A 230,686-nucleotide genomic window follows, 5' to 3' on the forward strand; every position below is an offset into this window, starting at 1 on the left:
GTTGGTGGCATGCCGTAGAGCTGTGAAAGTCCTTCGTCATAGGTAAAACGAGCCACGCCCAGATCGCGTTGCGGAACGCGCTTGGCGCCGAGCAACCGCTCTTCACGCACGGCAGAAAACAGCGGTAAACGAGCGCCGCTGTGAATATGTAAAAGTTGATTGACCAGAGAAGTGATAAATGCAGTTTTTCCGCTCCGGCTTAACCCTGTCACCGCCAAACGTAAATGGCGATCGACACCGCGGTTAACCAGAGACGCTAATTCATTTTGTAGCCTTTTCATTCCTCTCCTTACACGAAGCCGTTATGGCTTTTCAGCTCCGTGACGATAACGAGACGTTGCCTGACGAACTGCGCGCTGTAATAAGGGCTCTAGCCCCCATATTAACAGCCAACGCAAGGGTCGCCACGTTACATAACGTAATACACCGGCGGCAATACCGGCTGGGGCAAACGTCAGCCCCAAAAGTAAACCGTTCTTAATCAGGCTAGGCAGATGACGCCGAGCCTTGCGGCCACCTGCACGCAGCATATCAGCAGGTTTAAATTGACTCATCGTTTTCTCCCCAGCGTGTCATTAATAAAACTATAAATTCTGGAAACGCTTATTGACGCCAAACGTTTCCGAAGTCACATAACGTTCTAAACGGCGCAAGCGCTGCTCGCATTCGTTCAGTTCGGTTGTCACCACCTGCATTTGCTGACGCGGTGTCGGTTGATGATCGCCGCTTAGTTCCGCAACTTGGGCGGTTGGCAGCGTCATGGATAACACCACGTACAATATCGCGGTGATGATAAACAGGCCGCAGAAAATCGACAGCACCGCCATCACGCGCACCAAGGCAACAGGAACGCCCATATATTCGGCCAGCCCTGCACAAACGCCTTTCACTACGCCTCGCTCAGGAATGCGATACAGTTTTTTACCGCTCATCGGCGTTGTCATTAAGCGTCCCTCCAGTTTGGATGCTCCGCATCCAGAATGGATTCCAGCGCGCTAATGCGTTGACGCATGCGCTGTGCTTCTTCATTCAACTGCGCTAAGCGCTGCACTTCTTGCGTTTGCAATACGCTGTCGTTTTGCTGGCGATTGCTGTAATGCAGCCACAGCCAAACGGGTAATACAAACAGCACAAAAATAGTCAGAGGGATGGCAAGAAAAAGGTAGCCCATCGTGAATTCCTTATTATTGGTTTACAGCCATTAGCAACAGTCTATTCCCTTCTCCGGCGTTATGTATGCAGCAGCAAACATAACGCCGGTCGTTCGGTTACAAATCGCGCTTATTCAGGACGATTCATTTTGGCTTTTAGCGCCGCCAACTGCTGGCCAATTTCATCATCGGCTTTCAGGTCAGCAAACTCTTGGTCGAGCGATTTCTTTTTGCCTAAGCCCATCGTTTCAGCTTCGGCTTCCATGTGGTCGATACGGCGTTCAAACTGCTCAAAACGCGCCATCGCTTCATCTAATTTACCGCTGTCGAGCTGACGACGAACTTCACGCGATGAGGCCGCGGCCTGCTGACGCAGCGCCAGCGCCTGTTGGCGAGCACGCGTTTCCGTCAGTTTGCTTTCCAGTTCGGTGATTTCGCGCTTCATGCGATCCAACGTTTCTTCTACGTTGCTCACTTCATGGCGCAGCGTAGTCAGCAAATCACTCACGCGCTGTTTTTCAATTAACGCCGCACGCGCCAGATCTTCTTTATCTTTACGCAGCGCCAACTCGGCTTTGTCCTGCCACTCGTTGAGCTGAGTTTCACCCTGCTCAATACGGCGCATCAGCTGTTTTTTCTCGGCTAAAGCGCGGGCGGAAGTGGAACGCACTTCGACCAAAGTATCTTCCATTTCCTGAATCATCAGGCGAACCAGCTTCTGTGGATCTTCTGCTTTATCCAGCAGAGTATTGATGTTGGCGTTTACGATGTCGGCGAAACGAGAAAAAATACCCATTGTTAATACCCTCACTCTTGCGTTGCGGCGTGCATTTGGTTCGGCACATCCGTTGTTAAAATGGTTTACTGTCTCGCAAATACATAATCAACTATCGTGCCAACTTTTAAAGTTTAAATAAGCACTTGATTTATAAGACATCAATAAAAATCATTGCCAGCCATAGGCAAAACATGATGTGATGAATTTAGCCAACAGATAGCGAAATTCACTAAATGGAACCCTGCGATGTCAGATAATATTGAAAACATGCTCGGCCAAGCCAACAGCTTCCTTGAGGTGCTGGAGCAGACTTCGCAGCTGGCGAAGTTGAATAAACCGGTATTAATTATTGGCGAACGTGGGACAGGTAAAGAGCTGATCGCTCATCGTCTGCACTATCTGTCTAATCGTTGGCAAGGGCCGTTCGTATCGCTGAACTGCGCGGCGCTCAATGACAACTTGCTGGATTCCGAGCTGTTTGGTCATGAGGCCGGTGCGTTTACCGGTGCGCAGAAGCGCCATTTAGGCCGCTTCGAACGTGCCGACGGCGGTACGCTCTTTCTGGATGAGCTGGCTACCGCGCCAATGTTAATTCAGGAAAAGCTGTTGCGCGTGATTGAATATGGTCATTTAGAACGCGTCGGCGGCAGCCAGCCCTTACAGGTGGATGTGCGCTTAGTGTGCGCGACCAATGCTGATTTACCGGCGATGGCTGAAGCGGGTACCTTCCGCGCCGATTTGCTGGATCGCTTGGCTTTTGACGTTATTCAGTTACCACCGTTAAGAGAACGCCGCAGCGATATCATGCTATTGGCTGAGCATTTTGCCATGCAGATGTGCGGTGAACTGGGGCTTGCGTTCTTTCCCGGCTTTAGCGATGCCGCGCGGCAAACGCTGCTGGATTACGGCTGGCCCGGCAATATTCGTGAATTGAAAAACGTGGTGGAGCGCTCGGTCTATCGTCATGGTGATTCACCCGAACTATTAGACGCGATTGTGATTAATCCGTTTAAACATCGCACAACCGACTTGCCCTCTTCTACCAGCATACCTGCGGCAACACCGCTGGATGCACAAACGGCGCAGCCGTCTTTACCCATCGATCTTAAAGATTGGCTGGCAGAGCGCGAAAAACAGATCATTATTCAGGCGCTGCAAGAGAGCCGACACAATCAACGTCAGGCCGCAGAGCTGTTAAATCTGACCTATCACCAACTGCGTGGGATCATGAAGAAGTTGGGGATTCAGGGATAAGGTTAACAACGAGGTTTCGGTAAATTACAGATAAAAAAAAGCCAGCACCCGGCTGGCTATAAAGTAGATCTGGAAGCAATGTGAGCAATGTCGTGTTCTTAAGAGAATTGATTGCCCTGAGGAGGCATTCTCTAAAGAACGAGATGAATGATAATGGTTATCACTACCATGTGTAAAGTGGTTTGTTGCGAATTTTTCTTATTTGTATTTGCAGCGTGCGCCAGCTCACATCTTCTTCGCCGCTTTATTACGCAATATTTAGCGCAAAACCCCACTGCTGCGTGATTTCTGACTTATGCTTACCAGTAGATTGGTTAAGCAAAAGGCAAATAACCCCTTCATCTCACTGGAATGATTGGGCTGCCAGCCAATGTACGTTACACTAAACACTTTGCTCAACAACCTCTTGAAGCGTTTATGCGTGGTCTAAAAACCCTGATGCTGGCATTAAGTTGCCTGTCTGCCGTTGCGACAGCAGCCGAAATTGCCCCTGTGACCAAAACCAAACCGCTGCCGGATATCCGCCAGAGCGGCTTCATTTATTGCGTCAGCGGGATCCTGAATACCTTCAATCCACAGATGGCGAGCAGCGGTCTTACGGTCGATACCCTCGCCGCGCAGCTTTACGACCGCCTGTTAGATGTTGACCCCTATACCTACCGCCTCATTCCTGAACTAGCCCAGAGCTGGGAAGTGCTAGACGGTGGCGCAACCTATGTGCTGCATCTGCGGAAAGACGTTCCGTTCCAAACCACTGACTGGTTTAAACCGACGCGCAAGATGAATGCCGATGATGTGGTGTTTAGCTTCAACCGCATGTTTGATCCTAACCATCCGTATCATGAAGTGAACGGCGGTCATTATCCTTATTTCGAGAGTTTACAATTTAGCGACGCGGTGCAAAGTGTACGCAAATTAGACAGCTCAACGGTTGAAATTCGGCTTAAACAACCGGATGCCTCTTTCTTATGGCACCTCGCCACGCATTACGCGCCAATACTCTCGTCTGAATACGCAGATAACTTAGCGAAAAAGGGCAAAGAAGAAGACATCGACCGTCTGCCGGTGGGCACCGGTCCGTTTATGCTCAATGAGTACCACGCGGGACAATATATTCGCTTGGATCGCAACGATGCGTTTTGGAAAGGTAAACCGCGGATGCCACAGGTTATTATTGACCTCGGCGCAGGCGGCACCGGGCGTTTGTCCAAACTGCTGACCGGGGAATGCGACGTGCTGGCTTACCCTGCGGCCAGCCAGTTGAGCATTCTGCGCGACGATCCGCGTTTGCGCTTAACGCTGCGTCCTGGAATGAACGTCGCCTACTTGGCGTTTAACACCCGCAAACCGCCGTTAGATAATCTCGACGTGCGCCGCGCCATTGCTTATTCCATCAATAACCAGCGTCTGATGCAGTCTATCTACTACGGCACGGCAGAAACCGCGGCTTCTCTGCTGCCTCGTGCGTCGTGGGCGTATGACAGCGAAGCGAAGATTACCGAATACAACCCAGAGAAATCGCGTGAGCTGTTAAAACAGGCCGGCGTGACCAATCTCCACTTACAGCTGTGGGTGCCAACGGCTTCTCAGGCTTATAACCCGAGCCCGCTGAAAACCGCCGAGCTGATTCAGGCTGATATGGCGCAGGTCGGAATTAAGGTCAGCATTATTCCGGTGGAAGGCCGATTCCAAGAAGCCCGCCTGAGCGACATGAGCCACGATATGACGCTTTCCGGCTGGGCAACCGACAGTAATGACCCTGACAGTTTCTTCCGCCCGTTGCTGAGCTGCGCGGCAATTCAGTCACAGACTAACTTGGCGCACTGGTGCGATCCTTCTTTTGACTCGCTGCTGCATAAAGCCCTGCTGTCTCAGCAACTGTCACAGCGTATTGATGATTATCAGGATGCGCAGAAGATCTTAGAAGAACAGCTGCCTATCTTGCCTCTGGCGTCCTCGTTGCGCCTACAGGCATATCGCTATGACATCAAAGGACTGGTATTGAGCCCGTTTGGTAACGCCTCGTTTGCCGGTGTTTATCGTGAAAAACAGCCAGAACCGGCTGCCACCAACGATCCTGATGCGGGGCCACCGACGCCAGCCGCGGAAGCCCCTGCCGTCGTGGAGGATAAACCATGATTATCTTCACATTGCGCCGTCTTTTGCTGCTGCTGGTGACGCTGTTTTTCCTGTCGCTGGTAGGTTTTAGCCTGCTCTATTTCACGCCGCATGCGCCGTTGGGCGGCGCTTCGCTGTTCGACGCCTACCGTTTCTATGTGCATAGTCTGCTGCAAGGCGACTTCGGCGTTTCCAGCATTAACGGGCAGTTGATTATCGAACAGCTGAAGGAAGTTTTCCCCGCCACCATGGAACTGTGCATTCTGGCCTTCGTGTTTGCGCTGGTGGTCGGTATTCCGCTGGGTATTATTGCCGGTTTACTGCGCGGCAAATGGCAGGATGGTGCGATTAGCGCGCTGGCGCTGTTTGGCTATTCCATGCCGGTATTTTGGCTGGCTATTCTGCTGATGCTGTTCTTCTCGCTGCATCTCGGCTGGCTGCCGGTTTCAGGCCGCTACGACCTGCTCTACCCGATGAAAAACGTCACCGGTTTTGCGCTGATTGACGCTTGGCTGTCGGATTCACCTTATCGTGATGCCATGCTGATGAGCGTTGCACGTCATATGATCCTACCGGTGACGGCGCTGGCGCTGGTTCCGATGACCGAAGTTATCCGCCTGATGCGTATCAGCACCGATAACGTCGTTAGCCAGAATTACATTAAAGCCGCCGCCACCCGTGGCTTATCGCGTTTCACCATTATTCGCCGTCATGTGTTACACAATGCGCTGCCGCCGATTATCCCAAGGCTGGGGCTGCAATTTTCAACCATGCTGACGCTGGCGATGATTACCGAAGTGGTGTTCAGTTGGCCGGGGCTCGGACGTTGGTTGATTAACGCCATCCGCCAACAGGACTTTGCCGCTATCTCTGCCGGTGTCATGTTGGTGGGGACGTTGGTTTTAGTCGTCAACGTGCTGTCTGATGTTGTGGGTGCGCTGACTAATCCGCTGAAACATAAGGAATGGTATGCACTTCGATAACGTATACCGCGAAAAACGCGTACCGAGCCCGCTGCGTCAGACGTGGCTGCATTTCCATGCCGATACCCTCGCCATGATTGGTTTGTATGGCGTCCTGTTGCTGATCGCCCTGTGCTTTTTTGGCACCATGCTGGCACCTTATGCGCTGGATCAGCAGTTCTTGGGCTATCAACTGCTGCCGCCGTCGTGGTCGCGCTACGGTAACGTGTCATTCTTCCTAGGCACCGACGATCTGGGCCGCGATATTCTCAGCCGTTTATTAAGCGGCGTTGCGCCAACGTTTGGTTCTGCGCTGGTTGTCACCATCGCCGCCAGCGTTTTTGGCGTTATTATCGGTATTTTAGCGGGCGTTACCCACGGTCTGCGTTCAGCTATTCTGAACCACATTCTGGATACGCTGCTGTCTATCCCTTCTCTGCTGTTAGCCATTGTCGTTGTTGCGTTTTTAGGGCCGCGCCTCGAGCACGCTATGCTGGCCGTGTGGTTGGCTCTTTTGCCACATATGGTGCGAGAAGTTTATACCTCGGTTCACGAAGAGCTTGAGAAAGAATATGTGGTTGCCGCCCGTTTAGACGGCGCTTCAACGTGGTTTATCCTGTGGGATTCCGTGTTGCCCAATATCGCAGGCGTACTGGTGGGCGAATTTACCCGCGCCCTCTCCATGGCGATTTTAGATATCGCAGCATTGGGTTTTCTCGATCTGGGGGCTCAACTGCCGTCGCCAGAATGGGGAGCCATGCTGGGTGATTCCTTGGAGCTGGTTTATGTCGCACCGTGGACGGTGATGTTGCCAGGGGCTGCCATTATGGTCAGCGTGCTGCTGGTGAATTTGTTGGGCGACGGAATGCGCCGCGCGATTAACGCCGGTGTGGAATAGGAAACAAAATGCCGTTACTTGATATTCGTAACCTCACCATTGAATTCATGACCGCCGAAGGGCCGGTCAAAGCCGTCGATCGGGTCAGCCTCACGCTCACCGAAGGCGAAGTGCGCGGACTGGTTGGTGAATCTGGCTCAGGCAAAAGTTTAATTGCCAAAGCGATCTGCGGCGTAACCAAAGATAACTGGAAGGTCACCGCCGACCGTTTTCGCTTTGATGATATTGACCTGCTGCGCTTAACACCGCGTCAACGGCGTCGGCTGGTGGGTCATAACGTGTCAATGATTTTTCAGGAGCCTCAGTCCTGTTTGGACCCTTCTGAGAGCATTGGCAAACAGGTGATTCAGGCGATCCCCGGTTGGACCTATAAAGGCCGCTGGTGGCAGCGTTTTCGCTGGCGTAAACGCCGCGCCATTGAACTGCTACACCGCGTCGGGATTAAAGACCATAAAGATATCATGCGTAGCTTCCCGTATGAGCTGACGGAAGGTGAATGCCAGAAGGTGATGATTGCCATCGCCTTGGCTAACCAGCCACGTCTGCTGATTGCGGATGAGCCGACCAACGCGATGGAGCCCACCACGCAGGCGCAAATTTTCCGTCTGCTGTCGCGCATGAATCAAAACAACAACACAACGATTTTGTTGATCAGCCATGACCTGCAAATGATGAGCAAATGGGCTGACCGCATTAACGTGATGTACTGCGGGCAAACGGTAGAAAGCGCGACTTGCGAAGATATTTTAGTTGCGCCACATCATCCCTACACGCAGGCGCTGATCCGCGCGATGCCTGACTTTGGCCGCGCACTGCCCCATAAAAGCCGCTTAAACACGCTGCCGGGCGCCATTCCTTCGTTAGAGCATTTGCCTATCGGCTGCCGTTTAGGCCCGCGTTGCCCGTATGCGCAAAAAAAATGCATTGAGACACCGCCTCTGCGCAGCGTAAAAGCGCATAAGTTTGCCTGTCATTTCCCGCTTAACATGGAGGAGACGCAATGAGTACGCTGTTGGAGGTGCACAATCTACAAAAGACCTTCCGCTATCGCACCGGCTTGTTTCGTCGCCAAAATCTTGAAGCGGTTAAACCCGTGAGTTTTACGCTGCGCGAAGGACAAACGCTGGCGATTATTGGCGAGAACGGCTCGGGGAAATCCACGCTGGCAAAAATGCTGTCAGGCATGATTGAGCCTACGGCGGGCGATATCGTGATTGATGACAAGCAGCTACAGTACGGCGATTTTCGCTACCGCAGCCAGCGGATCCGCATGATTTTTCAAGACCCGTCTACGTCGCTCAATCCGCGCCAGCGTATCGGCCAGATCCTTGACGTTCCCCTACGCTTAAATACCGAATTAGACGCGCCTGAGCGTGAACAGCGCATTAATGAAACGCTGCGCCAAGTCGGCTTGCGCTCCGATCACGCCTATTACTATCCGCATATGTTGGCCTCCGGACAAATTCAGCGCATCGCCTTGGCACGCGCCTTGATATTGCAGCCACAGGTGATCGTAGCGGATGAAGCATTAGCGTCGCTGGATATGTCGATGCGTTCACAGATTATAAATTTGATGTTGGAGCTACAGCAAAAACACGGTATCGCTTATATCTATGTTACCCAGCACTTGGGCATGATGAAGCATATTAGCGATCAGGTGATGGTGATGCATCATGGCGAAGTGGTGGAACGCGGTAGCACTTCAGAAGTATTGGCCGCCCCGCTGCATGAGCAAACCAAGCGTCTCATCAATAGCCATTTTGGTGAAGCATTAACGGCTGATGCATGGCGTCGTGACGGTGGCGTTTTCTGAAAAGCGATTTTATCGCCAATTACGGACTAAAATTCAATCACTGATCCGAGCAGAGCATCAAAAGCATTCCACAGTGAATCAAGCGTGATAGAATCGCTCGGTTTTGTTTTATTAACACAAGTGCTGGAAGAATTAACAATTCCTGTTTCTGTATAAAAATGTGAATTGATTTTCCTCCGCCTCTATCAGTTTAGGCCCTGCTCCTCCAATATTATTGGCATCGCAGTGCGGCATAAACTAAGACTACAAGGACTATTTGTATGGGTTTTCTAACCGGTAAGCGCATTCTGATCACTGGCGTAGCCAGCAAACTCTCCATTGCCTACGGTATCGCACAGGCTATGCACCGTGAAGGCGCCGAGCTGGCTTTCACCTACCAGAACGACAAACTGAAATCTCGCGTAGAAGAATTCGCCGCTCAGTTGGGTTCTAATCTGGTTCTGGCTTGTGACGTAGCAGAAGACGAAAGCATCGATGCGATGTTTACCGAGCTGGCAAAATCTTGGCCGAAATTCGACGGTTTTGTTCACTCCATTGGCTTCGCTCCAGGCGACCAGTTGGACGGCGACTACGTGAATGCGGTTACCCGTGACGGTTTCAAAATCGCACACGACATCAGCTCTTACAGCTTCGTTGCGATGGCAAAAGCATGCCGTACCATGCTGAATCCAGGTTCAGGCCTGCTGACTCTGTCCTACTTGGGCGCAGAACGTGCAATCCCTAACTATAACGTGATGGGTCTGGCAAAAGCGTCTCTGGAAGCTAACGTTCGCTACATGGCTAACGCGATGGGCCCAGAAGGTATCCGTGTTAACGGTATCTCTGCGGGTCCAATCCGTACTCTGGCAGCGTCTGGCATCAAAAACTTCCGTAAAATGTTGGCACACTGCGAAGCGGTTACCCCAATTCGCCGTACCGTTACCATCGAAGACGTCGGTAACTCAGCCGCATTCCTGTGTTCACCACTGGCAGGCGGTATTTCTGGTGAAATCCTGCACGTCGATGGCGGCTTCAACATTGCAGCAATGAACGAGCTGGAACTGGATTAATTTCCGTCGTTTATTCCGCTTAAAAATCCCTGGCTTCGGCTGGGGATTTTTTTATCTCAGCGCGGTTATTCCTTTTCAACCTAGGCTATTCCTTAACAATATTTCATCTCTAGGCCGCATTCGGCAAGGATAGTACCCTGTTTCATAAAGGGTTCGCCCTTTTCTTGCCCGACGTCTGAAGGATATCCGATGGAGCGACCAAACTCGCCGCTGACGGTTTTTAGCTCACGCCATAACGCACCAACCTCTGATGCGGATAATCACCAGCATCTGGCTCAGGGCCGCTTTCCGTTGTTCAATGAGCGTACCGAGCGCGACGCCTATTTTCAGCGGGTGGGCGATGTTTATACCCAACTGTTAGGCTCCGAGCCTGAAATCTCCCGCGAGCATTCTCTTTCACGCTACGACCGCTTAAGCATTGCGCTCACCGTGGCGCAGGTTTCGCAGGTAACACCACTCAGCGCCTTTTATGCCAAACAGCTGGCTCCGCTACATTGCCCACACAACACCCGCGAAAGTAATCAGCGTTTAGCCCAAATTACCGAGCACGCTCGGCTGCTGGCATGGGACCCCACGCGCAGTACGAAACAGACCTTACGCGCGCTGCGTGCGGTAAAACTGTCATACCCCGATATAGTGACACTGTCACAAATAATAGGCCTGGTGGTGCTACAGTCGCGCCTGATTGCGGGCACTGCCGCCCTTTCCGGCTGTTCGTTGCCGTCTGAACCAAGAATATTTCCCACCCTTGAATTGGCTCCGCTGACGGAAGCGACATCGGCGGCATGGCGCCCTTGGTTGCCGCTCGGCGCTGACGCCACGCTGGCACCGGTGGCAATATGCGGTGCACCGTCGGGGCTGGCCATTGTTTTAATGTTGATTAACATGCATGACGGTGAAGGGGTTGATACCAGTAGCGAGATTTTTAGCGACGGCTACAACTGTAGCGATCTGCTACGTCAACCGCTGCGCGAACTGGCCTTTTTAGTGAGCGCTAGGCTACTCGGCTGTCATCGCAGTAGCCAACATCACGCACGCCGTTTTTTACTGCTGAGTAAACATCGCCAACAGGCCGATGCGGTACTCGCCGATCCCGTGGCTGCACTTGCGCAATGCAGTCGCCGCGAACAGGCCATCATTCAGGCCAGCCTGACCCTCACGCAAACGCCCTGCTTATTCTCTCCTGAACACATTACATCTTTAACTCAGTCTGGGCTGTCAGCTGCAGAAATTCTTGAGCTTATCATTGCCCTAGCAACCGGCGCGTGGAGCCAACGGCTACTCGTTTCGCTGGGGGAATGAGCAGATTTACACCATTTGCCGATCATTTCATCCACAGTCGCATCATGGGCTTGCTCACAGGCACTGATTCGCGTAAAAATGTGAACCGCTCTTGAGGTCATTCACTTCATCCACCTGCCGGAATCTACGTTTCAATACTATGTTTCAGGATAACCCGCTGCTCGCGCAGCTAAAACAGCAACTGCACTCCCAGACTCCACGCGTTGAAGGCGTGGTTAAAGGGACCGACAAAGGTTTTGGCTTCTTGGAAGTTGACGCCCAGAAAAGCTATTTCATCCCGCCGCCATACATGAAAAAAGTCATGCATGGTGACCGCGTTCTGGCTGCTGTTCACACTGAGAAAGATCGTGAAGTCGTTGAGCCGGAAGAGCTGGTTGAGCCTTTCCTAACAAGATTCGTTGGCCGGGTACAGAAAAAAGACGGTGATAACCGCCTTTCCATTATCCCCGACCATCCATTGCTGAAAGATGCAATCCCATGCAGAGCTGACAACAACGTCACGCATGAGTTTAAGCAAGGCGATTGGGCCGTTGCCGAGATGAATCGGCACCCGCTGAAAGGCGACCGCACTTTCTTTGCCAATATCACCACGTTTATTACCGACGCGGATGATGATTTTGCGCCGTGGTGGGTCACTCTTTCCCGTCACGGACTAGACCGCACGGCACCAGAATGGTCCGGTAGCGAAATGCGTGAAGAAGGCTTAGAGCGTGAAGACCTCACCGCTATGCCATTCGTCACCATCGATAGCGCCAGCACCGAAGACATGGATGATGCGTTGTATGTGCAGGAGAATGAAGACGGTTCTCTGGCATTAACCATCGCCATTGCCGATCCAACGGCCTACGTGGAGCCAGGCTCCGAGCTGGATAAAATTGCTCGGGTGCGTGCTTTCACGACTTATTTGCCTGGTTTCAACATTCCGATGTTGCCACGCGATCTGTCTGACGATCTGTGCTCACTGCGCCCTAACGAACGTCGTCCAGCGTTGCTATGCCGCGTCACAATACAGAAAGACGGCGCTATTTCTGACGATATCCGCTTCTTTGCTGGCTGGATCGAATCCAAAGCCAAACTGGTTTACGACGAAGTTTCAGACTATCTGGAAGGCGTTGGCAGCTGGAAACCGGAAAATGCCCAAATCGAACAGCAGGTTCGCCTGTTGCATCGCTTAGCCGATTCTCGTTCTGATTGGCGTCAGCAGCACGCATTGGTATTTAAAGATCGCCCCGATTATCGCTTTGTTTTAGGCGAAAAAGGCAGCGTAGTTGATATCATTGCCGAACATCGCCGTGTAGCAAACCGTATCGTGGAAGAGTGCATGATCACCGCTAACGTTTGTGCCGCCATCGTGCTGCGCGACCGTTTAGGCTTCGGTGTTTATAACATCCACTCCGGTTTCGATCCGGCGCTGGTTGAACAGGCCGTGAGCATTCTGCAAGCCAACGATGTATCTGCCAATGCAGAAGCATTATTAACCTTGCAGGGCTTCTGCGAACTGCGTCGTCATTTGGATTCGTTGCCAACCACGTTCCTTGATAGCCGCGTGCGCCGTTTCCAGACCTTTGCTGAAATTAGCACCGAGCCTGGCCCGCACTTTGGTTTGGGCTTAGAAGCTTACGCAACATGGACTTCGCCTATCCGTAAATACGGTGACATGGTGAATCATCGTCTGCTGAAAGCGCTGATTGCAAATAAACCCGCCGAACGACCTGATGACGCGATTACCGTTCAGATGGCAGAACGCCGTCGCCTGAATCGTATGGCAGAACGCGACGTGGGTGATTGGTTATATGCACGCTTCCTGAAAGATAAAGCGGATCCAGCGATTCACTTTAATGCTGAAATCGTTGATATTTCGCGGGGCGGTATGCGCGTGCGTTTGGTTGATAACGGTGCGATGGCATTTATTCCATCCTCCTTTATTCACGCCGTGCGCGATGAACTGGTATGTAGCCAAGAAACGGGCTCCATTCAGATCAAAGGCGAAACCGTTTATCAGACGGGCGATGCCCTACAGGTTTATCTGGTTGAAGTGCGCCTAGAAACGCGCAGCATTATTGCCAAACCTGTCGCTTAATCTGAAACATTGAGGGGCATGGGGTTCTCGCCCCGTGCTCCTCAATTGTTTAAGCGCACTTCATTAGCTCAACAGACGTTTCTCACCGATAAAAATCAATCCCAATCTGGCGCAAACTCTGGGCTGACTAAACGCTCATTGCGTTCAAGTTCTGCAATCTGCTTCATTTCCGCATCGCTTAACACAACCTTCAACGCGTCTAAATTGCTCGCCAAATTCTCACGTTTGGTGGACGAAGGGATCACCGTGTAACCCTTTTGCAGCGACCACGCCAGAGCCACCTGTGCGGCGCTCACGCTATGCGTCTGCGCAATGTGGTTAATCACGGTATCGGTTAACACTTTGCCATAGGCTAGAGGCATATAGGCGGTCACCGGAATACCCTGAGACGCAGCAAACGCAGCCACTTTTTCATTTTGTAGGAACGGATGTATCTCAATTTGCTGGCTGGCAATATTCTGCGCACCTACGGCGTCGATGGCCTGCTTCATTTGTTCGATAGTAAAATTAGAAATCCCTATCGCTTTGGTTAAACCCATTTGCTGAGCCTGATACAACGCTTTCATGCTGTCAGCAATGGTTGGCGATGCATCACGCGTTGGCCAGTGGATCAGGGTTAAATCGACCTGCGCCAAACGCAGTTTTTTCAGGCTTTCTTGCAGGCTTTCAATCAGCTTTTCAGGCGCGAGATTTTCCAGCCAAATTTTCGTGGTGACAAACAGCTCATCACGCGGTACACCACTTTCTTCAATAGCTTGCCCAACCTCAGCTTCATTGCCGTAGATCTGTGCGGTATCGATATGACGATACCCCAGCTCCAACCCATTGCGCACAGAATCAATCACGACCTGCTCTTTCAAGCGAAACGTTCCCAGCCCCAGTTTTGGCATCATCATGTTGGTGTTGCTCATTTTATATCCTTTTGATTTTGTAAGATGACAGAGTGATGTTGGGCATAAGCGTTGCCCTGTTGCTGAGAGTGAGTATGTGGGGAAGTTTTTTTGTTTAAAATAGCGTTAATTGCAAATGTATTGTGATCAAAAATCACAAATGCCCAGACTAATCTTATTCCACCTTCAATTATTGACTCAAACGCAAAGGTGTTGTGATTCAGATCGCCTATTTTATGAAAATAAATAGTGTGATAATTGCCGCAGTCGCTAATTACATTATCGAATCACAACACGGCGCCACGCCCTATTCTGCGCCGCATGAGGAGCTTCATTATGAGTAAGATTTTCCTGATCAACGGTATGAAAGCGTTTGGCCATTCTAAAGGTCAACTGAATACCACGCTGCATGACGTCGCTAAAGAGACATTGGCTGCGATGGGCCACGAACTGCGTGAAACCACCATTGATAACGGCTACGAAATCGAACAAGAAATTCAAAACTATCTGTGGGCCGACGTGGTTATTTATCAGATGCCAGGCTGGTGGATGGGCGAGCCATGGATCGTTAAAAAATATATCGACGAAGTCTTCACCGAAGGTCATGGCCGCCTGTACGCAAGCGATGGTCGTACCCGTTCAGACGCGAGCAAAAAATACGGTTCTGGCGGCTTGATTCAGGGTAAACAGCACATGCTATCTCTGACTTGGAATGCGCCACAGGAAGCATTCGACGATCCAGACCAGTTCTTCCACGGTCAGGGCGTTGATGGTCTGTACATGCATTTCCATAAAGCCAACGAATTCTTGGGTATGACTCGTCTGCCAACGTTCCTGTGCACCGACGTGATCAAGAATCCAAATGTGGAGCACAACATTGCATGCTACCGCGACCATTTGGCAACCGTGTTTGCTAACAAATAAGAGATTGCGATGATTACTGTTATTGCCGAAATCAAAGTTCGTGCGGGACACTTAGACGCTATCGTTAAGCGCTTTCAGGCTTTGCAGGCAGAAGTGCTGGCGGAGGAAGGTTGCTATCAGTACACGCCGCTTACGGATACCCTGCCCGCTATCGAGCGTCAGAGTTTAGCCGCTGACACGCTTTTCATGGTTGAACGTTGGGAATCTCACGCGCATTTGGATGCCCATCTTAAAACGGTACACATGGTTCGCCACCATGAAGAAACGCAGGATCAGGTAGAATCCGTTACCCTGCGCATCTTGACCGATCATTCTGTTTGCTAACAGTTTTTATTGCCACTGTGTCTGTTTGTTTAGCCGCTGATATTTCAGCGGCTTTTTTATGCCGTTAACCGCTTAGCCTTTAGCTTTCAACGCGGTCAGCTCGGCGATACGCATAATCACTGATGCCGCTTTTTCCATGCCTTCTAAGGTAATGAATTCATGTTTGCCGTGGAAATTATAGCCTCCGGTAAACAGATTCGGGCAAGGCAGACCACGGAATGAAAGCTGCGCGCCATCTGTACCACCGCGAATCGGACACATGATCGGCTCAATGCCCACGTCGTGCATCGCCTGCTGCGCCAATTCAATGATATGTGGGTGTTTTGCCACTTCATCACGCATGTTGTAGTAACTGTCATCTAGCGTCACTTCGATATAGCAGTCACGGTGCAAACCTTTACCCACTTTCTTGGCGATATCCATGATGTTTTTCTTGCGGGCTTCGAAGCCTTCACGGCTGAAATCACGCACGATGTAATGCATTTCTGCTTTCTCAACCGTGCCTTTCATCGATGCAAGATGATAGAAACCTTCATAGCCTTCGGTGTGTTCAGGCGTTTGCTCTGGCGGTAATTCATTGTGAATGCGCGCCGCGAGAGACAGCGCGTTAACCATTACGCCTTTCGCCGTGCCTGGATGCACGTTATTGCCTACGATCTTAATCGTTACCGATGCCGCATTGAAGTTTTCACATTCCAACTCGCCCACGCCACCGCCATCGACGGTATAGGCCCATTCCGCGTCAAAGGCTTCAACGTCAAAGAATTGAGCGCCCTTGCCAACTTCTTCATCAGGCGTGAACGCAATACGAATATCGCCATGCGGAATGTTGTTATGTTTGAGACGCAGCATAGCGGTCACAATTTCGGCGATACCTGCTTTATCGTCGGCACCCAACAGGGTTTTACCGTCGGTAGTAATCAGCGTTTGGCCTAACAGCTGATGTAAGACGGGGAACATCACCGGTGAGAGAACCTCATCACCAATACCTAAAGCGATATCTCCACCGCGATAGTTTTCAACGATCTGCGGATTGACATTTTTACCGCTGGCGTCGGGTGCGGTATCCAAATGCGAGATGAAACCGATTGTCGGCGCTTTCCAACTGACATTAGACGGCAAGGTTGCCATCACACAGCCATGATCGCTTAATGTGACCTGCTCGAAACCGAGCTCAACTAATTCCGCCTGTAGCGCCCGCGCCAACTTCATCTGGCCATCTGTGCTGGGAACCTGACGTACACCTGCTTTGGACTGTGTGTCGAAAGAAACATAATTAAAAAAGCGATCGAGTAAGTTATTCATAAAAGTGTCTCGCAATGATTCGTTATTCGTAGCAGTCCACATCATCCCCATAATCGATGGTTAAGAATGAAGGACAAGTGCCGCATTAGATAAACAACCCTAAAATTTTATGTCGGGTTTAAAAAATCGACTAATGGGCTAGCCTGACAACGTCAAGTGGGGGCTTTGCAAGGGTATCTCTTCATAATCATGTGATCTGACTCTTACTATGAAAAATCCCCTATGCCCTCGCCATAGGTTTTACATTATGCGTAGGGCACAAAACGGAAATATTGCGTCAGGTCATTTTTAGCTAAAGTTAAAGAAAGTAAGGAAAGTAATACCGGATAAAAATAGCCGTTTCACAGGATTTCTGCCCCATTTAGGGTAAATTAGTGCATCATGGTGAGTCTAAGGCGGGAAAATCAGGTTTTCTTGGCTGGCTGGCTTTTAATTAAGTTTCACACAGTCTATTATTCGCGCCTTAATTTTTGAGTGGCGCCGCTGGTTTTGAGCTACCTGACTCATTGATTTACTTTGAGTCTTCTGCTCCTACAGTCCTTTTTTTTCAGCGGCGGTTCTATCTGCAACACGTAACGGGATAGAGTAGCAAATAAATGACTGAGATATCTTCTCTGGGTTCCAACGCAGCATTACAGCCTGTTGTTCGTTTGACAGGTATCCGTAAGTCTTTTGATGATAAAGACATCATCACCGATCTTGACCTTACGATTAATCATGGCGAGTTCTTAACCATTCTCGGCCCCTCTGGCTGCGGGAAAACCACCGTTTTGCGTCTTATTGCCGGTTTGGAAGACGTTGATGATGGCCGTGTGATTTTGGACGGTGATGATATTACTCACGTCCCTGCTGAGAATCGTTGCGTTAATACGGTATTCCAAAGCTACGCGCTGTTTCCGCACATGACCGTGCTAGATAACGTCGCCTTTGGCTTGCGCATGCAGAAGCGACCAGAGGCCGAAATTATTCCTCGCGCCCATGAAGCGCTGCGTATGGTGCAGTTAGAGGAGTTCGCTCAGCGTCGGCCGCATCAGCTTTCTGGCGGGCAACAACAGCGCGTGGCCATTGCGCGTGCGGTGGTGAATAAACCCAAGGTTCTGTTGCTGGATGAATCGCTGTCTGCACTGGATTATAAGCTGCGCAAACAGATGCAAAATGAGCTCAAGGCCTTGCAGCGTAAGCTGGGCATTACCTTTATTTTCGTCACCCACGACCAAGAAGAAGCGCTGACCATGTCAGACCGCATCGTGGTGATGCGTGATGGCAAGATTGAGCAAGACGGCACGCCGCGCGAAATCTACGAAGAACCTAAGAACCTGTTTGTCGCCAGCTTCATTGGCGAGATCAATATTTTTGACGCCGAGGTTCTGCATCGCGTGGACGAACATCGTGTTCGTGCCAACGTCGAAGGCCGCGAGTGCAATATTTACGTCAATGCTGAAATGGACGTGCGACCGGGCGATAAGCTGAACGTGCTGCTGCGCCCTGAAGATGTGCGAGTCGAAGAGATCCACGACGCCGGACAGGTCGATGGCATCATCGGATACGTGCGCGAGCGTAACTATAAAGGCATGACGCTGGAATCTACCGTTGAGTTAGAGAACGGCAAGATGGTGCTGGTGAGCGAATTCTTTAACGAAGACGATCCCGACGTCGATCATTCGTTAGATCAGAAAATGGCCGTGACTTGGGTCGAAAGCTGGGAGGTGGTGCTGGCTAATGAAGAAGTCGCGTAAGTATTTTCAAAACGTGGTGATCACAACCGTGGTCGCCTGGTTGGTGCTGTTTGTCTTTATGCCGAATCTGATGATTATCGGCACCAGCTTCCTGACACGTGATGACACCCATCTGGTAAAGATGGTGTTTTCTTTCGATAACTACACTCGCTTATTTGATCCATTGTATGCCGAAGTGCTTCTGCACTCGCTGAATATGGCGATTATCGCCACGCTGTGTTGTTTGGTGATCGGGTATCCTTTTGCCTTTATTCTGGCGCGGCTACCGGAAAAAGTTCGCCCTCTTCTGCTGTTTTTACTGATTGTGCCTTTCTGGACCAACTCACTGATCCGTATTTACGGCCTGAAAATATTCCTCAGCACCCGAGGCTATTTAAACGAGGCTCTGCTGTGGATTGGGATTATCGATAAGCCGCTGCGCATCATGTATACGCCCGAAGCCGTGATCCTTGGGCTGATCTATATTCTGCTACCGTTCATGGTGATGCCGCTGTATTCCAGCATCGAAATGCTGGATAAATCGGTATTAGAGGCCGCACGCGATTTAGGGGCCAATAAATTCCAGACGTTTATACGGATTATTATTCCTCTCACCATGCCCGGTATTGTTGCGGGCTCGTTGCTGGTCATGCTGCCGTCTCTGGGGCTGTTTTACGTGTCCGACCTACTGGGCGGCGCGAAGAACCTGCTGATTGGCAACGTGATTAAAAGCCAGTTCCTGAATATCCGTGACTGGCCATTCGGCGCGGCCACCAGCATCTGTTTGACGCTGGTCATGGGGATCTTGCTGTATATCTATTACCGCGTTGGGAAACTGATGAATAAAAAGGTGGAACTGGAATGATCGGACGCCTGCTGCGCGGTGGATTTATGTCCATCGTCTACGCCTATTTATATATCCCTATTATTATTCTGATCGCCAACTCGTTTAATAGTTCGCGTTTTGGTATCAATTGGAAAGGCTTCACCTTTGATTGGTACAGCACGTTGATGAACAATGACAGCCTGCTGCAAGCGGCTGGGCATTCCATCACCATGGCTGTCCTTTCTGCCACCTTCGCCACGCTGATTGGTTCGTTAACGGCGGTGGCGCTTTTCCGTTACCGATTCCGCGGCAAACCTTTCGTGAGCGGTATGCTTTTTGTGGTGATGATGTCGCCCGATATCGTGATGGCCATTTCACTGTTAGTCCTGTTTATGCTGCTGGGCGTTTCATTGGGCTTTTGGTCGTTGCTGTTTTCACACATCACCTTCTGCTTGCCCTTTGTGGTTGTCACCGTGTATTCGCGCTTAAAAGGTTTCGACGTGCGAATGCTTGAAGCGGCGAAAGATTTGGGCGCGGGTGAAGTGACGATTCTGCGGAAAATTCTCCTACCGTTGGCGATGCCTGCGGTGGCGGCGGGTTGGCTGCTGAGCTTTACCCTATCCATGGATGACGTGGTGGTTTCATCATTCGTCACCGGCCCAAGCTATGAAATTTTGCCGCTGAAAATCTACTCGATGGTGAAAGTGGGTGTGTCACCCGAGGTGAACGCGTTGGCCACCATACTGTTGGTTCTTTCATTGGTATTGGTTCTGGGCAGCCAGCTTATTTTGCGTGATAGAACAGCAAATAAGTAGCGGGATACGTTAAATCTGCTATGACAAAGGCGCTGGAAAGCGCAACGCTGATCGTTTACGAGATCGAGATACACGGGTCTACCACACCGCGGGGCGCTCCGGCGGCTTACGCCGCTACGACCCCATCGGTGTGCTCCCCCTAAAATCAAACTAAAGAGATCAACATAACGCCTAAAGCGCCTTTGTCATGTTCATACCTTCATCAATTAGAACTTCACCGAACCCTGCAAGAACAGCGTGCGCGGTTCTCCAACGTAAATTCCTTTATTGTTGTCATCGTAGGCGCGGGTGAAATACTGATGATCCAACAGGTTACGCACGCCCATACCGAGATTTAAATTCGCCATATCGGGCCCGAATTGGTAATCGGCACGTAATCCCCAAATCATATAACCCGGAATGCGTCCGGTGCTGCCGTCTGCGCTGGCTTTTTGCGTATTGGCATTATCGGCAAACTGACTCGACTGGAATTGCCCGTTCACATTAAACGCCCAATCCCCTGGGCGATAATCCAACCCGATCATGCCTTTATGCTTTGGCGAGAACGGAACCTGATTCCCTTGGTTGTCACCGTCTTCACGGATCACCGCGTTAACATACGCATAATTAGCAGAAACGCTGACATCTTGCAGCGCAGGAGCAAGCTCGCTGAGATCATAACGCGCGCTGGTTTCTGCGCCGGTATGACGCGTTTTGCCACGTGCCGTTACGCTGTCTGTTGCTTGGTTTGAGTCATACTGATTGTTGAAATTAATCAGGAAGACACCCAATTCAGCCTTGAGCGCGTCACCATCGTAGCGGGTACCTAATTCCCACGTGCGGGCTTTTTCTGGCTCAATGTTGCCGCTGGAAATGGCTTTGCCCATCTGGCTATATTGCACGGTGCCAAAAGATCCCTCGGTGTTTGCGTAAAGATTCCACTCATCCGTGAGGTGATACATCACGTTTAACGCCGGTAGCGGTGCGTTATAGCTTACTTCTTGCTTATCACCTTTGATCTGATTCTTTTGATACGAGCTGACATGCTCGTAGCGAATGCCCGGCGTGATGGTCCAGTCACCGATATCAACACGATCGTCGAGATACACGGCATGCGCCTGTGTGCCTGACTGCGTATCACGGTCGTAAGGGCTGTTAGTGCTTGGTAATATGCCAGATTTCGTAGCGGTGTAATAACGTAGCTCATGGGTGGACTCGCTAACGTAGCGATAGCCAACCCCAACCTCATGGGCTGAAGATCCCAGCATAAAGCTTTGGCTATAACGTGGTTCAACGCCTCTGACCCAATACTCACGCGGCGAAAGCGTCAGCTTTTTGCCCTGTTCCAAATAACCACTGCGCAGCGTGTAGGTATAAAACGTCTGTACGTTGAATTTATGCTGTTGATCGGGCTGATATTCATAGCCTAGGCTGACAAGGTCACGGCGTCCCCAGAATGAATCGTAAAGGCGCGTTGATTGGTAGGGATCGCGATCGTACTGCGCTTGCGTTAAACCACCGGGCATCTCCGCCCGACCTTCATAATGCTGTAGCAGGCTGGTAAATTTATGCTCTTCATTGGGCGCGTATTGCGTTTTGAGCATCACGTCGTCAATTTTGGTGTAGCTGTGTTCGCGCCAATCGCTGCCTCGGGTGCCGGAATACAGCAACGCCGCGCCGAGGCCGTTATCCGCGGTTCCGCCAATCATCAGATTGCCGGTGCCTTTGGGGTGATCCTGCGTCGACGTTGGCGTTAAATTACCCTGCATCCCCGCTTCCACGCCAAAGGTCTTCGGAATAGCACGCGTGACAAAGTTCACTACGCCACCCACCGACTGCGGTCCATAGCGCACAGCCCCACCGCCGCGTACGACATCAATGGCATCCATATTACCCAATGAAACCGGCGCTAATGAGAGCTGCGGCTGGCCATAGGGAGCAAACGGCACCGGAATGCCATCCATCAATACCGTTGAACGACTCGCCAAACGTGGATTTAAGCCGCGAATACCAAAGTTCAGCGCTAAATCATGGCTACCGGTACCGTTGTTTTCCGGTGCGACCACGCCTGGGATCTGGTTTAGTACATCGCGCATACGCGTTGCACCGGTGGTGGCAAACTGTTCGCGATAGATCACATCGCGAGCGCCAGCGTGTTCAAAGACATCATTTTCACGCGCTTGCCCAAGCCAATCGCCCACTACGGTTAATGTCTCTTCACCCTGCGGCTGAGGCGATGGTTCAATCGCAAAGCTATTATTCCCTAACGCGTGCGCCACCAGCCCACTGCCCTGCAACAGCGTATTGAGCCCCTGCTGAGCGGGTACCTTTTTAGGCACGGCGGATACGGTTTTGCCTGCCGTAATCTCTGCATTCATCACCAAAGAAATGCCGGCTTCACGCGCGAACTGATTAAGCCCTTCATCCAATGAAATAGCGGAAGCCTGCAAGCTGGGCGAATTGGCCGCTAATGCATGAGGTGCCTGAAGCAGCGCCATGCAGACTAATGCCCGCTGCATAGCCTGCGCCAACGGAGAGATCTTGCCTGATGAGAGATAAAAAGAGGCGTTTCCTGCCTGAAATAACATAACAAACTCCTGAATCATCATTGAATATGCCTAACGGCATTTGTTGTATTTACTCAGGGGTCGTTTGGGACGAGGTAAAAGTACAATTAAGAATGAAAATATTTCTCATTTGTTTTATTTCAGGCTTAACGCAGGGAAACACGTGCCCAATAACGGCTGACGTATCGCACTTTTATCGGTAAAACACGTGCGATCAACGTGATGGCATGAGGAATATTATCGAGAGGGAAAGTACCGCTAACGCGCAAATTGGCAGCGTCCGCTGCGCAGGACAAGTACCCAGACTGATAGCGCGATAGTTCATCAATCAGCTGAGAAAGCGGCCAATGACTAACGCTTAATAAGGCTTGTTCCCAGCTTGCTGCCGCCAGAGGAAGCTCTTCGGCAACTGAAATCGTTTTCGCATCGAAGCGGCGCTGCTGACCGGCTTCCACAATGGCCTGCATACCGGTTTTTTGCGTCACGATCTCAACCGCATGCTCTTGAACGCTGAGCTGCGTGTAGCCTTCGGTATACCGTACCTGAAAATACGTACCTAAGGCGCGCAGGCTGCCGTCTGACGTTTTAACATAGAACGGACGCGCTGGGATGGCTTCGTCTTTAGCCGTTCTGATCGATATTTCGCCCCGATACAGCGTGACTAAACGGCGCTGGGCATCAAAATCGACGTCAACGGCAGAATCAGTATTCAGCACCAGCTGAGAGCCATCGTCTAAGGTAAAACGAGAAAGTTGCCCTGCCGAGGTACGATACTCAGCCACCAACGCTTGCCCGGTTTGGCTACGCACGCCCTGCCAGCCAGCAAATCCCACGCCTAAGGTTAGCAGCGTCATTTTGAGTAGCTGTCTGCGGGTGCGATCTTTAAGATCCTGCGACTGATTGAGCGCATGAAAACCCGCATGAACCGGTAACTGTCCCATCTGTTCACAGATTCGGCTCACCTGCGACCACGCCCAACTGTGGGTTGGGCTGGCATCATGCCAAAACTGCCATTCAGCCTTTGCCGTTAGATCGTATTTATCTTGTAAACGGACATACCATTCAGAGGCTTGCGACAGTGCATGGCGCTGTTGCGGGTCAATCGTAGGTGAACTCATGCTACGCAGTCTCATGGGCTAGGCGGTACAACAGGCAATGCTCCATCGCTTTTGCCATGTACTTTTTGACTGAGCTCAGTGAAACCCCCAGTCGCAGTGCGATATCGCGATATTCAAGCCCTTCCAACTGCGCCAGCAGAAATGCCTGTTTGGCTCTGCTACCTAAGCCATCGAGCATAGCATCCACTTCCTGCAACGTTTCCAGCACCGCGAGTCGCTCGTCTTCACCGGGCATCTCCTGCTCTGGCAGTTGTGCCAACGCGTCTAAATAGGCGCGTTCTAACGTTTTGCGGCGGATAAAATCCACCATCACGCGCTTGGCTATGGTGGCCAAAAACTCACGCGGGCGCTGAATTGGCTCACGGTTGGAGCTGCGCAGAATGCGCATAAACGTGTCCTGCGCTAAGTCTTCAGCATCTAAACGACAGTTCAAGCGAAAGCCTAACCAATTTCGCAGCCACGCGTGATGCTGTTGATAAAGATCGTTCAGAGCCGAATGATGGGCGTTAGAGGTCGTCAGCATAGCCATTTACTTATGTTATCCAGTGCGCGAACTCTAAATGATAATTATTATCAACACAACATTTTTGCACACTTCTGCTAGCTTTATAACAAGCGCTATCCATATAAATCGCCTATTTATACAGCGATTACTATACAAAACTGTTTTAGCTCAAAGCATTGTCGTTAACGCCGGGGCAAATGTGATCCACATCGCAATTTGTCATATAATTCATCCAGGATTTCTTTCGATAAAACGACAGCATGCCGTGACGGAACACAGCAAATGCTTGATGTTAACGGGGCTAACATGGCGTCTTCTAAAAAAATCGGGCTCATTGCCTGTACCGGTATCGTCGCGGGAAACATGATGGGGAGTGGTATCGCGCTCCTGCCTGCGAACCTCGCCAAAATTGGTTCTATTGCACTCTTCGGCTGGCTCATTACTTTAATCGGCGCCATGTCTTTGGCGTATGTCTTTGCACGTTTGACGACTCGCGATCCGCAGGTCGGTGGGCCAATCGCCTATGCAGGCCGGTTAGGCCCTGCGTTCGGTTTTCAAACTGCCGTTCTTTACTACCACGCAAACTGGATTGGTAACCTTGCCGACTGTTTGGCCGGTGTGGCTTATCTTTCGGTCTTTTTCCCTGCGCTCAATCACCCTATTCCCGCGGGTATCGCGAGCATTGTGATCATCTGGATCATGGCGCTGGTGAATATGATGGGCGGTAACTGGGTCAGTCGCTTAACCACGCTGGGATTAATTCTGGTTCTGGTGCCCGTGATTGGTACCGCCGTTGCTGGCTGGCATTGGTTTGATCCTGCGCTTTATCAAGCGAACTGGAATACCTCAACCCAAACCGATGGCAAAGCCGTTATGCACAGCATTTTAATTTGTCTGTGGGCGTTCGTCGGCGTGGAGTCAGCGGCAGTCAGCTCGGGGTTAGTTAAAAACCCGCAGCGTACCGTGCCTATCGCCACCATGCTGGGCACCGCGCTGGCGGGTATCGTCTATATCTTGGCTACACAGGTGATGAGCGGCATGTTCCCTGCCGACGTGATGGCAAAAACCGGCGCACCGTTCGCCGCCAGTACCTCATTGATGGTCGGCAGCTGGGCGGCACCGGTGGTATCTGCCTTTACTGCGTTTGCTTGCCTCGCGGCGTTAGGCTCTTGGATGATGCTAGTAGGTCAGGCTGGGGTTCGCGCCGCTCGCGATGGCAACTTCCCTAAAATTTACGGCGAGGTTGATAGCCACGGTGTACCGCGTAAAGGGATTATTTTGTCGGCCATCAAAATGACATTACTGATGGCGTTCATGACCTTTATGAGCTCGAAAGGCAGTAACTCCTCCGATATTTTTGGTGAACTCATCGGGATCGCGGTTTTACTCACCATGCTGCCGTATTTCCACTCCTGCGTGGCGTTGATTCGTATGGAAGGCGCTTCGCTGAGAAATATCGTGAGCGTGATGGCGGCAACGTTAGGCTGTATCTTCTGCTTTATTGCTTTATCCGGAGCAGAAAACATCAAGCTAACCGCCACCTTCATCATTAGCTTAAGCATTTTAATGTTCTATGCCCGCAAACAGGGGGAACATGAAAAAGCCTATGCGGTTCAACTCAAGAAAAATCCACCGCCTGACGATCGCTTAGGATAAGCATTAACGTCGTTCACTTAGCTGCGCCGCTATTATTTTTATTAGCGGCGCAAATGTCTTTTCTCCTCCTATTGCCCCATCCGCTTTACCCCTACTCCCACGGCTCCTATAATGACCGCCCTGATGGCGCGACTCCCATAAAAACGTTCTGTTCTTGTTGAAGTGTTCCATTCAGGATTCATAGAGATTTTCTCTTTATTTCGACCTTCACTATAGGGATACGCTGAATGAAAAAGTGGTCACCTCTGGTAGCCGCAGGTTTGTTGGCTTTGGGAGTAAATGCCGCAATCGCTGCCGATGCGCCGAAAACGGAAAATGACAATAACACTGTCTATTTCTACAACTGGACTGAATATGTGCCGCCGGGACTGCTGGAGCAGTTCACCAAGGAAACCGGCATTAAGGTGATCTATTCCACCTACGAGTCCAACGAAACTATGTATGCCAAGCTGAAGACGTATAAAAGCGGCGCATATGACTTAGTCGTACCTTCCACTTACTTTGTTTCCAAAATGAGTAAAGAAGGTATGCTGCAAAAGATCGATAAATCTAAGCTGACCAATTTCCATAACTTAGATCCAAACCTGCTGCACAAACCTTTCGATCCGGACAATGATTATTCCATTCCATATATCTGGGGTGCGACGGCCATCGGCGTTAATTCCGATGCCATTGATCCAAAAAGCGTGACCAGCTGGGCCGATCTGTGGAAGCCAGAATATAAAGGCAGCCTGCTGTTGACCGATGACGCACGCGAAGTTTTCCAGATGGCATTGTTGAAGCTTGGGTATTCAGGCAACACCACCGATCCCAAACAGATTGAAGCCGCTTATGAAGAGCTGAAAAAGCTGATGCCAAACGTACTGGCCTTCAACTCAGATAACCCAGCCAACCCGTATATGGAAGGCGAAGTGAATCTGGGCATGGTTTGGAACGGTTCAGCGTTTGTCGCGCGCGAAGCTGGAACACCGCTGGAGGTCATTTGGCCGAAAGAAGGTGGGATTTTCTGGATGGACAGCCTGTCGATTCCGGCAAATGCGAAAAACCCAGAGGGTGCGATGAAGCTAATTAACTTCCTGCTCCGCCCGGAAATCGCGGTACAGGTGGCGAAAACCATCGGTTATCCAACGCCGAACTTAGCGGCTCAGAAGATGTTGCCTAAATCAATTTCTGGCGATAAATCACTGTATCCTGACGCAGAAACCATCGCCCATGGCGAATGGCAAAATGACGTGGGCAGCGCCAGTGAAATTTACGAAAATTACTTCCAGAAGCTGAAAGCAGGCCGTTAATCTCTCTCTTTCCCGGCCTCCCTGTGTGGAAGCCGGGAATTATCAAACAACAAAAATCCTCAAGAAACCGTTTTGAACGCGCGGATTTTTTGTAGGTGCTGCGACAAGCTTTTAAATTTATGCGTTTGCTGCTCATCCCAGATAATTTCATAGAACGGCTGCAAATATTCAGCGCTACGCTGGCTGTCTAGCACTTCATCGGTGCGAGAAAGCACGGCTAAACAGCGTTCGCGATTCTTCTCGCGGAAGTTTTCCACGCACTTGGTCGCAATATCCAAATACTCTTCCGGACGGTCAATCTTACCCGCCATGTTTTCCTGCGGGAACAAATTAGGATTGAACATTACCTGTCGAATACCGCACAGATAGCCAATACGCTCAGCCCAAAAACCGCCAAGGCCAACGCCGCAAATCAGCGCATGGCTATCGCCTGCCTGCTGAACCACTTTATCGACTTCTTTCAGCAGATGCTGCATATCGTGACGCGGATGACGGGTGCTGTAGCTAATTAAACGCACGTCGGGATCGATGAATTGCAGCTGCATCACTTTTTCGTGATTGCCCGGACTGGTGGAATCAAAACCGTGAAGATAAATAATCATGTTCTCACTGCTCCCAAAAAGCGGCAAACCCTCAGCCGCTTTGCGTTATTGTCATTTGAGCGTCGAGCTTATGCTTTGCTCTCTTCCCAACGCAGATGAAGTTGCTCCAGCTCTTGATGCGCCGCTTTCCAGCGCGGTGAAGCCATTAACTCTTCACGTGTAAATTTACCATTATGATACAGGGCGCTAACGCGTTCTGCGGTGATCGGTGCCAAATTATCTAACACGCTCACCGCGCCTGCGCGATGATTACACACCAGAATCATATCGCAGCCCGCATCTAGCGAGGCCTGTCCACGTTCGGCGTAGCTACCCATTACCGCAGCGCCTTCCATTGACAGGTCATCAGAGAAGATCACGCCGTTAAAGCCCAGCTGCTGGCGTAATACCTGCTTCAACCAATATGGTGAACCACTGGCCGGCAGGCTATCCGCCGCAGGATAAATCACATGAGCAGGCATAATCGCGTCGAGCTTGGCGCGCGAATTCAGCTGGTTAAAAATAACCATATCATGATTAATGATTTCTTCCAGCGGACGCGGATCAATTGGCGTTTCTTTATGTGAGTCAGCGGTGACTGCGCCGTGACCAGGGAAATGCTTGCCCGTGGTTTTCATGCCCGCTTCATGCATGCCATCGATGAAGCTTTCCGCCATACGAATCGCAATTTGCGGATCTTCATGGAAAGAGCGTTCTCCAATGGCTGCGCTGCCGTGGCCAAGATCCAAAACAGGTGCAAAACTGATATCGATATCCATCGCCATCATTTCGTTGGCCATCAACCAGCCCGCTTCCTGCGCTAATCGACGCCCTTCTGCATCGCTATTTATTGCGGCAAAAGACTGCGCCGCAGGCAGGCGCGTAAAGCCTTCGCGAAAGCGCTGCACTCGGCCGCCTTCCTGATCCACCGCAATCACCAGACGATTGCGTGACGCCGCACGGATCTGGCGCACCAGTTCGCGAAGCTGCTCGGCATCATGGAAGTTTCGGGTAAATAAAATCAGACCGCCTACCAGCGGATGCTGCAAAATCTCACGCTCTTCGGCATCCAGTTCATAGGCTGCCACATCCAACATTACAGGACCCACAGGGATTCTCCTTTATACCCGTCATACTTGAAGCTGCATCCGTGTTGGCTACGCCAATTATTCAGGGTGTATGTATTAGCTATATTATTGCGTGATGACGTGAGTTCACGCCGTCAGTGTTTTTATCGCGCCTACCGCATCTGTGCTACTTTCCCATTTTTAGCTGTGAAAGCAACAGATTGGCGGCCTCACGAAATGAATTCTGTTTTGATTGTTGCCAACGCACTTCATACCATAACCACGCCATATAATCGACGCGCGGCAGCCATTGCTCAACATGCTGTTGCAATTTTTCCGCATCGCAATAGCCTCCGGCCTGTACGTATCGCTGAGTAAAATCGTGGCGCTGTGCGTACTCCCAGCCGAAACTGCGGTACATAGCGGCCAGATCCAACGCAATATCGCCCACCGCGGCATACTCCCAATCAATCAACCGCAGACCATGATGCGTCAACACGATGTTGCCCGGATGAATATCCATGTGCAGCAAGGCGACTTTCAACGGCTGAGGGACATGGCGAGATTGCCAGTATTGATGAATTTTTAATCCTTGCGGCGTCATTCGCTGGGGGGAGCTTAGCTGGCGGTAGGATTGGCAATGACGGTGAAAATCTCGCGCCTGTCCGCAGGGCTTTATGTTATGCAGCGTAACGATTTTTTCGGCTAAATCTTGTAGGTGTGGCTGATAGGTTGTTTCGTTAAGCACCTCGCCCGACAGCCATTCAGTGACTAACCAGCCGTCGTGCAGCCCAAAGCTTTGCGGCGCGAGGTCATGGGCCGCCGCTAGCTGTAATGCCTGAGCCTCACGTTTGCGCTCAATGCCTAACTGCGTTTTTTCACTCGTTTGGGGACGAACCAAATAAGTGACACCGTCACTCAATTGCGCTTTCCAATTGATACCGGTTAAGCCTTCAACCGGTGAAAGTTGCCATTCCTGCGGCGCGACAGATGAAAAACAGCGGGCCAGAACGGCCCGCACAGAAATCAACGAAGGGTGAAAAGCATTCGACATAGAATCAGCGTGTCACGGCCCCATTGCCAGACCAGATAATCTCACCGGTCTGCACTAACATCAGCTGCATCGCGACTTTAGGTGACTGTACATCGCCTTCGACCGTGCTATACAGCACGTATTGAGCGTTAACAATGCGCGCCAAACCAATCGCTTTACGGCGGGAACCTAAGCTATCTTCGGCAGATAACCCCAGTGACTGTTTGGCACTGGTGACCTGATTGGCGGGAACCAGCGTAAATTTATTCCCCTGCTGCAATGCCTTTTTCAATTCGGTCGTCGCGTTTGCTACCTGCAAGCTACCGTTAGTTTGGTTTTGCACGTTATCCACCAGCAAAACGCTACCCGCGGTGACGTCCGGCGAGCGCAGCATCTGATTAATCAGTGGCGTTAGACTGGCGTTCCAGTTGAAGCTTTGCACCTTTGGCGGCGTTGGCACCGTAGTCACCGGTGGCTGTTCAGGCGGCGTGGTGGGTACCGTCACCGGCGGCTGAGTTTGCGTTGGCTTTTCTGGCTCGGTCGTGGTTTCACTGCCTTGATGAGTGATCGTTTGACAGCCCGCCAGCACCATTGCCGCGAATGTCACACCTAAAAGCTTCTTCATCATCCCTCTCCCATGAGGTTGTGGCTTAATTTATAGATAGAGGTAGAGGCGTACCTGTTTTGCTCGGGTATTGGCGCTTGTTGATTCCAAACGCACTTCTTGACCTGGGTTTAACTTAATCGTCCGCGGTGGTTCATGTGGGAAGATATCGAGGCCTTTGGCGTCATACCAATAGAAACGGTAGTTCAGCGTGACGGGCTGTTGTTCTTCACCATAGTTCACGACTGCGCGAGCTACAGGATAGATATCCCCTGAAGATACGGTTGGATTATCCGCTGTAACGCCTGCCGTGAGCACCGAAGGATCCATCACCACCCGCTGCCCATCGCTGACGGCGATATGGCTCGGCGTGCTACACCCTGCAAGTAATGCCAGCGGCAAGATCACCGTCAATGTACATCTGGATAATGAGAATCGCATAGCGGTGAACTCCAACTGAATATTTTCTGCCGAGCAAAACGAGGCAAAATGAGATTAACGAGCGAGCAACGGACCGAGTGAACGACCGCCCAGCAGGTGCATGTGGATATGATAAACCTCCTGCCCCGCATGACGGTTGCAGTTGATAATCAGGCGATAGCCGTCTTCGGCAATGCCTTCCTGCTGCGCAATTTTTGCCGCCACCGTAACCATTCGGCCCAGCGCCGCTTCATCTTCTGGCTTAACGTCATTCACCGTTGGGATCAGCTGGTTAGGGATAATAAGAATATGGCTAGGTGCCTGTGGAGAAATATCACGGAATGCAGTCACTAAGTCGTCCTGATAAACGATATCAGACGGGATCTCACGACGAATAATTTTGCTGAAAATAGTTTCTTCTGCCATGACGAATATCCTTTAGCAATCAATTGAGATAAAAATCTTGTGCTTGCAGTATGAGTAGAGCGAGCTCGGCTTTCAAGCCTGAGAGGGAGACAAATCATCAAGTGAGGGAAAATCAGCCGAAATAGCGCGGTCTGTCTCGCGATAAGTACTATTAGAGGGGCACCTCCGTGTGCCCCTGACGCTATCTCTCTAAAGCGGATCGACCTTCAAACACGAAACCGCATGGCGGAAACTTCCCTCCATTAACGGGCGCGTTAATGCACATTCTGGCCCAGCAATCGGACAGCGAGTGCGGAATACACAGCCAGAAGGTGGGTTAATCGGTGAAGGCAGTTCCCCTTCCAATAGCTGAATTTTTTTGTTGCGCTCTAAATCGGGATCGGGAACCGGCACTGCAGACATCAGCGCTTTGGTGTAAGGATGCTGAGGATTGTGGTACACCTCATCATAGGTGCCGAGCTCGACGGCGTGACCGAGGTACATCACCAGAACGCGGTCGGAAATATGTTTTACCACGGCAAGATCGTGCGCGATAAAGATCAGTGACAGCCCCATTTCTCGCTGAAGCTGTTGCAGTAGGTTAACCACCTGCGCCTGAATCGACACATCGAGCGCGGAAACCGGCTCATCACAAATAATCAGCTTGGGTTCCAAAATCAGTGCGCGGGCAATCCCGATACGCTGGCACTGACCGCCGGAGAATTCATGAGGATAGCGGTTAATCAGGTTCGGCAATAAACCCACTTTCATCATCATGTTTCTGACGCGATCTTTCACCTCGCTGCGCGCCATCTTGGGATGATATGTCCGCAGCGGCTCCGCAATGATTTCACCGATGGTCATGCGCGGGTTCAGCGACGCCAGCGGATCTTGGAAAATCATCTGGATATCGTGGCGAACGTCGTGCCAATGTTTGTCGTCCATCCCCAGCAGGCTCTTACCGAGCCACGCCACACGGCCATCGGTCGCTTTCACTAAACCGATTAATGCACGCGCCAGCGTTGATTTACCGCAGCCCGATTCACCCACCACGCCGAGGGTTTCGCCTTCATACAGGCGCAGCGTCACACCATCGACCGCTTTCAAGGTTTTGGCTGGCTGCCAGAACCACGCCTTGTTGTCTTTTATCTCGAAGTGAACCTTCAGATCGGCAACTTCGAGCAATACTTTTTTGTCTTCGTTGCTCATGCCAATTCCTCCACGGTTCTAAAACAGGCGCGTAAGCGCCCTTCACCAAACGATTCCAGCGGCGGCATTTGCATACACTGCTCAGTAGAGTGAGGACAACGCGGCTGGAATGGGCAGCCTTTCGGCAAGCGCAACAGATTAGGTGGATTACCAGGGATGGTTAGCAGAGATTCATTTTCGCCGTCTAAACGCGGAACTGCGTTTAGCAAGCCAATCGAATAGGGATGGCTAGGTGAATAGAATACGTCACGTGCTTGACCGTATTCCATGGTTCGCCCGGCGTACATCACCAGCACTTTGTCACAGATGCCCGCAACCACGCCCAGATCGTGAGTGATCATGATAATTGCGGTATTGAACTCGCTTTTCAGCTCATTAAGCAGCGTCATTATTTGTGCCTGAACCGTAACGTCCAGCGCGGTCGTAGGTTCATCGGCGATCAAAAGTTTAGGCCGACATAGCAGCGCCATGGCTATCATCACGCGTTGGCGCATACCGCCGGAGAATTCATGTGGGAACATGCGCATGCGTTTACGCGCTTCGGGCATTTTTACTGCATCAAGCATACGCACAGACTCTTCAAATGCCTGCGCTTTGCTCATGCCTTTATGCAGCATCAGCACTTCCATCAGCTGTTCACCGACACGCATATAAGGATTCAGCGACGTCATCGGATCTTGGAAGATCATCGCAATCTCTTCAGCGCGCAGTTTATTCAGCTGCTTCTCCGGTAGATTGAGAATTTCACGCCCGTTGAACAGCGCGGAGCCGCCGATACGGCCGTTTTGTGCCAACAATCCCATCAGCGCAAACGCCGTTTGTGATTTACCAGACCCCGACTCACCAACGATACCGAGCGTTTCACCCGCTCGCAGCGAGAAGTTTAAATCGTTGACCGCCGTGACATCACCGTCGTTGGTGGTAAAGGTGACGCGGAGATCTTTTACCGCCAGCAGTCGCTCTGCGCTTTTATCTGTTGTCATCATCGTAAACTCCTTAACGATCTTTCGGGTCGAGGGCATCACGCAGGCCATCGCCGATAAAGTTGAAACAGAATAGCGTCACAACCAGAAACGCAGCGGGATACATCAGCAGCCACGGAGAGACTTCCATCGAGTTGGCGCCATCGCTTAACAACGCGCCCCAACTGCTTAACGGTTCTTGAGTCCCTAGCCCTAAGAAGCTGAGGAAGGATTCAAACAAAATCATGCTCGGCACCAATAAAGACGCATATACCACCACCACGCCCAGCACGTTGGGAACAATGTGTCGAGTGACAATTTTGCGTGTGGATACACCGCCCACCAGCGCCGCTTCGATAAACTCTTTGCGCTTCAGGCTCAGCGTTTGTCCACGCACGATACGCGCCATGTCCAACCACGACACCATGCCGATCGCCACAAAGATCAGCAGGATATTTTGCCCAAAGAAGGTCACCAGCAAAATCACGAAGAACATGAACGGGAAGGAGTTGAGGATCTCAAGCAGGCGCATCATCACTGAGTCGGTTTTGCCACCCACGTAACCGGCCATCGCGCCATACAAGGTGCCAACGACCACCGCAACCAGCGCGGCCGCAATCCCTACCATCAACGAAATACGGCCACCAATCGCCACGCGCACCAGCAAATCACGCCCGGAGGAGTCAGTGCCAAAGTAGTGGCCTGACTCCATATCTGGCGCCGATGACATCATTCCCCAATCGGTATCGTCATAGGCAAATTGCGACAGCATCGGGGCAAAAATCACAAATAGCGCGATCAGGCTTAGTACAAACAGGCTCGCCAACGCGGCGCGGTTATGAACGAAACGGCGGCGCGCATCCTGCCACAGGCTGCGCCCTTCCACTTCCAGTTGCTCACCGAAGTTTTCGACCACCTGCGCATTTTTTTATTCAGTAACATCTGCGATCTCCCGAATCAGTAACGGATTTTCGGATCGATGACGGCATAAAGCACATCGACAATCGCGTTAAACAGGATGGTCAGCGCGCCAACCAGAATGGTTAGGCTCAACACCAAGGAGTAGTCACGGTTCAGCGCACCGTTAACAAACAGCTGGCCGATACCCGGCAATCCATAAATAGTTTCGATAACCATCGAACCCGTAATAATACCGACGAAGGCTGGGCCTAAATAAGAGAGCACCGGCAACAGCGCGGGCTTCAATGCATGGCGCAAAATAATGCGACGCATCGGTAAGCCTTTCGCCCGCGCGGTACGAATAAAGTTGGAATGCAGAACTTCAATCATGGAGCCGCGGGTAATACGCGCGATGCTGGCAATATAAGCCAATGAAAGTGCCACCATCGGCAAAATCATAAACTTGAGCGCTCCACCGCTCCACCCGCCGCCTGGTAGCCATTTCAGCTGAATGGCAAAAATTAGCACCAATAACGGCGCAACCACGAAACTGGGTATGACAATACCGGTCATGGCCACCCCCATAACCGCATAATCCCATTTGCTATTTTGTTTTAACGCCGCCAGCACGCCCGCCGTCACACCAAAAACCACCGCCAATAAAAATGCGGCAAAACCTAATTTGGCAGAAACAGGAAACGACGCACTCACTAAATCATTAACGGAATAATCTTTATATTTAAACGAAGGGCCAAAATCACCGTGGCCTAATTGCACTAAATAATGTCCGTATTGTTTCCAAATAGGATCGTTGAGGTGATATTTCGCTTCAATATTAGCCAGAACTTCTGGCGGCAAAGCGCGTTCACCGGTAAATGGGCTACCCGGCGCTAAGCGCATCATGAAGAATGAAATGGTGATCAGGATAAAAAGCGTCGGTATCGCTTCAAGCAAGCGCCGAAAGATAAATTTTAACATTGCCCTAGCCCTGCACTTCAGCCTTATGGCTGATTATATTTTTGAAAAGCGGTGAGGTTATCCCACCGCTGCTACTTCTATATCAATTATCAACACCGCAGCCTTATTTGCTACGGCGTTGATAAGTTTAGATATATTAGTGCTGAATAATGTACAAGTTTTTATCGTATACGTTATCTTGCGGATCTTTACCGGTATAACCGCCCACATACGGTTTCACCAGACGCGCATTGACGTAGTAATAGACAGGGACAATGGCAGAATCTTTATCAAGCTGCTGTTCAGCCTGTTGATAAACGGCGGCTCGCGCCTCTTTGCTGCTAGTTTGCAGTGCGCCAGCCATGATTTTATCGAAGGCCGCGCTCTTATAATGCGGGGTGTTACTGCTGCTGTCAGACAGCATCATGTTCAGGAATGAACTTGGCTCGTTGTAATCCGCACACCAGCCCGCACGCGAAACATCGTAAGTGCCCTGATGGCGGGTATCCAAGAAGGTTTTCCACTCTTGGTTTTCCAGCTTAACGTTCACGCCCAGATTTTTCTTCCAGATAGACGCTGCGGCAATCGCCAATTTTTTGTGCAGATCCGAAGTGTTGTACAACAGGTTAAACGTCAGTGGCTTATCTGGGCCATAGCCCGCAGCGGCAAGCAGCTTCTTAGCTTCTTCGTTACGTTTTTCCTGTGACCAACCAAACCACTCTGGCGGTGTTAACTTAGCGCCATCGGTATATGGCGGCGTGAAACTGTAGGCTGGCAGGTCGCCTTGGTTTTTGACTTTATTAACGATGATATCGCGATCCATCCCTAACTTGAGCGCCTCACGCACACGCTCATCGTTAAATGGTGGCTTCTGGTTATTTATTTCATAGTAATAAGTACATAAATACGGATCGGCTTTAACTTCCTGAGGGATCTCTTTTTTCAACTTCTGGAATAGTTCGATCGGCATATTATTATAGGTGACATCAATTTCGCCGGTACGGTAGCGGTTAACGTCGGTCACTTCAGAAGCGATAGGCAGGAACGTGACTTTATTAATAACGGTTTTCGCATTGTCCCAATATTCAGGGTTACGCTCTAAAACAATACGTTCGTTAACGACCCAATCTTTTAATTTATAAGCGCCGTTGCTCACGTAGTTTTCTGGCAGCGTCCATTTGTCGCCAAATTTTTCCACCACGGCTTTGTTGACCGGTTTCATCGCGTAATGCGACGTCATTTCAGCTAAATATGGTACAGGTTCGGTTAACGTAATTTGGAAGGTTTTATCATCAAGCGCTTTCACGCCTAGCGTTGATTTATCTTTTTTGCCCGAAATAATGTCATCTACGTTTTCGACGTGAGCGTATTGCAGATAACTGGCATAAGGCGATGCGGTTTTAGGATCAACAATACGCTGCCAGCTATAAACAAAATCTTCTGCGGTAACAGACTGGCCATTTGACCATTTAGCATCCGGGCGAATATGGAAAGTCCATACTTTAAAATCTTTATTATCCCAACTCACCGCCGTGCCAGGGATAGTTTTCCCCTGAGGATCGTGCTGGGTTAAACCTTCCATCAAGTCATTAGTGACGTTGTTTTCAGGCACGCCTTCAATTTTATGTGGGTCCAATGACTGAACTTCAGAGCCGTTATTTTTAACCAGCTCCTGCTTAGCGGCCAGTTTTACACCGGCAGGAACATCCGCCGCCTGCACCTGAGCAATGCTAAACATGCCCAATGCCGCCATAACGCTTACGGCCAGTAAATTCTTTTTGATGTGTTTGCTCATTGTATACCCACTCCCCTTTAATAAGATGTCCATTAGGACATGCCAACATTTGTTAGCTTTATGGCCACACCGACAAGGAACGAAGTTGTCGGCGTGATAGGTGGTTTTAAAACGTCATTACCCTTTCAGATCTAGAACTTTTACTGACAACAATCTTTGACTCAGGTCAGACGTCGAAATATTCAGCAAAACTTTTCTATAAATACTTCAGCACAAAGTTTTCTCATCAACGATGAGTGCAGTGATTATGCCCAGAAGCTAACAGATGGTTAAAATCACTGCTAATTATTTTTATAGAAATGTTACGCAATTCTCTTTATTGAAACGCTGACCTTCTGACAGACTGCACTGAGGGAGGGGAAAGATCAATGATAACTCGCTGATATAACATAATATCTTTTCTTAAAGCTAAGTTATAAAGCGAATCATTCAGGCTTGAGAAAAGTTATGAAGTAATGCATCGTTAAATTAACAAATGTAAGCAGATTCAACCATTGATGATCTTATGAGCATTCAATAAGCCCACGAATAATGGGTTTCAGCAGAATGTTATGATGTGATTTTCTGAACAAAATTTGTGCTTATTACGTCAATAAATCATCACGGAAGTAAAACAAACTTATTGAAATAATGCAGATTTATGGCTGAAACGCTGAGCAGCAAGCCATTGAGAGAAATATGCTACCCAGTTAAAAAAACCGCCATCGGCAGCGCCGACAGCGGTTTCATCAGGTGGCTATATTTGCTGGATTGGCTGGTCTATAACAGGCCGGGGAAAATAGATCGTAGGCCTGTGACAATAAATTCAATGCCTAACGCCATTAATAGCAAACCCATTATTCGCGTGATGACGTTAATACCGGTTTGCCCTAACAGACGAACCAACAACGGCGCAGCCCTAAACAGTAGCCAGCAACAAAACGCGAACAGAATAATGGCCAAAGAAAAACCGAGCAGATTTTGCCAGCCATGGTAACGAGAGCTCCACACTATTGTTGAGCTGATTGCGCCGGGCCCGGCCATTAATGGCAACGCCAGCGGTACAACGCCCACGTTTTCTCGGATTGCGGTTTCTGATTTTTCTTGTTTGTTCTGCTTATCTTCGCCCAGCTTCCCGCTAATCATCGACATCGCAATGGTCACCACCAAGATCCCACCCGCAATGCGGAAGGAATCAATCGAGATGCCAAAGAACATCAGTATTGAATCGCCCAGCAATAAAGAAGAGATCAAAATGATGGCAACCGACGTATTCGCCGTCAGGTTGGTTTTGTTGCGCGCTGCAACCGCCTGATAGCTCGTCATACTGATAAACACCGGCAGAATACCCACTGGGTTTACCAATGCGAAGAGACCAACAAAAAACTTAATGTAACCAGATAAATCCAGCAAAGACTGGCTCACCATGCTCTCCAAAACCATGTTAATAACGCGACTGTCATTCTTAACATTGTCACGAGCAAATCAGCGTGGTGAACAATGTTAGCAAATCACGATAGAGTGATACGTTCTTGCGGCGTAATGTAATGGAAATAATGGCCCCGATCTATGCTCAATGTACTAATTTCTTACTGCATTTAATCGGAAGCGCAAAAAGAGGCTCATTGTTGCAAAAATGTTTTATTTTATCGATACTTCGCTGCAAAATACGGCTCTTTTAGTTGTTAATGATAAAAGCTCTCAACACCACATTGCTGAAAGGTGTCAGCTTGACATTTTTGTGAGCTATATCACAAAACAACTACCTAAGAATGGGTAAGCTCAGAGTCACAGTAAAGGCCTGCTATTATCGTCTGGCCCACTGATTAGCAGAAAGCCAAACCGTTCATGTTTAACACAGGCTTTACTTCTCCACTGCTAGCTAAGCTGTTTTAGCAAATCAGCCAACGGGAACTTTTCAGTAAGTGAAGTTTCTGAAAGAGAGCACATTTATCTGTCTATACTTGTTGCTTGTGCGGCTCATTGACTAAAAAAGTTTAACATTATCAGGAGAGCATTATGGCTGTAACCAATATCGCTGAACTAGATGCGTTAGTAGCACGTGTTAAAAAAGCCCAGCGTGAGTTTGCCAATTACACTCAAGAACAAGTAGATAAAATCTTCCGCGCCGCCGCTCTGGCAGCTGCTGATGCCCGTATCCCATTGGCTAAATTAGCCGTTGAGGAATCAGGTATGGGTATCGTGGAAGACAAAGTGATTAAAAACCACTTTGCATCCGAATATATCTATAACGCCTACAAAGATGAAAAAACCTGTGGCATCCTGTCTCAGGACGACACTTTCGGTACTATCACTATCGCTGAACCTATCGGTATCATCTGCGGTATCGTACCGACCACTAACCCAACGTCTACGGCCATCTTCAAGGCATTAATCAGCCTGAAAACCCGTAACGGTATCATCTTCTCTCCGCATCCTCGTGCCAAAAACGCCACGAATAAAGCCGCGGATATCGTTCTGCAAGCTGCTATCGCAGCTGGTGCACCAAAAGACATCATCGGCTGGATCGATCAGCCTAGCGTTGAACTGTCTAACCAACTGATGCATCACCCTGACATTAACCTGATTCTGGCCACCGGTGGTCCGGGCATGGTTAAAGCGGCATATAGCTCTGGTAAACCTGCTATCGGCGTTGGTGCTGGTAACACGCCGGTTGTTGTTGACGAAACTGCCGACATCAAACGTGTTGTTGCTTCTATCCTGATGTCTAAAACCTTCGACAACGGCGTAATCTGTGCTTCAGAACAGTCTGTTATCGTGGTTGACTCTGTATATGATGCAGTACGTGAGCGTTTTGCGACTCACGGCGGCTATATGCTGCAAGGTAAAGAATTGAAAGCCGTTCAGGATATCATCCTGAAAAACGGTGGCCTGAACGCAGCCATCGTAGGTCAGCCAGCCACTGAAATTGCAAAAATGGCCGGCATTACCGTTCCAGCAACCACCAAGATCCTGATTGGTGAAGTGAAAGTTGTTGATGAGTCTGAGCCATTCGCTCATGAAAAACTGTCTCCAACGCTGGCAATGTACCGCGCTAAAAACTTTGAAGAAGCCGTCACTAAAGCTGAGAAACTGGTAGAGATGGGTGGTATCGGCCATACCTCTTGCCTGTACACCGATCAGGATAACCAACCTGAGCGTGTGAACTACTTCGGCGAAAAAATGAAGACTGCACGTATCCTGATCAACACCCCTGCTTCTCAGGGTGGTATCGGTGACCTGTATAACTTCAAACTTGCTCCATCTTTGACTCTGGGTTGTGGTTCTTGGGGTGGTAACTCCATCTCTGAAAACGTCGGGCCTAAACACCTGATGAACAAAAAAACCGTGGCGAAGCGAGCAGAAAACATGTTGTGGCATAAACTTCCGAAATCTATCTACTTCCGCCGTGGCTCTCTGCCAATCGCGCTGGATGAAGTAGCATCTGACGGTGCAAAACGTGCCTTCATCGTGACTGACCGCTTCCTGTTCAACAACGGTTACGCAGATCAGATCACCAAAGTTCTGAAAGGTCACGGGATCGAAACTGAAGTCTTCTTCGAGGTTGAAGCTGACCCAACGCTGAGCATCGTGCGTAAAGGTGCTGAGCTGATGAACTCCTTCAAACCAGACGTGATTATCGCGCTGGGCGGTGGTTCACCAATGGACGCAGCTAAAATCATGTGGGTGATGTACGAACATCCAGAAACTCACTTTGAAGAACTGGCACTGCGCTTCATGGATATCCGTAAGCGTATCTACAAATTCCCTAAAATGGGCGTGAAAGCGAAAATGATCGCCGTCACCACCACTTCAGGTACCGGTTCAGAAGTGACTCCGTTCGCCGTGGTAACCGATGATGCAACCGGCCAGAAATATCCATTGGCTGACTATGCATTAACACCAGACATGGCAATCGTTGATGCGAACTTAGTGATGAACATGCCAAAATCACTGTGTGCGTTCGGTGGTTTGGATGCCGTAACTCATGCTCTGGAAGCTTACGTTTCTGTCCTGGCTAACGAATACTCTGACGGTCAGGCTCTGCAAGCGCTGAAACTCCTGAAAGAAAACCTGCCTGCAAGCTACCATGAAGGGGCTAAAAACCCAGTTGCTCGTGAACGTGTTCACAATGCGGCAACTATCGCGGGTATCGCATTTGCCAACGCCTTCTTGGGTGTATGTCACTCCATGGCCCACAAACTGGGTTCTGAGTTCCATATCCCACACGGCTTAGCAAACGCCCTGCTGATTTCTAACGTTATCCGCTATAACGCGAACGATAACCCAACTAAACAGACTGCATTCAGCCAGTATGACCGCCCTCAGGCTCGTCGTCGCTATGCTGAAATCGCAGACCATTTAGGTCTGAGCGCACCGGGCGACCGTACTGCTGCGAAGATTGAAAAACTGTTGGTATGGTTGGATAGCATCAAGGCAGATCTGGGTATTCCAGCATCTATCCGTGAAGCTGGCGTTCAAGAAGCAGACTTCTTGGCTAAAGTTGACAAACTGTCTGAAGATGCGTTCGATGACCAGTGTACCGGTGCGAACCCGCGCTACCCACTGATCTCTGAGCTGAAGCAAATTCTGATGGATACTTTCTACGGCCGTGAGTTCAGCGAATCACACGAAGTTGAAGCTGTAAAAGCACCTGCGGCTAAAGCTGAGAAAAAATCTAAGAAATAATTAGATTCTCTAATGTAAAAATCCACCTCTTGAAGAGGTGGCTTTAAATGGGGCCCCCTAAAAGGGGGCCTTGTTCGTTTTAATCCTGTAATAACGCCATTTGCTGTTCGTATTCTTGGTCTTTCTTATCCTGATGCCTCACGTAGCGCCTGATAATTTCTTCGTTCACTCCAACTGTGTCGGCAAAATATCCCCTCGCCCAAAAATGATTACCCCACAGCTTCTTTCGTATATGCGGAAACTTGTTGTAGAGACGAATAGCGGTGCGCCCTTTCAGGACGCCCATCAGCGTTGAGATCGAGAGTTTCGGTGGGATCATCACGACAAGATGAACATGGTCTGGCTGAACATTCAGTTCAAGTACCTCACAATCTTTCATATTGCAAAGTATATAAACTGAGCGATAAAGTTCTTTACCTACCGCCCCTGCTAAAACCTTGTAGCGATACTTTGGCGTCCACACCAAGTGATATTTGCAACGCCAGAATACATGTGCTGAACTTCTATAACTGCTCATGTCAGTGATTTCCTTCTTACTTGTGGTGAGTAAGCTGGAATTTTCTGGCATGGGCTTCCTTCAGGCTATAGCCTCACAGGGACAATCACCACCTCCCGAGGAGGTGGTTTAAAGCTGACAATAAAAGCCCGCCACTGGCGGGCTTTTTTGTGCCTATTGAATACCGCGCTTCACCCAATACATTTCTATCCTCTATCAGAGGATGGAAAGGCATATCGCACGTTCACGAGATTAAACATCCAACTCCCCCACTCCACGCAGCAATATTCAGTCCGCATCGCAAACCTTACTGAGATTAAAAATTAGGCGTTAGGGAAATGAAATATAATGGAAGACATTGCGGGATACGACGCCAGTACATCACCATCGGTACTGAAATATGGTGAGAGTAATGTTAGACAATGTACAAACTTGGACTGGAGGGATGGGTTTATCATTCAGCACACGCCCTGAGACGGCGTGTGCATCAATATCTATACTCTATCTATAGTAGGCAGCAACCTACGCGAGTATCACGCTAGCGCGTCTTTATAATGCTTACGGCAGACGGAGACATAGCTTTCATTACCGCCAATCACAACCTGCTCGCCATCCTTTAATGCTTTACCGTGCTCATCTAGACGAAGCACCATATTCGCTTTGCGTCCGCAATGGCAAATCGTTTTAAGCTCAACCAACTTATCAGCCCAGGCTAATAGGTATTGGCTTCCCCCAAACAGCTCACCACGAAAATCTGTTCTTAGTCCGTAGCATAATACAGGGATATCCAAACTATCCACGACATCAGAAAGTTGATTAACCTGATCTTTAGTCAGGAATTGGCATTCATCCACTAACACGCAGTTGACTGGTAAAAGATCATTTTCCTGCCGAATCATTTCGAACAAAGGTGTTTCACTATTATAAAGTTGAGCCTGTGAACTCAGACCAATACGTGAGCTCACCTTTCCCACACCAAAACGATTGTCAATTTCTGCGGTAAACACCAGCGTGCGCATTCCTCGTTCCTGATAGTTATAGGAAGATTGAAGTAACGCCGTTGATTTGCCTGCATTCATTGCTGAATAATAAAAATATAGTTGTGCCACAACCTGCTCTAAGCCCCATATAGAATCGCGTAACTAGCCAGATTTTATCACAGGCAACGCACTGATGATGGCATAAAATTATGAAAAAAAACGTCTAGCCAATCGCGTTATTCTTAAAGCCTGAATCTATATCAATATCTGATAAAACAATATTTTGTCTAAAAATGCGAGGGACACAACACTCTGTTAAGAAATGATGTTACATCAAACTCTGATTTTGCTAATTGATGGGATCGTTACTATAAAGGGCTTTAGCACCCTAGGGAAGGTGCGAACAAGTCCCTGATATGAGATCATGTTTGTCATCTGGAGCCATGGAACAGGGTTCATCATGAGTCATCAACTTACCTTCGCCGACAGTGAATTCAGCAGTAAGCGCCGTCAGACCAGAAAAGAGATTTTCTTGTCCCGCATGGAGCAGATTCTGCCATGGCAAAACATGGTGGAAGTCATCGAGCCGTTTTACCCCAAGGCTGGTAATGGCCGGCGACCTTATCCGCTGGAAACCATGCTACGCATTCACTGCATGCAGCATTGGTACAACCTGAGCGATGGCGCGATGGAAGATGCTCTGTACGAAATCGCCTCCATGCGTCTGTTTGCCCGGTTATCCCTGGATAGCGCCCTGCCGGATCGCACCACCATCATGAATTTCCGCCACCTGCTGGAGCAGCATCAACTGGCCCGCCAATTGTTCAAGACCATCAATCGCTGGCTGGCCGAAGCAGGCGTCATGATGACTCAAGGCACCTTGGTCGATGCCACCATCATTGAGGCACCCAGCTCGACCAAGAACAAAGAGCAGCAACGCGATCCGGAGATGCATCAGACCAAGAAAGGCAATCAGTGGCACTTTGGCATGAAGGCCCACATTGGTGTCGATGCCAAGAGTGGCCTGACCCACAGCCTAGTCACCACCGCGGCCAACGAGCATGACCTCAATCAGCTGGGTAATCTGCTGCATGGAGAGGAGCAATTTGTCTCAGCCGATGCCGGCTACCAAGGGGCGCCACAGCGCGAGGAGCTGGCCGAGGTGGATGTGGACTGGCTGATCGCCGAGCGCCCCGGCAAGGTAAGAACCTTGAAACAGCATCCACGCAAGAACAAAACGGCCATCAACATCGAATACATGAAAGCCAGCATCCGGGCCAAGGTGGAGCACCCATTTCGCATCATCAAGCGACAGTTCGGCTTCGTGAAAGCCAGATACAAGGGGTTGCTGAAAAACGATAACCAACTGGCGATGTTATTCACGCTGGCCAACCTGTTTCGGGCGGACCAAATGATACGTCAGTGGGAGAGATCTCACTAAAAACTGGGGATAACGCCTTAAATGGCGAAGAAACGGTCTAAATAGGCTGATTCAAGGCATTTACGGGAGAAAAAATCGGCTCAAACATGAAGAAATGAAATGACTGAGTCAGCCGAGAAGAATTTCCCCGCTTATTCGCACCTTCCTTAGTTTAACGAACGAAGATGCATCCAAATATGCTAAATGGCTTGATAAGAGACGACATATTGTTATTCCTAACATAGTCGAAGAGGTTAGAACAGGGACAGCAACCGATTTAGTAAGAGAGAATACAGTTCTGGCCGTTGGACGGTTGTGTGAGCAAAAAGGCTTTGATCTTCTATTAAAAGCATGGAATATAGCAAACACAACAGGCTGGAATCTTAAAATTATAGGTGAAGGAAATGATAGGGAATATTTACAGCAGTTAATTAAAGATTATGGTATCTCTAATGCATCTCTAGTCGGATTTAAAAATAATCTTGACAGTGAGTATGCATCTGCAAAAGTATTTATTTTATCGTCTAGATATGAAGGGCTTGGGATGGTGCTACTCGAAGCTTTATCTCATGGTTTAGCTTGTATTAGTTTTGACTGTCCAGCAGGGCCAAAGAGCATTTTATCTAAGAATAATGGTATTCTTGTGCCCGCCGGCGATGTTAATAAGTTAGCTATTACGATTAGCGAACTTCTTAGTGACAATAAACGTATTAAAAAATATTGCAGTATTGGACCAAATAGCATTGACAAATATAAAAAGGCTAATGTGCAAAACTCATGGCTGAAACTTATTAAAATGGTAAATAACAATGCAATATGATTTAACCTTCATCACTAACATTCCAGCATTTTATAAAGTAAATCTATTTAATAGACTTAATGAGTTTCTAAAAATAAAGGTTATTTTTATTTCTAAGACATCAGAAATAAGAAGTGATGACTTTTATGGCCGTGAGTTGGCGTTTGATCATATTTTTCTGTCTTCAACGCCGTATGAAAATAGAAATAAGCTGCAGGTATTACTCTTTCTTGCAGGGGGAGTTATTAAAAACTAAAAGTAAGTTTTTTATATTTTCCGGGTGGGAAACAAAAGAGGCTTGTTTATGTTCTTATCTTACACCAAAAAATAAAAATGCAATTGTAGTAGAGAGTAGCGTACTTGAATCTGAATTATCGGGTATAAAGTTTTTTTTGAAAAAAAATATTTGAACAGAATGAGTATAGGATTACCATCTGGACTACTTCAAAAGTCAGTTTTATCGGTGCTTAATTTTCAAGATGATATTTTTATCACTCACGGAGTCGGCATATCAAATTATACCCGAGATGATTTTTCAAAATGCATTGAGACAGAGAAAACTAATAACGGGTTAGATTTTTTATATATTGGTAGATTATCGCCAGAAAAAAATTTGAATCTTCTAATTAAAGCATTTAATGATCTATCCCATAGACTTACTATAGTTGGCTCTGGCCCACAAGAAAGAGAATTACAAAAACTAGCAAAAAGCAATATTTTATTTCTTGGGTATAAAAATAATTCAGATCTGGCTTCAGTTTTTAAAGACTCAGATGTGTTTATCTTACCGTCACTTTCTGAGCCTTGGGGGCTAGTTGTAGAGGAAGCTTTAATCTCTGGAGTTCCTGTTCTTGTCAGTGACAAAGTTGGTTGCAAAGATGATTTAGTGACAAATGACGTTGGGCTAGTCTTTGAGGCGGAAAGTATAAATAGCTTATTAAACGCGATACATGAAATAGAAAAAAACATTCTATTCTATAAAAATAATCTAAAAGAGAAAAATTATTCTTATTTGAGCAAGAAGCAACTTAATGTGTATGGATCATTGATCGGCAAGAACATTTAAATGAAAACTAAAACAATAAAGGATTTTTTTAACTACGCGATAGGTGATTTATTTGTCAAAGGATTCCTTTTCATATCACTGCCGTTACTGTCAAGGGTTATGAATCCTATTGAATATGGAAAACTATCGCTTGTTAATTCAGCAATAATGATTTTGTATGTATTTATGAGTTTAAACACGCAAAATGCAATCATGAATAGATTTATGAAAGATGAGGGGGATTTTTCTGGATATCTTGGGAGTGTTATCATTGGATTGTTGCCGTTTCAGATATTACTAATGTTGTTATCACCACTCTATGTGGGATATTTATCTCCATTACTTGGTATTAATGTTTCTGATTTATATTGGGTATTGTCAATTTGTTTCCTGCTTTCATATATATATATATATACAAGTTATTTGCAAGGAGCTAGAAAAAGTAGAGAGTTTGTAAAAATAAATGTAATAAGCAAAATTTGTGAGATTCTATTTATTTTTACATTTGCATTTTTACTAAAAAATAATCAGTATCTCTCAAAAATATACGCGCAAGCTATAATTAATATAATTCTTTCTGTTTATGTTGTATGCCAATTTAGAAAAATAGCAGTATTTAGATTCAATAAAGCTTATTTTATATCTGCCGTTCTATTTAGTGCTCCATTGATATTCCATGTTCTCTCTAATTCTCTACTTTCACAAGCTGATAGACTCATCATTAATAGCCTTTTAGGAACATTCGAAGCAGGGATTTATTCCTTCGCATATAATTTGGGTATGTGTATTATTGTTGTTGTCATGGCTTGGAACTCTTCATGGCAACCAAAATTATATGCTTTAATAAAGAATGGCGAATTTGATAAGATAAAAAAGACAACTGCAGCAAGTACATTCTTCATTTTTATGTCAAGTTCATTTGCAATGCTTTTTTCAAAAGAGTTGGTAATGCTGTTCGCTGGTAAAGAATATTATTCCGGAATAAAAATAATTCCTATCATCATAATAGGGAATGCATTGATTCATAATTATTTAACATACGTCAATTTTGTATTTTATGAAAAAAAATCAATGCTAATATCTATTGGAACGATTGCTGCACTTGTCGCTAATATAGGGTTAAATTATATCCTTATCCCTGTTATTGGAATTGATGGCGCTGCATGGGCTACAGTGGCCTCATATTTTTTACTTGCATTATTTCATTACTCAATTGCAAGAGTGTTTTTGGATATAAATGTTATTTCTATAAATTTGCTTTTTAAGTTTACGATAGGGCTAATATCAATATATTTTATAAATAGCTATATTGAATTAATGGCTACTTCCATATCAATATTAATTAGATTGTCAATTGTTATTATTATGTCGTATTTTTTTATCAATAGAAAAATGTATCTTTGGTTTAAAGACTAATTATGAATATATATTATATTTATGTATTATTACTTTCTATGCTTGGCTTAATTGATGTATCCACGAAAAACTCGAAAAATGCAATTGTATTATTACAAGGGATACTAATTGTTTTTTTTGTTGGATTTAGATATAAAATTGGTATCGATTGGCTGTTTTATTACAATCTCTATACAGGCAGTCCAACGTTGCTGGCTATAGAGCCTGGGTTTAATGCTTTAAGTAATATATTTTATTTTCTAGATATTAATTATTGGCTATTTCAAGCGTTTATAACAATAGTGGTTTTTTTTGCGTTGCTGAAATTTTTTAGATATTACACTGATAAATATGTTTTCTGTTTAAGTGGATTTTTTATATTATCTTTTGGATTTAACGCAGAAGCAATTCGACAAGTTTTAGCTTTAGCAGTTGTATGTCTTGGATATGTTCAATTAATAAATAGAAATTATAAAGCTTTTTATTTATATGTGCTTTTGGCTGCTTTATTTCATGTTTCAGCACTGATTGTTATAATCGTTCCGTTATATTTAAAAAATAAAAACTGGACGAAGATTACAAGGTTTGCATGTATAATTGGCACGCTATCATTGTTGATTGATTTTTACTTTATAGACTACTTGATCGGTTTTTTTTCAATGATTTCTGAGAATCGGTTTGTTGAAAAAATATTATGGTATGGGGATAGCAGTAACGCAGGTTCGGTACTTACTTTTAGTTTGATTTTTAAAATATTAGTTATGATATGTTATGAGTTAACCTTGATAAAATCTAATGGAAAAGAAAATGATAACAAAATAAATGAAAATTTTATTTTATCGCTAGTATATATTTTATTATTTATAGATATTTTCCTCGGCCGATACGGCACAATCAGCAGTAGACTAGATGTATACTTCACACCTGCTTTTTTGATTTTAATCATATACATGCTTAATCGAGTAAAGTTTCATGGACGAGTATTTATATATATAATTTTTTTAATTTTGTTCTTTGTGATTTTTTATCGTTTTACGGAAAATTCTTATTTCAAAGAACAGTTCGAGCCCTATAGAAATTATATTATATCTTCAGTAATCTATGATGATAGCTATCATCGTGAGGAATCGGTGAAGCAGTTTTGGGTGGAAAAGGGAAATTAATGAAATTATTGATTAATGCGTCGAATCTTTACGTTGGCGGTGGAGTTCAAGTTGCCATATCTGTCATTGAAGAAATGACAAGTCTCAGTATTGACTTCATAGCGGCAGTATCTCCTCCTGTATACACACAATTGTCAAGTGACGCAAAATCTCAGTCTTATTTAATTATCGGTTCACCTTCAGGTATATTTAATTTTTCTTCGCGACAGAAATTAAATAAGCTGGTTGCTAGTAACAAAATAACACATGTTTTCACTGTGTTTGGACCTAGTTATTGGACTCCAAAAAACATCAAGCATCTTGTCGGATTTGCATTACCTTGGTAGATCTATGATACAACGGAAGTTTACAAAAAGGTCAGCTTAAAAATAAAAATTAAGATGAAGATGCTAGAATATATTCAGCCTTATTTTTACAAAAAAAATGCTAACGCGATCGTTTGCGAAACTGAGGATGCAAAAGAACGAATATCTACTTTGTTAAAAACTAAGAATATTTCATTTTTTACGGTAAAAAATACAGTATCTAGTATCTTCTCAAATAAAGGAACATTTGATTATAGTGTTTCTAACAAGATAACCTATCAAAAAAGTGATATTCTGCTACTTACTATATCGCATGATTACCCACATAAAAATCTACAAGTAATATCTGCGCTACTTGATCTATTGCCGAATATTTATAAATTTGTTCTAACTGTGGATTCTTCATTTTTGAACAGAATTCGAGAAGATATGCGGCATAGAATCATTCCCCTTGGATCTGTCATGAATAATCAATGTCCACCTTTATATGAGCGGTGTGATGCTATGTTTTTACCTACATTTCTGGAATGTTTCAGCGCCTCATATCCTGAAGCTTTCTATTGTGGTAAGCCTGTGATTACTTCAGATAGAGGTTTTGCGCATACAGTATGTGGTGATGCTGCAGCGTATTTTGATCCTTTAGATCCAAATTCAATTGCAAGTGCAATTCGCAGGGTTTTTGCTGACGGAAAGTATAAAGATACCTTAGTTAATAATGGGAAAATTCGGCTAGACTTGCTACCAAGTTCACGTGATAGAGCCATAGAATACATAGAAATATTGCGTTCATTATGAATTCAATAGAGCATGTTCTTACTGCTTATTGTAAGTTGCATATAGCTAAGCATTAATGAACTACGGAATAGAATGTCATCAGTGCGGATGATATATTTCATTGTATTATCGAATATAAAATAGTTTCTAATTGAAGGGTTTATGATGTTTAAGAATAAAGTTTTGTTAATCACTGGTGGGACTGGATCGTTCGGTAATGCAGTGTTGCGGCGCTTTCTTGATACGAATATTGGAGAAATTCGCATTTTTAGCCGCGATGAAAAAAAACAAGATGATATGCGGAAAAAGTATAATAGTCCAAAGCTAAAGTTTTACATCGGCGATGTTCGTGATTATTCAAGTATTCTGAATGCTACGCGTGGCGTTGACTATATATATCATGCAGCTGCTTTAAAGCAGGTCCCCTCCTGTGAATTTCATCCAATGGAGGCGGTTAAAACAAACGTTCTCGGCACTGAAAATGTTCTTGAAGCTGCAATAGCAAATGAAGTGAAGCGCATTGTTTGCTTAAGTACTGATAAGGCTGTTTATCCTATTAATGCGATGGGAATTTCAAAAGCAATGATGGAAAAAGTCATCGTGGCTAAGTCAAGAAATGTAGATAAGACAAAAACGGTGATTTGCGCTACTCGTTATGGAAATGTAATGGCGTCACGAGGCTCTGTGATTCCACTTTTTGTTGATCTTATTAAAGCTGGTCAGCCACTGACAATTACAGATCCTAATATGACTCGTTTTATGATGACCCTTGAGGATGCAGTTGATCTAGTACTTTACGCTTTCGAGCATGGTAATAATGGTGATATTTTTGTTCAGAAAGCACCTGCCGCAACAATTGAAACACTCGGAATCGCATTAAAACAGTTGCTTAGTGTTCCTGAGCATCAGATAAATATTATCGGTACTCGCCATGGTGAGAAACTTTACGAAGCATTGTTAAGCCGTGAAGAAATGCTTGCAGCAGAAGATATGGGCGATTACTTCCGAGTTCCACCTGATCTGCGAGACCTCAATTATGGAAAATATGTTGAGCATGGTGATAAGCGTATCGCAGAAGTTGAGGATTATAACTCACATAATACTGAACGTTTGAATGTTGAATCTATGAAAGCTTTGCTCCTAAAACTACCATTTATTACTTCACTTGCAGCTGAGAAAGAATACGAACTGGACGCATGATATGAAAATTCTAATTACAGGTGCTAGAGGTTTTATTGGGCGCAACTTGTGTGTGCGTCTGGAAGAGGCTGGATTTCGAGATCTTATACTGATTGACAAAAGCTCTTCCAATACTGAACTTGAAGCTGGCTTGTATGATGCGGATTTTGTATTTCATCTTGCTGGGGTTAACCGTCCTAAAAACATTAATGAATATTCTGAAGGAAATGAAAATTTAACTCAGCGAATTACGAATATTCTATCGAAAAAATTAAAAAAAACTCCAATAGTTTTTAGTTCTTCAACTCAAGCTTGTCGTGAAAACTCTTATGGTATTAGCAAGATGTTGGCTGAGAAGCACGTTGAGGAGTATGGAAAAAAAACTGGCTCTGATTATTTTATTTATCGTTTCCCTAATGTTTTTGGTAAGTGGTGCCGGCCAAACTACAATTCATTTATAGCTACTTTTTGTCATAATATCGCTAACGACATAGATATAACGGTTAATGATAGTTCTGCCCCTGTAAATCTTGTATATATTGATGATGTTTGTAATGAGCTGTTAGGATTATTGAGTGGGGTGAGGACTTCAGGTCATCAGAAGGTATTACCTGAATACCAAATAACAGTAGGGGAGGTTGCTGAACTTCTTTATAAATTTAAAAATAGTCGCCAAAACCTTATAACTGAAGATGTCGGTGTTGGATTCACTCGTGCACTTTATTCAACATGGCTTAGTTACCTAAAACCAGAACAATTTTGTTATCCAGTACCATCCTATATCGATACTCGTGGCGTTTTCTGCGAAATGTTGAAAACTAAATCAGCTGGTCAATTCTCATTTTTTACTGCTCATCCAGGAATAACTCGTGGTGGTCATTATCACCATTCTAAGAACGAAAAGTTTCTTGTTATAAAAGGTTGTGCAAAGTTTAAGTTTGAGCACATTGTTACACTTGAGACCTGCGAGATTATTGTTTCTTCCGAGAATTTTCAGATTGTAGAGACTGTGCCAGGATGGACTCACGATGTGACGAATATCGGCGAAGATGAATTATTAGTGATGCTTTGGGCAAATGAAATTTTCGATCGTGAATATCCAGATACTATAGCGAGAACATTAAAATGAAAAAAATGAAAATAATGTCAATTGTAGGAACTCGTCCAGAGATTATTCGCTTGTCTAGGGTTCTCGCTAAATTAGATATGCACTGCGAGCATATTTTAGTTCACACAGGCCAAAACTATGATTATGAACTCAACGAGGTCTTTTTCAATGATCTTGGCGTTCGTAAACCAGACTATTTCCTTAATGCAGCAGGGAAAAGTGCTGCAGCAACGATAGGTCAGATTATAATTAAGGTTGATGAAGTACTTGAGTCAGTTCAGCCTGAAGCAATGTTAGTGCTAGGGGATACGAATTCATGTATTTCAGCTCTTCCTGCAAAACGTCGAAAAATTCCTATTTTCCATATGGAAGCAGGAAACCGTTGTTTTGATATGAGAGTTCCAGAAGAGATAAACCGCCGTATTGTAGATCATACGTCCGATATTAATTTAACGTACAGCGATATCGCCCGAGAATATTTACTAGCTGAAGGTTTACCTCCTGATCGTGTTATTAAAACCGGTAGCCCAATGTTTGAAGTATTGACTCACTATATGCCTCAAATTGACAGTTCCGATGTTCTTAAACGGTTAAATCTTAAACTTGATAGTTTTTTTGTTGTTAGTGCTCACAGAGAAGAAAATGTTGACTCCCCAAAACAACTTGGAAAATTAGCTGAAGTACTAAATGCAGTTGCAGATAAATATAATTTGCCAGTGATTGTATCAACTCACCCTAGAACACGTAACCGTATTGATGCTCAAGGTATTTTATTCCATCCTAACATTCAGTTGCTGAAACCACTTGGTTTTCATGATTATAACCATATGCAAAAATATGCACGTGCCGTGCTTTCAGACAGCGGAACTATAACCGAGGAATCTTCAATTATGAATTTTCCTGCTTTGAATATCAGAGAAGCTCATGAGCGACCTGAGGGTTTTGAAGAAGGCTCGGTAATGATGGTTGGTCTAGACGTTGAGCGTGTACTTCAGGGGCTTACTATTCTGGAAACTCAACCACGCGGCCAAGAACGTTTATTACGTCAGGTTAATGATTACAGTATGCCGAATGTGTCAGATAAATTGGTTAGGATCATTCACTCATATACCGACTATGTAAAACGGGTGGTTTGGAAACAATACTAAATGAAACTTGCCTTGATCATTGATGATTATTTACCCAGCAGTACACGGGTGGGTGCAAAGATGTTTCATGAGTTGGCTCTTGAACTTCGCGATTATGGCCATGAAATTACAGTTATTACTCCAGATTTCAAGCAAAAAGAAAGACTAGTAACTACAGAGCTTGATGGCATAAAAATATGGAGGTTTAGGAGCGGACCTATAAAAAATGTTGGTAGAATTCGTCGTGCTTTAAATGAAACTCTTTTGTCATATAATTCATGGAAAGCAATTAAAGGTTACACTGAACCTACTTCATTTGATGGGGTAGTTTATTATTCTCCATCTATTTTTGGGGGGGGGGGGGGTTGTTAAAAGGATAAAGCAGCGTTGTAGTTGTTCCGCATATTTGGTTCTACGTGATCTATTTCCTCAATGGGTAATTGATGCCGGGATGTTGAGTGAACGCAGTATTATAGCTAGTTATTTTAGATATTTTGAAGCTTACTCTTATAAGCAGGCTAAAAAAATTGGCCTGATGTCAGAGAAAAACTTGGAAATATTCAAGCAGCGTCATTTGCAGTATCCATGCGAGGTTTTGCGAAATTGGGCAAGCACTCAAACTGTTGTTGGCAATCACGAAAATTATGTTTCAATTCGTGAAAGGTTAAACCTTAAAAATAAAGTGATTTATTTCTATGGTGGCAATATTGGTCATGCACAGGATATGGCTAATTTGATGCGACTTGCCAAGCGAATGCAGTGTTATCCAGATGCCCACTTTCTCTTTATTGGTCAAGGAGACGAGGTTGAACTCATCAATACACTTGCGGTTCAGTGGAAGTTAACCAATTATTCATATCTACCGTCAGTTGGGCAATCTGAATTTAAGCTTATACTTACTGATGTTGATGTTGGTCTGTTTTCTTTATCTGCGCGACATACCGCACATAATTTTCCAGGCAAACTGTTAGGGTATATGGTTGAAGCATTACCTATTTTAGGAAGTGTTAATTATGGTAATGATTTGCAATGCATAGTAAATGGTAATAATGCTGGCTATATCCACGTAAATGGCGAAGACGACAATCTTTTTTCTTCGGCTGAGATGCTCTATGCTAATGAGATGTTACGCCGTGAGATAGGATCTAATGCTAAAAAATTACTTGTTGAGCAATTTTCAGTAAGCTCCGCCGCTTGTCAGATAACGAAGGTGTTGGAGGAGTAAATGCGAATAGTTGATGATTGTCTAATAGAGAAAATTTATCAGCAAGCCTCAGTGTCAGAGAGAAAACGGTCACATTTGTTGTTGCATGACTCTCACCAAGATAAGGTGCAAAGGATGCTTATTGCCTTAGTTAAAGGGAGCTATGTTGAACCGCATTTTCATGAATTGCCTCACCAGTGGGAAATGTTTCAAGTTGTAGAGGGATGTATTAAGGTTACTATTTATAATGATTCAGGTGATCAGATAAAAGAATTTTTAGTTGGGCCGGAAAGTAAAATTTTGGTTGTAGAATTCTTCCCTGGTGAAATTCATAGCGTTGAATGTATTTCTGATAAGGCTCTGATGCTAGAAATAAAAGAAGGACCATTTGATTTAGCATTCGCAAAATCCTTCCCTAAATGGTAATTATGAGCCTAAAATATTTCTCTTTGCCTGCCACATATAATTTAGTCGGGATTCTAGGACTGTAATTTTTTGAGTTATTTTAGTTAGGAGCTTATGTGATTTCTGTCATACAAAACCTAAAAGCCGTCATCCCCGTCGCTGGCCTTGGCATGAAAATGTTGCCTGCGACCAAAGCTATTCCAAAAGAACTTTTACCAATTGTTGATATTCCGCTTATTCAGAAGATCGTTAATGAGTGCGTCGCTGCGGGTATCAAAGAAATTATTTTGGTCACTAACTCATCTAAAAATGCTATGGAAGGTGCGAATAAGCGGGGAAATTCTTCTCGGCTGACTCAGTCATTTCATTTCTTCATGTTTGAGCCGATTTTTTCTCCCGTAAATGCCTTGAATCAGCCTATTTAGACCGTTTCTTCGCCATTTAAGGCGTTATCCCCAGTTTTTAGTGAGATCTCTCCCACTGACGTATCATTTGGTCCGCCCGAAACAGGTTGGCCAGCGTGAATAACATCGCCAGTTGGTTATCGTTTTTCAGCAACCCCTTGTATCTGGCTTTCACGAAGCCGAACTGTCGCTTGATGATGCGAAATGGGTGCTCCACCTTGGCCCGGATGCTGGCTTTCATGTATTCGGTGTTGATGGCCGTTTTGTTCTTGCGTGGATGCTGTTTCAAGGTTCTTACCTTGCCGGGGCGCTCGGCGATCAGCCAGTCCACATCCACCTCGGCCAGCTCCTCGCGCTGTGGCGCCCCTTGGTAGCCGGCATCGGCTGAGACAAATTGCTCCTCTCCATGCAGCAGATTACCCAGCTGATTGAGGTCATGCTCGTTGGCCGCGGTGGTGACTAGGCTGTGGGTCAGGCCACTCTTGGCATCGACACCAATGTGGGCCTTCATGCCAAAGTGCCACTGATTGCCTTTCTTGGTCTGATGCATCTCCGGATCGCGTTGCTGCTCTTTGTTCTTGGTCGAGCTGGGTGCCTCAATGATGGTGGCATCGACCAAGGTGCCTTGAGTCATCATGACGCCTGCTTCGGCCAGCCAGCGATTGATGGTCTTGAACAATTGGCGGGCCAGTTGATGCTGCTCCAGCAGGTGGCGGAAATTCATGATGGTGGTGCGATCCGGCAAGGCGCTATCCAGGGATAACCGGGCAAACAGACGCATGGAGGCGATTTCGTACAGAGCATCTTCCATCGCGCCATCGCTCAGGTTGTACCAATGCTGCATGCAGTGAATGCGTAGCATGGTTTCCAGCGGATAAGGTCGCCGGCCATTACCAGCCTTGGGGTAAAACGGCTCGATGACTTCCACCATGTTTTGCCATGGCAGAATCTGCTCCATGCGGGACAAGAAAATCTCTTTTCTGGTCTGACGGCGCTTACTGCTGAATTCACTGTCGGCGAAGGTAAGTTGATGACTCATGATGAACCCTGTTCTATGGCTCCAGATGACAAACATGATCTCATATCAGGGACTTGTTCGCACCTTCCCTAGAAGGGTACACTCCTGTCGGATGCCCCTACCTCAGATAAGTCTTAATCCTGTCCTTTTTTAGGAACTTTCCCTCTCCTTGCTATTTTTACACTTTCCAGTGCGGGCTAATTCTCATACTTCTAGCGGCCTGATACAAGGATAAATACGCACAAAAAGCTTAGCTGTTTTAGAAATGCGCAAATTGACATACAAATCGAACTTTTTATCGAATACCCATAGTCATCGCAAGTCCTTTGCATGCTTATACTTGAATTTATCGCTCTAACCACCGATCATTCTCACAGAATAATTGTAACAACACTGAAGGTATAACGAAGCGTATGGAATGGATCGCCGATCCGACTATTTGGGCAGGGCTGGCAACACTGGTCGTGCTTGAGATTGTGCTAGGTATTGATAACCTAGTTTTTATTGCAATTTTGGCAGAAAAACTCCCTCGTCAACAGCGTGACAAAGCACGTGTCGTTGGCTTATTGTTGGCGCTTGTGATGCGCCTTGTGCTATTGGCGTCGATCTCATGGCTGGCGACGCTAACCAAGCCAATCCTGACCCTTAACGGGCACGGCTTCAGCGCCCGTGACCTGATTATGTTGACTGGTGGGATATTCTTGCTCTTCAAAGCCACCGTTGAATTGAATGAACGGCTGGAGGGCAAAGATCATGAAAGCCACAACCAGCGCAAAGGAGCCAAGTTCTGGCCTGTGGTGATCCAAATTGTGGTGCTCGATGCTGTGTTCTCACTGGATTCAGTTATCACCGCCGTGGGTATGGTTGAGCATCTTGCCGTTATGATGGCAGCCGTCTGTATCGCCATCAGCCTGATGCTGCTTGCCAGTAAGCCGCTGACCAATTTTGTCAACGCCCACCCCACCATCATCATTTTGTGTCTGAGCTTCCTGCTGATGATTGGCTTTAGCTTGGTCGCGGAAGGCTTTGGTTATCTAATACCAAAAGGCTATCTCTACGCCGCTATCGGCTTCTCAGTGATTATAGAAGTCTTAAATCAGCTTTCTCAATATAACCGGCGACGTTTCCTCTCTTCGTCTCGCCCGCTTCGTGAGCGCACCGCTGAAGCCGTTTTACGCTTGCTGAGTGGAAAACATGAAGAAGCGCAGCTCGACGCTAATACATCTAGCCTGATTGCCGATAATCGCGGCGAGGCGGATCTGTTTATTCCACAAGAGCGCATGATGATCGAGCGCGTATTAGGCATGGCGCAACGCACCGTGAGCAGCATTATGACATCCCGTCACGACGTGGAGCAGCTGGACCTTAGCGATCCACAAAGTAAGCTGGATGAATTATTACAAAAGAACCTGCATACGCGCATTGTGGTAACCGATGATAATGCAGCCGACGAGCCATTGGGCGTTATTCATGTCATTGACCTACTGAGGCAGCAGCTGCAAGGTGAGAAACTCGATCTCCGTGCGTTGGTTAAGCAGCCGCTGATCTTCCCTGAAGGCGTGTCGTTGTTGATGGCCTTGGAACAGTTCCGACAGGCGCAGACTCACTTTGCCTTTGTGGTTGATGAGTTCGGTTCCGTTGAAGGCGTGGTGACGCTAACAGACGTCATGGAAACCATTGCAGGTAACCTCCCCGTTGCCGGTGAAGACATCGACCCGCGCCATGATATCCAGCAAAACGATGATGGTACGTGGATCGCCAACGGCTATATGCCGCTGGAGGATTTGGTACTTTATATGCCATTGCCAATCGATGAGAAGCGCGAATACAACACATTGGCGGGTTTGTTGATGGAGTATTTGCAGCGTATTCCGAACGTCGGTGAGCAAATTAGAATTGGTGATTATATGTTCGAGCCGTTAGAGATTAACAGCCACAGAATCCTGAAAATTAAAATCACACCGCTGGCGGTTCCTGAAGATGATTATGAAGTCTAAATCACTTCTCGGATAAAATTTATCGATTAAAAAAGCGGGCTTGGCCCGCTTTTGTGTATCTGTAATATTCAGCGGTTATTACAAATGAATCGGAACCAGAATTTCAGTTGCGACAATAACCACAATTAATCCAACCAGTACCGGAACAGAAGTACGTTTCACGACTTCAAACGGAGAGATCTTCGCCATCCCCGCCACAGCAACCACCACCCCAGAAACCGGTGATAAAGTACGGCCTAAGTTAGACGCTTGCAGCATTGGGATCGTCAAATAAGCAGGGTTGACGCCCATCTGAGCTGAAAGTTTAGGGATCAGTTCTACAAACGCATAGAAAGGTGCATTGCCAGACCCTGTGGTCATTGCAGCCAGCATGGTAATCACCACCAGAACCAGCATCATGATAATTCCACCGGTGCCAAACGACTGTGCTAAATCTATCAGGCTGCTGATAAAGCCCACGGTGCTTAATCCCTGAGCAAAAACGCCCGCCGCAACTAATAACATCACCACGCTGGCGAAAGCATCAGCCATACCGCGATACGCGACTTCCAGCCCCACAAAGACTTTCTGCGCATCGAAACCGCGTAGGAACTCAATGATTGCAGCGCCAAGCATACAAATCACAAGAACCGTAATAATGTGCAGCTCTGGACCCCATTTGCCGTCGAAAATTAAAACACCCAAGATTGGCGTAAAAGGAAGCAAGGCGTAGAAGCTAGGTGCGTTAGTTTTAATTTCACTCACATCCAGCATTTCATGCGAGACATTTTCTTTTTTGTCTAAATAACGTTGCCAGAAGAAATGTGCAATGGCCATGCAAATAATGGCTGCAATAGAAATTGGAAGCGTAGTTTTAAACGCAAAATCAATCAGCGGCATTTCAGATGCTTTAGCAGCCAGCACCACGTCACCTGAGGTTGGTGCCAGAATAATCGCAGCCGGAGACGCACAGATTGCGGCCGCAGCACCTCGACTAATCCCAACGTTCACCATCACGGGGAACAGCGTCGCCATCAGCAACACACCCAGCCCAGTAGCCGATGAAACGGCCAGTGACATCAGGCAAGCAACAAAATACGCCGCAATCATCAATAAATAGGGAGAATTGATGTACTGTAAGGGACGAGATGCCAGCTTCACCACCATGTCATTCGCCCCGATGTGGGTCATATAGGCAGCAAATCCACACAGCATCATGATCATCATGCCTAAATCGCCACCACGGCTCATAAGCAAGACTTTAATATATTCTACAATGTCAGTTGCGCTAAGCCCTGTCGGTTTTGCGCTCGCGGGTAATATCTGATGCCCCATCAAAGCACTAATAATCAGCAGTAAGATCCCGCCAACCATTAATACCCCGGTAGCCGAATAGCCTTTGATGATGTATCGGCCAACCCCCGTTGCCACGATGACACCAATTAACAACTCAATCATATAAAAGCCTCTATAGGTATTGCTTTAAATAAGTTCTCTACGGAACTTGAATAGCCTCAATGGCGAAAAAATAAACGAAAGTACCGCCGCTGCGCCAGTTAACCGATTAAACCATCGAACTCTGCCGAAAAAAGCAGACGATTTTACTGACTTTGGTCAACGATTTCCCGTGTTTGTTTGTGCCGTAACAAGTTTGTGATTAGCCGCTTGCTTCAAGGCATCCCAGTTGCATTTCATCTTTTTTTAGAAATAAGAAAGAATCAGAAATAGAAAAGCCGCAGCAAAACTGCTGCGGCTTAATGCAAAACCAGACCTGAAGGACTTAAAGCTTCTTCAGCAAGCGCTCTATGTCTTTCTTCTCTTTCGAATCTTGGTGTTTTCCAAGCCAATTATTCAAGGCATCTTTGGCTTTTTGCTCAAGCTCGCTGCGCAAGACCTTATCCACATCCAGCGAGTGGCTCAGCTCCTGCCAAGGACCATAAATTCGCAATGGGATCACCGCTTTTTGTAAGGCTTGAACCACGTTGCTTTTGCCCTTCCATCCATCAAGGACGCGAACATTTAAGTTCATATCGCAGCGTTGTTTGTTCAGATTTATCAGCCCTGACCCACCTGCGGTTAAAATTTCAGAGCGACCAAAGAACTGAGTAATGCGTAAATTCCCCTGTCGCAGTACGGTATCCGCTTTAAGCTCTTGAATTTTGGTGTAGTCCGTATAGCTATCGGCAGCGGTAACCTCTGAGTGGCTACGCACGACAGCTTGCTGTATCAACTGCTGAATATTCATACCGTTAAGCCGTGCGTTAGCCATCGATATATGGGCGTGACCGTCCCAGCGCTGCATCACGTCTACTAAAGTAACGCCTGAGCCACTAAACTTTCCGGTTAACGTGAGATCGCCAGTAAACGTTTCTGGCTGCCCAAACGCATGTAAAACTGGCCCCATTGCAATATTTTCTATCTGCGGCGTGAGCGTCATTTGCGCAGGCTGGTTATCAGCAACAGATATAGTCCCTTGCGTTTTAAACGATCCATGACCTAGTTTCCCACTAAGATCCTGCAATATCGCTGTACCCTGCTGATTTTGTGCCTGCAAAGAAAAATCAGCAATCGTCAGTCCATGATAGATAATTTGGTTAGCCTGAATTTTTACGTCAGCATTAAAGTCGCGTAAAAATGCCATGTCATCTGCCGGGGAGGCAGGCTGGGAATTAGAGGTCACGGGCGAACGAGGGCTAGTCTGCTGAGATGTATTGGCATTTCCGGCGTCGGAATCACTCGGCGGTTGCCAGCCCAATAAATTATCTAGATTGAGCGCCGCTGATTTTAAATCAACCTTGTATGTTGACTCACCATTGGCCTGCATTGAACCTTGAACGCGGCCCTGAAGCTGACTTTGGTTAGCCGTTATCTGTAGATTTGAGATATCCAACAACTGAGGCTGTAATTGATAGCTAACCGTTGCGCTCCCCTGCCCTGCAATCCCGTCCGTAGGCAGTCCAACGCCAGCCAAGAGATAGTCAAAGCTGGAAACAACGGCGCTATAGCGCTGTGGGTAGCTACTCAAATCAACATTTGCGGCCAGCTTAAAGCTGAGGTCGCGTTGGTTACGATTAATACGGCTTGAAAACTCGATATAGGCTTGGCGTTCACTGTCTTGATCGATCGACAGGTTAATGTCACGCATATTAATTTGGTCGTCTTTATCTTGTTGCCAAATTAACAAACTGTCTTTGACCTGAACTTTTTTAATGTTCAGCTTCCACGCAACATCTTTAGAGGGTTCGCGCGAACCCGATGGAGCAATCGGTGAATTCTCCGGCTTCTGCGCATCGCTGTCTGGCGTTAAGCGAATCACCGCGCCCTTCAGCATTACCTGTTTAACGTCAAGCTGATGAGATAAGAGTGGCCACAAGGCAACGTCCAAACGCATGTTTTCCGCGCTAACCACGGGCTGTGCAGCGCCTGGGGCCGTCAGCGACATCCGCCCAGACAAAATGCTAAGACGAGGCCAAACGTGCCAACGCAGAGAACCATCTAGCTGTAAGTCATAACCTGTACGCTGCTGCACTTCTTTCGCCATATAGCCACGAAAGTCATTAGGATTCACCAGCAATACCAGCGCCGTCATACCAACAGCTAACACAACCAGTAAAATGACTATGGTCGTCAGAAATCGTCTCATGCCATCCTCTATCTCAAGGCAAGCGTTGTAAAACCGCAGTGTTTAGATTCGAGATAAACTGCATCGAAAGCTCACACCAGCGGCAATTATACACATCAATCTTTATCGATACGGCTCGCGACTGCGCCCTGCTGGTCACGATATTTTGCATCTTGGCGGCTGTTGTAAGGACGTGCAGCGGGGCCTGATAATGGTTCAAAACTCAGCGCGCCAATCGGCATTCCCGGACGCAATGCCAAAGGCAATTTTCCGGAATTATAAAACTCTAAAACGATACATCCCTGCCAGCCGGGATCGATGCGATGTGCGGTAACGTGCACCATTAAGCCTAGGCGTGCAAGCGACGAGCGTCCATCCAGCCAGCCAACTAAATCAGCGGGTAATGTCACAGATTCTAGCGTAACGGCTAACGCCAATTCGCCAGGGTGCAAGAAAAAGGCCTCTTCTTCACCGAGGATGATTTCATCGCTCATGACACGTTCTAGCGCTTCGGCAACTTCCGCCTTTGGTCCACTCAGATCGATATAAGGTGCTGTATGCCCGCGGAAAACACGAAACTTATTTCCCAAACGCACGTCGACGGTGGCACCGTTGATACGATCTACCGGTGGGCGAGGTGAAATAGTGAGTTTTCCCGCGTCTAGCCAAGCTTCAATATCGCGGTCACAAAGTCTCATGGTTTTCTCTCCGTTACAGGCAAAGCAGCAATGGCTGCAAACTAAGAAGACATAGTACCTGAACCCCTAATATTCTGAAATGATTCAAACGGTTTGTTGCTTTTAAAATAGGCATCGTTTCCCAAAAATAATAACAATGAACAAAATTGAGTGACAAAAAAGCCCGCATTAAGCGGGCTTTAATAGAAAACGAAATCAATTATTCAAAAAACTGGCTGATTTTGGCTTTCAGAATATCAATCGCGATACGATTTTTCCCACCGCGTGGCACGATAATATCGGCATATTGCTTAGACGGCTCAATAAACTGCAGGAACATTGGGCGTACCGTTTTTTGATACTGAGCCATAACAGAATCCATTGAACGACCACGCTCGTTAACGTCACGTTTCATTCGGCGCATGAGGCAAATATCGAGCGGAGTATCAACAAAGATGGAGAAGTTCAGTTCATTACGCAGGCGCGCATCGGTCAGCAATAAAATGCCTTCCAGAATAATAACTTTCTTAGGTTCTAAATGAATGGTGCCTTGCTTGCGGGTATGTTCAACGTAGCTATACTGCGGAAGTTCGATGGCTTTGCCTGCTTTTAACATTTGCAAATGCTGAAACAGCAAGCTGTGGTCCATCGAACTTGGGTGATCGTAGTTCGTTTTAACCCGCTCTTCCATCGTCAGATCGCTTTGGTCTTTATAGTAACAATCTTCCGGGATCACACCGATGTGCTCCTCACCCACTTGTTCACGTAATTCACGATAAAGTGTGCTGGCGATCAAACTTTTGCCTGAGGCAGATGCGCCCGTGATGCCAATAATGACGCACTGATGGGAGTTGTCAGTCATATAATTTTTAAGACCTGGTGTTAAATGTTCGACGGGAGGCTAAGCAGAGACAGCTCAGGGCTGCGTGCTTGGGACGCGGCAATTATAGGGAGTTACGCGGGCTGATACCAGAATTTTGCAGGTTTTAATCAGTGAAAATACGGACACCAGCTGGGATGCCCGTTTTATATTCAAAATGTCATAGCCACGTTTACAACGCGCGGAATGCAATCTCAGTAGGAATTGATTCACCCTGCCAGTACAGTTGAGCCGCAACGTTAGCCGCTAACTGACGGTAAATCAGTGAGAATTCGCTGTCTGGACGGCAGGCCATGGTTGGCTCACCGCGGTCCAAATCCTCGCGCAGTGAAATATGCAGCGGCAGCTGGCCGAGCAGGCGGATTTTATATTTTTCTGCCAGTTTTTCTGCGCCACCGGTACCAAAGATCGGCTCGTGGAATCCGCAGTTGCTGCACACATGGATACTCATGTTCTCGACCACGCCCAATACTGGCACATGGACTTTCTCAAACATGACGATACCTTTCATGGCATCCAACAGCGCAATATCCTGCGGCGTCGTCACAACCACTGCGCCGGTAACGGGGATGTTCTGCGCTAGCGTAAGCTGGATGTCACCGGTGCCCGGAGGCATATCCAGCACCAAATAATCCAAATCTGGCCACAGCGTATCTTGCAGCAATTGCAGCAACGCTTTGCTCGCCATTGGGCCACGCCATACCATCGCGTTATCGTCAGTCACCAAATATCCGATGGAATTTGTTGCCAGGCCATGCGCCATGATCGGCGCCATATGCTGACCGTCAGGTGACGTAGGACGCTCGTTTGGCGTACCTAACATCATTGGAATCGATGGGCCATAGATATCGGCGTCTAAAATCCCGACCTTCGCGCCTTCAGCGGCTAATGCCAGCGCCAGATTCACAGCGGTACTGGATTTACCCACCCCGCCCTTGCCAGAACTCACGGCAATAATGTTACGAACACCTTTAACTCCGGCCTGATCGTTGGCTCGTTTCAAGGTCGCAATATTATGTGACAGACGCCATTCAACCGCTTTTGCACCGCTCACGCGCAACAGCTCGGCGCTGGTCGCCTCTTTCAAGGCAGAAAAACCACTTTGCCACGCAAATGGCATCATCAGTTCAATATGCAGGGTGTTATCGAGCAATGCACAATGATGCAGAGCTTTAAGCGCACTCAGCGGGTGATTTAGTGTTGGGTGGGTAAAGGCAGCGAGAATTTCACTGACCTGCGTCCGCGGTGCTTCGGGAGTGGACGTTTCATGGGATTTATTGCTCATCCCGGCTCCTTGTGTCATTCATTTTTATCTTCAGATGGCGCTGTAAAGCGTATTTATGCCCCAAATAATTCGAGCTGTATGAAGGTGGCGACGCAGTGACCCCTCTGCGCTTACTTGAGTAAGTGACAGGGATAAGCGAGTAAAGCCAACGCACATGCAACTTGAAGTATGACGGGTATATATTTGTCCGCTGACATAATTCACTTATACAGCCATTTTGCTAATCGACAGAACATTAATAAGCATACCAGAAGTCGATTCACTGCGCGTTAAGCAACTTACTTTCCCTGCATTAACAAAGAAAATCACTTAACAAACACAGCAGCCTAGCGGCATTGAACTCAATCAGGTAACATCTTTAGCACCGTTCCATTCTTAAAAGAGACAGCAAATCCACTATGGCTTCAGTCACCTCCCAAGCAAGCGCAAGAAAAATTCTAGTGACGTGCGCGCTTCCGTACGCCAACGGCTCAATTCACCTCGGCCACATGCTCGAGCACATTCAGGCAGACGTATGGGTTCGTTTTCAGCGAATGCGCGGCAACGAAGTGCACTTTATCTGCGCGGACGATGCCCACGGGACACCTATCATGCTGAAAGCTCAGCAGTTAGGCATTGAGCCTGAGCAGATGATTGCTGCCGTGAGTCAGGAACATCAGAAAGATTTCTCCGACTTTAATATTAGCTACGACAATTACCACTCCACGCACAGCGAAGAGAACCGTGAACTGTCTAGCCTGATTTATGGTCGTCTGAAAGAAAATGGTTTTATTAAAAACCGCACTATCTCTCAGCTTTACGATCCGGAAAAAGGCATGTTCCTGCCAGACCGTTTCGTGAAAGGCACCTGCCCGAAATGTAAGTCACCAGACCAATATGGCGATAACTGCGAAGTTTGCGGCGCGACCTATAGCCCAACCGAGCTTATCGAGCCTAAGTCTGTCGTCTCTGGTGCCACGCCAATTATGCGTGAATCCGAGCACTTCTTCTTCGACCTGCCGTCATTTAGCGAAATGCTGCAAGCATGGACCCGTTCTGGTGCACTGCAAGAACAAGTCGCGAACAAGATGCAGGAATGGTTTGAATCTGGCCTACAGCAGTGGGATATCACCCGCGATGCGCCATATTTTGGATTTGAGATTCCTGATGCGCCGGGTAAATATTTCTACGTCTGGCTAGATGCGCCTATCGGCTACATGGGTTCATTTAAAAACCTGTGCGACAAGCGCGGCGATCTAGGCTTTGACGAGTTCTGGAGAAAAGACTCTTCTACCGAGCTGTATCACTTCATCGGTAAAGATATCGTCTACTTCCACAGCCTGTTCTGGCCTGCCATGTTGGAAGGCAGCAACTTCCGCAAGCCAAGTAACGTATTCGTTCATGGCTATGTCACCGTCAACGGTGCCAAAATGTCCAAATCCCGTGGCACCTTTATTCAGGCACGCACTTATCTGGATCATTTGGATGCCGATTGTCTGCGCTACTACTACGCGGCGAAACTTTCTTCGCGTATCGACGATATCGACCTGAATCTGGAAGACTTCGTACAGCGTGTGAATGCCGATATCGTTAACAAAGTCGTGAACTTAGCTTCTCGTAACGCAGGCTTCATCAACAAACGCTTTGGCGGCAAGCTGTCTGAACACTTAGCCGATCCTGCGCTTTATCAGACCTTTGTTGACGCTGCGGATGAAATTGCTCAAGCCTATGAAAGCCGTGAGTCAGGTAAAGCTATTCGTGAAATCATGGCGTTAGCCGATCTGGCCAACCGTTATGTCGATGAACAAGCGCCGTGGGTCGTCGCAAAACAAGAAGGCCGCGATGCTGATTTACAAGCCATCTGCTCAATGGGGATTAACCTGTTCCGCGTTCTGATGACTTACCTAAAACCGGTTCTGCCTTCATTAAGCGAGCGTACTGAAGCGTTCCTGAATACCGAACTGACTTGGGATAGCACCTCCCAACCATTACTCGACCATCAGGTTAACGCGTTCAAAGCGCTGTTTAACCGTATCGAAATGACAAAAGTTGAAGCGATGATTGAAGAAGGCAAAGCCGCTGCGGCAGCTGCCGTTGCAGCATCTAAACCAGCGACCGGTCCATTAGCTGACGAGCCGATTCAAGATACCATCACCTTTGATGATTTCGCCAAAGTGGATATGCGCATTGCTGAAATCAAAAGTGCCGAGTTCGTTGAAGGTTCGGATAAATTGCTGAAGCTGATGCTGGATCTGGGCGGTGAAACCCGTCAGGTATTCTCCGGTATTCGCTCTGCGTATCCAGATCCAAGCGTGTTGGTTGGCCGTTTAACCGTGATGGTGGCTAACTTGGCTCCACGTAAAATGCGCTTTGGCATGTCCGAAGGCATGGTAATGGCTGCGGGTCCTGGCGGAAAAGATATCTTCCTGCTCAGCCCTGACAGCGGTGCACAGCCGGGTCATCAGGTTAAATAATTTCCTGAACCGACAAAAAACCCGCCAGATTGGCGGGTTTTTTTATGCAATACGTTCAACTAAACAATAAATTAGAACGTGTAATCCGCAGCCACAAAGTAGCGACGGCCTTCTTCGTTATAGCTGTAATCATCACGGTTCAGATCTTTATCCAACAGGTTCAACACGCCCGCGCGCAGCTTCAGATCTTTGGTCATCTGATAAGCACCACCGGTGTTCCAAACGGTGTAACCGCCAGATGGTTTATCCGCGTTAGTCACGACGCGACGTTTACCGGAATAGTTAGCCGATACATAGAATGACCAGTCTTCGATTGGCTTCCAATCCAACGTGCTGTTCGCCGTATGGAACGGTTGGGTACTCAATGGACGGTCGTTGGTTAGGTCACGTGCATCGTTGTAGGTGTAGTTCATGCTCATGCTTATCGCATCGGTAAACGGCACTTTCAACTCGGTTTCAACACCCTTGATGCGCGCTTTATCAACGTTGTAGTAACGGAAAATGGGCTTATGATTTTTATCAAAACCAATAAAGTTCGGATAGGAAGGCGCTATCGCTGCATTTGCAGTACGAGTCACGTTAATCATGTCCTTCACGTTGTTTTGGAACACCGTCACGCTGGCATTAACACCGTCCAATATCCCTTCATCACCGGCATAGTACAAGCCCAGTTCAAAGCTTTCGGAGGTTTCGGGATCCAAATCCTTGTTACCGACAATAGTACAATCCCCGCGGCAAGAAGCTGACTGCCAATCAGGGCTCAGTTCTAATAACGATGGCGCTTTAAACGCGGTTGCCCAGCCACCTTTTACCGTCACGGTGTCCGTTGCGTTATAGACTAAATAGGCACGCGGGCTCCAGTGAACGCCATAATCTTCGTGGTTATCCATACGAACGCCGCCGATGAAGGCCAACGGCTCGAAGATCCGCCATTCATCTTCCACAAACAGCGCGTATTGATTGGCCGACGTTGAACCGCTGCCTTTCAGATTACCCGGATCGCTCAGTTTATCGTTACGGTATTCGCCGCCCAGTGTGAATAGCTGATTCAGTTCGCCGAGAGGAACAACAACTTTGCCGTCGATGGCGTTATTTTTCGCCGTGATGCGGTTTTCATTGTAGTTATCAATCTTTTCACCATAGGCGCGAATTTCGGTGTTCGCTAAATCCCAACGCCCATTGTGTCCAATCGAGTAGTTCTGACGTTCCAGACGGTTTTTATCCAAAGAATCAGAATCACGATCCTGACGGTCAAAACCGTAACCAAAGGTCATGTCCTGATTTGCTTCTGGGGTCCATGCGAACTCAACGTTAGCATCACGCGTGGTGTACCCTTCAATACGCCCCGATTCACCCGTTTTGCTGGTCGCCGATTTCTGGGCATCATCTTTTTCACGCTTGCCCAAATTGCCAAAGACCTTTACCCCTAGAACATCATCAATCAACGGGCCGCTGGTGTAGAAGCTACCGTTATAGCTGTCGCCGCGATCGCGATGCTCTTGAATAGTGCTATCGGCACTCAGGGAACCGTGCCACTCTTTACCCACTTTACGGGTAATAATGTTCACTACGCCGCCTAAAGCATCGGAGCCATATAGCGAAGACATTGGGCCGCGCACCACTTCGATACGCTCAATTGCCTCGGCCGGCACCCAGCTTAGGTCATAGTCGTTATGACGAAACACCGCTGTGCGTGAACTCACGCGCTTACCATCCACCAAGATCAGCGTATAGCTACTGTCTAAGCCACGGATACTCACGCCTTTGCGGTTATCACCTTCGTTAGTCAGCTGCACGCCCGGCACTTCTTGCAGAATGTCTTTCAAGTTCTGAATCGGCTTTTTAGCCAAGTCTTCGCGTGTAATAACGCTAATACTTGCTGGTGCATCTTTCAGGTTTTGTTCAGTTGCTGAAGCGGTGACAACCATCACATCGTCCCCTTCCGCGGCCATCACTGGTGCTGCTGCGATGAATAACGGTACGCAAAGCCCCCCGCGCAATAAAGTTGCTAACGGGTTAAGTTTTGCCTTAGCCATTTGGTCAATCTCCATGAGGTTAAATTTAAATAATTATTAGAATGATTATTATTTAATAGGTGTGGCGCTCTTATGACGCCGTTCAGCCCACTTTTTTACTTCAATAAAAATGCCTACTTCTATAAAAACGTCTGTTCTGGTGATAGACAAAAGCTATCGCATCGGGCTATCCGCAACGGATAGCCCAATTAACTGATTAACAGGTAGCGCCGTTATTCATGCGCTGGCAGGGAAAGGGTTAGATGGAGGGTTCCGCAACCAATCCGTCGATCACAACCTGAGGCATTCCCTGCGAACAGTGTTCTATGCGTCCACGGACGCCATACACGCGAGCCAAACTTTCTGGCGTAATCACTTCAGCGGGTTTGCCATCCGCAATCAGCTTTCCGTTTTCTAACATCAATACATGATCGCCATGACGCAGCGCGATATTGATATCGTGCACTACCACCACGGTGACAATATTGCGGCGCGCAGTTTCACGGCGTACCAAGTCCATCACATGGAACTGATAATTCAAATCCAAGGCACTCAGCGGTTCATCAAGCAGCAACAGCGAAGGCTGGCGAATCAATGATTGCGCCAATCCCACCAGCTGCTTTTGACCACCAGACAGCTGATCCAAATAACTCAGCGCTAAATGTGAAATTCCAAGCTGCTCCAGCAAACGCATCACTTCGGTTTCATTGCCTTGGCGGCCCAGACCACCGGACGCTCGCTGCGCCACGATAATCGACTCCAACACATGAAGATGAACGCCCGCCGGTAAAGACTGCGGCAAATAAACCACCTGCTTGGCTCGTTCACTGAATGGCTGTGCCATCAAATCGTTGCCATCGAGTAAAAGCTGGCCAGAAGCGCGATTTAACCCTGCCAAAGAGCGCAGCAACGTGGATTTTCCACAGCCGTTTGGCCCTAACAAAACGGTGATTTTTCCACGCGGCAGCGTGGATACACACAGGTCCTCAATCACCGCACGGCGCGGGTATCCCGCATTAAAATGCGAAATTTCTAAGCCAAGATTCATACATTCCCCCTATGGCGCAAAATGATGCTTAGGAAGAAAGGTACGCCCACCAGCGATGTCACAATACCGACAGGAATAATTACGCCAGGGATCAGATTTTTTGACGCCACGGACGCCATTGACAGCACCAGTGCGCCAATCAATGCGCTGGCAGGTAAATAAAACCGATGATCTTCACCGAAAATCAAACGAGCAATATGGGGAGCCACTAAGCCGATAAAACCAATCGGCCCCACAAACGCCACGGCTAATGCAGACAAAATACTGATGCGCAGCAAAGTGCCCAAACGCAGACGTTTAACATCGATACCAAAACTCACGGCACGATCTTCACCTAAGCGCAGCGCGGTTAATTTCCACGAACTCATCATTGAAATCGGCATCAGAATGGCAAAGGCCAACAGTAAAATGCCCAGTTTTTCCCATGAGGCACGCGCAAGACTACCCATGGTCCAGAAAACCAAACCTTGCAACGTATCTTCGGTGGCAATGAACTGCATCATCGAAACCAAAGCGTTAAAGGTAAAGACCAGCGCAATACCAAACAGCACCACGCCCGATGTCGCAACTCGCGTCCAGCGCGTAATACCGTCCAGCATCAAGGCCGCGAACAACGCAAAAATAAAGGCGTTTGCGGAGATAAACCACTGATCGGGAATGCCCGGAAAACCGATACCTAAAACAATCGCCAGCGCGGCACCAAAGGCCGCCGCGGAAGACACGCCCAGCGTGAACGGGCTGGCCAGCGGGTTATTCAGGATGGTTTGCATCTCAGCACCGGCTAACCCCAACGCTAAGCCGACAACGATAGCCATCAACGCATAAGGCAGACGAATATCCCAAACAATAACGCGGGTGCCTGCATCCGCGATTTCGGGCTGCCACAGCGTTTGCCATAACGTACTTAATGACAAACCGGAGGGCCCCATAGTGAAATCAAGGATTAGCGATCCTAAGATGGCTAACAAAATAACGCCCATTATCATCAAACGATGGCGCACAATACGCTGGTAATGACCTTTGACTTCGCTGGCATCATAACGTTTTGCAGCGCTCATTGGCTCAGTGGTTGAACTCATGTTGTTACCTGTGACAGGTCAACCCCGCTGGCGGCGGCTGGCAGGGTTGATTCTTATTACTGATTCGACGCTTTAGCATCAACCCAATAGGTGCCGCTTGGGTCGACAGCAAGGAACTGCTGATACATGGAATCCATGGTCTTTTTAGGATCTAACGAAGCAAACTTCTCTGGATAAATCCATTTAGCAAAGGCTTGAACTGCCAAAACGTTATATGGCGAGTTGTAGTAGCTGTGCCAGATAGCATGAGAATTGCCATCCTGCACCGCTTTCAGCGTGCTGATACCGGTACGCTGCATCGCCGAATTCAAGCTGTCTCTTGCCTGTTGCTCGGTGACCTTCGCACCTAACTTAATGCCGGGATCTTTAGCATCGGGGGCTTTCGCACCGCTAGCGATGTAAACATCTGGATTGGCAGACAACACTTTTTCGAGGTTAATTTGCCCAAGTGCGCCCGGCAGTAAGCCTTTCGCGATATTGTTACCACCGGCCAAATCAATGAAATCACCCATATTGCCGTTACCCGCGGTACCACAGCAGTCATCGCTGGTCGCCGCTTTTAGCTCAATGAACACGCTAGGCTTTTGGCTATCAGGGATCTTGCTGGTGACATCAGTAACCAAGCGCACATTGTCTTGATAGAAATTGATGTAATTCTCAGCCTGCTGTTCACGGTGCAGAACTTTGCCCAGCAAACGCATACTCGGTAAGGTATTTTTCAGCGGTGAAGTGCGGAAATCGACAAACACCACCGGCACACCGGCTTTTTCCAGCTGTTTCACCAGTTGGCTATCGCGACCAGGGCCATGGCCTGAGAGGCCGAAGATCGCCACGTCAGGGTTTAGCGTCAATACTTTTTCTGGGCTGACGCTATCTGCGGTGGTGTTACCAATCAGAGGGATTTTATCGATTTCAGGGAATTTAGCCTGATAGACAGAGTACGTCTGTGGGTCGAGTTTGCGGAAGTCACCTTGCCAACCCACAATGCGGTCGAACGGTTTTTTCCTTCAAGCAGGGAGACTGCATAGAATAAACGCCCTTCTCCAAGAAGAATTCGGTCAACCTTAGCCGGGATTTCTACGCTACGTCCGGCGATATCCGTCACCGTGGCAGCCCAAGAACTGATACTTCCCATCAGAGTCGCCGCAGCGAGTAATTGAATACCCCAACGCGATTTTCTTCCATTAACGGTGTCTTTCACCTTCACCACTCCTGCTCTAATTCCATAAGTGCACAAAATGGTAAAGCAAATGATAATACTTATCAATGTGATTTATTGGTTTTATTACCCCTATTTCTTATACTGTTAAGTCCGATAACTTATTCATTTCACTGTTCTTTTAATTAGAAAGGTTATTATTTCTTTTTTAGTTATTTTCTGTGGATTCTATTTAGCCTTTCCCCATACGCAAAAAGGCGACCCAAAGGTCGCCTTTTAAAAGATTAACGATCAGTTTCAGTCGTCGATCTTAGTCACTGGAAATTCCATCTCGCTATAGGGAACAAAATGCGTTCCTTTCACTAGCTTGTAGCCGAACCAAATAATCAGGAACAGCGGCAAACCGATGTACGTTGCCGTTACGCCATACCAATCAATACGGTCGTCGAGGAACGCTTCATAGTTCTGACCAAGCGTAATAATCAGGCACAGGATAAAGGCAAAGATTGGCCCAATTGGGAAGAAGCCTGACTGATAAGGCAACGCGTTCAGATCCAGCCCTTTTCTAACATAGCCACGACGGAAACGATAATGGCTGATGGCAATCCCAAGCCAGGCGATAAAGCCCGTCATACCTGAAGTATTCAATAACCACAGATACACTTCTTGGTTGCCGAACATTGAGGTCAGGAAGCACAGACCCGCAACAACCGTAGTTGCATACAGCGCATTACGTGGAACACCGCCCGCAGAAAGCTTAGCAAAAATACGCGGTGCTTTGCCTTCAGAGGCCAGCGTAAACAGCATACGCGTTGAGGCATACATCCCCGAGTTACCGGCAGACAGCACCGCTGTCAGGATAACGGCGTTCATTACCGCTGCCGCAGACAGCAGACCCGCATTCTGGAACACCAACGTGAACGGACTCACCGAGATATCTTTCACGTCGTTACGCAGAAGGTTTGGATCGGTATAAGGAATAATCAGGCTGATAATCAAGATCGCCAGCACATAGAACAGCAGGATACGCCAGAATACCTGACGGATCGCCATTGGGATATTCTTGCCCGGATCTTTAGATTCGCCCGCCGCAATACCGATAAGCTCTGTCCCTTGGAACGAGAAGCCCACGATCATCGCGACACCGATCATAGAAGCGAAGCCGCCTGCAAACGGCGCATCACCAATCGTCCAGTTATGGAAACCGGCCTGCTCTCCCCCTTTCAGGATACCCGCGATCATCGCAACACCAACAATGATGAAGATGATAACCGTCGTCACTTTAATCAGAGAGAACCAATATTCCGCTTCGCCAAAACCTTTAACGGAGATGTAGTTCAGCAAGAACATCAAGCCAAGGAATAGCGCACTCCAAATCCAGCCTGGCGTGTCGGGGAACCAATACCCCATCACAAGCTGCGCTGCCACCAAGTCAACCGCAATGGTTACCGCCCAGTTGTACCAATAGTTCCAACCTAGCGCAAAACCGAAGCCTTCTTCTACGTAGCGTGAGCCGTAAGTAGAGAATGAGCCTGATACCGGCATAAATGCCGCCAGCTCACCCAAACTGGTCATTAAGAAATACACCATCAAACCGATGATGATATAAGAAAGCAAAGCGCCGCCTGGCCCTGCTTGTGAAACGGTAGCACCTGATGCAACAAATAGCCCAGTACCGATAGAACCGCCGATAGCAATCATCGACAGATGCCGCGCTTTTAATTCCCGGCGCAGCGCCGGTGCTCGCCCCGTGGAGGAGGTCTTAGTGTTTGTCTGAGCCATTAGAACCCTATATCTGCTCTATAATTAGTGAAGAGGCCGGATTGTAACAAATCCAGCCCCTGCATAAAGTAACAATCTGATCTTATTAGAGAGCTTCATGATTGCCAGTAGATTATTAGCATCAGCTGTTAATCCACTGTTAAGTGTAGCGTCTATTTGTTCATCTGCTATTGCTAAAAGATGGATCGTCTCTGAACGCCTAGCTGCAATAGCTTAAGAAACGTTCTAACGCCTTAGACATATGTTTTTGGCGATGGTGGATAAGATAAAGCGCGCGGTTAAGGCGCGGCAGCGGTACCGGAACTTCTACCAGTACGCCCGTTTGCAGTTGTTCTTCAATCACGCGGCGCGACAAACAGCTAATGCCGATGCCGTAACGCACCGCATGTTTAATAGCCTCTGAGTTTCCCAGCTCCATCACTAAATCAAAGTGCGAAAGATGCGATAGCAAAATATGCTCAACCACCTCACGCGTACCCGAGCCAGCCTCACGCAGGATCCACGGCGCCTGAGCGAGTGCGTCTAACGTAACCGGCGCTTGCAAAAGTGGATGGTCTGGCGCGGCAAACACCACCAATTCATCTTGTTGCCATGTCTGAGTTAACAAATCAGGCATGTGGCATGGCCCCTCAATCAGCCCTAAATCCACACGAAAATCAGCAACCGCGTTAATCACATCTCGGCTATTGCCCACGTTCAGCTCAAGCGGTACCGCAGGAAAATCTCGACGATAGCCTGCAATCATTTTTGGCAAAATATAGTTACCAATGGTGCTGCTCGCCGCTATCCGCAGCGCACCAGCTTCACTTTGGAACAGATGTTCAATTTCACCTGCCTGCTCCAGTAACGCCATGGCTTTGGGATAAAGCAAACGCCCGTGCTCATTAACAACTAAACGCTTTCCTACTCGGTCAAACAAACGCACCGAGAGCTGGGTTTCCAAATCAGATAACGCAGCGCTCACCGCCGATTGAGAAAGGGAAAGCGCGCTCGATGCCTGAGTCGTCGAGCCACATTTAAGAACTTCGGTAAAAACTTCCAGCTGGCGCAAGGTAATGTGCATAAAAAGATCCAAGGCAGTACAATGTATATTTATAAGTGTGCCCTATGCCTGTCTGCGCAGCATAAATCAGCCTCCAACATAGAGGGCTAGGGATAAGCGAAGTATAACGCGAATGCCCCTATTTATAGGAGGCTTAACGATAATTTTAGATTTTAAGCTAATAGTTGCCATTAGCGACTACCGAAAACTTACGGTAGCAATGAGACTGGAGCGGATAAATTAGCATGGTAATAATCTTATTCTCCGTGATTGTATGCCAAGCAACCACGGAGCCCTCTATGTCTATAACGCTAGACAATGCAGCGCCTAGCGAACTTGCTCTTAGCGAACCACCAGCACCGAGGTCTTAGCATGTCGCACAACGCGCGCTGCATTAGAACCAATCAAATAGGTAGACATACTTGGGCGGCGAGAGCCTACGACGATTAAATCCGCGTTGCACGCTTCGGCCTCTTTCAAAATTTCGTCGTAAATCGAGCCCCACGTCACCATGACGGAAACTTGGTCTGATGACAAATCAAGGGAAGCTCCCAGCGCTTCTAGCTCTTTATGCACTTTATTGGTGGCGTCATCCTGAATTTTCATCAATTGCTGAGGATGCTCCCCCATATAATAGGTCGGGATAGAAGGACGCACGTTCATCAAGCGAATTTTGGCATGCGACATTTTAGCCAAATGGGCCGCATGGTTAAGCGCCCCTTCAGTAAGCTTGGGCTCTTCAATATCAACAGGAACCAGAATGACTTTATAGGCGTAATCCATTTCACTTCTCCTTCTGTTCAACATGTGTCGTTCATCTCCCTTGTAATAACACATTTGAACAATCAATTGATATTTCAGACACGAAAGTGTGAAGTTTGGCTTAATTAGCGTTACTCTCAATTAACACGGCTATCCTCCGATCGGCAACCTCCACAATAAATACTTAATTCCTCCATATTTACTCCACATTTTATTAATTTCATTACTATTAATAATCAATAAGTTAGATATTAATCCATTTAAGATTAAACCTATATTTAGACTGAGGCGCAAACACTATTCTGCTACCGAAATAACTATTCTTATAGGTCTTATAAAATGAAAAGCATGGCTAAAATAGCAGCATTATTATTAATATCAGCATCATTAAACGGCTGTATTGTGAGAGGCCATCATGGGCATTCATCCCCACCACCGCATCAAGACTGGCACCAAGGAAACGGTTCCTATAACAACGGTGGAAATCATGGCAATCATCATGGCAACGGTGGTCATAACGGCGGCCATCATCGCTAATATAGGCGTACCCACAACCGGAAAATACCGCGTAAGTACACAACACATATTCAGTGCGAAGTGCTTATTTTAAACACTGGTGGCGAATGTAATTCTGCAAACCCTCGACCATGATGTTTGTCATTTTGATCCGCTCTCTGAGACTGAGATAATCCCGTTCAGCGGAGTCATTAAGTCTGGCACCGGCTGCATCAGGCTCGCCGGTGGCGGAGGTGGCGTTGGGCAACGTTGGACAGCGGGCGTTGACGTGCAACCGCTTAATATTATTCCCAAGATCAGCGCGCAGCTGCTCGATTTCGTTTTTTGCATGATTCAGCTCCAGAGTCACTTTATCGTCAAGTTCGCTGGCCTGCATACGTTGACGCTGAATATTGCCCAGAGCAACTTTTTGTTGTTGCGCCACTTGGGTTATTTCTTTCAGTTCAACGTTAATTGCTTGCAACCGGTTTGTCATGAACCACATTCCAATAAGCAGCCCAATAATAACCAAGATCAATACGGTAGTGACTCGACTCATGACAGAAACAGAGATTTCTCTGCTCCACGTCGGCGGGTAAGTCCAGCCAGCTCTTTACCACCCGCTTTATTCCATTTATGAAACTCGTTCGCCGCGCCAATATAATCGCCAGAGTTAATTTTTTTTAGTAAGGTCGAGCCCTTCAATGCATTGATCCCTAGGTTGTAAGCAAAATCGACCAAAGCATCAAATTGATCCTGATTGACTGAAACGAGTAGCAGGTCATTCACACAATTTACCGACAGCTCAACGCCTTGCAGTAGCAAGGCATCGGCCTTCTGTTGGTTAATTGCCATTCCTTTAGAAATGACTTTGCCATCTATCGGCTGAGTCCACCCATAACCAATAGTCCATACGCCAATGCAGTCTTGATAGGCCATTAATCGGCAGCCTTCAAATTGCTTAATTAGGTTGATGCCATTGTTACTGATTTGCACGACTGCCCCCTCTTTTAAAAAAATGCATCACGTTTCCACGCGATAAAAATAGAGAAATGCATAGCGTGATATTAATGAACGTTTCTGCTGGATTTATTTTGACGCTATCCCCCGTAATAATTCGAATAGTCACTGCTGCACACGCCACAATAAGCACATAAGCAAACACCGACCCAATCCAATTATGATCGCTATCTTTTCGTTGAAACGTCATCAGCCGTAAGGCCGTAAGAAAACAAACAATAGCGTTGATATTTAATAGCACGATGTTAATTATCATTTACCATCACCTTTGAGCTTGAAAGTTGAATTCTTAGCTTTAGAGATAACGGCGATCAGTATCCAAACAATAGTTGCAGAGGAAACGAGTGCGCCAATCGGTTTTTCTACCATGACAGAGGCAGGAATAACCGTACTCAACATAGCGGTAGAGAAACCCGCGGTAAGGATTCCAAGTACAAAAGCAACGACAAAAAACACCACTCGTTTCCAAATTCGAAACTCTGTAGCCGATAAAACAAATACCACTGCGCCTGCAAATGCACCGATAACTACGCCAGTATCCAGCCCTGAAAGCAGACCGACTAATGTCACACCGGTAACAGCCGCTACGCCCGTGCTAGCAGTTAGCTCTAACATGGGAATGACTCCATTTTTATTTTCGTGGGTAGAATTTCAGTTCGACTAAATTTAGTTCGACTAAAAAGCCCAAGGGTGTGCCTCACGGATTTAGATAGTGCGAGTGGTTTTAATGCGGCTCAATTGAATTTATATAAATAAAGTTTTTAAAGTTCGTCCGTGAAAACTCACAGGAGAAGAAAGATTAAAATCGAGATAATGCCAGTGCTCCGCTACCTTAGCTCAGTCGCTTAGCACAAGGGATTCAGGTGCTCCTGCATGTCCGTTTACCACTTATATCGTTAGGTTATAAATATATAATCAATTTCTTTTTTAAGCCTTTTGTCGCTACTCTATTCGCATCAGTAATACAGCAATAGGTACGATAGCCATGCACGCAAACAGTGCTTTCGAACAAAAAAATTCGCCTCATTATTTCCATGCACTTGGAAATTTGCTTCCTGGACTCGTTCTTGCAGGAGCTATTACCGCCGTTGCCATGTGGGCAGGCAATATCGCCTGGGTTGAAAATCTCGGTTTCGGTGCTCTAACGCTGGCCATCATCTTCGGGATTATTTTAGGTAATACGATCTACCCCAGCATTGAAGCGCCCTGCGCCGTCGGGGTTCATATTTCCAAGCAAAAGCTCCTGCGTTTGGGGATTATTCTGTATGGTTTCCGCCTGACGTTTCAGCAAATTGCCGACGTTGGTATGACCGGAATTGTGACCGATGCCATCACGCTAACATCCACGTTTTTGCTGGCCATGTGGGTCGGACGTAAAGTTTTTGGTATGGATAGCCAAACCGTGATGCTGATCGGCGCAGGTAGCAGTATTTGCGGCGCAGCGGCCGTCATGGCAACAGAACCCGTGGTGAAAGCCGACGCGAGTAAAGTGGCCGTAGCGGTGTCTACCGTGGTGATTTTCGGTACTATTGCGATTTTTTTCTACCCGTGGCTGTACCAGCTCAATGAGCATTATCAGTGGTTGCAAACCACGCAGGAAGGCTTCGGTATTTACATCGGCTCCACGATCCATGAGGTTGCGCAGGTGGTTGCAGCAGGACGGGCCATCAGCGATGAGGCGGGTAATGCGGCGGTTATCACGAAGATGATCCGCGTGATGATGCTGGCTCCGTTCCTCGTCATCTTATCCAGCTTTATTGCACGCAGTGTGCCAAGCAGCAAACAAAACGCGACTAAGCAAAAATCAGCCATCACCATTCCATGGTTTGCGGTGCTCTTTATCGTTGTCGCGGGTTTTAACTCATTCGACCTGCTGCCTGCGGCGCTCGTGCATCAGCTCATTACCTTGGACACCATTTTGCTGGCCATGGCGATGGCTGCGTTAGGTCTAACCACCCATATCAGCGCAATTCGTCAGGCAGGGATCAAGCCTATTTTACTGGCGAGCATTTTGTTTGTTTGGTTGGTAGTTGGTGGGGCGTTGATTAACCATTTTGTGGGAATGTGGATATAGGCGTCGCTTGTATAAAGCCATGGTGTAAGGTTTCGACCGCCAAGTGTTTATGCTGAATTGGTGTAAGGTTTCGTACGCCTATCAATAACTGCTATCACATATAGCTAAATCGAAGGCGTCCGATGAGGGGCGCCAGCGCGCGCCCCTTCAATCCTCGCGCTTTTATCCGAGACGCCATCTCCGCGTCGGGTCGGCATGCGCCATCCCTGGCGCCTCCTCCCCTAACGCTAACATCCTGTTAGCGTTGCTCTTTCTCCCAAGACTTAAACTAAAAAAAGATGTTTTTTGTCGTTTGTTTTTTGGGTTTGACCTTTTCCGGCACGTTGTTCTTCAGCCGAATAGAGGAATGCAGGCTAGGATTTGCCGACTGGACGTCGGCAAAAGAGCGACGGAGGCATGGATGCCGATTGTCGCTCGTTCCGTTAAAGCCGGAATGACGAGATGAGGGAACCTGCGAAGCAGGCTGAAGAACGGTGCCAAGCCGGGTTGTTAGGGGGCGGCGATTGGCCCCCTAACACGGACGCCTGCACGATGTATATGTAGGACTCAGTATTTTAGGCGGACGTAACAACACTATTCCCAAATTGATCATTAAGCTCCACATATATCCCCCCTTCCCCTCTACACCCGCCTCCCCATCAATGCCATAATGCCTCCCAAAATGAGGAGAAAAAAATGAAATTTGTTGGAGCCCATGTCAGTGCCTCCGGCGGCGTTGATCAGGCCGTCATTCGCGCACACGAATTAAATGCAACGGCGTTTGCGCTGTTCACCAAAAATCAGCGCCAGTGGAAAGCCGCCCCGCTTAGCAGTGAGGTCATCGATAAATTCAAGTCTGCGTGTGCTCAATATAACTATCAACCCGCACAAATTCTGCCGCACGACAGCTATCTCATTAATCTTGGGCATCCCGTTGAGGAAGCGCTAGAGAAATCGCGTGAAGCTTTTATCGACGAACTAGAGCGTTGTTCTGAACTGGGTCTAACGCTGCTGAACTTCCATCCAGGCAGCCATCTGATGCAGATTGATGAAGATAAATGCCTCGCACGCATCGCTGAATCCATCAATATTGCCTTGGATAAAACACAGGGCGTGACTGCGGTGATTGAGAACACCGCGGGGCAAGGCAGCAACCTCGGTTTTCGCTTTGAACATTTAGCCGCCATTATCGATGGTGTTGAAGACAAATCGCGCGTCGGTGTTTGTATCGATACCTGTCATGCCTTTGCCGCAGGATACGATTTACGTACCGAGGAAGAGTGCAGCAAAACGTTTGCAAACTTTGAGCGAATTGTTGGCTTTAACTACCTGCGCGGTATGCACCTTAACGATGCGAAGAGCGCCTTTGATAGCCGTGTCGACCGCCATCACAGCTTAGGTGAAGGTAACATTGGCAAAACGGCCTTTAGCTGGATCATGCGCGATTCGCGCTTTGACGGAATCCCGTTGATTTTAGAAACCGTCAATCCTGATATCTGGGCCGAAGAAATTGCTTGGTTGAAAGAGCAAGAATCAGCAGAACAGGCCGCATAACTGTTCTGAACACAAAAATAGCTAAAAAAATGGGTGCCACATGGGCACCCATTTTCATATCAGCGATAACGGTGAGTTACGCTAATTTCTCTTCCGCAATTTCCACGTCAGGACGTTTCAGCAGTGCGTACAAACCACCGGCCAGAAGCGTACCCGCTACAATCGCAATCAGATATTGAATCACTGGAGTGATTGCCCCAGGAATAAGCAATACGAACAGACCACCGTGTGGAGCCATCAGTTTTGCCCCGAAGAACATCGACAGCGCACCGGTCAACGCACCGCCCGCGATACAGCAAGGCAGAACGCGCATTGGGTCACGCGCAGCAAACGGAATTGCCCCTTCGGAGATGAAGCACAGCCCCAGAACCAGCGCCGCTTTGCCACCTTCGCGTTCGCTTTGTGCAAACTTATTACGTGCTACCAACGTTGCAAAACCCATCGCCAGCGGAGGCACCATACCGGCGGCCATAATCGCTGCCATCGGTGCATAGGTCTGGGTACTCAGCAGCGCCACGCCAAAGGCATAAGCGGCTTTGTTCACTGGGCCACCCATGTCGGTACACATCATCGCGCCCAAAATAGCACCCAAGATCACCGCGTTAGCCGTGCCCATCGCCTGTAGCCAATGTGTCAGACCTTCCATAATCGCGGCAACAGGTTTACCAACGATGTAGATCATCGCCAAACCGGTGATCAAGCTCGCCACCAATGGAATGATCAGGATCGGTTTCAGCGCTTCCATACTTTGCGGCAAATGCAATTTCGAGCTGATCGCTTTCGCGACATAACCCGCCAAGAAACCAGCGATGATGCCGCCTAAGAATCCTGCCCCGGTGCTTACCGCCAGCATCCCGCCAATCAGACCCGGCGTTAAGCCCGGACGGTCAGCAATGGAAAATGCAATATAACCCGCTAATACCGGCACCATCAGTGCAAAGGCTGAACCACCACCGATCTGCATCAACGCAGCAGCCAACGTGCCCTGCTGTTTAAACGCCTCAATACCGAACACGAACGACAGCGCGATACACAAACCACCGGCCACGACCATTGGCAGCATATAGGAAACACCGGTCAGCAAATGACGATATGCCCCCGCGCTTTCTTTCTTTTTGCTCGAAGTCGACGACGTCGATTTCATCGCGGTAAAGGTTTCAGACTCCACCAGCGCTTTATCCAGCTCCTGCGCGGTTTTCTTCAACGCTAAACCGGTAGAAGTTCGGTACATCGGTTTGCCCGAAAACTTGTTCAGGTCAACTTCAATATCCGCAGCCACAATCACGAGATCCGCAGCGGCAACTTCTTCTGGTGTGATTTCGTTACCCGCGCCCACAGAACCGCGCGTTTCAACCTTCACCCACCAACCACGTTTTTTGGCTTCAGCTTCAATAGCTTCTGCGGCCATAAAGGTATGAGCGACGCCGGTTGGACATGCCGTCACCGCCACCACTCGCATTTGGCCTTTGGCCGGAGCAGCAACCGCCGCGTCAGCAAACTGGTAAGGCTGAGCTTCTGCTTTTGCCTGAGCCAAGAACGCTTCGGGTTCACGAATCGCTTTTTCTGCGCTGCCGACAAACAGGTGTTTGCCGTTTAACGTCGCGTCCTGAGGCTGTTCATCACCGATGACAACAATCAGCTCGGCATCCTGAGCCGCCTCAACCAGCGTGATATCCTGTTTTGCAACAACACTTTCCAGCATGCGCTTAGCGAGATAGCTACGAGCCTGTCCCTGAGCGCCTTCGGTTAACAATAAGGTTTTCATGTGGCCATCCTCAATTAATTAAAAGGCTTCAGGTCAACACGCGCCATCATGGCAGCCAATTGGGTACGATCGGAAATGCCGACGTTGCTTTGGCTTACGGCCAATGCAGCCACCGCCGTTGCCAAGCGCAGCGTATGATCGCTGGATTCGCGCATCATCAGACCATAGATCAACCCGCCAACCATGGAGTCACCGGCACCGACCGTGCTAACAACTTCGCAGGCAGGTGGTTTAGCCAACCATGCACCTGATGCGTTAACCCACAGCGCACCTTCAGCACCGAGAGAAATCACCACGTGGGCAATGCCCTGATCACGCAGCGCATGGGCCGCACCCACCACGTCATCCAGCGTTGGCAATTCGCGGCCAGCCCAGATTTCTAATTCACGACGGTTAGGTTTTACTAACCAAGGTGCCGCTTTTAAGCCTGCAACCAACGCTTCACGGCTGCTATCAAAAATGATGCACGGGCATTGGCTACGCAGGCGGCGCATCCAATCAGTGAAGTCATCTGGGTCAACGCCAGCTGGCAGACTGCCGCTCACACATACCATATCGAACTGTCCCAGCCAGCTTAGGGAATCGTTAACAAAACGCTCCCAATCCTGCTTGGTCACTTCAAAACCGGAGAAGTTAAAGTCAGACACTTCGCCATCTTTTTCAGTCAACTTCACGTTGATACGTGTACGGCCCGCAACGACCTGAAAACGGTTGGCGATGCCCAGCTCACCGAACAACTGCTGAAATCCGTCTTGGTTCTCTTTGCCCAGGAACCCGCCCACGGTCACGTCAATACCGAGATCTTTCAGTACTTTGGCAACGTTAATGCCTTTACCCGCGGCATGCAGGCCGGCGGTCTGAACGCGGTTGACTTCGCCACGCTCAATTTCCGCGCAATAACCAACCAAGTCATAGGCCGGATTCAATGTAATTGTTGCTACTCTTCTGCTCATTCTTATGCCCCTTCGCCTAGACCATCATTGATAGCCTGACCAATTACTTCTAATGCTTGCGCCGCGTCGCTACCGTTGGCAGTGAAACGCAGTCGATGACCTTTTTTAACGCCCAGCGCGACGACTTTCATCAGGCTGCGCCCATTTGCAGGAACCCCAGAACCGTCCAGATTGGTGACGGTGATCTGGCTTTCAAATTTCTTAATGGTATTTACCAGCAGCGTGCCGGGACGTGCATGCAAACCATGCTCGTTACGCAGCACGAATTCAGCGCTGACGACGGAATCTTCTTCCGCAACATCACTGGTCAGCAAAGCCACCAGCGACGCGGCATCAGCCGCTTTCAGCAAACGATCGGCTTGGTTGTTTTGCAGCAGCGAACTCAAATAACCCAGCATGCCTTCAGGCTGTGCATCTGCCATCGCCACGGTCAGCAACAATCCAACCTGCTCGCCATCCACTTCAAACGGAGTTTGTGGGCGCGCAGCCGCTGCGGCGCTTGCCTGATTGCCGAGTGCGCTATCGCTGAGCCAAATGCCTTGTCCCAGATTTAACGGCGCACGGGTAATCACATCGCTGACAAACTCTGCGTTAACGGCGCCTGCCTGCTGTAAACGACCGGCGTTGATGGCTTGCAACGTCATCAGGCTGTCAGCGGCAATATCTAAGGCCACCATGGTTGCATCAAAACGGAAAGCCGCAACGCTTCTTTCTCCCATCAGCAAGCTACGCAACTCTTCTGCTGAAGTAGTTTGCGCCATCTGCTGCGCCACGCTGTCATCGCTTAGTACGTGCGTCAGCTGACGCAGCAAGGCCAGATGTTCATCAGAGCGAGCCGCGATACCAATCACAACGTAGGCTCTTTGCCCTTCGCTCCATTCAACGCCTTGCGGGAACTGGAAAACCTTCACACCCGTTTTCAGCACCATGTCGCGGGTATCGGTGGTTCCGTGCGGAATCGCAATCCCACTCCCTAAATAGGTCGAGGTTTGTTTTTCACGATTGAGCATGCCCTGTACGTAGCCTTCGCTTACATACCCAGCCTGAGTCAGTGCTGCTGCAATTTGTTGAATTGCTTCTTCTTTATTACTTGCCGTAGCGGCAAGATGGATATCTTGTGGGGACAGGTGAAACATAAACGCTCCTCTCACACTGGGCAAAATTCAAGATTGAATCGTTTCAGCTCTTTTTGGAAAAAAGTGCGCTGTATTTTCAATAACAGATCGAATACAACGCTGAATCGTTTCGATGAGTTTGGCCTTTGCCCTTTTTATAAGCAAGAAATTCGAAGAAGGAGTTTTCTATTTTTTGAAGAACAGCACACTTTTGCTGAAGTGCTGTTATTAAATCAATGAAGCTGAGATAATTTGCTGAAGTTTGCTGATGGAGAGTATCAATGACAGTTAAAGTCGGCGTTGGCGTGATTATCGCTAACCCACAAGGGCAAATATTACTTGGAAAACGTTGTGGCAGCCACGCTCCATTCTGGTCTATTCCGGGTGGACACTTAGAAGAAGGTGAAACTTTCGAGCAGGCCGCCATCCGCGAAGTAGAAGAAGAGACAGGGCTGATTGTGGCTGAACCTCGTCTGATTGGCGTCACCAATAATTTAGGCACCTGGATTGACGAAGGTGTGCATAATGTCTCCATGATTATGGTCGCCACCTATATACGCGGCGAACCGCAACTGCGCGAGCCTGAAAAGTGCGAGCAGTGGCGTTGGTGTAACCCTCAGCGTATGCCTGAGCCATGCTTTGAAGCATGCCGCAACGGTGTTCAGCTTTGGCTGAACGGCGAATTCTACCATTCGCCAATAACCAAATAAGTCTTCAGCACGTTCAACGCAAAAGCATGAAAAGTGATTACGGCATCTTCAACATCGGTTTTGCCGTATCGCTTTCCCTTCTCTACCTTCTTCCCGCTCAGCAAAATGCACTTTTTCAGTGCAAAAAATTCATCCCCCGAAGCAAAAGTTAGATTTAGTTATCACAACTGAAACAAAATTGTTAAATTTAGATTGTGAAATCGACACTTTTCCCTTAAATCTACTGCGGTGCACCACAAGCGTCACTGACGCACCAAAATGGGGCACCATAAAAAAGCAGATATCAGATTAACCTTATCTCAATCGGTTAATTTGCACCCACAACATCCAATAACCATTTGATATACATAGAATATAAATAGTTGGCATGATTCTTTCATTGTCAATCAAGTAAACACAAATGGGCCATCCCGAAATTTAAGGAATTTTTGCTTATGAAATCTGTAATTAAAGCATCTGTAGCCGCTCTCGCTTTAGCTTTTGCCATGAGCTCTCATGCCGCTGAGAAACAGCTTATCGTGGCTACTGATACCGCATTTGTTCCTTTCGAATTCAAACAGGGTGATAAGTACGTTGGTTTCGACATCGATTTATGGGATGCGATTGCTAAACAGCTGAATCTTTCTTATACCCTTAAGCCAATGGATTTCAGCGGGATCATTCCTGGCCTGCAAACCCGTAACGTTGATCTGGCGTTAGCAGGGATCAGCATCACCGACGAACGTAAAAAAGCGATCGACTTCTCCGATGGCTATTACAACAGCGGCCTGCTGGTTATGGTGAAAAAAGATAACAACGACGTAAAAAGCGTGAAAGATCTGAACGGAAAAGTCGTCGCGGTTAAAAGCGGAACAGCCGGTGTTGATTACGCGAAAGCCAACATCAAAACCAAAGACCTGCGCCAGTTCCCAAATATCGACAACGCCTATCTTGAGTTAGGCACCGGTAACGCAGACGCCGTGCTGCACGACACCCCAAACATTCTCTACTTCATCAAAACCGCGGGTCATGGCCAATTCAAAGCCGTCGGTGATTCTTTAGAAGCCCAGCAATACGGCATCGCGTTCCCTAAAGGCAGCGATTTACGTGAAAAGGTCAACGGCGCACTAAAAACGCTGCGTGACAACGGTACTTACAATGAAATCTACAAAAAATGGTTTGGCGTAGAACCTAAATAAGCACGTTATTACACAAATATAGCCTGACTATCTGGAGGCGCTGGCTGATTAGCGCCTCCAGACTTTGACCCATTTAGAAACATATTGCTGTTATTAGTAGGTTGTTTTTAGTTTCCAGGAGAATACAACATGCAGTTTGATTGGAGCGCCATTTGGGACGCTATTCCTATCCTGCTCGAAGGGGCCAAGCTGACGCTGTGGATTTCAGTGGTCGGTTTGCTTGGTGGCTTAGTTATCGGCTTAGTGGCAGGTTTCGCCCGTGCCTATGGCGGCTGGTTAAGTAACCACATTGCGCTGGTCTTCATTGAGCTAATTCGCGGCACCCCTATCGTGGTGCAGGTGATGTTCATCTACTTCGCGCTGCCGATGATGCTACAGGCTTTCATGCCGGTACGTATTGATCCGCTCACCGCCGCAGTTGTCACCATCATGATCAACTCCGGCGCGTACATTGCTGAAATCACGCGTGGTGCGGTGCTCTCGATTCACAATGGTTTTCGTGAAGCCGGTTTGGCTCTTGGCCTCTCCAAACGCGATACCCTGCGTTATGTGATCATGCCGCTGGCATTACGCCGCATGCTGCCGCCACTGGGCAACCAATGGATCGTCAGCATCAAAGATACCTCTCTGTTTATCGTCATCGGCGTTGCCGAATTGACCCGTCAGGGACAAGAAATTATTGCCGGTAACTTCCGCGCAATGGAGATTTGGAGCGCAGTCGCGGTGATTTATCTGATCATCACCTTGGCACTGAGCTATGTATTACGTCGTCTGGAAAGAAGATTGAAAATAATATGATTGAATTTAAACATGTTGATAAAAGCTTCGGTCAGACTGCGGTACTGCATGACATTAACCTGAACATTAATCAGGGCGAAGTGGTGGTTATTATCGGGCCGTCGGGTTCAGGAAAATCAACGTTGCTGCGCTGCATCAACAAGCTAGAAGAGATCAGCGCGGGTCAGCTGATTATCGACGGCATGGACGTGAGCGACCCTAAAGTCGACGAGCGTTTGATTCGCCAAGAAGCTGGCATGGTTTTCCAACAGTTTTATCTGTTCCCACACCTCACCGCGCTGGAAAACGTGATGTTTGGGCCAATCCGTGTTCGCCACATGAAGAAAGAAGATGCGGAAAAACGCGCACGCGAGCTGCTGGCGAAAGTTGGCTTGTCTGAACGTGCCGATCACTATCCGTCTGAACTTTCCGGCGGTCAGCAACAGCGTGTGGCTATTGCCCGTGCGTTGGCGGTTAAGCCGAAAATGATGCTGTTTGATGAACCCACCTCTGCGCTCGATCCAGAACTGCGTCATGAAGTGCTGACGGTGATGAAAGATCTGGCGGAAGAAGGCATGACGATGGTTATCGTTACTCATGAAATCGGCTTTGCGCAGAAAGTAGCATCGCGTTTGATTTTCGTCGATAAGGGCCGCATCACCGAAGACGGTGAACCTGACGCGTTGATCACCAATCCGCCAAGCGATCGCCTGCGTGAATTCCTGCAACACGTTTCATAAAACGTCATCACGCTAATAACCAGGGCGCATATCCAGCGCCCTTTTTTTTTGCTCAAATCTGATTACACCTCAATTACGCACGAATCGCTCACGAATACTCAGCAAAATCTGCTCGTTATTCCTATACTTAAACGCATACCGCTCAATCATCCCCGCTATCGGCAACGGTAAGCGAGGGTTTGATGCCTATATTTTTCACTCAAAACCCCATCGCCAAGTCCTGTTTTCCGCTTGTTTAATGGAGCTTTTTTATGTCACAGGGAGCCCGCCTTATCCCCTTTTTTACTCGGTACTTCGTTTTACTCACCGTTCTCTTTTTTTCATGCTCAGCCAGCGTGAATGCCGTTGAACCCCAAAAGCAAACGGATTCAAAAGCAGCCTATTCCGCATTAGCTGACATTCTGTCTGACGCATCCAGCCGCGATGCGCTCATTGCTGAACTGCGTGACAGCGCCAAAACCGGTAAACCACTGGCAGAAAAAAGCGCCAGTTCTGTCCCTGCTGACCCCCGCGACGAAACCTTTGCTGACCAGTTAGATTCCAGCATTCAAGGATATCTCACCGTCGCGCAAAGCAAATTAGACAGGTTGATCATGGCGCTGAAATCGCCGCCGCATAAAGCGTTTAATCCTCAAACGTTTTGGCCAGCCCTCACCCACTTCCTGTTCACCGTCGCCGTGACCTTCGCGCTATTTTTAGCGATTCGTTTTTTTGCCACGCCGTTTTATAAGCGGACTGGCAGTTGGGGACACAAAGCGCGTGAGAAGCGAGCGGACTGGGCGCGACGCCCAACCGCAATTATCAGCGCATTCGTCATTGATTTACTGATCCTGCTGTTTTGTGTCACCGCTGGAAACATCATCGCGACCGCCTTTGGTACCAACAGTCCTGTAACGATGCGCCAGCAAGCCCTTTTCCTGAACGCCTTTGCCCTGATTGAATTTTTCAAAGCCATATTGCGCCTGATATTCGCGCCCAAATTTGACTATCTGCGCCCGTTTCCTTTTAGCGACGCAACCGCAAAATATTGGAATACGCGGCTGGCATGGCTGAGCGGCCTTATCGGTTATGGGCTGATGGTGGTGGTGCCTATTATTCAGGTGCAGCTCGGCGCTTCATCCGCCGTGCTGGTGAACTTCTGCATTATGTTGGCTCTGACCGTTTATGCTATCGGGCTGATACTGGTCAACCGCCTACGGATACAGAAAGAAATCGCCGCGCTTGGAAGCCGCTCGCTGGCATTTTTCGGCGTCTTTTTGCATGCGCTTTCACACATTTGGCATATTCTTGCCATCGTCTATTTTCTGGTCCTGTTTTTACTGTCGCAGTTCGACCCCGGCAACAGTCTCGCGTTCATGATGAATGCCACGATTAAAAGCCCGATCGTCGTGGGCTCCGGTGCGCTTATTTCAGGCCTGCTCACCCGCTGGATCTCACGCCGCATCGTGCTGCCAGCCGACATCAAGCTCAAATACCCGATGCTTGAACGCCGCGTAAATTCCTATATTCCAAGCGCACTGCAAATCATGCGGTTTATCGTGGTGGTGGCGATCCTGCTGTTCCTGCTCGATGCATGGCACATTTTCGGTCTGCGCGCATGGCTAGACTCGGCCACCGGTGAAAAAATCATCGGCGGATTGGTTCATATTCTGCTGATCATGTTTATTGCCGTATTGGGCTGGACGCTGCTCGCCAGCGTAATTGAACATCGGCTCAGCCTTGAAATGGACAATCCCAAGCATCCCGGCGCACGCGAGCGCACGTTGCTGACGCTATTCCGCAATGTGTTGTCTATCGTTATTACCACGATCACCGTGATGATTATCCTGTCACAGATCGGCATTAACATTGCGCCGCTGCTGGCGGGCGCTGGAGCATTAACGCTCGCCGTCAGCTTTGGTGCGCAAACGCTGGTCAAAGACGTCATTAACGGCATATTTATCCAGTTCGAAAACGGCATGAATACCGGTGAATACGTCACCGTATTCGGCATTACCGGCACCGTTGAGCGCATGACTATCCGCTCTATCGGCCTGCGAGACGATTATGGCGTTTATCATCTGGTGCCCTACTCGTCGATCACCACCGTAGCCAACTATGCACGCGAATTTGGTGTCTATCGCGCCAACTACGTAATTAGCCGCGATGAAGATATCGAAAAAGCCAATGAGGTCTTGAAACAGGCGGTCGCTGAATTACGTGATAATCCGCGCTTAAAAAGCTTACTTATTGGTGAACCGGCGTTTAACGGCGTGGTGAAATTGGACGATGTCTCATTTACGCTACGCACCACAATCCGCACCGTGGCACTGCAACAGTGGACGATTCAATATGCGTTAGACAAACTGGTGAAAGAGCATTTCCAGCGTGCGGGAATTAAAACGCCGCATCAAAATGTTCAAATCAGCTATGCGCCAACAGAGCAACAAGCGTTGTTGCCACCGCAGAACGACCCAGATAGCGTTGAGAAATAACCGATAAGAATGCCTCTCCATGTGGAGAGGCATTAAAGATTCCGTGGAGATTAGCGGATTTTACGTTTGTTCTCTGGCAAGAACGTCCATGCAACAAAGCGACTAACTTTCTGCCCTTGTGACATTTCGATGGTGCGAACGTCCAGCGCTTCCACCTCTTCCAAGGCTTCATAAATCGCAGGCAGATTCTCCTGACGAGAAACCAAGCTGGTGAACCAGCCTACCTGCTTGGCAAAAGATTCGCTTTCTTCGATCATTTTGGTAATGAACGCAACCTCACCGCCTTCACACCACAGCTCCCCAGCTTTCCCGCCGAAGTTAAGCACAGGTGCGCTGGCATCACGACCTAAGTTCGTCAGTTTACGACGAGTGCCGCTCAGCGCATCTTCCGCAGAACGGTGGAATGGTGGATTACACATCGTGGCGGCATAATGCTCACCGCTCTTGATCGCGCCTTTCAGGATTTTGCTCGGATCCTGCTGCTGACGCAGGCGAATATTTTTTGCCGCTTCTGGGTTTGCCTTGATGACGGCACCCGCTGATTTCAATGCCACCGCATCGACTTCAGTGCCGGTAAAGCGCCAGCCATAGGCCTGCTGGCCAATCAGTGGGTAAATACAGTTTGCGCCAACGCCGACATCAAGAATGCACACGTTCTGTCCACGAGGAACCTGATAGCCGTGATCTGCCGCCAGCACATCAGCCAAATAATGCAGATAATCCGCACGGCCAGGGATCGGTGGACACAGATAGCCTTCTGGGATATCCCAGTGTTCAACCTGATAAAAATGCTTCAGCAATGCGCTGTTTAACGCTTTCACCGCCAATGGCTCGGCAAAATCAATACTGTCATCGCCCCATTGGTTGCGGAAAACAAACGCTTTTAGCTCCGGCGAAGTTTCGCATAAAGTGGGGAAATCATAACGTTCACGATGAAGGTTACGAGGATGCAAATTGGTTTTCTGTGCAGGAAAGTTCTTTTTCTTTGGATTTTTCATTCGGCGATTTCGATCAACGTTAAGACATCATGAGTGTATTCCCCTATGCGCTTTGCCGCCTAAAAGCCGCCAGCGCCGTCGGTCAGAGGAATAAAATAGGGAAATTAGCCGGAGTATACCCTAAATGGCTGGCGTTGCGTTAAGGCGCAGAGCCAACACAGCCACACCGATAGCACCAAGCTGCATCTGTTTATACTGTAAGCTGTTGCTAACTCTGTTCAATGCGTAAGGATGTCAAATGTCTTCACCCTTTGAGTATTACAGCTATCAGCCTCGCCAAGGGCATGGATTAAGCCACGACCCGCTTAATGCCATTATTGGCCCTCGCCCTATTGGCTGGATCAGTTCAATCAGCGCGGACGGCAAACACAATCTGGCACCCTACAGCTTTTTCAACTGTTTCAGCTACCATCCGCCGGTGATTGGTTTCGCCAGCAGCGGCTGGAAAGACAGCGTGGCGAATATCAATGAAACCGGCGAATTTGTCTGGAATCTTGCCACGATAGAAACAGCAGAGGCGATGAACCAAAGTTCGGCGGCACTCCCTCGCGGGGAAGATGAATTTGTCTTTTCCGGCGTGAATATGCAGGCCAGCCAGTGGGTCAAAGCCGCGCGCGTTGCGGAAAGTCCAGTCAACTTTGAGTGTAAACTGACGCAGTGTATTCAGCTGCAAGATCAATATGGTCAGCCATTTGATTCATGGTTGGTGTTAGGCGAGGTCATTGGTATTCATATCGCGGAAAACCTACTCGACGATCAAGGTGTATATCAAACCGCAGCGGCAAAGCCTATTTTGCGAGCCGGAGGCCCGTCAGCCTACTATGCTATCAGTGATGAAAATCGCTTTGATATGTTCCGGCCGATAATAAAATAAAACGTTTCAAGCGGTTAAAAAAAACACAGTTAGATATATAAAGCCTTTTATATTAAATATATTAGGCTTCAGTAAGTTAGCTAAGCAACGAGCAGAACATCACCACGGCAATTCACATTAAATAAACATTTTTAATTTTTAATTAATCCCCTCGCAATAGAATTATTCATACCAAAAAGAAATATCCCTGTATTTATTAATGGAAATATCATATTTTCTGTTTAGAAAAATCCTAATCTATAACGACAGGTGTTCCGAAATTATTCAGGACCCGAATTTATCCAGGAACAGTGGCATGGTGTTACCCTCAGCCTTGTACAGAAAGCCCGTTTCAACATCATTACGTATTTTGATATCAACGTTAATTGCGGCTCTGGTTGGCATCCTTTTCGTTATTCTGGCCGGACATGCCATACAACACCACCGCCAAAGCCAGCAGTATGAACTGGCAAAAACAGGGTTGATGTACGCCACGCATTTGGCCGATGATTTAGACCAAAAAATGGTTTCACTGCTTCCTCTGACCGCGCTCGACTGTGAAAGCGTGGTGAATACCTTGGCCAGCAAAGCCGTGTTCAGCGGCGGTGTTCGGGCTTATATTCTGGTTCGAGACGGCATTGCCGTTTGCTCCAGCGTAACTCATAGCATGTCGTCACCGGCTTCAAAAATTTATCCCAAGATTGACCTAAATCGCGATTCCGACATGGTGCTACAGCAGGGAACCCCGCTGGTGCCCGATCGCCCCGTGATTGCATTTTGGCACTCTATCGGTGATGGAACCCGCACCGGTGTTTTGCTCACGCTGGATATCAACCCCGCGCCCTACATGCTGTTTTTTAGCCGTGAACGCACCATCTCAGGCCTCGCGCTGACCATAAAAGATCGTGCTATCAGCACTTTTGAGCCGAAAATCGTTGCCGAGAGCGCGCTCCCCGCTCATCCCGATATTATTATGCAGGATGAAAAGAACCGCTTTACCTTCCGTCTGTATGGCAGCCCGCTGTCAGCGGGCGATTTAGGCCTGCTTGGTCTGATCACTTTGCTAGTTGCCATGGTCGCATGGCTGATCACCTTCTATGTGCTATCGCAACAAAGACGCCTCGATCGCGATATTTTACAAGGGATCAAGCGCGGCCAGTTTTTCCTTGTTTATCAGCCCGTGATCCACTCAGAAACGCAGCTACCGGGGGGGGGATTTGAAGCGCTGGTGCGCTGGAAACACCCTAAGCTAGGATTGGTTCCGCCTGACGAATTTATTCCTTACTGCGAATCCGAAGGGCTTATCGTTCGTTTGACCCAGCACATTATGGAGCTGGCGGCGCAAGATGCGCATCGGCTGATCGATGTTGTGCCCAAAGGCACCAAGTTAGGGCTGAATATCTCTCCCCTGCACATGACGCTAGACAGCTTTAAAACGGACGTTCGTCATTTCCTCGAATTGATGCCTACCGAACATTTTGTCCCGTTGTTCGAGATCACCGAACGCAGCATGGTGCAAGACGGTGGCGCAGAGAAAATTTTCGATTGGCTGCATGCTTCTGGCATCGAACTCGCCATCGACGATTTCGGCACCGGACACAGCGCGCTAATTTATCTCCAGCGCTACAAAATTGATTATTTAAAAATAGACCGTGGCTTTGTGAACTCGATCGGCTTAGAAACCGTCACCGCACCGGTTTTAGATGCGGTTCTTGAATTAGCTCAAAAGCTGAAGCTACAAATCGTCGCTGAAGGGATAGAAACCGAGGAACAGGCCGAATACCTGCGCCAGCGCCACGTAGATTATTTACAGGGCTATCTCTTCTGCCGCCCGATGCCGCTGGAACAGCTGCGTGATTACTATCAACTTCACGTCAACGGTAAATCGGTCTGAATGACGTCTTCAAGTAAAGAAAACAGAACAAAAAGTGCAATGAATTGAAACTTTTATCCCTTGCTTGGCATAACATTGCTATTCTTGGTACATCCGCAGGGTTGCGGAGCATTCAATGGCGTAAAACGCGGTAGCCACTTCTCGCATCGTGTATCCATTGATGACCTGATTGATATGTCATATATGTCTAGAGCCTTCTAGGCGTTAAGCAGGAGCTAACACATTCATGTACTCGCGCCTTCTGAAGACCTTGTGCACGGTGGTTCCCATTGTGGCCGCCTTCAGTTTCAACCTTCGCGCAGACGTCATTAACGAAAGCTACGCTTTTGCTATTCTAGGCGAACCCAAATACAACAGTGACTTCACTCACTTCGACTATGTTAATCCCGCCGCTCCCAAGGGCGGTGATATTACGCTTTCTGCACTAGGCACCTACGACAACTTCAACAGTTATGCCTCACGTGGCCACCCTGCGGTACGTGCCAATCAACTGTACGACACGCTGTTTACCAATTCCGCCGATGAAATTGGCAGCTACTATCCGCTGATTGGCGAAACCGTGCGCTATGACGACAAATTCAGCTGGGCAGAAGTTAACATTAACGCCGACGCACGCTTCCAAGACAACACGCCGATTACCGCGCAGGACGTCCAGTTCAGCTTTAATAAATTTATGACCGAGGGCGTGCCGCAATATCGGATCTATTACCAAGGTGTAAAAGTTAAGGCGATTTCTCGATTAACCGTGCGCTTTGAGCTTCCCAAGCCTGACAAAGAGATGATGCTGAGTCTGATTGGCGGCTTAAAAGTGATGCCAGAGAGTTTCTGGAAAAATCATAAATTGTCCGAGCCACTCAAGACGCCACCGCTCGGCAGCGGCCCATACCGTATTTCCGATTATCGTCTCGGTCAGTATGTTACCTATTCGCGGGTCACCAACTATTGGGCAGCGAATCTGCCGGTCAACCGCGGGCAATATAACTTCGACACCATCCGCTACGACTATTATCTGGATGACAAAGTGGCCTTAGAGGCCTTCAAAGCAGGCGCTTTTGATTTCCGCATGGAGACGTCACCCAAAAATTGGGCAACGCAGTATAGCGGCGGAAACTTTGCCAAAAACTACATCATTAAATCCGACGAAACCAACCAGTCGGCACAGGATACTCGCTGGCTAGCCTTCAATACCCAACGTCCTATTTTTGCCGACCGTCGAGTACGCGAAGCGATTTCATTGGCGTTTGATTTTGAATGGATGAATAAAGCGCTCTATTACGACGCTTATCAGCGCACCAACAGCTACTTCCAAAATACCCAGTATGCCGCCCGTGGTTATCCTGATTCGGCGGAGCTGGCGTGGCTTGCACCGCTGAAAGGCAAAATTCCGGCGGAAGTGTTCAATCAGGTTTACCAGCCAGCCGCCACCGACGGTAGCGGCAACGACCGCGAAAATCTGCTTAAGGCTACCAAGCTGTTAGAAGAAGCCGGTTGGACAATCAAAGATCAACGGTTAGTCAACAAAGCCACGGGAAAACCCTTTGCCTTTGAGCTTTTGCTGCCAAGCGGCAGCAATTTCCAATATGTCATGCCGTTTAAACACAATTTGGAGAAGCTGGGTATCACGATGAATCTGCGTGAAGTTGATACCTCGCAATACAGCAACCGCGTTCGTTCTCGTGATTTTGATATGTTTCCGACCGTATACGGCGGCATGAACTATCCCGATCCTTCGTTGAAAATCCTTTGGCGCTCAGACTATATCAGTTCAACGTGGAACAGCGCCGGCGTGCAAGATCCTGCGGTTGATAGCCTGATTGATAACATCATTAGCCATCAGGGTCAGCCCAACGCCCTACTCTCGCTCGGGCGCGCATTAGACCGCGTGCTGACGTGGAATTACTACATGCTGCCAATGTGGTATTCCAACCATGACCGCATTGCCTACTGGGATAAATTCTCGATGCCAGCTCAGCGTCCAGCATACGATCTCGGCTTTGATACGTGGTGGTATGACATCAACCGCGCGGCAAATCTGCCGCAGCAACGGCGTTAAGAGGTGTTCTGATGACCGCTTATCTTATTCGCCGTTTGCTTTTGATCATCCCCACCCTGTGGGCCATCATCACCATTAATTTTTTTATCGTGCAAATTGCCCCCGGTGGCCCGGTTGATCAGGCCATTGCCAATATCGAAATGGGGCAAAATGCCGGTTTTGGTGCCGGTGGTGGCGAGCATATTGGCGCCGCACACACGGGCATTGCCGCCAGCAACGTGGGCGAAGGCCAATATCGTGGCGCTCGTGGCCTCGATCCCCAGATTATTGCTGAAATCGAAAAGCGTTTTGGCTTCGACAAGCCGCTCCACCAGCGCTACTTCGATATGCTATGGAACTACATTCGCTTTGATTTTGGCGACAGCCTGTTCCGCGGCGGTTCCGTGATGTCGTTGGTTAAGCAAAGCCTGCCGGTGTCCGTCTCCCTTGGGCTATGGAGCACCTTAATCATTTATCTGGTGTCGATACCTCTGGGCATTCGCAAAGCCGTTCACAACGGCTCTCGGTTCGATACCTGGAGCAGTACGCTCATTATCATCGGCTACGCTATTCCTGCTTTCTTATTTGCCATCATGCTGATTGTGCTGTTTGCTGGCGGTAGCTATTGGGATTGGTTCCCGCTGCGCGGCTTAGTTTCCAGCAACTTTAGCTCGCTATCGTGGTACGACAAAATCACCGATTATTTCTGGCATATCACGTTGCCGGTGCTTGCCACCGTGATCGGCGGTTTCGCCAGTTTAACCATGCTAACCAAAAACTCCTTTCTGGATGAGGTTCGCAAACAATACGTCGTTACCGCTCGTGCCAAAGGGCTGGATGACAAAAAAATCCTTTATCGGCATGTGTTCCGCAACGCCATGTTGCTGGTTATCGCGGGCTTTCCCGCCACCTTCATCAGCATGTTTTTCACCGGTTCTCTGCTCATCGAAGTGATGTTCTCGCTTAATGGTTTGGGATTGCTGGGCTATGACGCCATTTTGCAGCGCGATTATCCGGTCATGTTCGGTACGCTGTATATTTTTACCCTGTTAGGATTACTGCTGAATATCATCAGCGATATCACCTACACGTTGGTCGACCCACGTATTGACTTCGAGGCTCGCCACTGATGAAACTCAACCCAATCAATCAGGCTCGCTGGCAGCGTTTTAAAACCAATCGCCGTGGCTATTGGTCCATGTGGATCTTCCTGCTGGTTTTTATCATGAGTTTAGGCTCAGAGCTGATCGCCAACGACAAGCCGCTTCTGCTGCGTTATGACCAACACTGGTACACACCTTTCTTGGTCAACTATCCTGAAACGACGTTCGGTGGCGATTTCAAAACCGCTACCGATTACCAAGATCCGCTGATCCGCAGCAATATTGAGCAACATGGCTGGGCGATTTGGGCACCGATTCGTTACAGCTACAACAGCATCAATTTTGCTACCGAAGTGCCATTTCCTTCACCGCCGTCTGCTCAGCACTGGCTCGGCACCAATGAAAACGGCAACGATATTTTGGCGCAGGTGCTGTACGGACTCCGAGTTTCTATTTTATTTGGCCTGATGCTGACGGTGCTTTCTAGCGTGATTGGCATTACTGTGGGCGCTACGCAGGGGTTTTACGGTGGGAAAGTCGACCTTATCGGGCAGCGTTTTATCGAAGTCTGGTCAGGTATGCCGACCTTATTCCTGATTATTTTGCTCTCCAGCGTGGTTCAGCCTAACTTTTGGTGGCTGCTGGCAATCACGGTAATTTTCGGCTGGATGGGGTTAGTCGGCGTGGTGCGCGCAGAGTTTTTACGCACGCGAAACTTCGATTATATCCGTGCCGCCCGTGCCATGGGCGTTAGCGATCGCACCATCATGCTGCGCCATATGCTGCCCAATGCGATGGTCGCTACGTTAACGTTCTTGCCGTTTATCCTGTGCGGCGCTATTACCACCCTCACCTCGCTTGATTTTTTAGGCTTCGGCTTGCCTACCGGTTCTCCATCGCTCGGCAGTTTACTGCTGCAAGGTAAAAATAACCTGCAAGCGCCATGGCTTGGCATTACCGCCTTTGCCGTGCTGGCCATCTTGTTGTCGTTGCTAATCTTTATGTTCGAGGCGGTACGCGACGCCTTCGACCCCTCGAAGGTGAATTGATATGGCTAAACTTTCACAGCATCCACTGCTCAGCATTCGCGATCTGAATATTAGTTTTCGCAGCGGTGATGTAACCCGTCCTGTGGTCAACGGCGTTTCGCTCGAGATTAACGCGGGAGAAACGCTCGCCTTGGTCGGGGAATCAGGTTCAGGGAAAAGTGTCACCGCGCTGTCTATTTTACGGCTGCTTTCATCACCTCCCGCCGAATATCCTCACGGCGATATTCTGTTTAATGGCCAGACTTTGCTGCATGCCACCGAACCCTATTTACGCAGCATACGTGGCAATGAAATCGCCATGATTTTTCAAGAGCCGATGGTTTCCCTCAATCCCTTACACAGCATCGAGAAACAGCTGGCTGAAGTGCTTTCTTTGCACAGAGGCATGCGTCGAGTTCAAGCGCGCGCGGAAATCCTTCGCTGCTTAGAGCGAGTCGGGATCCGTTCGCCAGAAAAGCGCCTTAACGATTATCCGCATCAGCTGTCCGGCGGCGAACGTCAGCGCATCATGATTGCGATGGCGATTTTAACCCGCCCTAAACTGCTGATTGCCGATGAACCCACCACCGCGCTGGATGTTTCCGTGCAGGCGCAAATTTTAGAGCTGCTGGCAGAGCTCAAGCAGGAGCTGAATATGGGGATGCTGTTTATCACCCATAACCTCAACATTGTGAAGCGCTTAGCCGATCGCGTAGCCGTTATGCATGATGGCAACATTGTGGAAACCGGAGAATGCCAGTCGCTGTTTGCCGCTCCGCAGCATCCCTATACCAAACAATTGCTCGATGCGATTCCCTCTGGCGATCCCGTTGCGCTCCCGCAGCCAACGCAAACGCTGCTGGAAGTTAAAGATCTGAGCGTAAAATTTCCTATTCGGAAAGGCATTCTGCGCCGCACGGTTGGCTATAACGCTATTGTTAATCAGCTTAATTTCACGCTGCGCCACGGGGAAAGCTTAGGCTTAGTGGGTGAGTCAGGTTCAGGTAAAAGCACCACAGGGCTGGCGTTGTTACGCTTACTTCCCTCGCAGGGTGAGATTTGGTTTGAGGGCACGCCGCTGCATCAGCTGAATTTAAAACAGCTTCAGCCTTATCGCAGCCAGATCCAAGTGGTGTTCCAAGATCCCTATTCGGCGCTGAACCCGCGTTTAAACGTGCAGCAAATTATTGCCGAAGGGTTACAGGTTCATCAGAAACTCAGCGCGCAGGAACGGGAACAGCGCGTAATTAGCGCCATGACCGAAGTAGGCCTCGATCCTGAAACGCGCCATCGCTACCCTACCGAGTTTTCTGGCGGACAACGTCAGCGCATTGCCATTGCGCGCGCGCTTATTCTTGAGCCGCGTTTGCTGATACTGGATGAACCCACCTCATCGTTAGACAGATCGGTGCAGGCGCAAATTTTAGCGCTGCTGAAAAAGCTTCAGCAACGCTATCAGCTCACCTATCTGTTCATCAGCCACGATTTACAGGTCGTTCGCTCGCTGTGTCATCAGGTGATGGTGATGCGTAATGGAAAAGTGATTGAGCACGGAGATTGCGCTGAGGTCTTTGCTCGCCCCGCGCAAGATTACACTCGGCAGCTGCTAGCATTTGCAGACACGCCGTGACTGGAAAAATAGGCAAGTTGATTTAAACACCGGCAGCCTAATGGGCGTGCCGGTATTCTGCTCTAAGCGCCTTTCAACGATCAGAACGGATACTGGGCGACAATCGGTTCAGCGATAGCTACACCGACGTTTTTTAGGCGACACATCGCCGCACTTTCATCTTCAAGATGAACAAATAGACAAGGTTCACCGTCAAGCTCAACGACAGAGCAGTTTACCTGCATCTCTTGTAAAGACTGATTCAGACGTTTCATGATTTGCCAAGCTGCTTCTCCCTCTTCACTCAGGAGCTTCAGGCCAATCAAACTATTATTATCAATAGCGTTATTATCGATAACAGTATTATTAACGTCCGTATTCTCAGCGCCAGTCGTTTTCGCCAAATAAATGGGTTCAACCTGCACACCGGTGAGCCCTGATGACCAGCGGTAGCTCTGAGGCAACCGGTGGACTATCGAAAGCTGGAAACTATTCACATTTTTACCCTGATTAAAAACTAACTACAATTTTTTCACAAAAAACTCACATCGTAAACCACAGATCGCACTATTTAGGCTATTTGATGACTTAATCGTCATTTTATTGTGGTTTTGTTTATTACATTTCGGTAACACCGAAGTAAAAACGACCGAAACAACGATCAATCTGGCGCTACCCCATTTTTTCTTCAGAGATACCACGATGGGAGGAAGTTCTGCTGTTGCGGTTATATGTATACTTTTCTCTTTATTACCACAACCATTTTTGTTTCATTTTAATTACTTTGTCGTATTTTTCAATTTACATAAGAAATACAATAATTCCCTGAATCTCGATCAAAGAAATTAGCTAATCATTTGTTTTAAAACAATATTAGTTGATAGGTAAATAATTAATAGTTTTAATGTTTTCTTTGTTTTTAAGGGTTTCTATCTGTTTTGGTAAAAAATACTGTTAACGAAATGAAAAACCCACCACAAAATCACACGAAAAATATAGTTAGCATGGTTATGTTTTCATGGGGATTTATAATTTAGGAAAGCGTTTGCTTTAATTTGTATGACAGGTGTTTGCGAGGATGAATATTAATGGGAAAACATGTAGTAATGCCGTTCGCTGCTCTGCTAGGCAAACCAAACGGCAGTAAATAAAGGCGGCGACAGGGTTACTTGAGATTTTCGTTTGGCACGATAGCCTGCTGCGCTACCGACTGGATTTTCCACTTCCCTTTCTCCTTCACCATACAGTCAATGACCGTGTGGGACATATCTTTCCCATAAGCAACGTATACATTCAGGCAAACCGGATCGAGATCGGAAGAAACCACGGTGACATTTTTCGACCAGTCAGCCCCAATGTCTTGTGAACGAGTAAAAAAGTCGGCGTCATAGAATTCATCATCGCTATTCACTGCCTTATGCAGCTTTTCCAACGTCTCTGCGGTTACGTATTCATTCATTTCTGGACTACCACTCACTAGCAGCGGATAGACATCTTTTTCAACCTGTTGCAGATACCATGTATTGAATTCTAGAGCCACCTTTGTGGCGTTGTTAATATCGCTGACAGCAATGGCAGGTGAAGAAATAAAAAATAGTAATATCAATACTCTAATCATCTTATCCATCCCTGTGAGTTTTAAATTCCGATTTTATATTCCAGAGTTTTGTCCCTAAAGCACGCCCCCACACAGAATTTCTAGACTGCCTGTACGGCAGTGAACGGATTAGCGCTAAAGAATAAAGATTTGTTATTTTTCTAAGCGGCCTGCACAGCAGTGAACTGTAGAATATTCGTATAAAGATGCGAATAATCAGATCCATAACTCATTTTTCACTGCATAACCCTTCTTTATGTTCTCAATGAACACTTATATAAAATCAATAGGTTATAGGTGGTCGAAAAAAATTATTGGCTGGAAAATAAAGTTTTTTGCATTTTACCCCCCCCCTCATTCCGAGAAGTTGATTCCATATCTAACAGTAACTCACTGTAAATGCATCCAGCCCGTTTCATTGTTGAAATCACGAGCATATAGTTTTCTGGCTACGGAAAAATCCGTAGTCGGATTAGCGTTCCGCAATACATCTCTCGACAGCACTATGCCATAATGCTGTGCGCTTAGACTCACCCCAACAATGGTGGCTCAGGCAGGGGCTTCGCAAGAAGCACTGATTTCGAGAGTATCGGTGACGCTAACCCTATCTGAGCTACCACCCGAGTTTAGCGTCTCAGTGGTAGTCATTAATTAAGTCACTCTCGAGGTTTAAAATGACTCAATCTATTTATGATGCAATACACCAAGACGACTCAATCACCATTTTTCGCGCTCTGATTGCCGATCTCCGTTTTGATAATTTGAGTGACACCCAGCTTTGCGATCTCAGTGGCGTTGCCGCAGAGTCTGCTGAAGGCTTGTGTCAGGGATTATCGTATTTAGGAGAGCCGCTAGAGAATGGCGTTCAAATTCCGCAGGAGAGTTTGGTACAGGTGAGCGCTTGGCTGAAAGCATCAGCCCATCTGATCCCTGCCTTGCTGGCGCTCTGTGAGCAGGCAAATACACGCTTATTGAATATGCAAAATAAAGCAGTGTGATTGTTGATGCGGTTACTGTTAGTGCGGTGACTGTTGGTGCGGTGACTGTGCGCACAGTGATTGCTAATGCCCTCCCCGCCTGTTTCTATCAGCGGGGGAGCCAAAGCGCTTAGGCAGGATCGATACGGTTGCTGGCCTTAGAAGGTCTAGAGGCATACAGGAACAGCATCATAGCAGCAAAGATACACAGGAACATGGAGCTCACCATCGGCCATTCGCTTCGTGCAGAAGCAAGCGCCAGCAGCGTTCCCACTACGGCACCAAGGCTAAAGCGCAGCGTTCCTGCCAGCGAGGATGCGGTTCCTGCCATATGAGGGAAATCGTCCAAGATGACTGCCATCGCGTTAGATGTGATCATTGCGATACAGCCAACATAGGCGGCGACGCCAATCACCAGCGACCAAAAACCTAAGTCCAGCATGGCGGTAATGATCAACCAGATGCCCATCACGAACTGCACCAGCAGACCAAAACGCAGCATGTTGATCGCGCCAAAACGACGCACGTTGCGGCTATTAATCAGCGTCATAATGAACAAGAAAACGATGTTTAGCGCAAAGTAATAGCCAAAATGCTGCGGAGATACGCCGTTCAGATCGATATAAACAAATGGCCCCGCGCTGAGGAACGAGAACATCCCTGCAAAAGAGAAGCCACTGGCTAACATGTAGCACAGCACGCGTTTATGACGGAACAGCGAGGCAAAATTTCCCAGCGTTGTGCGTAAGCGAAACTTTTGTCGTTTCTCTTTGGGCAACGTTTCTTTGATGAAAAACGCCACCAGCACGGTGCCCAACAGCGCCGCACCCGCCATCGCCCAGAAAATCGCATGCCAGCTAAACCAAATCAGCAGCGCCCCACCCATGATAGGTGCAAGCAGCGGCGCAATGGTCATTACCAGCACCACAAACGACATCATGCGGGCAAAATCATCCTTGGTAAACATGTCACGCATCAGCGCGTTAATTACCACACTGGCGGCCGCAGCGGCTAAGCCGTGGATCAAACGCATCACAATCAGCTGATCGACCGACTGCGCCATCGCACACGCAGCGCCCGCCAAGGCGAAGAACAACGTGCCATACATAATGACCGGTTTACGCCCAATGCTGTCGGCCATTGGGCCATAAAGCATTTGTCCAAATGCAAAGCCCAGAGTGTAGGCGCTGAGCGTCATCTGTACATCACCACTCGGCACACCAAATTGTTCGGCAATCACCGGCATACTCGGCAAATACATGTCGATTGCCAGCGGCATCAACATTGATAACAAACCGAGGATCAGGATCAACCCAAGATGGGAACTACGGGGTGTCTGCACGCAGCATCTTCCTTTTTAATAAATAATTTATACCCAAAATAGTTAGCGTTGCGTCACGGCGGCCAACGTGTGCCGCCAACACAGAAGCAACGTTAAGTATGACGGGTAATTAATCTTTCGCTAACAGTTCAGCAGGCAAACCTACGCTGGCGATCTCTTCCTCGGTCAGAGGACGATATTCACCCGGTTCTAAATCTTCATCCAACACGATGTCGCCGATACGCTCACGGTGCAGTTCCACCACGCGATTACCCACTGCGGCAAACATACGTTTTACCTGATGATAGCGGCCTTCGCTGATCGTCAAACGCACCACGTTGGCATCTAGCTGCTCAAGCGTTGCAGGCTTGGTGAGATCTTTTTCGCCGTGCAGCTGCACGCCCTGAGCAAACTGCTCAGCGGTATCATCGGCCAGCGGATGTTCCAGCGTCACTAAATAGGTTTTATCGCACTGATGTCTTGGCGATGTAATCCGGTGCGACCACTGGCCATCATCGGTCAGCAGCACCAGACCCGTGGTGTCCAGATCCAAACGCCCTGCCGCATGCAGTTTCTCTGCCAACGGTTCTTCGATGAAGTAAAGGATCGTTGAGTGATCGGGATCGTCAGTGGAGCACACATAGCCCTCAGGCTTATGCAGCATGAAATAACGCGGACCGTGGATCTGTTCCAGCACCTGACCATCAAAGGCCACTTCTTGTTCTGGGGTGAGCTTGTGAGCACCGCTTTTTACAACTTCGCCGTCTACGGTGACGCGTTTAGCACGCAGTTCTCGGGCGATCAGCGCACGGCTGATACCTAACTGCTGAGATAAAAACTTGTCCAGTCGCATGGAACCTGCTTTGTATTTCTATAAGAATCGGAGGGTTTCATTATGCGCACGCAGTATGACTGTCTGAATAAAAGACGGCCTAAATATGCGGGCATCGTTTGGAAACCAAAGAAGAACCGCGGATTATAGCGACTCTTCACCCTCACGCCTATCTTAAGCGTCGTTTAATTCAACCTATTCGGTTCAAAGCTCAAATGTGATTGTCTGCTTAGCAAATGTTTTGCTTGGCGATAACGTAATCTACCGGCTGAATTGTCAAACGGCGCTCCACAGCGTCATGCTGTATAATAGCGTCCTTCATTGAACATAAATCACAGGAATTACTCCGATGTCATCTATTCACGGTCATGAAGTTTTAAACATGATGATTGAATCCGGCGAACAATTTTCAACCGAAAGCCTGGTTGCCACCATCGAGCAACGTTTTGGCGCTGATGCCCGTTTTCATACCTGCTCACAGCAGGACTTAACGGCCGCTCAGTTGGTGGATTTCTTGGCATCCCGCGGCAAGTTCATTCCTAGCGACAACGGTTTCAATACCCACAGCAGCAAAATCTGCCAGCACTGATTATCTTGTTGATGACATATTAATGGCCTTTACTCTTCGTCCTTATCAGCGTGAGGCGGTGGAAGCCACCATCGCGCATTTTCGAAAACACCAAGAACCTGCGGTTATTGTCTTGCCCACCGGAGCGGGAAAAAGCTTGGTGATTGCTGAGTTGGCGAAAATCGCACGTGGCCGCGTTCTAGTGTTAGCCCACGTGAAAGAGCTGGTGGCGCAAAACCACAGTAAATATTGTGCCTATGGTTTAGAAGCCGATATTTTTTCAGCCGGTTTACAGCAAAAAGAGAGCCGCGGAAAAGTGGTGTTTGGCAGCGTGCAGTCGGTGGCGCGCAATCTTCCGCTGTTTGACGGCGAATTTTCGCTGCTGATCGTGGATGAATGCCACCGCATCAGCGACAGCGATGACAGCCAGTATCAGCAAATCCTTCAGCATTTACGTAATAATAATCCGAAGCTGCGCTTATTAGGGCTAACGGCGACCCCTTATCGTCTGGGCAAAGGCTGGATTTATCAGTACCACTATCACGGCATCACCCGCGGCGACAGCAACAGCCTATTTCGTGACTGTATTTACGAATTGCCGCTACGCTACATGATTAAAAACCAATTTTTGGTGCCGCCGGAACGCTTAGACATGCCGGTAGTGCAATACGATTTCAGCCGATTAGAGCCGAGCAGCAATGGGCTTTTTCGCGAAGTGGATCTCAACCGCGAGCTGAAAGATCAGCAGCGCATAACGCCGCATATCGTTAGCCAAATCATGGAGTTCGCTGCCACGCGCAAAGGCGTGATGATTTTCGCCTCCACCGTTGAGCACGCACGCGAAATCCACGGTTTGTTGCCACCGGAACAGGCCGCGCTCGTCAGCGCCGAAACGCCGGGCGACGAACGAGACGCCATCATTAATGCGTTTAAGCGCCAAGAATTGTTATATCTGGTGAACGTTGCCGTACTGACTACCGGATTTGATGCGCCGCACGTCGATCTAATCGCTATTTTGCGGCCCACGGAGTCCATCAGTCTGTATCAGCAAATCGTTGGACGCGGCCTGCGTTTATCGCCGGGCAAAACAGATTGCTTGATCCTCGATTACGCAGGGAATCCACACGATCTGTTTACTCCTGAAGTCGGAACCACCAAGCCACACAGCGATAGCCAGCCGGTGCAGGTATTTTGTCCGGGCTGTGGTTTTGCCAACACGTTCTGGGGTAAGACCACGGAAAATGGCGATATTATCGAGCACTATGGCCGCCGCTGTCAGGGCTGGTTGGAAGACGATGAAGGTGGACGCGAGCAGTGTGACTATCGTTTTCGCTTTAAAACCTGCCCGCACTGCGGCGCGGAAAATGACATTGCGGCGCGGCGCTGCCATCAATGCAACCAAGTATTAGTCGATCCCGACGACATGCTGAAAGAAGCACTGAAGCTCAAAGATGCCTTAGTGCTGCGCTGCGGCGGTATGCAACTTCAGCATGGCGAAGATGACAAAGGTGAGTGGCTGTCGATTACCTATTACGATGAAGACGGCGCTGACGTGAGCGAGCGTTTCCGTCTTAACACGCCCGCCCAGCGTACCGCATTTATGCAGCTTTTCCTGCGGCCACACCTGCGTGCATCCGGCATTGAGCTGGTCTGGAAAAAGGCGGCAGACATCGTGGCGCAGCAAGATAAACTGCGATATCCCGATTTTGTCGTCGCCCGAATGAAGGGTCGGTTCTGGCAGATCAGACAAAAAGTTTTCGATTATCAAGGGCGCTATCGCAAAGCCGATTCTCTCAGCGGTTAGGCGTTGCAACAATGAGCGGGCAGATATATTTGCCGTAAGCCCCGTATTTCGTTAGAATGCCGCCCGCTTTTACTATTAAAAGCAGAATCTCCTGCCTGTTGCTGGGTCGCCTGTAACAGGTCTAAATTTTATATAGAGATACAATTATGTTCACTATTGAAGCAACTGCACGTAAAGAGCAGGGTAAGGGTGCGAGCCGCCGCCTGCGTACTTCTGGTAAGTTCCCTGCTATCGTTTATGGCGGAAACCAAGAGCCAGTAGCCGTAGAAATCGATCACGACACTACTTGGAACATGCAAGAGAAAGAGGGCTTTTACGAACAAGTAATCGCTCTGATGATCGACGGCAAAGAAACCAAAGTTAAGGTTCAAGCTGTTCAGCGTCACCCGTTCAAACGTAAACTGACTCACGTTGACTTCGTTCGCGCTTAATCGCCGACTGAATCACGTTTGTTTGAATAAAACGTTTTGAAATAGAAAACGCCGCAATTGCGGCGTTTTTTTTATCTTAAGTTTCTGTCTGAAATACAGCGTGAAAGATTAATTTCCACCGCCGCTACGACGCTGTAGCTGGTCACGCAGATTTGGCGGAGTGCCTTTAATGGTTAGCGTATCCGTCGCCGGATCCCAGAAAATACGTTCGCCCAACAGCATCGCATCGAAATTGATGGTCAAACCGCCACCGCTGCCCGCCATTTTGGTGAGCTGACGCAGCGTACTGCGGTCGGCTGGGAAGCTTTCTTCCAAATCATAGCCCTGCTCAGCGGTAAACTGCTGGAAGTCTTTCTCGCCCACGGCCGGAATTTCTTTCGCTAACGCTTCCAGTTCAATTTCTTCACCGGCCTGCAATTGTCCATTACAGTAGCTATATACCTGCTGACGATAAGCCTGACGCTCGTTCTTATCGAGCTGACCTTCGGCGCAATAATCATCAACCGCTTGCAACAGGCCACGGTTTTGCGCTTTGGCGTCCAAACCTTCGCTGGCTGCCAAGAAGTCCATAAAGAAGTCAGAGACTTTTCGTCCAACTCGACCTTTCAGGAAGGTTAAGTAGCGGTGAGATTCAGGATTGGTTTCCCACTCGGTGAGATCGACACGCGCCACGATATCGGCACGCATAATGTCCAGATAGTGGGTGCTACTGATATCCAACTCTTCATTGACACGCATGCTGCTACAGCTGTTAAGCACTGCAATCAGCAAATATTCTACCGCCAGATAGCGATATTGGCAGAACAGCACCACGCCACCGTCGGCAAACGGATATTTTGCCAGCTCGTCACGCAGACGGCCGGTTGCGGCACGGCTAAACGCCAGAAAATCTTCGTTGCCACGGCGATAGTTACGTAATGCCTCAGCCAGCTCGCTCTCTTCGGAGAAGGTGCCATAGGCTTTACTTTTTGCGCTATATACGCGGTGCAGCTCGGCCATCATCTCTTCTACTGCGGCATTTTTTGCCAGCAAAGAGTCACGCAGCACCACGTCTAGCTGTTGTTCGTCGCGTTTAACCAACTGATGCAACGCAATCTGTTCGAGATCCAGACTCATTTTTTTCTTCTCCCCTTTCGCCTCGGACACGTTTGATGGCGTATTCAAACACTGTTGATACCTGCTCGCAAGCGGCCATCGCATATTGATGAATTCAATGGTGAGAGCTAAGGTATAATCAATAACGCAACAAACGTATAAAAGAGCGGAAAATCACGCGTCTATACGGTAAGATATGGCACTTTGTCAGTCTGAGAAGCTTAATTCTATGCCACAATCATCCCGTTATAGTGACGAACACGTTGAACAACTGCTCAGTGAGCTGGCCAACGTACTGGAATCGCACCACACACCAAACGATCTTTCTTTGATGGTTTTGGGCAATATGGTCACGAATCTGATTAACACCAGCATCGCACCCGCTCAGCGCCGTGCAATTGCGCGCTCTTTTGCTGAAGCTCTACAGGCTTCGATTCGGGAAGATAAAGCCCATTAATTTTTGCTCGGACGTATAGACATACTTTTATGGTGACAAACCGTCAGCGATACCGTGAAAAAGTTTCCCAGATGATCAGCTGGGGGCATTGGTTCGCTCTGTTTAATATTCTGCTCGGTCTGCTTTTGGGCAGCCGTTATCTGTTTGTCGCCGATTGGCCTGCTTCATTGTTTGGCCGTGTCTATGCGATGATCAGTTGGTTGGGGCACTTTAGCTTTATTGGCTTTGCTGCCTATCTGCTGATCATTTTCCCGCTCACGTTTGTGGTGATGTCGCAGCGATTGCTGCGCTTTCTTTCCGCCGCGCTGGCAACCGCAGGGCTAACGCTGCTGTTGGTGGACGCCGAGGTGTTCACCCGTTTCCATCTCCATCTCAATCCGGTGGTGTGGGAACTGGTGGTTAACCCCGATCAAGGTGAACTGGCGCGCGATTGGCAGCTCATGTTCATCTGTGTGCCCGTTATTTTCCTTGTCGAAATGCTGTTTGGCACCTGGAGCTGGCAAAAGCTTCGCAGCCTCAACCGACAGAAATTTGGCAAGCCGCTGGCCGGGTTGTTCATCACTGCGTTTTTCGCATCGCATCTGATCTATATCTGGGCCGATGCCAATTTCTATCGCCCAATAACCATGCAGCGCTCCAATCTTCCGCTCTCATATCCAATGACGGCGCGTCGTTTCTTGGAGAAACATGGCCTATTGGACGCCCAAGAGTTCCAGAACAAACTGGCACAAACGGGCAGCCCCGAAGCCGTATCCGTTGAGTATCCGCTCAATAAGCTGAGCTTTGCCGATAAAGGCGCAGGCTACAATCTGCTGGTGATTGCGGTCGATGGCCTGCGTGCCGACGATCTCAAACAAGATTTACCGCAGCTTGCCGCCTTCGGTAACGATAATCTCGAGTTCACCCAACATTACAGCTCCGGCAACAATCTGGACAACGGACTCTTCGGCCTGTTCTATGGCATCTCGCCGTCTTACCTCGAAGGTATTCTGGCAGGACGTAAGCCATCGGCGTTAATTAGCGCACTCAGCCATCAAAACTATCAGTTTGGCCTATTCTCCTCCGATGGTTTTAGCGCCCCACTCTACCGTCAGGCGTTACTGACTGATTTCTCGCTGCCTGCGCCAATTCGTCAAAGCGACGCGGCCACCACAAAACAGTGGCAACAGTGGCTATCAACTCAAACCACACAGTCACCTTGGTTCTCGTATGTGAATCTTAACGGCACGCGCAGCGCTCTATCAGATGCTTCTGACCGTAAGCCTGAAGATTACATGGTGAAATACCAACAGGCAGCCGAAGGCGTTGATGGGCAGATCGCGGCCATACTTGATACGCTAAAACAGCGCGGTGAACTGGATAAAACGGTCGTGGTCATTACCGCGAGCCACGGCATTGAATTCAACGACAGCGGCAAAGGCGATTGGGGCTTCGGCACTAACTACAGCCGTTATCAGCTTCAGGTGCCATTGATTATTCATTGGCCAGGCACACCAGCGCAAACCATCAACAAGCTCACCAGCCACGAAGATGTGATGGCTACGCTGATGCAACGCTTACTACACGTTGATACCCGAGCAGTAGACTATACGCAGGGTGAAGATCTGTTCGCGCCAACCCGTAAGCATAACTGGCTGGCGTTAGGTGATAGCAACGAATTAGTGATTGTCACGCCGAAAGAAACCGTGATTCTGGATAAAGACGGTCACTATCGTACCTATGATGCCGACAATGAAGAGATGAAAGGTGAAAAACCACAGCTCGCCTTGCTGCTACAGGTTCTGACGGATGTGAAGCGCTTCATTGCCAACTAAAACTGGCTAAAGCGCACACAATCACAACGCCATGATCTTGAAAACCGTTAGGTTTTGAGTACTATAAAGGCTGTTCGGCACGTAGCGCAGCCTGGTAGCGCATCGTCATGGGGTGGCGAGGGTCGAGAGTTCAAATCTCTCCGTGCCGACCAAAAAAACGCCTCGAAAGCCAACCTACAATGGGTTGGTTTTTTTATGTCTGGAATATTGAATTAACCCTCCGTGCCTAGCCCAAGACTCCCATAGTGACTGGTTTGCATGTCGTTCAAGGCCATTCTCACAAACTCCTGTGTATTTTCCGGCAGGTTTTGTAAATCGCTCCACATCAGCCCAGCGCACTTATTGGGTTCTTGATTAACCGGAACGCCGTTAAAGCGCTCGGCCTCAAACCACAGATCGATATAGGTTCTTTCATCCGATTTGCGATGCAGCGTATACACCAGTTTAAGCGCCGATGGAGGAATGACAATACCAATTTCTTCTTCGGCCTCTCGTATCGCAGCGGTCAGCGCTGACTCGCCCTCTTCGACATGCCCCGCGGGTAAAGACCATTTGCCATCGTCAAATCCTGTATTTTTGCGCTGAAGCAGTAAAATACGTTGCTGCTGGCGAACAATAATATACACCGCCAGATAAGGCCTAAACTTAGACATCACAAACTCCCTCTGCGCTAAAAGCGTTATGGTAACAGCCTCTCACTGAGCTATACACCAATAGCCCACCACTTTTTGGCATGTTAAATCAAGATTGCTAGCTGTGTCATAACGCAAGTACACCACTTATGCTAAGCTCCGCGGTTCAAAAATGACTAAGAGATCTCCCATGCGCAAGATAACCATCGTCATGATCATCATGGCTGCCGCGGTATACGCATACAACTATATGTAACGTGGCTTTATGTGACATTGCTTTAAGTAACGTAGCTTTGATGTAATGTGATTTTGATTTAGATTGGCTAATAAGCTGGCGCTGCTTACCTAGGCATCGCCCTTTACTCTTTCTTCACGCCTCTCGCCTTTTCATAATAAATCCCAGCGCTTTGCTCCTGATAGCCCATAATAAATTTCAATTGTTCTCTTAAATCTATTAGAGTTGCCGTCCAAAATTATTAGGCACATATCAATGATCGAGCTTACTGAAAAGAATGCGCAATCCCGAACGCTAACGCTGCATAACAGGCTAAAAGTCGCTGAGATCCGCGCCGTAAAAATGAATGTGAGCTGGCTGTTAAGCGTGCAAATCGCGTTTGTCTTATTTGTTTTTTGTCGCGAGTATTTTTACGTCAGTCATAACATTCCAGCGGCTCCCGTTATTTCTACCCTGCTCGAACACGCCCTCATCTTAATTATGGTGATACTGTGCAGCTACATAGCCGTTTTGCGTTTTACTCGGGTGCTTGAAAAGCAGTTTAACCACGTCATGCTGGTCATCACGTTAAGCATCGGCGCGATGTGGTGCTTTATTCTTTCACTGTTGTTCTACAGTGACTTTGGCCACCTTATTTTTGCGATTTCAACGCTGCTGATGCTGTCGTCATTGATTGCGCTCTATCCTTCATCGCGTCATCTTTTTTTCGCCACTACGCCGATATGGGCGATCGTCGTTATACACGCGATGTTTTTTAGTAACGCCTTAAGCTTGGTTTATCTCGCGGGGTATTTGGTCTTTGCCGTCTTGTTCGAAACAGGGCGCCGCCTATTGCGTCGCTGGTTTGTGCTTGCGGTGACGCGTGAGCATCAAAATGTGCGGTTAGCCAATAAGCTCACGTTAATGTCGCAGCAAGATCCACTGACGGCGTTGGCTAATCGCCGCTATTTTGACCGCAAACTCCAGTTAGCTATTCAGGACTCAACCAAAACGGGGCGTCCCTTTTCTATTATCTTGATTGATGTCGATTACTTTAAGAAATATAACGATCGCTATGGTCATCAGGCAGGAGATTCATGTCTGATCCAATTAGCAAAATGTTTCCAACAGGCCGTGCGAAGCGCCCAAGATGTGGTGGGGCGCTATGGCGGCGAAGAGTTTATTATTTTGTTGCCGGATCAGGATAAATACGCCGCTGAAAAGGTCGCTGAGCGCCTTAAGGCCTTAGTCCTCGCTTTAGCACTGCCCCACGATCAATCAGACGTTTCCCCGTATGTTTCACTCAGCCAAGGCATTGCCCAGTGGCAGAATGGCGTGGATGCTAAAACGCTGATCGAAAATGCCGACCAAGCCCTGTATCTCGCCAAACAGCAAGGCCGCAATACAGCTCGCCTCGCGCCATAAGTAAAAATCCACCTCTTGAAGAGGTGGCTTTAAATGGGGCCCCCTAAAAGGGGGCCTTGTTCGTTTTAATCCTGTAATAACGCCATTTGCTGTTCGTATTCTTGGTCTTTCTTATCCTGATGCCTCACGTAGCGCCTGATAATTTCTTCGTTCACTCCAACTGTGTCGGCAAAATATCCCCTCGCCCAAAAATGATTACCCCACAGCTTCTTTCGTATATGCGGAAACTTGTTGTAGAGACGAATAGCTGTGCGCCCTTTCAGGACGCCCATCAGCGTTGAGATCGAGAGTTTCGGCGGGATCATCACGACAAGATGAACATGGTCTGGCTGAACATTCAGTTCAAGTACCTCACAATCTTTCATATTGCAAAGTATATAAACTGAGCGATAAAGCTCTTTACCTACCGCCCCTGCTAAAACCTTGTAGCGATACTTTGGCGTCCACACCAAGTGATATTTGCAACGCCAGAATACATGTGCTGAACTTCTATAACTGCTCATGTCAGTGATTTCCTTCTTACTTGTGGTGAGTAAGCTGGAATTTTCTGGCATGGGCTTCCTTCAGGCTATAGCCTCACAGGGACAATCACCACCTCCCGAGGAGGTGGTTTAAAGCTGACAACAAAAAAGCCAACCCGAAGGTTGGCTTTTAGTTATATCAGCGACAAGAATTACGCAGTGGTAGCTGGTTTCTTGTTACCGCGATACGGGCGACGCTGCTGTGACGAAGGTGCATCACCACGGGCTTCAGGTTTACGACCTTCTCCCGCCGCACGGCGCTGGCCGCCATTATTGCTGCGTGGTTTCTCGCCTGAACGAGCACCGTCGCGCGCCTGACCATTACCTTGGCTGCGGCCCTGAGACTGTCCGCGGCCTTGGCCTTGTCCACGTCCCTGACCACGACCTTGGCTTTGACGACCGTTTTGGATCGGATCGGCTTTAATGCTTGGATCTGGCTCGTAGCCTTCAATCGCAATACGTGGGATCTCACGTTTCAGCAAACGTTCGATATCACGCAGCAGCTTATGCTCATCCACACAGACTAAAGACAATGCTTCGCCAGTGGATTCGGCACGGCCAGTACGGCCGATACGGTGCACGTAATCTTCCGGCACGTTTGGCAGCTCAAAGTTAACCACGTGCGGTAACTGATCGATATCCAAGCCGCGCGCGGCGATATCGGTCGCTACGAGTACGCGAATCGAACCGGCTTTAAAATCAGCCAGCGCACGAGTACGTGCACCCTGACTTTTGTTACCGTGGATGGCCGCAGCGGTAATACCATCTTTATTCAGCTGTTCAGCCAAATGGTTAGCACCGTATTTGGTACGGGTGAAAACCAGAACCTGCTGCCAGTTATGGGTGCCAATAAGCTGGGCCAACAGCTCGCGCTTGCGGCGCTTATCAACGAAATGTACCGACTGCTCAACCTGCTCAGACGCTGTGTTGCGGCGCGCCACTTCAACGGAGGCCGGATTAGTCAGCAACTTGTTTGCCAGCTCTTTGATTTCATCAGAGAACGTCGCAGAGAACAGCAGGTTTTGACGCTTGGATGGCAACTTAGCTAATACACGACGGATATCGTGAATAAAGCCCATATCCAGCATGCGGTCAGCTTCGTCCAGTACCAGAATTTCAACGTTAGATAAATCAACCGCACGTTGATGTTCCAAGTCCAGCAAACGACCCGGCGTCGCCACCAGAACGTCAACGCCGCCGCGCAGCTTCATCATCTGCGGGTTAATGCTCACGCCGCCGAAAACCACCAGCGAACGGATATTTAAATATTTGCTGTAATCACGCACGTTCTCGCCGATCTGGGCAGCCAGTTCGCGAGTTGGGGTTAAGATCAGCGCACGCACAGGACGGCGGCCTTTTACCGGCTGCGCATCCTTAGAAAGCAGCTGTAACAGCGGCAGCGTAAAGCCTGCGGTTTTGCCGGTACCGGTTTGGGCACTGGCCATCAGATCACGGCGCTGTAAAACAACCGGGATCGCTTGAGATTGAATAGGCGTAGGTTCGCGATAGCCCTGTTCTTCAACAGCGCGCAACAATTCGGCACTCAGGCCGAGAGTATCAAAAGACATATTAGGGTAAAACTCCAAATCCACCTTGACCCGAAAGGTCGGGTGCAGTTTCCGGGTGGATTTATCAGACGCGGTAGATAGGTAATCACCACGAGGGATAGGCACAAACTGCGAGTGCAACATAATTGTGGTGGATTCTAACAGAAAATGTGATCGGCGTCTGATATGTTTTTTTGATAGGGGAAATTAGGTGGGGTTTTCGGCAGTTGTATATGTTGCTAGCGTCGAAGGTTTCGTCCGCCAATCAGCAAATACGTTTCTATGCAATCATTGGCGTAGGCGTCCGATGAGAGTCCCGTTGCGCGGGGACTCTCAACTCGCGCGCTTTTTACCGAGCCGTTTGTCCGACCGGTCTCAGAGCGCACATCCTGTACGCCCTCGACCTGCCACCAGCATCCCTGCTGGCGGCTCTAAAATTCATTCTTTCAACATGAAAAAACAAAAGACATTTTTGTCTTCTTATCTTTTAATTGTTTAAGTCTTGGCAGTGAGAGCAGTAGAAACAGGATGTTTCTACAAGGGGAGGAGGCGCCAAGGATGGTGCATGCCGACCCGCCGCGGAAATGGCATCTCGGATAAAAGCGCGCGAGTGCAGAGACCACGCGCTGGTGGTCTCTGCCCGTACGCCTTCGCTGATATGCCAATGAAGTTCGGTATTGACAGGCGGGCGGAATCTTTCACTAAGCAGGCATAATCATCCAAAAATAACGCACCATTTCACCGCTCCCTCAGCGCCTCTTTCACCTTATTCAACGGCTTAATCAAATAATCCAGCACGGTTTTCTGCCCGGTTTTAATCTCTACGCTGGCCACCATGCCGGGCAGGATCGGGAATTTTCGCCCTGCTTTATTTCTGAGTTCCGCACTCTTGGTGCGCACGTACACGCGGTAATAATATTGATCGCGGCGTACTTCATCTTGCAGCGTATCCGGCGACACAATTTCAACCGTGCCATCCAAATTGCCATAGATAGAAGAGTCATAGGCGGTAATTTTCACCGTCGCCGGAAGACCTGGGCGAATATAGGCGATATCACGTGGGTTGATACGCGTTTCAATCAACAGCTGATCTTCCAGCGGCACGATTTCCATCAGCTTGCCGCCGGGTTGCAGCACGCCGCCCACGGTCATCACCTGAATATCTTTCACAATGCCGCGCACCGGTGAAATCATGGTCACGCGGTCGAGCTGATCCTCTTTCCCCGCCATTACTTCGAGCTGGGCGTCCAAATCTGCGTTATTTTTTACCTGCTCTTCACGCGCTCTCAGCGCGTATTGGTTGCGCGCATCGTCAATTTTTCCCTGTAGTTCGCTGGCCTGTCGCTGCAAACGGATCACCTCAACCTGACTCGCCGCGCCTTTCGCCACCAAAGGCTGCGTCATTTTTAGCTCGGCGATCACCAAGCGATACGACTCTTGTAGATTCGCCACGGTTTCATTGAGGTTGCGTCGGCGTGAGTCATAAAGCTGACGTTCACGTGCGACCAACGCCGGTTCAGCCAGCGTACTGGCGCTGAACTTGAGCGGCTCTCCGGTCAGCTCTGAACGCAATCGCTCCGAAGATGCCCGCAGCGCACGCGCTCTGGCCGCCGCTTCGCCGTAGTTAGACTGAAAGCGTTTCGGATCGAGCCGCGCCAAAATCTGCCCTTTTTTAACAATATCCCCTTCATGCACCAGCAGCGCCGAAACAATACCGCCGTCTAAGCTCTCAATCAGCTGGGCGCGGATCGAGGTGGTGACTTTGCCCGTCCCCACCGTCACTTCATCCAGCGTGGCAAAATAAGACCAAACAAAAAAGAACGTCATTCCCGCTAACGTTAACCACACCACCGAGGAGTAAAACCGCGACTGGCGTGCCATGTCTTCCTGCATTGTGAGCTCTGCCATACCAACTCCCCTTAGGCCACAACCGACGTCACGTTACTATTACGCTGCGTTTGGCCGAGAATTTCATCCCGCGAACCATCAGCAACCACTTTTCCGCCGTCCATCACAATAATTCGGTCAACCAAAGACAGCAGCGCCGGGCGATGCGTCACCAAAATCAAGGTTCGCCCCGCCATCCAGCTTTGTAGCTGCCTTATCACATAGCTTTCGAGCTGTTCATCCATCGAGGCGGTCGGCTCGTCCAGCAGCACCACCTGCGGATTACGTACAATCATGCGGCTCAGCATGACCATTTGCCGCTGACCACCGGACAAACCACGCCCGCCTTCGTTGATCATGCGGTCAAGGCTGGCGGCATCTTTTTGCACCATGCTCAGTGCACCGCTGATCCGCAGCGCTTGGATCAGCTCCTGATCCGTCGCATGTGGATGGCCGAGCATCAGGTTTTGGCGCAGAGTGCCAAAAAACAGCCGTGAATCCTGCGAAAGCAGCCCAATCTGACGCCGCACGTCAACCGGATCGATATGCGCCATATCCACGCCGTCGATAATCAGCTTGCCTTTGCTGGCTTCGGCTTGGCCGGACAACAGTTTCAGCAAGGTCGATTTACCTGCGCCCACTTTGCCAATCAGCGCCACGCGTTCACCCGGCTTAATTTCCAGCTCTGGGATATACAGCGCCTGTTCGCCTTTTTCGATATCGTAGCTGTATTGCAGATTATCGAGCTGGTAATGCCCCGCCAGTGCCGGACAGTGCGCCATTTTATGCTCGGGATCGCGGTCGAGCGGTTTCTTCAACAAATCGTTCAAACCGGTCATCGCGCTCTTGGCATGTTGCCAGCGTGAAAACACCATGGTGAGCTGCATCAAAGGCGCAATCGTGCGCGACGACAGCAGGCTACAGGCCACCATGGTGCCGGTGGTAATATCGCCCGCTAAGACCAAATAGGTCCCCAACACCAACATGCCCGCATAGGTCACCTGTTGCACGGTCGATGCCCACCCGCTTAAGCGCGCACCCCATACACGTTGTTTCATCCCGATAGCGGCGCTCACGTGATGCGTTTGCTCCCACTGGCGCTGGAAATAGGGTTCAGCCTGTAGCGCCTTGATATCCTCAACGCCTTCAATCGACTCCACCAGCACCGCATTACGAATCGCGCTTTCACGCATCCCTTCTTTGGCAAGCTTCGCCAACGGCCACTGGATCAGAATGCCGGGGATCACAATCAGCGGAATGGCTATCAGCGGGATCGCCACCAGCGGCCCCCCCACCATCGCCATAATCACCAAAAACAGCAGCACAAACGGCATGTCCATGGCCGCGCCCACCGTGGTGGAAGTCAGCAGTTCGCGTACCTGATCGATTTCACGCAGTTGAGAAATAAAAGAGCCGGTCGATTTTGGCCGCGCATCGTTTTTAATCGCCAGCGCACGGGCAAAGAACATCGACGAGACTTTGAGATCAATATGCTTACCCATCAAATCAGAAATATGCGTTCGCGACAGGCGGATGAAATACTCTAAAAATGCGGCAAACAAAACGCCCACAAACAGCACCCACAGCGTGGGATATGACTGCGCAGGGATCACGCGGTCATACACCTGCATGGAAAACAAAATCCCAGCCAGCGCCAAAACGTTGCCCAGCACCGAAGCCATGGAGATCTCTGAAAGCTTGCGGCCTGCATGCTTAAAGTGATGCCAAAACCAATGCTTTTTATACGGCTGCACAAAATCATCGATGCGTGAATCATGCCCACGCGCGGCGATGCCGAGCAGCACCACGTCTGGCTGAATGCGGCCGAGCAGAGCATCGAGCGCCTCTTCCCGCACCATATCGCCGCAGTCGCTTAGCCAGTAGCTGACGTGCTTTTCAGCGTCAAGGTTTTCCAAGATCAACACCGAACCGTCTTCTAGCTGCGCCATCACCGGCATCACTTCATTGCGCCAGCTCACGCTGTTTTTCGGTCGAATGGTTATTTGTAAACCCAGTAACGCACCTATCCGCTCTAAGCGGCGCTGTAGCGGAAGATTTTCAAACCAGCGCATCTGCTGACGCAGCGCTGGAATATCGCAGGGAAGTCCAAAGCGCCCTGCGGCGCGCACCATCGCTAAAATCCATTTATCGGCGCCTGAATGTTGCTCTGCTGCCATCACATACCTCTTCTGGATTTAACGCGCTTGTTATAATGCCGGCAGGGTGTCACCCGTGACCTTTGGCCGAGAAATATTCAGCATATCTAATAAGTTATCTACGGCGCCCGCATAGCGAACCGCCGCATCCCAAACGTCATAGCGAGCCACTATCGCCGCGCTATCGGCCTGCAATACGTCTTGCTCAACGCTGAGCAGATCGTTCAGGCTACGTTTGCTGAGTTTGTATTCATCCTGATACACGCTGCGCGTATTTTCCGCCGAGCTAAACTGTTCTTCGCCCGCCTCTTGGCGCTGCTGTGCGCCAATCAAATCGGCATAGGCCACGGAAGCTTTTTGGTTAATATCCAGCTTGCTGGCTTCAACTTCTGCCAGTGCCGCTTGGCGATCGCCCTCTGCCGCATCCACCTTGGCGCTGGTTGCGCCTCCCTGATAGATTGGCGCTTGCACCACTAACTGCACCCGATCGTCCCAATAAGAGCTGTCGCTATTTTCATAACGGGTTCGTCCTGCCTGCACAGAAATCGTCGGCCAATGCTGCGCCTCCGCCTGCCGCACGCGCTGCTCAGCGGCTAATTGCTTAGCCTGAGCGCTACGCACCGCGCTGTTCTGTTCATAAGGAAGGTCTTTGATGGTGACCTTTTGATCGAGCAGGTCTTTGGGGAGGTCGGGAAGGTTTTCAGATACCACGCCGGTCAGCACCGTTAGGTTGGCCTGAGCGGAGCGTTCCTGTGCGCGATATTGTTCGTAGGTGGCATTCATGCCCGCGATGCGGGTTTCTGCTTGTAACACATCAGACTGAGAGCTAAGCCCAGCATCTGCGCGCAGCTTTGACATCTCTTTCACCGATTCCAGCGAGGCCAAATTGCGCTTTGCCGCCGCCATCAGCTCTTGATAGCGCTTTACCTGTAAATACGCCTGAACCGTTTGTTGACCGACGTTATTGAGCACCGTATAGAGCTGATAATCATAAGCCGCGCCCAGATTATGTTGCTCATCAATGCTGCCGCTGGTTTTACCAAAGTCATACAGCAGTTGGTTTAACGTCACGCCCGTAGACGCATTGCTGTTGAGCGAGCCGGAGGAATCCGTTTGATGCGAACGCCCCGCCGCGCTTTGCAGCGATACCTGAGGATACCAAGCGCTTTTTGCCACGGTGAGGTTGGCTTCCCCGACGTGGATCTGTGCCGATGCCTGAGCAATTTGCGGATGACGACCAAATGCTCGCAGGATAGCTTCTTTAATCGTGAGCTCATCTTGTGCCTGTTCAGCAGGCGCGGATTGCCACTGATAGTTGGTTGTGGTGGTTTTTGCCCATACCGGTAACACAGCAAAACAGCCCAAACCACAACACATCCAGACCGTTACCGGCCATTTTTTTATGCGCTTATTCATCGTGCCCCACCTTTACATCGTGATGATGGCTTATCGGTTTTATGTGTTAGAGCTCATCCTGCTCTGTGTTTAATTTTGCTTTTACGACTGACCGCAGTTCTGCCCCCCTCCCAGCCTCCCCCTTCGCAGGGGGAGGAGCACACCGTGCTCCCCTCTAGTTGGTCCATCTCCCATTAATGAGAAGGAATATACCCTCCCATTACATCTCCGACCGGTTCCCTCCCCTGATAAGGGGAGGGTTAGGGTGGGGTCATGGTTAAAATCTTCCCTTCACAGGGGAGGAGCACACCGTGCTCCCCTCTAGTTGGTCCATCTCCCATTAATGAGAAGGAATACACCCTCCCATTACATCTCCGACCGGTTCCCTCCCCTGATAAGGGGAGGGTTAGGGTGGGGTCATGGCTAAACGCCCCCTTATCAGGGGAGCGCATGCACCTACATCAAGTTCACATGCAGACCTTGTTGAATCAGCACGTCTCCCAACGTGCTGCTGCCGGTTGAGGAGTTGTGGTAAACGTCGTAGGTCACGCCGTTCACTTCACGTTGCCCGCTGACATCCCAGATATCGCCCTGTCCATGCACCAGATTGACTCGATCGCCGATGCTGCCTTTGATCAGTAGGTCATCCTGAGGTTTATCCGTGACGTTGAGCGCTTCCTTAAGATCCAAGGTGATGGCGTTGTTGCCCGCTTTGCCGAGGTCGAAAATCTCGATGTGCTCGACTTTCAGCCCCAGCGAAGTGAGATCCAGATTGATGTTGCTGCCGTCCAGCACCAGCGTATCGGTGCCCGCGCCACCGTCGATGTGGGTAAAGCCCGCATCGCTCACGTGAACCTTATCGCTGCCCGCACTACCGGTGACTGATGCGCCGCTGTTATGCGTGCCGTCGGCCAAATCGATAGTGACGCCGCCAATGGTGAAGGTGCCGGAGGTGGATGCCGTTGCCGAATCATCAAGACTGGTTGCAGACTGACTTTGCGACAGATGATCCTGAGAGTCGGTGTGGCTAGCAGATACATCATCAATGCTCATCGCCATCATCATGGCCGGTGCTGGCGCTGAGGTTGGTGTGACATCAATAATGTGACCGTCCAGACCGACGTTAACGATCACGCCGTTGCCCGCCGAGTCATGTGCGCTAAGGTTCACCACTTTATTGAGCAGGAGCAGTTGCAGCAGGTTTAGCGTTAAGCCCAGCGATGCCGACCAGTTGCCGTTGCTATCCACCGTGGTATCAGCGGCCAACGTGTCGTTCAGCAGCGAGACATGAAGCGCCGCGCCGTTCTGCAAGTTTTTAGACGTACCGGTGATAACCAGCAGTTTGCCGCCAAGCAGCAGATCGCCTAGCGAAGGCAACGTCACTACGTTTAAGCCCAGCAGTGGTTGACTCAGTTTGACCCCTACATCAACGCCGGTGCTGTTGGTATTGCCTACCACGTCGGTGACTTTCACACCGATGTGCAATGGACCATCGGTCAGCAACTTCAACTGAGTGGAGGTGAGGTTGAGTGACCACGTGCCGTTGGCATTCACCGTAGCCTGATAATCTACGGTGCCGACGGTCACTACCACTTTGGCACCCGGCAACGCGCTGGTTACCGTACCGGTGAGCAGTTGTGAAACGCCAGATTCAGCAATATTCAGAACACCATCACCAAATATGCCGTTTGCAATGGCCACACCAGGCTGGTGGGTAATCACGTTGAGTGAACCACCCGCGTTCACCGTGTTACCGATAGGGTTAGTCAGCGATACGTTGACGCCAAGATTGCCATCGCCCAGCAGTGACAAGTCGGTTTTAGGAACGTTGATACTCCATGAACCGTCATTCCCCACCGTAGTCAGATAAGACTTGCCGCCCAACGTCACGGTCAGCTGCGAACCTTGCGCGTTGGTACTGGTGCCGCTTATCACCTGTGCACTGGCTAAATCAGCGATGTTCAGGCCACCGTCGCCAAAAATGCTGCCGATAGTCAGCGTTGGCAGTGCATGCGTCACGACAGACAATATGCCGCTGGCGCTCGCAGGGTTGCCCGCGGCATCCTTCGCCGTGACGCCAACCGTGAGGTTTCCATCTAGCAGCGCTTTAAGATCCAACGGAGATACAGACAGGCTCCATGCCCCGCCGCTGCCCACTGGCACCGTGTAGATTTTGCTACCCAACGTGAGCGTGAGTGAACCTCCGGCCAAATTGGTGGTGGTGCCACTGATCAACTGCGACGTCAGCAAATCACCGACGCTGAGCACCGCGTCACCAAACAAGCTGCCCAATGTGATGGTTGGCAAGTTGTGGGTCAGCGTAGTCAGTATCGTCGGCAGCGAGGTGGTATTCCCCACCGCATCAGTGACGCTCACATTGATATTCAGTGGTCCATCCGGTAATGCGCTTAGCAGACCGGCACTCAGCGTGGTGCTCCACGTTCCGTTCGAATTGATCGTCGCCGTCAACGGCGTGCCGTTAACCGTGATATTCACCGTACCGGAAGTCAGGTTGGTCACTTTGCCGCTGATGACTTGATCCACCAGCGATTCCGCTTTGTTGAGGAATCCATCACCGCTCAGCAGCGGATCGAGCGTGATAGTTGGCAGATTGGTCAGGCCGACTTTCACACCGGTGGTTGTCGATGCCGTATTGCCGCTTGGCGTCGTCACGGTCACCGTTGCCGTTAGGTTGCCATCTGGCAACTGCGCAAGGTTGGCTGGGGTTAATATAATACTGAAGGTGCCATTGGCTAACGTCACACCCGTAAAGGTTTTGCCGCCGATCAGCACGTTAACCGTAGAGCCCAGCGGCGCTCCAGCCGCCGTACCGGTAATCAGCTGGTTGGTCGTGGCGTCTACCGCGTTGAGCAAACCATCACCGAACAGGGAAATACCGCTCAGGATTGGAGGCGTCAGATCGAGTTTCAATCCAACGGTTTGGTCAACTGGGTTACCGGCGATATCGTTGCCTTTCACCTCAACCGTCACGTTGCCACCGACCACACCCTCAAGAATGCTGAGGATTTGCGGCGTAACCGCAATGCTCCACTTGCCGTTAGCGCCAACGACCGCCGTGGTTACCAGAGAACCACCAATCAGTACCTGTAGCGTTTGCCCTACCATTCCGCTGGTCGAACCGCCAATCGACAGTCCGCCCGCCAGCGCTTCGGTGAGCGACAGCACGCCATCGCCAAACAGCGGATCCAGCGCCAGCGTTGGTAGATTATGGGTGATAACGTTTAGGTTAGTGTTGCTGGTTACCACGTTACCCGCCGGATCGGTGGCGATAATCACCACTTTAACCGAGCCGTCTTGCAAACCTGCCAAGACGCCCTGCGGGATGTTAGCGCTCCAGGTACCGTCGGCGTTCACCGTCGCTTGGAAGGTGCTAATCCCCAGCTGTACGGCAACCGTGGTCCCTGCAACCATATTGCCAAGTGTGCCAGTCACCACATTATTCGCGGTGCTTTCCACTTTATTTAGGAAGCCATCGCCTATCGCCACCACGTTTTGAATAATCGGCAAATCGGTCAGCGCCAAGCCCACATGTACCGGCGTTTTAACAATGTTGCCATTCGCATCGGTGAGCACCACATTGAAATCCAAGGTTTTCCCGACGGCCGACAGCCACAGGCTTGGGTTAATATTGATGCTCCATTTACCGTTATTGCCCACGTCAGCGACAAAGTCTTGTCCTAATATGGTGGCGGTAATCTTGGCTCCGGTATAGTTGCCGGTCACTGTCCCTGTCAGAACCTGCGTGAGCAGTGATTCAGCTAGATTCAGCACGCCATCGCCGCCAATTAACGTGTTAAGCGTGTCGCCAAGGCCCGGATTTAGCGCCACGTTCAAGCCCACGTTCACCGGCACGCTGACGTTACCCGCGCTGTCGGTACTGGTGACGGTAATCACCTGTGGGCCATCGGTAAGTCCTTGCAAAGCTAATTTAGGAACGTTTAACGACCAATGACCCAAATTGTCCGCTTGAATAGTGACGCTAGTTAACGTCCCCACTTTAATCGTGACGCTGCTGTTAGGTTCTGCTGATCCGTTTAACAAGATCCCTGCGCCAATATTGACGGTGTTAAGCAAGCCGCCAACGCTGAGAGGGTCGATGTTAACCAGCGGAATAACCGTATCCACATTGACAGGGTGCGTCACCACGGTTGAGTTACCCGCTTTATCGGTTAGGGTAACCTTGATGTCATTATTTCCTTGCCCCAGCAAAGCCAAATCCGTTGCAGGGATAGAAACAGACCACGTCGCGCCGCTGCCGCCATCACTGACGACCGTGGCCACATAGTTTTTGCCGTTAAGAACAATTTGTACGTTCTGGCCGATATCCGCCACGCTCGCGGTACCGCTGAGCAGCTGCGCTCCTTTGACATCACCGGCATTTAACACATCATCGCCAGTAAATTTATCGACGGTCAGCTGTGGCGCGGTTATATCAACGACGATCCCAAGCGATCCATTATCGGTACCATCGGTCACGGTAATCGTGTGATTACCTTCGGTAAACGAAGCTTTCGGGATCGTTGCCTGCCATGTTCCATTTGAACCAACGATGACAGTCAACGGCGTAGTTAGCTGTGGAACACCATCAACGCTGATAAGCAGTGCGTTACCCACCAAACCTTGTGAATGGCCTGTAATCGTGATCGTTGTACCTGCCAGATCGGCAATACCCAAAATATTATCGCCGCTGACAGGGTCAATCGTTAGGCTGGTTAGCGGCAGCGTATTATTGACGGTATAGGTCACATCGGTCGGCAATGCGGCGTTACCCGCCACATCGGTACCCGATACGCTCAAACTACCTGGCCCCGCTAAACCGATAGCGGCAAGATCGCTCACCCCTAATGAATAGCTCCATGAACCATTGGCTTGAACAATCGCCGAGAAGGATTTTCCGCCGAGAGTAATATTGATGCTCTGGCCAGCCTTAAATCCGGTTGAAGTCCCACTAATCACCTGTAACGTATGCAGATCGGCATAATCAATTACGTGATCGGAGATAAAGTTAGGATTCACCGTAATGGTCGGTAGCGTCAGCGCAATCAGCACCTGTCCGGTCGAGGAGTTAGTATTTAACCCCGCATCCGTTACGGTAACCTTGATATCTTGCAGTCCGCTGCCCAGATTTATCGTGTTTAACTGACCAGGAAGTAGGTTTAGCGTCCATGACGTACCGCTTGGATCGATGGTTGCAGTAAAATCATGGCTATTAATGGTGACGATAACCTTCGACCCCGCAACCGCTGAATTATTCAACGTCAACGAACCATGCAGCTGTTGCGTACTTAGACTTTCGCTAATGCTCAGTGCACCATCACCAAACGGCGTATCCAGCGTCACGCTTGGCGGCGTCAGATATGCGGTAAAGGTCGGTGCCGGTGTGATAGTGGTTGAGTTACCCGCAGCGTCTTGCGCAGTAAGGGTAATTTGATGTTCACCGTTGCCGAGACTCAGCAGCGCTTTCGGTGGCAGCGTAATCGTCCAGTTGCCGCTCGCATCTACCGAACCGGTGTAGGTCACTCCGCCGATATCGATACTTAGCTTAACCTGTTGATTCAGGCCAGTAGAACCGGTGGTTCCGGTCAGTACTATCGTGTCATTGGCCTCGCCGATATTCAGCAGTCCATCGCCAAACAACGTGCCAATGGTTGGCACTGGCGCAACCAAGCTGGCGGTGAAATTGCCATCTATAGAACCGACGTTGCCTGCGTGATCGGTCACCTCAACGTGAATCAACTTAGGACCGTCAACTCCCACGGAGGCGGAACCTAAAGCACTTGGAGGCACCACCAGCGTCCACTTACCATCATCCGTCACCACCGCGTTCAGCGTTTGCGAACCGATAGTGACTTTAACAATCTGACCAGCGCCGGTAATACCGGTGCTCCCCGTCAAAGTTTGCGATACCTTCGATTCAGCAATGCTCAGCAGCCCATCACCAAACGGCAGGTTAATGGTTGGCACAGGCAAGACGTGAGTCAGAACCTCAGCGGTTTGCGTTGGTGATGTCACCACGTTGCCCGCAGAATCAGTGACGGTGACCGACAGTGACCAAGTGCCATCTGGCAGCGCCTGTAGGGTGCCAACGTCTAACGGCAGCTTCCAGCTACCATCAGGATTGACGATAGCAGCAACCGGCGTACCGTTGATGTTGACCATAACGCTCACGCCAACGTCAGTGTTTAATCCTGACAACCCATGCAGGCTGGTGGCGGTGAGCGAATCGGTAAAGTTTAAAATCCCGTCGCCGAAAGGCGTATCTAAGGTTGGGATCGGCAGCGTAATTTTTGCCGTAAAGTTGGCAGAACTGCTGGTTTCGGTATTGCCTGCGCGATCCGTAAGCGTCACGCTCAGGGTGTGAGAGGTATCGCCCAGCACGCTGAGCACGTTAGACGGAAGTTGCACCGTCCAGTTACCGTTCACGTCTACCGCGCCAACGTATTTGGTGCCATCCAGCGTGATGTACACCGTTTGCCCTGCCCCAAGCAGACCTGAATTGCCGGACAGCGTTTGCCCTAACAGGGCTTCAGCATTGTTCAGCACGTTATCACCAAACAGCGGCAGCGGCAGCGGCAGCGTTGCTGTGGGTTCGAAATGCGTCAGAACATCAAGCTGGCCTGTTGCGCTACCCACGTTGCCGTAGCTATCTGTGGCGGTGACGGTAATGGTCGCTTTGCCGTCAGCTAAAACATCTAGAAGGTGTCCAGCCACCGGAATCGACCAACTGCCATTGGCACCCACGCTACCAATAATCTGTACGCCGCCGATGGTGACCGTGATTTTGGTACCTTGCAGCAAGTGCGTCGAGGTACCGGTTAACACGCCGCCCGCCGCCGACTCTACAATGCTTAGAATGCCATCAATAAACGGCGTATCTAATGTGAGCGTAGGCAGCAGATGTGTGCCTACATTGAGGGACAGATCTTTGCTCGTGGTATTGCCTGCGCTATCGGTCGCCGTCACCGTAATCGTGTTGGTGCCATCCGGCAGCGCCTGTAGATCACCGGCTGAAACCGTCAGTTTCCAGATGCCGTTGCCGTCAGCGGTAACCTGTACCGTTTTGTTGTTAATGGTGACGCTAACCGTTTGGCCCGCGTCTGTTTTGCCACTTAATATCTGTGAAACCAACGCTTCAGCGTAGTTCAGCACGTTATCCGTGACGAAGAGATCGATGCTCAGCAACGGTGCCTGTGTATCCACCTGCACGTTATGGGTATCGCTGGCCGGGTTTTTCGCCACGTCGTTTACGTTGGCAACGATATTTTGCGGGCCCTGATCCAGTTTTTGTACGTCAGCAGCAGGAACCGTGACGCTCCACAATCCGTTGGCATCTACGCTGCCGATATAGGTCTTGCCACCCAGCGTAACGGTAACCGTTTGTCCGTTAGTCACATGGGTGGTGGTACCGGTAATTTGCAGGTCGCTTTGTGCTTCTTTGGCGTTAATCACGTTATCACCGGCTACGGTATTCACGTGAATCGTCGGCAAATCAGCAGGCTGGGCAATAACGGTTACATTGTGAGAGTCCGTCGCAGGGTTGCCGCTGGTATCACTCACCGATACGTTGATGCCACCAATACCGTCTGGCAGTTGTTTAACATCGACTGCTGGAATGTTGTAGCTCCAGCTACCGTCTGGGTTCACGCTGGTGGTATAGGTTTTTCCGTTCAGCGTAATCGTGACGACTTGGTTGGCTTCAACGTGCGTTGTGGTACCCGAAATCGTCAGCGTAGCGTTAATCTCCGAGGCGTTGATATAGTCATCGCCAGAGACAGTGCCAATGTGAATAGTTGGTTGGTTGGCCGCCGAAGCATCCAATTTCACCACTTGGTTAACGGTGCCAGTATTGCCTGCGACATCGGTGAGTGAGGCGTTGAACAAAATATTGCCATCGCTCACGCCGTTGAGCGCCCCCGAAGGTAGCGTGAGGCTCCACGTCCCGTCTGGATTCACGTTGGCGGTGTAGGTCGCGCCGTTGACCACCACTTTAACAACCACGGTCTGGCCGCTGTCGCCAACCAGCGCAGTGCCTGAAATCACAATCGGGCTATGGGCTTCCGCGGCGTTAATCACGTTATCGCCGGTGATCGGATTAATGGTCAGCACCGGCAGCGTTTTGTCAATCTGAGCACTGCCGCTGATGTTCGTGCTGTTACCCACCGCATCGGTCGCCGTGACGGTTATCGTCTGTGGGCCATCCTGCAAATTGGTGAAATCACCGCTTGGAATATTCACCGTCCAGTTGCCCTGGGCATCAACCGTTGCGGTATAGTTTTTGCCGCCAAAGTTGACCGTGACCTGCTGCCCAACGCCCGCTACACCCGTGGTACCACTCAGTTGCTGGTTATTTCCAGCCTCTGCGGCATTCAGATAGCCATCGCCAAATGGCGCATTAAGGGTTGGATGCGGCGCGGTATGGGTAATGATTTCAAAGTTTTGGGTCGAGGAGACAGGGTTCCCCGCGTTATCTAGTCCAGACACCGTCAGCGTGGCGGTGCCATCAGGGATCGCCTTAGCGGCATCCGCAGGTACTGTGACGCTCCACGTGCCACCGGCCTGAATGGTGGTGTTATAGGTTATCCCGTTAAGGGTAACTTCTATTTTTCCGCCAACCGGAATATTCACGGAGGTTCCGTTAACCACCAACCCTGAAGCCACTTCGGCTGAGTTAACCAAGTTATCACCGGTGAGCGGTGACACGGTTAAGGCACTGACCGTGGTATTGACGGTGAAATCATGGCTGGCCTGCGCGCTGTTGCCGCTCAGATCGCTGACTTTAACATCGAGCGTGTAGCTACCGTTGTTCAAATTACTTAAGACACCCGCCGGAATATTGACGGACCAGCTGCCATCGGCATTTACCGTGCCGGTATAGCTGCTACCGCCGATGGTGACCGTGACCACCTGACCCGCTTCCACGTATAGCGCTTTACCGGTGACCGTTTGCAGATTCTGGCGCTCGGTGCCATCCAGCACGTCGTTGCCCGCAAAGACGTTAACGCTGAGCAGCGGCGCAAATTTTGGATCGGAGTCAACCAAAATGGTTTCTTGCAGGCTCGCTCCGTTACCGGCTTTATCTGTCACGCTGACGCTGATGGTGGTGTCACCATTGCTCAACACTTTCAAATCAGCTGAAGGAATCGAGGTTGTCCAGTTGCCGCTGGCGTCTACCGTCGCGGTATATGTTTTGCCATTCAGAGTAATAGTAACTTTTTGCCCCGCTTCGGCTCCCACGGCGGTGCCAGACAGCGTTTGTGCCTGTGTGGCTTCCTGAATGTTCAGGCGATTATCGCCAGCAAAATTATTAATCGTAATCACCGGCGCGACGGTATCGACCGATGCGATGAGAGAAGCACCGATTTGGTTACCGGCAATATCGCCAGCGGTTACCTTAATGAGCTGGTTTCCGTTTTGCAGCGCCTGCACATCAGCCTGTGGAACCACAACTGACCAATTGCCATTAGCATCTACGCTGCCGGTATAGTCATGACCATTTAACGTCAGGGTGATGGTTTGCCCTGCGCCGGTGATCCCCGTTTTACCGGTAATCGTTTGTGCGCTCTGCGCTTCGGTGGCGTTAAGTACGCCATCGCCAAACGGAACGTTGATAGTAGGATTCGGCAACGTGTGAGTGAGCACATTAAGATCGTGCGTCGTACTCACCGAGTGACCTTCTTTGTCGGTTACGGTGGCGGTTATGGTGGCTACGCCATCTTTCAGCGCTTTGAGATCAACGCTGCTGACCGAAGTCTGCCATTGACCGTTAGCGCCAACGGTCGCCAAATAGTTTTTGCCATTTAGCACGATGGTAACGACCGTGCCAGCACTCACGTTGGTCGTGGTGCCGTTAATGTTTAAGCTGCCATTACTCTCAGCAACGTTGAGATAGTCATCGCCGGCAATAATCGAGATCGCAATGCTGCCGTGGTTGGTATCCGTATCAACGTTGAAGCTGAATTTGCCGTTAACGGTTTGTCCCGCCAAGTCAGTAACGCTGACGTTGCCGTTGGCCAAGCCCTCCGGTAATTTTTCCAGATCGGCGGATGGGATCGTCAGGCTCCATGTGCCGTTGGAGAGCACATGCGTGGTGTAGGTTTGCCCGTTGAGCGTCACCGTGATTGTGCTGCCGGTTTCGGCGTTGGTGGTGGTGCCTTTGAGCACCTGAGCGGTTTGGGCTTCACTGCTATCCAGCGTGCCGTCACCGGCAAAGGTGGATACCGTTACCGTCGGCAGAAGATTTTTCACCACAAAATTATGGCTGCTGGTGGTGCTATTGCCCGCGCTGTCGGTCAGCGTAGCGGTAATAGTGTGATTACCATTGGTCAACGGTGCGAGATCGGCCGCCGGAACATTAAGACTCCAGCGACCATCAGCCCCTACGGTGGCGCTGTAATGCTTACCGTTAATCAACACATCGACCAGTTTGCCTTGTTCAGAAGCAGATGCAGTCCCTGACACCGTTTGTACTGCTTTTTGTTCGCTGGCATTCAGCACATCATCACCGGCAAAAACGCCAATCGACAGCTGCGGTGCGATGGTATCAACGCTAAAGTTGCCGGTTATCTTGCCATTGTTGCCTGCCACATCGGTGGCCGACACTTGATACGATAGCGAACCCTGTGGGAAACCGTGCAAATCGCTGACCGGAACGGACACTTGCCAATTCCCTTGGGCATCAACGACGGCATTATAGATTTTCCCGCCCAGGGTGATCGTCACCGTTTGCGACCCGTGAATACCCGACGTTCCGCTCAGGGTCTGAACCTTGCCCGACTCCTGCAAATTCAAAATACCGTCGGTGAACGGCGTATCAATGGTTGGCGCGGGTAAATCATGCGTCAACACGTTAAGCGTATGCTGACTAGAAACCACATTGCCTAGCGAATCGGTCACCGACGCGGTGATTTTAATGGCTCCATCAGCCAACAGCGCGAGATCGGCTGGCGGTACACTAACGGTCCAATGCCCAGCGATACCAACCGTTGCGCCATAGGTTTTGCCGTTGAGAAGCACCGTAACATGAGCGCCAGCGCTCACGCCGACGGTAGTACCGTTAATCGCTAACGGCTGCTGTGCCTCACTGGCGCTTAAATAATCGTCGCTAGAAACAATGGAAATGGCGATGGATGAGTTGTCACCCGAGGCTTTAAAGCTGTGAGTACTGTTCGCGGTCTGGTTTGCCAAATCGCTAACGCTAACGGTGAAGCTATGGTTACCCACCGTCAACGAGCTTAAATCACTGGAAGGAATCGTGACCTTCCAAGAACCATCAGATTGAACGGTAGCAAGATACGTTTTGCCGCCGTCGAGTTTGATAGTAACCACGCGACCCGCTTCAACGTTGTGGGTGCTTCCGCTCAGCACCTGAGCGGTTTTTGCTTCCGCGCCACTCAGGGTGTCGTCACCGGCAAATTGCGCAACGTTAATCGTAGGCGTGGTGGTTTTTACATCGAGCTGTTCGGTTTTAGTACTGGTGTTGCCATATTTATCGGTAATAGAAACCAGTAAATTATTCTGGCCCTGCGGCAAATGCTGTAGATCGCCGCTGGTGACGCCGATGCTCCACTTGCCGTCTGCGCCCACTATCGCGGTGTAGTTTTTCCCGTTTAAAGTGAGCGTGATTTTTTGGCCGGCGTTAGCCGCACTGGTTTTCCCCGTCAGGGTCTGAGTTAACGTGCTCTCTAGCTTGCTTAGAATATTGTCACCGGCAAAGGCATTCAGGGTGAGATCTGGCAGCACCGTTTTGACGTTGATCCCCAACTGCGTGGTGGTGCTGTGGCCTGCGCTGTCGGTCAAGGTGGCGCTGATATTTAGGCTACCCTGTGGCAGCGCTTGTAAATCAGCGGTTGGAATATTGATGCTCCAGCTGCCGTCTTTGCCCACCAGCCCGGTGTACGTTTTTCCGCCCAGCGTGACCGTTACCGTGCGCCCCGCATTCGAGGCCGTAGTACTCCCGCTGAGCACTTGGCTGGCTAAGCTTTCGTTGTGATTAAGAATGTTGTCGCCCGCAAAGGCATTAACTTTTAAGGCAGGGTTTCCGGTCGGTGCAGTCTCTACATTGAACTGCTCGGTTTTGGTATTGGTGTTGCCATATTTATCGGTAATGGAGACCGATAAGGTGTTCTTGCCCTGCGACAGATGCTGTAGATCGCCGCTGGTGACACCAATGCTCCACGTACCGTCGGCTCCGACGACGCCGGTATAGGTTTTCCCGTTCAGCGTCAGCGTCACTTTTTGACCGGCGTTAGCCGCGCTGGTTTTCCCACTCAGGCTTTGAGTGACCATGCTCTCCTGCTGGTTCAGGATATTATCGCCAGCAAAAGCATTTAGGGTTAAATCAGGCAGCGCCGTTTTAACATTGACCGTCAGTTGCGTGGTCGTGCTGTGGCCTGCGCTGTTGGTCAAAGTGGCGCTGATATTCAGGCTACCCTGCGGCAGCGCCTGTAAATCAGCGGTTGGAATATTGATACTCCAACTTCCATCTTTGCCCACAATACCAAGGTAAGTTTTGCCACCTAGAGTGATCGTCACCGTGCGCCCCGCATTCGAGGCCGTGGTGCTGCCGCTGAGCACTTGGGTAGCTAGGCTTTCGTTGTGGTTAAGAACGTTATCGCCCGCAAAGGCGTTCACTTTTAAGGTTGGATTGGTTGTTCCTCCATTGCCATTACCATTGCCGCCGTTGCCATTTCCATTGCCATTGCCATTTCCATTGCCATTTCCACCATTTCCATTTCCTGAGCTGCTGTCTCCATGCCCTCCGCCTCCCCCACCTGCGGCCAGTGCAATACCGCCGCCGATAGCTAATGCCCCGAGAACTCCGCCAATCACGCCGGCAGAGATGCCATCATGCCCAACTAACGTAGAGACTCCGTCACCCAGCGTCTCATAAGTCGGGATCACTGTTTGCGCGGTAGAAGAACCTGCCATATCTGCAAATGGGAAAATGGCATGGTGTGTCGTTTTGCCATCATCGAAAACTAACTCGCTGTGCTCACCGTGCTCATCCATAAAGAAAAAGCGCTGATAGCGCACGGTAGATCCATCTTTCATGTGGACAATCAAATCATTGCCCTGTCGCTCATAGCTAGCCACCAAAGAAGTGTCACCGTGGATTTTCACCACGCTGGACTCCGTTAACGTTACTACTCGATTTCCTTGAGCATACTGAGCTATTTGTTTCCCATTGGAACGAGTAACAATATCAACGCTTCCTGAACCAGCAGATGCGCCAGAGGATAAATTTGACTGTGCCATAACCACTCCTTTTCAATCACTTTGCTGTGTATAAAGCGCGCCCAAATACAGCGCAAACTTAGCCGCAGCCCAGCTAAGAAGCCGTGCTGTGAAATCATTGACCTGGTTAAAAAAAACTAAAAAACAGAGAATCGAAACGTGTAGACACTTTCTAAATTAAAAATTCTTACTTAGAAATATATAAACAACGATTGATATTAAGGCAATTGGATATTTACATAAATTTAACTATAACTCACAAATTAGGCACAATTCAGCGATATGCCATTTGATGAATTTTTTATTAAAGAAATTATTATGATTAAATACATGCGGTTAGAAACAAATACTCGAGAAGGGAGATAAAATGACTGATGTTAATGATTAGTAAATTTATTCATTCATAAAATCCATCATTAGCCACACTAATCATAATTTCTAATTATTTATTATCGGTCTTTACAGCAATATCTTTAACGCCTAAAGTTAATCAATCATATGATTAACTTTATAGTGTGGAATGAAACCATCAGCAAAGCCATCAGATACACCGATGACTTCTCGCGGCGAACAGGCAAAGCAAGCTCTGATTGACGCCGCCATCGCCTTGTTTGGTGAGCGAGGGTTGGAAGGTGCCACGACGCGCGATATTGCCTTAAAAGCGGGGCAAAATATTGCCGCGATTACCTACTATTTTCAGTCCAAAGAGGGGCCTTACCTCGCCGTTGCTCGCTGGATCAGCGACTTTATCAGTCAGGCTTTCGCCCCCCCTACAGCAAGAGTGCTCATTATTTCTTTTACAGAAAGACCCCAAACCTGATGCGTATTTAGCTTTCATTCATCGAGGGCTTGCTATCTTCTGCCACCTGATGACACAGCCAGAAACGCTACACCTCAGCCAAATTATGTCACGTGAACAGCTAGCGCCCACGGCCGCCTATCCGCTGATTCACCAGCAATGCATCGCGCCATTGCATCGGCTCATGACGCAGTTGGTCGCGGGTTACAGTGGGCTTCCCGCTGATAGCGCGGTGACAACGCTGCATACTCATGCCTTGTTAGGCGAAGTGCTGGCTTTTCGCATGGCGCGTGAAACGATCCGCATTCAGGCTGGCTGGGAATCAATCGGTCCCGAACAGGCCGATCTGATCAACCAAGTTTTACAACAACATATTGATTTACTTCTGAACGGATTGCGTATGACTTATTCGTCAACGGCGCAATCGACTACGGATGGGATGAGTGATGAATAACAAAAAGCTCGTTGGAATCGTTGCTGTTTTAGTGATTATCGCGCTGGTGATTGGCGGCATTTATTACTATCGCAGCCAAGAAGATCGGGGTTTAACGCTGTATGGCAACGTGGATATTCGTACCGTTAACCTTGGTTTTCGCGTTAGCGGCCGTTTAGCCTCACTGGCGGTGGACGAAGGCGACGCCGTTGCCCCTGGCGCCCTATTAGGCAAGCTTGATGACGCCCCTTTCATCAATTCGCTTAATGAAGCCAAAGCCAATGTGGCCGCAGCGCAAGCGCAGCTTGATTTGCTGCTGGCGGGATACCGTGCGGAAGAAATCGCTCAAGCACGCGCTGCGGTGGCTCAACAACAGGCGGCGTTCAGCTATGCCGATAGCTACTTAAAGCGTCAGCAAGGCTTATGGGCCAGTAAAGCCACGTCTGCCAATGATTTAGAAGACGCGAAAACAGCACGCAATCAAGCATTAGCCAATCTGCAAGCTGCCAAAGATAAGCTGTCTCAATACCAGACGGGGAATCGCCCACAGGAAATCGAACAGGCGCAGGCCGCTTTAGCGCAGGCACAGGCCGCCGCCGATCAGGCCGAGCTGAACCTTAAAGATACCCAGCTCTTTGCGCCTTCTACCGGCACCGTTCTCACACGCGCCGTTGAACCCGGCACTATGCTGGCTTCCGGTAGCACCGTCTTCAGCGTTTCACTTACCCGTCCGGTGTGGATCCGCGCCTATGTCAGCGAAGAGAATCTTAGCCGTGCAATACCGGGAACCGAGATTGAAATCTACACCGATGGCCGTCCCGATAAGCCTTACCGCGGCAAAATCGGCTTTGTTTCACCGACTGCCGAGTTCACGCCAAAAAGCGTCGAAACGCCAGAATTACGTACCGCGCTGGTCTATCGCCTGCGCGTTATTGTCACCGACGCCGATGACAGCCTGCGCCAAGGCATGCCAGTGACCTTACGTTTTAACGATAACGGTGCCAAACGCTAAGGGATGTGATGATGAGTGCGCAACATGAAATCGTGCTCGACGGCGTCGAAAAGCGTTTTGCGGGCATGGATCGACCGGCGGTCGCGAGTCTCTCCACGCGCATCGCCAGTGGCGCAGTAATGGGGCTGGTTGGCCCCGACGGCGCAGGAAAAACCACGCTAATCCGCATGCTGGCCGGTCTATTAAAACCCAGCGCCGGTACGGTGAGCGTAGTGGGGTTAGATCCGCTCACGCAGGACAGTGAATTACACGCCATTTTGGGCTATATGCCGCAGAAATTTGGCCTGTATGAAGATCTCACCGTTATCGAAAACCTAACCTTATATGCCGATTTACGCGGCGTTATCGGCGAAGAACGACGCAAAACCTTCGATCGTCTGCTCAAGTTTACCGACTTAACCCGTTTTACCGAGCGCTTAGCGGGCAAGCTGTCAGGCGGCATGAAGCAAAAGCTAGGGTTAGCCTGTACGCTGGTCGGCGAACCCAAGGTTTTGTTACTCGATGAGCCGGGCGTTGGCGTTGACCCTATTTCTCGACGCGAACTGTGGCGCATGGTGCATGAGCTGGCCGATGAAGGGATGCTGATCCTCTGGAGTACTTCGTATCTCGATGAAGCCGAGCAGTGCCGTGAGGTGTTGCTGATGAACGAAGGCAAACTGCTCTACAGCGGTGCCCCGCAGCAGTTAACTCAGCGCATGGCCGGACGCACCATTTTGCTGCGCGCCAAAAATATCTCACATCGAAAACTATTGCAGCGCGCCATCTGTTTACCTTCCGTCAGCGACGGTGTGATCCAAGGTAAATATCTGCGCCTTATCCTGAAAGATAACGTCGATCATCAGGCGTTATTACATGATTTAAACCAGCCGGATGCTGAGCTGCTAGAGGCTGAACCTCGCTTTGAAGATGCCTTTATCGATCTGCTCGGCGGCGGGCCGGATCATGAATCAGAACTGGCAAAAATCATGCCGCAGGTGAAAGTTGATCCCAACGAAACAGTGATTGAGGCGCAGCAGCTCACTAAAAAATTTGGTGATTTTGCCGCCACCGATCACGTTGATTTTCAAGTTAAACGCGGCGAAATTTTTGGTTTACTGGGGCCAAACGGCGCGGGTAAATCCACTACCTTTAAAATGATGTGCGCCCTCCTCAAACCCACCAGCGGCAAAGCGTTGGTTTTGGGAATGGATCTGAAAACAGACTCAGGCCGTGCTCGCCAGCATCTGGGCTATATGGCGCAGAAATTTTCGCTCTATGGCAACCTCACGGTGGCACAAAACCTGAAGTTTTTCTCCGGCGTTTACGGTTTGAAGGGAAAACAGCAGAAAGAAAAAATTGAGGGCATGGTTAATGCGTTCAACTTCACCCCTATTTTGAATCAAACGCCGGACTCTTTACCGCTCGGCTTTAAACAGCGTCTGGCGCTGGCCTGTTCGCTGATGCATGAACCAGACATTCTGTTTTTGGATGAGCCAACGTCGGGCGTCGATCCCCTCACCCGCCGCGAGTTTTGGCTACATATCAACGGCATGGTGGATAAAGGCGTTACCGTGATGGTGACCACGCACTTTATGGATGAGGCCGAATACTGCGATCGCATCGGGTTAGTCTATCGCGGGAAAATCATTGCTGCGGGCTCACCCGATCAGCTCAAACACAGCGTCGCCAGCGATGACAATCCAAATCCGACTATGGAGCAGGCTTTTATTGAGCTGGTTCAGGGCTACGACAAGGAGCAAACGGCATGAGTGAAAGCGCCAACAGTATTCACTTTTCGTGGCGGCGATTGCGCGCCCTGTGCCGCAAAGAAACAGCTCAGATCCTGCGCGATCCCAGCAGTGCGCTGATTGCGGTGGTGATCCCTCTGTTATTGCTGTTTATTTTTGGCTACGGCATCAACCTCGACTCCAGCAAACTGCACGTGGGTATTCTGATGGAGCAACAGTCAGAAGATGCCCGCGATCTCACCAATACGTTTCTTGGCTCGCCGTATATCGCAGCCACAGTCAGCGACAACCGACAGGCGCTGATTAAGCAAATGCAGGCGGGTAAAATTCGCGGGCTTATCGTCATCCCGGTTGATTTTTCTGAACAACTGGCTCGTCCGCAGGGAAAATCCCCGATTCAGGTGATTACCGACGGCAGTGAGCCAAATACGGCAAACTTTGTGCAAGGCTACGCGGAAGGCATTTGGCAAATATGGTTACAGCAGCGCGCCGTTGATAAAGGGGGCGAATTCAAGCCGCTAATCGACGTCCAGCTACGCTATTGGTTTAACCCTGCCGCCATCAGCCAGCACTTTATTATTCCTGGAGCGATAACCATTATTATGACGGTTATCGGCGCCATCCTGACATCGCTGGTCATTGCCCGCGAGTGGGAACGCGGCACGATGGAAGCCCTACTTTCTACGCAGGTGACGCGCACGGAATTATTGCTGTCTAAGCTGCTGCCTTATTACGTGTTAGGGCTACTGGCCATGGCGCTGTGCATGGCGGTGGCGGTCTTTGTGATAGGGGTTCCGTATCGAGGATCGCTGCTGATTTTGTTCGTGATGACCACGCTGTTTCTCGCCAGCACCCTAGGGATGGGATTGCTCATCTCTACCATTACCCGTAATCAGTTTAATGCGGCGATGGTGGCGCTCAACGCGGGGTTCCTGCCTGCCGTGATGCTTTCTGGCTTCATCTTTGAAATTGACAGTATGCCCGCCATTGTTCAGGCCGTGACCTATGTGATCCCTGCCCGCTACTTCGTAAGCACCTTACAGACCCTATTTTTGGCCGGTAATATCGGCAGCGTGCTGATGGTTAACCTGCTGTTTTTAATTATTTCTGCCGTGGTCTTTATTGGACTTACCGCGTGGAAAACCAAGCGCCGACTGGATTGAGGATTTGTCATGTTCTATAGACTGTGGACATTAATCATTAAAGAACTTCAATCGCTGCTGCGCGATCCGCAAACTCGCGCCATCTTGATTATGCCGGTCATTTTACAGGTGGTGCTATTTCCTTTTGCCGCAACGTTAGATGTCACCAATGCCAGCATCGCGATCTATAGCGAGGATACCGGCCAGTCGTCGGTAGAACTCACCCAACGTTTTGCCAAGGCCGAAGCCTTTAGCAACGTGCTACTCCTACACAGCCCGCACGAGATCGCACCCACGATTGATAACCGTAAAGCGCTGCTGTTGATCCGCTTTCCGGCTAATTTCTCACGCGATATTTTGTCTGGTCATCAGGCACCGTTACAGATAATTTTGGACGGACGCAGCTCCAACAGCGCGCAAATCGCGGCTAACTATGTTCAGCAAATCGTTCGAGACTATCAACAAGAGCTTATCAGCGGACAGCCTGTATCCACTCACGATCTAGCCCAGAAAAACTCTGAGCTCGTTATTCGCAACTGGTATAACCCAAATCTGGATTACAAATGGTTTGTGGTGCCGTCGCTGATTGCCATGATCACCACCATCGGCGTGTTAATTGTTACGTCGCTGTCGGTGGCACGCGAACGCGAGCAGGGAACGCTGGAACAGTTGCTCGTTTCCCCGCTGAATACTTGGCAAATATTCGTTGGCAAAGCGATTCCAGCCCTGATTGTCGCGACGTTTCAGGCCACCGTGGTGTTGTTGATCGGGATTTTTGCCTACCAAATTCCGTTTGCCGGTTCCCTGTTGCTGTTTTACTTCACCATGCTGATCTACGGGCTTTCGTTAGTCGGGTTTGGTCTGCTGATCTCTTCGCTGTGCTCAACGCAGCAGCAGGCGTTTATTGGCGTGTTTGTGTTTATGATGCCTGCGATTTTGCTATCCGGTTATGTATCGCCGGTAGAAAACATGCCGGTTTGGCTGCAAAACCTCACATGGATAAATCCGATTCGTCACTTCACCGATATTACCAAAGAGCTTTATTTGAAGGATGTGAGTTTCGATATTATCTGGCACAGCCTGTGGCCGCTTCTGGTGATAACCCTAACCACCGGCAGCGCCGCCTACGCGATGTTTAGACGTAAGATTGCGTAGCGAAACGCGTAAATAGCTTCAAGGATGAAGAATATCCCCAAAATAATTGGAGCGGCTTGAAGGCGGCAAGTGAGCAGCTTCAAGGATGAAGGGGATAAGGACTCTTGCTATACTGCGGCATAGTCTTTGCCGCAGGCGCAATGTCATCATCTTAGATAGGGTTAGATCAGCATCATGTTAAGTTCGAAGGAATCATCTAATAGTACCGATGCCTCTCTTTCTGGGATCACGCGCAGCTATATGCTGTTTATTTTTTTGCTGGTTCTGGCTAATTTGCTCTACGGCTATAACTATGTGAATGCCTACATCAACAGCAAGCAAACCATGCTGGCAACGGTTGCCGATCAGCTGCAAAAGCGTATCGAAACCTACCGATTTGTGACCTATCAGGTGTATGACAACCTTTCCGCGTCTAACTCCGTGCAACTGCCCTCTCCGATCAATGAAATTCGGTTACGCCCTGATATCTATCTATTGGAAAAGAGCCGCCATAAAACCGACGCGCTGATTTTTGGCCAGCATGATGCTAGCACCAGCGATTTAGCGCTGCGCATGTCGAACTATCTCGATATTTTGTGGGGCGCGGAAACCGAAACCTATTCGATGTATTATCTGAACGGGCAGGATAATAGCCTGATCTTAGTTTCGACGATGCCGATGAAAGATCTCTCTGCGCGTTATAAAGAGGGATATTTGGGCAACGTCGTCGAATCTCGCAAAACCGAAATGCTGCAACAGTCCAATTCATTAGATGAACGCGAAGGTTTCTCGGGATTACGCAAGTTTCGTTTCCTGAACTCTTATTATTTCACCTTGCGCACCACCTTCAATAACCCCGGACATTTAGCGACCGTGGTAGCTTTCGATCTGCCTATCGGCGATATTTTGCCGCGTGATTTGCCGGTTCAACGTTTCCTGATCACTGAAAACCCTGAATCACCGTCAGAATTGATGTCGCGTGAAGAGCTGCCAGACGCGTTCTCTACGCTGAGATGGCCGTGGTTAACGATCAGCGCGCCGCTGTATAACACGCCGCTAAAAATCGATTTTAATATTCCGATGACCACGCTGACCGTAGATATGCTGAGGAATAATTTCTGGCTGGTGCTGATTAATTTATTGGTGCTCGTTCTGTCATTCACCGGCTTCTATTTCGTGCGCCACCAATATATTCGCCCAGGTAAACGCATGGCTGCGCAGCTTAGCGCCCAGCAGGAAATGAATCAGGAAATTATTACCCATTTACCGATTGGCCTACTGATTTATCGCTTTGACACCGATACCGTGGTCGCCAGCAACAAAATTGCCGACCACCTGTTGCCTCATCTTAGCCTGAGCAAAATTGCCAGTATGGCTCAAGAACATCAGGGGCGAATTCAGGCAACGGTTAACAATGAAATGTATGAAATCCAGATGGTGCGCAGCCAGCAGAATATTAAATCTGCCCTGTTCTTAATGCGCGATCTGGATAAAGAAATGATGGTCAGCAAAAAGCTGAAACAGGCGCAGAGTGAATATGAGAAAAATCTGACCGCACGTAAAATCATGACCACTAATTTAAGCCGCGAGCTTAATGCGCCGATGATTAATATTCAGCAATTGGTCGCTGATATTAAAAATAATAAAGAAGATCCGCGCCTGCTAGATTTACTGTGGGCAGAAACGCGCCATGCACAGGCTCTGATTGATGAAATCACGCTGCTCACCGAAATTGAAAATCGAGACTGGCGTCCGGTAACTGAAACATTCAACCTTAACAAGCGCATTGATGAGCTGCTAAAACGTAGCTTGCCCGAACTGCGCCGTAAAGGGCTTACGCTGATTAACCACACGGATATCGATCCCGACAAAGAGTTTATCGGTGATATTCGCTCGCTAGAACAAGTGCTTTCCATGCTGCTGCACTATTCCATCATTACCACGGTGTATGGAAAAATCACCCTGAAAGTGACGCAGAAACCCGAGTCTCCTGACCATATTTGTTTTGAGCTCAGCGACACCGGCACCGGCGTATCCAATAAAGAGATCAATGGATTACGCTATCCAAACCTCGGTGAGCCGCAAAGCGATCGCTTCGCCAGAGGCTCAGGGATGACCTACTATCTTTGTGCCCAGCTATGCAAGCGCATGAGCGGCAGATTGGATATCCAAAGCAAAGACGATATCGGAACGCGCTACAGCTTTAACTGCATTATGCATCCGGTGGAGCATCCAGAAGAAGAATCGGAAAAACTGCTGGACGGGATCACAGCCTATCTGCAAATCACCTCCGATGAAATTCGCAGCCTGATCATGCATAAACTTGCCGCGTTTGGTGCCGCCTCCATCATTGCCGATGGCCGCGATGCCAACGAAGAATATGATATTACGCTCACCGATGCGCCAGAGAATGCGGAAGATTACACCCTGCTGCTGGTTTCCGATATTGACGGCTTTGAAGAGTACGCGCCGCACCGTATTAAGGCTAACTTCAACCTCACCGAACCACTCATTGACGCCATTTTGCTGTTGATTGAACAACAAATAGCGGTCACAGAATCGCCAATCGATGCGGAATATGCTGAAAATGCAGATCCTGCATCTGATAGCTCTCCTTTTAAATCAAAGGATTACTTTTCTCTGTTTATGGAAACAGTACCGGAAGATGTACAGAAACTGTATACTGAAGCCGAACAGAGTGATTTATCCCCGCTTTCTCTGACTGCACACCGACTTAAAGGTGTTTTTGCCATGCTTAATATCCCCACCGGCAAAACTCTATGTGAACAGTTAGAACTCGCCATTAAAGAAAGCGATGTAACAAATATAAAGATTTTGATCAGTCAGATTGATACTTTTGTCAGCCGACTGCTTCTACTAGGTAGCCAACAACATGAATAACCTAAATGTAATTATTGCTGATGACCATCCAATTGTCCTATTCGGTATTAGGAAGTCACTTGAACAAATCGAATGGGTTAACGTTGTCGGGGAATTTGAAGACTCAACGGCATTAATCAATAGCTTATCTAAGCTGGATGCGAATGTACTGATCACCGATCTTTCCATGCCGGGCGACAAATACGGCGATGGCATTACCTTGATTAAATATATCAAGCGCCATTATCCGCACCTGTCCATTATTGTTCTCACTATGAACAATAACCCTGCCATTTTAAGCGCAGTTCTGGAATTGGATATTGAAGGGATTGTCCTTAAGCAAGGCGCACCGGCTGATTTACCGAAGGCACTGGCTGCATTGCAAAAAGGCAAAAAATTCACCCCAGAAAGCGTGTCCAAACTGCTGGAAAAAATTAGTGCGAGCGGCTACGGAGACAAGCGTTTATCACCAAAAGAAAGCGAAGTACTCCGCTTATTCGCCGAAGGTTTCTTGGTAACAGAAATTGCTAAAAAACTGAACCGCAGCATTAAAACCATCAGTAGCCAGAAGAAATCAGCCATGCTGAAACTGGGCGTCGATAACGATATTGCACTGCTGAACTATCTTTCTTCCGTCAATATTATGTCGGTGGATAAAGACTAAGTTTAGACCGAGTCTCAATATGGCATTATGCCATGACGGTGTAAGGTTTCGTTCGCCTATCAGCAACGGCATTTGCCTATAAACTGAGTGAAGGCGACCGATGAGGGGCGCCAACGCGCGCCCCTTCAATCCTCGCGCTTTTGTCCGCGACGCCATCTCCGCATCGGGTCGGCATGCGCCATCCTTGGCGCCTCCTCCCCTCGTAGAAACATCCTGTTTCTACTGCTCTATCTACCAAAACTTAAAAAAATTAAAAGATAAGAAGGCAAAATGTCTTTTGTCTTTTTCGTGTTAGATGAAATGCGTTTTAGAGCCGCCAGCAGGGATGCTGGTGGCAGGTCGAGGGCGCACACGATGTGCGCTCCGAGACCGGTCGGCCAAACGAATTGGTAATAAGCGTGTGAGTTGAGAGCCCCCACGCGATGGGGCTCTCATCGAACGCCTTCAACTAAGGCTAAATATAAAAACTGCAATCAACAGGCGGTCGAAATCTTACACTATAAGCGTCATAGAATAGCGCATACAGAATCTTACACTTGCAGACCCAATCACTCTAAATTGAGTTCGCTCTTCCCTTCCTCACCACCTCAGCAAAATGATGCAGTGATTTTTGTAGCTCTTCCAGCGTCACTGGCTTCGACAAACAGCTATCCATACCAACCTGAATACAACGCTCCCGCTCTTCCGCCAGCGCATTCGCCGTTACGCCGATAATTGGCGCGGTGCGGCCTTGCTGGCGCAGACGTGCAGTCAGCTGATAACCATCCATGTTTGCCATGTTCACGTCGGTCAGTACAATGTCGGCCTGCTGTTTCGCTAAGGCGCCTAATGCATCCAAACCATCGCTTGCGGTTGATACCGACTGATACCCTAATGAAATCAGCTGATCGGCCAGCAGGCGGCGGTTGATCGGATGATCGTCAACGATAAGGATATGCACATCGCTGTAATCTTTAACTTCAATAGGGCCATTATCTTCAGAAAGATCGGGGAGTAATGCCGTGTCTTCTGGCACAAAGATACGGCGTAGAATACTCAACAACTCCAGCGGTGCCGCCGTGCTAAGCACCCATGAGCCGTCCTCTTTGCGTTTCGCATGGCCTAAATACTCTGCGGATAGGCGGATGTGGGTCTTAACCGGAGTAATTAGCGTCACATCATGATCTGAAATCAAAATCCCCTGCTCATCGCAGTGCTCGCTGGCGCTGCATAGGTGAACATCTGCACCGGCCATGGTCAGAAGTTTCAACAGATATGCTTCCAAGCGCGCATTATGGATCTCAAGCCAAACGGTTTTTTGTGCCAATGCCGCAATTTCAGGCGCTGATTCCACCGCCTGATACATCGGAATACGCACGGTAAATATGCTGCCCATTCCCGGTTCCGATTCTACGGCAATGTCGCCGTCCATCAGACTGACCAGCTTTTCACAGATGGCCAGCCCCAGACCGGTTCCTTGGAAATGGCGCTGCACACCGGTTCCGACTTGGAAGAAAGGATCGAACAACTTCATCACGTCGCGGAATGGAATACCAAGACCGGTATCACGCACGCGGAACTCGAGATAGAAATCCTGTACCCGCACCTGAAGAATAATGCAGCCCGTATCGGTAAATTTGATCGCATTGCTTAGCAGGTTCGACAGCACCTGCTGAATACGCATGATATCGCCAGCAACGGAATCCGGTACTTCGGGCTCAATAAAGCAGTACATCGCCAAGCGCTTACGCACCACCAGCGGCAAGTAGTTGCCGATAATATGCGGGATCACCTTACGCGGCTCGAAGGTTCCCGGCTCTATTTTGAGCTGTTCGGATTCTATTTTTGAGAAATCGAGAATGTCGCTGATGATTTTAAGCAGCAGACCCGAGGAGTTGCTCATCGCCGCTAGCAGACGCTGGGTTTCTTCCGGCAGCGACTTAGTCTGTAGCAGGTCGAGATTACCAATGATGCCATACAGCGGCGTTCTCAGCTCGTGGCTGACCGTCGCCAAGAACATCGACTTCGACTGACTGGCCTGCTCGGCGGCATTGGCAAGCTCTTGCAATGACTCTTCGATTTTAACGCGTGCGCTTACGTCAATCATGACGCAAATCGCCACATCCTCATTGCGATAGCGAGAGTGAACAAAGCTAATTTGCAGGTTCTGGTTCTGACTGGTGATGACGTCGACCACGCTGCTAGGTTGCTCGCAGATAATGCGCGTGATCCGATGGCGGTCTTCAGAGGTAAACAGGCTGATATAATTATGCGCCAGTTCATTACTCAGAATATTACTACCGTCTTTAATGCGCAGAATACAGATGCCAACCGGCGCAGAGGCCACGATTTTACGGTTAAATTGCTCATGTTCTTCAAGGCGAAATGCGTTATTTTCTGCCGGAGAAAACATCTTGCGCTCAAATAACCACGTCAGCACAAACAGAATAAGCGCGCTGATTAAGTTTAATATCACCGCATTAATCAAGAGTAGATTAAAACGCTCGAGCAATACGCTAGTCGGCAATGAATAGACAATGCTTAATCCCGACGGGCTTAGTTTCTTTTTCAGCAACAGGGTGTCATAGCCGCTGTTATAGCCAAAATAGTTATCGTCGTTCGGAATACCTGAAAGGGCTGGTTGCTCACCGCCGTTTTCAGTGTAGGTCATTAATACGTCATTATTTTCATTCAACAACGTGACACCCACCGGCAGCGTGGAAGGATTAGTAAAATCCTCCAGACGGATATTTTGCTCGGTGCCTAGCAGCGCTTCCAGCTTGTTGGCGATGTAAACCGGCGTAATAACATAAAGCGCCCCCACGTCATTTTGAGTACCGGGGATCACCCAGAACAGCGTGTGTTCTTTCTCTTTATTATTGCTGTTTTGGAACATCAAAATCCGCTGATGTAAATTGCGGAACACATTGCTTTGGTCGAGCGGTGTATTACGAATACCAAAATCAGCCAGACACAAGCTTTCACCACCGATAAAGAAGATTCGGTTGAGGTCATATGCGGCAACGAAATTCTCTTTCCAATAGTTGATGAAATTACTCAGCGACTCTAACGAGTTCTGGTAATTATCGCTCAGCAACTGACAGTCAGACTCAGGAAAAATCGGCGTCAGCGGCGGAAGCGTATTCTTTCCACTGAATACGCCGTTAATCATATCCAGCCCAGTAACGGACCAACTCAGTCGATTTTCCGCAATATAGCGAATATCCCGCATGATGCTGGCGGAGTGCTTGATCACCCCCTGCGCCTGATCAAAATTCAGGTTGAAGTCTTGGCGGATGTCCGACTCTTTCTCATGAAATTCATTGAGAATATAAAATGTGGTCAGCAAAGCGCCCAAGATCCACAGCATCAGCGCCAACGATCGGAATAGATAGCGTGAAATTCGCAGCGTTGTTCGGAAAGAGGCTAGATATTTCAAAGGATTACCATTGCAGAAGACGGTCAGTTAAACGAAAGGCCTACATTCAAGTATCACACTAGTCACTAGAGATAAAAAAAGCCAGTACAAACATCTGCACTGGCTTTTTATCGAGTCAACGAAACGCTAGTAATTAGGCGTTTTCGTCGCGCTCTTCATCATCAGACTCTGATGCGTCATCGACGCTTTCAGCATCGTCTGCAATATCAGCAACATCGCCGTCAACCGCCGCATTCTCTTCACCATCGAGAACTTCATCATCCTCTTCTGGTTCAGCAACGCGCTGCAAGCCAACCACGTGTTCGTCTTCAGCGGTGCGGATCAGCGTAACACCTTGGGTGTTACGACCAACAACGCTCACCTCAGCAACGCGGGTACGTACCAACGTGCCAGCATCGGTGATCATCATAATCTGATCGCATTCGTCGACCTGAACAGCGCCAACCACGTTACCATTACGCTCGCTGACCTTGATAGAGATAACCCCCTGAGTCGCACGGGACTTGGTTGGGTACTCTGCAACGCCGGTACGCTTACCGTAGCCATTTTCGGTCACGGTCAGAATATCGCCTTCGCCACGAGGGATGATCAGTGAGACAACGCGGTCTTCACCGTTGAGGTTGATACCACGCACGCCCGTTGCGGTACGGCCCATAGAACGCACTTGGCTTTCTGGGAAACGCACCACTTTACCGGCCGCAGAGAACAGCATCACTTCGTTGCTGCCGTCGGTCAGATCAACGCCAATCAGCTCATCGCCTTCGTTCAGATTCACGGCAATAATACCCGCGCTGCGAGGACGGCTGAAATCGGTCAGCGCAGTTTTCTTCACGGTACCGCTCGCGGTTGCCATGAAGACGTGACGACCTTCTTCGTATTCACGCACCGGAAGAATGGCGGTAATACGTTCGTTGGCTTCCAGCGGCAGCAGGTTGATGATCGGACGACCACGCGCACCACGGCTCGCTTCAGGCAACTGATAGACCTTCATCCAGTACAAACGACCACGGCTTGAGAAGCACAGAATGGTGTCGTGCGTGTTGGCCACCAGCAGGCGGTCAATGAAGTCTTCTTCTTTAATACGTGCAGCTGACTTACCTTTACCACCGCGACGCTGTGCTTCGTAGTCGGTCAGAGGCTGGTATTTCACATAGCCCTGATGCGACAAGGTCACCACTACGTCTTCCTGCGAAATCAAATCTTCGATGTTGATATCAGCAGTGTTTTCAGTAATTTCGGTACGACGCGCATCGCCAAACTGGTCACGAACCGCGATCAGTTCTTCGCGAATCACTTCCATCAGGCGATCTGGGCTTTCCAGAATGAAAATCAGCGCAGCGATCTGTTCTAACAGATCTTTGTATTCGTCGAGCAGCTTCTCATGCTCAAGGCCGGTCAGTTTCTGCAAACGCAGATCCAGAATAGCCTGTGCCTGCTGTTCAGTTAGATAGTAATGACCTTCACGAATACCGAACTCTGGCTCCAACCATTCAGGGCGCGCAGCGTTATCGCCAGCACGTTCCAGCATCGCTGCAACGGTGCCCAGTTCCCAGCCGCGTGCAACCAGCAGTGCTTTCGCTTCCGCAGGGTTTGGTGCATGGCGGATAAGTTCAATGATTGGGTCGATGTTCGACAGCGCAATCGCCAAACCTTCCAAGATGTGCGCACGATCGCGAGCCTTGCGCAGTTCAAAGATGGTACGACGAGTAACAACTTCGCGGCGGTGGCGAACGAATGCCTGTAGGCAGTCTTTCAGCGTCAGCAGTTTAGGCTGTCCCTGATGCAGCGCCACCATGTTGATACCAAACGTCACCTGCATTTGCGTCAGTGAGTAGAGGTGGTTCAGAACCACTTCGCCCACGGCGTCACGTTTGATTTCAATAACAATACGCATACCGTCTTTATCGGACTCATCACGCAGAGCGCTGATGCCTTCCAGACGTTTTTCTTTTACCAACTCAGCAATTTTCTCGATCAGGCGAGCTTTGTTCACCTGATAAGGAATTTCATGCACGATGATGGTTTCGCGGCCGGTTTTTTCGTCCGCTTCAACTTCGGCTTTGGCACGGATATACACCTTGCCGCGCCCAGTACGATACGCTTCCTCAATACCACGACGACCGTTGATGATCGCGGCAGTTGGGAAATCCGGGCCAGGGATATGCTGCATCAGGCCTTCAACCGTAATGTTTTCGTCATCAATATAGGCCAAGCAGCCATTGATCACTTCATTCAGGTTGTGTGGAGGAATATTGGTTGCCATACCTACGGCGATACCGGAAGAACCGTTTACCAGCAGGTTTGGAACTTTGGTTGGCAACACCGCTGGGATTTGCTCGGTGCCGTCATAGTTAGGCACGAAATCAACGGTCTCTTTTTCCAGATCCGCTAACAGTTCGTGAGCAATTTTGGACATACGGATTTCGGTATAACGCATTGCTGCGGCGGAGTCGCCATCAACAGAACCGAAGTTACCCTGTCCATCAACCAACATGTAACGCAGCGAGAACGGCTGAGCCATACGAACGATAGTATCGTATACCGCGCTATCACCATGTGGATGGTATTTACCGATAACGTCCCCGACGATACGGGCCGATTTTTTATATGCTTTATTCCAGTCATTGCCCAATACATTCATCGCGAACAGAACGCGACGGTGAACTGGCTTCAGTCCATCACGAACATCCGGCAGCGCACGCCCGACGATAACGGACATGGCGTAATCCAGATACGAGTTTTTCAACTCTTCTTCGATGTTGACCGGCGTAATCTCTCTGGCAAGGTCGCTCATGGAGCTGCTATCCCTCTACTGACTTCTGATGATTCATCTGCTGCCGCTACCCTAACAGACACCCTTGGGTATATTCATCGAATAGATCAAAGCGCATACACGATGACAAAGACCGCGAATTATATCATAAAGCCGGATTTAGTGCGAAACCCTGTGCGCTTTTCAATGCATGGCGGAATTAACCTCATTTAGCCAAGAATCTGTATAATCCACAGCAGTACTTTTCTCAAAAAATTATTTTCCGGTGAATGATTCACGCCACCAGAAATATCTTAGAAGGAGTGTTCGATGTCTGAACAAAACGTAGACCATCAGGAAATTGCTAAATTTGAAGCCGTTGCATCGCGCTGGTGGGATCTCGAAGGGGAATTTAAACCCCTGCACCGCATTAACCCTCTGCGCCTGAACTATATCCAGCAACGCGCCGACGGTGTATTTGGTAAGAAAATCCTCGATGTTGGCTGCGGCGGCGGCATTCTGGCCGAGAGCATGGCACGTGAAGGCGCCGAGGTGACAGGCTTGGATATGGGCGCAGAGCCCTTGCAGGTCGCCCGCTTGCATTCACTGGAAACCGGCATCAAAGTCACCTACGTTCAGGAAACCGTTGAGCAGCACGCCGACGAGCATGCGGGTCTCTACGATATTGTCACCTGCATGGAAATGCTGGAACACGTCCCCGATCCGCGCTCCGTGGTGTTGGCATGCGCCAAGCTGGTAAAACCCGGTGGACACGTTTTCTTCTCAACGATTAACCGCAATAACAAAGCCTGGCTGATGGCGGTGATTGGCGCTGAATACGTACTGAAGATGGTGCCAAAGGGAACTCACGATGTGAAAAAATTCATTCGCCCTGCGGAATTGATCGGTTGGATCGACGAAACCCCGCTGCGCGAACGCAATATGATTGGCCTGCACTACAACCCGTTAACAGATAAGTTCAAGCTGGCACCGAACGTGGATGTGAATTATATGGTGCATACGGTTAGGGATTTGGGATGAGATTTCGTACGCCTGCTGTTTATGACAACTTTGTGTAATATTCCGCCCGCCTGTCAATACCGAATTATCATGTGCCAGAAATGAAGGCGTACGGGCAGAGACCACCAGCGCGTGGTCTCTGCACTCGCGCGCTTTTATCCGAGATGCCATCTCCGCGTCGGGTCGGCATGCGCCATCCTTGGCGCCTCCTCCCCTTGTAGAAACATCCTGTTTCTACTGCTCTCTCTACCAAGACTTAAACAATCAAAAGATAAGAAGATAAGAAGACAAAAATGTCTTTTGTTTTTTCATGTTGAAAGAATGCATTTTAGAGCCGCCAGCAGGGATGCTGGTGGCAGGTCGAGGGCGCACAGGACGTGCGCTCTGAGACCGGTCGGCCAAACGACGCGGTAAAAAGCGCGCGAGTTGAGAGTCCCCGCGCAACGGGACTCTCATCGGACGCCTACGCCTGTAGTTGCATAGAAACGTATTAGCTTATTGGCGGACGAAACCGTCGCAGTAGTAACATATACTACGACTGGCCATACAACCCCTTTCCCGTTCTAAAATATTACACAAGCCCATAATCGAAAAACGAACAAACATTCACCTCACAATTCCACGATCAATATTTGACTTTTCCACTCCGAATAAGAAACCAGCAGTCGATCAATTTATTTTATTTTTAAGTGGAATCTTATCCCCCTCGCCTCTCAACCGCTGCCGCCAGTAATGACGGTACGTGAGCGCCAGACTTAACAATTCACCCCCAAGTTATCCACAATTTTGCGGCGTTTTGTTCACTTGCAAAACTGAGCCAAGAACACTATCTTGTTATCACTCCTTGATTAATACACCATATCTTGTGTTCACAACACGAAATCGACACTACACGTCAAGTTAATGCAACAATGATTTTGCATTGATTTAACGCGCATGGTTTTTATAGACACGATGACGGCTTGAACATGAGATCGCACACGGACAGGTAAATAGCCCTATGAATCAAAGTCTGCTGGTCACTAAGCGTGACGGAAGCAAAGAACGTATCAATCTTGATAAAATCCACCGCGTACTCGATTGGGCTGCTGAAGGCTTGAGTAATGTCTCAGTTTCTCAGGTGGAATTACGTTCTCACATCCAGTTTTATGATGGGATCCGCACCGCGGATATTCACGAAACCATCATCAGGGCCGCCGCAGACCTGATCTCCCGTGACGCTCCAGACTATCAATATCTGGCTGCGCGTCTGGCTATTTTCCATCTGCGTAAAAAAGCTTACGGCCAGTTTGAACCGCCTAAATTGTACGACCACGTGGTTAAACTGGTCGAAATGGGCAAATATGACAAACATCTGCTGGAAGACTACACCACAGAAGAGTTTGCCCAGATGGACGAGTTTATCGACCATTGGCGCGACATGAATTTCTCTTACGCCGCGGTTAAGCAGCTGGAAGGGAAATATCTGGTTCAGAACCGCGTATCCGGCGAAATCTACGAGAGCGCCCAGTTCTTGTATATTCTGGTCGCCGCGTGCCTGTTCTCTAATTATCCGCGTGAAACCCGTCTGAGCTATGTAAAACGCTTTTATGACGCGGTATCAACGTTCAAAATTTCGCTGCCTACGCCAATCATGGCGGGCGTGCGTACCCCTACCCGCCAGTTCAGCTCCTGTGTGCTGATCGAGTGCGGCGACAGCTTGGACTCTATCAATGCCACGTCCAGCGCTATCGTAAAATATGTCTCCCAGCGTGCCGGTATCGGCATCAACGCCGGTCGCATCCGTGCGTTAGGTAGCCCAATTCGCGGCGGTGAAGCTTTCCACACCGGCTGTATTCCGTTCTACAAACACTTCCAGACTGCGGTTAAATCCTGCTCTCAGGGCGGCGTTCGCGGCGGCGCGGCAACGTTGTTCTACCCGTTGTGGCATTTGGAAGTTGAAAGCCTGCTGGTGTTGAAAAACAACCGTGGTGTTGAAGGTAACCGTGTTCGCCATATGGACTACGGCGTGCAGTTGAACCGCCTGATGTATCAGCGCTTGATTAAAGGCGGCGACATTACGCTGTTCAGCCCATCAGACGTTCCGGGCCTGTACGATGCTTTCTTTGCCGATCAGGACGAGTTCGAACGCCTGTACATGCAGTACGAAGCCGACGACAGCATTCGTAAGCAGAAAGTTAAAGCGGTGGAATTGTTCTCGCTGATGATGCAAGAGCGCGCCTCAACGGGCCGTATCTACATCCAGCACGTTGACCACTGCAACACCCATAGCCCGTTTGATCCGGCTATTGCACCGGTGCGCCAGTCCAACCTGTGTCTGGAAATCGCCCTGCCAACCAAACCGCTGAGCGACGTGAACGACGAAAACGGTGAAATTGCGCTGTGTACGCTGTCGGCGTTTAACCTTGGCGTTATTAAATCGCTGGACGATTTAGAAGAGCTGGCGGTGTTAGCCGTTCGTGCCCTTGATGCCCTGTTAGACTATCAGGACTATCCGATTCTGGCGGCTAAGCGCGGTGCGATGGGACGTCGTACTCTGGGAATCGGCGTGATTAACTACGCCTATTATCTGGCGAAGAATGGCGTGCGCTACTCCGACGGCAGCGCAAACAATTTGACGCACAAAACCTTTGAAGCCATTCAGTATTACCTGCTGAAAGCGTCTAACGAGCTGGCCAAAGAACAAGGCGCGTGCCCGTGGTTCAATGAAACCACCTACGCACAGGGCGTACTGCCAATCGACACCTATAAGAAAGACTTGGATACGATTTGCAACGAGCCTCTGCACTACGATTGGGAAACGCTGCGTCGCGAGATTAAAGAGCACGGTCTGCGTAACTCTACGCTGTCTGCGCTGATGCCGTCTGAAACCTCTTCGCAGATTTCTAACGCAACCAACGGCATTGAGCCACCGCGTGGCCATATCAGTATCAAAGCGTCGAAAGACGGTATCCTGCGCCAAGTGGTGCCAGAGTATGATCGCTTGAAAAACGCTTATGAGCTGCTGTGGGAAATGCCAAACAACGATGGCTATTTGCAGCTCGTCGGTCTGATGCAGAAATTTATCGATCAGTCGATTTCCGCTAATACCAACTACGATCCGTCTCGCTTCCCATCAGGGAAGGTTCCGATGAAGCAGCTGTTAAAAGACTTGCTGACGGCGTACAAATTTGGGGCTAAGACCCTGTATTATCAAAACACCCGTGATGGCGCAGAAGATGTGCAAGACGATTTGCAGGCCGTTGCCGAAGACGACGGTTGCGAAAGCGGTGCTTGCAAGATTTAACCAAGACCAGCACGAAACCGCCGATATCCATCGGCGGTTTTATCCTAAACGGTAGGATTATAGTTTTATGGCATATACCACATTCTCTCAAAACAAAAACGATCAGTTACTCGAACCTATGTTCTTCGGTCAGCCGGTTAACGTGGCGCGTTACGACCAGCAAAAGCATGAAATTTTTGAAAAACTGATCGAAAAACAGCTCTCTTTCTTCTGGCGCCCCGAAGAAGTTGACGTGTCTCGCGACCGTATCGACTATCAAGCGCTGCCGGAACATGAAAAACACATTTTTATCAGTAACCTGAAATATCAAACTCTGTTGGATTCCATTCAAGGACGCAGCCCGAACGTCGCGCTGTTGCCGCTGATCTCTATCCCTGAGCTCGAAACTTGGGTCGAAACTTGGTCGTTCTCTGAAACTATTCACTCACGTTCTTACACGCATATTATCCGTAATATCGTTAACGATCCGGCGGTGGTGTTTGACGATATCGTCACCAATGAAGAAATCCTCAAGCGTGCGAAAGACATTTCCGGCTACTACGATGATTTAATTGAGATGACCGGTTACTGGCATCTGCTGGGCGAAGGCACTCACACCGTCAACGGTAAAACCGTCAACGTGAATCTGCGTACCCTCAAGAAACAGCTCTATCTGTGCCTGATGAGCGTCAACGCGCTGGAAGCGATTCGCTTCTACGTCAGCTTCGCCTGCTCTTTCGCCTTTGCTGAACGCGAACTGATGGAAGGCAACGCCAAAATCATCAAACTGATTGCCCGCGATGAAGCCCTGCACCTAACCGGCACCCAGCATATTCTGAACCTGATGCGTTCAGGTCAGGACGATCCTGAAATGGCCGAAATCGCCGTAGAGTGCGAACAGCAATGCTATGACCTGTTTGTGCTCGCTGCACAGCAGGAAAAAGAGTGGGCAGAATATCTGTTCCGCGATGGCTCCATGATTGGCTTGAACAAAGATATCCTGTGCCAGTACGTTGAATACATCACCAATATCCGCATGCAGGCCGTTGGCTTGGGGCTGCCGTTCCAAACGAGCTCTAACCCAATTCCGTGGATCAATGCTTGGCTGGTGTCTGATAACGTTCAAGTGGCACCGCAGGAAGTGGAAGTGAGCTCTTATCTGGTTGGTCAGATTGACTCCGAAGTCAACGCTGATGACCTGAGCGACTTCGAGCTGTAATCCCTTGAGCTTTTCACCCTACCAAGACTCGACGCTGGCGGCAGACGATGCCGCTAGCATCGAGACTGAAAATGCCAGCGCTGAGCCGCTTACGCCCACTATCACACTCGCGCTTTCTGGCGCTAAGCTTGCATTCACGCACGGCAAAGCCTCGCTGCTTGAAGCCCTTGAGCATCATAATGTTCAGGTCGAGTACCAATGCCGTTCAGGCTATTGCGGTTCTTGTCGTTGCAAAATGACCAAGGGGCGCGTGGTGTATCGCCAACAGCCACTGGCTTTCATCAACGAAGGTGAAATTTTGCCTTGTTGCTGCCATCCAGACGGAGACATCGAGGTGGAGCTTTAATCGCCTCCACCGCGATTTCTTATCTGCAACGCCTTCTCTATCACACTGATAATTCTCGCAAGAACCTGTCTTTGCTCCCACATTTCTGCATGTTTATTTCAAACCGCACACAATCAATTGTATGATGTAGCCAGCTTTTTATGTGATAAGGACTCGGCTTGGCTCAGACGTGTGCTGGCAGCCGATTTATAAATAATCAGCGACTGATCATAGATTATTTGGTTCTAGCAAACTCCTTTTGGGACTTTGCATGCTTAGCTGCGCTTTTTTAGTGTGGTGTCAGCTAGTTATATTGCCAAGTAGTACGAATCGAGTCTTATCACGGAGCTGTTCAACGATGCAAAACACAATAACAATGAAAGCCAAACTATTACCTGTGCTGATTTTGGCCTCACTTTCCGCCGGAACGTTAAGCGCCAGCGCATGGGCGGCGACGCCACCGAAAACGCTGGTCGTAGTACAAACGCTGGATGATATCGCCAGCCTCGACCCTGCGGAGAGCAACGAGCTTTCCAGTATTCAAACGGTGCCGAGCCTTTACCAACGCCTGATCCAAGCCAACCGCGATAATCCAGCCAAGATTGATGCCGTGTTAGCCGAGAGCTGGCAAGGCGACGCTGCCAATAAAACACTCACCGTTAAGCTGCGCCCCGATGCCAAATTCTCTTCCGGCAACCCTGTGCGCCCCGAAGACGTCATCTTTTCCTATACCCGCGCCGTAACCCTTAATAAATCGCCAGCGTTTATTTTGAACGTATTAGGCTGGGAAGCGGATAACGTCGCCAGTCATCTGAAGAAAATTGACGACCATACGCTACAGCTCACGTGGACCGCGAATGTGAGCCCCGACGTGGCGCTGAACATCCTCTCGACGCCGATTGCCTCTATCGTTGACGAAAAAACCGTCACGCCTAATATCAAAAAAGACGACTTTGGTAATGAGTGGCTCAAAATGCATTCAGCGGGAAGCGGGCCGTTCAAAATGCGCGTATATCAGCCGCATCAGGCCATCGTTTTGGATGCCAATCCGCTATCAAACGACGCGCCTAAAATCGCCAATATCATCATTAAGAACGTGCCCGATCCGGCGTCTCGTCGTTTGCTGATCCAACAGGGGGACGCCGATATTGCCCGTGGGCTTGGTGCAGACCAAACCTCGGCGTTGCAGAATCAAGCCGGTATTAACGTGATGAGCATTCCTTCAGCCGAGCAAAACTATTTGGCGTTCAACACCGGCAATACCGCGAATCCATTACTGGCAAACCCTGCGCTGTGGGAAGCGGCGCGCTATCTGGTCGATTACAAAGGCATCACGCAGGACTTACTCAAGGGCCAATATTTTGTGCATCAGAGTTTCCTGCCGGTCGGTTTTAACGGCGCGCTGGAGAATAATCCGTTTAGCTTCGATCCTGCTAAAGCGAAAGCCATTCTCGAGAAAGCTGGGATCAAAAATTCCACCTTCACGCTGGATGTTGAAAACAAAGCGCCGTTTATCACCGTGGCTCAGTCAATCCAAGCCAGCTTCGCGCAAGGCGGCGTGAAAGTGGAGCTGCTGCCAGCGGCAGGAAGTCAGGTTTATGCACGCGTGCGTGCGCGTCAGCATCAGGCCGCGATCCGCATGTGGCTGCCGGACTATTTCGATGCGCATTCCAACGCCAGCGCTTTTGCCTACAACGATAACAAAGGCAGCACCGTCGCGTGGCTAAACGGCTGGAAAATCCCTGAACTAAGCCAGCAAACGCTCGCCGCCGTTGCCGAGGCCGACAGCGCCAAACGTTTGGATATGTATACCAAAATGCAGCAAGAGCTACAGCGTAGCTCGCCGTATGTGTTTATCGATCAGGCTAAAACTCAGGTTGTGCTCCGCGACAACGTGAAAGGCTATCAGCAAGGGCTGAACGCCGATATGGTTTATTACGATCGCGTAACCAAGTAATTCATCCGCTTTTTATCTACAGAAAGCGGAGAAACTATGGCTGCTGACTTCACGCCGGAAAATAATTTCCGGCGTCATTTACAGACCCTGTTGCAGGGTCTGCTTACGCTCGCATTAACGCTCTTCGGGCTGCTGCTGATTACGTTTTTGCTTTCCGCGCTCTCTCCCGTCGATCGCGTATTACAAATCGTGGGCGATCATGCCAGCGTCTCCACCTACAATCAGGTTCGTCACCAGTTAGGGCTAGATCAGTCGCTGCCGGTGCAGTTCTGGCACTATCTGATTCAGCTTGGGCACGGCGATCTGGGTACCGCCAGCGCAACCGGCCAACCGGTGCTACAGGATTTACTCACCGTATTTCCTGCCACGCTAGAGTTAGCGACGCTGGCGCTCATTATCGGAGCCACCCTCGGCGTTCTGCTGGGCGTGCTGTGCGCGCGCTATGCAGGAACGGCGTGGGATCCGACCATCCGCACGCTCACCCTGCTCGGCAATTCGGTGCCTATCTTCTGGCTTGGCCTACTGATGCTGTTGTTGTTCTATGCGCGTTTGCAGTGGAGCGCAGGGCCGGGAAGGCTGGACGATATTTATCAATACAGCGTTGAGGCCAAAACTGGTTTTGTGCTCATCGATACCCTGCTTTCCGGCGACAGCGGCGCGTTTCTCAACGCCATAAATCACCTGACGCTACCGGTTTTACTGTTGGCCTATTTTTCGATGGCCAGCATCACTCGGCTAACCCGTTCGGCGTGTCTGGGCGAAATGAATAAAGAGTACGTCACGCTGGCTCGTGCCAAAGGAGCAAGCGAAACCACCATTCTGATACGCCACGTATTGCCCAATATTCGCGGGACGTTATTCACCGTGATTGCGCTGGCCTATACCGGCATGCTGGAAGGCGCGGTTCTGACTGAAACCGTATTTTCCTGGCCGGGCATTGGGCGTTATCTCACAACCGCCCTCTTTGCCGGTGACACCACAGCGGTGATGGGCGGCACGTTAGTGATTGGCGTGTGCTTCGTGTTGATTAATAACCTGACGGATCTGTTGGTACGTCTCACCGATCCGAGGGTGCACTAATGAATCTATTACGCAAAATTCTGCGTTCACCGGCAGCCTGCTGTGGATTGATGATTATCCTGCTGCTGATAATCTGCGCCATTTTTGCACCGTGGTTAGCGGGGCAAGATCCCAATTGGCAAAATGCAGCGGCGCGTTTGCTGCCGCCCGAACCGGGACATTGGCTCGGCACCGATGCCTATGGGCGAGACATGTTGGCGCGGCTGCTGTATGGCACCCGCCCGATGTTAGGTATGGTGCTGCTGGTGACTGCGATCACCCTTCCGCTCAGCCTGCTGATCGGCATTTTATCGGGCTATTACGGCGGTTGGACTGAGCGCGTACTGATGCGATTTACCGATGTTGTGATGTCGATGCCGCGCTTAATTCTAGCCTTTGCCTTTGTCGCTATGCTTGGCCCTGGGCTTATCAATGGCGCACTGGCGCTGGCGCTCACCACGTGGCCCGCCTATGCCCGTCAGGCTCGAACTGAAATTCAAAAACTCAGGAACAGCGATTATCTCAGCGCCGCAGAAATGCTGGGCATTCACGGTTTCAGGCTGATGTGGGGACATATTTTGCCCCTCTGCTTGCCTTCCGCCATCGTCCGTTTGGCGCTGGATTTGGCGGGTATTATTCTTGCGGCCGCTGGCTTGGGCTTCTTAGGATTAGGCGCTCGCCCGCCAATGGCCGAATGGGGCGCGATGATCGCCGACGGCATGCAGGTGATCTTTGATCAGTGGTGGATTGCCGCCATTCCCGGCGCGGCCATTCTACTCAGCAGCTTGGCGTTCAATCAGCTGGGCGACGGCCTGCGTGATATTTTGGAGTCCGATCATGACTGATATTTCACCGAACCATTCGCTAATTGAAGCCGTGGATTTATCGGTTCATTTTGGTCAGGCGTGCGTCGTCAACCAGCTAAATTTTTCCTTAGGCCATGAACGTTTAGCCTTGGTGGGAGAATCCGGCTCCGGCAAATCAATGACCGCTCGCGCACTGATGGGGCTAATTCGTCAGCCGGGCAAAGTCAGCGCCACCACGCTACGTTTTGAACAGCAAAATTTACTGGCGCTGAAACCCAAACAATGGTCTGCGCTACGCGGCAATAGCATCGCCATGGTGCTGCAAGATCCGCGCTACGCGCTCAATCCGGTGCATACGATTTACCACCAAATTGAAGAGGCCCTCACGCTGCACCAGCGCTTGCCACGCCGTCAACGTCATGAGCGGGTGTTGCACACCGCTGAATCGGTCGGGCTTCCCGCTCATAGCCTAAAACGCTATCCGGGCGAGCTTTCTGGCGGGCTGGGGCAGCGCGCCATGATTGCCATCGCGCTGATCAACAATCCAAAAGTGCTGATCGCGGATGAACCCACCTCTGCGCTGGATGCTCGCCTGCGCCATCAAATTCTTTCTCTTTTGGTGGAACAGTGCGAACAACGCCAGATGGGGCTACTGCTGATTAGCCACGATCTGCCGTTGGTGGCCGAACACTGCGATCGCGTGATGGTGATGTATCAAGGGCAGTGCGTAGATGAACTGCGGGCGGCTGAGCTGCCACAGGCCACGCATCCTTACACCCGAACGCTCTGGACCTGCCGACCGAATGCCCAAACCTACGGTTCCCTGCTGCCGGTTCTGGATCGCTCACGTGCTTTTGGAGGAGAACCTCGTGCCGCTGATTAATATCCAAGATTTACACGTCAGTTTTTCTGACGGACGACAGCGCAAACACGTGGTGCAGTCGGCGCATTTTCAGGTCAATGAGGGCGAAACCTTTAGCCTGATCGGCGCATCCGGCTGTGGGAAATCGACTATTTTGCGCGTCATCGCCGGTTTGCAGCGTGAATGGCAGGGACAGATTGATTTATTAGGCTCCCCTCTGCGCCCGCAAAAACGGCTCAGCGGGGAACTCCGCCGCAATGTGCAGATGGTGTTTCAAGATCCCTATGCCTCGCTGCATCCTCAGCATCGACTGTATCGTTCTTTGGCAGAACCGTTGCAGATTCATCGCGAACCTAACGTAGAACAGCGGGTGGCTGAAGCACTACAACAAGTGGGACTTCCCGCCGATGCAGCACAGCGTTTTCCTCACCAAATTTCGGGAGGGCAACGCCAACGCGTCGCCATTGCCCGCGCCCTGCTGCTGCGGCCTAAAATCTTACTGCTCGATGAGCCTACCTCTGCGCTCGATATGTCGGTTCAGGCAGAAATCCTTAACCTGCTTAACGAGCTAAAGCAGCGGCACGCCATGACCTATCTACTCGTCAGCCACGACGCCGACGTGATTGCCCATATGTCTCAACGTGCGGCCTTGATGGAGGATGGGAAAATTATCCGGGAGTTTGATCGTGCAGCGTTAGCGCGCGGTGAACATCGCTTCGATTGAGATCGATGGATATGAAAAAGCCCCTGAGCAGATAGAGGCTCAGGGGCTTTTTAGAACTGAATAATCAGTCGGGCAAATCAGCAATTAGCGGCGGTTGCCGAAAATGCGCAGCAGCATCAAGAACAGGTTGATGAAGTCCAGATACAGGGTTAACGCGCCCAGAATCGAGTATTTCCGGAAGTTATCTTTATCTTCAGGATTCAGCTGCTCCCCCATAGCTTTCAGCTTCTGAGTGTCATATGCCGTCAAACCAACAAAGATAATCACGCCCGCATAGGTAATCACCCACGTCAGCGCTGGGCTTTTCAGCCAGATATTCACCAGCGACGCCAGAATGATACCGATCAACCCCATAAACATCATCGAGCCAATGCCGCTCAAGTCACGCTTGGTGGTATAACCGTAAAGGCTCATTGCCCCGAACATACCGGCAGTGACCACGAAGGTGCTCGCAATAGATGAATAGGTATAAACGATAAAAATGCTCGCCAGCGTTAAGCCGGTGAGTGCCGAATAGAGCATAAACAACGATGTTGCCGCGGCGGCGCTCAGTTTCTGCACCATACCCGACAGCACAAATACCAGCCCCAACTGCACAATGATTAAACCGAAAAAGGTAATTTTGCTGGAGAAAATAAAATTCAGCACGGCTGGCGTATGCGCGGCGTACCACGCCACGATGGACGTAAGCAACAACCCGCAGGTCATCCAGCCATACACTTGCGCCATATAGGCTTGCAGACCTGAATTTGCGCGCTCTACGATCGAGCCATTATCACGAGGATATCGATCCATGAAGATCACCTTAAGCTAGGAATGACAATATTATCTGAATTGATAAAACAACCAGACAGTTCTCCTAATAAGCCTACCACAGAACCATCTTTTTGCTGCGGGTGGAATGTGCCGATATATTTCAGATTTAAGTAATATTTACTTATGTGGCGGGTTTAGCCCGCCGTACATTGAAGCACGGCGGCAATTTATACCCAAAAGAGTTCGAGTTGCTTGAAGTATGACGGAAATATACGTTAAACGCCTGACCAGCGCTTGGTCACATTCGCCACTCGCTCACCAAACTTGCGTGCGGTTTCCAAATCGCCCGGCAGCGGCGCTTCATCCGGCGAAGCATCGGAAGGCGATACCGTCATTAATCCTGAAAAACCGGCAATATAGTTCACATCATTGCGGTTTGCGGCTTTGGTGTTGGACGGCAACATTCCCATCCCGACCCACACGCCGCCGTGCTGCTGCGACAGATGGAACATATAATCGAGCGTGCCGAGTTTGTCGCCGTTCATGCTGGCCGAGTTAGTGAACCCTGCAAAAACTTTATCTTTCCACTCTTGGCTAAACCAAGGCTTGGAAGAGGCATCAGCAAACTTCTTAAACTGCCAAGACGGCCCGCCCATGTAGGTCGGGCTACCAAAAATAATCGCGTCGGCCTGCGCTAACAGATGCCATCCCCCTTCCGGTAAATTGCCTTCGCTGTCGATAGCCAAAACCTCAACGCTCACACCGTCGATCTGCTGCGCACCCGCGGCTACCGCCTCAGCGGCTTTGGCGGTATGTCCGTATCCACTATGAAAAACCACGGCTAATGCTGTCATAAAATAACTCCTCACACGTTGGTTAATTCGTTATACGCCTCAGAATATTTATACGTCGGGAATAGGATGGCGTCTAGGAGATGACGTTATGTCACATCACAAAAGAAAAAAGCTAAACCATCACTGCATTTTATTATTTCTAAAAACACCATTAGTTTTAGATAGTTGTTATTTTTCATGTGGATATTAGAATTAATGCCGTAAATCGAGAGGTAATCTATGGATTTCAGACGTCAAGCAGCTTGAAGGATGACGAATATAGAGGAATAACCGCTGATGATAAAAATTCTATTACTACTGACAATAACAATAATAGCGGGATGTACATCCTCGCATAAAAGCCCAACGGAACAAGTCGCTAATTTTTATCATTTTTACCTCAACACACCAGATACCTTTGATAGTTCAGCATCGCTACAGCCTTATCTGGAAAAACAAACTTTCGACCAATTGCAGAAAATAGCCAAAGAGCCGGAGCCAGATACGCTTGATGCTGACTATTTTACCCAATCACAAGATATTGGCAGCTCATGGCCCACTCATATCGCTGTTTCAACTCCAACGCCCGCAATCGGCGGTACTACCGTCGAAGTAACATTAGGCGCTGCTAATGATATCCAGCAACATCTCATTCTCTGGCTCGTCTGGCAGGACGGTTGGAAAATAACTCGAGTACAAGGCGACAATGAACAGTTTTTGTACCGTTAAAGTCCTTAACAAAAAGTTATATCCAAATTAAAAAAGATAAAATTACAACCACATCCAGACTCAATAGACAATTGGACGCCTGAAATCGGTAGTGTCAGGTAAAAGCGCAACCGTTCGCAGGTGTCGATTGCAGATAAACCATATTTCATCCCGATCGTTAGATAATATGTAGTAAGCATCCGATGATTCAGAGGGATTAAACACACCTAACGCTCGATAAGCTATTTCACGACTAAACCCGCTACGCAGCGGCAAAGGCCGTGGCCCATTTTCCAATTCCTCAATCCGCAAATAAAGACCTTGCTCAAACCAAATCAAATTAGCTCCTTACCTCAGCGAAAGTCAGCTCGAATACGGCAACAAAGGTGCAATACTGAAATAAGTATAGTGAAAATGGGGCAGAAGATGATTTGGGCTGCCTGCACGCCAGTGAACCTCAGGCTGCGGATCTGGCTGCTGAGGCTCAGTTTCTAAGCTGCCTGCACGGCAGTTAACATTCCGAACTCGGCTGTAAACACCGTTGAAACTTTCTAAGCTGCCTGCACGGCAGTTAACTGTAGAATATTCGCAGAAAGATGCGATTAATCAGATCGGTAGCTCATTTTGGGGATTTTAACCCTTTTTTCTCACGGCTCATTAGGGAAGTTAAAAATCAATGAGTTAGCGTGAAGGCAGAAAAAAGGGTTAGAAGGGGTTACCAGCGTTTTGCCGCTTGATGATCGCTGTCGCGGGCATCGACCCAGCGGTCGCCCTGCTCTGTGGCTTCTCGTTTCCAGAACGGTGCGCGGGTTTTGAGGTAGTCCATAATGAACTCGGCGGCATCGAAGGCCATGCTGCGATGCGCGCTGGTCACTCCAACAAAAACAATTTCATCGCCGGGATACATTGCGCCAATGCGGTGGATCAGCGAAATACGCTGTAGAGGCCAGCGCGAACGGGCTTCTGTCACAATTTCATTTAACGCTTTTTCCGTCATCCCAGGATAGTGTTCTAAGGTCAATGCGCTGACGTTATCACCAAGATTATGGTTGCGTACCTTGCCGGTGAAAGTCACCACCGCGCCATCGTCTTCGCACTGCGATAGCCATTGGTATTCGTCACCGACGCTAAAATTTTCGTGACCTACACGGATGCGGGTATTTTCCATCATTAACCCCCAGTAACCGGTGGGAAGAAAGCAACTTCATCGCCCACCTGCAGAGGATGCGTGAACTCCACCAGCGTTTGGTTTACCGCAGCAAGCAGTTTACCCGTCTCCAACGCCAGAGCCCATTTGTCACCACGCTCGGCCAACGCAGCGCGTAGCGCCTCAACCGTCGGATAGAGTTCACATTGAAGCTCATCGGTTTCAATCAGCTCACGTACCTGAGCAAAAAATAGAACTTTAATCATGATGCGTCCGCCTTAAAATCACCGGATTTGCCGCCGCTTTTCGCCAGCAGACGAACCGGGCCGATAACCATATCTTTTTGCACCGCTTTGCACATGTCGTAGATGGTCAACGCCGCTACCGACGCGGCGGTTAATGCTTCCATCTCCACGCCGGTTTTGCCGGTTAAACGACAGCAGGACTCAATACGCACACGGCTGGTATCCACTTCAGCAGAAAGCTGAACCTCAACTTTGGTCAGCAGCAGCGGATGACAAAGCGGGATTAGCTCCCACGTGCGTTTGGCCGCTTGGATCCCTGCAATACGCGCGGTAGCAAATACATCACCCTTGTGGTGTTTGCCTTCAACAATCATCGCCAGCGTTTCGGGCTTCATTTCAACATAAGCTTCAGCGCGGGCTTCACGCACGGTTTCTGCTTTGGCAGAAACATCGACCATGTGGGCTTCACCGGCCGCATTAATATGGGTAAGTTGGCTCATAATTTTCTTTTAGATTAATAACGAGTTAAGGCAACGTTAGCCGCCGATGAAGGAAAGGTTCTGCGTATGTCCGATGTTGCCATCATGCAAAAAGTGCGTTTGCTTTTTATGTCGCAAACCGCCTTGGATACGCATTTTCAGCTCATCAAGATGCTCATCGCCCGCCAGTAAATCGCGCAATGGAATGCCGGACTCACCGAACAAGCACAGGTGCAAATTGCCGATAGCAGACACTCGCAGGCGGTTACAGCTGGCGCAGAAGTCTTTTTCATAGGGCATGATCAGCCCGACTTCGCCCAGATAATCAGGATGACTGAAAACCTGCGCAGGGCCATCGCTGCGAGAACGTTCTTGACGCTGCCAGCCGAGGGCCAGCAATTGATCGCGAATGACTTCGCCTGACACATGATGTTTGCGGAATAAATTGCCGCCGTCTCCGGTTTCCATCAGCTCAATAAAGCGCATTTGAATCGGGCGGGTTTTGATCCAGTTAAGAAAACCGTTCAGGCTGCGATCGTTCACATCGCGCATTAGCACGGTGTTCACTTTCACCTTTTCAAAACCGGCATCAAATGCCGCGTCAATTCCCTGCATCACCTGTTTGAGTTTATCTTCACCAGTGATGGCGTGAAACTGCCGGGCATCGAGGCTATCCACACTCACGTTAACCGCCGTTAGACCGGCATCGCGCCAATCGGCAATATCACGCGCCATGCGATAGCCGTTAGTGGTGACCGCCAGCGTTCGAATCGATGGGTTTTCACGTACCGCAGAGATGATGTCGACAAAATCGCGACGCAAAGAGGGCTCACCGCCGGTTAGACGCACCTTTTCGGTGCCCAATTCGGCAAATGCACGACTGACGCGGCGGATCTCATCGAGAGATAAGAAGCTTTTGTTGGCATGACCATTCGGTTTGTAGCCGTCTGGCAGGCAGTACGTACAGCGAAAATTGCATACGTCTGTGATCGAAAGGCGCAAGTAATAAAACTTACGCTCAAATGCGTCAGTCAGTTGGAGCATTGTTAACACCTTTCCAATTCGGGAGGCACAGGCATTTCTACCTTGTACCCTGGTGGCTTATAGCCACGGCCCAGACACCGTATTGAGAAGAAAACCGCTGTTTTCGACTAAACTTAGGCAAAAGGGCTAGGAGTTCAGACGCCATGAGAGCGCTTACGCTCACACCACATCTCTGAATAATTCATTAAATTCTAGCGTTTATTTTCTCGCTTACCAAACATATCTCGCTGTATAATTTTATATATAACGCTTTTATGTCAGTAACTTAGGTGCAGAATACACTAGTTACCGCCCCACTATACTTGATATAAATCACGCAAATAAGTCTGGGTTTCGCCTTTTTCAGCGTGATCCGGTACTTTACCCACAGTTTATTTTCATTTTGTAGGATTTTTATGCGAAACCGCGCTTTAGCCGATCTCGATAAGGTCGTCGCCTTAGGAGGCGGACACGGCCTTGGCCGCGTCATGTCAGCCTTGTCACCGCTGGGTTCACGTTTAACAGGCATTGTCACCACCACGGATAACGGCGGCTCCACTGGGCGGATTCGTCGCTCGGAAGGCGGTATTGCGTGGGGCGATATGCGTAACTGTTTGAATCAGCTGATCACCGAGCCCAGCGTGGCTTCTGCCATGTTTGAATATCGTTTTAACGGTAACGGTGAATTAGCGGGCCATAACCTTGGAAATCTGATGTTAAAAGCATTAGATCATCTGAGCGTGCGTCCGCTGGAAGCCATTAACCTGATCCGCAGTTTGCTCAAGGTTGACGCTTCGCTTATCCCAATGTCAGAGCAGCCGGTCGATCTCAACGCCGTCGATCAAGATGGCCACGTGATTTATGGCGAAGTGAACATCGACCAGCTTAAAGAAATGCCCGCGCAGCTGATGCTTGAACCCCAGGTACAGGCAACGCGTGAGGCCGTTGATGCCATTGAAAAAGCCGATCTGATTTTGATTGGCCCCGACAGCTTCTTAACCAGCCTGATGCCTTTGCTGCTACTGGAAGATCTGACTCGCGCCCTGCGTCGCACCCGTGCGCATATGATTTACATCGGCAATCTGGGTAAAGAACTTAGCGTCGCGGCGGCGGCATTAACCCTGCCTGAAAAGCTGCACATTATGGAAGAAGCCATCGGCGGACATGCTATCGACGCAGTCGTGGTGGGGCCAAAGATCAACATTCAGGGAATGGAAAAACGCGTGGTGGTGCAGGAAACGCTGGAAGCCAGCGATATCCCCTACCGCCACGATCGCGATCTGCTGCGCATGGCTATTGAGAAAGCGTTACAGCAGTTGAGTTAACTTGTAATTATCCGTAATACATCAGCCCTGAGCAGATCAACACCCGCTCGGGGCTTTTTTTCACCACAACTCATTGCCTTAATCACGCATCACAGCGTTTCTGTCGGCTTTAACCATTCATAATTGCCATACGGCGATTGCCCTGTGAGCCATCGACGCAACATATCCAGCGCCAGCATTGCCGTCATTTCCTGACGAATACGTTGGCTGTGACGCTGTGAGCTATACACCATCGTTTGACCGAAGGTTTCTTGTGCCGAATGCAGTACTACACTGATGCAATCGTCTTGCAGTTCGCCTATCGCAATCGTTAAATCAACGCCGCTGTGAGTCGCTAAAACGCGCGCTCGTGACGCAACCTCTTTTAAGCTGCTGTTACCGCTGTGCTCCGGTAGCTCGCCATTACCCAAAGGCGCATCGACAGAACGTAACTGCCAGCTTAACAGTCCCGCGGTAAACTGTTCGCTCACAGCCAAACGTAGCCCACGCTCACGCAGCTGAACAGCAACGTCGTGCGGCAAGCCCGCTGTACCTTCAAACACACAGTTTTCACCCGCAACCGCGCGCACATGCTGCCAAGCTTCGACCATCGCTTCGCGCTGGGAAGACGGGCCCGTTAGTTTTAATTCGATGATAGGCATCGATGAGCGATAGCCTAGCGTGGTGTTTGGCGGCAGCGGTAATGAGTCTAACTGCTGCGCTAAACCGCTTTCGGAGCGGCCAAACGTGGTGAGTCGTAAACAAAGCGGTGGTTCAGATAGCGTAAAGCGCTGACGCAAACGCGGCAGAATTTGCTGTTCGACCATCACTTTAAATTCAGAAGGCACGCCCGGCGTAAAGAAAATCCAGCACCCATTGAGCTGAATGGCAAAACCACAGGCGGTGCCGACCGGGTTATCAATCATCTCAGCGCTGGCAGGGATCATCGCCTGCTTGCGATTGCTGTCAGACATCGGACGCCCGCGTGAAGCAAAATAAGCTTCCATCTGCGCGATCCACTCAGGATGCTCAACCAGACGCTCGCCCAGAGCATCTGCCGCAGCCTGCGCGCTAAGATCGTCGCTGGTCGGCCCTAAGCCCCCATTCACGATAAGAACGTCAGCATATTGGCTACGTAACTGTAGAGTGGACACTAAATCTTCCAGCGCATCTCCCACGGTGCTGCGCGCACGCATCGGGATCCCCTGCTGAAAGAGATAATCTGCCAGCCATGCGGAATTAGTATCAATGATTTGGCCGTGCAGAACCTCGTCACCCGTACAGAGCATTTCTAGACGTAGCATACGTCTCTCCTGAAAATTTTATAACCGCCATGAAGCACCCACTTTAGAAACTGCGCTATCACAACACAATGCTTTATTAAGATAATTTAGCGCGAAATTATGTGTAATTATTTATTTACACTAAATGTAACGCCAGTTTGACGAACAGAATATTTTCCCTTAATCTGCGGGTCATAAATAGTAATGGATCGTCTTAATGCAGAGGAAAGCGTGAAGAATCGCACTCTTGGCAGTATTTTCATCGTTGCTGGCACCACCATCGGAGCGGGAATGTTGGCCATGCCGCTTGCGGCTGCTGGCGTAGGATTTGGCACGACCTTTATCATGCTGGTCAGCCTGTGGGCACTAATGTGCTACACCGCCCTGCTACTGGTTGAAGTTTATCAACACGAATCTGCGGATACGGGCTTAGGCACGCTGGCCAAACATTATCTGGGTCGACCTGGTCAGTGGTTAGCCGGAGCCAGCATGCTGTTTTTAATGTATGCATTAACGGCGGCTTATATCAGCGGTGCGGGAGAACTCCTTGCCTCCAGCCTAAGCCAATGGCTATCCCTTGAGATTAAGCCTAGCGTGGGCGTTCTGCTGTTTACCCTGATCGCTGGCGGCGTTGTCTGCATCGGCACCCACTCGGTTGATATGTTTAACCGCGTGCTGTTTACGGCCAAAATCGTATTGCTGGTGATCATGCTCACGCTCATGATGCCGCATATTCATCAGGCCAACCTTCTCACGATGCCGTTGGAAAAGGGACTTGCACTCTCAGCGATCCCCGTCATTTTTACCTCTTTTGGTTTCCACGGTAGCGTGCCAAGTATTGTCAGCTACATGAACGGTAATTTACGCAAACTGCGTTGGGTATTTATCACCGGCAGCGCAATCCCGCTCATTGCCTATATCTTCTGGCAGCTTGCGACGCTGGGCGCGATTAGCTCTTCAACCTTCGTCGGAATTCTTGCCGCACAGTCTGGCCTAAATGGTTTGCTTCAGGCGGTGCGCGAAGTCGTTGCCACCCCACATGTTGAACTGGCCGTTCATCTGTTTGCTGACTTGGCGCTGGCGACCTCTTTCCTCGGCGTGGCGCTGGGCTTATTTGATTATTTGGCCGATCTGTTCCAGCGCAGCAATAAAGCCTCTGGACGTGCGCAAACGGGTTTAATGACGTTTCTTCCTCCGTTGGCCTTTGCCCTCTTCTATCCGCAAGGGTTTGTAATGGCGCTGGGCTATGCGGCGGTTGCATTGGCGGTATTGGCGTTGCTGATCCCATCGATGCTGGTGTGGCAAACGCGTAAGCACCATCCTCAGGCGGGATACCGCGTTATGGGTGGCAAGCCTGCGCTGATGTTGGTTTTCCTGTGCGGTCTTTGCGTGATTGCTATTCAGCTATCAATTGCATCAGGGCTATTGCCAGCCATCGGTTAAATTTGATAGGGTAAAAAGATGAATAGCATAATCCGAAGTTCTCAGGTTGCCCGTTGGTGGCGCTGCATTTAGCGGCGGCACAGGATTCTGTTGATTCAAACATATCTTATACAAGCCGCCGGAGGGCGGCTTGTGACATTTTAGGACGCGCTCCGGCTACGATTTTTCAGGAGCGTTACCATGTCCGACCTTCAGACTCATTCAGCATCTCACACTATTCTCACCGGCGATCGTCCAACCGGCCAACTGCACCTTGGTCATTACATCGGTTCACTGCGTCAACGCGTCGCATTACAGGATCTGTATCCGCAGTTTGTTTTGATTGCTGACCTGCAAGGGTTAACCGACAACGGCAGCAATCCGCAAAAAATCTCCCACAATATTTTCGAAGTGATGGCCGACTATCTGGCGGTCGGTATCGATCCTGCGAAAACGACGATCTGTTTGCAGTCGGCTCTACCCGCGCTAGCAGAGCTCACCATGCTGTATATGAATATCGTCAGCGTGGCGCGCGTAGAGCGTAACCCGACGGTAAAGGCCGAAATAGCCCAGAAAGGATTTTCACGCACCTTGCCTACCGGTTTTTTGGTTTATCCCATCAGCCAAGCTGCCGATATCACCGCGTTCAAAGCGGACCGCGTTCCGGTGGGCGACGATCAGTTGCCAATGCTCGAACAGACCAACGAAATCGTGCATAAAATGAATAGCCTGTTACCTGAACCCACTCTGGTGCCTTGTCAGGCGATGCTCAGCGCGGTGAGCCGTTTACCGGGCATTGATGGCAACGCCAAAATGTCAAAATCGTTAGGCAATACCCTAACGTTGGGTGCCAGTGCCGATGACATCAGCAAGGCTGTTCATGCCATGTATACCGACCCCAACCACCTGCGCGTCAGCGATCCTGGGCAAATCGAAGGCAACGTGGTGTTCACCTATCTGGACGCATTCCATCCAGACGCCGCACAGGTTGCCGCGATGAAAGAACACTACCAGCGTGGCGGATTGGGCGATCGTCAGTGTAAGCAGGAGCTTGAGGCATGCTTACAGGCGCTGCTGGAGCCTATCCGTGAACGACGTCTTCAGTTCAGCGCAGATAAAGCAGCGTTGATAGAAATCTTGCAGGCAGGCACCGAAAAAGCGCGTGAGGTCACTCAGCAAACGCTCGCCGAAGTGAAACGTGGCCTAGGATTACCCGTAATGTTTTGAAACCATTACGTTTAGAAACAAAAAAAGCGCCGAATAATCGGCGCTTTTCAGAAATTATCGCGGTTGCTTAGAAACCGATACCGGCACCGACATAAGCACCATCGGCCACGACGTTATTACGATCGCCGTCTTTGCCCGACATTTCAATATAGCGATAGCCAACGTCAATCGTCACAGGGCGAATCACGCTCCAGCGCAGGCCAGCGCTCGCTTCTTTGTAATCATTAATGCCGCTGGACAACGAATCTGGCGAATAGTATCCCTCACCGTACAGAGAGAAACTTTTTGTTAATGGCCACTGTAGACCACCACCAACGGCAATCGCATAACCGTCGCTGCTGTCTTTCTTCGGGTTTAAATAAAGCGCTTTGCCACCTACGTTGGCAAGAAGTGGCCCCAATGGCAGATTCACGCCCAGCCCGAGGCCTGCAACATCACCATCGTCGTCGTTATGTGCCCAGTTCAGCGTGGAGTACAAACCGGTTGACTCCGTGCCAAAGCCCGCTTCAACGTTCGTGTAATGCTCACCCGCTTGACCATGAATACTCATAGCATTTGCTGCCGTGGCAGAAAAAAGAGCGGCACATGCGCAGCCCAAAACGATCTTCTTCATCTAGTGATTATCCTTAAAAAAATAGCCCGGTTCTCAGGTTCCGGTGCGCGAGAGTTTAAACCAATCATCAACGAGAGCCAGAGAAAACTTCTCTAATTTTTGTAAAAAAATTAACCAATTATGTGTCTGATAACTTTTAGCAATCTGGTTAATAACCCTTAACTATTTGCGTGAGATCATTAAGAGGTCTACAAATATTGATTAGATTGGTTCACGGAACACTTATGGAAAGCCGGTTTTCCGAGAGCAATCTTTTTATGTCAGCTACATATTTTGGATTTAGCTGAAGAGCAATACCTGAGTGATAGGCACAAAAGCACGTCTGCCCTGAAACGAAAGGTATCACCCGGTTGAAGCAATTCACTGACTCTTGATGAAGGAGAGAAGTAATGAGCAAAAAAGGACTGACCACCGCCGCAGGCGCGCCCGTTGTTGACAATAACAACGTGATTACAGCAGGCCCACGCGGCCCTATGCTGTTACAGGACGTCTGGTTCCTCGAGAAACTGGCCCACTTTGATCGTGAAGTCATTCCAGAGCGCCGTATGCACGCCAAAGGTTCTGGCGCACACGGTACATTCACCGTGACGCACGATATTACTCAATACACACGCGCAAAAATTTTCTCTGAAATCGGCAAGCAAACCCCAATGATGGTGCGTTTCTCAACCGTTGCCGGTGAACGTGGCGCTGCCGACGCAGAACGCGATATTCGTGGCTTCGCCATGAAGTTTTATACCGAAGAAGGTAACTGGGATCTGGTGGGTAACGACACGCCGGTGTTCTATCTGCGCGATCCGCTGAAATTCCCTGACTTGAACCACGTAGTAAAACGTGACCCGCGCACCAACCTGCGTAACCCAGTCTACAAATGGGATTTCTTCTCGCAGCTGCCTGAAGCCTTCCACCAGCTCACCATCGATTTCAGCGACCGTGGTCTGCCTAAGTCTTACCGTCACATGCACGGTTTTGGTAGCCACACCTTCAGTTTTATCAATGCCGACAATGAACGTTTCTGGGTTAAATTCCATTTCCGTTGCCAGCAAGGCATTGAAAACCTGATGGATGACGAAGCTGAAGCGCTGATCGGTAAAGACCGTGAAAGCTCACAGCGCGATCTGTACGATGCTATCGAACGCAAAGATTTCCCTCGCTGGAATCTGCAGGTGCAGATCATGCCAGAGAAAGAAGCGGCGCAAACGCCTTATAACCCGTTTGACCTCACCAAGGTATGGCCACACAAAGACTATCCACTGATGGATGTCGGTTACTTCGAACTGAACCGTAACCCAGACAACTATTTTGCGGAGATCGAGCAGGTTGCCATGAACCCAGCCAACGTGGTGCCTGGGATCAGCTTCTCTCCAGACAAAATGTTGCAGGGTCGTCTGTTCTCTTACGGCGATGCGCACCGCTACCGTTTGGGCGTCAATCATCACCAAATCCCAGTGAACGCGCCACAGTGTCCGTTCCATAACTATCATCGCGACGGCGCAATGCGCGTTGACGGCAACAGCGGCAACGGTGCAACCTACGAGCCAAACAGCTTTGGTGTATTCCAAGAACAGCCTGATTTCAGCGAACCACCGTTAAGCATTGAGGGTGCGGCCGATCACTGGAACCATCGCGAAGATACCAACCACTACACTCAGCCTCGTGCACTGTTTAATTTACTGAGTGAAGAAGAACATCAGCGCATGTACACCCGTATCGCAGGCGAGTTGTCTCAGGTGCCTGAAGCTATTCAGAAACGTGCTCTGTGCCATTTCGCGCAGATCCACCCTGACTACGCGGCCGGTATCATGAAGGCATTAGGACAGTAATCGTTCTCTCGCATGCTTGAAACTACAAATGCAAACAGGAGCCTTTAGGCTCCTGTTTTTTTCTATCTTATTCAACGTTTGCCAGCCAATTGGCTATCTGCTTGCGTGAGATTTTAATCCCACCTTGTTTTAGCGCTTCTGGCAGCAGGTAATAACGAACAGGTTGTTGAAATCGAGCGAGCTTGCCTTGAGTCCACTGCGCAAGCGAGGACAAATCTAGCCCTTCCCGAACTTCAATCACCGCAACCGGCCGCTGACCAAACTCACAGTCGTCCACCGGCAGTACAAACGCCTGCTGAATATCAGGATGAGTCAGCAACACGCGCTCAACATCTTCGGGCTGAATGCCTTCACCGCCGCTGAAAAACAGATTGTCGAGTCGGCCAATAATTCTCAGCTCGCCATTCTGCATCTCGCCACGGTCGCGGGTATGAAACCAGCCGTCTGCATCGGCTAACGGGAATAAATGCCCATCGCGCCAATAGCCAGACGCCATGTTATCGCCCCGCAGCAGAATTTCACCGTCAGCCAGCATCAGTTCACGCCCCGTTAACGGCAGCCCAACGCCGGGTAAAGCATCGGCGCGTTTGGCACATACGGTTGATGCCATTTCGGTTAAACCGTAACCGCACCAGCAGCGGATACCACGGGCTTCTGCCTGCTCGGTTAAATCAACCGGGATCATCGCGCCGCCGAGCAGAACATCTTTCAGCGTCAGCGTGGTTTCAGGCTGATTCAACAAACGCCACAGCTGGGTAGGCACTAACGATGCGTGAGTACAGCCGCGTAGCGCGTCATCCAGCGGATGCATATTGCGCACCGCTAAGCTTGCGCCAGCAAGTAACCAGCGCCACACGATGCCCTGTCCAGAAACATGGAATAACGGCAATGAAAGCAGCCAGCTATCGTCTTGCTCGAAGGGCATCAGTGACAAAACACCCGCCGCACTGGACAGATGCGCCTGAAAACTATGCGCAGCGGCTTTCGGCATGCCCGTTGAACCCGAGGTTAGCGTCAGCGTAGCCAATCGCTGCGCTTGCCACGACGGTAATTCAACAGGATCGCCATTCGACGCGCTCAGCACAGCGATACCCTTTGGCCAACAAAACTCAGCGTCTAAGCTATAGCCATAATCGACATTCAGCAGAGGCAGAAGCTCAGTCAGCAAAGGATCGGGCAGTTGCGGGTTCAGCGGCAGAACCCGTGCGCCGCATTGCAAAACGGCTAAATAAGCCAGCAGCAGCTCAGCGCTGTTCTTGCCTCGAACGGCGACGATGGCATCAGACGTGACGCCTTGGTGCATAAAGTTTGAGGCTAACTGACCGATTTTTTGGTTCAAAACCCGCCAGCTCACCGGCGTACTCTCTAGGAGCAACGCCGTATGTTCGGGAGTGTGACTGGCCCAGTGCTGCCAAGGCCAGTCGGTAAACGCAGGATAAATCGTTGCTGTCATCCTAAGAACGCCATACCACATCTAATGAAGAAACGTCCTGCAACGGTAAGGTGTTTTCCGGCCAAGGGCGGATAAGCTGAGCCTGCATCAGATCTAACGTATCCAAACCGGGCACCGTATTGGGCGTCAACCATGCAGCTACGCGAGCCAGTTGAGTCAGCCCAAGGCTCGATTCAATGCTAGAACTGATAACGGCGTCCAGACCGACCTGATGCGCCTGAGAAATTAGCTGCTGACAGCGCTGCAAACTTCCGGTTAAGGTCGGTTTGATAACAATGGCCGCCACGCCCTCTTCGGCTTCAACGCGGAAATCAGGCTCACGCACGCTTTCATCCCACGCAATCGCAATGCCGGTTTGGCGCGCAAAATCACGCGATTCATCGCGGGTTTTGCACGGTTCTTCCAGAAATGCGATACGGTTGCGCCATTCAGGATTCACATATTTAGCAAACCCATCGGCTTTAGCCCGTGTCCAGCTACGGTTAGCATCCAAACGTAGTTTCAGATCGGGCAATGCCTCGAGCAGCACGTTAACCACCATGCCGTCGCGCACCGCTTCATACAAACCGACTTTCACCTTGGCCACTTTCTCGCCAGGAATAGCTTGCAGCACCGCAAACAATTCGTCTGGGTCGCCGGAGCACAGAGGGGCTTTGCGATAGTTAGCTTCCGTTGGCAACGCGCCTGAAAGCTCAGCCAACGCGCAGCTTAAACCAAAGGCCACCGAAGGCAGCGCATTTTCATTAGGCTGCTGGCCTTCGGCCCACTGCTGCAAATCAGCCAGCACCGCTTCCTGCGCCTGTTCTAACGTCTCATGACTAAACTCAGGCAAAGGGGCGATTTCGCCCCAGCCTTCCTGTTCACCCTCGCGCAGGCACACTATCAACCCGTCACGAGTTTTTAGCCGCTGGTTGCGCAGAATGACGCCTGCATCCATAGGCAGGCTGTAACGGTAAAGTGTGACCTGTCGCATTATGGGTTACGCTTGAATTTAGAGAAATCGGGTTCACGTTTTTCGTTAAACGCGTTGCGTCCTTCCTGACCTTCATCGGTCATGTAGAACAGCATGGTTGCGTTACCCGCCAGCTCTTGCAGACCGGCTTGACCGTCGCAGTCTGCGTTCAAGGCAGCTTTCAGGCAGCGCAGTGCCATTGGGCTGTTGCGCAGCATTTCACGACACCAACGCACGGTTTCTTTTTCCAGATCGGCCAAAGGAACCACGGTGTTAACCAAGCCCATATCCAGCGCTTCTTGTGCATTGTACTGACGGCACAGGAACCAGATTTCACGCGCTTTTTTCTGGCCAACGATGCGAGCCATATAAGAAGCGCCCCAGCCGCCGTCGAAGGAACCGACTTTAGGCCCAGTCTGACCAAAGACCGCGTTTTCTGCCGCAATGGTCAAATCGCACATCATGTGCAGCACGTGGCCGCCACCGATGGAGTAACCCGCTACCGCAGCGACCACTGGCTTAGGACAGGTACGAATTTGACGCTGGAAATCCAGCACGTTCAGATGATGAGTACCGCTGGCATCTTTATAGCCGCCGTAGTCGCCGCGAACCTTTTGGTCACCGCCGGAGCAAAACGCTTTATCGCCTGCGCCGGTCAGAATGATGGTGCCGATATGGTCGTCATAGCGAGCATCAGACATCGCCTGAATCATCTCTTTAACCGTCTGAGGGCGGAAAGCGTTGCGCACCTGTGGGCGGTTGATGGTGATTTTAGCGATACCGTCTGCCGATTTATGGTAGAGAATATCTTCAAAATCAGCAGAGCAGTCCTGCCACTCAATCGGTGCATACAGCTCTTGTTCGCTTGGATACAGCATAGTCAGATTCCTGTTAAAGAAGTGGGGTAAAAAAGTCGCGCACCTGAGCAACAAACTCGTCAGGATTCGCACGATGTGCGTTATGTCCGGCACCTGCAATCGTTCGCACCGGCAAATCAGATTCGGCGGCAAGCTGCTGAAACTTAGCATCACGCTCACCGCATAAATAGACAAAGGGAATAGCCAGCGTTTTCAGCGGCTCGGTGAGCAAGGGTTGTTTGCCCAGCGACGTTGACTCAAGCATTGTAGCCAAAGGTTCGCCGTTCTGCGCCGCGCGCAGTGTCACCAAGCGGTGACGTTCCGGCTCGCTCAGTTCGGCAAATACCGGTTGGCGGTACCATGCTTGAAGCACATCCGACATCGGCTGTTGGCGAAAACGTTCTGCCCAGCGTGCGTCGTTTTCAATTCTGGCCACCCGCTCGGCTTGCGTTTTCAATCCCGGATTACCGCCTTCAACCAGCAACGCTTTTAATCCTTTAGGATGCTGAGCCGCATGGTACATGGCCACACGCCCGCCCAATGAGTAGCCAATCATCGCATAGGATGAAATATCATAATGCGCCAAGGTAGCCTGCAAAGCGGCATCCACGGCGGAAAAACCGTCTACGCAGAGTTGCGCCGAGTGACCATGGCCGGGAAGATCGACCAACAGATGCGAAAACTCGGGTAGCTGAGAGGCAAAAGCCCGCCACTCATTCCCCTCGCCCAGAAAACCATGTAACCAAACTAAAGTCGGAGAAGATCCCGCCTGCGTTTGAGCCGCAATGTTTGAACCGCAAAGGATGTGCGTCGCGGCCAAAATCACAGCGCTTTTACCTGAGCAAGCAGATCGCGCAGCGTTTCCGCACCTTCGCTAGGGGAAACCTGTAGCTCAATAAGCGTGGCCCCCGCACGACGCCAACCTTGCTGCACCGCATCAACCAGCTCATCCCAGCTTTGTGGCTGGGCATAGGCCAGTTTGAACATCGCGGCAGCATGCTGGAACTCCACGTCCTGCGGCATCAAATAAAAGCGTTCACGCTCGGCTTCTGGCGTTGGCAGCATGGAGAAAATCTGGCCGCCGTTGTTATTCACCACGATAAACACCGTTGGCGCAGAGCAGTGACGCAACAGCGCTAACGCATTGAGATCGTAAAGCGCGGAGAGATCGCCAACGATCGCCAGCGTTGGTTTCGCCGTGGCACGCTGCACGCCCGCGGCGGTAGAAATCAGCCCGTCGATGCCGCTGGCACCACGGTTGCTATAAACTGGATATCCCGCGGGAAGCTGAGCAAACGCGTCAATCAGCCGAACAATCAGGCTATTACCCACGAACAGCTGACCATTTTCAGGCAATAGTTCAGGAATACGCTGGGCGACCTGCGCCTCGCCAAAATGTTCATCCAGATATTCCGTCACGCACTGCTGGGCAGTATCTGCCAACAGTTCCAACTCTGGTGCCCACGGCGCACGCGGCTGCGCGGGATGCAGCGCCAACCAATCCGCGATAGAGGCGATCACGCGGCGGCCATAGTGATTCGCTGGATCTAACCGCCCTTCCAGCGGATCGATCAACCAATATTCTTGCGGTTCGCAACTGGCCTGCCACTGCAACAAACGCTTACCCGTTAGGCTGCTGCCAAATTGGATTACCACCTGCGCCTGCGCTAATAACGCCTGAGATTTTGGATTCGCCAGCCATAAATCCGCGCACGGTAAAGGTTGGCCGCTCTGCGATAAGACGTCGCCAATCAGCGGCCAGCCGAGCAGTTCAGCCCATTGAGAAACTTGATCGCCCTCTTCGGCGCTCATTCTGCCTGCTAAGATCACACCGCGTTTTTGTCGCCAGTAAAACCAGTCGGGCTGTTTTACCGCAGTGCGCGCATGCAGATCTGTTTCGCGCAGCCACGGACGAGGATCCTGCCACCATTCACCGAGGGTATTCGACCACGCATCGGCGGAACCATCGTCATCACCGTACAGCGGTTCAGCAAAAGGACAGTTCACATGTAATGCGCCGTGGCTCAGCTGCGCCATCGCGCTGTCAATAGCCGAAGCCAGCCAGCGAGCGGGAATATCAGGCGTCGGCCTTGGCAGATTCAGGGTTTGTTTAGGATGAGATGCAAAAATACCGTTTTGACGAATGGCCTGATTAGCACCGCAGTCGATAAGCTCTGGCGGGCGATCGGCGGTCAGCATGACCAAACGTTCACCGGTCAGGCCTGCTTCAATCAATGCAGGATACAGATTCGCAACCGCTGTGCCCGATGTGACAATAACGGCAACCGGCTCGCCGGAAGCTTTCGCCAGCCCAAGCGCCAAATGGCCCAAGCCCCGCTCATCAAAATGCGTATGACAAATAAGCTGGGAATTAGCCGCCGCCGCAAGCGTCAGTGGCGTAGAACGGGAGCCGGGAGCAATACAGATATGGCGAACACCGTGGCGGGTTAACGCCTCCAGTAACAACGCGGCCCAGTGGCGGTTAAATACACTTGTCGACATGGCGGCTCAGCAGTCTGGTTAAAAAAGGGTTTTCTCAGCTTAGTCCACTCCCCGAAACCCATCTGGGCTCGAGAATGATAAAGCCGTTAATTTGTTCGCAATTTGAAGGTCTTACAAAACTATGTCTTACAAAACCATAACGTAGAGTAACTTCATGTTTTTGAAAGAAAATCAAAAGGGATTATGCGTGCAATATGTTACACCAGCGAGCACAAGACCACAATCAGCTAAGGGGAGTATATGAAGTCAGGAGATCTCTCTGACTTTTGAGTTGCAAAGATAAGAAAGGGAGGTAATGGAAGGAAACAGCATGCGCCATAAAGACTCGCGACACGGAGCCCTTATGATCGGCGCAATATTTAACCAGATTATAGCGAAATATCACTTTCCAGCAGAGTTCTCAAACCAGCCGCTTTGTTTTCAATCTCTAGCCACTCTTGTTCGGGATCCGATCCCGCTACGATACCCGCTCCGGCATACAGGTGGATATGGTCATGTTCAATCAGCGCCGAGCGCAATGCCACGGCAAACTCAGCCTGATCCTGCGACAAATAACCTGCCGAGCCCGCATACCAGCCGCGATCGAAAGGTTCATCCTGCATAATAAACTGGCGCGCGGGTTCACGCGGTAATCCGGCTACGGCAGCGGTAGGCTGCAAGCGGCGCAGACAATCAGCATCGTTCGACTGCACCAGCGTGGCATGGATAGGCCGACGCAAATGCTGAACTTTACGCAAACGGATAATTTCAGCTGGCATCACATCGAGCGCTTGCGCCCCACCCTGCAAGCGCTGGCAAATATCATCCACCACCAATAAATTTTCGTGCTGGTTTTTTCGGTCTGACATCAGCCACTGCGCGTTTTCTTGCGCTTGGGCATCGCTATTGCCGCTGGCTACGGTGCCTGCCAAGGCCTCCGTTTCCAGCGATAGGTTTTGGCGACGATACAATCTTTCCGGCGAAGAACCTAAAAACGCCCGCTCCGGCGCTAGCGCCAGCATGAAGTGATAGCAACGATGGTTAACCGCACGGCTTGCCGCTAAAAATTGGGCGGCGCGCAGCGGTAGCGAAAGTTTTAACGTGGTACGGCGTGCCAGTACCACTTTTTCAAACGCTTTGTGCTCAATTTCGGCCAGCGCATTGTTGAGTAAATCACACCAAGCATCATGATCGGGTTGATGATGTGCAGCGAGGACGTCTGTGTGTAATATCGGCAATGGCTGAATGGCGCACAGCGCAGCTAAATCACGCAGCGCGAGCTCCAGATCTTGCTTCAGCGATGCCTCACCGTACAGGTACACCACCAGCTCCGCCTTACCGGCATGACGCATCAGCGCGATGCGCGGCAAAAACAGCAGGCTGTTAATCGTGCCGTAGCCATCCAGCTCAACTTGACCAAACGCGTTTAGCCCCCAAATACGTAGCTCAGGGCAGCCATTTTCTTGCACAAATTTCTGAGCCTGCTCGGCGTCGGTAAACGTGCGCACCGCACCACACACCGCGGCTTCTTCTGCGCCATCGCGGTGTCGCCAATAGAATTGCGGGAACAGCGGCTGCGACGCCAACCACTCCAGCATTTGTGTTCCATCTTTCAAACTGCAAGGCAGCGCAATACGTACCAGCCCCGATTGCTCGGCAGCGGCTTGGCGTAACAAAGGAATGATGCGTTCTACCAGGACGGAAAGATGAACCACGACAACCTCGAGCGGCTTTAAGAAGAAGTGAAGAATTATACGGTGGATTGATAAGAAGGAAAGCAACCAGAAGAGTTATCGCCACAGCCAGCGAGTAAGTGGTGAAAAACCCGCCAGCTGTTAACATTTGAAGGGAAAAAAATGCGGATTAATGAACTTCTTGGCTCGCCGCTTCTGCCTGCGCTTCCACTTTTTGCCGATCTGCCTGACGCTGTTTACGTGCCGCCAGCCACAATCCGCTGTTTTTCATCGCATAGCCAAAAACTAAGCCCACTAACAGCGAAGGAACCACCATCTGCCAATCGCCGTTTGCTGCGAAGGTTGCACACGCGCCGATAAAGGTACCGGGTACAAATGCCAGCCAGCGCTGTTGCGCCTGAATGCACATCAGAAAAGCCACGATCCCGGTCAGTACGTAGCCTAGGATCGTCCACTCTGGGCGTAGAGCCCCACCATAAATGATCACTTCAGCCCAGAATACGCCGCTCAGCAGCGTGCACAGGCTGATGCCAAAACCCTTTAATCCGCCCTGCGGACAGGCGAAATAGGCAGTACAACCGAGAAAACCCGCCCAGCTTAACAGGCCAAGGCTCACGGCGACCCAGCCCCAAATGCCAGAAAGGATGCCGGTGGTGATGGCAATAGCAACCAAAACATTCATGATGGAAATCTCACGTATTCAAAAAAGTAGTTTACCGATGGGAACAGGATATTCATTGACTGGCATCACAAATACAAAGTGACGTGTTTATATGATTACATTTTATTGTGATTTTAATCACAAATAAAGCTGTTTTTTTCGCCACCTCGCGGCCTAGCGCCTCACGAAAATGGACACTTTACCGGCCAATCTGGCCATAAAACCAGACAGCCACCCTCCAACAGAATCGTGCCCGTTCATTGTCATATCAAAATCAGAGGCATAGGTTAAAAGCCTAAAAAACTTCTCTCACGCATGACGAAAGGCCACCATTCCGATGAAAAAACACATTCTCTCCGCCGTCATTCCCGCTCTACTGGTTCCACCCGCAATGGCATGCACCACCATTTTGGTGGGTAATGAAGCCTCCAGCGATGGCTCTTTTATCGTCGCGCGCAATGAAGACTATTCCGCCAACAACCCGAAACACTTCCTGATTCATCCTCGGGTTGAGCATCAAAAAGGGGAATTTAAGTCCCACGCCAACGACTTTACCTATCCATTGCCGGAAACTTCGCTGCGCTACAGCGCGATATCAGATTTTGACACCAACGATTTATCCATGGGTGAAGTTGGATTTAATGAAGCGGGCGTTGGCATGACCGCAACCGAAACCATCTATAACGGTCAGCAGGTGCTTAAGTTCGACCCTTACGTAGAAAAAACCGGCATCACCGAAGACGCTATCGAAAACGTGATCCTGCCGAGGATCCATAGCGCACGGGAAGGTGCGGAACTGCTGGGTAAAATCATTGAAGAAAAAGGCGCCGGTGAAGGGTTTGGCGTGGCTTTTGTTGATGAACATGAAGTTTGGTATTTAGAAACCGGCAGCGGTCATCAATGGATGGCCACCAAACTGCCGCGTGACCAATACTTTGTTTCAGCCAATCAGGGACGGTTAAGAAATTATAACCCTGAGGATAAAGCCAACTATCTGGGGTCAAAAACGCTGATTAGCTTTGCTGAACAGCACGGTTTATACAACCTCAAAGACGGCGAGTTTGATTTCCATAAAGCCTATTCGCAAGACGTTGAGAACGATATCACCTACAACTATCCGCGCGTTTGGACAGTGCAACACATGTTCAATCCAGAGCTGAAAACCACCATCACCGATGGCACCGCGTTCCCCGTCTTCTTAAAACCCGCACATAAAATTTCCGTTGCTGATGTTCAGTCCGCGCTGCGTAATCACTATCAGGGAACGGCGCACGACCCGTATGCCAACAACAATCCCAAAGAGCCTTATCGCCCGATTTCCGTATTCCGCACCCAAGAATCTCACGTACTTCAGGTGCGGCCAAAACTCCCTAAAGCCATTGGTGAAGTGGCCTACGTTGCCATCGGCATGCCGTCGCTCAGCGTTTATGTTCCCTACTACCAAGGCATGGAGCACTATCTTCCTGGCTATGATAAAGGCACCGACAAATTCAGCAATGATTCAGTAAGTTGGAAATATCGCCAGCTGCAAACGCTCGTGATGCAAAACTACAACGCTTATGCACCTGAGGTCGAAAAGGCCTATGCCGAGTTTGAGAAAAATACGGCGGTTCAGCAAACGGCGATGGAAAAAGAGTATCTAAAACTCTATCAGTCTCAGCCGCAGCAGGCGCAAAAAGTGTTACAGACGTTTGAAGATAAAGTGATGCAGGACGCGCTGAGTCTGACAGAACAGCTTACTCGCCAAGTCATGACGCAAATGACCCACGACACCGATATGAAATATCACTTCGAAGGCGCATAACAGCGGCGCGAGCAACGAATAATCTAGGCCGGAAGCGTTCGAGAGTTTCCGGCCATCCCTCTCTCCACTTCTAAAACGGATAGCCTTCTTGAATAATTTCCATCATCTCTTGGGTGTAAGGCGTGACGGGTGTTTTCACCAGCGCGGGGAAAAACACCATCGGTGACGGAAAAACTTCAACAACATAGCTATGGCTGAGTTTGCTGGCATCCACCTCTGACGCAGGCAGCAGCGTCGCCGCGGCCAATCCAGACTCAATCCAATCTAGAATCGCCTCCGGCTGGGTGATATGCATAATCACATGGGGATGTTTGCCGCCTTTATGAAAGTGATCCAATAAAATTTCATCGGTTCCAGCATCTTTAGCGCGATGCAATAAAACCAGGGGGAACTGGCTTAGCGCGAGATAGGGAAATGGCGAAACAGGCGCTTGCGCTAACAGCTTGTTAGATATCACTGCCACAACGGGGATCGGAGGAAACGTGATGCAGTCAAATCCCTCAAATTTTCTAGGCTTTTGGATCAGCGCAACATCAATTAATCCCTCATTCAAATGCGATTCAAGATAGCTCGAATCGAGCACCGAAATATGTAATTCAGCATCGGGATTACGCCGGTGTAATTCCAAGAGCAGCGGCTTAAAATAGCGCTGAAATAGATGCGTGAGCCCCACTTTTAAAACTTTGGTTTCACGATTCGAGAGAAGTTTGGTTTCCCGCGCCGTATCTTCTATCTGGCGTAAAATATCGCAGGCTTTGCGATAAAGATAATAACCGGCCTCGGTTGTTTCTAGACGATTGCCATTGCGCACAAACAACGGAGCGTTCAGCTCATCCTCCAGCTCTTGGATCCTTTTACTCAGCGGTGGCTGCGCCATATTCAGCGCCCTTGCTGCTTGGCTAATCGATCCCTGCTCCACCACCTTACAAAAGTATTTCAGCCTTTTCAGATCCACTTACGCGCTTCCCTTTTCATTTTCGCCCCGACGAGTTTCGCATCGCCACACCGCGCTGACAAACACCCCGCGGCAATATTTCGCTGCGAGAACAGAGAGTATCGGTATAGCCACTATGACCGAAACGGTATTGGTCTTGAAATTCAATTAAGAATATATCTATTCCTAACCAACTCCCTCTTATCTCAAGGCAGAATAATGGACAATACCCCGAATAATAAAATTAAAAACCCCATTCATGATTTACGTTCCGCGCTGGATTTTCTAGCCACACAGCCCGGCGAATTAGTCTCGACCGACGTTGAGGTCGATCCGTGTGCTGAACTGTCTGGCGTGTATCGCTACGTGGGCGCAGGTGGAACCTGCCTACGCCCAACGCGTAAAAATGGCCCAGCCATGGTGTTCAACAAAATTAAAGGATTCAACGATATTAGCGTCGCCATTGGTTTGAATGGTTCACGCAGTCGCGTAGGACATTTTCTCAACTGCGAACCAGAAAAACTGGGGCATCTGCTGAGAAACTCGGTGAAAAATGCCGTGACACCCGTGACGGTGGGTGCTGATAAAGCACTGTGCCAGCAGGTGATTCATTTCGCCGACGATGCAGATTTTGACCTACGCAAACTGCTGCCAGCACCAACTAACACCGAAGAAGACGCCGGTCCGTATATCACCATGGGGCTGTGCTACGCCTCCGATCCCGACACGCATGAATCTGACATCACCATCCATCGCCTATGTGTGCAAAGCCGCGACGAGCTTTCGATGTGGCTCACACCCGGTCGCCACATCGATGCCTTCCGCATGAAGGCTGAAGCGCAGGGAAAACCATTACCGATTTCAATCAGCATTGGGGTCGATCCCGCAATTGAAATCGCCGCCTGCTTTGAACCCCCAACCACGCCGCTTGGCTTTGACGAACTGAGTATTGCGGGTGCCCTGCGCGGCCACGCTGTTGAGATGGTGCAGTGCAAAACCATCAATGAAAAAGCCATTGCCCACGCCGAGATTGTGATTGAAGGCGAACTCTTGCCCAATGTACGGCTGCGTGAAGATCAAAACACCAATACCGGCAAGGCAATGCCTGAATTTCCCGGCTATACCGGTGCGGCCAAAGACGCGCTGCCGGTCATTAAAGTCAAGGCCGTGACCCATCGCTTCAACCCTATCTGGCGTACCACCATTGGGCCAGGCGAAGAGCATGTAAATATGGCGGGTATACCCACCGAAGCCAGCATTTTAGATATGGTTGAACGCGCCATGCCGGGCAAACTTCTCAACGTTTTTGCCCACTCCGCTGGCGGGGGAAAATTACTGGCGGTGATGCAGTTTAAGAAAAGCGCCGCCGTAGACGAAGGTCGCCAACGGCAAGCTGCGTTGCTGGCTTTCGCGGCGTTCTCTGAGTTGAAGCACATCATTTTGGTGGATGAAGATGTGGATATTTTCGACAGCGACGACGTGATGTGGGCAATGCAAACGCGCTATCAGGGCGATGTGGATACCGTTTTCATTCCCGGCGTTCGCTGCCATCCGCTCGATCCTTCACAGATGCCAGACTACAGCCCCTCCATTTTGCAAGAAGGGATGTCATGTAAGACCATCTTTGACTGTACGGTTCCGTTCCATTTGAAAGCCCACTTCGAACGCTCTCGTTTCAAAGAGGTCGATGTGAAACGCTTCTTGCCTGATTTTAAATAATCACTGGCAGTAAATGGTGGACAAAAAAATGCAAAAGGCCGGTAAATACCGGCCTTGAATAAGATTATTGACGCTTACCTTTTACGCAAAAATAGCTCTCGTCGAGAAACGCTCACTGGTGTAGCTTCATCCTGCACCGGCAACGACAGCAACATCTTCAACGTATCCGCCACTAACGCCTTGCCTTCATCTGCGCTGATATGCGGTTCAATCGGCGACATCAATGAGCAGGACAACAGCTGACCGGTTTTAGGTAATTCACCGACCATGAACGTCATGTCGCCACGCGGCAGGGAAAGCGCAATTCGCTCGCCGAGTTTGCGCAAAGACCAAACCTGATCCGGCCCCGGCAAAATCACCACGCTTAGCATCCACGGCGTTAATACCGTGCCAAGCCACTGCCCTTCATGCTGCTGCATCTCAACCGCGATCGGCATTTCGGCACGATAAAACGGCAGCGTTGCCATCTCGTCCTGCGCAATCTGTTGGTACTGTTCTACCAAAAGATCGGCAGGATTTTGCTCAAAGCCCCAAAACTCATCGGCACCAATGGCCGTTAAATCATGTTCAGAAGGCATGTACCGCTCCTTTATGCTCGATTTGGCATCCATCGTTACGCAGAAGCTGGACAATACGATCCATGGCTACAGGGATCGCCGCCTCAATCGCCGACGTCAGACCAATATGCGGCTCCAGAGACTCTGGCACCACGCCCACCAGCGTTAAGCGCTGTGGAAACTCATCGGTGAGATGTAACGCAGAAAGCACGTCGCACAGCCCGAGTTGATGCGGTGAAATTTTCCGGCTAAAAAACGCCGGAACTTCGTCGTCACACAGCGTAATGACGCTGCCAGGTGCGCTATCGCTGAGTACCGCATCGGCCACAATCAGATGATCGCGGCTAGCCATGTACTCCATCAGCTCCATGCCCGCGGTTCCGCCATCCATCAGCTCAACGCCCTCAGGAAAACGGAAATCGCGTTCTAGGCGCTCAACGATACGCACGCCAACCGCCTCATCGCTGAGCAATAGGTTGCCAATACCTAAGATCAGCGTATTCATCACAGCACCTTAACCTTGGTCACTTCGCCACCGCGCGTGTCGACCACGTGCACCGCACAAGACATGCATGGGTCGAAGGAGTGCACGGTGCGCACTACTTCCAACGGTTTTTCGATATCTTCGATAGGCGTGCCGATGAGCGCTTGCTCATACGGGCCCGGCTCGTCGTTAGTGTTACGCGGACCGGAGTTCCATGTAGAAGGCACAACCGCCTGATAGTTTTCGATCTTGCCGCCTTTAATCACGATCCAATGCGAAAGCATGCCGCGCGGCGCTTCTTCAAAACCGACGCCGCGATACTCTTTATCTTCCAAAATTTCAGGCTTGATAAAGGCAACGTGATCGCCTTTGCCGATGTTGTCGATCAGCGCCTGCCACTGTTGCAACAGGGTATCTTTCAGTACGCAGCACCGCACCGCACGGCCAATGATGCGTCCCATGGTGGAATGCAACTGCTCGGTTTGTAATGCTTTGCCATTCAGCGTTTTATACAGACCGTTCACTTCGTTGAAGTGTTTCACCGTATCAGGATGCTTAGCCGCCAGTTTCACCAGCAGATCGGCCAGCGGGCCGACTTCTACCACTTTGCCGTAGAAGGTTGGGGATTTAACCCATGAGTACTTACCTTCATCCTGCCAGCCGGTGTAGTTCGGTTCAGTTTTGCCTTCCCATGGTTTCAAGATTGCATCGTCTTTATACCAAGAGTGTTTACAGCTTTCGGCAATACCGTCGATCAACCATTCATCCCGGTGGCTGGTGATTGGGCGATAGTTAGCCATATCACCATTTTCAATGTAGCCACCCGGCAACAGGAAGCTGCCGCCTTTGGCGTCAGTTGGCAGCTCAGGCACGCTTAAATAGTGCTTCGCGCCTTCGCCCAATGACAGCCATTCTGGGTAGTTTGCCGCAATAATTGCCGCATCCACTTTGTAAACCTGCTCAATGAACTCACCCAGACGTTCAATAAACATTTTCACATACATCAAACGTTCCAGATTCAGCACGCTTGGCGCATCCAAATTGATTGGGTTAGCCACGCCACCCACGGCCAAGTTTTGGATATGTGGGGATTTACCGCCTAAAATCGCCACCACGCGGTTGGCATCGCGCTGGCATTCAAGCGCTTGCAGATAGTGGGCAACCGCAATCAGGTTCACTTCTGGCGATAGTTTCATCGCCTTGTGGCCCCAATAGCCGTTGGCAAAAATACCCAGTTGACCACTGGCCACCAAGTCGCGGATTTTCTGCTGTACCTTGGTGAACTCTTCCGAGCTATTCAGAGACCACGTTGAAACACCTTTCAGCATGGCTTCGCATTTTTTAGGATCGGCGTTCAGCGCGGAGGTGATGTCCACCCAGTCCAGCGCCGACAGCTGATAAAAATGCACAATGTGGTCATGGATGCTGTGCGCTGCCACGATCAAATTACGGATATGCTGCGCATTCACCGGTACTTCAGCGCCGATCGCATTTTCCACCGCGCGCACTGAAGCAATCGCGTGAATGGTGGTACATACGCCACAAATACGCTGAACAATCATCCACGCATCGCGTGGGTCGTTACCTTTAACAATCTCTTCCATCCCGCGCCACATGGTGCCGGATGACCAAGCCTTGGTGACTTTGCCGTTTTCAATTTCGCAGTCAATGCGTAGATGGCCCTCGATACGGGTGATCGGGTCGATAGTGATACGTTGGCTCATACTTTAGCTTTCCCTCGGGCCTGATAATCTTTATGTACACGTTCAAGCGATGGCAACACCGGTAAAATCCGGATTAGCAACAAATAGGCACAGACTTCAATCGCCACAAAGCCGACTGAAATCAGAAGTTCTTCTGACGTTGGGAAATAGTGATAACCATTGCCCGGATTGAACGCCAGCAGTGAGTAGTTCATACGCCACAGCGCAGCACCCAGCAGCATACTCAGCGCGCCAAGGAACAGCATGCGCGAATCGCGGCGGAATCTATCCCAATGGAATACCAGCAGCGGGAAGAGCATCAGCCCAATTTCGCACCAGAATGAAATGGAATAGCGGTTCCACTGTGAGAGGTACTCTGACTTATCTCGCAGCACAATTTCCGCGAAGCGCAGCGCAACGAACAGGATCAGGAAAATATCGATAACCTGCGTCAGCCGATAGAACAGCGGTTTTTCATTCGGGCCTTTACCTGCTAACCCAGCCTGTACCAGCGAGCCTTCAAACACCACGATGGAGAAGCCCATAATGAATGCCGTAAGCAATGAGAACACCGGCAGCAGCTCGTAGCTTTGCCATAGCGGATGAATTTTATTCCCCGCGGCAATCATCAACGATCCCATTGAAGATTGGTGCATAGTTGGCAACAGAGCGCCCAGTGCCAGAATGAAGAACATGATTTTATTCAGCCACTTCATTGGCACTTTCCAGCCAAATTTCTCCAGTACGACGGGCGCAAACTCCAGCGCCATCACGCCGATATACACCGTCATACATACCGCGGTTTCAAACAGCACCGACGACGTATTGAAGTGTCCTGGCAGATAGAAATAAGGCAGGTTCCAGTAACGGCCCACGTCAATGGTGATCGATAATCCCCCTAACGAATAACCGAACAGGCTCGCCAACAGCGCGGGACGAACCAGCGGGTGATATTCACCCCGGTTGAAAACATATACCGCCCACGCTAGCGCCCAACCGCCACAGGCAAAACCTGTACCGATCAGCAGGTCGAATGAAATCCACAGTCCCCACGGATAACCGCCGTTCAGATCGGCAACGGAGCCAATCCCGAAGATCAAACGCTTGAGGATGAAAATGCCGCATAGCACCACGAAGGGCGCCATCACCATCACCGGCCAACTGACTAATCGGCCACCTAACGGACTGGCTTTATGTTCACTCATGATCATCATCTCCATCATGGTGGTTTTTGGTGTTACGACGGATCATGACCGACAGGCCCGTCAGAACCACCAGCGGCAAGATCATGCCTTTATAAACGGTATGCTGAATGTGCTCAGAGCGTGCGCCGGTTGAGAGTTCAGCCAGTTTCGGCATGCCTAAGTTTTCATACGGCACCCCCGCCAGCACTAACACCTGCGTTCCACCGCCCTCTTTCTCACCGTAGACATACGGCTGATACTTGGCGAGCGGATGCAGATAGTTATCACCACCGTTCAGAGTTTGACGCGGATAGGCATATTCAACCCCCGGTTTTGCCGCCAGACGCTTTTTGGCCTCAGCCAGCAGATCGTCACGCGTACCAAAGATAACCGCGCCGGTTGGGCAAACTTCGACACAGCCCGGCAGTTGGCCTTTGGTGATACGCTCAAGCCCTTTCTGATCGCACAGCTGGCATTTATGAATCTCACCAAACGGGTTGTGATAGTCATATTTTGGAATGTCGAACGGACATCCCACCATGCAGTAACGACAGCCGGTACAGACGTCTGGGTCGTAATGCACGATGCCGGTTTTGGGATCTTTTTTCAGCGCTTGTACTGGGCACACCGAAACACAGTTAGGGTCGACGCAGTGCATGCACTGTTTTTTGATATAGGCGTAGCCGTTTTCGACCTGATCTTTATTAACGCCGCTACCGTCTTGCCACACCTGAATAATGTTGTTGGTGTAAGGCGTTAATTTGTCGTTGTTAGACCACGTTTGCGGCCCGTTAGGGTTGATCTGGTTTTTGTTCAGCTTTTGACACTCGGCCACACAGGCTTGGCAGCCGACGCACAGCGTTGAGTCATACAGCATGCCGACCGCACCGGGGATCGGCGGTTTGTTTTCCACCGCCGCCTGCGCAGTACTTGATGTCACCGTGCCCGCTGCCACCGCCCCCGCAGAGGCAAACTTAAGAAAGTTTCTTCTATTCACGGTTATTCCCCCCGTGAATCGTGGTGCTCAGCATGGCTTTTCTCAGCGTTTTGGCGCTCCGACTCATGGCGCTTTTGCTGGCGACCAAGCTCACGTACCGTCATCAAGCTGACCCCAATCAGGATCCCCAAAGCGCCGCCAATCAAACCGGTCGCCGTTGGTGAAATATGCCCACCTTCACGGTTGGCCACGCCGGGTTTATCCACGCGTGGCGTTGGGTTTTCAACGTTCGCCAGTTGGAAAATCCCTTTGGTGAAACCAATGCCCTGCTCGTTACAGCCATAGCACGGATGACCAATACCGACCGGCCAGATGCCGCCGCCGATGTCACAGAATTCCAACGTTGAGCAGTTGCCGTAAGTCTCAGGGCCTTTGCAGCCGAGGTGATACAAACACCAGCCTTGGCGATGACCGTAGTCACCAAACTCTTTGGCGAAGCGTCCGGCGTCAAAATGAGGACGACGCTCGCAGTTTTCGTGAATTAAACGTTCATAGGCAAACAGCGGACGATGCTTGCTATCTAACTCAGGCAGCTTGCCGTAGGTGATGTAATACACCACGGTCGTCAGGAAGTTGTGCGGGTTTGGAGGGCAACCTGGGATGTTGATGACCGGTTTACCGATGGCTTCTTCGAGGCTGACAGCACCGGTTGGATTTCCGCCGGTAGCAGGAACACCGCCCCATGCAGCACAGGAGCCAATCGCGATAACCGCTGCCGCATCGGCAGCAGCACGGCGAATATGATCGACAATAGGTTCACCGGCAACCATGCAATAAACGCCACCGTCTTTTAACGGAATGGAGCCATCAACGACCAGAACATATTTGCCTTTATAACGCTTCATCGCGTTATGTTTATTCTCTTCGGCTTGATGTCCGAAAGCCGCAGATAGCACCTCATGATATTCGAGTGAAATAGTATTGAGGATCAGGTTTTCAATTGTTGGGTGCGTAGCACGCAACAGGGACTCAGTACAGCCGGTACATTCTTGAGCACCAATCCAGATAACTGGCGGTCTCTGTGGATTTGTGATTGCCGCAGCCATTTCTGCTGCCGCATTGGAACTTAGCCCTAGTGTAGCGGCCATACCCGCACACAACTTCATGAAGTCACGACGGTTCACACCGTGAGCGGATAGAAAGTTATCCTCAGCCATTCGTAGTATTCCTTAGATGCGCATTCGTCTGGCGGAATGCTTAGGTGGGGAAATGCTAAGGATTAACCCTACTGGTTGTGGTTGATCTTTATCAAGTTGAGAAGGATTAGTAGAAGGTCAACACCAATAATGTGAATAAAACCGATTCAGCGGAAATTAAATAGCACAAATATTCCGCAATATATTATTTTCAGAAATTGAAAATATAGATTTCCAGATTACTTTCGTATGAATTTTCTTAATTTATGGGAATACCTAAATGAGAGTAGTTTGTATTAATGACGGCAAGTTAGAATTAAACAAATTAAATTCATTTAGTTTTATTTATTAAGTTAAATAATTATTTCAGAAGCGGCGTGGAAATAGCATTCCCCTGCCAACTTTCCTTTGGCAACGAGTTGGCAAGACCCCCTCCCAGCCTCCCCCCTTCACAGGGGGAGGAGCAGATTGAGGATCTTACTATCATCGCGGAACAGTTCCCTCTCCTGACAATAAAGTAGGCATTCCCCCTCCCAGCCTCCCCCTTCGCAGGGGGAGGAGCAGATCGAGGATCTTACAAACATCATCGAACGGTTCCCTCTCCTGACAATAGCTCGAGGATCTTACTATCGTCGCGGAACGGTTCCCTCCCCTGTGAAGGGGAGGGTTAGGGTGGGGAAGGGTTTAAACTGACTTAAAGGCTAAAGCTTGTGCACTGCACGCCGTTCACATACAGCTTACGCTGCTCGCTTTGTGGTAGACGGATAACGATTTCCTTCCACGCTGGCTGATAATCACCTTTGCGGGTAAACGTAACGTCTATGCGTTGGTTATCGGAAGCAATCTCCCAGCTAAGCCACAGCGCCTGCCCTTCTCGCCAAGCATAGGTTTCACCATCGTCGTCAAATAGCATGCCGCGATCGCAACCTTTACCCATCGGCGGGAACAGCATCAGTTCACGAGAATCATCTGCGGCAGCATCGACAAATGCGGTACGTCCTGACAGCGGCAACATCGCCCCAGCACGCACGATCAGCGGCAAGCGCTCTAATGGAGCGTCTACGGTGATTGTCTGACCGCCGCTGAACCATTGTCCGGTGTAAAAATCATACCAGCCGCTTTCGTTGGCAGGCAGATAGATTTCACGCTGACGCTGTCCTTGCTCCACCACGCTCGCCACCAGCAGATCTTTACCCAACATAAAATCGTCGGTTTCTGCGAAGGTCGCCGCATCATTTTCATGATCGAGGAAGGTCGGACGCAGCATCGGCTCATCGTTTTCACTCGCCTGCCACAGCAAGGTATAGAAATACGGCAGCAGGCGATAACGCAGCACGATGGCATCACGAATGGCTGGCGTCACCGCCGGATACATCCACGGTTCATTTACCGTGTGATCGTCGTTCCACGAGTGAATGGTAAAGCGTGGGTGCATCACGCCGTTTTGAACCCAGCGAACAAGCAGCTCGGCATCTGGTTTGTCGCCTGAGAACCCACCAACGTCATGACCCACATTATATAAGCCAGACAGACTCATCCCCACGCCCATTCGCGTGTTGTAACGCAAAGTCTGCCAGCTTGTCCGGTTGTCGCCGCTCCACGTTTGGACATAGCGCTGCATACCTGCGCAGCCAGAACGTGAAATCAGATATGGTCGCTTATTTGGGGTGAAACGCTGCTGCGCTTCTAAAGAAGCACGCATCATCAGCAACGGCATCACCGGCCGGATCTGTTTAATCGCAATTTCTTGGCCAAAACCATGACAGCGTGCTTCGCCGTCCCATACTTCATATTCGTTATTATCGTTCCACGTCGAGCCAATACCCATTTCTAACAGCTGCTGGGTAACGTTGTCTTGCCACCACTTCACCGCGGCTGGGTTAGTGAAATCAAGATGGGAACCTTCGTCATCCCAGAACACCGAGCGCTCAGCACAGTCCGCTTCTGAATCACGGATGAATAACCCCTGCTGCGCCACTTCCTGATACTTAGGGTGATCCTGTAACAAACAGGGTTTGATGTTCGCTGCCAGTTTGATCCCCGCGTCGAGGAAAGCCTGCGACATCACCTTTGGCTGAGGCACTTTGTCGTAGTTCCAGTTGAATACATAGCGCTTGTTGTTAATCGAGGTGTAACCCGACGACAGTTGGAATGAGTCGCACGGAATATCGTGCTCACGACACAGCTCGATAAACTTCATCAGCTGATTTTGCGCATCCGGTGCATCGGTGTAATACATGGTTGAGCCGCTATAACCGAGGCTCCATTTTGGCCCAAAAAATGTTTTACCGGTCAGTCGCACAAAGGCTTTAGTGACATCCAGAACCTTTGGCCCAACAAACATGTAATAGTCTAAGTCACCCGCTTCCGCTTGATAGCGGCGATAGGCTAAATGGTAGTTATCCAGCTCATTGCCCAAGTCCAGCATGGTGCTGGTAAGGTTGTCATAAAACAGGCCGAAGCTAACGTCTTCTTTGCGCGTAATCGTGAACGGGATGTGCTTATACAGCGGATCGGTTGACGCCGCGTTATAGCCCATCGCATCCAAATTGCGCATTTCGTAGCGTCCACCGGTACGGTTAAGATCGCCTGCTTTTTCCCCCAGACCGTAGTAGCTTTCGGTTGGGAAACGACGCTGATAATGGGCAACGCCATCACCGTGCGCATTCAGCAAATAAGCGCTGGTTGGACGGTCTGCCGCCAACGGCAGCCACTCACCGGCCTCGTTACAATATTCCCACTCTAACCACAGCGGCTGATGTACCGTGACCCGCATTTTGTCGGTGCTGATACACAGTTCGGTATCACGCTGTACCAGCTCAAAAGTAGGTCGGGTGAAACCCTCGGTGCTTTCACGGTCACGCCCCTCCCACGGCACATCCGTTTGTGTTGCGATACTCCAAGTGCGGTTCAGCGCCAGTTCACCGCGCTGTTTTATCAGCACACGAAACAGCCCTGATTCTAAGATATAGATGCGGAATAAATGCTGACCATCGACTTTTAACTCAACGTGATCGGCTGCTTGGCGATTTAGAATCCAGTTTTTCAACGTTTTCATTCTGTTATTCTTCCAAAAATTTAAAGGATCAGGCCTGACGCGGCTTCTGGCGGCGTTCGGCAATAAAAGCAATCAGGAATACGGCGCCAATCAGGTCAAAGAAGCCCATGGCGATAAATAGCGGGTTGTAGCCGATTTTGTCAGCGGTCACGCCAATCAGCAGTGAGAACAGGAAACTGGCGATCCACGCAAAGGAACCACGCATCCCGTTCACGGTAGCCATTTGGCCTTTATTGAATGATTCAACCACCAAGGCGCTCAACATGCAGGAGATCACCTGATGACCAAAGCCGCCAACGGAAATCAACGCAATGGTGATGTAGGGGTCTTGAGTAATCGCCACCAATGCCAGTGAGATCATCAGGAATGCGCCAGTGACCGAACTGGCTACGATAGAGTTGACGCGAGAAGTGCCAAAGACTTTGGCGTAAATCCGAGTGAGATATCCGCTGGCTACGCTGCCTAAATCCGCGGCCAAAAACGGTAGCCAAGCAAACATCGCAATCTGTTTAAGATCCATGCCGCGTTCGTTAGCTAAATAGAGCGGAACCCAAAAGCTCAGCACGGCCCATGCGGGTTCAGCCATAAATGCCGGAATGGCGATACCATAAAAGCGTTTATTTTTAGATACCGTGGCCAGTGCCTTCAGGAACGGCAGCTTAACCGGTGCAGGTTCGTTATCCTGCTTGATATATTCCAGCTCAGATTTGCTTAAATTCGGGTGTTGATCTGGATTGTGGTAGAACAGCCACCACAGCACGACCCACAGCATGGCCAGAACCCCAGAGAACATAAATGCGCCCTGCCAGCCAAATGAAACATGAGCAACCACGATAATCGGTGGTGCGAGCATTGCGCCAATCGAAAACCCGACGCCAGCCCAGCCCGCTGCAATTGGGCGCTCTTTTTTCGGGAACCATTCACCGATAGTTTTGGCATTGGCTGGCGTTGCCGCAGCTTCCGCGCCACCCATAAAGAAGCGCAGGATCGCCAACTGCATCCAACTGCCCGCTCCCGCATGGAGCATGCACATCAACGCCCAAATCCCAGCACAAATCAGAAATCCAATCTTCAGGCCAATCACGTCGATCAGCCAGCCGCACAGCGGTTGGAAAACGGTATAGGCAATCTGAAAGGCCCCAACGATCCACGAATACTGCTCGGTAGTCATCCCTAGGCTGGTTTTCAGTTCTGGTGCCAAAATCCCTAGCGAGTTACGCGTAATGTAGTTGACCGTAACCCCCAGCAGGAACAGCGCCAACATCCACCAGCGTAGGTTTTTAATCTTGCGTTTTTCCTTTACAGCCACAGCCGGTTGATTCATATCAAGACTCATGGTGATCCCCTGGTCGCAGTAGCAATACGCTGTCGGCTAAACACATTGTTGGTATAGAGCTTTTTGAAATGTGTCTTACCAATGAGAATATCGCTATTTATGACTATATATTTGATTTTTAATTTAATTATCCATTTTTGTGACCAAGATAACGCTTGTAATTGGTCGACCAATTGAGAGTAAAGAAGTTAAAAACGTGGGGATACGCACTTTTTTGCAAGGATTTTCATGCGACTCTTAGAATTCACTGTTTTCGGTCAAGAACTCCCGCTGCGTGGTGATTATTGGCTTATGAAAATTTTGTCATTTTCGAATTTGAACGAGATCACAAAATGAACGGAAAGCTAAAAATCCGCGAAATCGCCGCTCAAACGGGGCTTTCTATCAGCACGGTATCGCGCGTTCTGTCCGGAAAATCGAATACCAGTGAAGCGGCTAAACAGCGAGTTTTAGCCTCGGCGCGCCAGCAGGGTGTCTTGGATGAAATCTCAACGGGGAGAATGCTGCTTAACGGGCTGGTCGTGTTTGCCCCTCAGCGCGCATTTGACGTGCGGTCTGACATCTTTTACTACAAGGTGATCCAGGGGATTGCTCAAGCGTTAGAGCCCCACGAGGTTCGGCTGCGCTATTGCTGTTTGGAAGAAAATGACAGCGATGTCTCCCTCTTCCTACAAAAAATGAACGAACCCGCCACCGAGGCCGCGATGCTGATTGGCATTGACGATCCCTATATCCACTCTCTCGCCGCAGACTTAGGCAAGCCTTGTATTCTGATCAACTGTCGCGATCGCAAAATGCGTCTGCCCGGTATCGCGCCCGATCACCAAACCATCGGCGAATTCTCTGCAAACTATCTTTTTGAGCAGGGGCATCGCCACGTTTTGCATTTGCTTTGTCTTCGTCGCTATACCATGGAACTGCGCTTGGCCGGTATTCGCGAAGCCTATCAAGCACATAATCTTCCTTTTAACAGCGACGATGCCCTGCTCACCGCACCCAGTTTTGGCGCCGCAGATGCAGAGCTCGCCGTGGCTCAGTTTCTTGAACATTGTCCTGCCGAACATCGTCCAACCGCCATTCTCGCCGGAGGAGACTATATGGCGGTCGGCGCCGTCAATGCCCTCTTAAAAGCAGGACTGCGAGTACCTCAGGATATTTCCGTGATGAGCATGGACGGATTCAATCTGGCGGCCATCCACGATATTCCGCTCACTTCGGTTCACGTCCCCAGAGACGAGTTGGGTGAAGAGGCGGTACGCATGCTGCAACGGCGACTCATGCAGCCAAACACACCGTTAGGCAATTTATTGTTGAACGGAACGCTAGTGGCACGCGACTCGGTTCGGCGCGTTCGAACCAGCCAAAATCAGGCATTGGTGCAGAAAGACGGGGTTTACGGTTAAAAGCGCCCCGCTCGGCCTTGAGTTTATTCACTATTATTTGAAGTTCCACCTTAAATATGAAGGGTGTGCTAATACAGCCTGTGGCAAACTGTCCGCACTTCCATTCGCTGCTTAGCAGCTAAATACGAGAGAAATTCCGCGATGAAATGGCTTTGCTCGCTCAGTCTGGTCGCAGGACTGATTGCAACTACTCTGTCTCCTGTTCATGCAGACACAACTCAACCCGTTCACCCTATGGTGAAACCGCAATCCACACAGGCGCGTGATGCTTTCGTAACCGATCTACTGAGCAAAATGACGCTGGATGAAAAAATAGGCCAAATGCGCCTGATCAGCGTGGGGCCAGATAATCCTAAAGAAGCCATTCGCGAGATGATCAAACAGGGTCAGGTCGGGGCTATTTTCAACACCGTAACTCGCCAAGACATCCGTAAAATGCAGGATCAGGCTATGCAGCTTAGCCGCCTGAAAATCCCTCTGTTCTTCGCCTATGACGTGGTTCACGGTCAGCGCACCGTTTTCCCTATTAGCCTCGGTTTAGCATCAAGTTGGGATCGTAATGCGGTCACCACCGTTGGGCGTATTTCCGCTTATGAAGCCAGCGAAGATGGGCTAAACATGACGTGGGCACCAATGGTCGATATCACCCGCGATCCACGCTGGGGCCGCACCTCTGAGGGCTTTGGTGAAGACACCTATTTGACCTCCGAAATGGGCCGTTTGATGGTTGAAGCCATGCAGGGTAAAAACCCAGCCGATCGCAACTCGGTCATGACCAGCGTGAAACACTTCGCCGCCTATGGCGCAGTGGAAGGCGGACGTGATTACAACAGCGTGGACATGAGCCCGCAGCGTTTGTTCCAAGATTACATGCCGCCGTATAAAGCCGCACTCGACGCGGGCAGCGGCGGCGTCATGGTATCGCTCAATTCCATTAACGGCACACCGGCAACGTCTAACAGTTGGTTATTAAAAGACGTGCTGCGCGACGAATGGAATTTTAAAGGCATCACCATCAGCGATCACGGTGCGATCAAAGAGCTGATTAAGCACGGCGTTGCCAGCGATCCTGAAGATGCGGTTCGCGTGGCGGTGAAATCCGGCATCGACATGAGTATGAGCGATGAGTATTACAGCAAATACCTACCCGGCTTGGTCAAAAGCGGGCGCGTGAGCGAAAAAGAAGTCGATGACGCAGCGCGCCATGTTCTAAACGTGAAATATGATATGGGTCTATTCACCAATGCTTACAGCCATTTAGGGCCTGTCGGTTCAGATCCTGTCGATACTAACGCAGAAAGCCGTTTGCATCGTCCTGAAGCCCGCAGCGTGGCGCGTGAAAGCATGGTGCTACTGAAAAATCGTCTGGATACCCTACCGTTGAAAAAATCCGGCACTATCGCGCTGATTGGCCCTCTAGCCGACAGCAAGCGTGATGTGATGGGCAGCTGGTCTGCGGCGGGAGTGGTTGATCAGTCCATTACCGTCTTGCAAGGCCTGCGCAATGCGGTCGGTAACAATGCACAAATTTTATATGCCAAGGGTGCCAACGTTTCGAACGATCCGGGGATTACTGATTTTCTGAATCTGTATGAAAAAGCCGTGAGCGTCGATACCCGAACGCCGCAGGCCATGATTGATGAAGCGGTGGCTACGGCTAAAAAATCGGATGTTATCGTCGCCGTCGTGGGTGAAGCTCAGGGGATGGCGCACGAAGCATCGAGCCGCAGCGATATCACCATCCCACAAAGCCAACGCGATCTGATTGCCGCACTGAAGCAAACGGGTAAGCCGTTGGTACTGGTGCTGATGAATGGCCGCCCACTGGCGCTTGAGAAAGAAGATCAGCAGGCCGATGCTATTTTAGAAAGTTGGTTCTCAGGCACCGAAGGCGGTAACGCCATCGCTGACGTGCTGTTTGGTGATTACAACCCATCGGGCAAATTGCCAATGTCCTTCCCGCGTTCCGTAGGTCAGATCCCGATTTACTACAGCCACTTGAATACCGGTCGCCCGTATAATCCTGAAAAACCAGAGAAATATACATCTCATTATTATGATGCCGCCAACGGCCCGCTTTATCCGTTTGGCTATGGTCTGAGCTACACCACTTTCAGCGTGTCCGATGTGAAAATGTCGAGCCCAGTGATGAAGCGTGACGGCAGCTTAACCGCCAGCGTCACGGTAAAAAACACCGGCAAACGTGAAGGCGCAACCGTAGTGCAGCTCTATCTACAGGATAAAACGGCGTCGATGAGTCGCCCTGTTAAAGAGCTCAAAGGCTTTGAGAAAATCACGCTTAAATCTGGCGAACAAAAGACCATCAGCTTTAAAATTGATGCCGACCAGCTGAAGTTCTGGAATGCATCGATGAAATATGTGTCAGAACCGGGAAAATTTAATGTGTTCATTGGCCTCGATTCACAGCGCGTGAATCAAGGTGAGTTTGAGTTACTTTAAATATTCTGGTTAATTCCCTCTTTAAGCCTCCTTCTTTCACGGGGAGGCTTAACTCCCCTCTTCGCAAATGTATTTTTTTTATATAGTCTGATACTAATACCGCACGAAAATACATTGATTGAAATTTACTGACATTACCCGATGTAAGTTAACCTTTATAAACTGGCATTATTTCGCCTGCGGCTCATACTGGTATTCAGTAAGTTATCGCTAAATAAATACATCGCGAATTAAGGTAGAAATATCATGCCTAATAAAATTATCACGTGGGTCATTATGTTTGGTTTTAGCCTGTCGCTGGCGCTATTGGCTAATATGCTGGGAGAAACCAATATATGGGCAATTCTGAGTATTTTTACCGTTACGTATTTTGTTTGCGACATCACCCTCAGCGTAATGGAATAACTCATAGATATTACTCATGCCCCGACGTATACATGTTCCCCACGTCTGAGGCATAAATAATTTACCTTAATGCGCAATAATATACAGCTCTTTGCTATACACATAATCCTGCGGGTTATGGGTGGGGAAACCACCAACGTATGGCTTTAGTAGTTTAATCAGCGGTTGATAGTAGATTGGAATAATCGGCGCTTGTTGATTGATTCGCACTTCAGCCTGTGAATATAAAACATTGCGCATAACGGGATCGGAAACGCTCTCCGCCTGCTTCAATAGCCGATCATATTCGGCATCGCTCCAATGTCCTACGTTTTCCACACTGGTGGACTGTAGCGTATTTAAAAACGTAGAAGGCTCATTATAGGTTGCATCCCAAGACTGACGTGACAGCATAAAATCCCCTGCCCTGCGCGCGTCTAAATAGGTCTTCCATTCCATATTGCGTAGCGTCACCTGCGCTCCTAGCAACTTCTTCCATTGTGAAGAAAGTGCGATAGCGGTTTTTTCGTGCAGGTCATATTTGTTGTAAAACAGCTCAAATTTTAACGGATGCTGTTCGTCGTAGCCCGCCTGATGCAGTAATCCTTTGGCTAAAACAACGCGCTGAGCTAACGGTTCGTTTAATTCATCAAGGACCGGAGACTTAAAATCAGCAACCTGAGGCGGGGTTAGCGTACTGGCCGGTTCACGTTGGCCTAAAACTTTATGGGCTATCAGATCGCGATCCACCGTGAGGTATAAAGCACGACGCACGCGAACATCATCAAACGGCGCTCGTGTGGTATTGAAATTATAATATTCGGTGTTTAGACGAGGAATAATATGTAATTCATTCGGCATGGTTTGCTGAATATGTTTAATCTGCTCAGCGGGTACCCAGGTGAGATCTAAATCACCGGCGCGATATCGGTTGTAACCAGAAACCGCATTGTCGACCACTAAATACTCAACCTGCTTTAATACCGTTTCTGAACGATTCCAATATTGAGGATTTTGTTTGGCAACAATTTTTTCATTCACTATGCGTTTAGCCAATACCAAGGCACCGTTAGACACCATATGTTCCGGCTGAGTCCAGCGCTCTCCCCATTGCGTAACCACCGCATGTGGAACCGGAAACGTTGTAGGCCACGCTAACATCGAAATAAACCACGGCGTCGGTTGTTCTAGCTGCACACGCAAGGTTCGTGCATCTAATGCTTGTACGCCCAGCGTTTGCGGTTTCATTTTCCCATTCACAATTTGCGCCGCATTAACCACATGTCCGGCGGCAAAATAGTTGGCAAATGGGCTCGCCGTAGCGGGATCAACCGCACGCTGCCACGCAAAAACAAAATCATCGGCGGTCAATGCAGAGCCATCTGACCAACGCAGGTTTTTGCGCAACGTAAAATCTATCTGCTTACCGTTCGCGCTCACTTTCCAGCTTTCGGCCTGCGCGGGTTGCACCTTGCCATTGCCATCCAACCACACTAGCCCTTCAAACAGATCGAGAACGATCTGCGCGGCGGTGTTTTCTTCAATTTTTTGTGGGTCGAGCGTAGCGGGTTCCGCATGGTTGTTGTAACGGAAAATTTGTTGGGGATCGAGTGACGTTCCTGCGGGGATTTGAGCAGCATATAACGGTGCCACGCTTATCAGGCTGACCAGCCATAATGGCGACAATTTTTTCATGATATTCCCTTTTCAATGCGTGAGTGCGCGTACCTTACGCCCGCCGACTACCGATTGCTGTGTGGGATCTCGCGAAAAATGTTTTTTGGCCTTGTGTCTCAACGTCGTGGATAAAAAAATCCAGCCATATTTCTTGGCTGGATTTCACTCACTCATTCATTCAGTTAGCTAACGATTCTTTCTTAGGCGTCAAACGGATCCCAAGACGACGCAGCTGTCGCTTCAGCATTAACACCACCACTATCGACAAACAAATATTCGATAAAGGCATCGCCAGCCACACCCCGTCCAGACCGAATACCCATGGGAAAAAACCAAGGAATGGGAACAAGATCAGCATGTTGCTTAGCGTGATAAACGTGGCATAGCGGGCATGGCCTAATGCTTGGAAGAACGTTGCGGCGAGCACGATAAAGCCATCCAAGAACATCACAAACAGATGCAGACGCAGGCCGTGAATGGTTGCCACGTGCAGCGCGCTATCGCCGGAAATAAAGATGCTGGTAAACAGCGATGGGAGAATCAGTATCGCGACCGCTAACGCAATGCCACCGCCGACAGCGGTCATCAAGCCTAATTTTAAGACCTGACGTACCTTATCCGGCTGGCGAGCGCCGTAATAGTAACTCACCAGCGGCTGCATTCCTCCACACACGCCTTCGGCGAGCAGGTAATAGAAACCAATCAGATAGCTGGCGATGCCATAGGCGGCCACTTCTATTGGCCCACCGTGCTTCATGAAAAGCAGGTTGTGCATCATGACCACCACGCTGAGATAAAGATACATCAGCATGCTGGAAAAACCGGTGGTTAAGGATTCCAAACTAAGGCGGAGGTTAAACGCAATGTGCTCGCGCTGTGGTCGTAATTTGTTATAGCGGCTGAAAACAAATCCTGTGCAAATAATCACCGCTACGCTTTCACTGATTATCGTTCCTATCGCCGCGCCTTTTAATCCCCAGCCCAAACGGATAATGAACACATAATCCATCAGCACATTCAGCAGCGCTCCGGTCAGCATGGCAATTGTCGCGAGTCTGGGCGCACCCAAGTTACGCACCAGCAGCGGCATAGCGATACTGCCGAGGACAATCGGCCCCGAAATGCCAATAATAGTCAGGTAATCAATGCCGTAGTTTTCAATGACGCCAGACGCATCTTGCAAACGCATAAACATCGGGGCGAAATACGCGATGCACAGCCCCACGCTGATGCCCATAGCGATCAACAGCCAGAATACCTGCGTTAAAATGCGCCGCGCCTTATCAATTTTTTCTTCGCCCTGCGCTAATGAACAGCGCGCGCCGCTGCCCATACCGATCATCATCCCCACCGCAAGCAAAACGCCCGACAGTGGCCAAGCCATATTAATGGCCGAAAGACCTTCTGCGCCCATCGCATGACCGATAAACGCACCATCGACAATTTGGTACAAGCCGCTAATCAATAAGGCGGCAATGGCAGGAATACTGTAGTGCCAGAATGTGCGGGTAATACTTTGCTGCAACATAACTTTTCCCAGATCTCTTTCTTATTTATTTCTCATCACTACTCAGCCCGTTTTTAAACTGCCACAGGCTTTGTGGAGCAAACGCTCAAACTGCTGTTGTTCTTCTGGCGTTAACGATGCCGCCATTTGCTGAGTGGTTTGCGCATAGATATCCATCTCTTCCTTTTCTAACGCAGCGCCTTTATCGGTAGCCTGTAATAAGGTTGCGCGGCCATCCTCAGGACAGGAAATACGTTGAATATAGCCACGTTTTTCTAATTTGCTCACCATGGCGCTGGCCGAGGCTTTGCTCACTTTCATGCACTCCGCCAGTTCCGTGAGGCGCATCCCCTGCGCGTGTTCTAATAACGCATAAAGATAGTCAAACTCGCTGTTAGTCAGCTCCATGCTGCCGCTTTGACGCGAGACTTCGCGCCAGCAAAACCAGAGGTGCCACTGAAGTTTTTTCAAATCATCAATCATTAGAGAGCTCAGTTCGGAAGGAGTGAAACTAATTTAGTTAGGCTAACATACTAATTTTTGTGCGGCAATAAAAGACGCGGTAACCGTTTGGACTTTGCAACGAAAAACGACCTGAAATCTCAGGCCGTTAATATTTGTCTATCAAGCATTAAGGGTGTTTTAACTCAGGGGCGTCAAAAGCATAGGCATAGCTCATATCAAACTGTGGCGCATTCCAATCAGAATCAATCACGGTGTACGTGATATAGCCTTCATTCAGCAAGTTAACATCCGTTTTACCCGCCGTTGGCGTTAGCGCATCGGGGTTAATTACCTGCGTCGCGGTGCCATCAGGCTGCATCTCATAGCTAAACATTGGCTTAGCGTGCAGATCGTTAAGCACAAACTTTCTTCCCAAAATTTTATCTTTGGGTAAGGCCGGATAATTCACGTTAACACCGGTACCATAAGGTAAGATCGCCTCACCCGGTGTCCAATTTTTGGCCAATGCGTCCACCATATTGACCACATAATCCACGGCGTCAGGCCAATACAGCTTGGTGCTTGGGAAACCTGCTTGGGCTTCATCTTCACTCATGAGCATACCAATGCTGGCCGCAATGGTTGGATAGCCATAGCGGATAGCCAGTGCCGCGGCAGAAACCGTCCCCGAATTCTGCAAGTTCCCGCCGTTATTTTGCCCGTAGTTAACACCCGAGATCACCAGATCCGGTGGGGTATCTTTCAGTACACCCAGCAAACCAAAATCTAGCGAATCCGACGGAGTTCCAGGGAAACCGTATTGCTTATCGCCGACTTTTTTCACTTCAAAAGAATGATTTGGGTTAATCGTCATTGCCGAACCCTGACCACTTTGATCGGTTGCCGGTGCCGTCATCCACGCATCATAGCCTTTAGCCGCAAGTTTACTTTGCAGCGAGGTGATCCCTGTTGACTGATAGCCGTCGTCGTTGACCAATAAAATACGCATTGGACGAGCCGCAGCCTGAGCGGCAGATAAAGTAGAAGACAGGGCTAATGCGGTCAGCTCTTTGGTTTTCATGGTGATTTCCTTCAATTAATTAGAAAGTACCCCCTCTTACGTTAATGAGATAAATGAGGGGATATTTTTTATATCACCCTATTTTTCATTGTTAGATATTAATAACTATATTTAAAACCCTTACGTCTCATTAATTAATTTATTCGCATTAGAAAGTTATTATTAATAATATTAAAATAGTATTTTTATACAACACACCTTTGTCGCTCATGCCGACAAAGGTGTGAATGAAAGCGTCTCGTAACGTTAACATTAGGCAATCGCGAACACGTTATCTTTTCAGGCTTTCCCCATTGCTGGCAATCACCTCAGAATACCAATAGAAGCTATCTTTGCGCCTGCGGGTAAGGGTTCCTTCACCGTGATCGTCTCGATCGACGTAAATAAATCCGTAACGCTTTGACATCTCGGCCTTCGAGGCGCTGACAATATCAATCGGCCCCCAGCTGGTATACCCCATCACCTCAACGCCATCGTCGATTGCTTCCGCGACCTGAACCAGATGATCGTTAAGATAGCTAATTCGGTAATCGTCGTGAATTGCACCATCCGCGGAAATTTTATCTTTCGCTCCCAGTCCATTCTCAACAATAAACAGGGGTTTTTGATATCTATCCCACAGCATATTCAACAAAATTCGCAGACCGGTCGGATCTATTTGCCAGCCCCACTCGGAACTCGGTAAGTGTGGATTCGGCACCATATCCAAAATATTGCCACGGGATTTACGATTTAATTCTTCATCAGCAGTGACACACCCCGTCATGTAATAGCTGAAAGAAATAAAATCGATGGTCGTTTTTAACGCCTGACGATCCTCTGGGGTGATATCAAGCGCAATATTATTTTCACGGAAATAACGCAGCATATAGCCGGGATATTCTCCACGGCATTGTACGTCGCCAAAGAATAACCAAGTCCGGTTTTGCTGGAGCGTTTCCCATACGTCCTGTGGCTGGCACGATAGCGGATACATTAAACCGCCCAGTAGCATATTACCTATCTTGGCATCGGGGATAATCTCATGACAGGCTTTCACCGCTTTAGCACTGGCCACTAATTGATGATGGATAGCCTGATATATTTCTGCTTTGCTGCTGCCTGCGGGTAACCCAACACCGGTTAAAGGCGCATGCAGCGACATATTGATCTCATTAAACGTGAGCCAATATTTAACCTTATGCTGATAGCGCTGGAATACGGTGCGCGCATAATGCTCAAAAAAACCAATTGTCTTTCTGTTTCCCCAGCCGCCATGCTTTTTAACTAATTCCCACGGCATTTCATAATGAGAAAGGGTCACTACCGGTTGAATACCGTATTTAGCCATTTCGTCAAACAAACTGTCATAAAAGGCTAAACCCGCTTCATTAGGCTGATCCTCATCGCCATGTGGAAAAATACGCGTCCAAGCAATAGAAGTTCGTAAACACTTGAATCCCATTTCTGCAAATAACGCGATGTCTTGTGGGTATTGGTGATAAAAATCAATTGCGACGTCTTTGATACCAAAGTCGCCCTCACGACGCTCCACCACATCACCAAAAATCCCTTGCGGCTGCACGTCTGAGGTTGATAAGCCTTTGCCTGCCTCACGATACGCGCCCTCAACCTGATTAGCGGCTACCGCGCCTCCCCAAAGAAAATCCTGCGGAAAAAGTTTCATCGGTTATTCCTTATGTTCACGGCTCACCACCAGCAGTGGTTCGCCTTCTTGGGTTAATGTGCGCGTCATGCACTGCACATCCAGAAATTCGTCGCTATTACTGATAATTATCGGCGTCGTTAAATCGTAACCAGCGGCAATGATTGCCTGCCGATCGAACTCGATAAGCAAATCACCGGCCTGAACTTTGTCACCGGCTTTTACATGTGCGGTAAAATGCAGCCCATCCAGCTTCACGGTATCGATGCCAATGTGGATCAGCAGCTCAATTCCCTGCTCGCTGAGGATGCCAATGGCATGTTTAGTTTGGAATAGGGATGCTATTTCCCCTGCAAAAGGCGCTACCACGCGCCCAACCTCAGGTACTATCGCTGCGCCGCGCCCGAGCAAACCACTGGCAAAAGTGCTATCACTCACGTTTTCTAGCGCCAGTACCGTGCCAGTCATCGGCGACAGCACTGTATTTTCATCGGCAGTCCAGCACTTAGCGCCAGACTTCACTTCCGGCTTCGCCTGCTCTTTAGGTAAGCCGAACAAAACGGTGCCCACCGCGGCGATAATCAGCGCCAGTAATGACCCTGTAATCGCGCCCCACACGCTCAGATCCACGCCTGCGGGAGGAATAATCTGAGCAAAAGTAAAGACGCTCACTAAGCCAAAGGAGTAGGAGGCTGTTTGGCTATAGCCCACTATCGCGCCGCCAATGGCTCCGGCCACACAGCCGAAAATAAACGGACGTCGACGCGGAAGCGTTACGCCATATACCGCAGGCTCCGTGATGCCAAAAACCCCCGCGGTGGCAGCAGAACCCGCCATTACTTTCAGCTTGGCATCGCGAGTGCGCAGGAAAACACCTAACGCCGCACCGACTTGGCCTAAGACTGCGGGTAGCAACAACGGTGACAAGGTGTCACGCCCAAGCACGCTAAAGTTGTTAATCATCAAAGGGATGAGTCCCCAGTGAAGTCCGAAAATCACGCAGACCTGCCAAATTCCCCCCATCACTGCGCCCGCGAGCCAAGGAGCAAACACATAAATCGCTTGATACCCCATGGCCAGCATTTGGCTTAGCCACGTTGCGACGGGGCCAATCAGCAAGAACGTTAATGGAACCGTGATCGCCAGACACAACAACGGCGTGAGGAAGTTTTTCACCGCGGAAGGCATGTGGGCATTAAGGCGTTTTTCTAATTGGCAACTGACCCACGCAGCAAAAATGATGGGAATAACCGACGAGCTGTAGTTGATAAAGGTAATAGGAATACCGAGGAAATACGCGTCAGAACTACCGGCGAGTGAAGCATTAAATCCCTGCATCATCAGCGGGTGCGTTAACGCGCCACCAATGGCCATGGTTAAAAACGGACTGCCGCCAAATTTTTTACCAGCGGTGTATCCCAGAACCAGCGGGAAGAAATAGAACAGAGCATCACTGGCAGCAAACCAGATTTGGTAGGTTCCCCCCGTAACGGATAGCCAGCCACAGGCCGCGGCTAGCGCCAATAATCCCTTTAAAATACCGGAAGCGGCCATCACGCCTAAAAATGGTGTAAAAATACCGGAGACAACATCAATAAAGCGACCAAGTAGCCCCGACTTCTCACCATCGTCAGCGCTTGGCGCATCGTCACTGAGCTGCGCGGCTTTTCTTACTGCCTGATATACATCCCCCACGTGGTTACCGATCACCACCTGAAACTGCCCGCCGCTTTCCACCACCATAATGATGCCAGAATGCTCTTTTAGTTTTTCAGCCTGTGCCTTGCCGCTATCTTTCAATTTAAAGCGTAGCCGCGTGGCGCAATGCACTAAGCTGGCGATATTCTCTTTACCGCCAACACCCGACACGATATCTGCCGCTAATGTTTGATGATTCATTCCCTCTCCCTCTACGCCTGCCACCGTCTGCGGCTGTGGAAATCTGATATAAAAAAACCTGACCCTTCGCCTAAATAAATCAGGAGAAGCGATCAGGTTTTGCCCGCCGAAGCAGTAACAATCCTTTAGTTCATGCCAACGTCTGGCACGATGAAATTTTTAACGCGTTGCCGCGCTTGGGCACTCTTTGCGAACTCTTTCGATATGAATAGACAAGAACATAATCTCTTCATTACTCAGATCGCGTTGATACTGTGCCTTTAAATGCCGACCAATTTTTTCAGCACAACGCCATGCCAGCGGGTAGTTATCCTTTACCGCCGAATGCAGCGTGATATCGTCATCAGGCACCACATTTCTTCCTAGCATGCGCTGAGCAAAAAACTTGAGGTGCGTGACAAAGCGCTGATAGCTTAAGGTTTCTTCGTCGTATTCCAGCGAAAGTTGGTATTTCACAATATGCAGGATTTCTTGCATCACCTGCGTAATATGCATGACCTCCGGCATTTCGCTATTGAGCTGGGCATTAACCAAATGCAGGGCAATAAATCCTGCTTCATCATCCAATAATCGCACCCCTAAGCGGCGATCAATCAGCTCAATGGCCTCCTGTCCGATGGCATATTCTTTCGGATACAGGCGCCGCGTCTCCCACAGTAAAACGTTGCGAATGGCCAACCCCTTCTGCTGCCGTTCAATCGCAAAATGGCAATGATCGGTCAGAGAGATATACAGGCTGTCTTGTAGTTTACCGAGCCGCGCTTTTGCCGCGTTAATAATCAGATCGCAGGTGGTCATCACCTCGAGTGGAATATGGCTCAAAAGCTCGCTCAAGCGAGTGATGAGTTCATCACTTTGCAGCGCAAACACTTTCTCAATTTTAGCCTCGTCCACCACATCACCGGCACGTTTCTGAAATGCCAAGCCGCGTCCCATCACCACCTGCTCACGCTGATGTTCATCAACCACGACCACCACATTGTTATTCAGTATTTTGGCGATTTTCACGGACTAACCTTTTTAGACTCCAGAAACAAAAAAACCTGACCGCTGACAAATGTCAGTTGATCAGGTTTTGCCTGCTTACGCAGTAACAATCCATTGATGACTCTATCAGTTTTAAACTTTGCCTCAACGGGCACATGGCTAAAACGTGATAGCGATCGCCCGCAAACTGACGTTTTGGCTACGGATGTTGCAGCTCAGGTTTATTCAGCAATGCTTGATATTCAGACTCTAACTGCGGCGCATTCCAGTCACCATCAATGACGGTGTAGGTGATATAGCCCTTGTTAAGCCAGCCGGTATCGGTATCCGCCTGCGATGGCGTTAATACGTCTTTGTTCATAATTTGCTGTGCTTTGCCATCCGGTAACAGCTGGTAGTGATGCTGTGCTTTGGGATGCTGCTCATTAATGACGTATTTCACACCGGCTATTTTATCTTTTGCCAGAGGCGGATAGTTGATGCTTAAGCCCGAGTCTTTCGGCAATAAAGACTGCCCAGACTGCCAACTTTTCCCCAGTTCATCGACAACTTGCACCACATAATCTACCGCCTGCGGCCAATAAAGCTTGGTGCTCGGCCAACCCGCTTTCATTTCTTTTTCAGTCAATACATAGCCGATACTGGCGGCTATGGCAGGATAGCCATAGCGAACGGCGCGCGCTGCGGCAGATACCGTGCCGGAATTCAGCTGAGCAACGCCGGTATTTGGACCATCGTTCACCCCAGAAATAACGAGATCGGGCGGCGCGTCTTGCATAACGCCCAGCACAGCAAAATCAAGCGAATCAGCAGGCGTTCCAGGGAAGCAGTACTGTTTATCGCTTATTTTTTTTACGTCGAATATCTTGTTCGGTTTAAACGTAATCGCAGAGCCGATACCGCTTTGATTGGTCGCTGGCGCAACCAGCCATACGTCATAGCCTTTTGCGGCTAGCTTGGTTTGTAACGACGTGGTGCCATAGGATTCACAGCCATCGTCGTTAACGATCAAAATGCGCATTGGGCGATCGGCAGCCTGTGCTACCAGCGCGGTAGACGCTAATAAAGCAGCGGTAATCAGTTGTTTTTTCATCGTGTTATTCCTAATCAGTGAAACCATTAAAACAAGCCAAATTTGTACTCAACGCGAACCGCAGCCCCTACGCCTTTCGCACGGTGGAAACTATCGCCATCATCGGTTATTGATGGGTTACTTCGGCTATCGAGTTTCCATGTGTAGGCGGGGCCAAAGCCCGCAAAAATATTGAGGCCAGCGATACGCTGTGGTGACCACGAGAAGAATCCGCCATATTCCCACTCTTTTAACGAAACCCCTTTGTACTCAATACCATAGCCATAGTTTCCATATAAACCGACCAACAGCTCGGGTGAAACCTGATACTGGCTATAGACATAAAGCATCTGCTCGCCATCGTTAACGTAGTCATTCCCCTCGCCGTCGGCTGGGCTATTGAACGTGCCACGGGTGTTTTTCCCCATATGCCAATAGAAATAACCCAGTCCATCTTTTAAATGTGCCTTTGTTTTTGACCAGCCAACGCCGAATTCCGCAGCCGCTTTTTGATAACCGATAAGGCCAAAATAGTGCTCAGCATCATGTTCAAAGGCTTTAGTTCCTTCCCATTCACTCAAGCCACGGTTGTAATACACCACGCCGCGCGTCAGAAAACGGGAGTCTTCGGAGAGCGGCCAAAACCAACTTCCCTCAATGCCTTGTCGTAGCAAATAATCTTTACTATCACCGGCCAAATAGGTGAAACCTTTGCCCTTTTCTGGCTTCCAGCTAATATCACCCGATGCGATATAGTCGATTTTCTTATCGCTTTTCAGCGTGTAAAAATGACGTTTTTCCGGCTCATCACGCTCTGAAAAACGATTCACCAACGCCGCTTTTATTTGCACCTGATCAAAGCCAATCTCAGTGCTGAGCCCTTCCCAAGTACTGGGGACTGCACGGCTGGTATTGGTAGTAATGGCTCCGAATTTATTCAATTTTCGCCAGCCGCCATACACATTCATAAAACGTTTTTGTTCGCCAAACTTCGCCTTAGCGAAAAGCTGGCCGACCTTATTAAAACCTTCAGCATGCCCGTTGTTATCACGCAACAAATCACGGCCGTAGAAATCCTTATTGGCGTACAGTTTGCTGACGCCATACCACGAAGCATCAAATCCCACGGTGTCTTGATACCAGCCACTGCTGTAATCTAAATGTATCGCCTGCGCCCAAGCGTTTTGGTCGCCAACATCGAAATCTGCACGCTGGTCAGTGGTGTTTAGCATCCATATATTTCTGAACGTGAGATCTAAATGGCTATCTTCAAACAACCCACCGCTTGAAATATCCATCGCATTGGCATGAGTAAAAATCCCAGTGGTTATTAAAAGTAACGTTATTTTTATATTGCTGTGTCTCATCTTATATTTCCTGCCTTTCCTTGAATAAATTCGGCACTGATTTTTAGACAAAAGATCCCCGAGAGCAGAATAAGCTGCTCAAAATAGAACCTAATGAATTAATGCTAAAAAATTAGAATGTGATAAAGCCTGTGTAATATCCTTTATTAAAACCAACAAAATAGAGGCAAAAAAAAACCTAAGCTTCCGTTTGCTGGCTAATGCCATACATTCAGAAGCTTAGGTTTTGCCTGCTACTCAGTAACAACCCTAAACATTTTTCTAGCTGAAAAATACGTTACCACGGTACTTTTAGAAACTAAACTACTTCAGCCGTAAATAAGGCTATTTTGTGATACGGCTAACAAACCTTGTTATGTGGTTTCTCATTTATCATCCGCTCAAGTAGCGTTAATTAACAAATTGCCACTCTACTAATTCAGTAAAATTATTCTTTAATACCGTATATGCAAAAAGCCCTACTAGCGTTAACTAATAGGGCTTTATTTAGCTAGACCTTATCGATTCAATTAAAGAATCGGCTGTGCCATCTGCACCAGAGAAATCAGCGGCTGAGGGAAGATACCCAGCAGAACCACTAAGATCCCTGAAATCAGTACCACAACGCCACCGGCAGTCAGTGCCCAGTTATTTGGCGTATCACGCACCAGCGTTTCAGGTGCATGCAGGTACATACTCACGGCAACGCGCAGGTAGTAGTACAAACCAATCGCACTACCCACTACAACCGCACCGGTCAGCCACCACAGATGCGCCTGAACACCGACGGTAACGATATAGAATTTACCGATGAAGCCCAGCGTCATTGGGATACCCGCCAGAGACAACATAGACACCGTCATTACCGCAGACAGAATTGGCTTATGCCAGAACAGACCACGATAAGAGAACAGGGATTCTGCGTCAGGGCCGCTGTATGGGCTAGACATCAAGCTCACCACGCCGAAGGAGGCAAGGCTTGCGAACAGATAACCCGCCAGATACACGCCAACGGCTTCAGCAGAAATTTGCTGACTCTGAACCGCAATCAGTGCCACCAGCAGATAGCCTAAATGAGACACCGAAGAGTAACCCAGCAGACGCTTGATGTTGCTCTGCGTGATCGCCATCAGGTTACCAAATAGGATGGAGCAGAATGCGATGATGCCCAGAACCAAACGTACCGTTTCGCTGTTGGTGACCGGCGCATACATAAACAGACGCATCAGCACCGCAAAGATAGCAATCTTGCTGGCGGTGGCCAAGAAGGTTGAAACCGGTGCAGGCGCGCCTTGGTATACGTCTGGCGTCCACAGTTGGAACGGAACCAGTGAAAGTTTGAAGCCAAAGCCAACCAGCATCATGCCCAAACCCGCTAACAGCAGTGGTTCGTGTAGCATGCTATCGCTCATGCTTTTGCCTAGACCGGCAAACGACAGGTCGCCAGATTCAGCATACAGCAGCGCCATACCGAACAGCAGGAACGATGACGCCGCCGCTGACAGAATGGTGTACTTGATAGCGGCTTCCAGCGAACGTTTCTGGCGATAGGCATAGCCAATCAGGCCAAACAGCGGCAGCGAAATCAGTTCGATACCGATGAACAACGCAGCCAGATGGTTAGCGCAAGCCAGAACGATACCGCCCAGCGTTGCAATCAGAACCAGCAGATAGAACTCATCGCGGTTATCTGGATAGCCTTGCAGCCATGGATAGGCAAACGTGCTGGTCGCAAGACTCGACAGCAACACCAAGCCGATATACAGCATGGAGAAACTATCAACGCGAAACAGCGGAGTTACGTTTAGCGAGCCATCCGTTGCAGAAAGAAGCTGCCCCACAAAATAGAGCGAAAGCAGCGCCAGGTTCAAACCGATCACTGTCACCGTTGCGTTGACGAAGTGGTTGCGTCGCCACGCAATGCACAGCATCACAACCACCACCGTCAATCCGACGATCAACAGCGGTAACAGTGCGATCAGATGTTGAGGAGTTATTGTCATGGCGAATTACGGCCTTGTTGTTAAAGTTGAAGCAGAGCTAAACCAGTGTTGCACGTTCGTCATTGCGGCACTGGACGTATCCAGAATCGGCTGAGGATAAACACCCAGCGCAACCAGCAGAACCACCAGCAGCAGAATAATCGACAGCTCGCGCGTGCTCATGCCCGGCAGAGGTTTGTCAGATTTTGGTGCACCGTAATAAGCGCGCTGCATCATGATTAACGAATAAACAGAGGCAAATACCAGACCGAAGGTAGAGATAATCGTGATAACCGGCACCACTTGGAAGCTGCCGAACAGGATCATGAACTCACCAACGAAGTTACCGGTACCCGGCATACCTAAGGTGGCAACGGCAAAGAACAGCGACAGCGCAGGCAGGTATTTAATCCGGCCCCACAAACCGCCCATCTGACGCATATCACGCGTATGCAGACGCTCGTAAAGCTGACCGCAAATGATGAACATACCGGCAGCAGACAGACCGTGCGCAATCATCTGGATAACTGCGCCCTGATAGGCCAGTTGGTTACCGGAGTAAATCGCGATCAATACGAAGCCCATGTGGGAAACGGAGGTGTAAGCAATCAGACGTTTAATATCAGTCTGAGCAAACGCCATCCATGCACCGTAGAAGATACCGATAACACCTAACCACATCGCGATAGGCGCGAACTCATGGGATGCTTCAGGGAACAGCGGCAGGCTGAAACGCAACAGACCATAGGCTGCGGTTTTCAGCAAAATACCGGCTAAGTCAACGGAACCTGCGGTCGGTGCCTGACTGTGTGCATCAGGTAACCAGCCATGCAATGGAACCACCGGCATCTTCACGGCAAATGCAATAAAGAAGCCCAACATCAGCAGATACTGAACGTTGTGACTCATTGGCGTGTTCAGCAATTCTTCATAGTTGAATGTCCACACGCCGGTGGCGTTGAAGTGAACAAACACCAGACCCAGAATCGCAATCAGCATAATCAAGCCGCTGGACTGGGTGTAGATGAAGAACTTGGTTGCGGCGCTGATACGGGTTTTGCCGTCTGATGCTTTATGACCCCAAAGAGCGATCAAGAAGTACATCGGCACCAGCATCATTTCCCAGAAGAAGAAGAACAGGAACAGGTCGATGGCCAAGAACACACCGATAACGCCCCCCAGAATCCATAACAGATTCAGGTGGAAGAAGCCCTGATACTTCTGGATCTCGTTCCAAGAACAGAGGATCGCCAGAACGCCCAGCAAGCCGGTCAACACCACCATCAGCAGTGATAAACCATCTAATGCTAGGTGGAATTCAATGCCGAAGCGTGGGATCCACGGTACGGAGAACTCTGACTGCCACTGCGGAAGGCCCGTCGCCTGTGTCAGAGAATAGCCGCCCTGCAACCACAGTTGCACAGACAACACTAACGTCAGACCCATTGCTATCAGTGCTATCCAGCGTGGAGCTTTGGTGCCGAAGCGCTCGCTCTGCCAGCTTAAAAAGCCACCGATGAACGGGATAAGAATTAGCCAAGGTAATAACATGGCGCTTTGTGTCCCTTAAAATTGAATGAGGTTTCATGCAATGGAGAACCCTAAACAGTTCTCCATAAGCTATACCCTATAGATTTCAAGAGGCAGGAAGGCGGCAAGTGAACGAGTCCCTAGGAGCTTACTAAAGTAAGTGACTAGAGTGAGCGAACACAGCCAACACACCTGCAACTTGAAAGATGAAGGGTATATCACTTAACCAATAACAACAGAGCCAATACGACTACTGCGCCCACACCCATAGATGCCATATACCAGCGCAACTGACCGTTTTCACTCACCGCAAGACCACGATTACCCCAACGCGCAAAGACGGCGAACAAGTTCATCAGGCTATTTAGCGGATCGCGCTGTAACAGGTAAGCAATCGCTTTAAACGGCTTAACAAAGATCATGTTGTACAGCCAGTCAAAGCCCCATGCATGGAACCACCACGTTGAGAAGAAGCGACCCGGCGCGCTCTGCGCCACGCTATTCACAAACTGACGTTTCCCAAGGTACAAGACAGCAGCCAGCAGGATGCCAACGATAGCCACGACGCCGGAAATAATTTCTAACGTCATTTTACCCGCTTCACCGCTGTGGCTTTCTGGTAACACACCCGCCAACGGTGGCGTAATCAACGCACCGATGAAGGTAGAAAGCACCAGCAACACAATCAGCGGCAGGCTATGCGCAATGCCTTTGCCCGCATGGGCTTTGGTATGTGCTTCGCCATGGAACACAATGAAAATCATACGGAAGGTATACAGCGACGTCAGGAACGCACCCACCAAGCCCGCAGTCATCAGGTTAACGTGGCCGGAAGCCAACGCCCCCCACAGGATTTCATCTTTACTGTAGAAGCCCGCGGTGACGATTGGCAGCGCAGACAGCGCAGCACCACCGACCAAGAAGCAGATGTAAACCAGCGGCAGCGATTTACGCAATCCACCCATTTTGAAGATGTTCTGCTCGTGGTGGCAGGCCAAAATCACCGAACCAGAAGAGAGGAACAGCAGCGCTTTAAAGAACGCATGCGTCATCAAATGGAAGATTGCCGCATCCCATGCTTGAACGCCCAGCGCCAAGAACATGTAGCCGATCTGACTCATGGTTGAGTATGCCAGCACGCGTTTGATGTCGGTTTGTACCAGCGCGGCGAAACCGGCCAGCACCAACGTGACCGCACCAACGATACCCACCAGATGCAGCACTTCAGGCGCCATCAGGAACAGGCCGTGAGTACGTGCAATCAGGTAAACACCCGCGGTAACCATGGTCGCGGCATGGATCAAAGCAGAAACCGGCGTTGGACCCGCCATCGCATCCGCCAACCAAGTTTGCAACGGCAGCTGTGCAGATTTACCTACGGCACCGCCCAGCAGCATCAGCGTCGCCCACGTAATCGCGGTCGAGCCTATCTCCAGTTTTTGCGGAGCCAGAATCATCAGTTCACGGATGTTCAGCGTGCCCAGTTCGTTGTAAAGAATGAACAGGCCAATCGCCAAGAACACGTCACCTACGCGAGTCACGATGAACGCCTTCATTGCCGCCGCACCGTTAGCCGGATTGGTGTAGTAGAAGCCGATCAGCAGATAACTGCACAGCCCTACCCCTTCCCAGCCCAGATACATCAGCAGCAGGTTATCCGCCAGAACCAATACCACCATGCTGGCGATAAACAGGTTGGTATAAGCGAAGAAGCGCGAGTAGCCCTCTTCACCGCGCATATACCACGAGGCGAACATATGAATGAAGAAGCCAACGCCGGTAACCACAGACAGCATGGTCAGCGACAGACCGTCCAGCGTTAAGGTCACAGGAATACCGAAGTCACCCACGGCCATCCAGTTCCACAGATGTTGGTTGAACACCTGTACGCCGTCGGCTTTTTGACTTAAGAAATCAAAACCCACATAGGCGGTAACTAGCGCAGCCAGCCCGATAGAACCGACACCGATGATGGCCGACGTATTTTCTGACCAGCGACCACGGGAAAATGCCAACAGCAAGAACCCGATTAACGGTAGCAATATTGTTAAGTAGAGTAGGTTCATCCGCGCATCTCACTGACAGTATCGATATTCAGGGTGTTGCGACGACGGTGCAATTGCAGCAACAGCGCCAAGCCAATACTCGCTTCCGCCGCGGCTAAGCTGATCGCCAGAATGTACATCACCTGACCATCTGCTTGTCCCCAATAGCTCCCCGCCACCACGAATGCCAAAGCAGCCGCGTTGATCATGATTTCCAAGCTAATCAGCATAAACAGCAGATTGCGCCGGATTAACAGGCCGGTCAGTCCCAGTACAAACAGGATGGCCGCCAGAATTAAACCGTGTTGTAACGGGATCATGCTCGCTCCTCCGCCTTATTTTTTACCGCCATTGCCTTGGCTTTATTGGCATCCGCTTCTGGCGCTTTGCTGAAGACTTCGCCCTGCTTGTGCTCGCGTCCCACATGGAACGCCACCACCAGACCCGCCAGCAACAGCATAGACACCAGTTCAACGGCCAGAACATAAGGGCCAAACAGCGCGATACCGACCGCTTTCGCGTCAATCATGTCGCCGCTGATCCCCTGATCGTTGACGCTCATAATGGCGTAAACCAGCACTGCCAACAGGATCAGAGACAAAATGCTCGGCCCAATCCACAGCGTTGGTTTCAACCATGCGCGCTCTTGCTCCACCACCGAATTACCGAGGTTAAGCATCATGACCACGAAGACGAACAGAACCATAATCGCACCGGCATACACGATGATCTCCAAGGCACCTGCAAAGTAGGCTCCAAGAGAGAAGAACACCGCCGCAATCGCCAGTAACGACACGATTAAATACAGCAAGGCGTGAACCGGATTGGCATGCGAGATCACTCGGATCGTTGCCACCACGGCCACCAGCGCTGCAATGTAGAATGCAAATTCCATGCTTGGCTCCTTAAGGTAGCAGACCTTTAACGTCAATCGGCTTCGCTTCGTTTTCGGCTTCGCCTTTGGCTTTGCCGTCGATAGCCATACCGGCCATACGATAGAAGTTATATTCCGGATATTTACCCGGGCCCGAGATCAGAAGATCTTCTTTTTCGTATACCAAATCCTGACGCTTAAATTCACCCAGTTCAAAATCTGGCGTTAGCTGAATCGCGGTCGTTGGACACGCTTCTTCACACAGACCACAGAAGATGCAGCGAGAGAAGTTGATGCGGAAAAACTCTGGATACCAGCGACCATCTTTGGTTTCTGCTTTCTGCAAAGAAATACAGCCAACCGGACAGGCAACAGCACACAGGTTACAGGCAACGCAGCGCTCTTCACCGTCGGGATCGCGGGTTAACACGATACGACCACGGTAACGAGGCGGCAGGTATACCGGCTCTTCCGGATACATTTGGGTTTCGCGCTTAGCAAACGCATGCAAGCCAATCATCCACAGGCTGCGCACTTGGGTGCCGAAACCAACCACTAACTCTTTCAATGTCATGGTTACATTCACCCCTTATTGAGCGTTATACAAAATCACGGCGGCGGTCGCCAACAGGTTCAACAACGTCAACGGCAGGCAAATTTTCCAGCCGAATGACATCACCTGGTCATAGCGAGGACGCGGCAGTGACGCACGCACCAGAATAAACATCACCATGAAGAAGGCAGTCTTAATTGCAAACCAGATAACCGGCGGCAGGAATGGCCCCTGCCAGCCTCCGAAGAACAGCGTCACAATCAGCGCTGATACGGTGACGATCCCGATATATTCCCCCACGAAGAACAGACCGAATTTCATACCGGAATATTCAATGTGGTAACCGTCGGCCAGTTCTTGCTCGGCTTCTGGTTGGTCAAATGGGTGACGGTGACATACCGCAACACCGGCGATAATAAAGGTCAGGAATCCAAAGAACTGCGGGATGACGTTCCACAGATGAGACTGTGATTCAACGATAGCCTGCATGTTGAAGGAGTCAGCCTGCGCAACCACGCCCATCACCGAAAGACCGAGGAATACTTCATAGCTCAGCGTCTGCGCAGAAGCACGCATCGCACCCAGCAAGGAGTATTTGTTGTTGCTCGACCAACCGGCAAACAGCACGGCGTAAACCGCAAGACCTGCCATCATCAAGAAGAACAGAATACCGATGTTCAGATCGGCACCCATCCACGTTGGGCTTACCGGCACAATCGCGAAAGCCAACAACAGAGAGGAGAACGCAATCATCGGCGCCAAGGTAAAGATCAGGCGATCGGAGAAGCGTGGAACCCAGTCTTCTTTGAAGAACATTTTGACCATATCCGCAACCAGCTGGAGCGAGCCGCCCCAGCCAACACGGTTTGGTCCATAACGGTTCTGGAACAGGCCGAGCAAACGACGTTCGCCGAAGCTCATAAATGCCCCACAGGTGACCACCACCAGCAAAATCACCACCGCTTTAAGCACGGTGAGAATGATGTCGATCACGTCTGGCGTCAGCCAACTCATAATGCTGCCTCCCGCACTTTCGTTTCCTGAATAGCGTCAACTTTGCTTCCGTTCAGCACCGGAGAGATCCCTGGTAGACCCAGAGGCAGACCGATTTGACCTGATTGCAAATTATCGCTTAAGCGTACTGGCAGCGTCAGTTTCTGGTCTGCAACAGTCAGCTCCAGAACCGTTCCGCTGTTCACGCCCAACTGCGCCGCATCCGCCGGATTCACCATCACATACGCTTCTGGCATACGAGTTTGGATAACCGGTGCACGCTGAGTCATCTCGTCGCTACCAAACAGATGGTAGTAAGGCGCAACCACCCAACCCGCATTCTGGTAGGCAGCAGGCACCGCGTCGAAGTAAGCCAATGAGCCTTCACCGGCCGCGATTAAACGCACGCCCGGATCGCCGTGGCGCAGATGGCCCCCCACTTCGGCTTGGAATTTGTTCCATGCCTGCGGTGAGTTCCAGCCCGGAGCCCATGCAAATGGGATCTGCTGACGATCTTCCAATGGACCACTGTACCCTTCCATTGAGAACGCAAACGCGGTGTCTTTATCCTGCGGCTGACGCGGTTCATGCACGCTAATGTTGGCGCGCATTGCGGTGCGGCCACTATAACGATGCGGTTCACGAGCCAGTTTCTGACCTTTGATACGGAAGCTTGCGTCCGGCGCTGCGTCCACGATGCCTTGCAGCTGTGGATAGGCTTTCACACAAGATTCAATGACGTGATCCAGCTGCGTCCAGTCGATATGGCGGCTTTCGACGGTGGTGTGCAGGGAATGCAACCAGCGCCAGCTTTCCAGCATAATGGACGGCGTATTTTTCTTCGGATCATCGTAGTAAGCCGGATCGTAAACCTGGAAGAAGCGCTGGGCGCGGCCTTCTTGGTTGACCAAGGTGCCATCACTTTCGGCAAAGCTCGCCGCAGAGAGCACCAGATCGGCTTTGTTCATAATTTCTGTACGTTGATGATCGACCACGATCAGGCTTTGGGCTTTCGCCAAAGCGGCATCGACACGCGCAGCTGGCGCATGGCGATAAAGATCGTTTTCCAGCACCACAACGGCATCAGCGTTGCCTTGTTCGAGCTCAACCAGCGCATCGTCAATCGACGGCGCATTCATCATTGCCAGACCCATGCTGTTCGCTTCGGCGGCAATAAAGGTGATACCAACATCCAGATCGCGCGCTTTCAACGCTTTGGCAACGTTCGCAGCCGCTTCAATCAGCGGTGTATAACCGGCATTGCTGCCCGTTACGATCAGCGGTTTTTTAGCTCCCGCTAACGCTTGAACGATCACGTCAACCTGCTTGCGCACGTCGTCTGATAAACCTTCAACCGCAGGGGCTGAGTTATCCAACGCATGAGCCACGGCGAAACCTAAACGAGCCTGATCGGCAACCGGTGCGCGATAGTTCAGCGCCGCGATATCATCCAAACGGGTGTCGTCAATGCTGGTCATGAACAGCGGATACTTGGCACGCTGGCCAATGTTCTGAATCGCCGCAATCTGCCAGTCAGCCACGCGCTGAGCCGCAGCCATCGCACGCGCCTTGCCTTTTACAGCCTGACGCAGCGCCAACGCGATACGCGCAGCGGTTTGGGTTACGTCTTCACCGAGGATCAGCACCGCATCGTAGCTTTCCATCTCACGCAGAGCTGGGGTATAGATACCGCCCTCACGCAGGATTTTTTGCATCAGATTCAAACGGCTTAATTCACCCGCTTCAACGCCGCTGTAGAAGTTTTCCGCGCCGACCAATTCACGCAACGCATAGTTGCTTTCAAGGCTGGCACGCGGAGAACCGATACCGATAGTTTTCTTCGCCTGACGCAGCAGATCCGCCGCACCTTGCATAGCCTGATCGGCATTCAAGTGGATCCAGTCGTTGCCACGACGCTGCTGCGGCTGGCGAGGACGATCCTTCAGGTTGACATAGCCATAGCCGAAACGGCCACGGTCACACAGGAAGTAATGGTTAACGGTACCGTTGAAACGGTTTTCGATACGGCGGATTTCACCGTAGCGCTCACCCGGGCTGGTGTTACAACCCACGCTGCACTGCTGGCAGACGCTAGGGGCAAACTGCATGTCCCATTTACGGTTATAACGCTCGGAGTGCGTTTTATCGGTGAATACGCCGGTTGGGCACACTTCGACCAAGTTACCGGAGAATTCACTCTCCAGCGTGCCGCTTTCTGGGCGACCAAAGTAGACGTTGTCGTGCGCGCCATACACACCGAAATCGGTGCCATCAGCGTAATCTTTGTAGTAACGCACACAACGGTAACAGGCGATGCAGCGGTTCATTTCATGAGAAATAAACGGCCCCAATTCCTGGTTGTTGTGAGTACGTTTGGTGAAGCGATAGCGACGGAAGCTATGGCCGGTCATCACCGTCATATCTTGCAGATGGCAGTTACCGCCCTCTTCACACACAGGACAGTCATGTGGATGGTTGGTCATCAACCATTCCACAACGCTCTCACGGAACGTTTTCGCTTCTGCATCATCGATGGAAATAAAGGTTCCATCCTGCGCGGGTGTCATACATGACATTACCAGACGACCACGGGTATCTTCCGCGTTCTGGTATTGCTTAACCGCACACTGGCGGCAAGCACCGACGCTGCCCAGCGCCGGGTGCCAGCAAAAGTAAGGAATATCAAGCCCGAGAGAGAGACATGCCTGTAGCAGGTTCTCCGCCCCGTTAACTTCATACTCTTTGCCGTCTACATGAATTGTAGCCATTAGCATGCTTCCAAAATAAGAAAACTTTGACCCTAAACCCCCTCCCGACCTCCCTCTTCGCAGGGGAGGAGCAAACCTGCCGTCTATCAAGCAGATTGGGGTGGGGCTAAAATTACCAGCGCGATTTCAGCAGGTTCGGCTGAATGCCCTTAATGGCATTCAAGTTGCCGTAATCTTTCGCGGCAATACCTGCTTCAAACTCTTCGCGGAAATATTTAATGGCGCTTTGCAGTGGCTCAACCGCACCTGGCGCATGCGCGCAGAACGTTTTACCTGGGCCTAAATGACGGCACAGCTGTTCTAGCGTTTCAATGTCGCCCGGTTGACCTTCACCACGCTCAAGGGCACGCAGGATTTTTACGCTCCACGGCAAACCATCACGGCATGGAGTACACCAGCCACAGGATTCGCGAGCGAAGAATTCTTCTAGGTTGCGTACCAATGGCACCATGCCAATTTCGTTATCCACGGCCATTGCCAGCGCGGTACCTAAACGGCTACCCGCTTTACCAATGCTGGCGAAGTCCATCGGCAGATCCAGATGATCGCCGGTCAGGAAGTCAGTCCCTGCCCCGCCAGGCTGCCACGCTTTGAGCGTTAAACCATCGCGCATGCCACCGGCGTAATCTTCCAGAATTTCACGTGCGGTGGTGCCAAACGGCAGTTCCCACAGGCCTGGATTCTTCACGCGGCCGGAGAAGCCCATGAGTTTAGTGCCCGCATCTTCGCTCTTACCGGCAGACAGACCTTTGTACCAGTCTACGCCGTGCTCGATGATCGCAGGCACGTTACACAGGGTTTCAACGTTGTTAACGCACGTTGGTTTACCCCATACCCCAGAGCTAGCTGGGAATGGTGGTTTTGAACGAGGGTTTGCACGACGACCTTCTAGCGAGTTAATCAATGCGGTTTCTTCACCGCAGATATAACGACCCGCACCGGTGTGCACAAACAGTTCGAAGTCAAAACCGCTGCCGAGGATATTTTTACCCAACAGGCCAGCCGCTTTGGCTTCTTCAATCGCTTTACGCAGGTTTACCGCTGCTTCAACATATTCGCCGCGCAGGAAGATATAACCACGGTAGGATTTCAACGCGAACGCCGCGATCAGCATGCCTTCCACCAACAGGTGCGGCATCTGTTCCATCAGCAGACGGTCTTTATAAGTGCCTGGCTCCATTTCATCCGCGTTACACAGCAGGTAACGGATGTTCATGGACTCATCTTTTGGCATCAGACTCCACTTCAAACCGGTGGAGAAGCCTGCACCGCCGCGCCCTTTCAGGCCAGCGTCTTTAACCAGATTAACGACTTCATCCTGAGCCATGCCTTTAAGCGCTTTTTCAGCACCCTGATAGCCACTTTTACTGCGATATTCATCCAGCCATACTGGCTGGCGGTCATCGCGTAAACGCCACGTCAGCGGATGGCTTTCCGCTGAACGTGTTGGAACTAAAGCTGAAGGAATTGTCATTTATACTGCTCCAACAATTCGACGACGTTCTCCGGCGTCAGGTGAGCATGAGTATCTTCATCGATCATCATATTCGGCCCCTTGTCGCAGTTACCCAGACAACAGGTTGGCAGCAGCGTAAAGCGTCCATCAAACGTGGTTTGACCCGGTTTGATGTTCAGCTTGCGCTCCAGAGCGGCCTGAATACCTTGATACCCATTGATATGGCACACCACGCTATCGCAGTAGCGAATAATGTGGCGTCCTACCGGCTGACGGAAGATCTGGCTGTAAAATGTCGCCACGCCTTCCACGTCTGCGGCTGGAATATCCAGCACTTCGGCAATGGCATAAATCGCGCCATCGGGAACCCAACCGTGTTCTTTCTGCACAATTTTCAGTGCTTCAATCGACGCGGCGCGCGGATCTTCATAGTGATGTTTTTCATGCTCGATGGCCTCACGGGCGCTATCGCTGAGCACGAAAACCTCTTCTTTAGCTAAAGATTGATCTGACATGATTAGCGGTCCACATCTGACATAACGAAATCAATACTGCCGAGGTATACGATCAGGTCGGATACCAGGCTGCCACGAATTACCGCTGGGATCTGTTGCAGGTGCGCATAGCTCGGAGTACGAATGCGCGTGCGGTAGCTCATGGTGCTGCCGTCACTGGTCAGATAGTAGCTGTTGATCCCTTTAGTCGCTTCGACCATCTGGAACGATTCGTTTGCAGGCATAACCGGACCCCACGACACTTGCAGGAAGTGGGTGATCAGGGTTTCGATATGCTGCAACGTACGCTCTTTTGGCGGCGGCGTGGTCAGTGGATGGTCAGCTTTAAACGGACCTTCCGGCATGTTTTTGTAGCACTGCTCAAGAATACGCAGACTCTGACGAAGCTCTTCCACTTTCAGCATCACACGGTCATAGCAGTCACCGTTGTGGCCGACAGGCACTTCAAAATCAAAGTTTTCGTAACCTGAATATGGACGCCATTTACGCACGTCAAACTCAATGCCCGTAGCACGTAAGCCTGCGCCCGTTACGCCCCAATCCAATGCTTCTTTGGAATTGTAAGCAGCCACGCCGACAGAACGCCCTTTCAGGATGGTGTTTTTCAGTGCGGCCTTAACATAAGAATCCAGACGTTTTGGCATCCAGTCGAGGAAGTCACGCAGCAAGCGCTCCCATCCACGCGGCAGATCGTGTGCAACACCGCCGATACGGAACCACGCTGGGTGCATACGGAAACCGGTAATCGCTTCAACCACGTCATACACTTTCTGACGGTCGGTGAAGGCGAAGAACACCGGCGTCATTGCGCCAACGTCTTGAATAAATGTAGAGATGTACAGCAGATGGCTGTTGATACGGAACAGTTCAGACAGCATAACGCGGATCACTTTCACGCGTTCTGGCACTTCGATACCTGCCAGTTTTTCAACCGCAAGCACGTAAGGCATTTCATTCACGCACCCGCCGAGGTATTCAATACGGTCGGTATACGGAATATAGCCGTGCCATGACTGACGTTCGCCCATCTTCTCTGCGCCACGGTGGTGATAGCCCACGTCTGGCACACAGTCGACAATCTCTTCACCGTCCAACTGCAGCACGATACGGAACGCACCGTGAGAAGATGGGTGGTTAGGCCCCAAGTTCAGGAACATGAAGTCTTCGTTTTCGGTGCTGCGCTTCATTCCCCAATCTTCAGGTCTGAAGGTCAACGACTCCATTTCCAGATCTTGTTTCTGTTTGGTCAGTTCAAACGGATCAAATTCTGTTGCACGCGCTGGGTAGTCTTTACGCAGCGGATGACCTTCCCAAGATTGCGGCATCATGATGCGCGTCAAATGAGGATGGCCATCAAAGGTCATACCGAACATTTCCCAAGTTTCACGCTCATACCAGTTAGCGTTAGGGAAAATCTTAGTCACGGTCGGTAGGTGCATGTCTTTTTCAGACAATGCCACCTTGAGCATGATGTCACGATTTCGTTCAATAGAGATGATGTGGTAGAAGACCGAGAAATCTGCTTCTGGCAGGCCTTGACGATGAGTACGCAGGCGCTCGTCCATACCGTGTAAGTCAAACAGCATGACATACGGCTTAGGCAGTTTTTTCAGGAAGGTCATAACTTCCAGTAATTGCTCACGCTTCACCCAAACAACAGGCATTCCAGTGCGGGTGGGCTGAACGGTAAAGGCATCGGGCCCAAAACGGTTGCGCAATTCACCGATCACCGGATCATCGAGATGATCGCGGGTTTGCCAAGCAGGCAAATTCAGATCTTGCGTCGTCGAATCTGTCATAATTTTTATCACCACGCTTTTACTTTACTTGCCGGGAAACCAGCAAACTAACGGGCTAAATCATTCGCTACTCAAAACTGCAATCCATCTTCTGACGCTCACATCTTCAGTAGACTGCACAAGGCGCAAATTAAATTTCGTCTGGTGAACGCAGATTGGTTACTGCAATGCGTTCAGCACGCTTACGTTCTTTTTCTGATGGCATGTTGGCGCGGTAAACACCTTGATCGCCAACAACCCACGACAATGGGCGGCGTTCTTTACCGATAGATTCCTGCAACAACATTAATGCCTGCATATAGGCTTCTGGACGCGGCGGACATCCCGGGATATACACATCAACCGGAATAAATTTGTCCACGCCCTGCACCACAGAATAGATGTCGTACATGCCGCCGGAGTTCGCGCAGGAACCCATTGAGATCACCCATTTTGGTTCCAGCATTTGGTCATAAAGACGCTGGATGACCGGTGCCATTTTGGTGAAGCAGGTTCCTGCAACTACCATAAAGTCGGCCTGACGCGGTGAAGCACGCAGTACTTCCGCCCCAAAACGCGCAACGTCATGCACCGCAGTGAATGACGTCACCATCTCCACATAACAACAAGAAAGGCCGAAGTTATACGGCCAAAGCGAGTTTTTACGCCCCCAGTTCACCATGTCATGCAGGGCATTTTCGAGTTTGCCCATGTAAACACTGCGGTGAACATGTTGTTCCAGAGGATCGGTTACGATCTCCTGTTTTTGCAGGGGGTAACGGTCGTTCTCACCGTCCGGATCGATGCGGGTGAGCGTATAATCCATCTTTATGCCTCAATTCTTTCTCTATAAATGGTGACTAATAGGCCAGGCTTACTGCGGGCGGCTATCGGTATTCGTAACGGTACTTTCGTGTTCTACACGGCGCTTGGAACGAGCCGGCGTCCAATCAAGTGCGCCAATACGCACCAAATAGAACAGGCCTGCTAACAGCACCAAAATGAAAATTGCCGCTTCGATAAAGCCAATCCATCCACTCTCCCGGATGGAGACAGACCATGCATATAGATACAAGGCTTCCACATCAAAGATGACGAAGAACATGGCGACCAGATAAAACTTAGCAGACAGACGCAAACGCGCCGAACCTACTGAGTCGATACCGGATTCATAAGGCGTATTTTTCGAGCGCGCACGTGCTCTCCCACCGAGTGCATATGCTCCAAGAAGCATAACCCCACATAGCCCGAGTGCGATGATGATAAATACGGCGAATGCCCAGTGATGAGCGATTACTTCAGTGGCTGTTGACATACTCTTATGCTTACTCATCAAACGTGGTGCGTCTCTCTGCATTGAAGAAATGCAGGTGCACCACAACGACTAAGGGAAGGAAAAGGACCACAAGAAAACACCTGTTTTTAGTGATTAAACAGAGTTTTACTGTGGGCTTTTTACTCCTTTCTATAACCTTTTGTCAACTTTGACAAAGGTAACAACACATTAATTTACAACACCACATTTTACTTAACATTTGATGCGTCTGCACGACGTATTAGCATCCTTCATAAGGTTTGCAAGTTGCATCAGTAACGTGTCGATTATGTAAACAAAAGTGAATGTTTGGTAGCCACTATACCATTTTCTTAGGTATTACCCGTTCATCATCGTGGGTATCTCGGGCATTTTTATGACGCGGATCACATTAACAATGATAAGCAGACAAATGAATATTCATTCAGGCAGGCATGGCCGGAAGATTGCTTAACAAAAATTGTGTGTATTTTGCACAGGCCACATTTAGTGAGAATGATTTTCATTTAACTAATTGATGGTAAAGCGGAATCGGTTCAGTAATGAGGAATAAGCTTCGTAGGCTAAGAGATGTTAAATTTATTTTTCAAAAAGGAGAATAATCACACACCGGCATTTTTATGCACTTCTACCGGTGTGTGACATTAAGCTCAGGTGAGCGAAAAGATTTCAATTTCAAGCCACATCTTCTGGTCCGCTTGAAAAAGAGTCTTCTTGTACAGTTTGCACCGTCACGCCCGCTCCTCCCTCAATATAAGGGTCGGAACCTGCTTTTAGTGAACTGAACAATATCGTCGCTAACTCATTGGTACAGTTCGGAGCTAAGCAAAGCGCGTATTCCGTTTCAGGTAACTTAGGTAGGCGCTCAGACAAACCAAGAACGCGCAGTTCTGGGCTCATCATCTCAATAGGACGTGCAGTTACGCCTAAGCCTGCTTTCACCGCGGCGCGGACCGCTGAAAGTGTGGAAGCCACATAGGCAATACGCCATGGAATTCCCGCCTCATTGAGATGCTTAATGGCAAGCGCACGAAAAGGACTTGGTTCATCCAGCACGACCAATGGCACAGGTTCGCTAGGTTGAAAGTCGTAATCCGTT

Annotated in this window: 182 protein-coding genes, 1 tRNA gene, 5 pseudogenes and 1 riboswitch (2 of these 189 cut by a window edge); of the genes and pseudogenes, 81 read left to right on the plus strand and 107 right to left on the minus strand. The window is 49.7% G+C overall.

Annotated features, from left to right (window positions below; genetic code table 11):
- From DSM2777_RS17160 to pspA, 5 genes are all read right to left on the minus strand, one after another.
- Positions 1-281: the 5' end (the start) of a YcjX family GTP-binding protein gene (locus DSM2777_RS17160; protein ID WP_043493089.1), read on the minus strand. The gene continues 1,117 nt to the left of window position 1, outside the view; 281 of the gene's 1,398 nt are visible here — the first part of the coding sequence; it begins with the start codon at positions 279-281; the stop codon falls past the left edge of the window.
- 21 nt (positions 282-302) lie between these two features.
- A complete protein-coding gene (locus tag DSM2777_RS17165) occupies positions 303-554 on the minus strand; it encodes a phage shock protein PspD (RefSeq protein ID WP_061554661.1) in 252 nt (83 codons plus the stop codon).
- Positions 555-584: 30 nt separating this feature from the next.
- Positions 585-944 carry an envelope stress response membrane protein PspC gene (gene pspC / locus DSM2777_RS17170; protein WP_046459595.1) on the minus strand — a complete coding sequence of 120 codons (360 nt, stop codon included), beginning with the start codon at positions 942-944 and terminating at the stop codon, positions 585-587.
- Positions 944-1,171 (minus strand): envelope stress response membrane protein PspB, encoded by a 228-nt coding sequence (gene pspB, locus DSM2777_RS17175; RefSeq protein ID WP_025801219.1) that lies wholly within the window; start codon positions 1,169-1,171, stop codon positions 944-946. The genes pspC and pspB overlap by 1 nt, the downstream gene beginning before the upstream one ends.
- A 110-nt stretch (positions 1,172-1,281) precedes the next feature.
- Positions 1,282-1,947, minus strand: a complete 666-nt coding sequence (gene pspA, locus DSM2777_RS17180) for a phage shock protein PspA (RefSeq protein ID WP_025801218.1) — start codon at positions 1,945-1,947, stop codon at positions 1,282-1,284.
- Between the two features lie 228 nt (positions 1,948-2,175).
- On the opposite strand from pspA, the gene pspF reads away from it, so the two are divergent.
- From pspF to DSM2777_RS17225, 9 genes are all read left to right on the plus strand, one after another.
- Complete coding sequence (gene pspF / locus DSM2777_RS17185) at positions 2,176-3,183, plus strand: phage shock protein operon transcriptional activator (RefSeq protein WP_061554662.1); 1,008 nt, start codon at positions 2,176-2,178, stop codon at positions 3,181-3,183.
- A gap of 417 nt (positions 3,184-3,600) precedes the next feature.
- Complete coding sequence (gene sapA, locus DSM2777_RS17190) at positions 3,601-5,322, plus strand: ABC transporter substrate-binding protein SapA (protein ID WP_237087787.1); 1,722 nt, start codon at positions 3,601-3,603, stop codon at positions 5,320-5,322.
- The gene (gene sapB / locus DSM2777_RS17195) at positions 5,319-6,284 is read left to right on the plus strand and encodes a putrescine export ABC transporter permease SapB (protein WP_046459598.1); all 966 of its coding nucleotides are present in this window, start codon (positions 5,319-5,321) and stop codon (positions 6,282-6,284) included. The genes sapA and sapB overlap by 4 nt, the downstream gene beginning before the upstream one ends.
- On the plus strand, positions 6,271-7,161 hold the full coding sequence (gene sapC, locus DSM2777_RS17200) for a putrescine export ABC transporter permease SapC (RefSeq protein WP_040045050.1): 891 nt from the start codon (positions 6,271-6,273) through the stop codon (positions 7,159-7,161). Before sapB ends, sapC begins: the two co-directional genes overlap by 14 nt.
- Before the next feature lie 8 nt (positions 7,162-7,169).
- Complete coding sequence (gene sapD, locus DSM2777_RS17205) at positions 7,170-8,165, plus strand: putrescine export ABC transporter ATP-binding protein SapD (RefSeq protein ID WP_061554664.1); 996 nt, start codon at positions 7,170-7,172, stop codon at positions 8,163-8,165.
- On the plus strand, positions 8,162-8,974 hold the full coding sequence (gene sapF / locus DSM2777_RS17210; RefSeq protein WP_040045051.1) for a putrescine export ABC transporter ATP-binding protein SapF: 813 nt from the start codon (positions 8,162-8,164) through the stop codon (positions 8,972-8,974). The genes sapD and sapF overlap by 4 nt, the downstream gene beginning before the upstream one ends.
- 260 nt (positions 8,975-9,234) lie before the next feature.
- On the plus strand, positions 9,235-10,023 hold the full coding sequence (gene fabI / locus DSM2777_RS17215) for an enoyl-ACP reductase FabI (protein WP_025801211.1): 789 nt from the start codon (positions 9,235-9,237) through the stop codon (positions 10,021-10,023).
- Between the two features lie 189 nt (positions 10,024-10,212).
- The gene (locus DSM2777_RS17220; RefSeq protein WP_061554665.1) at positions 10,213-11,325 is read left to right on the plus strand and encodes a hypothetical protein; all 1,113 of its coding nucleotides are present in this window, start codon (positions 10,213-10,215) and stop codon (positions 11,323-11,325) included.
- A 139-nt stretch (positions 11,326-11,464) separates the two neighbouring features.
- Positions 11,465-13,405, plus strand: coding sequence for an exoribonuclease II (locus DSM2777_RS17225; RefSeq protein WP_061554666.1), 1,941 nt, complete (start codon positions 11,465-11,467; stop codon positions 13,403-13,405).
- Between the two features lie 95 nt (positions 13,406-13,500).
- On the opposite strand, the gene dkgB is transcribed toward DSM2777_RS17225, so the two are convergent.
- A complete protein-coding gene (gene dkgB / locus DSM2777_RS17230; RefSeq protein WP_061555425.1) occupies positions 13,501-14,301 on the minus strand; it encodes a 2,5-didehydrogluconate reductase DkgB in 801 nt (266 codons plus the stop codon).
- Between the two features lie 330 nt (positions 14,302-14,631).
- Here dkgB and DSM2777_RS17235 point away from each other — a divergent pair, with 330 nt between their 5' ends.
- Positions 14,632-15,219 (plus strand): NAD(P)H-dependent oxidoreductase, encoded by a 588-nt coding sequence (locus DSM2777_RS17235; protein ID WP_046459603.1) that lies wholly within the window; start codon positions 14,632-14,634, stop codon positions 15,217-15,219.
- A gap of 9 nt (positions 15,220-15,228) precedes the next feature.
- Positions 15,229-15,543, plus strand: coding sequence for a putative quinol monooxygenase (locus DSM2777_RS17240; protein ID WP_025801206.1), 315 nt, complete (start codon positions 15,229-15,231; stop codon positions 15,541-15,543).
- Between the two features lie 72 nt (positions 15,544-15,615).
- Here DSM2777_RS17240 and pepT read toward each other — a convergent pair whose 3' ends face one another.
- The gene (gene pepT / locus DSM2777_RS17245; RefSeq protein ID WP_061554667.1) at positions 15,616-16,848 is read right to left on the minus strand and encodes a peptidase T; all 1,233 of its coding nucleotides are present in this window, start codon (positions 16,846-16,848) and stop codon (positions 15,616-15,618) included.
- A 596-nt stretch (positions 16,849-17,444) separates the two neighbouring features.
- Between pepT and potA the strand changes: the two genes are divergently transcribed.
- From potA to potC, 3 genes are read left to right on the plus strand one after another with little or no spacing between them, the layout of a single operon-like run.
- A complete protein-coding gene (gene potA / locus DSM2777_RS17250) occupies positions 17,445-18,584 on the plus strand; it encodes a spermidine/putrescine ABC transporter ATP-binding protein PotA (RefSeq protein WP_061554668.1) in 1,140 nt (379 codons plus the stop codon).
- Positions 18,568-19,428: a spermidine/putrescine ABC transporter permease PotB gene (potB, locus tag DSM2777_RS17255; protein WP_061554669.1), complete on the plus strand. Its 861-nt coding sequence runs from the start codon at positions 18,568-18,570 to the stop codon at positions 19,426-19,428. Before potA ends, potB begins: the two co-directional genes overlap by 17 nt.
- Complete coding sequence (gene potC / locus DSM2777_RS17260) at positions 19,425-20,204, plus strand: spermidine/putrescine ABC transporter permease PotC (RefSeq protein ID WP_061554670.1); 780 nt, start codon at positions 19,425-19,427, stop codon at positions 20,202-20,204. Before potB ends, potC begins: the two co-directional genes overlap by 4 nt.
- A 206-nt stretch (positions 20,205-20,410) precedes the next feature.
- Here the strand turns inward: potC and fecA are convergent, their stop codons facing one another.
- The 3 genes from fecA to DSM2777_RS17275 form a co-directional block, all read right to left on the minus strand.
- Positions 20,411-22,771, minus strand: coding sequence for a TonB-dependent Fe(3+) dicitrate receptor FecA (fecA, locus tag DSM2777_RS17265; RefSeq protein WP_061554671.1), 2,361 nt, complete (start codon positions 22,769-22,771; stop codon positions 20,411-20,413).
- A 125-nt stretch (positions 22,772-22,896) separates the two neighbouring features.
- Entirely contained in the window at positions 22,897-23,868 is a 972-nt protein-coding gene (locus DSM2777_RS17270) for a FecR domain-containing protein (protein ID WP_061554672.1), read from the minus strand.
- A gap of 1 nt (position 23,869) precedes the next feature.
- Positions 23,870-24,391 carry a sigma-70 family RNA polymerase sigma factor gene (locus DSM2777_RS17275; protein WP_418009422.1) on the minus strand — a complete coding sequence of 174 codons (522 nt, stop codon included), beginning with the start codon at positions 24,389-24,391 and terminating at the stop codon, positions 23,870-23,872.
- Between the two features lie 288 nt (positions 24,392-24,679).
- On the opposite strand from DSM2777_RS17275, the gene cadB reads away from it, so the two are divergent.
- A complete protein-coding gene (gene cadB / locus DSM2777_RS17280) occupies positions 24,680-26,029 on the plus strand; it encodes a cadaverine/lysine antiporter (RefSeq protein ID WP_061555426.1) in 1,350 nt (449 codons plus the stop codon).
- A gap of 227 nt (positions 26,030-26,256) precedes the next feature.
- On the plus strand, positions 26,257-27,321 hold the full coding sequence (gene potD, locus DSM2777_RS17285) for a spermidine/putrescine ABC transporter substrate-binding protein PotD (RefSeq protein WP_061554674.1): 1,065 nt from the start codon (positions 26,257-26,259) through the stop codon (positions 27,319-27,321).
- 59 nt (positions 27,322-27,380) lie between these two features.
- Here the strand turns inward: potD and ycfP are convergent, their stop codons facing one another.
- The 12 genes from ycfP to DSM2777_RS17345 form a co-directional block, all read right to left on the minus strand.
- Positions 27,381-27,923, minus strand: a complete 543-nt coding sequence (ycfP, locus tag DSM2777_RS17290) for an alpha/beta hydrolase YcfP (RefSeq protein WP_046459610.1) — start codon at positions 27,921-27,923, stop codon at positions 27,381-27,383.
- 68 nt (positions 27,924-27,991) lie between these two features.
- On the minus strand, positions 27,992-29,011 hold the full coding sequence (gene nagZ, locus DSM2777_RS17295) for a beta-N-acetylhexosaminidase (protein WP_103009623.1): 1,020 nt from the start codon (positions 29,009-29,011) through the stop codon (positions 27,992-27,994).
- 145 nt (positions 29,012-29,156) lie between these two features.
- A complete protein-coding gene (locus DSM2777_RS17300; RefSeq protein ID WP_061554675.1) occupies positions 29,157-30,023 on the minus strand; it encodes a phosphotransferase in 867 nt (288 codons plus the stop codon).
- Positions 30,024-30,027: 4 nt separating this feature from the next.
- Positions 30,028-30,627, minus strand: a complete 600-nt coding sequence (gene lpoB / locus DSM2777_RS17305) for a penicillin-binding protein activator LpoB (RefSeq protein WP_046459611.1) — start codon at positions 30,625-30,627, stop codon at positions 30,028-30,030.
- 30 nt (positions 30,628-30,657) lie between these two features.
- Positions 30,658-31,047: a YcfL family putative periplasmic lipoprotein gene (locus DSM2777_RS17310; protein WP_046359044.1), complete on the minus strand. Its 390-nt coding sequence runs from the start codon at positions 31,045-31,047 to the stop codon at positions 30,658-30,660.
- Between the two features lie 54 nt (positions 31,048-31,101).
- Complete coding sequence (hinT, locus tag DSM2777_RS17315; protein WP_025801190.1) at positions 31,102-31,452, minus strand: purine nucleoside phosphoramidase; 351 nt, start codon at positions 31,450-31,452, stop codon at positions 31,102-31,104.
- 189 nt (positions 31,453-31,641) lie between these two features.
- Complete coding sequence (gene oppF / locus DSM2777_RS17320; protein ID WP_061554676.1) at positions 31,642-32,640, minus strand: murein tripeptide/oligopeptide ABC transporter ATP binding protein OppF; 999 nt, start codon at positions 32,638-32,640, stop codon at positions 31,642-31,644.
- Complete coding sequence (gene oppD, locus DSM2777_RS17325) at positions 32,637-33,626, minus strand: ABC transporter ATP-binding protein (RefSeq protein WP_025801188.1); 990 nt, start codon at positions 33,624-33,626, stop codon at positions 32,637-32,639. The genes oppF and oppD overlap by 4 nt, the downstream gene beginning before the upstream one ends.
- Before the next feature lie 10 nt (positions 33,627-33,636).
- A complete protein-coding gene (oppC, locus tag DSM2777_RS17330) occupies positions 33,637-34,518 on the minus strand; it encodes an oligopeptide ABC transporter permease OppC (protein WP_061554677.1) in 882 nt (293 codons plus the stop codon).
- Between the two features lie 41 nt (positions 34,519-34,559).
- On the minus strand, positions 34,560-35,480 hold the full coding sequence (gene oppB, locus DSM2777_RS17335; protein ID WP_061554678.1) for an oligopeptide ABC transporter permease OppB: 921 nt from the start codon (positions 35,478-35,480) through the stop codon (positions 34,560-34,562).
- Between the two features lie 136 nt (positions 35,481-35,616).
- The gene (gene oppA, locus DSM2777_RS17340) at positions 35,617-37,254 is read right to left on the minus strand and encodes an oligopeptide ABC transporter substrate-binding protein OppA (protein ID WP_061554679.1); all 1,638 of its coding nucleotides are present in this window, start codon (positions 37,252-37,254) and stop codon (positions 35,617-35,619) included.
- A gap of 759 nt (positions 37,255-38,013) precedes the next feature.
- A complete protein-coding gene (locus DSM2777_RS17345; RefSeq protein WP_025801184.1) occupies positions 38,014-38,658 on the minus strand; it encodes a YchE family NAAT transporter in 645 nt (214 codons plus the stop codon).
- A gap of 594 nt (positions 38,659-39,252) precedes the next feature.
- Between DSM2777_RS17345 and adhE the strand changes: the two genes are divergently transcribed.
- Positions 39,253-41,922 (plus strand): bifunctional acetaldehyde-CoA/alcohol dehydrogenase, encoded by a 2,670-nt coding sequence (adhE, locus tag DSM2777_RS17350; RefSeq protein WP_061554680.1) that lies wholly within the window; start codon positions 39,253-39,255, stop codon positions 41,920-41,922.
- Positions 41,923-42,001: 79 nt separating this feature from the next.
- Here adhE and tnpA (DSM2777_RS17355) read toward each other — a convergent pair whose 3' ends face one another.
- Together tnpA (DSM2777_RS17355) and DSM2777_RS17360 are read right to left on the minus strand one after the other, a co-directional pair.
- Positions 42,002-42,439, minus strand: coding sequence for an IS200/IS605 family transposase (gene tnpA / locus DSM2777_RS17355; protein ID WP_043495692.1), 438 nt, complete (start codon positions 42,437-42,439; stop codon positions 42,002-42,004).
- 512 nt (positions 42,440-42,951) lie between these two features.
- Positions 42,952-43,527, minus strand: coding sequence for a thymidine kinase (locus DSM2777_RS17360; protein ID WP_046459638.1), 576 nt, complete (start codon positions 43,525-43,527; stop codon positions 42,952-42,954).
- 331 nt (positions 43,528-43,858) lie between these two features.
- Between DSM2777_RS17360 and DSM2777_RS17365 the strand changes: the two genes are divergently transcribed.
- The 14 genes and pseudogenes from DSM2777_RS17365 to DSM2777_RS23895 all read left to right on the plus strand — a co-directional run.
- Complete coding sequence (locus DSM2777_RS17365; protein WP_000019402.1) at positions 43,859-44,839, plus strand: IS5-like element IS5 family transposase; 981 nt, start codon at positions 43,859-43,861, stop codon at positions 44,837-44,839.
- A 220-nt stretch (positions 44,840-45,059) separates the two neighbouring features.
- Entirely contained in the window at positions 45,060-45,638 is a 579-nt protein-coding gene (locus DSM2777_RS17370) for a glycosyltransferase (RefSeq protein WP_335340657.1), read from the plus strand.
- Complete coding sequence (locus tag DSM2777_RS24190) at positions 45,628-45,873, plus strand: hypothetical protein (protein ID WP_061554682.1); 246 nt, start codon at positions 45,628-45,630, stop codon at positions 45,871-45,873. The genes DSM2777_RS17370 and DSM2777_RS24190 overlap by 11 nt, the downstream gene beginning before the upstream one ends.
- A gap of 159 nt (positions 45,874-46,032) precedes the next feature.
- Positions 46,033-46,683, plus strand: a complete 651-nt coding sequence (locus DSM2777_RS24195; protein ID WP_061554683.1) for a glycosyltransferase — start codon at positions 46,033-46,035, stop codon at positions 46,681-46,683.
- Positions 46,684-48,078, plus strand: a complete 1,395-nt coding sequence (locus DSM2777_RS17385) for an oligosaccharide flippase family protein (RefSeq protein ID WP_061554684.1) — start codon at positions 46,684-46,686, stop codon at positions 48,076-48,078. It begins immediately after the preceding gene.
- Between the two features lie 2 nt (positions 48,079-48,080).
- A complete protein-coding gene (locus DSM2777_RS17390; RefSeq protein ID WP_061554685.1) occupies positions 48,081-49,220 on the plus strand; it encodes an EpsG family protein in 1,140 nt (379 codons plus the stop codon).
- On the plus strand, positions 49,220-49,546 hold the full coding sequence (locus tag DSM2777_RS24555; RefSeq protein WP_156088336.1) for a hypothetical protein: 327 nt from the start codon (positions 49,220-49,222) through the stop codon (positions 49,544-49,546). Before DSM2777_RS17390 ends, DSM2777_RS24555 begins: the two co-directional genes overlap by 1 nt.
- 54 nt (positions 49,547-49,600) lie before the next feature.
- Entirely contained in the window at positions 49,601-50,320 is a 720-nt protein-coding gene (locus DSM2777_RS17395) for a glycosyltransferase (RefSeq protein ID WP_156088335.1), read from the plus strand.
- Between the two features lie 144 nt (positions 50,321-50,464).
- Positions 50,465-51,499: a polysaccharide biosynthesis protein gene (locus tag DSM2777_RS17400; protein WP_061555427.1), complete on the plus strand. Its 1,035-nt coding sequence runs from the start codon at positions 50,465-50,467 to the stop codon at positions 51,497-51,499.
- A gap of 1 nt (position 51,500) precedes the next feature.
- The gene (gene wbjC, locus DSM2777_RS17405; RefSeq protein WP_061554686.1) at positions 51,501-52,607 is read left to right on the plus strand and encodes a UDP-2-acetamido-2,6-beta-L-arabino-hexul-4-ose reductase; all 1,107 of its coding nucleotides are present in this window, start codon (positions 51,501-51,503) and stop codon (positions 52,605-52,607) included.
- The gene (wecB, locus tag DSM2777_RS17410; RefSeq protein ID WP_061554687.1) at positions 52,604-53,734 is read left to right on the plus strand and encodes a non-hydrolyzing UDP-N-acetylglucosamine 2-epimerase; all 1,131 of its coding nucleotides are present in this window, start codon (positions 52,604-52,606) and stop codon (positions 53,732-53,734) included. Before wbjC ends, wecB begins: the two co-directional genes overlap by 4 nt.
- Positions 53,735-54,938: pseudogene (locus tag DSM2777_RS17415) on the plus strand (glycosyltransferase family 4 protein).
- Positions 54,939-55,343 carry a WbuC family cupin fold metalloprotein gene (locus DSM2777_RS17420; RefSeq protein ID WP_061554688.1) on the plus strand — a complete coding sequence of 135 codons (405 nt, stop codon included), beginning with the start codon at positions 54,939-54,941 and terminating at the stop codon, positions 55,341-55,343.
- 107 nt (positions 55,344-55,450) lie between these two features.
- A pseudogene (locus DSM2777_RS23895) lies at positions 55,451-55,642 on the plus strand (sugar phosphate nucleotidyltransferase); the annotation flags it as partial.
- A gap of 142 nt (positions 55,643-55,784) precedes the next feature.
- Here DSM2777_RS23895 and DSM2777_RS17430 read toward each other — a convergent pair.
- Positions 55,785-56,765, minus strand: a complete 981-nt coding sequence (locus tag DSM2777_RS17430; protein WP_061554690.1) for an IS5-like element IS5 family transposase — start codon at positions 56,763-56,765, stop codon at positions 55,785-55,787.
- Between the two features lie 392 nt (positions 56,766-57,157).
- Between DSM2777_RS17430 and DSM2777_RS17435 the strand changes: the two genes are divergently transcribed.
- Entirely contained in the window at positions 57,158-58,741 is a 1,584-nt protein-coding gene (locus DSM2777_RS17435) for a TerC family protein (protein WP_061554691.1), read from the plus strand.
- A gap of 78 nt (positions 58,742-58,819) precedes the next feature.
- On the opposite strand, the gene dcuC is transcribed toward DSM2777_RS17435, so the two are convergent.
- From dcuC to apbC, 5 genes are all read right to left on the minus strand, one after another.
- Positions 58,820-60,178: an anaerobic C4-dicarboxylate transporter DcuC gene (gene dcuC / locus DSM2777_RS17440; protein WP_025798173.1), complete on the minus strand. Its 1,359-nt coding sequence runs from the start codon at positions 60,176-60,178 to the stop codon at positions 58,820-58,822.
- Positions 60,179-60,500: 322 nt separating this feature from the next.
- Positions 60,501-62,363, minus strand: a complete 1,863-nt coding sequence (gene asmA, locus DSM2777_RS17445; RefSeq protein ID WP_061554692.1) for an outer membrane assembly protein AsmA — start codon at positions 62,361-62,363, stop codon at positions 60,501-60,503.
- Between the two features lie 95 nt (positions 62,364-62,458).
- The gene (gene dcd, locus DSM2777_RS17450) at positions 62,459-63,040 is read right to left on the minus strand and encodes a dCTP deaminase (protein ID WP_025798169.1); all 582 of its coding nucleotides are present in this window, start codon (positions 63,038-63,040) and stop codon (positions 62,459-62,461) included.
- A 199-nt stretch (positions 63,041-63,239) separates the two neighbouring features.
- Positions 63,240-63,881 (minus strand): uridine kinase, encoded by a 642-nt coding sequence (udk, locus tag DSM2777_RS17455; protein ID WP_025798168.1) that lies wholly within the window; start codon positions 63,879-63,881, stop codon positions 63,240-63,242.
- Between the two features lie 190 nt (positions 63,882-64,071).
- The gene (apbC, locus tag DSM2777_RS17460; RefSeq protein ID WP_061554693.1) at positions 64,072-65,184 is read right to left on the minus strand and encodes an iron-sulfur cluster carrier protein ApbC; all 1,113 of its coding nucleotides are present in this window, start codon (positions 65,182-65,184) and stop codon (positions 64,072-64,074) included.
- 398 nt (positions 65,185-65,582) lie between these two features.
- On the opposite strand from apbC, the gene metG reads away from it, so the two are divergent.
- Positions 65,583-67,637: a methionine--tRNA ligase gene (metG, locus tag DSM2777_RS17465; protein WP_061554694.1), complete on the plus strand. Its 2,055-nt coding sequence runs from the start codon at positions 65,583-65,585 to the stop codon at positions 67,635-67,637.
- Between the two features lie 71 nt (positions 67,638-67,708).
- On the opposite strand, the gene cirA is transcribed toward metG, so the two are convergent.
- From cirA to DSM2777_RS17500, 7 genes and pseudogenes are all read right to left on the minus strand, one after another.
- A complete protein-coding gene (gene cirA / locus DSM2777_RS17470) occupies positions 67,709-69,673 on the minus strand; it encodes a catecholate siderophore receptor CirA (RefSeq protein ID WP_061554695.1) in 1,965 nt (654 codons plus the stop codon).
- Between the two features lie 238 nt (positions 69,674-69,911).
- Positions 69,912-70,700: an ABC transporter ATP-binding protein gene (locus DSM2777_RS17475; RefSeq protein ID WP_025798162.1), complete on the minus strand. Its 789-nt coding sequence runs from the start codon at positions 70,698-70,700 to the stop codon at positions 69,912-69,914.
- Positions 70,697-71,779, minus strand: a complete 1,083-nt coding sequence (locus DSM2777_RS17480; protein ID WP_061554696.1) for a FecCD family ABC transporter permease — start codon at positions 71,777-71,779, stop codon at positions 70,697-70,699. The genes DSM2777_RS17475 and DSM2777_RS17480 overlap by 4 nt, the downstream gene beginning before the upstream one ends.
- Before the next feature lie 56 nt (positions 71,780-71,835).
- Positions 71,836-72,914 (minus strand): annotated as a pseudogene (locus tag DSM2777_RS17485) (ABC transporter substrate-binding protein).
- Between the two features lie 321 nt (positions 72,915-73,235).
- A complete protein-coding gene (locus DSM2777_RS17490) occupies positions 73,236-74,720 on the minus strand; it encodes an amino acid permease (protein ID WP_040044611.1) in 1,485 nt (494 codons plus the stop codon).
- A gap of 199 nt (positions 74,721-74,919) precedes the next feature.
- Positions 74,920-75,783 carry a DNA-binding transcriptional regulator YeiE gene (gene yieE, locus DSM2777_RS17495; RefSeq protein ID WP_025798153.1) on the minus strand — a complete coding sequence of 288 codons (864 nt, stop codon included), beginning with the start codon at positions 75,781-75,783 and terminating at the stop codon, positions 74,920-74,922.
- 321 nt (positions 75,784-76,104) lie between these two features.
- A complete protein-coding gene (locus tag DSM2777_RS17500; RefSeq protein ID WP_061554697.1) occupies positions 76,105-76,545 on the minus strand; it encodes a universal stress protein in 441 nt (146 codons plus the stop codon).
- A gap of 318 nt (positions 76,546-76,863) precedes the next feature.
- Between DSM2777_RS17500 and DSM2777_RS24560 the strand changes: the two genes are divergently transcribed.
- Complete coding sequence (locus DSM2777_RS24560; RefSeq protein ID WP_156088334.1) at positions 76,864-77,061, plus strand: hypothetical protein; 198 nt, start codon at positions 76,864-76,866, stop codon at positions 77,059-77,061.
- Between the two features lie 64 nt (positions 77,062-77,125).
- Here the strand turns inward: DSM2777_RS24560 and DSM2777_RS24565 are convergent, their stop codons facing one another.
- From DSM2777_RS24565 to DSM2777_RS17525, 4 genes are read right to left on the minus strand one after another with little or no spacing between them, the layout of a single operon-like run.
- Positions 77,126-77,515, minus strand: a complete 390-nt coding sequence (locus tag DSM2777_RS24565) for a lysis protein (protein ID WP_162270912.1) — start codon at positions 77,513-77,515, stop codon at positions 77,126-77,128.
- 59 nt (positions 77,516-77,574) lie between these two features.
- Positions 77,575-78,015, minus strand: coding sequence for a lysozyme (locus DSM2777_RS17515; protein WP_061554699.1), 441 nt, complete (start codon positions 78,013-78,015; stop codon positions 77,575-77,577).
- On the minus strand, positions 78,002-78,295 hold the full coding sequence (locus tag DSM2777_RS25195) for a phage holin family protein (RefSeq protein ID WP_046458819.1): 294 nt from the start codon (positions 78,293-78,295) through the stop codon (positions 78,002-78,004). Before DSM2777_RS25195 ends, DSM2777_RS17515 begins: the two co-directional genes overlap by 14 nt.
- Positions 78,292-78,654, minus strand: coding sequence for a putative holin (locus DSM2777_RS17525; RefSeq protein WP_061554700.1), 363 nt, complete (start codon positions 78,652-78,654; stop codon positions 78,292-78,294). The genes DSM2777_RS25195 and DSM2777_RS17525 overlap by 4 nt, the downstream gene beginning before the upstream one ends.
- 370 nt (positions 78,655-79,024) lie before the next feature.
- Between DSM2777_RS17525 and DSM2777_RS17530 the strand changes: the two genes are divergently transcribed.
- Together DSM2777_RS17530 and nfo are read left to right on the plus strand one after the other, a co-directional pair.
- Positions 79,025-80,113 (plus strand): YeiH family protein, encoded by a 1,089-nt coding sequence (locus DSM2777_RS17530; RefSeq protein ID WP_046458817.1) that lies wholly within the window; start codon positions 79,025-79,027, stop codon positions 80,111-80,113.
- Between the two features lie 675 nt (positions 80,114-80,788).
- Positions 80,789-81,646 (plus strand): deoxyribonuclease IV, encoded by an 858-nt coding sequence (gene nfo, locus DSM2777_RS17535; RefSeq protein ID WP_061554701.1) that lies wholly within the window; start codon positions 80,789-80,791, stop codon positions 81,644-81,646.
- 76 nt (positions 81,647-81,722) lie between these two features.
- Here nfo and fruA read toward each other — a convergent pair whose 3' ends face one another.
- Genes fruA through fruB form a run of 3 tightly spaced genes read right to left on the minus strand, consistent with a single transcriptional unit; the run spans position 81,723 to position 85,500 of the window.
- Entirely contained in the window at positions 81,723-83,411 is a 1,689-nt protein-coding gene (gene fruA / locus DSM2777_RS17540; protein WP_061554702.1) for a PTS fructose transporter subunit IIBC, read from the minus strand.
- Between the two features lie 14 nt (positions 83,412-83,425).
- Positions 83,426-84,364: a 1-phosphofructokinase gene (fruK, locus tag DSM2777_RS17545; RefSeq protein WP_061554703.1), complete on the minus strand. Its 939-nt coding sequence runs from the start codon at positions 84,362-84,364 to the stop codon at positions 83,426-83,428.
- 2 nt (positions 84,365-84,366) lie between these two features.
- Entirely contained in the window at positions 84,367-85,500 is a 1,134-nt protein-coding gene (gene fruB / locus DSM2777_RS17550) for a fused PTS fructose transporter subunit IIA/HPr protein (protein WP_061554704.1), read from the minus strand.
- Between the two features lie 260 nt (positions 85,501-85,760).
- Here fruB and DSM2777_RS17555 point away from each other — a divergent pair, with 260 nt between their 5' ends.
- The 5 genes from DSM2777_RS17555 (at position 85,761) to ybiO (ending at position 91,358) form a co-directional block, all read left to right on the plus strand.
- Complete coding sequence (locus DSM2777_RS17555) at positions 85,761-86,189, plus strand: nucleotide triphosphate diphosphatase NUDT15 (RefSeq protein WP_046459018.1); 429 nt, start codon at positions 85,761-85,763, stop codon at positions 86,187-86,189.
- Between the two features lie 434 nt (positions 86,190-86,623).
- Entirely contained in the window at positions 86,624-87,367 is a 744-nt protein-coding gene (glnH, locus tag DSM2777_RS17560) for a glutamine ABC transporter substrate-binding protein GlnH (protein WP_025798133.1), read from the plus strand.
- Positions 87,368-87,496: 129 nt separating this feature from the next.
- The gene (gene glnP / locus DSM2777_RS17565) at positions 87,497-88,165 is read left to right on the plus strand and encodes a glutamine ABC transporter permease GlnP (RefSeq protein WP_046459019.1); all 669 of its coding nucleotides are present in this window, start codon (positions 87,497-87,499) and stop codon (positions 88,163-88,165) included.
- A complete protein-coding gene (gene glnQ, locus DSM2777_RS17570) occupies positions 88,162-88,884 on the plus strand; it encodes a glutamine ABC transporter ATP-binding protein GlnQ (protein ID WP_025798128.1) in 723 nt (240 codons plus the stop codon). Before glnP ends, glnQ begins: the two co-directional genes overlap by 4 nt.
- A gap of 251 nt (positions 88,885-89,135) precedes the next feature.
- Positions 89,136-91,358 (plus strand): mechanosensitive channel protein, encoded by a 2,223-nt coding sequence (gene ybiO / locus DSM2777_RS17575; protein WP_061554705.1) that lies wholly within the window; start codon positions 89,136-89,138, stop codon positions 91,356-91,358.
- Positions 91,359-91,408: 50 nt separating this feature from the next.
- Here the strand turns inward: ybiO and rlmF are convergent, their stop codons facing one another.
- Positions 91,409-92,356 carry a 23S rRNA (adenine(1618)-N(6))-methyltransferase RlmF gene (gene rlmF / locus DSM2777_RS17580; protein ID WP_046459021.1) on the minus strand — a complete coding sequence of 316 codons (948 nt, stop codon included), beginning with the start codon at positions 92,354-92,356 and terminating at the stop codon, positions 91,409-91,411.
- Positions 92,357-92,594: 238 nt separating this feature from the next.
- On the opposite strand from rlmF, the gene DSM2777_RS17585 reads away from it, so the two are divergent.
- The 6 genes from DSM2777_RS17585 to yejF all read left to right on the plus strand — a co-directional run bounded on the left by DSM2777_RS17585 (position 92,595) and on the right by yejF (position 100,896).
- Positions 92,595-93,230 (plus strand): flavin reductase family protein, encoded by a 636-nt coding sequence (locus tag DSM2777_RS17585; RefSeq protein WP_046459022.1) that lies wholly within the window; start codon positions 92,595-92,597, stop codon positions 93,228-93,230.
- A 295-nt stretch (positions 93,231-93,525) separates the two neighbouring features.
- Positions 93,526-95,103, plus strand: coding sequence for a cyclic di-GMP phosphodiesterase (locus DSM2777_RS17590; RefSeq protein WP_064645443.1), 1,578 nt, complete (start codon positions 93,526-93,528; stop codon positions 95,101-95,103).
- A gap of 226 nt (positions 95,104-95,329) precedes the next feature.
- Positions 95,330-97,156 (plus strand): extracellular solute-binding protein, encoded by a 1,827-nt coding sequence (locus tag DSM2777_RS17595; protein WP_061554706.1) that lies wholly within the window; start codon positions 95,330-95,332, stop codon positions 97,154-97,156.
- Between the two features lie 11 nt (positions 97,157-97,167).
- The gene (locus tag DSM2777_RS17600) at positions 97,168-98,265 is read left to right on the plus strand and encodes a microcin C ABC transporter permease YejB (RefSeq protein ID WP_046459025.1); all 1,098 of its coding nucleotides are present in this window, start codon (positions 97,168-97,170) and stop codon (positions 98,263-98,265) included.
- Positions 98,265-99,287, plus strand: coding sequence for an ABC transporter permease (locus DSM2777_RS17605; protein ID WP_046459026.1), 1,023 nt, complete (start codon positions 98,265-98,267; stop codon positions 99,285-99,287). The genes DSM2777_RS17600 and DSM2777_RS17605 overlap by 1 nt, the downstream gene beginning before the upstream one ends.
- Before the next feature lies 1 nt (position 99,288).
- Positions 99,289-100,896, plus strand: a complete 1,608-nt coding sequence (gene yejF / locus DSM2777_RS17610; protein WP_061554707.1) for a microcin C ABC transporter ATP-binding protein YejF — start codon at positions 99,289-99,291, stop codon at positions 100,894-100,896.
- A gap of 80 nt (positions 100,897-100,976) precedes the next feature.
- On the opposite strand, the gene DSM2777_RS17615 is transcribed toward yejF, so the two are convergent.
- Together DSM2777_RS17615 and DSM2777_RS17620 are read right to left on the minus strand one after the other, a co-directional pair.
- Complete coding sequence (locus DSM2777_RS17615; RefSeq protein ID WP_043493971.1) at positions 100,977-101,372, minus strand: YejG family protein; 396 nt, start codon at positions 101,370-101,372, stop codon at positions 100,977-100,979.
- 668 nt (positions 101,373-102,040) lie between these two features.
- Entirely contained in the window at positions 102,041-102,493 is a 453-nt protein-coding gene (locus DSM2777_RS17620) for a DUF3828 domain-containing protein (protein WP_061555429.1), read from the minus strand.
- A gap of 653 nt (positions 102,494-103,146) precedes the next feature.
- Between DSM2777_RS17620 and DSM2777_RS17625 the strand changes: the two genes are divergently transcribed.
- A complete protein-coding gene (locus DSM2777_RS17625) occupies positions 103,147-103,470 on the plus strand; it encodes a hypothetical protein (protein WP_061554708.1) in 324 nt (107 codons plus the stop codon).
- A gap of 109 nt (positions 103,471-103,579) precedes the next feature.
- Here DSM2777_RS17625 and DSM2777_RS17630 read toward each other — a convergent pair whose 3' ends face one another.
- Positions 103,580-104,791, minus strand: coding sequence for a Bcr/CflA family multidrug efflux MFS transporter (locus tag DSM2777_RS17630; protein WP_061554709.1), 1,212 nt, complete (start codon positions 104,789-104,791; stop codon positions 103,580-103,582).
- A 109-nt stretch (positions 104,792-104,900) separates the two neighbouring features.
- Positions 104,901-105,623 (minus strand): 16S rRNA pseudouridine(516) synthase RsuA, encoded by a 723-nt coding sequence (rsuA, locus tag DSM2777_RS17635; protein WP_061554710.1) that lies wholly within the window; start codon positions 105,621-105,623, stop codon positions 104,901-104,903.
- Between the two features lie 328 nt (positions 105,624-105,951).
- Here rsuA and DSM2777_RS17640 point away from each other — a divergent pair, with 328 nt between their 5' ends.
- The 3 genes from DSM2777_RS17640 (at position 105,952) to rplY (ending at position 108,405) form a co-directional block, all read left to right on the plus strand.
- Positions 105,952-106,191, plus strand: coding sequence for a YecH family metal-binding protein (locus DSM2777_RS17640; RefSeq protein WP_061554711.1), 240 nt, complete (start codon positions 105,952-105,954; stop codon positions 106,189-106,191).
- A gap of 22 nt (positions 106,192-106,213) precedes the next feature.
- Positions 106,214-107,974: a DNA repair helicase RadD gene (gene radD, locus DSM2777_RS17645; RefSeq protein ID WP_061554712.1), complete on the plus strand. Its 1,761-nt coding sequence runs from the start codon at positions 106,214-106,216 to the stop codon at positions 107,972-107,974.
- A gap of 146 nt (positions 107,975-108,120) precedes the next feature.
- The gene (gene rplY, locus DSM2777_RS17650) at positions 108,121-108,405 is read left to right on the plus strand and encodes a 50S ribosomal protein L25 (protein WP_004089547.1); all 285 of its coding nucleotides are present in this window, start codon (positions 108,121-108,123) and stop codon (positions 108,403-108,405) included.
- Between the two features lie 108 nt (positions 108,406-108,513).
- Here rplY and yejK read toward each other — a convergent pair whose 3' ends face one another.
- Positions 108,514-109,521 (minus strand): nucleoid-associated protein YejK, encoded by a 1,008-nt coding sequence (gene yejK / locus DSM2777_RS17655; RefSeq protein ID WP_025798095.1) that lies wholly within the window; start codon positions 109,519-109,521, stop codon positions 108,514-108,516.
- A 208-nt stretch (positions 109,522-109,729) separates the two neighbouring features.
- On the opposite strand from yejK, the gene DSM2777_RS17660 reads away from it, so the two are divergent.
- From DSM2777_RS17660 to DSM2777_RS17670, 3 genes are all read left to right on the plus strand, one after another.
- Complete coding sequence (locus DSM2777_RS17660) at positions 109,730-109,957, plus strand: YejL family protein (protein WP_025798093.1); 228 nt, start codon at positions 109,730-109,732, stop codon at positions 109,955-109,957.
- A gap of 29 nt (positions 109,958-109,986) precedes the next feature.
- Complete coding sequence (yejM, locus tag DSM2777_RS17665; RefSeq protein WP_046459034.1) at positions 109,987-111,771, plus strand: LPS biosynthesis-modulating metalloenzyme YejM; 1,785 nt, start codon at positions 109,987-109,989, stop codon at positions 111,769-111,771.
- 75 nt (positions 111,772-111,846) lie between these two features.
- Positions 111,847-111,923: transfer RNA gene (locus DSM2777_RS17670), tRNA-Pro, on the plus strand.
- Positions 111,924-111,983: 60 nt separating this feature from the next.
- On the opposite strand, the gene DSM2777_RS17675 is transcribed toward DSM2777_RS17670, so the two are convergent.
- Complete coding sequence (locus tag DSM2777_RS17675) at positions 111,984-112,424, minus strand: NUDIX hydrolase (RefSeq protein WP_061554713.1); 441 nt, start codon at positions 112,422-112,424, stop codon at positions 111,984-111,986.
- Between the two features lie 469 nt (positions 112,425-112,893).
- Between DSM2777_RS17675 and DSM2777_RS17680 the strand changes: the two genes are divergently transcribed.
- Complete coding sequence (locus tag DSM2777_RS17680) at positions 112,894-114,042, plus strand: GGDEF domain-containing protein (protein WP_061554714.1); 1,149 nt, start codon at positions 112,894-112,896, stop codon at positions 114,040-114,042.
- 65 nt (positions 114,043-114,107) lie between these two features.
- On the opposite strand, the gene tnpA (DSM2777_RS17685) is transcribed toward DSM2777_RS17680, so the two are convergent.
- The 6 genes from tnpA (DSM2777_RS17685) to DSM2777_RS17710 form a co-directional block, all read right to left on the minus strand.
- Positions 114,108-114,545: an IS200/IS605 family transposase gene (tnpA, locus tag DSM2777_RS17685; RefSeq protein WP_043495692.1), complete on the minus strand. Its 438-nt coding sequence runs from the start codon at positions 114,543-114,545 to the stop codon at positions 114,108-114,110.
- Between the two features lie 170 nt (positions 114,546-114,715).
- Positions 114,716-116,131, minus strand: a complete 1,416-nt coding sequence (gene rhlE / locus DSM2777_RS17690) for an ATP-dependent RNA helicase RhlE (RefSeq protein WP_061554715.1) — start codon at positions 116,129-116,131, stop codon at positions 114,716-114,718.
- 717 nt (positions 116,132-116,848) lie between these two features.
- The gene (locus tag DSM2777_RS17695) at positions 116,849-118,018 is read right to left on the minus strand and encodes a beta-barrel domain-containing protein (protein WP_040044644.1); all 1,170 of its coding nucleotides are present in this window, start codon (positions 118,016-118,018) and stop codon (positions 116,849-116,851) included.
- An 11-nt stretch (positions 118,019-118,029) separates the two neighbouring features.
- Complete coding sequence (locus DSM2777_RS17700; RefSeq protein WP_061554716.1) at positions 118,030-120,174, minus strand: type I secretion system permease/ATPase; 2,145 nt, start codon at positions 120,172-120,174, stop codon at positions 118,030-118,032.
- A gap of 30 nt (positions 120,175-120,204) precedes the next feature.
- Positions 120,205-121,569: a TolC family outer membrane protein gene (locus DSM2777_RS17705; protein WP_046459051.1), complete on the minus strand. Its 1,365-nt coding sequence runs from the start codon at positions 121,567-121,569 to the stop codon at positions 120,205-120,207.
- Between the two features lie 435 nt (positions 121,570-122,004).
- Entirely contained in the window at positions 122,005-134,823 is a 12,819-nt protein-coding gene (locus DSM2777_RS17710; protein WP_064645439.1) for an Ig-like domain-containing protein, read from the minus strand.
- A 499-nt stretch (positions 134,824-135,322) separates the two neighbouring features.
- On the opposite strand from DSM2777_RS17710, the pseudogene DSM2777_RS17715 reads away from it, so the two are divergent.
- The 7 genes and pseudogenes from DSM2777_RS17715 (at position 135,323) to rcsB (ending at position 144,593) form a co-directional block, all read left to right on the plus strand.
- Positions 135,323-136,055 (plus strand): annotated as a pseudogene (locus tag DSM2777_RS17715) (CerR family C-terminal domain-containing protein).
- Positions 136,048-137,046, plus strand: a complete 999-nt coding sequence (gene hlyD, locus DSM2777_RS17720) for a secretion protein HlyD (protein ID WP_061554717.1) — start codon at positions 136,048-136,050, stop codon at positions 137,044-137,046. Before DSM2777_RS17715 ends, hlyD begins: the two are co-directional and overlap by 8 nt.
- Positions 137,047-137,054: 8 nt before the next feature.
- A complete protein-coding gene (locus tag DSM2777_RS17725; protein WP_130985601.1) occupies positions 137,055-138,794 on the plus strand; it encodes an ATP-binding cassette domain-containing protein in 1,740 nt (579 codons plus the stop codon).
- Positions 138,791-139,936 carry an ABC transporter permease gene (locus DSM2777_RS17730; RefSeq protein ID WP_061554719.1) on the plus strand — a complete coding sequence of 382 codons (1,146 nt, stop codon included), beginning with the start codon at positions 138,791-138,793 and terminating at the stop codon, positions 139,934-139,936. The genes DSM2777_RS17725 and DSM2777_RS17730 overlap by 4 nt, the downstream gene beginning before the upstream one ends.
- A 9-nt stretch (positions 139,937-139,945) precedes the next feature.
- Positions 139,946-141,070, plus strand: a complete 1,125-nt coding sequence (locus tag DSM2777_RS17735) for an ABC transporter permease (protein ID WP_061554720.1) — start codon at positions 139,946-139,948, stop codon at positions 141,068-141,070.
- Positions 141,071-141,244: 174 nt separating this feature from the next.
- Positions 141,245-143,950 carry a phosphotransferase RcsD gene (rcsD, locus tag DSM2777_RS17740; RefSeq protein WP_046459044.1) on the plus strand — a complete coding sequence of 902 codons (2,706 nt, stop codon included), beginning with the start codon at positions 141,245-141,247 and terminating at the stop codon, positions 143,948-143,950.
- Positions 143,943-144,593, plus strand: a complete 651-nt coding sequence (gene rcsB, locus DSM2777_RS17745; RefSeq protein ID WP_025798039.1) for a response regulator transcription factor RcsB — start codon at positions 143,943-143,945, stop codon at positions 144,591-144,593. Before rcsD ends, rcsB begins: the two co-directional genes overlap by 8 nt.
- Before the next feature lie 553 nt (positions 144,594-145,146).
- Here the strand turns inward: rcsB and rcsC are convergent.
- Both rcsC and gyrA read right to left on the minus strand, forming a co-directional pair.
- Positions 145,147-148,011 (minus strand): two-component system sensor histidine kinase RcsC, encoded by a 2,865-nt coding sequence (gene rcsC, locus DSM2777_RS17750; RefSeq protein WP_061554721.1) that lies wholly within the window; start codon positions 148,009-148,011, stop codon positions 145,147-145,149.
- A gap of 133 nt (positions 148,012-148,144) precedes the next feature.
- A complete protein-coding gene (gyrA, locus tag DSM2777_RS17755) occupies positions 148,145-150,805 on the minus strand; it encodes a DNA topoisomerase (ATP-hydrolyzing) subunit A (RefSeq protein ID WP_061554722.1) in 2,661 nt (886 codons plus the stop codon).
- Between the two features lie 288 nt (positions 150,806-151,093).
- Between gyrA and ubiG the strand changes: the two genes are divergently transcribed.
- From ubiG to DSM2777_RS17800, 9 genes are all read left to right on the plus strand, one after another.
- Positions 151,094-151,804 (plus strand): bifunctional 2-polyprenyl-6-hydroxyphenol methylase/3-demethylubiquinol 3-O-methyltransferase UbiG, encoded by a 711-nt coding sequence (gene ubiG, locus DSM2777_RS17760; RefSeq protein WP_061554723.1) that lies wholly within the window; start codon positions 151,094-151,096, stop codon positions 151,802-151,804.
- A gap of 979 nt (positions 151,805-152,783) precedes the next feature.
- Positions 152,784-155,069, plus strand: coding sequence for a class 1a ribonucleoside-diphosphate reductase subunit alpha (nrdA, locus tag DSM2777_RS17765; protein WP_061554724.1), 2,286 nt, complete (start codon positions 152,784-152,786; stop codon positions 155,067-155,069).
- Between the two features lie 67 nt (positions 155,070-155,136).
- Positions 155,137-156,267, plus strand: a complete 1,131-nt coding sequence (nrdB, locus tag DSM2777_RS17770) for a class Ia ribonucleoside-diphosphate reductase subunit beta (RefSeq protein WP_061554725.1) — start codon at positions 155,137-155,139, stop codon at positions 156,265-156,267.
- A gap of 58 nt (positions 156,268-156,325) precedes the next feature.
- Positions 156,326-156,613 (plus strand): class I ribonucleotide reductase maintenance protein YfaE, encoded by a 288-nt coding sequence (gene yfaE / locus DSM2777_RS17775; RefSeq protein ID WP_061555430.1) that lies wholly within the window; start codon positions 156,326-156,328, stop codon positions 156,611-156,613.
- A 355-nt stretch (positions 156,614-156,968) separates the two neighbouring features.
- Positions 156,969-158,549, plus strand: a complete 1,581-nt coding sequence (locus DSM2777_RS17780; protein ID WP_061554726.1) for an ABC transporter substrate-binding protein — start codon at positions 156,969-156,971, stop codon at positions 158,547-158,549.
- A 36-nt stretch (positions 158,550-158,585) separates the two neighbouring features.
- On the plus strand, positions 158,586-159,629 hold the full coding sequence (locus DSM2777_RS17785; protein ID WP_061554727.1) for an ABC transporter permease: 1,044 nt from the start codon (positions 158,586-158,588) through the stop codon (positions 159,627-159,629).
- Positions 159,629-160,453, plus strand: coding sequence for an ABC transporter permease (locus DSM2777_RS17790; protein WP_061554728.1), 825 nt, complete (start codon positions 159,629-159,631; stop codon positions 160,451-160,453). Before DSM2777_RS17785 ends, DSM2777_RS17790 begins: the two co-directional genes overlap by 1 nt.
- On the plus strand, positions 160,446-161,297 hold the full coding sequence (locus DSM2777_RS17795) for an ABC transporter ATP-binding protein (protein WP_061554729.1): 852 nt from the start codon (positions 160,446-160,448) through the stop codon (positions 161,295-161,297). The genes DSM2777_RS17790 and DSM2777_RS17795 overlap by 8 nt, the downstream gene beginning before the upstream one ends.
- Positions 161,284-162,000 carry an ABC transporter ATP-binding protein gene (locus DSM2777_RS17800; protein ID WP_061554730.1) on the plus strand — a complete coding sequence of 239 codons (717 nt, stop codon included), beginning with the start codon at positions 161,284-161,286 and terminating at the stop codon, positions 161,998-162,000. Before DSM2777_RS17795 ends, DSM2777_RS17800 begins: the two co-directional genes overlap by 14 nt.
- A gap of 84 nt (positions 162,001-162,084) precedes the next feature.
- Here the strand turns inward: DSM2777_RS17800 and DSM2777_RS17805 are convergent, their stop codons facing one another.
- Positions 162,085-162,795, minus strand: coding sequence for a Bax inhibitor-1/YccA family protein (locus DSM2777_RS17805; protein ID WP_025798019.1), 711 nt, complete (start codon positions 162,793-162,795; stop codon positions 162,085-162,087).
- Positions 162,796-163,031: 236 nt separating this feature from the next.
- Positions 163,032-163,610 (minus strand): flavodoxin family protein, encoded by a 579-nt coding sequence (locus DSM2777_RS17810; protein ID WP_061554731.1) that lies wholly within the window; start codon positions 163,608-163,610, stop codon positions 163,032-163,034.
- Positions 163,611-163,886: 276 nt separating this feature from the next.
- Between DSM2777_RS17810 and DSM2777_RS17815 the strand changes: the two genes are divergently transcribed.
- The gene (locus DSM2777_RS17815) at positions 163,887-164,318 is read left to right on the plus strand and encodes a DUF3828 domain-containing protein (RefSeq protein WP_061554732.1); all 432 of its coding nucleotides are present in this window, start codon (positions 163,887-163,889) and stop codon (positions 164,316-164,318) included.
- Between the two features lie 60 nt (positions 164,319-164,378).
- Here DSM2777_RS17815 and DSM2777_RS25025 read toward each other — a convergent pair whose 3' ends face one another.
- The 5 genes from DSM2777_RS25025 to moaA form a co-directional block, all read right to left on the minus strand.
- Positions 164,379-164,636 carry a hypothetical protein gene (locus DSM2777_RS25025; RefSeq protein ID WP_071889935.1) on the minus strand — a complete coding sequence of 86 codons (258 nt, stop codon included), beginning with the start codon at positions 164,634-164,636 and terminating at the stop codon, positions 164,379-164,381.
- Between the two features lie 376 nt (positions 164,637-165,012).
- On the minus strand, positions 165,013-165,465 hold the full coding sequence (gene moaE / locus DSM2777_RS17820) for a molybdopterin synthase catalytic subunit MoaE (protein ID WP_061554733.1): 453 nt from the start codon (positions 165,463-165,465) through the stop codon (positions 165,013-165,015).
- Positions 165,466-165,467: 2 nt separating this feature from the next.
- Entirely contained in the window at positions 165,468-165,710 is a 243-nt protein-coding gene (moaD, locus tag DSM2777_RS17825) for a molybdopterin synthase sulfur carrier subunit (RefSeq protein ID WP_025798000.1), read from the minus strand.
- On the minus strand, positions 165,707-166,189 hold the full coding sequence (moaC, locus tag DSM2777_RS17830; RefSeq protein ID WP_043494066.1) for a cyclic pyranopterin monophosphate synthase MoaC: 483 nt from the start codon (positions 166,187-166,189) through the stop codon (positions 165,707-165,709). The genes moaD and moaC overlap by 4 nt, the downstream gene beginning before the upstream one ends.
- 36 nt (positions 166,190-166,225) lie before the next feature.
- Complete coding sequence (moaA, locus tag DSM2777_RS17835; protein ID WP_040044673.1) at positions 166,226-167,212, minus strand: GTP 3',8-cyclase MoaA; 987 nt, start codon at positions 167,210-167,212, stop codon at positions 166,226-166,228.
- Positions 167,203-167,357: riboswitch (molybdenum cofactor riboswitch) on the minus strand. (Overlaps the previous gene by 10 nt.)
- Before the next feature lie 250 nt (positions 167,358-167,607).
- Between moaA and yvcK the strand changes: the two genes are divergently transcribed.
- Positions 167,608-168,516, plus strand: a complete 909-nt coding sequence (gene yvcK / locus DSM2777_RS17840) for a uridine diphosphate-N-acetylglucosamine-binding protein YvcK (RefSeq protein WP_061554734.1) — start codon at positions 167,608-167,610, stop codon at positions 168,514-168,516.
- Positions 168,517-168,605: 89 nt separating this feature from the next.
- On the opposite strand, the gene DSM2777_RS17845 is transcribed toward yvcK, so the two are convergent.
- On the minus strand, positions 168,606-169,799 hold the full coding sequence (locus DSM2777_RS17845; protein ID WP_046459301.1) for a nicotinamide mononucleotide deamidase-related protein YfaY: 1,194 nt from the start codon (positions 169,797-169,799) through the stop codon (positions 168,606-168,608).
- 210 nt (positions 169,800-170,009) lie between these two features.
- Between DSM2777_RS17845 and tyrP the strand changes: the two genes are divergently transcribed.
- Together tyrP and trpS are read left to right on the plus strand one after the other, a co-directional pair.
- Complete coding sequence (gene tyrP, locus DSM2777_RS17850) at positions 170,010-171,221, plus strand: tyrosine transporter TyrP (protein WP_061555431.1); 1,212 nt, start codon at positions 170,010-170,012, stop codon at positions 171,219-171,221.
- A gap of 180 nt (positions 171,222-171,401) precedes the next feature.
- The gene (gene trpS / locus DSM2777_RS17855; RefSeq protein ID WP_061554735.1) at positions 171,402-172,427 is read left to right on the plus strand and encodes a tryptophan--tRNA ligase; all 1,026 of its coding nucleotides are present in this window, start codon (positions 171,402-171,404) and stop codon (positions 172,425-172,427) included.
- Between the two features lie 67 nt (positions 172,428-172,494).
- Here trpS and DSM2777_RS17860 read toward each other — a convergent pair whose 3' ends face one another.
- Positions 172,495-173,040: a YfaZ family outer membrane protein gene (locus DSM2777_RS17860; protein WP_061554736.1), complete on the minus strand. Its 546-nt coding sequence runs from the start codon at positions 173,038-173,040 to the stop codon at positions 172,495-172,497.
- A gap of 389 nt (positions 173,041-173,429) precedes the next feature.
- On the opposite strand from DSM2777_RS17860, the gene DSM2777_RS17865 reads away from it, so the two are divergent.
- Positions 173,430-174,863, plus strand: a complete 1,434-nt coding sequence (locus tag DSM2777_RS17865) for a catalase (protein WP_061554737.1) — start codon at positions 173,430-173,432, stop codon at positions 174,861-174,863.
- Between the two features lie 67 nt (positions 174,864-174,930).
- On the opposite strand, the gene menE is transcribed toward DSM2777_RS17865, so the two are convergent.
- The 7 genes from menE to DSM2777_RS17900 all read right to left on the minus strand — a co-directional run bounded on the left by menE (position 174,931) and on the right by DSM2777_RS17900 (position 182,982).
- Positions 174,931-176,316 carry an o-succinylbenzoate--CoA ligase gene (menE, locus tag DSM2777_RS17870; RefSeq protein WP_237087788.1) on the minus strand — a complete coding sequence of 462 codons (1,386 nt, stop codon included), beginning with the start codon at positions 176,314-176,316 and terminating at the stop codon, positions 174,931-174,933.
- Position 176,317: 1 nt separating this feature from the next.
- Positions 176,318-177,289: an o-succinylbenzoate synthase gene (menC, locus tag DSM2777_RS17875; RefSeq protein WP_061554739.1), complete on the minus strand. Its 972-nt coding sequence runs from the start codon at positions 177,287-177,289 to the stop codon at positions 176,318-176,320.
- Complete coding sequence (menB, locus tag DSM2777_RS17880) at positions 177,289-178,146, minus strand: 1,4-dihydroxy-2-naphthoyl-CoA synthase (protein ID WP_025797973.1); 858 nt, start codon at positions 178,144-178,146, stop codon at positions 177,289-177,291. The genes menC and menB overlap by 1 nt, the downstream gene beginning before the upstream one ends.
- Positions 178,147-178,159: 13 nt before the next feature.
- Positions 178,160-178,930 carry a 2-succinyl-6-hydroxy-2,4-cyclohexadiene-1-carboxylate synthase gene (menH, locus tag DSM2777_RS17885; RefSeq protein WP_061555432.1) on the minus strand — a complete coding sequence of 257 codons (771 nt, stop codon included), beginning with the start codon at positions 178,928-178,930 and terminating at the stop codon, positions 178,160-178,162.
- A 17-nt stretch (positions 178,931-178,947) separates the two neighbouring features.
- A complete protein-coding gene (menD, locus tag DSM2777_RS17890) occupies positions 178,948-180,627 on the minus strand; it encodes a 2-succinyl-5-enolpyruvyl-6-hydroxy-3-cyclohexene-1-carboxylic-acid synthase (protein ID WP_061554740.1) in 1,680 nt (559 codons plus the stop codon).
- Between the two features lie 368 nt (positions 180,628-180,995).
- Entirely contained in the window at positions 180,996-182,321 is a 1,326-nt protein-coding gene (menF, locus tag DSM2777_RS17895) for an isochorismate synthase MenF (protein WP_061554741.1), read from the minus strand.
- Positions 182,322-182,469: 148 nt separating this feature from the next.
- Complete coding sequence (locus DSM2777_RS17900; protein ID WP_046459293.1) at positions 182,470-182,982, minus strand: DUF1097 domain-containing protein; 513 nt, start codon at positions 182,980-182,982, stop codon at positions 182,470-182,472.
- A gap of 316 nt (positions 182,983-183,298) precedes the next feature.
- On the opposite strand from DSM2777_RS17900, the gene DSM2777_RS17905 reads away from it, so the two are divergent.
- Positions 183,299-184,765, plus strand: coding sequence for a C69 family dipeptidase (locus tag DSM2777_RS17905; RefSeq protein ID WP_061554742.1), 1,467 nt, complete (start codon positions 183,299-183,301; stop codon positions 184,763-184,765).
- Between the two features lie 70 nt (positions 184,766-184,835).
- Here DSM2777_RS17905 and DSM2777_RS17910 read toward each other — a convergent pair whose 3' ends face one another.
- Positions 184,836-185,720 carry a LysR family transcriptional regulator gene (locus tag DSM2777_RS17910; protein ID WP_061554743.1) on the minus strand — a complete coding sequence of 295 codons (885 nt, stop codon included), beginning with the start codon at positions 185,718-185,720 and terminating at the stop codon, positions 184,836-184,838.
- A gap of 198 nt (positions 185,721-185,918) precedes the next feature.
- Between DSM2777_RS17910 and DSM2777_RS17915 the strand changes: the two genes are divergently transcribed.
- Positions 185,919-187,418, plus strand: coding sequence for a UbiD family decarboxylase (locus DSM2777_RS17915; RefSeq protein ID WP_061554744.1), 1,500 nt, complete (start codon positions 185,919-185,921; stop codon positions 187,416-187,418).
- Between the two features lie 74 nt (positions 187,419-187,492).
- On the opposite strand, the gene hybE is transcribed toward DSM2777_RS17915, so the two are convergent.
- The 8 genes and pseudogenes from hybE to DSM2777_RS17955 all read right to left on the minus strand — a co-directional run bounded on the left by hybE (position 187,493) and on the right by DSM2777_RS17955 (position 197,873).
- Entirely contained in the window at positions 187,493-187,996 is a 504-nt protein-coding gene (hybE, locus tag DSM2777_RS17920) for a hydrogenase-2 assembly chaperone (RefSeq protein ID WP_061554745.1), read from the minus strand.
- Positions 187,986-188,480: a HyaD/HybD family hydrogenase maturation endopeptidase gene (locus tag DSM2777_RS17925; RefSeq protein ID WP_046360241.1), complete on the minus strand. Its 495-nt coding sequence runs from the start codon at positions 188,478-188,480 to the stop codon at positions 187,986-187,988. Before DSM2777_RS17925 ends, hybE begins: the two co-directional genes overlap by 11 nt.
- Positions 188,480-190,183 carry a hydrogenase 2 large subunit gene (hybC, locus tag DSM2777_RS17930; protein WP_061554746.1) on the minus strand — a complete coding sequence of 568 codons (1,704 nt, stop codon included), beginning with the start codon at positions 190,181-190,183 and terminating at the stop codon, positions 188,480-188,482. Before hybC ends, DSM2777_RS17925 begins: the two co-directional genes overlap by 1 nt.
- Positions 190,125-191,367: pseudogene (gene hybB / locus DSM2777_RS17935) on the minus strand (Ni/Fe-hydrogenase cytochrome b subunit). Before hybB ends, hybC begins: the two are co-directional and overlap by 59 nt.
- Entirely contained in the window at positions 191,360-192,343 is a 984-nt protein-coding gene (hybA, locus tag DSM2777_RS17940; protein ID WP_046459283.1) for a hydrogenase 2 operon protein HybA, read from the minus strand. The pseudogene hybB and the gene hybA overlap by 8 nt, the downstream one beginning before the upstream one ends.
- Positions 192,344-192,345: 2 nt before the next feature.
- A complete protein-coding gene (gene hybO, locus DSM2777_RS17945; protein WP_046459282.1) occupies positions 192,346-193,500 on the minus strand; it encodes a hydrogenase 2 small subunit in 1,155 nt (384 codons plus the stop codon).
- Positions 193,501-194,173: 673 nt separating this feature from the next.
- Positions 194,174-196,537, minus strand: coding sequence for a glycoside hydrolase family 31 protein (locus tag DSM2777_RS17950; protein ID WP_061554747.1), 2,364 nt, complete (start codon positions 196,535-196,537; stop codon positions 194,174-194,176).
- Positions 196,538-196,565: 28 nt separating this feature from the next.
- Positions 196,566-197,873 carry an MFS transporter gene (locus tag DSM2777_RS17955; protein WP_061554748.1) on the minus strand — a complete coding sequence of 436 codons (1,308 nt, stop codon included), beginning with the start codon at positions 197,871-197,873 and terminating at the stop codon, positions 196,566-196,568.
- A 332-nt stretch (positions 197,874-198,205) separates the two neighbouring features.
- On the opposite strand from DSM2777_RS17955, the gene DSM2777_RS17960 reads away from it, so the two are divergent.
- The 3 genes from DSM2777_RS17960 (at position 198,206) to DSM2777_RS24570 (ending at position 202,141) form a co-directional block, all read left to right on the plus strand.
- Entirely contained in the window at positions 198,206-199,276 is a 1,071-nt protein-coding gene (locus DSM2777_RS17960) for a LacI family DNA-binding transcriptional regulator (protein ID WP_061554749.1), read from the plus strand.
- Between the two features lie 141 nt (positions 199,277-199,417).
- Complete coding sequence (gene bglX, locus DSM2777_RS17965) at positions 199,418-201,736, plus strand: beta-glucosidase BglX (RefSeq protein WP_061554750.1); 2,319 nt, start codon at positions 199,418-199,420, stop codon at positions 201,734-201,736.
- A gap of 246 nt (positions 201,737-201,982) precedes the next feature.
- Positions 201,983-202,141: a hypothetical protein gene (locus tag DSM2777_RS24570; RefSeq protein ID WP_156088332.1), complete on the plus strand. Its 159-nt coding sequence runs from the start codon at positions 201,983-201,985 to the stop codon at positions 202,139-202,141.
- A gap of 66 nt (positions 202,142-202,207) precedes the next feature.
- On the opposite strand, the gene DSM2777_RS17970 is transcribed toward DSM2777_RS24570, so the two are convergent.
- The 23 genes from DSM2777_RS17970 to DSM2777_RS18080 all read right to left on the minus strand — a co-directional run.
- Positions 202,208-203,815, minus strand: a complete 1,608-nt coding sequence (locus DSM2777_RS17970; RefSeq protein WP_061554751.1) for an ABC transporter substrate-binding protein — start codon at positions 203,813-203,815, stop codon at positions 202,208-202,210.
- A 160-nt stretch (positions 203,816-203,975) separates the two neighbouring features.
- Entirely contained in the window at positions 203,976-205,325 is a 1,350-nt protein-coding gene (locus DSM2777_RS17975; protein WP_061554752.1) for an MATE family efflux transporter, read from the minus strand.
- Positions 205,326-205,367: 42 nt separating this feature from the next.
- Positions 205,368-205,787 (minus strand): MarR family winged helix-turn-helix transcriptional regulator, encoded by a 420-nt coding sequence (locus tag DSM2777_RS17980; protein WP_046459276.1) that lies wholly within the window; start codon positions 205,785-205,787, stop codon positions 205,368-205,370.
- A 148-nt stretch (positions 205,788-205,935) separates the two neighbouring features.
- Positions 205,936-206,829 carry a 5'/3'-nucleotidase SurE gene (gene surE / locus DSM2777_RS17985; RefSeq protein ID WP_061554753.1) on the minus strand — a complete coding sequence of 298 codons (894 nt, stop codon included), beginning with the start codon at positions 206,827-206,829 and terminating at the stop codon, positions 205,936-205,938.
- Positions 206,830-207,100: 271 nt separating this feature from the next.
- Entirely contained in the window at positions 207,101-208,495 is a 1,395-nt protein-coding gene (locus tag DSM2777_RS17990; protein ID WP_061554754.1) for a glycoside hydrolase family 1 protein, read from the minus strand.
- 3 nt (positions 208,496-208,498) lie between these two features.
- Positions 208,499-210,373: a PTS beta-glucoside transporter subunit IIABC gene (bglF, locus tag DSM2777_RS17995; RefSeq protein ID WP_061554755.1), complete on the minus strand. Its 1,875-nt coding sequence runs from the start codon at positions 210,371-210,373 to the stop codon at positions 208,499-208,501.
- Between the two features lie 159 nt (positions 210,374-210,532).
- Positions 210,533-211,381: a transcriptional antiterminator BglG gene (gene bglG / locus DSM2777_RS18000; protein ID WP_046459272.1), complete on the minus strand. Its 849-nt coding sequence runs from the start codon at positions 211,379-211,381 to the stop codon at positions 210,533-210,535.
- Positions 211,382-211,559: 178 nt separating this feature from the next.
- On the minus strand, positions 211,560-212,453 hold the full coding sequence (surE, locus tag DSM2777_RS18005; protein ID WP_061554756.1) for a 5'/3'-nucleotidase SurE: 894 nt from the start codon (positions 212,451-212,453) through the stop codon (positions 211,560-211,562).
- Positions 212,454-212,479: 26 nt separating this feature from the next.
- Positions 212,480-213,799, minus strand: coding sequence for an OprD family outer membrane porin (locus tag DSM2777_RS18010; protein WP_061554757.1), 1,320 nt, complete (start codon positions 213,797-213,799; stop codon positions 212,480-212,482).
- A gap of 509 nt (positions 213,800-214,308) precedes the next feature.
- Positions 214,309-215,781 carry an NADH-quinone oxidoreductase subunit NuoN gene (nuoN, locus tag DSM2777_RS18015; protein ID WP_025797909.1) on the minus strand — a complete coding sequence of 491 codons (1,473 nt, stop codon included), beginning with the start codon at positions 215,779-215,781 and terminating at the stop codon, positions 214,309-214,311.
- A 6-nt stretch (positions 215,782-215,787) separates the two neighbouring features.
- Positions 215,788-217,311, minus strand: a complete 1,524-nt coding sequence (nuoM, locus tag DSM2777_RS18020; RefSeq protein WP_046459270.1) for an NADH-quinone oxidoreductase subunit M — start codon at positions 217,309-217,311, stop codon at positions 215,788-215,790.
- A 197-nt stretch (positions 217,312-217,508) separates the two neighbouring features.
- Positions 217,509-219,356, minus strand: a complete 1,848-nt coding sequence (gene nuoL / locus DSM2777_RS18025) for an NADH-quinone oxidoreductase subunit L (protein WP_043494141.1) — start codon at positions 219,354-219,356, stop codon at positions 217,509-217,511.
- A complete protein-coding gene (nuoK, locus tag DSM2777_RS18030; protein ID WP_004092601.1) occupies positions 219,353-219,655 on the minus strand; it encodes an NADH-quinone oxidoreductase subunit NuoK in 303 nt (100 codons plus the stop codon). Before nuoK ends, nuoL begins: the two co-directional genes overlap by 4 nt.
- On the minus strand, positions 219,652-220,230 hold the full coding sequence (gene nuoJ / locus DSM2777_RS18035) for an NADH-quinone oxidoreductase subunit J (RefSeq protein ID WP_040046432.1): 579 nt from the start codon (positions 220,228-220,230) through the stop codon (positions 219,652-219,654). The genes nuoK and nuoJ overlap by 4 nt, the downstream gene beginning before the upstream one ends.
- A gap of 10 nt (positions 220,231-220,240) precedes the next feature.
- On the minus strand, positions 220,241-220,783 hold the full coding sequence (nuoI, locus tag DSM2777_RS18040; RefSeq protein ID WP_004092603.1) for an NADH-quinone oxidoreductase subunit NuoI: 543 nt from the start codon (positions 220,781-220,783) through the stop codon (positions 220,241-220,243).
- 15 nt (positions 220,784-220,798) lie between these two features.
- A complete protein-coding gene (gene nuoH / locus DSM2777_RS18045; protein ID WP_025797899.1) occupies positions 220,799-221,776 on the minus strand; it encodes an NADH-quinone oxidoreductase subunit NuoH in 978 nt (325 codons plus the stop codon).
- Positions 221,773-224,523, minus strand: coding sequence for an NADH-quinone oxidoreductase subunit NuoG (gene nuoG, locus DSM2777_RS18050; RefSeq protein ID WP_061554758.1), 2,751 nt, complete (start codon positions 224,521-224,523; stop codon positions 221,773-221,775). Before nuoG ends, nuoH begins: the two co-directional genes overlap by 4 nt.
- 112 nt (positions 224,524-224,635) lie before the next feature.
- A complete protein-coding gene (gene nuoF / locus DSM2777_RS18055; protein WP_025797895.1) occupies positions 224,636-225,997 on the minus strand; it encodes an NADH-quinone oxidoreductase subunit NuoF in 1,362 nt (453 codons plus the stop codon).
- Positions 225,994-226,494: an NADH-quinone oxidoreductase subunit NuoE gene (nuoE, locus tag DSM2777_RS18060; RefSeq protein WP_004092610.1), complete on the minus strand. Its 501-nt coding sequence runs from the start codon at positions 226,492-226,494 to the stop codon at positions 225,994-225,996. The genes nuoF and nuoE overlap by 4 nt, the downstream gene beginning before the upstream one ends.
- A gap of 2 nt (positions 226,495-226,496) precedes the next feature.
- Positions 226,497-228,305, minus strand: a complete 1,809-nt coding sequence (gene nuoC, locus DSM2777_RS18065; protein WP_418009425.1) for an NADH-quinone oxidoreductase subunit C/D — start codon at positions 228,303-228,305, stop codon at positions 226,497-226,499.
- A 118-nt stretch (positions 228,306-228,423) separates the two neighbouring features.
- Positions 228,424-229,098: a NuoB/complex I 20 kDa subunit family protein gene (locus DSM2777_RS18070; protein ID WP_004092613.1), complete on the minus strand. Its 675-nt coding sequence runs from the start codon at positions 229,096-229,098 to the stop codon at positions 228,424-228,426.
- Between the two features lie 48 nt (positions 229,099-229,146).
- The gene (locus DSM2777_RS18075) at positions 229,147-229,587 is read right to left on the minus strand and encodes an NADH-quinone oxidoreductase subunit A (RefSeq protein WP_025797890.1); all 441 of its coding nucleotides are present in this window, start codon (positions 229,585-229,587) and stop codon (positions 229,147-229,149) included.
- Between the two features lie 675 nt (positions 229,588-230,262).
- A protein-coding gene (locus tag DSM2777_RS18080; protein WP_046459267.1) for a LysR family transcriptional regulator crosses the window boundary here: on the minus strand, positions 230,263-230,686 show its 3' end. Its footprint extends 527 nt past the window's final position; the window shows 424 of its 951 coding nt (coding positions 528-951); the start codon falls outside the window, past its right edge — the gene reads right to left on this strand; it ends in the stop codon at positions 230,263-230,265.

It is taken from the genome of Obesumbacterium proteus, from assembly GCF_001586165.1.
Taxonomy (GTDB): domain Bacteria; phylum Pseudomonadota; class Gammaproteobacteria; order Enterobacterales; family Enterobacteriaceae; genus Hafnia; species Hafnia protea.

Excerpts from the sequence above, each read along its gene's own strand:
- oppF (WP_061554676.1), bottom strand. The coding sequence starts at position 32,640 with ATGAGCAACGAAGACAAAAAAGTATTGCTCGAAGTTGCCGATCTGAAG.
- hybE (WP_061554745.1), bottom strand. The coding sequence starts at position 187,996 with ATGCCTTCTGAACATGATTTAACGGCCATTGGTGCCGATGAGTTTTGG.
- asmA (WP_061554692.1), bottom strand. The coding sequence starts at position 62,363 with ATGAGACGATTTCTGACGACCATAGTCATTTTACTGGTTGTGTTAGCT.
- cadB (WP_061555426.1), top strand. The coding sequence starts at position 24,680 with ATGGCGTCTTCTAAAAAAATCGGGCTCATTGCCTGTACCGGTATCGTC.
- fruA (WP_061554702.1), bottom strand. The coding sequence starts at position 83,411 with ATGAAAACCTTATTGTTAACCGAAGGCGCTCAGGGACAGGCTCGTAGC.
- dcd (WP_025798169.1), bottom strand. The coding sequence starts at position 63,040 with ATGAGACTTTGTGACCGCGATATTGAAGCTTGGCTAGACGCGGGAAAA.
- bglF (WP_061554755.1), bottom strand. The coding sequence starts at position 210,373 with ATGAATCATCAAACATTAGCGGCAGATATCGTGTCGGGTGTTGGCGGT.
- DSM2777_RS17475 (WP_025798162.1), bottom strand. The coding sequence starts at position 70,700 with ATGAATCTTGGCTTAGAAATTTCGCATTTTAATGCGGGATACCCGCGC.
- sapD (WP_061554664.1), top strand. The coding sequence starts at position 7,170 with ATGCCGTTACTTGATATTCGTAACCTCACCATTGAATTCATGACCGCC.
- DSM2777_RS17420 (WP_061554688.1), top strand. The coding sequence starts at position 54,939 with ATGCGAATAGTTGATGATTGTCTAATAGAGAAAATTTATCAGCAAGCC.
- DSM2777_RS18070 (WP_004092613.1), bottom strand. The coding sequence starts at position 229,098 with ATGGATTATACGCTCACCCGCATCGATCCGGACGGTGAGAACGACCGT.
- DSM2777_RS17970 (WP_061554751.1), bottom strand. The coding sequence starts at position 203,815 with ATGAAAAAATTGTCGCCATTATGGCTGGTCAGCCTGATAAGCGTGGCA.
- rlmF (WP_046459021.1), bottom strand. The coding sequence starts at position 92,356 with ATGAAAAATCCAAAGAAAAAGAACTTTCCTGCACAGAAAACCAATTTG.
- potD (WP_061554674.1), top strand. The coding sequence starts at position 26,257 with ATGAAAAAGTGGTCACCTCTGGTAGCCGCAGGTTTGTTGGCTTTGGGA.
- sapB (WP_046459598.1), top strand. The coding sequence starts at position 5,319 with ATGATTATCTTCACATTGCGCCGTCTTTTGCTGCTGCTGGTGACGCTG.
- DSM2777_RS17980 (WP_046459276.1), bottom strand. The coding sequence starts at position 205,787 with ATGATTGATGATTTGAAAAAACTTCAGTGGCACCTCTGGTTTTGCTGG.
- nuoG (WP_061554758.1), bottom strand. The coding sequence starts at position 224,523 with ATGGCTACAATTCATGTAGACGGCAAAGAGTATGAAGTTAACGGGGCG.
- nuoF (WP_025797895.1), bottom strand. The coding sequence starts at position 225,997 with ATGACAATTCCTTCAGCTTTAGTTCCAACACGTTCAGCGGAAAGCCAT.
- DSM2777_RS17480 (WP_061554696.1), bottom strand. The coding sequence starts at position 71,779 with ATGAGTTCAACCACTGAGCCAATGAGCGCTGCAAAACGTTATGATGCC.
- wbjC (WP_061554686.1), top strand. The coding sequence starts at position 51,501 with ATGAAAATTCTAATTACAGGTGCTAGAGGTTTTATTGGGCGCAACTTG.
- rcsD (WP_046459044.1), top strand. The coding sequence starts at position 141,245 with ATGTTAAGTTCGAAGGAATCATCTAATAGTACCGATGCCTCTCTTTCT.
- DSM2777_RS17950 (WP_061554747.1), bottom strand. The coding sequence starts at position 196,537 with ATGAAAACGTTGAAAAACTGGATTCTAAATCGCCAAGCAGCCGATCAC.
- nuoJ (WP_040046432.1), bottom strand. The coding sequence starts at position 220,230 with ATGGAATTTGCATTCTACATTGCAGCGCTGGTGGCCGTGGTGGCAACG.
- DSM2777_RS17590 (WP_064645443.1), top strand. The coding sequence starts at position 93,526 with ATGGTGTTACCCTCAGCCTTGTACAGAAAGCCCGTTTCAACATCATTA.
- rcsB (WP_025798039.1), top strand. The coding sequence starts at position 143,943 with ATGAATAACCTAAATGTAATTATTGCTGATGACCATCCAATTGTCCTA.
- nuoL (WP_043494141.1), bottom strand. The coding sequence starts at position 219,356 with ATGAACCTACTCTACTTAACAATATTGCTACCGTTAATCGGGTTCTTG.
- DSM2777_RS17300 (WP_061554675.1), bottom strand. The coding sequence starts at position 30,023 with ATGTCGAATGCTTTTCACCCTTCGTTGATTTCTGTGCGGGCCGTTCTG.
- menD (WP_061554740.1), bottom strand. The coding sequence starts at position 180,627 with ATGTCGACAAGTGTATTTAACCGCCACTGGGCCGCGTTGTTACTGGAG.
- DSM2777_RS17165 (WP_061554661.1), bottom strand. The coding sequence starts at position 554 with ATGAGTCAATTTAAACCTGCTGATATGCTGCGTGCAGGTGGCCGCAAG.
- DSM2777_RS17975 (WP_061554752.1), bottom strand. The coding sequence starts at position 205,325 with ATGTTGCAGCAAAGTATTACCCGCACATTCTGGCACTACAGTATTCCT.
- DSM2777_RS17435 (WP_061554691.1), top strand. The coding sequence starts at position 57,158 with ATGGAATGGATCGCCGATCCGACTATTTGGGCAGGGCTGGCAACACTG.
- rsuA (WP_061554710.1), bottom strand. The coding sequence starts at position 105,623 with ATGCGACTGGACAAGTTTTTATCTCAGCAGTTAGGTATCAGCCGTGCG.
- trpS (WP_061554735.1), top strand. The coding sequence starts at position 171,402 with ATGTCCGACCTTCAGACTCATTCAGCATCTCACACTATTCTCACCGGC.
- DSM2777_RS24190 (WP_061554682.1), top strand. The coding sequence starts at position 45,628 with ATGCAATATGATTTAACCTTCATCACTAACATTCCAGCATTTTATAAA.
- nuoE (WP_004092610.1), bottom strand. The coding sequence starts at position 226,494 with ATGTCAGATCAATCTTTAGCTAAAGAAGAGGTTTTCGTGCTCAGCGAT.
- bglX (WP_061554750.1), top strand. The coding sequence starts at position 199,418 with ATGAAATGGCTTTGCTCGCTCAGTCTGGTCGCAGGACTGATTGCAACT.
- hlyD (WP_061554717.1), top strand. The coding sequence starts at position 136,048 with ATGAATAACAAAAAGCTCGTTGGAATCGTTGCTGTTTTAGTGATTATC.
- DSM2777_RS17625 (WP_061554708.1), top strand. The coding sequence starts at position 103,147 with ATGACTCAATCTATTTATGATGCAATACACCAAGACGACTCAATCACC.
- surE (WP_061554753.1), bottom strand. The coding sequence starts at position 206,829 with ATGAAAACCAAAGAGCTGACCGCATTAGCCCTGTCTTCTACTTTATCT.
- DSM2777_RS17780 (WP_061554726.1), top strand. The coding sequence starts at position 156,969 with ATGAAAGCCAAACTATTACCTGTGCTGATTTTGGCCTCACTTTCCGCC.
- DSM2777_RS17900 (WP_046459293.1), bottom strand. The coding sequence starts at position 182,982 with ATGAATGTTTTGGTTGCTATTGCCATCACCACCGGCATCCTTTCTGGC.
- pepT (WP_061554667.1), bottom strand. The coding sequence starts at position 16,848 with ATGAATAACTTACTCGATCGCTTTTTTAATTATGTTTCTTTCGACACA.
- DSM2777_RS17385 (WP_061554684.1), top strand. The coding sequence starts at position 46,684 with ATGAAAACTAAAACAATAAAGGATTTTTTTAACTACGCGATAGGTGAT.
- DSM2777_RS17310 (WP_046359044.1), bottom strand. The coding sequence starts at position 31,047 with ATGCGATTCTCATTATCCAGATGTACATTGACGGTGATCTTGCCGCTG.
- gyrA (WP_061554722.1), bottom strand. The coding sequence starts at position 150,805 with ATGAGCGACCTTGCCAGAGAGATTACGCCGGTCAACATCGAAGAAGAG.
- nrdB (WP_061554725.1), top strand. The coding sequence starts at position 155,137 with ATGGCATATACCACATTCTCTCAAAACAAAAACGATCAGTTACTCGAA.
- DSM2777_RS17490 (WP_040044611.1), bottom strand. The coding sequence starts at position 74,720 with ATGGCTCAGACAAACACTAAGACCTCCTCCACGGGGCGAGCACCGGCG.
- oppA (WP_061554679.1), bottom strand. The coding sequence starts at position 37,254 with ATGAGCAAACACATCAAAAAGAATTTACTGGCCGTAAGCGTTATGGCG.
- DSM2777_RS17990 (WP_061554754.1), bottom strand. The coding sequence starts at position 208,495 with ATGAAACTTTTTCCGCAGGATTTTCTTTGGGGAGGCGCGGTAGCCGCT.
- moaE (WP_061554733.1), bottom strand. The coding sequence starts at position 165,465 with ATGGAAAATACCCGCATCCGTGTAGGTCACGAAAATTTTAGCGTCGGT.
- udk (WP_025798168.1), bottom strand. The coding sequence starts at position 63,881 with ATGACTGACAACTCCCATCAGTGCGTCATTATTGGCATCACGGGCGCA.
- DSM2777_RS24570 (WP_156088332.1), top strand. The coding sequence starts at position 201,983 with ATGCCTAATAAAATTATCACGTGGGTCATTATGTTTGGTTTTAGCCTG.
- DSM2777_RS17395 (WP_156088335.1), top strand. The coding sequence starts at position 49,601 with ATGAAGATGCTAGAATATATTCAGCCTTATTTTTACAAAAAAAATGCT.
- yvcK (WP_061554734.1), top strand. The coding sequence starts at position 167,608 with ATGCGAAACCGCGCTTTAGCCGATCTCGATAAGGTCGTCGCCTTAGGA.
- DSM2777_RS17810 (WP_061554731.1), bottom strand. The coding sequence starts at position 163,610 with ATGACAGCATTAGCCGTGGTTTTTCATAGTGGATACGGACATACCGCC.
- fabI (WP_025801211.1), top strand. The coding sequence starts at position 9,235 with ATGGGTTTTCTAACCGGTAAGCGCATTCTGATCACTGGCGTAGCCAGC.
- DSM2777_RS17735 (WP_061554720.1), top strand. The coding sequence starts at position 139,946 with ATGTTCTATAGACTGTGGACATTAATCATTAAAGAACTTCAATCGCTG.
- wecB (WP_061554687.1), top strand. The coding sequence starts at position 52,604 with ATGAAAAAAATGAAAATAATGTCAATTGTAGGAACTCGTCCAGAGATT.
- DSM2777_RS17790 (WP_061554728.1), top strand. The coding sequence starts at position 159,629 with ATGAATCTATTACGCAAAATTCTGCGTTCACCGGCAGCCTGCTGTGGA.
- menB (WP_025797973.1), bottom strand. The coding sequence starts at position 178,146 with ATGCTGTATCCAAGCGAACAAGAGCTGTATGCACCGATTGAGTGGCAG.
- menC (WP_061554739.1), bottom strand. The coding sequence starts at position 177,289 with ATGCGACAGGTCACACTTTACCGTTACAGCCTGCCTATGGATGCAGGC.
- potC (WP_061554670.1), top strand. The coding sequence starts at position 19,425 with ATGATCGGACGCCTGCTGCGCGGTGGATTTATGTCCATCGTCTACGCC.
- ycfP (WP_046459610.1), bottom strand. The coding sequence starts at position 27,923 with ATGATTATTTATCTTCACGGTTTTGATTCCACCAGTCCGGGCAATCAC.
- DSM2777_RS17865 (WP_061554737.1), top strand. The coding sequence starts at position 173,430 with ATGAGCAAAAAAGGACTGACCACCGCCGCAGGCGCGCCCGTTGTTGAC.
- yieE (WP_025798153.1), bottom strand. The coding sequence starts at position 75,783 with ATGCACATTACCTTGCGCCAGCTGGAAGTTTTTACCGAAGTTCTTAAA.
- glnP (WP_046459019.1), top strand. The coding sequence starts at position 87,497 with ATGCAGTTTGATTGGAGCGCCATTTGGGACGCTATTCCTATCCTGCTC.
- DSM2777_RS17860 (WP_061554736.1), bottom strand. The coding sequence starts at position 173,040 with ATGAAGAAGATCGTTTTGGGCTGCGCATGTGCCGCTCTTTTTTCTGCC.
- nrdA (WP_061554724.1), top strand. The coding sequence starts at position 152,784 with ATGAATCAAAGTCTGCTGGTCACTAAGCGTGACGGAAGCAAAGAACGT.
- adhE (WP_061554680.1), top strand. The coding sequence starts at position 39,253 with ATGGCTGTAACCAATATCGCTGAACTAGATGCGTTAGTAGCACGTGTT.
- cirA (WP_061554695.1), bottom strand. The coding sequence starts at position 69,673 with ATGGCTAAGGCAAAACTTAACCCGTTAGCAACTTTATTGCGCGGGGGG.
- DSM2777_RS17530 (WP_046458817.1), top strand. The coding sequence starts at position 79,025 with ATGCACGCAAACAGTGCTTTCGAACAAAAAAATTCGCCTCATTATTTC.
- radD (WP_061554712.1), top strand. The coding sequence starts at position 106,214 with ATGGCCTTTACTCTTCGTCCTTATCAGCGTGAGGCGGTGGAAGCCACC.
- hinT (WP_025801190.1), bottom strand. The coding sequence starts at position 31,452 with ATGGCAGAAGAAACTATTTTCAGCAAAATTATTCGTCGTGAGATCCCG.
- DSM2777_RS17730 (WP_061554719.1), top strand. The coding sequence starts at position 138,791 with ATGAGTGAAAGCGCCAACAGTATTCACTTTTCGTGGCGGCGATTGCGC.
- yejM (WP_046459034.1), top strand. The coding sequence starts at position 109,987 with ATGGTGACAAACCGTCAGCGATACCGTGAAAAAGTTTCCCAGATGATC.
- DSM2777_RS17270 (WP_061554672.1), bottom strand. The coding sequence starts at position 23,868 with ATGAGTTCACCTACGATTGACCCGCAACAGCGCCATGCACTGTCGCAA.
- DSM2777_RS17390 (WP_061554685.1), top strand. The coding sequence starts at position 48,081 with ATGAATATATATTATATTTATGTATTATTACTTTCTATGCTTGGCTTA.
- DSM2777_RS17430 (WP_061554690.1), bottom strand. The coding sequence starts at position 56,765 with ATGAGTCATCAACTTACCTTCGCCGACAGTGAATTCAGCAGTAAGCGC.
- DSM2777_RS17675 (WP_061554713.1), bottom strand. The coding sequence starts at position 112,424 with ATGTCTAAGTTTAGGCCTTATCTGGCGGTGTATATTATTGTTCGCCAG.
- DSM2777_RS17585 (WP_046459022.1), top strand. The coding sequence starts at position 92,595 with ATGTCTTCACCCTTTGAGTATTACAGCTATCAGCCTCGCCAAGGGCAT.
- sapA (WP_237087787.1), top strand. The coding sequence starts at position 3,601 with ATGCGTGGTCTAAAAACCCTGATGCTGGCATTAAGTTGCCTGTCTGCC.
- DSM2777_RS17705 (WP_046459051.1), bottom strand. The coding sequence starts at position 121,569 with ATGAATAAGCGCATAAAAAAATGGCCGGTAACGGTCTGGATGTGTTGT.
- DSM2777_RS17660 (WP_025798093.1), top strand. The coding sequence starts at position 109,730 with ATGCCACAATCATCCCGTTATAGTGACGAACACGTTGAACAACTGCTC.
- DSM2777_RS17795 (WP_061554729.1), top strand. The coding sequence starts at position 160,446 with ATGACTGATATTTCACCGAACCATTCGCTAATTGAAGCCGTGGATTTA.
- pspA (WP_025801218.1), bottom strand. The coding sequence starts at position 1,947 with ATGGGTATTTTTTCTCGTTTCGCCGACATCGTAAACGCCAACATCAAT.
- DSM2777_RS25195 (WP_046458819.1), bottom strand. The coding sequence starts at position 78,295 with ATGATAATTAACATCGTGCTATTAAATATCAACGCTATTGTTTGTTTT.
- dkgB (WP_061555425.1), bottom strand. The coding sequence starts at position 14,301 with ATGATGATGCCAAAACTGGGGCTGGGAACGTTTCGCTTGAAAGAGCAG.
- pspB (WP_025801219.1), bottom strand. The coding sequence starts at position 1,171 with ATGGGCTACCTTTTTCTTGCCATCCCTCTGACTATTTTTGTGCTGTTT.
- lpoB (WP_046459611.1), bottom strand. The coding sequence starts at position 30,627 with ATGAAGAAGCTTTTAGGTGTGACATTCGCGGCAATGGTGCTGGCGGGC.
- DSM2777_RS18010 (WP_061554757.1), bottom strand. The coding sequence starts at position 213,799 with ATGAGACACAGCAATATAAAAATAACGTTACTTTTAATAACCACTGGG.
- DSM2777_RS17235 (WP_046459603.1), top strand. The coding sequence starts at position 14,632 with ATGAGTAAGATTTTCCTGATCAACGGTATGAAAGCGTTTGGCCATTCT.
- DSM2777_RS18075 (WP_025797890.1), bottom strand. The coding sequence starts at position 229,587 with ATGTCAACAGCCACTGAAGTAATCGCTCATCACTGGGCATTCGCCGTA.
- DSM2777_RS24565 (WP_162270912.1), bottom strand. The coding sequence starts at position 77,515 with ATGACAAACCGGTTGCAAGCAATTAACGTTGAACTGAAAGAAATAACC.
- nuoN (WP_025797909.1), bottom strand. The coding sequence starts at position 215,781 with ATGACAATAACTCCTCAACATCTGATCGCACTGTTACCGCTGTTGATC.
- potA (WP_061554668.1), top strand. The coding sequence starts at position 17,445 with ATGACTGAGATATCTTCTCTGGGTTCCAACGCAGCATTACAGCCTGTT.
- DSM2777_RS17595 (WP_061554706.1), top strand. The coding sequence starts at position 95,330 with ATGTACTCGCGCCTTCTGAAGACCTTGTGCACGGTGGTTCCCATTGTG.
- DSM2777_RS17640 (WP_061554711.1), top strand. The coding sequence starts at position 105,952 with ATGTCATCTATTCACGGTCATGAAGTTTTAAACATGATGATTGAATCC.
- DSM2777_RS17225 (WP_061554666.1), top strand. The coding sequence starts at position 11,465 with ATGTTTCAGGATAACCCGCTGCTCGCGCAGCTAAAACAGCAACTGCAC.
- pspC (WP_046459595.1), bottom strand. The coding sequence starts at position 944 with ATGACAACGCCGATGAGCGGTAAAAAACTGTATCGCATTCCTGAGCGA.
- fruB (WP_061554704.1), bottom strand. The coding sequence starts at position 85,500 with ATGTTTCACCTGTCCCCACAAGATATCCATCTTGCCGCTACGGCAAGT.
- yejK (WP_025798095.1), bottom strand. The coding sequence starts at position 109,521 with ATGAGTCTGGATCTCGAACAGATTGCGTTGCATCAGTTGGTTAAACGC.
- nuoM (WP_046459270.1), bottom strand. The coding sequence starts at position 217,311 with ATGTTATTACCTTGGCTAATTCTTATCCCGTTCATCGGTGGCTTTTTA.
- pspF (WP_061554662.1), top strand. The coding sequence starts at position 2,176 with ATGTCAGATAATATTGAAAACATGCTCGGCCAAGCCAACAGCTTCCTT.
- nuoK (WP_004092601.1), bottom strand. The coding sequence starts at position 219,655 with ATGATCCCGTTACAACACGGTTTAATTCTGGCGGCCATCCTGTTTGTA.
- metG (WP_061554694.1), top strand. The coding sequence starts at position 65,583 with ATGGCTTCAGTCACCTCCCAAGCAAGCGCAAGAAAAATTCTAGTGACG.
- apbC (WP_061554693.1), bottom strand. The coding sequence starts at position 65,184 with ATGAGCAATAAATCCCATGAAACGTCCACTCCCGAAGCACCGCGGACG.
- ubiG (WP_061554723.1), top strand. The coding sequence starts at position 151,094 with ATGTCTGAACAAAACGTAGACCATCAGGAAATTGCTAAATTTGAAGCC.
- moaD (WP_025798000.1), bottom strand. The coding sequence starts at position 165,710 with ATGATTAAAGTTCTATTTTTTGCTCAGGTACGTGAGCTGATTGAAACC.
- moaC (WP_043494066.1), bottom strand. The coding sequence starts at position 166,189 with ATGAGCCAACTTACCCATATTAATGCGGCCGGTGAAGCCCACATGGTC.
- yejF (WP_061554707.1), top strand. The coding sequence starts at position 99,289 with ATGGCTAAACTTTCACAGCATCCACTGCTCAGCATTCGCGATCTGAAT.
- potB (WP_061554669.1), top strand. The coding sequence starts at position 18,568 with ATGAAGAAGTCGCGTAAGTATTTTCAAAACGTGGTGATCACAACCGTG.
- tnpA (WP_043495692.1), bottom strand. The coding sequence starts at position 42,439 with ATGAGCAGTTATAGAAGTTCAGCACATGTATTCTGGCGTTGCAAATAT.
- DSM2777_RS24555 (WP_156088336.1), top strand. The coding sequence starts at position 49,220 with ATGAAATTATTGATTAATGCGTCGAATCTTTACGTTGGCGGTGGAGTT.
- DSM2777_RS17915 (WP_061554744.1), top strand. The coding sequence starts at position 185,919 with ATGGACAATACCCCGAATAATAAAATTAAAAACCCCATTCATGATTTA.
- oppD (WP_025801188.1), bottom strand. The coding sequence starts at position 33,626 with ATGATGACAACAGATAAAAGCGCAGAGCGACTGCTGGCGGTAAAAGAT.
- DSM2777_RS17710 (WP_064645439.1), bottom strand. The coding sequence starts at position 134,823 with ATGGCACAGTCAAATTTATCCTCTGGCGCATCTGCTGGTTCAGGAAGC.
- DSM2777_RS17955 (WP_061554748.1), bottom strand. The coding sequence starts at position 197,873 with ATGAGTCTTGATATGAATCAACCGGCTGTGGCTGTAAAGGAAAAACGC.
- glnH (WP_025798133.1), top strand. The coding sequence starts at position 86,624 with ATGAAATCTGTAATTAAAGCATCTGTAGCCGCTCTCGCTTTAGCTTTT.
- DSM2777_RS17620 (WP_061555429.1), bottom strand. The coding sequence starts at position 102,493 with ATGATTAGAGTATTGATATTACTATTTTTTATTTCTTCACCTGCCATT.
- DSM2777_RS17700 (WP_061554716.1), bottom strand. The coding sequence starts at position 120,174 with ATGGCAGCAGAGCAACATTCAGGCGCCGATAAATGGATTTTAGCGATG.
- DSM2777_RS24560 (WP_156088334.1), top strand. The coding sequence starts at position 76,864 with ATGAAAAGCATGGCTAAAATAGCAGCATTATTATTAATATCAGCATCA.
- surE (WP_061554756.1), bottom strand. The coding sequence starts at position 212,453 with ATGAAAAAACAACTGATTACCGCTGCTTTATTAGCGTCTACCGCGCTG.
- DSM2777_RS17725 (WP_130985601.1), top strand. The coding sequence starts at position 137,055 with ATGATGAGTGCGCAACATGAAATCGTGCTCGACGGCGTCGAAAAGCGT.
- DSM2777_RS17220 (WP_061554665.1), top strand. The coding sequence starts at position 10,213 with ATGGAGCGACCAAACTCGCCGCTGACGGTTTTTAGCTCACGCCATAAC.
- hybO (WP_046459282.1), bottom strand. The coding sequence starts at position 193,500 with ATGGCTGAGGATAACTTTCTATCCGCTCACGGTGTGAACCGTCGTGAC.
- DSM2777_RS17400 (WP_061555427.1), top strand. The coding sequence starts at position 50,465 with ATGTTTAAGAATAAAGTTTTGTTAATCACTGGTGGGACTGGATCGTTC.
- nuoI (WP_004092603.1), bottom strand. The coding sequence starts at position 220,783 with ATGACATTGAAAGAGTTAGTGGTTGGTTTCGGCACCCAAGTGCGCAGC.
- glnQ (WP_025798128.1), top strand. The coding sequence starts at position 88,162 with ATGATTGAATTTAAACATGTTGATAAAAGCTTCGGTCAGACTGCGGTA.
- DSM2777_RS17845 (WP_046459301.1), bottom strand. The coding sequence starts at position 169,799 with ATGCTACGTCTAGAAATGCTCTGTACGGGTGACGAGGTTCTGCACGGC.
- DSM2777_RS17365 (WP_000019402.1), top strand. The coding sequence starts at position 43,859 with ATGAGTCATCAACTTACCTTCGCCGACAGTGAATTCAGCAGTAAGCGC.
- DSM2777_RS17960 (WP_061554749.1), top strand. The coding sequence starts at position 198,206 with ATGAACGGAAAGCTAAAAATCCGCGAAATCGCCGCTCAAACGGGGCTT.
- DSM2777_RS17680 (WP_061554714.1), top strand. The coding sequence starts at position 112,894 with ATGATCGAGCTTACTGAAAAGAATGCGCAATCCCGAACGCTAACGCTG.
- DSM2777_RS17905 (WP_061554742.1), top strand. The coding sequence starts at position 183,299 with ATGAAAAAACACATTCTCTCCGCCGTCATTCCCGCTCTACTGGTTCCA.
- DSM2777_RS17240 (WP_025801206.1), top strand. The coding sequence starts at position 15,229 with ATGATTACTGTTATTGCCGAAATCAAAGTTCGTGCGGGACACTTAGAC.
- DSM2777_RS17600 (WP_046459025.1), top strand. The coding sequence starts at position 97,168 with ATGACCGCTTATCTTATTCGCCGTTTGCTTTTGATCATCCCCACCCTG.
- tnpA (WP_043495692.1), bottom strand. The coding sequence starts at position 114,545 with ATGAGCAGTTATAGAAGTTCAGCACATGTATTCTGGCGTTGCAAATAT.
- menE (WP_237087788.1), bottom strand. The coding sequence starts at position 176,316 with ATGACAGCAACGATTTATCCTGCGTTTACCGACTGGCCTTGGCAGCAC.
- DSM2777_RS24195 (WP_061554683.1), top strand. The coding sequence starts at position 46,033 with ATGAGTATAGGATTACCATCTGGACTACTTCAAAAGTCAGTTTTATCG.
- DSM2777_RS17805 (WP_025798019.1), bottom strand. The coding sequence starts at position 162,795 with ATGGATCGATATCCTCGTGATAATGGCTCGATCGTAGAGCGCGCAAAT.
- fruK (WP_061554703.1), bottom strand. The coding sequence starts at position 84,364 with ATGAGCAGAAGAGTAGCAACAATTACATTGAATCCGGCCTATGACTTG.
- DSM2777_RS17695 (WP_040044644.1), bottom strand. The coding sequence starts at position 118,018 with ATGGCAGAGCTCACAATGCAGGAAGACATGGCACGCCAGTCGCGGTTT.
- rhlE (WP_061554715.1), bottom strand. The coding sequence starts at position 116,131 with ATGTCTTTTGATACTCTCGGCCTGAGTGCCGAATTGTTGCGCGCTGTT.
- sapF (WP_040045051.1), top strand. The coding sequence starts at position 8,162 with ATGAGTACGCTGTTGGAGGTGCACAATCTACAAAAGACCTTCCGCTAT.
- DSM2777_RS17605 (WP_046459026.1), top strand. The coding sequence starts at position 98,265 with ATGAAACTCAACCCAATCAATCAGGCTCGCTGGCAGCGTTTTAAAACC.
- hybC (WP_061554746.1), bottom strand. The coding sequence starts at position 190,183 with ATGAGCCAACGTATCACTATCGACCCGATCACCCGTATCGAGGGCCAT.
- DSM2777_RS17525 (WP_061554700.1), bottom strand. The coding sequence starts at position 78,654 with ATGTTAGAGCTAACTGCTAGCACGGGCGTAGCGGCTGTTACCGGTGTG.
- DSM2777_RS17275 (WP_418009422.1), bottom strand. The coding sequence starts at position 24,391 with ATGCTGACGACCTCTAACGCCCATCATTCGGCTCTGAACGATCTTTAT.
- DSM2777_RS17815 (WP_061554732.1), top strand. The coding sequence starts at position 163,887 with ATGATAAAAATTCTATTACTACTGACAATAACAATAATAGCGGGATGT.
- DSM2777_RS17555 (WP_046459018.1), top strand. The coding sequence starts at position 85,761 with ATGACAGTTAAAGTCGGCGTTGGCGTGATTATCGCTAACCCACAAGGG.
- DSM2777_RS17500 (WP_061554697.1), bottom strand. The coding sequence starts at position 76,545 with ATGGATTACGCCTATAAAGTCATTCTGGTTCCTGTTGATATTGAAGAG.
- ybiO (WP_061554705.1), top strand. The coding sequence starts at position 89,136 with ATGTCACAGGGAGCCCGCCTTATCCCCTTTTTTACTCGGTACTTCGTT.
- sapC (WP_040045050.1), top strand. The coding sequence starts at position 6,271 with ATGCACTTCGATAACGTATACCGCGAAAAACGCGTACCGAGCCCGCTG.
- DSM2777_RS17925 (WP_046360241.1), bottom strand. The coding sequence starts at position 188,480 with ATGAATACGCTGATCTTAGGTATTGGCAACCTATTGCTCAGCGATGAG.
- rplY (WP_004089547.1), top strand. The coding sequence starts at position 108,121 with ATGTTCACTATTGAAGCAACTGCACGTAAAGAGCAGGGTAAGGGTGCG.
- fecA (WP_061554671.1), bottom strand. The coding sequence starts at position 22,771 with ATGTTATTTCAGGCAGGAAACGCCTCTTTTTATCTCTCATCAGGCAAG.
- nfo (WP_061554701.1), top strand. The coding sequence starts at position 80,789 with ATGAAATTTGTTGGAGCCCATGTCAGTGCCTCCGGCGGCGTTGATCAG.
- DSM2777_RS17785 (WP_061554727.1), top strand. The coding sequence starts at position 158,586 with ATGGCTGCTGACTTCACGCCGGAAAATAATTTCCGGCGTCATTTACAG.
- oppB (WP_061554678.1), bottom strand. The coding sequence starts at position 35,480 with ATGTTAAAATTTATCTTTCGGCGCTTGCTTGAAGCGATACCGACGCTT.
- dcuC (WP_025798173.1), bottom strand. The coding sequence starts at position 60,178 with ATGATTGAGTTGTTAATTGGTGTCATCGTGGCAACGGGGGTTGGCCGA.
- moaA (WP_040044673.1), bottom strand. The coding sequence starts at position 167,212 with ATGCTCCAACTGACTGACGCATTTGAGCGTAAGTTTTATTACTTGCGC.
- nuoH (WP_025797899.1), bottom strand. The coding sequence starts at position 221,776 with ATGAGTTGGCTGACGCCAGACGTGATCGACATCATTCTCACCGTGCTT.